General features: G+C 31.9%; 215 protein-coding genes, 5 pseudogenes and 1 CRISPR repeat array (2 of these 221 only partly in view). Of the genes and pseudogenes, 73 read left to right on the top strand and 147 right to left on the bottom strand.

The genetic code is table 11. The annotated features are described in order from the left end of the window. From ACY3JJ_RS02675 to ACY3JJ_RS02650, 6 genes and pseudogenes are all read left to right on the top strand, one after another. Positions 1-1,158 carry the 3' portion of a tripartite tricarboxylate transporter permease gene (locus ACY3JJ_RS02675; RefSeq protein WP_463092255.1) on the top strand. 321 nt of this gene lie to the left of the window's left edge, so the window shows 1,158 of its 1,479 coding nt (coding positions 322-1,479); its start codon lies off the left edge, out of view; its stop codon occupies positions 1,156-1,158. 11 nt (positions 1,159-1,169) lie between these two features. Beyond that, positions 1,170-2,276, top strand: a complete 1,107-nt coding sequence (locus ACY3JJ_RS02670) for a M24 family metallopeptidase (protein ID WP_463092254.1) — start codon at positions 1,170-1,172, stop codon at positions 2,274-2,276. Between the two features lie 12 nt (positions 2,277-2,288). Further along, positions 2,289-3,467, top strand: a complete 1,179-nt coding sequence (locus ACY3JJ_RS02665) for a Gfo/Idh/MocA family protein (RefSeq protein WP_463092253.1) — start codon at positions 2,289-2,291, stop codon at positions 3,465-3,467. A 67-nt stretch (positions 3,468-3,534) separates the two neighbouring features. Next, a complete protein-coding gene (locus ACY3JJ_RS02660; protein ID WP_463092252.1) occupies positions 3,535-4,512 on the top strand; it encodes a TRAP transporter substrate-binding protein in 978 nt (325 codons plus the stop codon). A gap of 125 nt (positions 4,513-4,637) precedes the next feature. Then, a pseudogene (locus ACY3JJ_RS02655) lies at positions 4,638-4,838 on the top strand (DUF4388 domain-containing protein); the annotation flags it as partial. Between the two features lie 6 nt (positions 4,839-4,844). After that, positions 4,845-6,035 (top strand): hypothetical protein, encoded by a 1,191-nt coding sequence (locus ACY3JJ_RS02650; protein WP_463092251.1) that lies wholly within the window; start codon positions 4,845-4,847, stop codon positions 6,033-6,035. Between the two features lie 66 nt (positions 6,036-6,101). Here the strand turns inward: ACY3JJ_RS02650 and ACY3JJ_RS02645 are convergent, their stop codons facing one another. After that, positions 6,102-6,260 (bottom strand): hypothetical protein, encoded by a 159-nt coding sequence (locus ACY3JJ_RS02645; RefSeq protein ID WP_463092250.1) that lies wholly within the window; start codon positions 6,258-6,260, stop codon positions 6,102-6,104. 232 nt (positions 6,261-6,492) lie between these two features. On the opposite strand from ACY3JJ_RS02645, the gene ACY3JJ_RS02640 reads away from it, so the two are divergent. Both ACY3JJ_RS02640 and ACY3JJ_RS02635 read left to right on the top strand, forming a co-directional pair. Then, positions 6,493-8,319, top strand: coding sequence for an esterase-like activity of phytase family protein (locus tag ACY3JJ_RS02640; protein ID WP_463092249.1), 1,827 nt, complete (start codon positions 6,493-6,495; stop codon positions 8,317-8,319). A gap of 145 nt (positions 8,320-8,464) precedes the next feature. Next, positions 8,465-10,033 carry an FMN-binding glutamate synthase family protein gene (locus ACY3JJ_RS02635; RefSeq protein ID WP_463083252.1) on the top strand — a complete coding sequence of 523 codons (1,569 nt, stop codon included), beginning with the start codon at positions 8,465-8,467 and terminating at the stop codon, positions 10,031-10,033. Between the two features lie 44 nt (positions 10,034-10,077). Here the strand turns inward: ACY3JJ_RS02635 and ACY3JJ_RS02630 are convergent, their stop codons facing one another. The 21 genes from ACY3JJ_RS02630 to ACY3JJ_RS02530 all read right to left on the bottom strand — a co-directional run bounded on the left by ACY3JJ_RS02630 (position 10,078) and on the right by ACY3JJ_RS02530 (position 34,429). Then, on the bottom strand, positions 10,078-11,823 hold the full coding sequence (locus ACY3JJ_RS02630; protein WP_463092248.1) for a diguanylate cyclase: 1,746 nt from the start codon (positions 11,821-11,823) through the stop codon (positions 10,078-10,080). Positions 11,824-11,825: 2 nt separating this feature from the next. After that, positions 11,826-12,428 (bottom strand): chemotaxis protein CheC, encoded by a 603-nt coding sequence (locus ACY3JJ_RS02625; protein WP_463092247.1) that lies wholly within the window; start codon positions 12,426-12,428, stop codon positions 11,826-11,828. A 3-nt stretch (positions 12,429-12,431) separates the two neighbouring features. Then, positions 12,432-12,788, bottom strand: coding sequence for a response regulator (locus ACY3JJ_RS02620; RefSeq protein WP_463092246.1), 357 nt, complete (start codon positions 12,786-12,788; stop codon positions 12,432-12,434). Then, positions 12,769-13,857, bottom strand: coding sequence for a protein-glutamate methylesterase/protein-glutamine glutaminase (locus tag ACY3JJ_RS02615; protein ID WP_463092245.1), 1,089 nt, complete (start codon positions 13,855-13,857; stop codon positions 12,769-12,771). Before ACY3JJ_RS02615 ends, ACY3JJ_RS02620 begins: the two co-directional genes overlap by 20 nt. Next, entirely contained in the window at positions 13,844-14,680 is an 837-nt protein-coding gene (locus tag ACY3JJ_RS02610) for a CheR family methyltransferase (RefSeq protein WP_463092244.1), read from the bottom strand. The genes ACY3JJ_RS02615 and ACY3JJ_RS02610 overlap by 14 nt, the downstream gene beginning before the upstream one ends. Then, the gene (locus ACY3JJ_RS02605; protein ID WP_463092243.1) at positions 14,677-17,391 is read right to left on the bottom strand and encodes a HEAT repeat domain-containing protein; all 2,715 of its coding nucleotides are present in this window, start codon (positions 17,389-17,391) and stop codon (positions 14,677-14,679) included. Before ACY3JJ_RS02605 ends, ACY3JJ_RS02610 begins: the two co-directional genes overlap by 4 nt. Then, positions 17,381-19,240: a methyl-accepting chemotaxis protein gene (locus ACY3JJ_RS02600; protein ID WP_463092242.1), complete on the bottom strand. Its 1,860-nt coding sequence runs from the start codon at positions 19,238-19,240 to the stop codon at positions 17,381-17,383. The genes ACY3JJ_RS02605 and ACY3JJ_RS02600 overlap by 11 nt, the downstream gene beginning before the upstream one ends. Beyond that, complete coding sequence (locus ACY3JJ_RS02595; protein ID WP_463092241.1) at positions 19,221-19,688, bottom strand: chemotaxis protein CheW; 468 nt, start codon at positions 19,686-19,688, stop codon at positions 19,221-19,223. Before ACY3JJ_RS02595 ends, ACY3JJ_RS02600 begins: the two co-directional genes overlap by 20 nt. Then, entirely contained in the window at positions 19,672-21,591 is a 1,920-nt protein-coding gene (locus ACY3JJ_RS02590) for a chemotaxis protein CheA (protein ID WP_463092240.1), read from the bottom strand. The genes ACY3JJ_RS02595 and ACY3JJ_RS02590 overlap by 17 nt, the downstream gene beginning before the upstream one ends. A gap of 6 nt (positions 21,592-21,597) precedes the next feature. Next, a complete protein-coding gene (locus tag ACY3JJ_RS02585) occupies positions 21,598-22,335 on the bottom strand; it encodes a response regulator (protein WP_463092239.1) in 738 nt (245 codons plus the stop codon). A 106-nt stretch (positions 22,336-22,441) separates the two neighbouring features. After that, the gene (locus ACY3JJ_RS02580) at positions 22,442-23,077 is read right to left on the bottom strand and encodes a response regulator (protein WP_463092238.1); all 636 of its coding nucleotides are present in this window, start codon (positions 23,075-23,077) and stop codon (positions 22,442-22,444) included. Beyond that, entirely contained in the window at positions 23,074-23,787 is a 714-nt protein-coding gene (locus ACY3JJ_RS02575) for a sensor histidine kinase (RefSeq protein WP_463092237.1), read from the bottom strand. The genes ACY3JJ_RS02580 and ACY3JJ_RS02575 overlap by 4 nt, the downstream gene beginning before the upstream one ends. 58 nt (positions 23,788-23,845) lie before the next feature. Beyond that, a complete protein-coding gene (locus tag ACY3JJ_RS02570; protein WP_463092236.1) occupies positions 23,846-25,162 on the bottom strand; it encodes a glycerate kinase type-2 family protein in 1,317 nt (438 codons plus the stop codon). A gap of 11 nt (positions 25,163-25,173) precedes the next feature. Next, positions 25,174-27,159 carry a cellulose biosynthesis cyclic di-GMP-binding regulatory protein BcsB gene (locus ACY3JJ_RS02565; protein WP_463092235.1) on the bottom strand — a complete coding sequence of 662 codons (1,986 nt, stop codon included), beginning with the start codon at positions 27,157-27,159 and terminating at the stop codon, positions 25,174-25,176. Then, positions 27,159-28,415, bottom strand: coding sequence for a glycosyltransferase family 2 protein (locus tag ACY3JJ_RS02560; RefSeq protein ID WP_463092234.1), 1,257 nt, complete (start codon positions 28,413-28,415; stop codon positions 27,159-27,161). The genes ACY3JJ_RS02565 and ACY3JJ_RS02560 overlap by 1 nt, the downstream gene beginning before the upstream one ends. Next, entirely contained in the window at positions 28,412-29,875 is a 1,464-nt protein-coding gene (locus ACY3JJ_RS02555; protein WP_463092233.1) for a hypothetical protein, read from the bottom strand. The genes ACY3JJ_RS02560 and ACY3JJ_RS02555 overlap by 4 nt, the downstream gene beginning before the upstream one ends. Then, a complete protein-coding gene (locus tag ACY3JJ_RS02550) occupies positions 29,865-30,710 on the bottom strand; it encodes a diguanylate cyclase domain-containing protein (RefSeq protein ID WP_463092232.1) in 846 nt (281 codons plus the stop codon). Before ACY3JJ_RS02550 ends, ACY3JJ_RS02555 begins: the two co-directional genes overlap by 11 nt. Further along, on the bottom strand, positions 30,711-31,760 hold the full coding sequence (locus ACY3JJ_RS02545) for a hypothetical protein (protein WP_463092231.1): 1,050 nt from the start codon (positions 31,758-31,760) through the stop codon (positions 30,711-30,713). Between the two features lie 44 nt (positions 31,761-31,804). Continuing rightward, positions 31,805-33,205 (bottom strand): alpha-L-fucosidase, encoded by a 1,401-nt coding sequence (locus ACY3JJ_RS02540; protein WP_463092230.1) that lies wholly within the window; start codon positions 33,203-33,205, stop codon positions 31,805-31,807. Between the two features lie 24 nt (positions 33,206-33,229). After that, positions 33,230-33,496, bottom strand: a complete 267-nt coding sequence (locus ACY3JJ_RS02535) for a hypothetical protein (protein WP_463092229.1) — start codon at positions 33,494-33,496, stop codon at positions 33,230-33,232. 45 nt (positions 33,497-33,541) lie between these two features. Then, positions 33,542-34,429, bottom strand: a complete 888-nt coding sequence (locus tag ACY3JJ_RS02530; protein ID WP_463092228.1) for a MalY/PatB family protein — start codon at positions 34,427-34,429, stop codon at positions 33,542-33,544. 219 nt (positions 34,430-34,648) lie between these two features. On the opposite strand from ACY3JJ_RS02530, the gene ACY3JJ_RS02525 reads away from it, so the two are divergent. From ACY3JJ_RS02525 to ACY3JJ_RS02515, 3 genes are all read left to right on the top strand, one after another. Further along, the gene (locus tag ACY3JJ_RS02525) at positions 34,649-35,569 is read left to right on the top strand and encodes a calcium/sodium antiporter (RefSeq protein WP_463092227.1); all 921 of its coding nucleotides are present in this window, start codon (positions 34,649-34,651) and stop codon (positions 35,567-35,569) included. Positions 35,570-35,649: 80 nt separating this feature from the next. After that, positions 35,650-35,892 (top strand): hypothetical protein, encoded by a 243-nt coding sequence (locus tag ACY3JJ_RS02520; RefSeq protein WP_463092226.1) that lies wholly within the window; start codon positions 35,650-35,652, stop codon positions 35,890-35,892. 9 nt (positions 35,893-35,901) lie between these two features. Then, positions 35,902-36,093, top strand: coding sequence for a tetratricopeptide repeat protein (locus tag ACY3JJ_RS02515; RefSeq protein ID WP_463092573.1), 192 nt, complete (start codon positions 35,902-35,904; stop codon positions 36,091-36,093). 39 nt (positions 36,094-36,132) lie between these two features. Here the strand turns inward: ACY3JJ_RS02515 and yicI are convergent, their stop codons facing one another. The 3 genes from yicI to ACY3JJ_RS02500 all read right to left on the bottom strand — a co-directional run bounded on the left by yicI (position 36,133) and on the right by ACY3JJ_RS02500 (position 41,825). Beyond that, the gene (gene yicI / locus ACY3JJ_RS02510) at positions 36,133-38,460 is read right to left on the bottom strand and encodes an alpha-xylosidase (RefSeq protein WP_463092225.1); all 2,328 of its coding nucleotides are present in this window, start codon (positions 38,458-38,460) and stop codon (positions 36,133-36,135) included. 13 nt (positions 38,461-38,473) lie between these two features. Further along, positions 38,474-41,293: a glycoside hydrolase family 3 C-terminal domain-containing protein gene (locus tag ACY3JJ_RS02505; RefSeq protein WP_463092224.1), complete on the bottom strand. Its 2,820-nt coding sequence runs from the start codon at positions 41,291-41,293 to the stop codon at positions 38,474-38,476. A 115-nt stretch (positions 41,294-41,408) separates the two neighbouring features. Next, entirely contained in the window at positions 41,409-41,825 is a 417-nt protein-coding gene (locus tag ACY3JJ_RS02500; RefSeq protein ID WP_463083226.1) for a secondary thiamine-phosphate synthase enzyme YjbQ, read from the bottom strand. 70 nt (positions 41,826-41,895) lie between these two features. On the opposite strand from ACY3JJ_RS02500, the gene ACY3JJ_RS02495 reads away from it, so the two are divergent. Beyond that, positions 41,896-42,279 (top strand): nucleotidyltransferase family protein, encoded by a 384-nt coding sequence (locus tag ACY3JJ_RS02495; RefSeq protein ID WP_463092223.1) that lies wholly within the window; start codon positions 41,896-41,898, stop codon positions 42,277-42,279. A 54-nt stretch (positions 42,280-42,333) separates the two neighbouring features. Next, entirely contained in the window at positions 42,334-42,747 is a 414-nt protein-coding gene (locus ACY3JJ_RS02490; RefSeq protein ID WP_463092572.1) for a ribonuclease toxin HepT-like protein, read from the top strand. Here the strand turns inward: ACY3JJ_RS02490 and ACY3JJ_RS02485 are convergent. Both ACY3JJ_RS02485 and ACY3JJ_RS02480 read right to left on the bottom strand, forming a co-directional pair. Further along, positions 42,733-43,326, bottom strand: coding sequence for a threonine aldolase family protein (locus ACY3JJ_RS02485; RefSeq protein ID WP_463092222.1), 594 nt, complete (start codon positions 43,324-43,326; stop codon positions 42,733-42,735). The genes ACY3JJ_RS02490 and ACY3JJ_RS02485 overlap by 15 nt on opposite strands. A 28-nt stretch (positions 43,327-43,354) precedes the next feature. After that, positions 43,355-43,771 (bottom strand): threonine aldolase family protein, encoded by a 417-nt coding sequence (locus ACY3JJ_RS02480; protein WP_463092221.1) that lies wholly within the window; start codon positions 43,769-43,771, stop codon positions 43,355-43,357. A 221-nt stretch (positions 43,772-43,992) separates the two neighbouring features. On the opposite strand from ACY3JJ_RS02480, the gene ACY3JJ_RS02475 reads away from it, so the two are divergent. Further along, positions 43,993-44,136 carry a hypothetical protein gene (locus ACY3JJ_RS02475; RefSeq protein ID WP_463092220.1) on the top strand — a complete coding sequence of 48 codons (144 nt, stop codon included), beginning with the start codon at positions 43,993-43,995 and terminating at the stop codon, positions 44,134-44,136. 42 nt (positions 44,137-44,178) lie between these two features. On the opposite strand, the gene ACY3JJ_RS02470 is transcribed toward ACY3JJ_RS02475, so the two are convergent. Continuing rightward, positions 44,179-45,045, bottom strand: coding sequence for a hypothetical protein (locus tag ACY3JJ_RS02470; protein ID WP_463092219.1), 867 nt, complete (start codon positions 45,043-45,045; stop codon positions 44,179-44,181). An 847-nt stretch (positions 45,046-45,892) separates the two neighbouring features. Between ACY3JJ_RS02470 and ACY3JJ_RS02465 the strand changes: the two genes are divergently transcribed. Further along, positions 45,893-46,084, top strand: a complete 192-nt coding sequence (locus tag ACY3JJ_RS02465; RefSeq protein WP_463092218.1) for a YgaP family membrane protein — start codon at positions 45,893-45,895, stop codon at positions 46,082-46,084. 29 nt (positions 46,085-46,113) lie between these two features. On the opposite strand, the gene ACY3JJ_RS02460 is transcribed toward ACY3JJ_RS02465, so the two are convergent. From ACY3JJ_RS02460 to ACY3JJ_RS02345, 24 genes are all read right to left on the bottom strand, one after another. After that, positions 46,114-47,205, bottom strand: coding sequence for a zinc-binding dehydrogenase (locus tag ACY3JJ_RS02460; RefSeq protein WP_463092217.1), 1,092 nt, complete (start codon positions 47,203-47,205; stop codon positions 46,114-46,116). Then, complete coding sequence (locus ACY3JJ_RS02455) at positions 47,195-48,982, bottom strand: FAD-binding protein (protein WP_463092216.1); 1,788 nt, start codon at positions 48,980-48,982, stop codon at positions 47,195-47,197. Before ACY3JJ_RS02455 ends, ACY3JJ_RS02460 begins: the two co-directional genes overlap by 11 nt. After that, complete coding sequence (locus tag ACY3JJ_RS02450; RefSeq protein WP_463092215.1) at positions 48,969-50,138, bottom strand: 4Fe-4S binding protein; 1,170 nt, start codon at positions 50,136-50,138, stop codon at positions 48,969-48,971. Before ACY3JJ_RS02450 ends, ACY3JJ_RS02455 begins: the two co-directional genes overlap by 14 nt. 14 nt (positions 50,139-50,152) lie before the next feature. Beyond that, positions 50,153-50,914 (bottom strand): IclR family transcriptional regulator, encoded by a 762-nt coding sequence (locus ACY3JJ_RS02445; RefSeq protein ID WP_463092214.1) that lies wholly within the window; start codon positions 50,912-50,914, stop codon positions 50,153-50,155. Continuing rightward, positions 50,911-51,873, bottom strand: a complete 963-nt coding sequence (locus ACY3JJ_RS02440) for a sugar kinase (protein ID WP_463092213.1) — start codon at positions 51,871-51,873, stop codon at positions 50,911-50,913. Before ACY3JJ_RS02440 ends, ACY3JJ_RS02445 begins: the two co-directional genes overlap by 4 nt. A gap of 23 nt (positions 51,874-51,896) precedes the next feature. Further along, positions 51,897-53,042 carry a hypothetical protein gene (locus tag ACY3JJ_RS02435; protein ID WP_463092212.1) on the bottom strand — a complete coding sequence of 382 codons (1,146 nt, stop codon included), beginning with the start codon at positions 53,040-53,042 and terminating at the stop codon, positions 51,897-51,899. Positions 53,043-53,055: 13 nt separating this feature from the next. Continuing rightward, the gene (locus tag ACY3JJ_RS02430) at positions 53,056-54,060 is read right to left on the bottom strand and encodes a pectate lyase family protein (RefSeq protein WP_463092211.1); all 1,005 of its coding nucleotides are present in this window, start codon (positions 54,058-54,060) and stop codon (positions 53,056-53,058) included. 15 nt (positions 54,061-54,075) lie between these two features. After that, positions 54,076-55,449, bottom strand: a complete 1,374-nt coding sequence (locus ACY3JJ_RS02425) for a family 4 glycosyl hydrolase (RefSeq protein WP_463092210.1) — start codon at positions 55,447-55,449, stop codon at positions 54,076-54,078. Positions 55,450-55,470: 21 nt separating this feature from the next. Further along, positions 55,471-56,310 (bottom strand): carbohydrate ABC transporter permease, encoded by an 840-nt coding sequence (locus ACY3JJ_RS02420; RefSeq protein ID WP_463092209.1) that lies wholly within the window; start codon positions 56,308-56,310, stop codon positions 55,471-55,473. Next, positions 56,311-57,216 carry a carbohydrate ABC transporter permease gene (locus ACY3JJ_RS02415; protein ID WP_463092208.1) on the bottom strand — a complete coding sequence of 302 codons (906 nt, stop codon included), beginning with the start codon at positions 57,214-57,216 and terminating at the stop codon, positions 56,311-56,313. It lies immediately after the preceding gene. Between the two features lie 70 nt (positions 57,217-57,286). Beyond that, the gene (locus ACY3JJ_RS02410; RefSeq protein ID WP_463092207.1) at positions 57,287-58,561 is read right to left on the bottom strand and encodes an ABC transporter substrate-binding protein; all 1,275 of its coding nucleotides are present in this window, start codon (positions 58,559-58,561) and stop codon (positions 57,287-57,289) included. A gap of 159 nt (positions 58,562-58,720) precedes the next feature. Beyond that, the gene (locus tag ACY3JJ_RS02405; RefSeq protein ID WP_463092206.1) at positions 58,721-59,914 is read right to left on the bottom strand and encodes a hypothetical protein; all 1,194 of its coding nucleotides are present in this window, start codon (positions 59,912-59,914) and stop codon (positions 58,721-58,723) included. A gap of 63 nt (positions 59,915-59,977) precedes the next feature. Beyond that, entirely contained in the window at positions 59,978-61,111 is a 1,134-nt protein-coding gene (locus ACY3JJ_RS02400) for a pectate lyase family protein (protein ID WP_463092205.1), read from the bottom strand. Between the two features lie 20 nt (positions 61,112-61,131). Further along, positions 61,132-62,118, bottom strand: coding sequence for a hypothetical protein (locus ACY3JJ_RS02395; protein WP_463092204.1), 987 nt, complete (start codon positions 62,116-62,118; stop codon positions 61,132-61,134). A gap of 25 nt (positions 62,119-62,143) precedes the next feature. Beyond that, positions 62,144-63,517, bottom strand: a complete 1,374-nt coding sequence (locus ACY3JJ_RS02390) for a pectinesterase family protein (RefSeq protein WP_463092203.1) — start codon at positions 63,515-63,517, stop codon at positions 62,144-62,146. 73 nt (positions 63,518-63,590) lie between these two features. Further along, positions 63,591-64,616 carry a fibronectin type III domain-containing protein gene (locus tag ACY3JJ_RS02385; RefSeq protein WP_463092202.1) on the bottom strand — a complete coding sequence of 342 codons (1,026 nt, stop codon included), beginning with the start codon at positions 64,614-64,616 and terminating at the stop codon, positions 63,591-63,593. Between the two features lie 69 nt (positions 64,617-64,685). Then, the gene (locus ACY3JJ_RS02380) at positions 64,686-66,272 is read right to left on the bottom strand and encodes a pectate lyase family protein (protein WP_463092201.1); all 1,587 of its coding nucleotides are present in this window, start codon (positions 66,270-66,272) and stop codon (positions 64,686-64,688) included. 229 nt (positions 66,273-66,501) lie between these two features. Then, positions 66,502-66,891, bottom strand: a complete 390-nt coding sequence (locus tag ACY3JJ_RS02375) for a class II SORL domain-containing protein (RefSeq protein ID WP_463092200.1) — start codon at positions 66,889-66,891, stop codon at positions 66,502-66,504. An 83-nt stretch (positions 66,892-66,974) separates the two neighbouring features. Then, a complete protein-coding gene (rhaB, locus tag ACY3JJ_RS02370) occupies positions 66,975-68,453 on the bottom strand; it encodes a rhamnulokinase (protein WP_463092199.1) in 1,479 nt (492 codons plus the stop codon). A 10-nt stretch (positions 68,454-68,463) separates the two neighbouring features. Further along, complete coding sequence (gene rhaI / locus ACY3JJ_RS02365) at positions 68,464-69,657, bottom strand: L-rhamnose isomerase (protein ID WP_463092198.1); 1,194 nt, start codon at positions 69,655-69,657, stop codon at positions 68,464-68,466. Positions 69,658-69,949: 292 nt separating this feature from the next. Continuing rightward, positions 69,950-71,341: an alpha-glucosidase AglA gene (gene aglA / locus ACY3JJ_RS02360; protein WP_463092197.1), complete on the bottom strand. Its 1,392-nt coding sequence runs from the start codon at positions 71,339-71,341 to the stop codon at positions 69,950-69,952. A gap of 33 nt (positions 71,342-71,374) precedes the next feature. Continuing rightward, the gene (locus ACY3JJ_RS02355; RefSeq protein ID WP_463092196.1) at positions 71,375-72,220 is read right to left on the bottom strand and encodes a carbohydrate ABC transporter permease; all 846 of its coding nucleotides are present in this window, start codon (positions 72,218-72,220) and stop codon (positions 71,375-71,377) included. Between the two features lie 3 nt (positions 72,221-72,223). Further along, positions 72,224-73,132 (bottom strand): carbohydrate ABC transporter permease, encoded by a 909-nt coding sequence (locus ACY3JJ_RS02350; protein WP_463092195.1) that lies wholly within the window; start codon positions 73,130-73,132, stop codon positions 72,224-72,226. Positions 73,133-73,201: 69 nt separating this feature from the next. Next, positions 73,202-74,470, bottom strand: coding sequence for an ABC transporter substrate-binding protein (locus ACY3JJ_RS02345; protein ID WP_463092194.1), 1,269 nt, complete (start codon positions 74,468-74,470; stop codon positions 73,202-73,204). A 171-nt stretch (positions 74,471-74,641) separates the two neighbouring features. On the opposite strand from ACY3JJ_RS02345, the gene ACY3JJ_RS02340 reads away from it, so the two are divergent. Next, the gene (locus tag ACY3JJ_RS02340; RefSeq protein ID WP_463092193.1) at positions 74,642-75,367 is read left to right on the top strand and encodes an SDR family oxidoreductase; all 726 of its coding nucleotides are present in this window, start codon (positions 74,642-74,644) and stop codon (positions 75,365-75,367) included. 1 nt (position 75,368) lies between these two features. On the opposite strand, the gene ACY3JJ_RS02335 is transcribed toward ACY3JJ_RS02340, so the two are convergent. From ACY3JJ_RS02335 to rhaS, 12 genes are all read right to left on the bottom strand, one after another. Next, positions 75,369-76,037 carry a class II aldolase/adducin family protein gene (locus ACY3JJ_RS02335; protein WP_463092192.1) on the bottom strand — a complete coding sequence of 223 codons (669 nt, stop codon included), beginning with the start codon at positions 76,035-76,037 and terminating at the stop codon, positions 75,369-75,371. Beyond that, a complete protein-coding gene (locus ACY3JJ_RS02330; RefSeq protein WP_463092191.1) occupies positions 76,027-77,016 on the bottom strand; it encodes a sugar phosphate isomerase/epimerase family protein in 990 nt (329 codons plus the stop codon). The genes ACY3JJ_RS02335 and ACY3JJ_RS02330 overlap by 11 nt, the downstream gene beginning before the upstream one ends. Before the next feature lie 4 nt (positions 77,017-77,020). Beyond that, positions 77,021-77,818, bottom strand: a complete 798-nt coding sequence (srlD, locus tag ACY3JJ_RS02325) for a sorbitol-6-phosphate dehydrogenase (protein WP_463092190.1) — start codon at positions 77,816-77,818, stop codon at positions 77,021-77,023. Then, on the bottom strand, positions 77,811-79,082 hold the full coding sequence (locus ACY3JJ_RS02320) for a zinc-binding dehydrogenase (protein ID WP_463092189.1): 1,272 nt from the start codon (positions 79,080-79,082) through the stop codon (positions 77,811-77,813). Before ACY3JJ_RS02320 ends, srlD begins: the two co-directional genes overlap by 8 nt. 13 nt (positions 79,083-79,095) lie before the next feature. Continuing rightward, positions 79,096-79,791 carry a dihydrolipoamide acetyltransferase family protein gene (locus ACY3JJ_RS02315; protein WP_463092188.1) on the bottom strand — a complete coding sequence of 232 codons (696 nt, stop codon included), beginning with the start codon at positions 79,789-79,791 and terminating at the stop codon, positions 79,096-79,098. Positions 79,792-79,804: 13 nt separating this feature from the next. Then, positions 79,805-80,065, bottom strand: a complete 261-nt coding sequence (locus tag ACY3JJ_RS02310; protein ID WP_463083191.1) for a biotin/lipoyl-containing protein — start codon at positions 80,063-80,065, stop codon at positions 79,805-79,807. Positions 80,066-80,083: 18 nt separating this feature from the next. Next, on the bottom strand, positions 80,084-82,468 hold the full coding sequence (locus tag ACY3JJ_RS02305) for an alpha-ketoacid dehydrogenase subunit alpha/beta (RefSeq protein WP_463092187.1): 2,385 nt from the start codon (positions 82,466-82,468) through the stop codon (positions 80,084-80,086). Between the two features lie 112 nt (positions 82,469-82,580). Next, positions 82,581-82,955 carry a sensory rhodopsin transducer gene (locus tag ACY3JJ_RS02300; protein WP_463092186.1) on the bottom strand — a complete coding sequence of 125 codons (375 nt, stop codon included), beginning with the start codon at positions 82,953-82,955 and terminating at the stop codon, positions 82,581-82,583. A gap of 16 nt (positions 82,956-82,971) precedes the next feature. Then, complete coding sequence (locus tag ACY3JJ_RS02295) at positions 82,972-83,928, bottom strand: ABC transporter permease (protein WP_463092185.1); 957 nt, start codon at positions 83,926-83,928, stop codon at positions 82,972-82,974. Beyond that, entirely contained in the window at positions 83,925-84,929 is a 1,005-nt protein-coding gene (locus ACY3JJ_RS02290) for an ABC transporter permease (RefSeq protein WP_463092184.1), read from the bottom strand. Before ACY3JJ_RS02290 ends, ACY3JJ_RS02295 begins: the two co-directional genes overlap by 4 nt. A gap of 19 nt (positions 84,930-84,948) precedes the next feature. Then, on the bottom strand, positions 84,949-86,460 hold the full coding sequence (locus ACY3JJ_RS02285; protein WP_463092183.1) for a sugar ABC transporter ATP-binding protein: 1,512 nt from the start codon (positions 86,458-86,460) through the stop codon (positions 84,949-84,951). Between the two features lie 70 nt (positions 86,461-86,530). After that, complete coding sequence (rhaS, locus tag ACY3JJ_RS02280) at positions 86,531-87,535, bottom strand: rhamnose ABC transporter substrate-binding protein (protein ID WP_463092182.1); 1,005 nt, start codon at positions 87,533-87,535, stop codon at positions 86,531-86,533. Positions 87,536-87,906: 371 nt separating this feature from the next. On the opposite strand from rhaS, the gene ACY3JJ_RS02275 reads away from it, so the two are divergent. After that, positions 87,907-88,401, top strand: coding sequence for an ureidoglycolate lyase (locus ACY3JJ_RS02275; protein WP_463092181.1), 495 nt, complete (start codon positions 87,907-87,909; stop codon positions 88,399-88,401). A 69-nt stretch (positions 88,402-88,470) separates the two neighbouring features. Here ACY3JJ_RS02275 and ACY3JJ_RS02270 read toward each other — a convergent pair whose 3' ends face one another. From ACY3JJ_RS02270 to ACY3JJ_RS02250, 5 genes are all read right to left on the bottom strand, one after another. Continuing rightward, positions 88,471-89,409 (bottom strand): substrate-binding domain-containing protein, encoded by a 939-nt coding sequence (locus ACY3JJ_RS02270; RefSeq protein ID WP_463092180.1) that lies wholly within the window; start codon positions 89,407-89,409, stop codon positions 88,471-88,473. 68 nt (positions 89,410-89,477) lie between these two features. Further along, complete coding sequence (locus tag ACY3JJ_RS02265) at positions 89,478-90,464, bottom strand: ABC transporter permease (protein WP_463092179.1); 987 nt, start codon at positions 90,462-90,464, stop codon at positions 89,478-89,480. Further along, complete coding sequence (locus tag ACY3JJ_RS02260) at positions 90,465-91,967, bottom strand: sugar ABC transporter ATP-binding protein (protein ID WP_463092178.1); 1,503 nt, start codon at positions 91,965-91,967, stop codon at positions 90,465-90,467. Between the two features lie 51 nt (positions 91,968-92,018). Continuing rightward, a complete protein-coding gene (locus ACY3JJ_RS02255) occupies positions 92,019-93,839 on the bottom strand; it encodes an L-fucose isomerase (protein WP_463092177.1) in 1,821 nt (606 codons plus the stop codon). 22 nt (positions 93,840-93,861) lie between these two features. Continuing rightward, entirely contained in the window at positions 93,862-94,884 is a 1,023-nt protein-coding gene (locus ACY3JJ_RS02250) for a LacI family DNA-binding transcriptional regulator (RefSeq protein ID WP_463092176.1), read from the bottom strand. A gap of 370 nt (positions 94,885-95,254) precedes the next feature. Here ACY3JJ_RS02250 and ACY3JJ_RS02245 point away from each other — a divergent pair, with 370 nt between their 5' ends. From ACY3JJ_RS02245 to ACY3JJ_RS02230, 4 genes are all read left to right on the top strand, one after another. Beyond that, positions 95,255-96,031: a DeoR/GlpR family DNA-binding transcription regulator gene (locus ACY3JJ_RS02245; protein ID WP_463092175.1), complete on the top strand. Its 777-nt coding sequence runs from the start codon at positions 95,255-95,257 to the stop codon at positions 96,029-96,031. Positions 96,032-96,092: 61 nt separating this feature from the next. Next, entirely contained in the window at positions 96,093-96,860 is a 768-nt protein-coding gene (locus ACY3JJ_RS02240) for an enoyl-ACP reductase FabI (RefSeq protein ID WP_463092571.1), read from the top strand. An 18-nt stretch (positions 96,861-96,878) separates the two neighbouring features. Next, complete coding sequence (locus ACY3JJ_RS02235; protein ID WP_463092174.1) at positions 96,879-97,952, top strand: NAD(P)H-dependent flavin oxidoreductase; 1,074 nt, start codon at positions 96,879-96,881, stop codon at positions 97,950-97,952. Continuing rightward, on the top strand, positions 97,949-98,407 hold the full coding sequence (locus ACY3JJ_RS02230) for a peroxiredoxin (protein ID WP_463092173.1): 459 nt from the start codon (positions 97,949-97,951) through the stop codon (positions 98,405-98,407). Before ACY3JJ_RS02235 ends, ACY3JJ_RS02230 begins: the two co-directional genes overlap by 4 nt. 2 nt (positions 98,408-98,409) lie before the next feature. Here the strand turns inward: ACY3JJ_RS02230 and ACY3JJ_RS02225 are convergent, their stop codons facing one another. Continuing rightward, positions 98,410-99,303, bottom strand: a complete 894-nt coding sequence (locus tag ACY3JJ_RS02225; RefSeq protein ID WP_463092172.1) for a fumarylacetoacetate hydrolase family protein — start codon at positions 99,301-99,303, stop codon at positions 98,410-98,412. Between the two features lie 324 nt (positions 99,304-99,627). Here ACY3JJ_RS02225 and ACY3JJ_RS02220 point away from each other — a divergent pair, with 324 nt between their 5' ends. The 4 genes from ACY3JJ_RS02220 (at position 99,628) to ACY3JJ_RS02205 (ending at position 102,175) form a co-directional block, all read left to right on the top strand. Next, on the top strand, positions 99,628-99,909 hold the full coding sequence (locus ACY3JJ_RS02220; RefSeq protein WP_148805220.1) for an RNA-binding protein: 282 nt from the start codon (positions 99,628-99,630) through the stop codon (positions 99,907-99,909). A 112-nt stretch (positions 99,910-100,021) separates the two neighbouring features. Further along, positions 100,022-100,945: an LCP family protein gene (locus ACY3JJ_RS02215; protein WP_463092171.1), complete on the top strand. Its 924-nt coding sequence runs from the start codon at positions 100,022-100,024 to the stop codon at positions 100,943-100,945. Beyond that, on the top strand, positions 100,945-101,295 hold the full coding sequence (rsfS, locus tag ACY3JJ_RS02210; RefSeq protein ID WP_463092170.1) for a ribosome silencing factor: 351 nt from the start codon (positions 100,945-100,947) through the stop codon (positions 101,293-101,295). Before ACY3JJ_RS02215 ends, rsfS begins: the two co-directional genes overlap by 1 nt. Before the next feature lie 13 nt (positions 101,296-101,308). Further along, positions 101,309-102,175 (top strand): Clp1/GlmU family protein, encoded by an 867-nt coding sequence (locus ACY3JJ_RS02205; protein ID WP_463092169.1) that lies wholly within the window; start codon positions 101,309-101,311, stop codon positions 102,173-102,175. A gap of 35 nt (positions 102,176-102,210) precedes the next feature. On the opposite strand, the gene lpdA is transcribed toward ACY3JJ_RS02205, so the two are convergent. From lpdA to nadE, 9 genes are all read right to left on the bottom strand, one after another. Then, positions 102,211-103,602 (bottom strand): dihydrolipoyl dehydrogenase, encoded by a 1,392-nt coding sequence (gene lpdA, locus ACY3JJ_RS02200; RefSeq protein WP_463092168.1) that lies wholly within the window; start codon positions 103,600-103,602, stop codon positions 102,211-102,213. Between the two features lie 14 nt (positions 103,603-103,616). Beyond that, entirely contained in the window at positions 103,617-103,895 is a 279-nt protein-coding gene (gene tusB / locus ACY3JJ_RS02195) for a sulfurtransferase complex subunit TusB (protein WP_463092167.1), read from the bottom strand. A gap of 16 nt (positions 103,896-103,911) precedes the next feature. Beyond that, positions 103,912-104,271 carry a DsrE family protein gene (locus ACY3JJ_RS02190; RefSeq protein ID WP_463092166.1) on the bottom strand — a complete coding sequence of 120 codons (360 nt, stop codon included), beginning with the start codon at positions 104,269-104,271 and terminating at the stop codon, positions 103,912-103,914. An 11-nt stretch (positions 104,272-104,282) separates the two neighbouring features. After that, complete coding sequence (locus tag ACY3JJ_RS02185; RefSeq protein ID WP_463092165.1) at positions 104,283-104,636, bottom strand: DsrE/DsrF/TusD sulfur relay family protein; 354 nt, start codon at positions 104,634-104,636, stop codon at positions 104,283-104,285. Between the two features lie 19 nt (positions 104,637-104,655). Then, positions 104,656-105,651, bottom strand: a complete 996-nt coding sequence (gene tsuA / locus ACY3JJ_RS02180; protein WP_463092164.1) for a thiosulfate transporter TsuA — start codon at positions 105,649-105,651, stop codon at positions 104,656-104,658. Positions 105,652-105,668: 17 nt separating this feature from the next. After that, positions 105,669-105,905, bottom strand: coding sequence for a sulfurtransferase TusA family protein (locus tag ACY3JJ_RS02175; protein ID WP_463092163.1), 237 nt, complete (start codon positions 105,903-105,905; stop codon positions 105,669-105,671). 119 nt (positions 105,906-106,024) lie between these two features. Continuing rightward, a complete protein-coding gene (locus ACY3JJ_RS02170; RefSeq protein ID WP_463092162.1) occupies positions 106,025-107,338 on the bottom strand; it encodes a DUF3887 domain-containing protein in 1,314 nt (437 codons plus the stop codon). A gap of 99 nt (positions 107,339-107,437) precedes the next feature. Continuing rightward, the gene (locus ACY3JJ_RS02165) at positions 107,438-109,702 is read right to left on the bottom strand and encodes a glycoside hydrolase family 3 C-terminal domain-containing protein (RefSeq protein WP_463092161.1); all 2,265 of its coding nucleotides are present in this window, start codon (positions 109,700-109,702) and stop codon (positions 107,438-107,440) included. 20 nt (positions 109,703-109,722) lie between these two features. Then, the gene (gene nadE / locus ACY3JJ_RS02160) at positions 109,723-110,619 is read right to left on the bottom strand and encodes an NAD(+) synthase (RefSeq protein ID WP_463092160.1); all 897 of its coding nucleotides are present in this window, start codon (positions 110,617-110,619) and stop codon (positions 109,723-109,725) included. Positions 110,620-110,701: 82 nt separating this feature from the next. On the opposite strand from nadE, the gene ACY3JJ_RS02155 reads away from it, so the two are divergent. Further along, the gene (locus tag ACY3JJ_RS02155) at positions 110,702-111,454 is read left to right on the top strand and encodes a glucose 1-dehydrogenase (protein WP_463092159.1); all 753 of its coding nucleotides are present in this window, start codon (positions 110,702-110,704) and stop codon (positions 111,452-111,454) included. A gap of 1 nt (position 111,455) precedes the next feature. Here the strand turns inward: ACY3JJ_RS02155 and ACY3JJ_RS02150 are convergent, their stop codons facing one another. Beyond that, complete coding sequence (locus ACY3JJ_RS02150; RefSeq protein ID WP_463092158.1) at positions 111,456-113,228, bottom strand: YgiQ family radical SAM protein; 1,773 nt, start codon at positions 113,226-113,228, stop codon at positions 111,456-111,458. After that, a complete protein-coding gene (locus ACY3JJ_RS02145; RefSeq protein ID WP_463092157.1) occupies positions 113,228-114,100 on the bottom strand; it encodes a cation diffusion facilitator family transporter in 873 nt (290 codons plus the stop codon). Before ACY3JJ_RS02145 ends, ACY3JJ_RS02150 begins: the two co-directional genes overlap by 1 nt. A gap of 204 nt (positions 114,101-114,304) precedes the next feature. Between ACY3JJ_RS02145 and ACY3JJ_RS02140 the strand changes: the two genes are divergently transcribed. Beyond that, entirely contained in the window at positions 114,305-116,665 is a 2,361-nt protein-coding gene (locus ACY3JJ_RS02140) for a C-type lectin domain-containing protein (protein WP_463092156.1), read from the top strand. A 158-nt stretch (positions 116,666-116,823) separates the two neighbouring features. Then, complete coding sequence (locus tag ACY3JJ_RS02135; RefSeq protein WP_463092155.1) at positions 116,824-118,233, top strand: glycosyl hydrolase; 1,410 nt, start codon at positions 116,824-116,826, stop codon at positions 118,231-118,233. Positions 118,234-118,277: 44 nt separating this feature from the next. Here the strand turns inward: ACY3JJ_RS02135 and ACY3JJ_RS02130 are convergent, their stop codons facing one another. The 6 genes from ACY3JJ_RS02130 to ACY3JJ_RS02105 form a co-directional block, all read right to left on the bottom strand. Continuing rightward, positions 118,278-119,009 carry a tetratricopeptide repeat protein gene (locus ACY3JJ_RS02130; RefSeq protein ID WP_463092154.1) on the bottom strand — a complete coding sequence of 244 codons (732 nt, stop codon included), beginning with the start codon at positions 119,007-119,009 and terminating at the stop codon, positions 118,278-118,280. 18 nt (positions 119,010-119,027) lie between these two features. Further along, on the bottom strand, positions 119,028-119,777 hold the full coding sequence (locus ACY3JJ_RS02125) for a class I SAM-dependent methyltransferase (protein ID WP_463092153.1): 750 nt from the start codon (positions 119,775-119,777) through the stop codon (positions 119,028-119,030). A gap of 156 nt (positions 119,778-119,933) precedes the next feature. Then, positions 119,934-121,823, bottom strand: a complete 1,890-nt coding sequence (locus ACY3JJ_RS02120; protein WP_463092152.1) for an ABC transporter substrate-binding protein — start codon at positions 121,821-121,823, stop codon at positions 119,934-119,936. A gap of 169 nt (positions 121,824-121,992) precedes the next feature. Then, positions 121,993-122,754, bottom strand: coding sequence for a hypothetical protein (locus tag ACY3JJ_RS02115; protein WP_463092151.1), 762 nt, complete (start codon positions 122,752-122,754; stop codon positions 121,993-121,995). A 15-nt stretch (positions 122,755-122,769) separates the two neighbouring features. Next, positions 122,770-123,762 (bottom strand): hypothetical protein, encoded by a 993-nt coding sequence (locus ACY3JJ_RS02110; RefSeq protein WP_463092150.1) that lies wholly within the window; start codon positions 123,760-123,762, stop codon positions 122,770-122,772. A gap of 42 nt (positions 123,763-123,804) precedes the next feature. Further along, entirely contained in the window at positions 123,805-124,512 is a 708-nt protein-coding gene (locus tag ACY3JJ_RS02105) for an SDR family NAD(P)-dependent oxidoreductase (RefSeq protein WP_463092149.1), read from the bottom strand. 147 nt (positions 124,513-124,659) lie between these two features. Here ACY3JJ_RS02105 and phoU point away from each other — a divergent pair, with 147 nt between their 5' ends. Then, the gene (gene phoU / locus ACY3JJ_RS02100) at positions 124,660-125,316 is read left to right on the top strand and encodes a phosphate signaling complex protein PhoU (protein ID WP_463092148.1); all 657 of its coding nucleotides are present in this window, start codon (positions 124,660-124,662) and stop codon (positions 125,314-125,316) included. Position 125,317: 1 nt separating this feature from the next. Here the strand turns inward: phoU and pstB are convergent, their stop codons facing one another. From pstB to ACY3JJ_RS02065, 7 genes are all read right to left on the bottom strand, one after another. Then, positions 125,318-126,076 carry a phosphate ABC transporter ATP-binding protein PstB gene (gene pstB, locus ACY3JJ_RS02095; RefSeq protein ID WP_463092147.1) on the bottom strand — a complete coding sequence of 253 codons (759 nt, stop codon included), beginning with the start codon at positions 126,074-126,076 and terminating at the stop codon, positions 125,318-125,320. 14 nt (positions 126,077-126,090) lie between these two features. Beyond that, on the bottom strand, positions 126,091-126,927 hold the full coding sequence (gene pstA, locus ACY3JJ_RS02090; RefSeq protein WP_463092146.1) for a phosphate ABC transporter permease PstA: 837 nt from the start codon (positions 126,925-126,927) through the stop codon (positions 126,091-126,093). Next, entirely contained in the window at positions 126,924-127,832 is a 909-nt protein-coding gene (gene pstC / locus ACY3JJ_RS02085) for a phosphate ABC transporter permease subunit PstC (protein WP_463092145.1), read from the bottom strand. The genes pstA and pstC overlap by 4 nt, the downstream gene beginning before the upstream one ends. A gap of 68 nt (positions 127,833-127,900) precedes the next feature. Further along, on the bottom strand, positions 127,901-129,148 hold the full coding sequence (locus ACY3JJ_RS02080) for a M28 family metallopeptidase (protein WP_463092144.1): 1,248 nt from the start codon (positions 129,146-129,148) through the stop codon (positions 127,901-127,903). Further along, entirely contained in the window at positions 129,145-130,692 is a 1,548-nt protein-coding gene (locus ACY3JJ_RS02075) for an MBL fold metallo-hydrolase RNA specificity domain-containing protein (protein ID WP_463092143.1), read from the bottom strand. The genes ACY3JJ_RS02080 and ACY3JJ_RS02075 overlap by 4 nt, the downstream gene beginning before the upstream one ends. Before the next feature lie 16 nt (positions 130,693-130,708). Then, a complete protein-coding gene (locus ACY3JJ_RS02070) occupies positions 130,709-131,482 on the bottom strand; it encodes a 4Fe-4S binding protein (protein ID WP_463092142.1) in 774 nt (257 codons plus the stop codon). Positions 131,483-131,508: 26 nt separating this feature from the next. Continuing rightward, positions 131,509-132,624 (bottom strand): DUF4139 domain-containing protein, encoded by a 1,116-nt coding sequence (locus tag ACY3JJ_RS02065; protein WP_463092141.1) that lies wholly within the window; start codon positions 132,622-132,624, stop codon positions 131,509-131,511. Between the two features lie 105 nt (positions 132,625-132,729). Here ACY3JJ_RS02065 and ACY3JJ_RS02060 point away from each other — a divergent pair, with 105 nt between their 5' ends. The 9 genes from ACY3JJ_RS02060 to ACY3JJ_RS02020 all read left to right on the top strand — a co-directional run bounded on the left by ACY3JJ_RS02060 (position 132,730) and on the right by ACY3JJ_RS02020 (position 140,412). Beyond that, positions 132,730-132,951 (top strand): DUF1659 domain-containing protein, encoded by a 222-nt coding sequence (locus tag ACY3JJ_RS02060; RefSeq protein WP_463092140.1) that lies wholly within the window; start codon positions 132,730-132,732, stop codon positions 132,949-132,951. Positions 132,952-132,969: 18 nt separating this feature from the next. Further along, entirely contained in the window at positions 132,970-133,200 is a 231-nt protein-coding gene (locus ACY3JJ_RS02055; RefSeq protein ID WP_463092139.1) for a DUF2922 domain-containing protein, read from the top strand. 50 nt (positions 133,201-133,250) lie between these two features. After that, positions 133,251-133,481, top strand: coding sequence for a hypothetical protein (locus tag ACY3JJ_RS02050; RefSeq protein ID WP_463083140.1), 231 nt, complete (start codon positions 133,251-133,253; stop codon positions 133,479-133,481). Next, entirely contained in the window at positions 133,474-133,809 is a 336-nt protein-coding gene (locus tag ACY3JJ_RS02045; protein ID WP_463092138.1) for a YcbK family protein, read from the top strand. Before ACY3JJ_RS02050 ends, ACY3JJ_RS02045 begins: the two co-directional genes overlap by 8 nt. Positions 133,810-133,812: 3 nt before the next feature. Beyond that, positions 133,813-133,962 (top strand): YvrJ family protein, encoded by a 150-nt coding sequence (locus ACY3JJ_RS02040; RefSeq protein ID WP_463092137.1) that lies wholly within the window; start codon positions 133,813-133,815, stop codon positions 133,960-133,962. Positions 133,963-134,381: 419 nt separating this feature from the next. Continuing rightward, positions 134,382-136,478: direct repeats of the CRISPR family, unit length 30 nt; unit sequence GTTTGTAGCGTACCTATGAGGGATTGAAAT. Positions 136,479-136,782: 304 nt separating this feature from the next. Beyond that, the gene (purE, locus tag ACY3JJ_RS02035) at positions 136,783-137,304 is read left to right on the top strand and encodes a 5-(carboxyamino)imidazole ribonucleotide mutase (RefSeq protein ID WP_463092136.1); all 522 of its coding nucleotides are present in this window, start codon (positions 136,783-136,785) and stop codon (positions 137,302-137,304) included. 2 nt (positions 137,305-137,306) lie between these two features. Next, positions 137,307-138,578: an Nramp family divalent metal transporter gene (locus tag ACY3JJ_RS02030; protein WP_463092135.1), complete on the top strand. Its 1,272-nt coding sequence runs from the start codon at positions 137,307-137,309 to the stop codon at positions 138,576-138,578. A gap of 6 nt (positions 138,579-138,584) precedes the next feature. Continuing rightward, the gene (locus tag ACY3JJ_RS02025; RefSeq protein WP_463092134.1) at positions 138,585-139,037 is read left to right on the top strand and encodes an HNH endonuclease; all 453 of its coding nucleotides are present in this window, start codon (positions 138,585-138,587) and stop codon (positions 139,035-139,037) included. 7 nt (positions 139,038-139,044) lie between these two features. Further along, positions 139,045-140,412, top strand: a complete 1,368-nt coding sequence (locus tag ACY3JJ_RS02020; protein ID WP_463092133.1) for a deoxyribodipyrimidine photo-lyase — start codon at positions 139,045-139,047, stop codon at positions 140,410-140,412. A gap of 12 nt (positions 140,413-140,424) precedes the next feature. Here the strand turns inward: ACY3JJ_RS02020 and ACY3JJ_RS02015 are convergent, their stop codons facing one another. The 11 genes from ACY3JJ_RS02015 to ACY3JJ_RS01965 form a co-directional block, all read right to left on the bottom strand. After that, complete coding sequence (locus tag ACY3JJ_RS02015) at positions 140,425-141,531, bottom strand: glycosyltransferase family 4 protein (protein WP_463092132.1); 1,107 nt, start codon at positions 141,529-141,531, stop codon at positions 140,425-140,427. After that, positions 141,524-142,513 (bottom strand): glycosyltransferase family 2 protein, encoded by a 990-nt coding sequence (locus ACY3JJ_RS02010; protein WP_463092131.1) that lies wholly within the window; start codon positions 142,511-142,513, stop codon positions 141,524-141,526. Before ACY3JJ_RS02010 ends, ACY3JJ_RS02015 begins: the two co-directional genes overlap by 8 nt. After that, positions 142,503-143,456, bottom strand: a complete 954-nt coding sequence (locus tag ACY3JJ_RS02005; RefSeq protein ID WP_463092130.1) for a glycosyltransferase family 4 protein — start codon at positions 143,454-143,456, stop codon at positions 142,503-142,505. The genes ACY3JJ_RS02010 and ACY3JJ_RS02005 overlap by 11 nt, the downstream gene beginning before the upstream one ends. Before the next feature lie 63 nt (positions 143,457-143,519). Further along, the gene (locus tag ACY3JJ_RS02000) at positions 143,520-144,647 is read right to left on the bottom strand and encodes a glycosyltransferase family 2 protein (protein ID WP_463092129.1); all 1,128 of its coding nucleotides are present in this window, start codon (positions 144,645-144,647) and stop codon (positions 143,520-143,522) included. Beyond that, positions 144,640-146,229: a lipopolysaccharide biosynthesis protein RfbH gene (gene rfbH / locus ACY3JJ_RS01995; RefSeq protein ID WP_463092618.1), complete on the bottom strand. Its 1,590-nt coding sequence runs from the start codon at positions 146,227-146,229 to the stop codon at positions 144,640-144,642. Before rfbH ends, ACY3JJ_RS02000 begins: the two co-directional genes overlap by 8 nt. A 13-nt stretch (positions 146,230-146,242) precedes the next feature. After that, positions 146,243-147,325: a CDP-glucose 4,6-dehydratase gene (gene rfbG / locus ACY3JJ_RS01990; RefSeq protein ID WP_463092128.1), complete on the bottom strand. Its 1,083-nt coding sequence runs from the start codon at positions 147,323-147,325 to the stop codon at positions 146,243-146,245. Then, the gene (locus ACY3JJ_RS01985; RefSeq protein WP_463092617.1) at positions 147,318-147,812 is read right to left on the bottom strand and encodes a dTDP-4-dehydrorhamnose 3,5-epimerase family protein; all 495 of its coding nucleotides are present in this window, start codon (positions 147,810-147,812) and stop codon (positions 147,318-147,320) included. Before ACY3JJ_RS01985 ends, rfbG begins: the two co-directional genes overlap by 8 nt. 5 nt (positions 147,813-147,817) lie before the next feature. Further along, entirely contained in the window at positions 147,818-148,735 is a 918-nt protein-coding gene (locus ACY3JJ_RS01980) for an NAD-dependent epimerase/dehydratase family protein (protein ID WP_463092127.1), read from the bottom strand. Then, a complete protein-coding gene (rfbF, locus tag ACY3JJ_RS01975) occupies positions 148,732-149,508 on the bottom strand; it encodes a glucose-1-phosphate cytidylyltransferase (protein ID WP_463092126.1) in 777 nt (258 codons plus the stop codon). Before rfbF ends, ACY3JJ_RS01980 begins: the two co-directional genes overlap by 4 nt. A 1-nt stretch (position 149,509) precedes the next feature. Continuing rightward, complete coding sequence (locus tag ACY3JJ_RS01970; RefSeq protein WP_463092125.1) at positions 149,510-149,914, bottom strand: nucleoside 2-deoxyribosyltransferase; 405 nt, start codon at positions 149,912-149,914, stop codon at positions 149,510-149,512. 2 nt (positions 149,915-149,916) lie between these two features. Then, positions 149,917-150,315 (bottom strand): VOC family protein, encoded by a 399-nt coding sequence (locus tag ACY3JJ_RS01965; protein WP_463092124.1) that lies wholly within the window; start codon positions 150,313-150,315, stop codon positions 149,917-149,919. A 266-nt stretch (positions 150,316-150,581) separates the two neighbouring features. On the opposite strand from ACY3JJ_RS01965, the gene ACY3JJ_RS01960 reads away from it, so the two are divergent. The 4 genes from ACY3JJ_RS01960 to ACY3JJ_RS01945 all read left to right on the top strand — a co-directional run bounded on the left by ACY3JJ_RS01960 (position 150,582) and on the right by ACY3JJ_RS01945 (position 154,974). Further along, a complete protein-coding gene (locus ACY3JJ_RS01960) occupies positions 150,582-151,847 on the top strand; it encodes an ABC transporter substrate-binding protein (RefSeq protein ID WP_463092123.1) in 1,266 nt (421 codons plus the stop codon). Between the two features lie 89 nt (positions 151,848-151,936). Continuing rightward, positions 151,937-152,815, top strand: coding sequence for a carbohydrate ABC transporter permease (locus tag ACY3JJ_RS01955; protein ID WP_463092122.1), 879 nt, complete (start codon positions 151,937-151,939; stop codon positions 152,813-152,815). A 12-nt stretch (positions 152,816-152,827) separates the two neighbouring features. Beyond that, positions 152,828-153,655: a carbohydrate ABC transporter permease gene (locus ACY3JJ_RS01950; RefSeq protein WP_463092121.1), complete on the top strand. Its 828-nt coding sequence runs from the start codon at positions 152,828-152,830 to the stop codon at positions 153,653-153,655. A 47-nt stretch (positions 153,656-153,702) separates the two neighbouring features. Next, positions 153,703-154,974 (top strand): glycoside hydrolase family 1 protein, encoded by a 1,272-nt coding sequence (locus tag ACY3JJ_RS01945; protein ID WP_463092120.1) that lies wholly within the window; start codon positions 153,703-153,705, stop codon positions 154,972-154,974. On the opposite strand, the gene ACY3JJ_RS01940 is transcribed toward ACY3JJ_RS01945, so the two are convergent. Continuing rightward, positions 154,946-155,653, bottom strand: coding sequence for an RluA family pseudouridine synthase (locus tag ACY3JJ_RS01940; RefSeq protein WP_463092119.1), 708 nt, complete (start codon positions 155,651-155,653; stop codon positions 154,946-154,948). The two genes, ACY3JJ_RS01945 and ACY3JJ_RS01940, sit on opposite strands and share 29 nt — an antisense overlap. After that, positions 155,638-156,138, bottom strand: coding sequence for a nitroreductase family protein (locus tag ACY3JJ_RS01935; protein WP_463092118.1), 501 nt, complete (start codon positions 156,136-156,138; stop codon positions 155,638-155,640). The genes ACY3JJ_RS01940 and ACY3JJ_RS01935 overlap by 16 nt, the downstream gene beginning before the upstream one ends. Before the next feature lie 57 nt (positions 156,139-156,195). Here ACY3JJ_RS01935 and ACY3JJ_RS01930 point away from each other — a divergent pair, with 57 nt between their 5' ends. The 3 genes from ACY3JJ_RS01930 (at position 156,196) to ACY3JJ_RS01920 (ending at position 160,010) form a co-directional block, all read left to right on the top strand. Further along, positions 156,196-157,758 (top strand): MBL fold metallo-hydrolase RNA specificity domain-containing protein, encoded by a 1,563-nt coding sequence (locus ACY3JJ_RS01930; protein WP_463092117.1) that lies wholly within the window; start codon positions 156,196-156,198, stop codon positions 157,756-157,758. Next, complete coding sequence (locus tag ACY3JJ_RS01925; protein ID WP_463092116.1) at positions 157,755-158,681, top strand: GGDEF domain-containing protein; 927 nt, start codon at positions 157,755-157,757, stop codon at positions 158,679-158,681. Before ACY3JJ_RS01930 ends, ACY3JJ_RS01925 begins: the two co-directional genes overlap by 4 nt. Positions 158,682-158,828: 147 nt before the next feature. Next, positions 158,829-160,010: an HD domain-containing phosphohydrolase gene (locus ACY3JJ_RS01920; RefSeq protein ID WP_463092115.1), complete on the top strand. Its 1,182-nt coding sequence runs from the start codon at positions 158,829-158,831 to the stop codon at positions 160,008-160,010. Here the strand turns inward: ACY3JJ_RS01920 and ACY3JJ_RS01915 are convergent. Both ACY3JJ_RS01915 and ACY3JJ_RS01910 read right to left on the bottom strand, forming a co-directional pair. Continuing rightward, a complete protein-coding gene (locus ACY3JJ_RS01915) occupies positions 160,005-161,183 on the bottom strand; it encodes a class I SAM-dependent rRNA methyltransferase (protein WP_463092616.1) in 1,179 nt (392 codons plus the stop codon). The genes ACY3JJ_RS01920 and ACY3JJ_RS01915 overlap by 6 nt on opposite strands. Before the next feature lie 5 nt (positions 161,184-161,188). Continuing rightward, complete coding sequence (locus tag ACY3JJ_RS01910) at positions 161,189-162,853, bottom strand: lamin tail domain-containing protein (RefSeq protein WP_463092114.1); 1,665 nt, start codon at positions 162,851-162,853, stop codon at positions 161,189-161,191. A gap of 108 nt (positions 162,854-162,961) precedes the next feature. Here ACY3JJ_RS01910 and ACY3JJ_RS01905 point away from each other — a divergent pair, with 108 nt between their 5' ends. Continuing rightward, entirely contained in the window at positions 162,962-163,396 is a 435-nt protein-coding gene (locus ACY3JJ_RS01905; protein ID WP_463092113.1) for an OsmC family protein, read from the top strand. Between the two features lies 1 nt (position 163,397). Here ACY3JJ_RS01905 and ACY3JJ_RS01900 read toward each other — a convergent pair whose 3' ends face one another. After that, the gene (locus ACY3JJ_RS01900) at positions 163,398-163,997 is read right to left on the bottom strand and encodes a glycerol-3-phosphate acyltransferase (protein ID WP_463092112.1); all 600 of its coding nucleotides are present in this window, start codon (positions 163,995-163,997) and stop codon (positions 163,398-163,400) included. Continuing rightward, a complete protein-coding gene (locus tag ACY3JJ_RS01895) occupies positions 163,987-165,027 on the bottom strand; it encodes a glycosyltransferase family 2 protein (RefSeq protein ID WP_463092111.1) in 1,041 nt (346 codons plus the stop codon). Before ACY3JJ_RS01895 ends, ACY3JJ_RS01900 begins: the two co-directional genes overlap by 11 nt. Positions 165,028-165,205: 178 nt before the next feature. Between ACY3JJ_RS01895 and ACY3JJ_RS01890 the strand changes: the two genes are divergently transcribed. The 5 genes from ACY3JJ_RS01890 to ACY3JJ_RS01870 all read left to right on the top strand — a co-directional run bounded on the left by ACY3JJ_RS01890 (position 165,206) and on the right by ACY3JJ_RS01870 (position 168,616). Then, the gene (locus ACY3JJ_RS01890) at positions 165,206-165,646 is read left to right on the top strand and encodes a prepilin-type N-terminal cleavage/methylation domain-containing protein (protein ID WP_463092110.1); all 441 of its coding nucleotides are present in this window, start codon (positions 165,206-165,208) and stop codon (positions 165,644-165,646) included. 67 nt (positions 165,647-165,713) lie between these two features. After that, positions 165,714-166,226 (top strand): flavodoxin family protein, encoded by a 513-nt coding sequence (locus ACY3JJ_RS01885; RefSeq protein ID WP_463092109.1) that lies wholly within the window; start codon positions 165,714-165,716, stop codon positions 166,224-166,226. Position 166,227: 1 nt separating this feature from the next. Then, a complete protein-coding gene (locus ACY3JJ_RS01880; protein WP_463092108.1) occupies positions 166,228-167,343 on the top strand; it encodes a hypothetical protein in 1,116 nt (371 codons plus the stop codon). Next, entirely contained in the window at positions 167,340-168,197 is an 858-nt protein-coding gene (gene rfbD, locus ACY3JJ_RS01875) for a dTDP-4-dehydrorhamnose reductase (protein ID WP_463092107.1), read from the top strand. The genes ACY3JJ_RS01880 and rfbD overlap by 4 nt, the downstream gene beginning before the upstream one ends. 8 nt (positions 168,198-168,205) lie before the next feature. Next, positions 168,206-168,616, top strand: coding sequence for a (2Fe-2S)-binding protein (locus ACY3JJ_RS01870; protein ID WP_463092106.1), 411 nt, complete (start codon positions 168,206-168,208; stop codon positions 168,614-168,616). 31 nt (positions 168,617-168,647) lie between these two features. Here the strand turns inward: ACY3JJ_RS01870 and ACY3JJ_RS01865 are convergent, their stop codons facing one another. The 6 genes from ACY3JJ_RS01865 to ACY3JJ_RS01840 form a co-directional block, all read right to left on the bottom strand. Further along, entirely contained in the window at positions 168,648-169,904 is a 1,257-nt protein-coding gene (locus ACY3JJ_RS01865; protein ID WP_463092105.1) for a Gfo/Idh/MocA family protein, read from the bottom strand. Then, positions 169,897-170,862, bottom strand: a complete 966-nt coding sequence (locus tag ACY3JJ_RS01860; protein WP_463092104.1) for an N-acetylglucosamine kinase — start codon at positions 170,860-170,862, stop codon at positions 169,897-169,899. The genes ACY3JJ_RS01865 and ACY3JJ_RS01860 overlap by 8 nt, the downstream gene beginning before the upstream one ends. 16 nt (positions 170,863-170,878) lie before the next feature. Continuing rightward, positions 170,879-172,441, bottom strand: coding sequence for an endo alpha-1,4 polygalactosaminidase (locus tag ACY3JJ_RS01855; RefSeq protein WP_463092103.1), 1,563 nt, complete (start codon positions 172,439-172,441; stop codon positions 170,879-170,881). 70 nt (positions 172,442-172,511) lie between these two features. Then, positions 172,512-173,270, bottom strand: coding sequence for a sugar-binding protein (locus ACY3JJ_RS01850; protein WP_463092102.1), 759 nt, complete (start codon positions 173,268-173,270; stop codon positions 172,512-172,514). A gap of 69 nt (positions 173,271-173,339) precedes the next feature. Beyond that, positions 173,340-174,602, bottom strand: coding sequence for an ABC transporter substrate-binding protein (locus tag ACY3JJ_RS01845; RefSeq protein ID WP_463092101.1), 1,263 nt, complete (start codon positions 174,600-174,602; stop codon positions 173,340-173,342). A 13-nt stretch (positions 174,603-174,615) separates the two neighbouring features. Continuing rightward, entirely contained in the window at positions 174,616-175,602 is a 987-nt protein-coding gene (locus ACY3JJ_RS01840) for an SIS domain-containing protein (protein ID WP_463092100.1), read from the bottom strand. Between the two features lie 254 nt (positions 175,603-175,856). Between ACY3JJ_RS01840 and ACY3JJ_RS01835 the strand changes: the two are divergent. Beyond that, a pseudogene (locus ACY3JJ_RS01835) lies at positions 175,857-176,518 on the top strand (iron-containing alcohol dehydrogenase). A gap of 34 nt (positions 176,519-176,552) precedes the next feature. Beyond that, positions 176,553-177,452, top strand: coding sequence for a nucleoside hydrolase (locus ACY3JJ_RS01830; protein ID WP_463092099.1), 900 nt, complete (start codon positions 176,553-176,555; stop codon positions 177,450-177,452). Positions 177,453-177,502: 50 nt separating this feature from the next. On the opposite strand, the gene ACY3JJ_RS01825 is transcribed toward ACY3JJ_RS01830, so the two are convergent. Both ACY3JJ_RS01825 and ACY3JJ_RS01820 read right to left on the bottom strand, forming a co-directional pair. Further along, positions 177,503-178,786 (bottom strand): apiosidase-like domain-containing protein, encoded by a 1,284-nt coding sequence (locus ACY3JJ_RS01825; RefSeq protein WP_463092098.1) that lies wholly within the window; start codon positions 178,784-178,786, stop codon positions 177,503-177,505. Positions 178,787-178,798: 12 nt separating this feature from the next. Beyond that, on the bottom strand, positions 178,799-179,932 hold the full coding sequence (locus ACY3JJ_RS01820; protein WP_463092097.1) for a prolyl oligopeptidase family serine peptidase: 1,134 nt from the start codon (positions 179,930-179,932) through the stop codon (positions 178,799-178,801). 314 nt (positions 179,933-180,246) lie between these two features. Here ACY3JJ_RS01820 and ACY3JJ_RS01815 point away from each other — a divergent pair. The 6 genes and pseudogenes from ACY3JJ_RS01815 (at position 180,247) to ACY3JJ_RS01790 (ending at position 188,581) form a co-directional block, all read left to right on the top strand. After that, positions 180,247-182,157 (top strand): annotated as a pseudogene (locus tag ACY3JJ_RS01815) (ABC transporter substrate-binding protein). Positions 182,158-182,226: 69 nt separating this feature from the next. Further along, a complete protein-coding gene (locus tag ACY3JJ_RS01810) occupies positions 182,227-183,231 on the top strand; it encodes an ABC transporter permease (protein ID WP_463092096.1) in 1,005 nt (334 codons plus the stop codon). A 22-nt stretch (positions 183,232-183,253) separates the two neighbouring features. Then, entirely contained in the window at positions 183,254-184,138 is an 885-nt protein-coding gene (locus tag ACY3JJ_RS01805; protein ID WP_463092095.1) for an ABC transporter permease, read from the top strand. A 40-nt stretch (positions 184,139-184,178) separates the two neighbouring features. Next, entirely contained in the window at positions 184,179-185,141 is a 963-nt protein-coding gene (locus tag ACY3JJ_RS01800; protein WP_463092094.1) for an ABC transporter ATP-binding protein, read from the top strand. A gap of 2 nt (positions 185,142-185,143) precedes the next feature. Then, the gene (locus ACY3JJ_RS01795) at positions 185,144-186,121 is read left to right on the top strand and encodes an ABC transporter ATP-binding protein (protein ID WP_463092093.1); all 978 of its coding nucleotides are present in this window, start codon (positions 185,144-185,146) and stop codon (positions 186,119-186,121) included. A 21-nt stretch (positions 186,122-186,142) separates the two neighbouring features. Further along, positions 186,143-188,581: a glycoside hydrolase family 2 TIM barrel-domain containing protein gene (locus tag ACY3JJ_RS01790; RefSeq protein WP_463092092.1), complete on the top strand. Its 2,439-nt coding sequence runs from the start codon at positions 186,143-186,145 to the stop codon at positions 188,579-188,581. Here ACY3JJ_RS01790 and ACY3JJ_RS01785 read toward each other — a convergent pair. From ACY3JJ_RS01785 to ACY3JJ_RS01775, 3 genes are all read right to left on the bottom strand, one after another. Next, entirely contained in the window at positions 188,557-189,618 is a 1,062-nt protein-coding gene (locus tag ACY3JJ_RS01785; RefSeq protein WP_463092091.1) for a hypothetical protein, read from the bottom strand. The two genes, ACY3JJ_RS01790 and ACY3JJ_RS01785, sit on opposite strands and share 25 nt — an antisense overlap. A 53-nt stretch (positions 189,619-189,671) precedes the next feature. Beyond that, on the bottom strand, positions 189,672-191,603 hold the full coding sequence (locus ACY3JJ_RS01780; protein ID WP_463092090.1) for a fibronectin type III domain-containing protein: 1,932 nt from the start codon (positions 191,601-191,603) through the stop codon (positions 189,672-189,674). 154 nt (positions 191,604-191,757) lie between these two features. Next, entirely contained in the window at positions 191,758-193,101 is a 1,344-nt protein-coding gene (locus ACY3JJ_RS01775) for an MFS transporter (protein WP_463092089.1), read from the bottom strand. A 295-nt stretch (positions 193,102-193,396) separates the two neighbouring features. On the opposite strand from ACY3JJ_RS01775, the gene ACY3JJ_RS01770 reads away from it, so the two are divergent. Continuing rightward, the gene (locus tag ACY3JJ_RS01770) at positions 193,397-194,131 is read left to right on the top strand and encodes a metallophosphoesterase family protein (RefSeq protein WP_463092088.1); all 735 of its coding nucleotides are present in this window, start codon (positions 193,397-193,399) and stop codon (positions 194,129-194,131) included. A gap of 315 nt (positions 194,132-194,446) precedes the next feature. Further along, positions 194,447-194,752 carry a nitroreductase family protein gene (locus ACY3JJ_RS01765; protein ID WP_463092615.1) on the top strand — a complete coding sequence of 102 codons (306 nt, stop codon included), beginning with the start codon at positions 194,447-194,449 and terminating at the stop codon, positions 194,750-194,752. A gap of 188 nt (positions 194,753-194,940) precedes the next feature. Here the strand turns inward: ACY3JJ_RS01765 and ACY3JJ_RS01760 are convergent, their stop codons facing one another. The 3 genes from ACY3JJ_RS01760 to ACY3JJ_RS01750 are packed head-to-tail and all read right to left on the bottom strand — an operon-like array spanning position 194,941 to position 196,654. Beyond that, on the bottom strand, positions 194,941-195,267 hold the full coding sequence (locus ACY3JJ_RS01760) for a hypothetical protein (protein ID WP_463092087.1): 327 nt from the start codon (positions 195,265-195,267) through the stop codon (positions 194,941-194,943). Positions 195,268-195,280: 13 nt separating this feature from the next. Further along, positions 195,281-195,730 carry an ABC transporter permease subunit gene (locus ACY3JJ_RS01755; RefSeq protein ID WP_463092086.1) on the bottom strand — a complete coding sequence of 150 codons (450 nt, stop codon included), beginning with the start codon at positions 195,728-195,730 and terminating at the stop codon, positions 195,281-195,283. 12 nt (positions 195,731-195,742) lie between these two features. Beyond that, positions 195,743-196,654: an ABC transporter ATP-binding protein gene (locus ACY3JJ_RS01750; RefSeq protein ID WP_463092085.1), complete on the bottom strand. Its 912-nt coding sequence runs from the start codon at positions 196,652-196,654 to the stop codon at positions 195,743-195,745. Positions 196,655-196,900: 246 nt separating this feature from the next. Here ACY3JJ_RS01750 and ACY3JJ_RS01745 point away from each other — a divergent pair, with 246 nt between their 5' ends. Next, a complete protein-coding gene (locus ACY3JJ_RS01745; protein ID WP_463092084.1) occupies positions 196,901-197,845 on the top strand; it encodes a hypothetical protein in 945 nt (314 codons plus the stop codon). Positions 197,846-197,890: 45 nt separating this feature from the next. Beyond that, positions 197,891-198,712 carry a hypothetical protein gene (locus ACY3JJ_RS01740; RefSeq protein ID WP_463092083.1) on the top strand — a complete coding sequence of 274 codons (822 nt, stop codon included), beginning with the start codon at positions 197,891-197,893 and terminating at the stop codon, positions 198,710-198,712. Between the two features lie 535 nt (positions 198,713-199,247). On the opposite strand, the gene ACY3JJ_RS01735 is transcribed toward ACY3JJ_RS01740, so the two are convergent. The 5 genes from ACY3JJ_RS01735 to ACY3JJ_RS01715 form a co-directional block, all read right to left on the bottom strand. Next, the gene (locus ACY3JJ_RS01735; protein WP_463092082.1) at positions 199,248-200,093 is read right to left on the bottom strand and encodes a hypothetical protein; all 846 of its coding nucleotides are present in this window, start codon (positions 200,091-200,093) and stop codon (positions 199,248-199,250) included. 32 nt (positions 200,094-200,125) lie between these two features. Beyond that, positions 200,126-200,938: an ABC transporter permease gene (locus ACY3JJ_RS01730; RefSeq protein ID WP_463092081.1), complete on the bottom strand. Its 813-nt coding sequence runs from the start codon at positions 200,936-200,938 to the stop codon at positions 200,126-200,128. A 17-nt stretch (positions 200,939-200,955) separates the two neighbouring features. Beyond that, the gene (locus ACY3JJ_RS01725) at positions 200,956-201,816 is read right to left on the bottom strand and encodes an ABC transporter permease (protein WP_463092080.1); all 861 of its coding nucleotides are present in this window, start codon (positions 201,814-201,816) and stop codon (positions 200,956-200,958) included. Continuing rightward, positions 201,813-202,922: an ABC transporter ATP-binding protein gene (locus ACY3JJ_RS01720; protein ID WP_463092079.1), complete on the bottom strand. Its 1,110-nt coding sequence runs from the start codon at positions 202,920-202,922 to the stop codon at positions 201,813-201,815. Before ACY3JJ_RS01720 ends, ACY3JJ_RS01725 begins: the two co-directional genes overlap by 4 nt. 71 nt (positions 202,923-202,993) lie before the next feature. Then, the gene (locus ACY3JJ_RS01715) at positions 202,994-204,151 is read right to left on the bottom strand and encodes an ABC transporter substrate-binding protein (protein ID WP_463092078.1); all 1,158 of its coding nucleotides are present in this window, start codon (positions 204,149-204,151) and stop codon (positions 202,994-202,996) included. 104 nt (positions 204,152-204,255) lie between these two features. Here ACY3JJ_RS01715 and ACY3JJ_RS01710 point away from each other — a divergent pair, with 104 nt between their 5' ends. The 6 genes and pseudogenes from ACY3JJ_RS01710 (at position 204,256) to ACY3JJ_RS01685 (ending at position 210,429) form a co-directional block, all read left to right on the top strand. Beyond that, positions 204,256-205,305 (top strand): glycosyltransferase family 2 protein, encoded by a 1,050-nt coding sequence (locus ACY3JJ_RS01710; RefSeq protein WP_463092077.1) that lies wholly within the window; start codon positions 204,256-204,258, stop codon positions 205,303-205,305. Next, complete coding sequence (locus ACY3JJ_RS01705; RefSeq protein WP_463092076.1) at positions 205,295-205,918, top strand: glycerol-3-phosphate acyltransferase; 624 nt, start codon at positions 205,295-205,297, stop codon at positions 205,916-205,918. The genes ACY3JJ_RS01710 and ACY3JJ_RS01705 overlap by 11 nt, the downstream gene beginning before the upstream one ends. Positions 205,919-206,786: 868 nt before the next feature. Next, a complete protein-coding gene (locus ACY3JJ_RS01700; RefSeq protein ID WP_463092614.1) occupies positions 206,787-207,869 on the top strand; it encodes an NAD/NADP octopine/nopaline dehydrogenase family protein in 1,083 nt (360 codons plus the stop codon). Continuing rightward, a pseudogene (locus ACY3JJ_RS01695) lies at positions 207,866-209,496 on the top strand (cobalamin-dependent protein). The gene ACY3JJ_RS01700 and the pseudogene ACY3JJ_RS01695 overlap by 4 nt, the downstream one beginning before the upstream one ends. After that, positions 209,493-209,978 carry a D-alanine--D-alanine ligase family protein gene (locus tag ACY3JJ_RS01690; RefSeq protein ID WP_463092075.1) on the top strand — a complete coding sequence of 162 codons (486 nt, stop codon included), beginning with the start codon at positions 209,493-209,495 and terminating at the stop codon, positions 209,976-209,978. The pseudogene ACY3JJ_RS01695 and the gene ACY3JJ_RS01690 overlap by 4 nt, the downstream one beginning before the upstream one ends. After that, positions 209,941-210,429 (top strand): annotated as a pseudogene (locus tag ACY3JJ_RS01685) (D-alanine--D-alanine ligase family protein). The gene ACY3JJ_RS01690 and the pseudogene ACY3JJ_RS01685 overlap by 38 nt, the downstream one beginning before the upstream one ends. A gap of 85 nt (positions 210,430-210,514) precedes the next feature. Here ACY3JJ_RS01685 and ACY3JJ_RS01680 read toward each other — a convergent pair. The 8 genes from ACY3JJ_RS01680 to ACY3JJ_RS01645 all read right to left on the bottom strand — a co-directional run bounded on the left by ACY3JJ_RS01680 (position 210,515) and on the right by ACY3JJ_RS01645 (position 214,568). After that, complete coding sequence (locus ACY3JJ_RS01680; RefSeq protein WP_463092074.1) at positions 210,515-210,661, bottom strand: hypothetical protein; 147 nt, start codon at positions 210,659-210,661, stop codon at positions 210,515-210,517. Positions 210,662-210,699: 38 nt separating this feature from the next. After that, positions 210,700-211,617, bottom strand: a complete 918-nt coding sequence (locus tag ACY3JJ_RS01675; RefSeq protein ID WP_463092073.1) for an ARPP-1 family domain-containing protein — start codon at positions 211,615-211,617, stop codon at positions 210,700-210,702. A gap of 106 nt (positions 211,618-211,723) precedes the next feature. Then, the gene (locus ACY3JJ_RS01670; RefSeq protein ID WP_463092072.1) at positions 211,724-212,308 is read right to left on the bottom strand and encodes an FxLYD domain-containing protein; all 585 of its coding nucleotides are present in this window, start codon (positions 212,306-212,308) and stop codon (positions 211,724-211,726) included. Between the two features lie 138 nt (positions 212,309-212,446). Next, entirely contained in the window at positions 212,447-212,674 is a 228-nt protein-coding gene (locus ACY3JJ_RS01665; RefSeq protein WP_463092071.1) for a hypothetical protein, read from the bottom strand. A 55-nt stretch (positions 212,675-212,729) separates the two neighbouring features. Continuing rightward, a complete protein-coding gene (locus tag ACY3JJ_RS01660) occupies positions 212,730-212,867 on the bottom strand; it encodes a hypothetical protein (protein ID WP_463092070.1) in 138 nt (45 codons plus the stop codon). A gap of 75 nt (positions 212,868-212,942) precedes the next feature. Then, a complete protein-coding gene (locus ACY3JJ_RS01655; RefSeq protein ID WP_463092069.1) occupies positions 212,943-213,746 on the bottom strand; it encodes a clostripain-related cysteine peptidase in 804 nt (267 codons plus the stop codon). A gap of 112 nt (positions 213,747-213,858) precedes the next feature. Continuing rightward, positions 213,859-213,987 carry a hypothetical protein gene (locus ACY3JJ_RS01650; protein WP_463092068.1) on the bottom strand — a complete coding sequence of 43 codons (129 nt, stop codon included), beginning with the start codon at positions 213,985-213,987 and terminating at the stop codon, positions 213,859-213,861. Positions 213,988-214,076: 89 nt separating this feature from the next. Then, on the bottom strand, positions 214,077-214,568 hold the full coding sequence (locus ACY3JJ_RS01645; RefSeq protein WP_463092067.1) for a hypothetical protein: 492 nt from the start codon (positions 214,566-214,568) through the stop codon (positions 214,077-214,079). Positions 214,569-214,726: 158 nt separating this feature from the next. Here ACY3JJ_RS01645 and ACY3JJ_RS01640 point away from each other — a divergent pair, with 158 nt between their 5' ends. Both ACY3JJ_RS01640 and ACY3JJ_RS01635 read left to right on the top strand, forming a co-directional pair. Continuing rightward, a complete protein-coding gene (locus ACY3JJ_RS01640; RefSeq protein ID WP_463092066.1) occupies positions 214,727-217,114 on the top strand; it encodes a heavy metal translocating P-type ATPase in 2,388 nt (795 codons plus the stop codon). Between the two features lie 66 nt (positions 217,115-217,180). Then, entirely contained in the window at positions 217,181-218,404 is a 1,224-nt protein-coding gene (locus ACY3JJ_RS01635; protein ID WP_463092065.1) for a DUF438 domain-containing protein, read from the top strand. A gap of 51 nt (positions 218,405-218,455) precedes the next feature. Here ACY3JJ_RS01635 and ACY3JJ_RS01630 read toward each other — a convergent pair whose 3' ends face one another. The 9 genes from ACY3JJ_RS01630 to ACY3JJ_RS01590 all read right to left on the bottom strand — a co-directional run bounded on the left by ACY3JJ_RS01630 (position 218,456) and on the right by ACY3JJ_RS01590 (position 228,713). Next, on the bottom strand, positions 218,456-219,418 hold the full coding sequence (locus tag ACY3JJ_RS01630) for a zinc-dependent alcohol dehydrogenase (protein ID WP_463092064.1): 963 nt from the start codon (positions 219,416-219,418) through the stop codon (positions 218,456-218,458). Positions 219,419-219,516: 98 nt separating this feature from the next. After that, positions 219,517-220,782 carry a PTS ascorbate transporter subunit IIC gene (locus tag ACY3JJ_RS01625; protein ID WP_463083054.1) on the bottom strand — a complete coding sequence of 422 codons (1,266 nt, stop codon included), beginning with the start codon at positions 220,780-220,782 and terminating at the stop codon, positions 219,517-219,519. 22 nt (positions 220,783-220,804) lie between these two features. Next, positions 220,805-221,095, bottom strand: coding sequence for a PTS sugar transporter subunit IIB (locus ACY3JJ_RS01620; RefSeq protein WP_463083053.1), 291 nt, complete (start codon positions 221,093-221,095; stop codon positions 220,805-220,807). 14 nt (positions 221,096-221,109) lie between these two features. Next, positions 221,110-221,574: a PTS sugar transporter subunit IIA gene (locus ACY3JJ_RS01615; RefSeq protein ID WP_463092063.1), complete on the bottom strand. Its 465-nt coding sequence runs from the start codon at positions 221,572-221,574 to the stop codon at positions 221,110-221,112. Between the two features lie 100 nt (positions 221,575-221,674). Beyond that, positions 221,675-223,345, bottom strand: a complete 1,671-nt coding sequence (ptsP, locus tag ACY3JJ_RS01610) for a phosphoenolpyruvate--protein phosphotransferase (RefSeq protein ID WP_463092062.1) — start codon at positions 223,343-223,345, stop codon at positions 221,675-221,677. Between the two features lies 1 nt (position 223,346). Further along, entirely contained in the window at positions 223,347-225,098 is a 1,752-nt protein-coding gene (locus ACY3JJ_RS01605; protein ID WP_463092061.1) for a BglG family transcription antiterminator, read from the bottom strand. Beyond that, positions 225,098-225,364: an HPr family phosphocarrier protein gene (locus ACY3JJ_RS01600; protein ID WP_463083049.1), complete on the bottom strand. Its 267-nt coding sequence runs from the start codon at positions 225,362-225,364 to the stop codon at positions 225,098-225,100. The genes ACY3JJ_RS01605 and ACY3JJ_RS01600 overlap by 1 nt, the downstream gene beginning before the upstream one ends. A gap of 132 nt (positions 225,365-225,496) precedes the next feature. Continuing rightward, a complete protein-coding gene (locus ACY3JJ_RS01595; RefSeq protein WP_463083048.1) occupies positions 225,497-226,981 on the bottom strand; it encodes a response regulator transcription factor in 1,485 nt (494 codons plus the stop codon). Further along, positions 226,959-228,713 (bottom strand): sensor histidine kinase, encoded by a 1,755-nt coding sequence (locus tag ACY3JJ_RS01590; RefSeq protein ID WP_463092060.1) that lies wholly within the window; start codon positions 228,711-228,713, stop codon positions 226,959-226,961. The genes ACY3JJ_RS01595 and ACY3JJ_RS01590 overlap by 23 nt, the downstream gene beginning before the upstream one ends. A 211-nt stretch (positions 228,714-228,924) precedes the next feature. On the opposite strand from ACY3JJ_RS01590, the gene ACY3JJ_RS01585 reads away from it, so the two are divergent. Together ACY3JJ_RS01585 and ACY3JJ_RS01580 are read left to right on the top strand one after the other, a co-directional pair. Beyond that, a complete protein-coding gene (locus ACY3JJ_RS01585; RefSeq protein ID WP_463092613.1) occupies positions 228,925-229,785 on the top strand; it encodes an ABC transporter permease in 861 nt (286 codons plus the stop codon). A 12-nt stretch (positions 229,786-229,797) separates the two neighbouring features. Beyond that, positions 229,798-230,686 carry the 5' portion of a carbohydrate ABC transporter permease gene (locus tag ACY3JJ_RS01580; protein ID WP_463083046.1) on the top strand. The gene runs 2 nt beyond the window's last position, so 889 of the gene's 891 nt are visible here — the first part of the coding sequence; the start codon lies at positions 229,798-229,800; the stop codon is cut by the window's right edge — 1 of its three bases falls inside, at position 230,686.

The raw sequence follows: 230,686 nt of genomic DNA, 5'->3' as shown, positions 1-230,686 counted from the left end.
ATATTTACAGCTTTAATTGCTTCTGTAAGTGGGGGCATTTTAAGTGGCATTATTTTAGCTTTATTAGCTCCTCAACTTGCAAATTTTGCCCTTAAATTTTCTCCCATAGATTATTTTGCCTTAGCAATCTTTGGATTATCCATCATTGCAAGTGTTTCTGGCAAAAATTTACTAAAAGGAATTATTTCGGGATTATTGGGTCTTTTTATTTCAACAGTAGGAATTGAAAATATAAGAGGCTCTACAAGATTTACCTTTGGAATACCAGCTCTTTCTGCTGGATTTGAACTTTTACCAGTGTTAATAGGTATTTTTGCTATAACTGAGATTATGATGGAAATTGAGAAAGAAAAAGAGGAAATAATACCAAAACAAAAAATCTCAAACATATTTTTATCAAAAGAGGAATATAAATCTATAATAATACCTATATTGGTTGGAGCCATAATTGGTATAGCTATAGGTGTAATTCCAGGAACAGGAGGAACTATTGCTACTTATTTAGCATATAACCAATTACGAAGTTGGTCAAGAAAAAAGGAAAAATTTGGAAAAGGGGCTATTGAAGGTATAGCTGTTGTAGAATGTGCTAATAACGCAGTAACAGGTGGAGCTTTAGTTCCTACCCTCGCTCTTGGCGTACCAGGAGATGTGGTCACTGCTGTTATGCTTGGAGCCATGATCCTTATAGGAGTTAGACCTGGACCACTTCTTTTCCAATCTACTCCTGACCTTGTGTACTCCTTTTTTGCAGGTTGGTTTATAATCCAATTTCTTATGTTAATAACAGGATTCATATCTACTCTAATTGCCCCCTACATATTAGAAATTCCAAAGAAAATACTAATGCCAATTATATTGATATTCGCAATTATTGGGTCTTTTGCCATTAGAAATAGCTTATATGATGTTGGAGTAGCAATAGCCTTTGGACTCTTTGGATATTTCATGAGAAAACATGCCTTTCCTTCAACCCCTTTAATCTTAGGATTGATATTAGGACCTATGGCTGAGCAAAACTTAAACAGAGCACTAATCCTATCCGGAAATAATTGGACTATTATGTTTAGAAGCCCCATTTCATTACTTCTTCTTGTATTATCAGTACTCTCAATAGTTTTTACAGTATTTCCTACAAGAAAAGAAAGTAAAAGGTAAGGAGGTTAAAAATGGAAAGAAAACAGGAAGTAAAAATAAAGTTAGAGAAAGTTAGAAAATTTATGGAAGAAAATAAATTGTCAGCTATGCTCATTAAGAAACAACCAAATTTCTCATGGATAACAGCAGGTGGAGTAAATTTTGTAGGAATAGCAACAGAGATGGGAGTCACATCAGTATTAATTACTCATAATGATCAATTTGTAATTGCTAATAAGATTGAGGCACGAAGAATGAGAGATGAAGAAGTAGGAGATATTGGCTTTGAAGTTCTTGAATATGAATGGTATGAAGACAAAGAGATGGAAATAGTAAAAAATATAGTCAAAAATGGAGAAATAGGATGTGATATAGTTCTTCCAGGCACACAATTTGTGGAAAACTCTTTTAGAAAACTTCGCTTTGAACTTACAGAGGGAGAAATAGAAAGATATATATTCTTAGGAGAAAAATTATCAAGAATAGTAGAGGAAGTGCTGATGCATGAAACAAAACCTGGTGATATAGAATTAGAAGTAGCAGGGAAAATATCTGCTAAACTATGGAAAGAAGGGATAGAACCTACAGCTTTTATGGTTTCCTCTGACGAAAGAATTAGAAATTATAGACATCCCATATCCAAAAACAAGAAAATAGAAAAATATGTTATGGCATCAGTAAATGCTCGATACAAAGGCTTATTTGCCACTATTACCCGCATGGTATATTTTGGGGACTTACCAGAAAGTCTAAAGAAACAATATAGAGACAATGTAGAAATTGAATGCATTATGATTGCTAAAACTAAGATTGGTGAAGAAATGAGAGTTCCAGTTTTAGCAGCTATAGAAGAGTATGAAAAAAGAGGATACAAAGATGAATGGAAACTACATCACCAAGGAGGATGTATAGGTTATTATCCTAGAGAGATAAGAGTAACACCATCTACCCCAGATAGAATTTTAAAAAATCAGGCTTTTTGCTGGAATCCTTCTATTTCAGGTACCAAATCAGAAGATGGATTTATAGTAACAGAGAAAGGACTATTAATGATTACAAAACCAATTATTTTCCCCACTATAAATTTGGAAATAGAGGGAATAAATTTTGTTAGACCGGATATTCTGGTAATATTGTAAAGGAGGGGCCTTATGGAAAAGGTAAGGATAGGACTTGTAGGTACAGGTTTTATAGCTAAAATTCATATAGCTGCATATAAAGAAATTGCTCCATACGTACAAATAGCAGGAGTTTGTTCCAGAAAAAAGGAGAACGCAGAGAACTTTGCAAGAGAACATAATATTCCTAAAGTATATGATAATTTTGAGGAATTGTGTGCTTCTCCTGATATAGAAATAGTTGATATATGCACACCTACCAACCTACATGATGAAGTAATAATTTGTGCTGCTAAAAATAAAAAACATGTGATATGCGAAAAACCTCTTACTGGGTATTTTGGAGAAGACAGTGAAAAGGAATTTGTCGGCATAGAAGTACCAAAAAGTCATATGTATAAAAAGGTATTAGAAAAAATAGAGAAAGTAGAAAAAGCTATTAAAGAAAATAATATAAAGTTTATGTATGGTGAAAATTTAATATACGCTCCCTCTATTGAGAAAATGAAAAGAATGATATCAGCTTCTTCCTCTACTATCTTAGAAATTCGGGCAGAATGTAGCCATTCTGGTTCTCATGCAAGTTATGCCAAGCTCTGGAGAACATCAGGCGGAGGAAGTTTGATGAGACTTGGGTCTCATCCTGTAGCTGTTGTTCTCCATTTAAAATATTATGAGGGAATCCAAAGATATGGAAAACCTATTAAAGCAAAATCTGTGTTAGCAGAGATAGGAAACCTTACCAAAATAGAACCTTTTATAAGAGAAGAAAAGCACTACGTGGCTACTGCCTGGGAAGATGTAGAGGACTGGTCAATCCTTATAATCAATTTTGAAGATGGAACAAAAGGAATTATATTCTCTAATGATATTAGTTTGGGTGGACTAAAAAATTGGGTTCAAGTATCTCTATCCAAAGGTCAGATATATGCAAATATAAATCCCAACAATATGATGGTAGCCTACGCTCCTGAAAAGGAAATTTGGAAAAATGAATATATTGCTGAAAAAATAGAAACAAAAGAAGGCTGGAATTTTCCATCCCCTGATGATTTCTGGACCAGAGGCTTTCCTCAAGAATTAAAGGACTTTGCTATATCAGTAATAGAAGATAAAGAACCTATATCAAATTTTGAACTTGCTAAGGAAACTATAAAAGTAATATATGCAGGATATCTATCAAGTGAAGAAGGAAGAAAAATAGAGCTTTAAAAAATAAGGCTGGGAAGAAATCAAGAATGTTCTTCCCAGCCTTAAAATAAATAATAGGGGGTTCTATATGAAGAAATATTTTATCTTAATTTTAACCCTTTGTGTAGTATTTGCCATAAACAATATCAATGCTCAAAACATTACTACTATAAAAGCAGCTACACCTTTCCCCAAGGGACATATCATAACTGATGCTATGGAAAACTTTAAGTCTATAATTGAAGCAGAAACAAAAGGAAGAATAAAAATAGAACTACAAATTGCCCAAGATACAGAAGAAGGCGTAAATGACAAATGTACAAAAGGAGAAGTCGACATGCAATTCACTGGTGGCAGAGCCTTAGAAGTATTTGCTCCACAATACTTCTTTATAAATGCTCCCTTTGTTTTAAAAGATTACGAACATTTCTTCCGCCTAATGAAAGGACCAATTGGAGAAAAGGCTAAAGCAGAGATCTTAACAAAAGGTAAAATGTATACTCTTGGATATCTATATCGAGGCTATAGACAAATGACCTCTAACAAACCAATACTTGGATTAAAAGACTTAGAAGGACTAAAACTCAGACTTCCTGTAGTACCAACTTGGATTAAAGTTTGGGAAGCCCTTGGCACTAAGCCAGTCCCTGTACCTCTCACAGGATTATATCAAGCCCTAAAAGAAGGGACAGCTGAAGCTTCTGAAGGTGATCTTACTCAGATATCTGGATATAAATTATACGAAGTACAAAAATATCTCATAATCACAAATCACCTTGTTTCCTTCGGATGGGTACACATGTATAAACCAACCTTTGATAGGCTAACCCCTTCAGATCAACAATTATTTAGAGAAACAGTTGAAAAGGTATGTGACCAAGCCACTAAAAAACTCCTTGAAAACGAAAATAACATACTAAAGTCTCTTATAGAAAATGGTATGACAGTGATCTATTTAGATTCTAAAACAATGCAACAAATAAGAGAAAAAGCAAAACCAGCTGTTGAAGAGCTCTTTAAAACAACATGGCCTGTAACAGCATGGGAAGAAGTCTTAAAACAATAAAAGAAAGCCATTGAAAATTATGGAAAATTTAAAGAGGCTGGCATATGCCAGCCTCTTTTATAAATAAAAAAGGAGGTGAGCTTATGGGACTTAAAGGAGATATCTCAACAATGTCCATGTGAGAAATATTCCAGTTATTCTCCATTAGCCAAAAAAACGGCAAACTTCAATTAGAGCACAATGAGAATCTGGCAGAAGTTTATTTTTCAGAGGGAAAAATAGTTTATGCAAAGTCTGGAAAATTAGAAGGTATAGATGCCCTAATAGATATATTCTTATGGCCAAAAGGAAATTTTAATTTTTTACAGAACACTAATCCACCTAAATCTACCATGACATTAGATATTTTTGAAGTTTTATTTCAACTGGATACATATGTGGATAAAATGAATTATTTCTCTGATTTTATTTTAGTACCGATAAATATGGAGGATTTATCTGAAGAAGAATACAAAATTGTTTCTATTCTTGATGGAATAAAAAACGTTAAGGAAATTATAGGAGAATACAAAGGAATAAAAACAGAAGGATTAGAAAACATAATAAAGCTCATTAAAGACAAAAAGATCATAAGAATTACTGATGATATTAATATCTTCTGGTTTTATCTCTTTTGGCGTATATGGGACTATTTAATAAAAGAATCCAATAAAATAAAAATTAATGAACAAGAATTAAGAGATTTTGCCAGAAAATTTATAGATAGAAGTAGATCATATCTTAAAGAGATTTTTAAAGAGATAATTTCACCTTCTAAAATCTCACCTATTTATTTTTATAAATACATTAAAGAAGAGACTATTAACCAAGAAGATATAGAAAATGTTTATGAAAACTTGATTTCTGATGAAAGGATCCCTTGGGACCGTATCTATAAAACTATAAAAGATTTTTCTTACAAAGCTATACAAGATTTTGTAAAAGACCTTCTTATAAAACTCTTTTCCATAGTAGAACCTTTATACAAAAAATATCTTGACTTAAATACAAATCACTTATATCAAAACTTTAGTGATAATCAATTAAAAGACATATACATATATAATGGAGAAATCTCATACTTGGAGGACGAAATCCTTTCATGGTTTTTGAATGGTAATAGAAATTTAGAAACTTTTGTAAGAGATTTTATCTTAGACGAGAAAAATAACTTAATTATTTTCAGAAAACTACTTGATGAAGGTAAAATTATTTCCATATTTGATAAAGAAAAGTCAACAATTATACACAAATTTATGGAACTTTGGAAAGATATTAAAAATGAATACAAAAATAATAGTAAATATATAGAAATTTACAAAAAAGTGCGAGAGTTTATAGATAAAGATTCAAGAGATACAAGGTTTATAGTAGAGAAAATTATAGAAGATTATCCTATTAATTGGAGGTATATCTTAAATAAACTCACATTAATTTCCGAGGAAGAGGTAAAATTGTTTATATCTGATATTTTATCTTTATTTAAAGTAAGTGATAATCCCCAATTAAAAGATAAGATATTAACTCTCAAAGCTTTACTATAATAGTAATAAATAAGGGAAGCCTTCGGGCTTCCCTTATTTCGATATGGTAATGGGGGTAGGTGACCTCTATACAATCCTTGTTGTTAAATAGTTTACTACAGGAGATTCAATTATTGAATACTCAACTTCTAAATTTTTTACATTTCTTTCTTCCTTCTTTATACTCTTTACTTCTCTCTCATTTAATGTTGGAATTATATTAACCTGTTTAAGGATTGCTTTCATTTAACATCCCTCCTTTTTCATTGTTTTCGAGTAATATTATAATTTACCCGTGTTAATATAAATTTAAAAGTTAATTAAATTTATTTTAAGTAAATTTAAAGAATTGTTTAAATTTAATCTTGTTAAACATTATTTAACACTTATTTACCTCTTTTTCAAAAGAATTTAACATCTTTTAAATTATCTATAAAGATAATTATCTATAAAAATAACTTAAAGGAGGTAATTTAAAATGAAAAAACTTTTTATCCTCATTATATTAATTCTATTGTCCTCAACAGGTTATTGTAATAATAGTTTCTTAATAGGAACATTAAACCATATATCTGGAATTGAATATGAGTCTGTAACCCAAAAAGGCATCACAGATACATATGGACATTTTAAATATATACAAGGAGAAAAAATAACTTTTAAAATTGGAAACTTAATAATTGGTGAGACTATAGGAAAAGACAATATAACATTATTAGACTTAATACCAAACAGTATTGATAAAAATAATTACCCCTCAATAAAAACTATAAAAACATCAATTCTCCTTTATTCATTAGATGAAGATAATGATCCTACAAATGGTATTCAAATAACAGAATGGCTTAGAAACAAATTTAACAATATAACACAAACTCAAATAAACGATGATTCTGATTTAGACGATTTAATTAAGAAATTGGATATAAAAATAGATCTTATAGACCAAAAAATAGCTTTAGAAAATCTATTAAGTAGTTTGTCTGAAATCTATGGTACATATAATGTAAAATACACGGATAGTCCTATTTCTGAGATTCATATAAAAATAGTAAACACAAATGATTATGATATTCCATTCACTATTGATACAAACACACATAATATTCCAATTTCCATTGGTTCAGGACTTTGTTTAAAATCTTACAATAACGATAAAATCGTATTCTATGCATTAACCGATAGAGGCCCTAATACCCCAGGTCCAAGTGGAACACAAAATGATCCTGCAGTTAAAACTACTAATAATACTTTCATTCAGTCTGTAGTTTTTCCTGTACCAGAATTTACACCACAAATATTAGAAATAGAGATTACTGACAAACATGCTAAAATTACAAAAAGCATTCCTATAAAGAATATAAAAGGAGAGTATACCTCTGGAAGACCTATACCTCCGGGAGAAATAGGTTCTACTCTTGAAGCACCTTTAAGCATTGATCTAAGTAAATTATTAGATTTTGATCCAAACGGTATTGATCCAGAAGGAATCGCTATTGATAAAGATGGCAATTTCTGGATAGCTGATGAGTATGGGCCTTTTATTTTAAAAGTAGATTCATCCGGGAAAATTATTAAAAAATATTCTCCAGGACTAAATTTACCCCATATGCTAACAAATAGAATTCCTAATAGAGGATTTGAAGGTATTACGATAGATCCTAATACAGGTTTAGTTTATGCAATAATGCAAACCCCCTTAAAAGGAAATGATAGTTATATCTGTTTAGTAGAACTTGATCCTAACACTGATGAAGTCAATCTTTATGCAATTCCTTTTGAAAATATATTTAAACCAAATCAAGTTAAAATAGGTGATATTGTATCCTTAGGTGACGGTCAATTTTTGATAATTGAGAGAGATAAAGTTGTATACATTGTAAAAGTAGACATCTCTTGTGCAACCAAAATCACTAAAGATATGTACGAAAGTAAGCAACAATTAAGAGAGATTGAAAATATAACTCCTGCTAAAACCAAAATAATCGTAAATTTAGCAGAATATGGCTTCCCTTTAAAAGCAGAAGGTTTAACAGTAATTGATGAAAAAACATTTGCAATAACTAACGATAATGATTTTGGGATATCAGCTATCTCCTTTTGTACTCTAAACGGAGAAAAGATTTACTTAGATCCTGCTAAATTAAGATTAGAGTTTACAAACAATTCACCAATAATAAAAACTATTGAGAGAAATGATTATGATAAAAATAGTATTAAATACACTATAACAAAAGGTTCTCCTGTAGATAAAAGATCAAGATTATGGATAGTTAAACTTACTAAACCAATAAAAGAATTTTAAAATCCTTATACAAAAAATATAAACATAATATAAGGCAATAGCTTTCCTTTGTATGTTTTAAAAATCAGTATTGACAATATAATTATATAAATGTTAGAATTCCTAAAATTAATTTTTGAAAATTACTTAGGGAGGTGCATAATTTATGTCCTTTTCTAAACCTAATTTCTCAGAAGCCACTTTGACCCGCCTTCGTCTAAAAGATTATTCTCCATTTAGTGGAATGTGTGTAACCTGTTTGGATGGATGTCCTGGCTATTGTGAAATAGCAAAATCAGCTGTAAGAGGAAGAGAATATATTTATCCAAAACCCTATGGAAAAGTAACATCAGCTTCTGAAAAAGACTATCCAATAGACTTTTCCCACTTCAATATCAATGGTACTTGTGTCGGAGCTCAAGGAGTAGAACCAGATCCTGATAAAGCAACTTTTCCTGCAGTAGACATAGAAACAAAAATAGGTAACATTAAATTAAGAGGTCCATGGTTTACTACAGGTCTCGGATCTACCTTCATCGCAAGAGATAACTGGGAAGGCGTCGCTATTGGATCTGCCCTCTTCGGTACAATGGTAGGTGTCGGTGAAAATGTATGTGGTGTAGATCCAGATGCTGAATTCAAGAATGGAAAAGTTGTAAGATCTCCTGAAATGGAAAGAAGAATTAAATTATTTAAAGAATGGCAAAAAGATGGTTATGGTGGAGTTATAGTTCAAGAAAATGTAGAAGATTCAAGACTTGGTACATTGGAATATGTGATTGAAAGTTTAGGAATTGAATTTGTAGAGATAAAATGGGGACAAGGAGCAAAAGATATAGGAGGAGAAATAAAACTCTCTGACATTAAGAGAGCAAAACAGTTAAAAGATAGAGGATATATTGTTTTCCCTGATCCAGATGATCCTGTAATTCAAGAGTTATTTGCAAAGGGTGGAATTAAGGAGTTTGAAAGACATTCAAGACTTGGTATGGCATCAGTAGAGGGGTTTGTAAAAAGAGCAGATGAACTCAGAAAAAGAGGAGCCAAATATATATCATTAAAGACAGGAGCTTATAGACCAAAAGATCTTGCCCTTGCTTTGAGAGCAGCATCTGAAGGTAAGGCAGATTTACTAATTGTAGATGGCGCTGGCGGTGGAACTGGAATGAGCCCATGGAGAATGATGAATGAATGGGGTATTCCTACTGTCTACTTGGAAGCTTTAACCTACAAATATGCAAAGATGTTAGCAGAAAAAGGAAAACATGTACCTGCAATAGCAATAGCTGGTGGATTTACCTTAGAAGATCACATCTTTAAAGGTCTTGCATTAGGAGCTCCATATGTAAAGCTTGTGGCTATGGGAAGAGCTACCCTTACTGCAGCTATGGTAGGAAAAACCCTTGGAAACTTAATTAAGAGTGGAAACATACCAAAAGATTATGCAGAGTATGGTAATGATGTAGAAGAAATCTTTGTAGCAGTTGCAGAAATGAAAAAACTCTTTGGAGAAGATTGGAAAAAGATTCCACCAGCAGCCCTTGCAGTTTATGGATATTTTGATAGATTAGCTGTCGGCTTAAAACAATTTATGGCAGGAGCAAGAAAATTTAAGCTTGAATTTATCTCAAGAGATGATATCGTAGCTCTTACAAAAGAAGCTGCGGAAGTTACAGGTATAACCTATGTAATGGATCTTGATCACGATGAAAGTATGAAAATCTTATTCGATTAAGAAATTAAGAGGGGTAGGGATCTATTTTCACGCCCTACCCCCTTTTATTTAACTTTTTTAGCTTCTTTTTTTCTTCTTTTTTCCTCATACATAAGTTCGTCAGCTTTCATAATAAGATCTTCTAAAGAAACAGGATTCTTAGGATCATAGGTCACAATTCCTATACTTATAGATATCTTATAGGGTCTATCTTGCTTGCTATTGAATTCTTCTATCTTTTCTAAAAGCCTTTTAATAACTATTTCTTTATGATTTTCTTCCCCTATAATACCCATAATTACAAATTCATCTCCACCAAACCTTGCTATAAGGTCATTCTGTCTAAGGGTTTCTCTCAAAATATTAGCTAAATCAATAAGGGCTTGATCTCCCATCTGATGTCCATATTTATCATTTATTTCTTTCATGTGATCAAGATCAATAAACATAACAATTATCTTTTTATTTAGTCTATTGGCTATAGAGAAGGTATGCTCTGCCAGAGTCATAAATCCACGTCGGTTGTATAGGCCCGTTAGAGCATCGGTTATAGAGAGTAACTTTAATTCTTCTTCTAACTTCTTCCTATAAGTTATATCAAGAATTGATAGGAGTATTGATTTTTTACCTTTATAAAAAACATTAACCATAGAGATCTCTAAATATGCTATTTCGTTATTTATTTTTCTTATTCTAATTTCATCTATTATATATTCAAAAGTATTTCCTAATATCTGATTATACCTTTCCAAAAATCTATTTTTGTCTTCTTCATAAACATATTTTGTAAAATCATTTAGAGTTTCAAGTCTTGGTGGGTAACCAAGGATCTCAACAAACCTTGAATTAGTGTATATGAATTTATTATCTTGTAACAAAGAAACCCCAGTAAGTGATTGTTCAGCTAAGACTCTATACCTGGTCTCAGATTCCCTTAATGATTCCAATAGCTCAATATTCTCAAAGATTATAGCAGATTGCATAGTAAGTGTTTCTAAATTGAGAATATCATCCTGTTTAAAAGAATTCCTTTCAAGAGACTCTAAAACTAATATACCTAATATATTCTCCTTACCTAATATAGGAATAGCTAAAACAGTATTTGCTACTGGATTAACACATTTTATATCTGTTTCCTCAGTATAAGGTATATAAATAGTTCTTCTTTCACTAACAACTCTTTTTAAAATACAAGAAAGACTTTCTAAGTCTTTTGAATAATCTAATACACTTTTTGTAGATCTTTTCAGAAGAAAATTACCATCTTTTATCAAAAAAAGATAAACAAAGGGAGCATTACTTATTTTTATAGCTCCTTCAAAAAGTTTATCTAATAATTCTTCCCTATTTAATGTAAAAATAGATTTTTGAATATCATTTAAGATCTTTAAACTTCTTATTTGCTTTTTGTAATTTTCTTCCCTTTTTACCCTATCTGTTACATCTTCAATTATCGCTATTATGCCTTTTTCTACATTTCCCTCTAAAAGAGGAAACATCTGTACAGTTTGTTGCATATATTTATATTCTTCATCCTTTATTTCAATAGGTATAAGGTATTTATGAAATCTTTGAGAAAGAATAACAGAGTTTCCCTGTAAAACTTGTTGGAAATAATTTTCAAATCTTTTAATCTGGGGAACTACCTCAAAAATATTCTGGCCAATGATATTTTCTTTTTTTATTCCTGTATTTACTTCAAGCCACTTATTCCAAAATATAACTTTAAAATTGGTATCTGTAATGAAGATACCCCATATACTGTATTCTTCAAGCCATGTAGTGAGACTACTAAGAAAAAGTTCCTTCATATTTATCCAATCTTTTCAAGGCTTTCCAAAAGTCTTTCTAAGGAAGAGACTCCCAAGATTATTACCAAATATCCCTTTATACTACTATCTCTCACCTTAAACTGAGTTATAGCTATTAAAGCATATTTTAACTCCTCTTGAGATATTACAAGAGTGTCAAGCATCACATTGAGAGATTCCAAATGGATTTTAGGAACAGAAAAGGTAATATGAAGCTGCAATAAGTTTCCAAACATTCCAAGACATGCATTAAGTAGAATATTTCCTACCTCCATTAATACTTCTTTTAAAGATGGGGTCAAATAATCAACTTCCAAATCTTCTCCAGATAATAGATTCGTAAGTTTTACAGCACCCTGATAGTCTAGAAGAAGAAGTGCATCTCCTGCTACAGGTCCTGAGAATATCTGGTGCACTGTAGTCACATCGCCATTAATCTCTTTCATGAGCCCACCCTGCAATTCACCAATAGGAACTATATCTACCTTAGGTGGTTCCAATAAAACTCTGTCTCCTGTAATCTCTGATAAGGAGGCTGCAGCTCTTGAGAAAGCAATATTAATAAGCTCGGAAAGAGCATCTTTTTGATTCTCATTTAAGATCATATCTTATCCTCCCGAAATTTTCTTAAGAATGTTTAAAACCTCTTCCTCAACAACTGGCTTATTTAAAAAAGCAGTAGCCCCTTTTTGCGTGGCAAGCTCTTTCGTTTGTCTTTGTATATCAGCTGAAACTATTATAACCTTCGCAGAGTTATCTATCTCCTTAATTTTTTCAAGAACCTCAAACCCATTTAATCCCTCCATAGTAAGATCCAAAAATACCACATCAGGTTTCTCAAGATAAAATTTTTCCAACCCCTCTATACCACTTCCTGCCTCAATTATTTCATGATTTTCCTTTTCTAATACTCTTTTCAAAATCCTTCTTGCAAGACTTGAATCATCAATAAGAAGAATTTTCATTATTGCTTCCCCCCATAACAAAATTTATTATCTCTTCCGCCATATTATAAAGAGGAATACTTTTATCACTTAATCCTCTCTCTTCGACAGCTCTTGGCATGCCGTAAATTATACATGTTTCCTCAGATTCGGTAAATACAATTCCCCCCTTTGATTTTATTACTTCTACCCCTAAGAGTCCATCATTTCCCATACCTGTCATTATAATACCAAGAGCTCTACTACCAAATATTTCCCCTGCAGATTTAAACAAAACATCTGCTGAAGGTCTATGAAGAGTATCTAAAGGTTTTAAATCCAGTCTCACAAAAACCTTATCATCCCTTTTTTCAAAGAGCATATGTTTACCTGCAGGTGCAATATACACCTTTCCTCCCTGTAAGATATCACCATCTTCTGCTTCTTTTACCTCTAATTCAGATATTTCATTTAATTTTTCTGCAAAAATTTCTGTATATCCTATTGGCATATGAATAACAATAGCTATTGGAACTGGAAAATCCTTTGGAAATTTTGGTATTAAATACCTCAAAGCCTGTGGGCCTCCGGTAGAGATTCCGATAACCACAACATCTACTCTGGTCTTTTTAATTTCCTTTTTAATCTCTAATTTAGGTGTGGGTGAGCTGATAACTTTTTTGACTTTTTCAAGAGATATCATACTTGCATTCTTCACTTTTTCTATAAGCTCATTGGATATCTCGTAGATCTTTTCAGAGGCTAATGCAGTGGGTTTCTGTATAATATCTACTGCACCCAAATTAAGAGCCTCAATAGCTAAATCTCCTGTCTCACTTGCTATACTTACTATTACAACAGGAAGAGGTCTTCTTTTCATTTGTTCCTTTAAGAAGCCAATACCGTCAAGTCCTGGCATAATAAGGTCCAAGGTTACTACATCAGGTTTTAATTCTTCCACCTTTTCAAGAGCTTCTTCTCCATCCTTAGCAGTCCCTACTACCTCAATGAAAGGACTTTTAGAGAGAATATTAGCTAATACTTTTCTTACAAAAGCAGAATCATCTACAACCAGTACTCGGATTATTCTATCTGGATTATTTTTTGACATATACAAAAGCACCTCCAATAATTTGTAAATCAAAGGAATGGGAAAATCTAAGCAAGGACTCTGATAATCCAATAAAGAGATAACCAGGATTTTCCATATTCTCTTCAAATATCCTTATAACTTTCCGTATTATGTCATCAGAAAAATATATAAAAACATTTTTACAAAAAATAATCTTTGACTTCGATAAATCCACTATCTCTTGCTCACTTACCAAATTTGCTTTTTTCCATATAACCTTTTTATGTATATCTGGTATTATTTTATACCCATTTTCTACTTTTATAAAATATTTATCAATTAAATCATTTGGAAAATTTCTAAAAGACCTTTCTTTATAAATTCCTTTTTTAGCCTTTTCTAAAGCAGAATTACTTATATCGCTTGCAAATATTTCTATTCGCATCTTATCAAACCAACCCTTTTCATTTAAAACAATAGCTATAGACAATGGTTCCTCTCCCGTAGCACATGCACTACTCCATATCCTCACATATCTTTCTCCTTTTTCATAAAGGTCAGGAATAATATGTTCAGATAAAGCTTTTAAATGCTCATATTCTCTGAAGAAATAGGTTTCTTGCACAGAAAGAGCATCAGCTATTTTATCCCATTCCTCTTTTCCCTCAGGGTCATATTTTAAGAAATAGTAATAATCAACGAAGTTAGTAAAATTCCTTTCTAAAGCAAGGGGAGTAAGTTTATCTGCTAAAATATCTTTCTTCGAATCATCGTAATATATTCCAATTTTATCTTTGATTAAATCTCTGAGAAGAGAAAAAGAATTTCCTGGAAAATCTAAAGTCTCTTGATAGAAAATCATATTTCCCTACCTTCTAATATATTTTTTACAATTTGTATAATTTCAGAATCCTTCTCTTCTAACAAGAAGTCCTTAAGGATTTTATATTCTTCTATTGAACCCAAATTGTGTAAAGAAAATATAGCTTGAATTTTTACATCCCTATCATCGTCTTTTAAAAATTGAGCAATATATTTTGTAACCCCTTTCCTTTTTCTCTCTAAAGCAAGAATCAAAGCTTTCTTTTCTATTTTTGTTATATTGTTACATGCTTTCAATAAATTTGGGATTTCTTCTAAAGGTATTTGAGAAAGAGTATCAATAGCCATATCTCGCTTATCAGTATATAAACTGAGAGACAATATAGCCCTATAACTTTCTAAGATACCCATTTGTAAAAAGGCCAAAAGAGCTTCTTTTATTATATCCTTATCATTTTCTGTTATAGTGCACCAAAGTATATTTTGTATCACTATAGGATTTTTCTTATTTTTTAACGCTCTTATTGCTTCTTTTTTTAAATCTTTATCTCTGGAGTTAAGAAATTTCAAAAGCAAAGGTATGGTCTCAGGATGATCTATGTTACCAAGAGCAGATATGGAATTTAATATTAAGTCTTTGTTATCAGAGTCTAAAAATTTTTGGATTAAAGGAATCGCTCTTTTATTTCCCATCTTTCCTAAGGATTCAATAATAACAGCCTTTACTAGCTCCGACTCCTCTCTGCGTAATAAATCTTCAAGCAAATCAATGATATAAGGAGGATTATGGAAAACTAAGGATTTTACTGCATAATACCTTACCCAAGGAGAGGAATCTCTTAATGCTATCTCTATTAATGGTAATGCTTTTTCTTTTTCTATATATATTAAAGATCTTGCTATCACTTCCCTTATTTTTCTTTTCTCTTTTTCTAAACCACTTTTAAGAATCTCAAAAATTCTTTCATCATCAAAAAATACTATATTCTCATATACTGCTTTCCTTATCCCTTCATTATCATCCTCTAAAAGTTTTATTAAGTCGTCTTTACACTCTTCATATCCAAAATATCCTATTATCTTTATAGCAGATTCCTTTTCATAACAATTATTACTTACTAAGAGTTCTTTTACCCTTTCTCTCATTTCAGGATGCCCCAAAGAATTCAAGGCAGATATTATTGACTGTCTTATATAGGGATTAGGATGTCCCAATTTCTTAATTAATGGTTCAAAAGCTGTTTTATCTCCTATTTTTGCCAACGCTCCCGCACAAACAATTGTGAGCTTCTCATCCTCTAATTGCTCTAATATATATGGTACCGCTTTTCTACTCCCTATCCTTCCTAAGGATATAATAGCCAAGGTCTTTACCTCTATATCTTCATCCTTTAACCTTTCTATAAGCAAATCCTCTATTTCTTTTCCATACTTAATAAGCACCTCAATAGTTTCATTTCTCACGTTTGGATTTCCAATAAACTCTATCAAATATCTTTCCACAGTAGGATCCTTAAGGTAAGCAAGAATAGGTACGATGTTTTTTAGAGTTTCCTCTCTAAGCTTAAAAATAGAATCTAAAACATTTTTTAACCCTTGGGGCTTTAAATTGTTCTTTATCTCTTTAGCAATATATTCACCCTCTTTGTATATGTTCTCATATCTTCTATATATTTTTCCTAAGGCATCTAAAATATCTTCTACATATTCAGGAGATTGATTTAAATGATTTACAAGTATTTTTACTGAATTTTCATCTCCTAATTCTCCTAAAATCTCTATTACATGAGGTTTAAAGAGTTCATCTTCAAAATAGTGATATATTTTCTCAATTATAGCTGGATCATTTATTTCTTTTAAGGCATTTAAAACCGCTACTCCTAAATAATAGTCTTTACTTTCAAGAAATTTCAAAAGATAAGGTACTGCTTTTTGTGACTTCTTACTACCCAATCCTTCTATAGCTGAAAACACCACATTAGAATTATTATCTGAAAGGGCAGATATCAAAAGATCTTCTGCTTCTTTAAAATTAATATTTGAGAGTATTTGAACCGTATAGAGTCTTAAATCTGGATCTTCATCCTTCAACATTTGAGATAGGGCATATAAAATATCTATATCAGTAGTGGAGGATAGAATTTGAATCACACTATTCAATACACTCAAATTTTGGTGTTCTTCTTTCATTTTCTTTAAAAGTTCATAAGCAAATTTTCCACTTTTTTTCTTTATCTCTTCCACCGCAATCTTTCTTACTTTCCAACTTTCATCATTAATAGCTTCTACTATTCCTTCATCTTCCATTTGACTTAACTTCTTTAAAGCCAAAATTCTCTCCTTTTCATCAGAGCTTTTAAGTTTTTCTTTCAAATACATTTCTTCTTCTAAAATCTGAGTAACATCTTCAATAGTTATTATCAAACCTACAACCTCTTTCTCTGTCTTTAGCGGGGCAATAGTAGCTCTTTGTCTCATTTTATCAAAATATTTCGAAGAATAGGATAGATCAATAGGTATAAGATACTTATGAAATTTTGTAGATAGAATTCTTATCACATCATTTTGAAGTACTTCTTCAAAGATTTCAGTGATACCTCTATCTATTAAATCAGGATATATCTCAGTGATTAATTTCCCTACTATATCTTCTCTTGGAATTTTTGTTTTCTCTTCTAACCAACTATTCCAGTAAGTAATTATAAGATTTCTATCAGTAGTAAGAATTCCATAATTTTCTTTATCCTCCATTTTCTTTTTCCTCCATACCATCTATACCTTCTTGTATCTTATATAAATTCTTCGATAAAACTTCTAAATTACCAATATTCCTCTTATTAGCTTCTGATATTTCCTTTATTTGTCTTACTATTTTAGTAACATTTTCAAGTATATTTTTATTAGCCATAACCTGCTCACTCATACCTTTCTTCACACTATCAAATTGCTTCCTTACCATATCTATAGCCTTTACAATCTGAGATGATGCAACAGCTTGCTCAGATATAGCCTTACTTATACTATTAATTAATTTACTTAATCTTTCCGTTTCTTTAGCTATTTGGTCACTGGCAATAGACTGTTCTTGCATAGCTCTTGCAGTGTTTAAAGAGGTTTTCCTCATCGAATCCACTGCTTGTACAATCTGGTCAGCCCCTTTTGCCTGTTCCTCTGTAGCCTTTTGTACTAAGCTTGCAAGTCTTGACGTTGTCTGTCCTGATCTTAATATCTCCCTAGCAGTTTTTGATTGTTCCTGCATAGCCTCAGTTATTTGTTTTGTTATTTTTCTAATATTGTTTATATTTTGTACTATAGAATGGGCTGTTTTAGTTTGTTCTGAGGTTGCCTTTGCAATCTCTTCTGATTGTTTAGAGGTAATATTTACAGTATTAACCATATTTTGACCTGCCACCAACTGCTCCTCACTGGCTCTTGCTATCTGAGAAATCATAAGAGTTGTCTCCTCTATTCCAGAAAGAATTCTCCTCAAAGCATTAGCTCCTTCTTCTGAAAGACTTGTGCTTTCTTCTACTACTCTTAGTCCTTCCTTAGAAGCTGAAACAGCATCTTCTGCCACTTCTTGCAAGTTTCTTATAATCTTTCCAATATCAGAAGTAGCTTTTGTCGCTCTTTCTGCCAAATTTCTTATCTCTTCAGCTACCACAGCAAAACCTCTTCCTGCCTCTCCAGCCCTTGCTGCTTCTATGGAAGCATTCAAAGAGAGAAGATTTGTCCTCTCAGCTATAAGATCTATAGTATCTACTATTTCAGTAATTTCACCTACCCTTTTACCCATTTCCTTAATTACTGAAGATATTTGTTCCATCACATTTCTTATCTTATTGATACCCTGAATAGCTTTCTCAATTGTAATTCCACCTTCTTTTGCCTCCCTTTCAAGTCTCTTTGAGGTTTCATCAGCTCTTTTTGTAATATCTACTACCGATCTTATAGACTTATCAAGCTGTATAGCACTTGTGGCATTATTTTGTACTGCTGAAGTTATATCTTCAGCACTTTTTGCCACATTCTCTATAGATCTTGCCATTTCTTCTATAGCAGTTGCTATTTGTTCTACAGATGAAGATAAATTTTCCACTGAAGCTGTTACCTCTTCAATAGAAGCTGCCATTTCATTTATAGAAGACGTTGTTATCTCTGCTGCCTGAGAAAGTTCCTTTGCATTATCAGCCACTTGCTGAATAGAACGAGATATTTCCTCTATAGATGAGGCTGTTTCAGTAACTGCAGAGGCAAGAGTGTCCACATCAGCTGTAACTACTTTTATAGATTGGGACATTTCTGTAATACTTGTAGATATCTCCTGAGAAGATGTTGCCATATCTTGGGACATCTGATTTATACTCTGGATTGAATTAGATAACTCCTCTATACTTGCTGATATCTCTTCAACAGCAGAAGAAAAGTTCTCAAAATTTTCTTTTAATTCCTCAATAGAAGCAGAAATCTCATTAATAGAAGATATAATATTTTCAGTTGCAGTGCTTATATTTTCAGATTCTTGCGATATGATCTCAAAATTTTGAGTTAATTTTTCTAATTTATCTAAATCTAATGCCTCACTTTTTCTCTTTTTCATCACCCATACCTCCTTCTTTTAAGATCTCTTTAAGATTCAATATTAAAATTAATCTATCTCCAAGATTTGCAATTCCTTCCAAAAATCTTTCTGAGATACCAAAAATATTTTCAAAAGATTCTTGAATCTTATCTAATGGTATAGAGATATATTCACGAGCAGAATCTACAATAAGACCTACCTCTCTATCTTCTATTTTAATAACTATCATTCTGGTTTTTATATCATATGGAATTCTCTCTAAGCCCATTCTTGCCCTTAAATTAATTACTGGTATTACTTTTCCCCGAGAGAGGGTAACACCATCAACATAAGGTGGTGCGTTAGGTACAAGAGTAACATTCTCTACCATTTCTATCTGCTGAATATACTTACTTTTTATACCATAAAAGGTCTCACCTATTTTAAAAATCACATAAGAATTTTCTTCATCAATATTGTAAAACACTTTTTTCACTCCTTCCCTTTAGAAGTCCATCTATATTTAAAATCAGTACAACCTTTCCATCTCCAAAGTCTGTACCCCCCATAATAGCAGAATTTTTAAGTATAAAAGGATCAGTAATAGGTCTTATTACTGCTTCTTTTACACTTATTACTTTATCAACCCCTATTCCAATATCTTGACTTTCTTTCGTTACAATAAGAAGATGATATTTTTCTTTAATCTCGGTTGGAAGATTAAAAATCTCAGAAATGAAAAATACAGGAATACTTTTTTCCCTATAAGGAATCATTTTTATCCCTCTAAATCTTATGATATCTTCATTTTTTACTTCTATAATCTCCTTTATATAGGATTGAGGAATAGCATACCTTTCACTCCCTACCTCTACCAATACTGAATCTAAAATAGCAAGAGTTAACGGAAGTTTTAAAACAAATTTTGTACCTTTATCTTTTTCACTACTCAGGTAAAGATTTCCCCCTAATTCTTGTATGGTATTTTTCACTACAGACATACCTACCCCTCTTCCGCTTTCTCTATCTGCCAAATCACGTATGGAAAAATCTGGAGAACATATAATTTCTAACACCTTTTCCTCCGAATTTAATTCATCTCTACTCCTTATCATTCCAAGCTCTAACGCCTTATCCGCTACTCTATCTCTATCTATTCCTTTACCGTCGTCTTCTACCTCAATAATCACATTATCTCCAGAAGTATAAGCTCTTAAATATATATTCCCATAAGGATCTTTACCCTTTTCTAATCTATCTTTCTCTTCCTCAATTCCATGACTTACAGCATTCCTCACCAGATGTAAAAGAGGATCTATTAATCTTTCCACAATATACTTGTCAAGTTCTGTTTCTTTTCCTAATATATGTAGATTTATCTTTTTCTTGCTCTCTCTAATAAGATCTCTTATAACAAACTGCATTCTTTCAAAAGCTTCTCCTATGGGTACTAATCTGACTTTCATAAGACTTTCTCTTAAATTTCTTAAATTCTTATCTAAAAGTCTTATGGTCTCAGAAAGTCTACTTTGCATTATTGGTGAAACTACCGATTCTATTTCTTTAAAATCTTCCTGTAATCTTGACTTTGTAATTACCAATTCACCTACAATCCTCATAAGTTCATCTAACTTAGAAAGATCCACTCTTATAAATGTGGTAGGTGAAAGAGTAATTGGAACAGATTTTACTTTTTCTTCTAATCTTCCTTTTTCTTCTTCAGGATAATATTGAATATTCAACTCTTTAAGAAATTCTAAATTTGATTCATCATCACAAGAGAACAAAAACTCAAAATATATCCTTTTATCCTTATCCACTTGTGGTATGGCTTTAAGTAATTTTGTCCTCTCTTGAAGATTTTTTCTCAAAAATTCTACATTTATACCTTTTTCAGATAGTCCTTGAGAGGGATAAAAAACAATTCTATATACCCTTTCTTCTTTTTTCTTTTCTACCTCTTCCTTAGTTCTCTTAGAAGTCTCATCATGAGTAGTAAGTACCTTTAACTTGGAAAGTGCCTCTTCTATATCAGGAATTTCTTTATTCTCCTTTTTGCACAAAATGACTTCTTCCAATAGCTTTACACCATCTCTAAGTAATAAAAGATCTTCTTCTTTAAAACTCTTTTTTCCAGTCTTCAGCAATTTAAGATAACTTTCCAATTGATGTGATAATTTTTCAGCTTGCAATATACCTACCATGGCAGAAAGACCTTTTATGGTATGAAAACTTCTAAAAAGCTCATTTATTATCTCCTCATTAATTACTTCTTTCTCTAAATAATCTTCTAAAGCAATAAGATTTTTCTTTATTGATAATAGGTGTTCATCACATTCAGCAAAATAATCTTGCAATAAAGAATCTAAAAACTCCTTATCATCTTTCATCTAATTTCACTCCTTAAACAAAAACCTCCTAACATTATCCAAAAGTTCCTGGGGATTAAAGGGTTTTACCATATACAAATTAGCTCCTTCTTTTATAGCTGTTTCCTTCATTTCTTCGTCCCCACGAGTAGTTAATATAATTACAGGAATATCTTTATACAGATCATGTTTTCTCATAAATTTCAAAACATCAATTCCATGCATATCTGGCATATTAAGATCAAGAATCACTAAATCAATCTTTTTTAATGCAAGTTTTTCAAGAGCAAATAAACCACTTTCAGCTTCCTCAAACTGAACCTTGGGAATCTTTGATAATACAGTCATAAGCATTTTACGGATAGTTTTAGAATCATCCACTAATAATATTGTCTTCATATATTCTTTTCCCCCAATTTTTTCTATTATTTCGTCAATATGAGAAAACAGCTCTGACTTTGAAATAAAGCCATCTGCTCCTACTTCATTACTTGCCTTTCTGTATTCCTCGTTATCATATAAAGTTAAAATAATTGTTTTAGGTGGATTCTCCATTTTTTTTATTTCTTTTATAGTGGAAAAACCATCCATATCTGGCATAACTATATCCACAAAAACAAGATCAGGTTTTTTTTCTCTCACAATTCTTATTCCTTCTTGGCCTGAATTAGCAAAACCTACAACTTCAAAATTCTCTTCTTCCAAAATCTTTACTGCAGAATTTATAAAATCTTTACTATCATCAATAAGCACTACTTTATACATTTTTCTACTTCATCCTCCTTGTAAAAGGATAGAATAGATATGGATATAAATCTATAAGGATTTTCCTTAAGATTTTTTAGGGAAAGTTCTTATGGGTACATATAAATTAAATATCAGTTAATCCATGTTTAATGGCATATTTTACAAGTCCTGGAATATCATATATTCCTAACTTATCCATAATTTGAGATTTATGAGTTTCAACGGTTTTCACGCTTATATTCAATTTATTAGCTATTTCTTTAGTAGAATATCCCTCTGCTATTAACTTAAGAATCTCCTTTTGACGTTCTGTAAGAACCTCTAATGGGTTTTCAAGGAGATCCAAATAATCCTTTACTAACATTTGAGCTATCTTAGGACTAATGTATATATTACCTTCATATACTGATTTAATTGCGAATTCCAATTCAATGAAGGAGGAATCTTTTAATATATAACCTTTAGCCCCATATCTAAAGGCTTCTCTTAAATATTCTTTAGAAAAATGCATAGATAAAATAATTATCTTGGTTTCAGGTGAAATTTCTTTAATCTTTTCACAAAATCTTATTCCAGAAACCTTTGGCATTGAAATATCAAGTATTAAAACATCTGGTTTAAGATTGGATGTTTTTAATAATGTTTCTTCTCCATCCCCTGTCTCTGCAATTACCTCTATACCCTCAACATCCTTTAAAAGAGATTTAATACCTTCTCTTACCAAAGTATGGTCATCAGCAATTATAACTTTTATACTCATATATTTTTCTCTAAAGGAATATTAATTTTTATTTCTGTACCCTTTTGGATTTCACTTTTAATCTCAATTCTTCCGTTAAGAAGTTCAACCCTTTCCTTTATACCAAGAAGCCCCAAAGCCATCCCTTTACTAATATCCTTAAAAACCTGCTTTATATCAAATCCTTTTCCATTATCTTTAATAAATATCTCAATTTCATCATCTTCTTGTATTACTTTTAATAAAACCTCTGTAGCTTCAGCATGTCTCACAACATTAGTTAGACCTTCTTGAATTATTCTGAAGATGGTTATAGAAAAATCTTTAGGAATATCCTTTTGTTCAAATTTCAAGGAGAGTTCTATATTCAGATTACTTTTTTCCTTAATTTTATCTACAAGCCATTTTATAGCCGAAAGTAGTCCTAAATCATCAATAAGGGAAGGTCTTAAGTTTAAAGAAATATCTCTTACCTCTTGTATAGCTCTATTTATTAAATTTATATTTTCTTCTATTTGTTCCTCAAACTCTTTATTTATTTTTCTCTTTAGTAATTCCAGGTTAATCTTTATAGCAGTAAGTATTTGCCCTATTTCATCATGTAACTCTCTTGCAATCTTTTTTCTCTCTTCTTCTTGAGCCTTGATTAAATATCTGCTAAGATTTACCCAATCACTACTGTACTTTGAGTTTTCAAAAGATTTTTCTTTATCTGAAGTTATAAGTTTCACCCCTTAATTATTTATTTCTTAAAAATTAACTTATATAATAAATTATAACTAATTTCAACTAAGTATCATTATCAGAAATAATCACTATAACTATATCATTTACATTTGTATGCGTAGGTCCAACTTTGATTAAATCACCCAACTTATCAAAAAAACGATATGAATCATTATTTAGAAGATATAATACTGGATCTAATCCTAATTCTCGTGCCCTTTTAAGAGTAGTAGTATCAGCATATGCTCCAGCTGCATCACAAGGACCATCTCTTCCATCTGTGGCAAAAGCCATCATATAAACCTTCTCAAAATCATCTATCTCAATAGCAAAAGATAAAGCAAGTTCTTGATTCCTACCCCCTAAGCCACTGCCCTTTATAGTAACTGTTGTTTCACCCCCAAAAATAAGAGCACATGGTGAAGAAATAGGATTTCCTGAATATTTTATCTCTCTAACTATACCTGCAATTACCTTAGCTACTTCTCTCGCCTCACCCTCTAAAAAACCTGAAACAAGAATAGTATTGAAACCTAATTCCTTTAACCTCTGCATCACTTTCTCTAAATAATCCCTATTAGAAAGGATAATCAAAGCATAATGCCTACTGTCGATAGATTTTGGAGTCTCTGGAATATCTCCTGCCATTCCCTTCTTTATAAGCTCTTTAACCCTATCTGGTATCTTTTCCCATAAATCATATTTAATAAAAATATTGTAAACATCTTGATATGTGGTAGGATCAGGAACAGTAGGACCAGAAGCAATACTATCCAATGGATTTCCAAGAACATCAGATATTATTAAAGTAACAATTGTTCCTTTACATATATCAGCAAGTTGTCCACCTTTTATCTTGCTTAAATGCTTTCTGACAGCATTTATCTCTTGTATTCTGGCAGAACATGATAACAAAAGTTTAGTGGTCTCTATTTTATCCTCAAGCAATATCCCATCTCTTGGTAATGGAAGAAGAGCAGACCCTCCACCCGATAATAAGAATACTAATATATCCCCTTCCTCCATACTTTTTACAAAATCATAAATTTTTTCAGCAGCTTTAACCCCATTCTCATCGGGTATAGGATGAGAGGAATGTATAACCTCAATATTTCTCTCAAAAGATCCCTCATATCCATAAGGTACTACTACATATCCTTTATTTATCAGATCTCCTAAGATTTCTATAATCCCCTCGGTCATTGTAAAAGATGCTTTACCAACAGCAAGAAGATATACTTTGCTTTTTATTTCAAACTTTCTCTCCTTTACCTTTAACAATTTATATTCTGGATCATAGGAAACATATTTTTTAATTGCATCTTTTGGATTCAAACTTCTTATAGTATCTATAATGATATTTTGTAATAAATTTTTCATATTCTTTTATTTCATGACCTCCTTTTTCTCAAAAAGATTAATATAATAATATTTACTGCTAAAACTATTATAAATACTGCAAGATAGAGAATCGAAGGTCGGAATTCAAAAATAGATATAAATCTTTCTTTTCTTTCCACAAGAGTAAAAGATGATGTATTTCCAAGTTTTGTCATTACGAAAACTTGTCCATAAATCTTTCCTATATTCCTTATATCATCTAAAAAATTATTAAACTTAATAAGAGAACTTTCGTCATTGTATAAGATAACATATAGTTTCCCATTTCCTCCAAGAGGAGAATAATCAGATTGCATAACTATATCTGTTGTAAAACCATCGAAGAATATACCTAAATCTTTTTTAAATATAAATTTATTACCTTCTGGTTTTACCCATAGATTTTTCTCAATTTTCTTTAATCTATCATCATAGAAACTACCTATAAAGAAGATATCCTTATCCTTCATTTCCTCTTTCAATTCATTCCCTAAAATTACTTTAAAGTTATAAATATTACCTGTGTTTTGCGAAATCTTTCCTATCAATGTAGCCATTAAAGATATTTCGTAAGGAGTTGGATTTTGAGGAAACCATATATAGATATCCTGGTAATTTCCACTCCATATGTTCCTCAAATTAGGATATTCTTCCGCATAACCTTTATTTAAGTAAATAACAGAATCACCATCTATCCTTGTCCATGCAATCTCATCATACCTTTTATCACAATTCACATCTTTCAATGCATGATAAACTTTTATTTCAATATTCCATTCCTTTTCTTTCAAAAGACCCTTAGGAAAATATGCTTTTAATATTCCATTTTCTATATTTCCACCATATAATCTTTCTGCTTTTACAGGAATCCCGTTAATATACAGAGTTATACCTGATTTCTCGGGATCTAATACAGGAGAATGGGAAAATTTTAGCTCTATATAAGAACCTGTCTGTATTGATTGATAACCTATAGGTAATTTTAAGGAGAAAGAAAAACTTTGATGATGGGCTCCTGAAATTACCACATTACTATAACCAAGATCCTTTAAAGTCAAAACTTTCTTACTTTCAATTTCTCTTTCAGATAAAGAAGGCTCCGAGGTTATGATAACAGGATTTGTCTCTGTTAATTTTACCTGCTCAGGATTCAATAGATATTTTATAGACTTTTTAATACCCTTTCCTTTACCGGAAATATATATTTGCAAATTATCATTGTATTTAGCTAAATATAATAAACCTGAATCCTCATCTATGTTAGTAAAACTTTTATCATTAAAAATTCTCCATCTTTCTAAACTTCCAATTAATATTTGATTTTCTCCTTTTTTAACATAAGGATCATCCAAAAACACCCTAAAAGAAAGCCTTTTATATCTCTCCTTTATCGAAAGATTATTTACAAGCTTAAAGAGAATATCTAAATTTTGATTTGATACCTCATTTAAATAGATATTGGAATTAACCACTTTTAGAGATAATAAATCCATAAAGGGATAAGGGAAATAAGAAATTTTATAAGGCTTATCTGATGTTTCAAGATGTAAAATAGAAGTATTGTGAATAATGAACCAATTAGCATCATTATCCAAATCTTTACAAGGTCCCTCAATGCTTCTTTGTCTTGTAGAAATTGTTAATTCATTGAAGCCGTGCTTTAATCTCCTTACAGGAATCTTAACAGTAAGTTTCACATAGTTTCCTTCTTTTTTTACAATAGAACTACTGGATATAGGATATCCATTTATTAAAATGGTAAAAAAAGACTCATTAGACTTTATGGTCTCCGAATAAAAGTAATTTAGATTTAAATAACACTTGTCTAATATATTTACTCCCTCTGGAATATAAAACCAAAAAGAGTACCTATTTAAAGGTAAATTAAGAAGAACATCTTGAGAGGTTATAGGTAAATTGTACACTTTTATATTATCATAGCCAAAAACAGGAACCATCATTAATATTATGAGAAAAAGAAACAAACATCTCCTCATTATTCTGAACTCCTTTCTGTTTTATACCATTTCACAGTTTTACCTGTTATTCTATCTTTAAGAGTAAAATAGATTGCTCTGATAACAACAAAAAGCCATAATTGACAGTATGTAAAATACATAAAACATATAAGTAGAAGATTTTTTAAATTACCTTCTCCCCTTTCCAAGCTCAAAGATATAAAAGTCTCAGTTATAAAAAGTAAATATGCTAATATCCATATAGTAAACAGAGGCCCTCCCACATTAAGTTTTATAACTTTTAAAAGCCCCAAACCAAAAATAATATCTGAAATTAAAATAGCAGAAAAAGCTACAAGATAGATGTAAGAGAAATAAATAATATCAAAAGAAATTTTGCTTCTTAAACTAAATATATTCTTCAAATGCTGAGCAATAACAGAAATATTACCTCTTGCCCATCTTGTTCTTTGCTTTATCCAAATCTTTAATCTTTCTGGCTCTTGCTCCCAAGTTACTGCTTGCGGTATCCATTTTATTCTATATCCCTCCTTATATATCCTTATAGTAAGCTCAGTATCCTCAGTAAGAGAATAAATATTCCATCCACCAATTTTCTCCAAAAGATCTTTTCTAATTATAAAGTTAGTACCAGGAATAGTAGTAAGACCTAAAAAATAATTTCTTGAAGCTTGAATAAGCCATTGGAAACTAAGGGTTTCTATATTTATAAACCTTGTAAGAAGATTTTTATCTTTATTTCTCGTTCTAAATTTTCCTACCACTGCTCCAAGATTATCATCCTTAATTATAAATCTCACTAAATTATAAATTGCTTTTCTTTCTGGAGTATTATCAGCATCATAAACCACTATATAATCTCCCTTTGCTATCTTTAATCCCTGATTTAGAGCATTTGATTTACCCTTAGCTCCTAAGGGGGGCTTAATCTCAAGTACTTTAAGATTTGGATATAACTTCTGTTTCTCTTCTAATACTTCTCCTGTCCTATCAGTAGAACTATCATTAATCACTATGATCTCAAATTTATCTTGTGGATAATAAGACCTGGCTATAGCATCTACTGTATTGCCTATAACCTTTTCTTCATTATGAGCAGGTACTAAAACAGAGATAAAAGGATACTCTTTTATCTCTTCATCTTCTTCAAAGTCTAAACTTATAAGAAAATAGCGATATCCAAAATAGGTTAGCAAGATATGATATAAAAGAACAGACCAAGTCATTACCATGGATATTACAAAAGCATAATCCCAGAAAGTCAGAACTTTCACTGCCTTTTTCCCCTCTCATATAATCTGATTCTGGAAAACACAAGATAAAGAATAATAACAATAAAACTTGTTACTACGAATATCAATATAATTCTTAAATATTCAACAAATTTCTCAAAAAACCTTTCTAATCTACTTTTTGAATACGGCAATACATTGCTTACAACAACTTTTTTCCCATTTTTATTCATTATTATTAAATTATTATTCTCCACATGATATGGCTCTTTTAAAAGATCAAGAAAATCATAACCCAAATCTTTCAAACCCAGTATAAGCCTTTCTATGTCTTCCCTATCTAAATATATAGGTATAGAAATTCCTAATATGGCATCCCTCAAAGCCAAAAAATCTTTTGCTTTTCTTAAAATTAAATTCACATTCTTTGGATCCTTTGGATTATAAAAGCCTGCATTTATTGGATAGATAAGTGTATACAATCTTTTTGTAAAGACCAGATCATCATCGAGAAGGATCCTAAAGAATTTTGCAGCATCAATATATCTCTCTTTATAAGGTACACCGTAAAATTTAAAAGCAATGGGGTGTATTCCATAACTTGCCAAAAGATTTAAATCACTATTTATCTTTGAATCGTAGTTTTTCTCATAATAACTTCCCTGTATTATACCAATATTACTATTTTCTATTTCCAATAATACCTTACTAAGCTTTTCATTATCACTAAGATAATATAATTTTCCATCTTTTTTTACTGTGGGATACACCACTATAGAATAAGGAATCTGATGACAACAGACCGTCTGAAGTTTTCCTTGAAGGAGAGATGCATCAGTAAAAGGATTTATTTCATCAATAATTATAAGAGCTTTTTTAAAAGAAGGATGCTTAATTCCTAAAATATCATGTAAAAGATCTAAAAAAACTATTCCAGTACTATCTCTAAAATCTAATCTCCCAAAATAATAGAGATTGCCCTTTTGAAATACATAAGGAAAATTATTTAAATCATCAGATACATAAGACAATACATTGGCTTTTTTAGGAAAAACTATATGAATAAAAGTTTGAGGATCAAAAGAAAGTTTATAACCCTTATAACTTAACTCTATAAAGCCGTATCTTTTTCCTACATCCTTGAATTCACTACATCCTATATATTTTGCAAACTGATCTATATTTTCCTCAATCCAAACAATCTTTTTACTCTTTGAAATCTCTTTTAAAAAATCCCTTTTTAAGAGCTTCTCTTGAAACCCCAAATATATAACAAGATCATATTGGGTTACATCAGGTAAAAGCTCTTCACTATTTACAGATCCTACATATACTCCATAGTGGGACAAATATTCTTCCAACTGATTCCCAATTGGATAGTCTTCTCCTATTCTTGAAAAACTGTCATAGATTACTAATACTCTCTTAGTCTCCTCTGCAAAGGAGAGGGTTAAAATAATTAAGATAAGAAAGATAAGAATTATCTTAAACTTATACATCATATTTACTACTATCTTTTGCTCTTTCCCAAATAATCAGTGCATCTTCACCTTCCTGGAATCCTGCCTCACCAATTTTAATTTTTAATGATATAACCCTTCTTTTTCCTCCTATTTCAACAATGATCTTATCCAAAGCTCTATGAAGTTTCTCCTTTACTATTTTTACGGAATTGACATCAGTATCTGGCAATATGATGCCCAAAACTCCATCTTCTATTCTTCCTTTTATGTCTGTAGTCCTTGTATTCTTTAAGATTTCATTTGCAATTACCCTTAAGATACTCTTATATCCATCCTCTCCATATATATTCTTCAATTCCTTCCAATCCACAATATTAATGTAAAGTATAGAAAAAGTCTCCTTATACCTTTGTGCCCTCTTAATCTCTTCTTCTAATCTCTGAAAAAACCCAAAAGGATTATAAAACCCAGTAACATCATCTAATAAAACCAATTTTTCTCTTTCCTCAAATTCTCTAAGCCTTTCCTTTAAAACCCTAAATTCCCTCTCCAAACTTCCCGAAAGAAAAGCTCCTACAGGAAACGAAACTAACCAAAAAGCATATTCCAATTTAAACTCAGAAATAGTATTCAATACTATAATGGAATATAAGAGATAGGATCCGTACCCAAAAACTAAAAATAAAGAAGTAATTAATCCAGCTATTATCCCAAGATTATAGGCTATCAACATGTTCAAAATAAGAGCAGAAAACAATAAGTAATTAATAAAATTTACATTATAGCTAGTACTAAATATTAATATTAGAATTAGAAGCCAAAAAATTAACAAAAGGCTAAAGATAAGATTATCTTTCATAAAATTCCTTTCCATCTACTCCTCCATATAACTTAATGTCAATAATACTTCTAATTGATCAAAGGCGTAAAAGTTTTTTCCCAGAAAATCCCCATAACCAAAGTGTTTATCCCCCTTAAATTTTTCAACAAAAGGCAAGATTTTTTTAGCCCATAATTTATCATCATTAAAAATAAACAATTTCGCTAATATAGCATATAACCCTACATTTTCCTGATCATCTATCCTTTTATGATCCATATAGAATGTATTTAATTTATTATAGTTATTTATTTCATTTTTTACAAACTCTAAAAAGCCTTTTATTTTATGCGTGTCATCAAAATTTATAGCAGTAATTACCTGTTCCAACATATTTAGAGGATAATAGGTCTTATACGAGAAAGTAAAGAAGTCAAATTCCTTAGGGAAAAAAGGACTATTTATGGGTACGGAGTTTTCAAGGATCTTTTTTGATGTAATGTAGTATTTATTAAAGGAGGACAATATTTCAGCTATCTTTTTTAATTTTCTAAGATCTAAATAGAATAGAGAAATTTTATTAGCTTTTTCTCTCATATTTCCATCATAATAATCTACAAAAAATCCTCCTGATGAATTAAATTTCAATATTCCATCTGCCACTTTTTCTCCCATTTCCATATATTTTTTATCCTTAAAAGTATCATAAGCACATAAGAGAGCATACAAGATCCTTATAGAGTCTATTAAAGCAGTACTATTATCAGGTTTCAAGTTTAACCTATTTATCCTCCAATATAGATATCCTTCTTTACTATAAAAATATTTATTTACTATTGAAAGAAGAATATCAAAAAGATTTTTGTCTTCCCTTAATAAAGCATATTCCATTAATTCTCCATAAGATTCCAGAAGGGAATATTCCAAAGGCTTTCCATTTTCTATTTTTGATATGATAAATCCCCTGTTATCAATAAGGTCTCTACTAATAAAACTTAATAGTTCTTTCTCTTTATATGATACTCTCCTTTCCAAAGCTTTAAGTTCATTTTTTAATTTAAATCCATAATAATAATCTTTTATTTGAAAAATAATAATAATCAATACAATAGTAAATAGGAAAATTAAGAATAAATTTCTTATTTTATTTACCCCATAATTTTAAATACTAAAGGATAATCTAATTTATCATAATTTGAAATATGTATTCTAAGCCCCTTCTCATCTCTTTCAAATCCAATCTCTCCTATTCCCAAAATCTCTACCTTCTTAACTTCTTTATTATATAAAGTTAGATTTGTACTAAGAGACTTTATTAAGGCTTCTCCTTTTGTAGGCTTCTCCATTAAAATAGCATAAAGATCATCTCCCTTTGTAGTAAACCTAAAATCTTCTCCTGTATAACTTATTTCCTTTTCACTAAAAGGCCCATGAGCTACTTTTGTAGGACCTTCACCATAAATTTTCCATGGTCTTGTACCATAAATAGCAGAACCATTTTTAAGAAGCCAATTGCCTATTTCTAAAAGAATCTCACGAGCAGGATCAGGTATAGTTCCATCAGCTTTAGGACCTACATTCAAAAGAAAATTCCCATTTTTACTTACAATATCTATAAGTTCCCAAATAAGTTCTTTAGCTGGTTTATAGATATCATTTTCAATATATCCCCAAGAGAGACGAGAAATAGAAGTATCTGTCTGCCAACATATGGGATCAATATCTCCCAGCTTTCCTCTTTCTATATCCCATACTGCACATTCTCTTGGTACTGCATAATTTTTATAATTTATTACTACCTCTCTTCCCCACTGATAAGCTCTATTGTAATAATAGGCAAAAAATTTCTTTAAATAAGGTTCAAAAGCTGGTTGTTCTATCCACCAATCAAAGTAAATAAGCTGAGGCTGATATTTGTCTACAATCTCAAAAAGCCTTAAAAGCCAATCCTCTAAAAATTCTTCTGTGGGTTGCATACTTTCAGGCTGTGCAGGTCCATATAGGTCAAAATAATTCCTATCTCTTACATCAGAGTCAAATTTCATTCCCTCATGTAAAAACCACCAGTGTTCTGCCCTATGATAGGAAACTCCAAAGGTAAGATAATTTTCTCTCACTGCTTTAGCAAGTTCTCCAATAATATCTCTTTGAGGTCCCATTTTACTGGCACACCATCGGGTATAGTTACAATCATACATAGCAAAACCATCGTGATGTTCTGCAACAGGTACTACATACTTAGCACCTGCTTTTTTAAAAAGATCAGCCCATTCATATGGGTCAAACCTTTCTGCCTTAAAAAGAGGAATAAAATCTTTATATCCAAACTTTTTATGGTCTCCATATGTTTTTAAGTGATGTTCATATTCTTTTGTACCCTTTATGTACATGTTCCTTGGATACCACTCATTACCAAAAGCAGGTACCGCATAGACCCCAAAATGTATAAATATCCCAAATTTAGCATCCTTATACCAATCTGGAATCTTATAATTTTTCAAGGATTCCCAAGTAGGCTCAAAAGGTCCCTCTGGCATTTTATATTTCATATGTTGACCCCCTTAACAATTTATTTAAATAATCTCTTTAACTGCTCTCTCAATCCTTCTAAGACCTTCTTCAAGAATACTACGAGGACAAGCAAAATTAAGGCGAGCAAAACCTGCTCCAGACTTTCCAAAAATATGCCCATCATCAAGACCAACCTTCGCCTTCTTTCGGAGAAATTCGCTTAAAGTGTACTCATCCATACCAAGCTCTCTAAAATCAAGCCATGCAAGGTATGTACCTTCAGGTTTTATAACTTTGACCTTTGGAATTCTCTTCTCCACGTAATCCATAAGAAACTTGAGATTTCCTTCAAGATATTCAAGAAGCTGAGAAAGCTATTCATCTCCGTAACGAAATGCAGCTTCTGTTGCTATAAGTCCAAAGGGATTTGGAGTTGATAAAAGTTTTCCTTTTGCTTCAATAAATCTCTTACGTAGTTTATCGTTTGGAATTATTACAATAGATGTTTCTAACCCTGCAATATTAAAAGTCTTACTCCCTGAAATAAGAGTAATAGAGTTATTTGCAAAATCTTCTGAAATAGATGCAAAAGGAACATGTCTATGAGCACTATAAACTATTTCACAGTGAACTTCATCTGATATGACAAACACCCCATTTTTAATTAAAATCTCGCCAATCTTTGTTAACTCCTCTTTTGTATAAACTCGTCCCACAGGATTGTGAGGATTACACAAAATTATTGCCTTAATACGATTTGATCCTGTAAATATCTCATTCTTAATTAAAAATTTACTCTCAAGATCATCAAAATCAACCTCATAATGATAGTTTACAAGTTTTAAATCATTACTTACAATATGAGCTCCATTATCCCTTATTGCACTGAAAAATGGATAATATACTGGTTCTTGTACGAGTACACTGTCCCCAATAGAAACAAGCGCCTTTATTGCTGTATATAAAGCAGAGACTGTACCAGGTGTAAAAATAAGCCACTCAGGTTTAACATCCCAGTTAAACTTTGACTTAATTCTTTCAATCACTGCATCTATAAGAGAATCAGGAATAGTAGTATATCCATAAATTGCATGCTCAGCCCTTTTAAGGATCGCATCAGTTATTGGCTTTGCAACTTCAAAATCCATATCTGCAATCCACATAGGAAGGATATCTTCATCACCAAATATATCTTTTACAGCATCCCATTTTAAGGAAGCTGTATTACGTCTATTTATAACCTCATCAAAATTATATTTCATAACTTTCTCCAACAAATTTTATTGTACAACATCATTGAAAAAATTTTTCTAATAATTTTTGACTAATTTTTTACAATATTGCGTCATAACTTAAATAAATTCCATCCTTAAATTACTACAAAATACAGCATTATTTTTCATTTTTCAAGATTTCTTTTTTTATTTATAATATAAATCTATCCTAAGAAAATACTTTCAGAAAGAAAGGAGAAAATTTTTATGTTAAAAGATGTGATAATATTTATAATAAGCTTATTTTTCCTAATAAAGGGATCTGACAAATTTACTGCATATCTGAAAATAATAGGGATAAAACTAAGAGTAAAAGATTTCGTTATTAGCCTTATATTAGCAAGTCTTGCCACAACATTTCCTGAAATCACAGTATCTACAGTTTCGTCATTAAAAGGAAACAGTAATTTAGCCCTTGGCAATGCTTTAGGAAGTGTTCTTGTTAATACCGCCCTAATTCTTGGTATATGTTCTCTCATATCTCCCATGAAAGTGGACGATTTAGGATGGAAAAATTCATTTTTTTTATTATTTATTAATTTCCTCTTATTTTTATTAATGTTTGATATGAAAATATCAAGAATAGAGGGTTTTATTCTATTAATCATATATGCCGTATTCATCTATCTAATTTATAGAGTTAAAGGAAGCAGCAAATCTGATAATTACCAAGACCAAAACTCAACTATAAAAATTTTTATACTTATGATACTTAGTATAGGAGTAGTTATTGTTAGTTCAAGATTTTTAGTAGAGAGTAGTATAAATATTGCTCGCTTTCTCAATATTTCAGAACTTATAATAGGACTTACATTATTAGCATTAGGTACTTCTCTTCCAGAACTTGCTAATTCTGTTATTTCAACAATAAAAAAAGTGCCAGATATAGGAGTTGGAAATATAATAGGTGCAAGTATACTAAATGTATTAGTGGTGATAGGAATAGCATCTATAATAAATCCCATAAAAGTTGATCAAAAATTTATCACTTATATAATGCCAGTAATACTAATCACCTTACTTGCATTGAGTATATCTCTTAAAAGGGATAACATTATAGGAAAGAAAACAGGGCTTATCCTTCTTTCTTTATATTTCATTTCTATAATACTAAATTTTATTTTTTAAAATTAGGAATAATTACAAAATTTTTACATCTAACATATTATGGGAAGAATCTAATCCATAAAAATGGTGGTAGAAAAGATATGAACAAGAATCTTCCAAAATGGTTTCCTTACGTAATTGTGGTAATTATCATGGTAATAATTATAGGAGTGATTATCTCAACCACAGGGAAAAAGGCTCCTGAGCAAGGATCCACTCCTGAGACCCCTGCTGTTACTTCTCCTGTGGAGACTGTAAAGGAAAAAACACCAGATGAAGAGGCGTATAAAAAGGCAAGAGAATTATATTATGATGCTAAATATAAAGAAGCTATTGAAGCATAAAGAAAGTTTATAAAAGACTTTCCTGACAGTGAATACGCAGACGATGCCCAATATGAAATTGCATTAAGCTATGAATTCCTTGAAGATTACAAAAAGGCTATAGAAGAGTATGAAAAATTAATTAAAAATTATCCTAATAGTGAATATGTGGAATCTGCAAAATCATCAATAGATTATTTAAAGGATTATTTGAAACAATAAAAAAAATAAAGCCCCCTATTCTATTTAGGGGGCTTTTCTCTAAAATCTAATCTTTATTTCTTTTATACCTTTATTTGGCTTAATTAATATACCTTTATCTGTCTTTTCTAAACTACCGCCTTCTACCTTTTCTATCTCATATGTATTAAATAAAAGTACAGAAAACATCTTTCCAGAATCCTTTTCTACATTTATTACTATCTCATCTTTATCTTCTGATAAATTCACCTTTAATTCTACCTCTTTTTGCTGATTATATACCTCACAGACTGATACTTTCCCATCTTGAGGTTCAAAAACATACAAAGTCACACCATCTGCATAGTCATAATCAGTTCTTTCCTTATTATTCCCAATAGCAATTATGCTTCCAGGTCTTGCCATAAGAGGTAAAGAGAAATAATCATACTTTTCTTTGTACCACTTACCCCCTTCTTTTCTCTCTCCTGTTATAAGATTTGTCCATATACCCACATTAGGAAGATAATATTCTACTTCCCCAGTTTCTGAGAATATGGGAGCTACAAGTAAAGAATCTCCAAGCATATATTGTCTATCTAAGAAATGACAAGTAGGATCTTCTTCAAATTCAAGAAGCATAGCTCTCATCATTGGAATTCCTTTATTTACTGCTTCTACCGCTTTTGCAAAAAGATAAGGCATTAATTGGCATTTTAAATTTACAAAAAATCTCAATACATCTACAGCTTCTTCATCATATAGCCATGGAACTTTATAATCATGATTTCCATGAAGCCTTGAATGGGAAGAAAGAAGTCCAAATGCTATCCATCTCTTATAAAGATCAGGAGTAGCAGAACTATCAAACCCTGCAATATCATGACTCCAAAAACCAAATCCACAAAGACCTAAGGAAAGTCCTCCCCTCAGTGTCTCTGCCATGGACTCATAGGTAGATAAACAATCTCCACCCCAATGTACTGGAAATTTCTGACTTCCTGCGGTAGCAGACCTGGCAAATACTATGGCATTTTCTTCTCCAAGCTCCTCCTTTAATGTTTCAAAAACAGTCTTGTTATATAGGTATGTATAAAAATTATGCATTTTTTCAGGATCTGACCCATCATAATAAACCACATCTGTGGGTATCCTTTCTCCAAAATCTGTCTTAAAAACATCAACACCCATTCTAATAAGCTCTTTTAACTTATCTGCATACCATTTTCTTGCAGATGGATTTGTAAAGTCCACAATTCCCATGCCCGGTTGCCACTCATCAGTTTGCCATACATCACCGTGAGGCTTCTTTAAGAGATAACCCTTCTCTTTTCCTTCCTCAAAGAGTTTTGATCTTTGAGCTATATAGGGATTAATCCACACACATATCTTTAAGCCTCTATCTTTTAATCTTTTTAACATATCTTCGGGATTTGGAAACACTCTTTGGTCCCATTCAAAATCTACCCAATGATATTCTTTCATCCAAAAACAATCAAAATGGAAAACATGTAAAGGTATATTTCTCTCCTTCATCCCATCGATAAAACTTGTTACTGTTTTTTCATCGTAATTGGTTATAAAAGATGTTGTAAGCCAAAGTCCAAAAGACCATGTGGGAGGAAGAGCAGGTCTTCCTGTAAGAAGGGTATAATTTTCAATTACTTCCTTTAAATTTTCTCCTGCAACTATAAAGTAATTTATCTTTTCACCCTTTACACTAAATTGCACCCTTTCAACATTCTCTGTAGCTATCTCAAAAGAAACCCTCTCTGGATGATTTACAAAAACTCCATAATCTCTATTTGTTATATAAAAAGGTATATTTTTATATGTTTGATCTGAAATAGTTCCTGCATCAGCATTCCACATATCCACCTGTTGCCCATTTTTTATAAAAGGACTAAATCTTTCTCCAAGGCCATATACCAATTCCCCTACAGAAAGATCTAATTGCTCTACCATATAAGGAGTCTTGTTTTCATCAATAGCATAAGCCATATGCTTGAATCCAGAAGACGTCAATTTCTTATCTTTCCAGAAGAAGGTATATTTGAAAACTCCTTTTTTATTAATTTCAACCGTAAGATTTCCAGACTTTAATATGATCACATCCTCTTTATCTAATATCTCAGGTTTAAAATTTTTATCTTTATTTAACTCGAAAGATGGTCCTTTCTCTACCACCCCTTTAAAATGATATGATATCACCTCTATAACATTAGGAAATGGAGCTGAAAAATGAATTTCTAAAAGAGGACCAAATAGAGTTTCTCCCCTATTTCTAACAAAGGTACAAGGTGCATATACTATAACTTCTTTTTCCTTAACTTCGTAATCCCAAACCATGGAAGGATAATGTATTCTTATACCTTCTCTAATACGCCAATGCCCATCAGTAAATCTCATAAAATCATCCTCCTCACTCAAATTTCAACCAATTTATTTTTACTTCCTTTTCTCCTCTTATATACATATCTTGTTTACCTAAAATATTCTCATCTAAAATAAAAACAATTTCTCTCCATTCATTAAAAGTATCTATTACATCAAAAGAAAATTCTTTATCAATTTTGCTAAAATATAAAAACATTTTGGAATTTCTCGAAGTAGATATCTCCATCTTTATCTTTCGAGAGGGTTTACTAAAATTCAAATCTTTAAACAGTATCCATGAGTCTTCTTGAGGAAAAATTACATAAGTCTCTTCCCAATTTCTTTTTGTATTGAAAACTAAATTGTATCCCTCATCAAAATTAAAAGCTTTTATTCTCTCAAAAGGATCTCTATCTTCAATTTCCTCTCCCTCCAAATAAATTCTTCCTCTTAATCTTATATCCTCTGATGAAGCACCAACTAAAATCTCGTATTCTCCTTTCTCAACTAAATACTTCTCTTTTCTCACATCCCATATAAAAAGCTCCGAAACAGGTACTGTAAATTCAACCTTAACCTTTTCTCCCTTTGGAATAAATATCCTTTGAAAACCTTTTAACTGAAGCTTTGGCCTTTTTATCTTTGAATTAATAGCTCTAACATAAACTTGTGGTACCTCATCAGAATCCATATCTCCGACATTTCTAATCTCAAAACTAAGCTTTATTTCATCTTTTATTCCATAATTTTTAGAATTTAAAAATAAATTACTATATTCAAATTCAGTATAAGAAAGTCCATGTCCAAAAGGAAAAAGTGGTTCTCTATCAAAATACATATAGGTTCTCTTTCCCCTTATTACATCATAATCTGTCATGGGAGGTATATCATTTACAGATTTATACCATGTAATACATAATCTTCCTGCCGGAGAATAATTTCCAATTAATACATCTGCTATAGCATTTCCCATTTCTTGTCCCCCATGGGAAGACCACAAAATAGCAGGTATATTTTCTTTTGCCCAATTAATAGCGTAAGGATAACTGCTAATTATTAAAAGCACTGTGTTGGGATTTACTTTATAAATCTCTCTAACAAGTTTCTCTTGGTGATCTGGTAGAACAATGTCTACTCTATCTTCTCCTTCTCTTCCATTTACTAAAGGATTATTCCCTACACATATTACTACTAAGTCTGATTCTTTTGCTATACTGCAAGATTTTTCTATACCATCTTCTAATTTCTCAATTATAAATTTTTCCTCTGGAAGGTTTTCAAAACTATCTTTGAATTTAATCAAATTTCCATTCTCTTCATCTATATAAAGATATTTTCCATGCCAAGTCTTAATATAGAAGGTACCATCTCCTAAGGAATCTATTTGGAAAAGTTCCTTTACAAACCACCCAAATACTTCTTCTGATGCAGATAGGATAGAAAAATTAGAATCATCACAAGTTAAATATTTGTTATTTGCTAAAGATTGCAGACTTTTATTGCCCCATCCCCAATCTATAAATTTAAATTTTTCCTTTGGGCTAATTTCTTCGCTTATAGCCCATACAGGACTGATCTCTGATTCTATAACTCTCAAATATTTATTATTTTTTAACGATTTTATTGCAATAATATCATAGGAATCGCAATATTTTATTTCCTTATCGCTTAGTCTATTTACTATTCCTTGGAGAATAGAAACTTTATATGGATAAGTACCACTATACCAATCATTATAGTTTTTGTTTGCTAAAGGACCTATAACTGCTACTTTATTAATCTTCCCTTTAACTATAGGAAGAAATTTATTTTGATTCTTTAAAAGAACAATAGACTCAAGAGCGGATTGATACGCAAGCTGGGAATGTTCTTTATCACATATTTTGTTAGGAGATACATAAAATTTTTTACTTATTTCTTCATCAAATTCACCAAGTCTAAATCTTACACGAAGAGTATTAAAGACAGCCCTATCAATATCCTCTTCAGTTATTAAGCCCATCTCAAGAGCTTTCCATGCAGATTCAATAACAAGATTAGGATCATCAGTAAAAGCATCAATTCCAGCTTTCAGAGCATAAGCCATTGTCTCGTAATGATTATCAAAAGTTTTATGTGAGGTAACTGTTTGGCTAAAATCTGCAGCATCAGTTACTACATATCCACTTAATCCAAATTTTTCTTTTAAAACCTTCTTTACTATTGGATTTACTATACAAGGTATACCATTTACAGCATTATAAGCGGTCATTATACCTGTTGCCTTTCCCTTTTCTATAACCCTTCTAAAAACATCTAAGTAATACTCATACATATTTCTGAGATCAATATTGGCAGAAAATTTATCTCTATCCTTCTCATTATTATTAGCAAAGAAGTGCTTAGGAGTCATTGCGGTTTTAAGATATACTTCATCATCTCCTTGCATACCCTTTATATATGCGCTTGCCATTTCTCCAGCAAGATAAGGATCTTCACCATAACCTTCTTCCATCCTACCCCATCTTGGATCTCTCTCCATATCTACAGTAGGAGCCCAAAGCATAAGTCCCCCAATCTTTCCCCTCATATAGTAGTAGGCTCGAGCTTCTAATGAGACCACTTCTCCTATCTTTTTCATAAGATCTCTATCAAAAGATGATACAAGACCTATAGGCTGGGGAAACACAGTGGCTTTTCCCATCCAAGCTATACCATGAGCGGACTCTCCACCTATATGAAACTCTCTTATATTTAATCTGGATATTTCAGCTTGCCGAGTAGGAAGCAATTTAATCTTTTCTTCAAGAGTAAGTAGAGAGAGAAGATTTCTTACTCTCTCATCGATAGGAAGAGAGGAGTCTTTAAAAATATATTCATCCGCCATAAAATATTTAAAGCCTCCTTAACAAAATAATTTTAATTTAGGATTATATAATGATAAATGAAAATAATAAATTGCAAGATTTTACTAATTTGAGTTAAATTTATAGTATAAATAACTATTCACCAATTATTTTTACAAGTACTCTCTTTCTTCTCATCCCATCAAACTCACCATAAAAAACCTGCTCCCAAGGTCCTAAATCAAGCTTACCATCAGTAATAGCTATCACTACTTCTCTTCCCATGATAGTACGCTTTAAATGAGCATCAGCATTATTTTCACCTACATTGTGGTAATATTGATTATATGGTTTCTCAGGAGCAAGCTTTTCTAACCATATTTCAAAATCTTTTAAAAGCCCTGGTTCATCATCATTGATAAAAACACTTGCAGTAATATGCATAGCATTACAAAGAAGAAGTCCCTCTTTAATTCCACTCTCATCTACACATTTTTGCAAGGTATCTGTGATATTCACAAACCCCCTTCTTGTTGGAAGATTAAACCACAATTCTTTTCTATAGGTCTTCATACCTTTGATCCCTCCTTAAATTATAAAAATGCTATAATTATATTACAAATTTATAAAGGAGTATTGGGAAATGAACAAAACCTTTAGAGATTTATCCCTTGAAGAAAAAAGAAAATATATAGAAGCCCGAAAAAAACTCGAGGAAGAAGAAAAAATACTATTAGAAATAAGATATGAAAAGGCATTAAATTTAGCAAAAGAAATCTCCGAAATTCTTTATAAAAAATATAAAGCTAAAAAAGTATTATTAGTGGGATCTCTTAAAGATAAAGAATTATTTACAAAATGGTCTGATATAGATTTAGCTGTAGCAGGAATATCTGATAAAGATTATTTTAAAGCAATATCTGAAGTTTTATCTTTAAACACAGATTTTAAAATAGATATTATTGATTTAGATAGCTGTGAAGAAGAAATTAGACTTAGTCTTGAGAGAGAAGGTATATTACTATGAAAAAAATGTATTTATTAATTTCAAGTAGGATAAAAAATGAAATTATAGAAATAAATAGAAGAAACAATAAAAAGAGCACAAAAAGCATGGGAATTAATTAAAGAAGAAGATTCGCTATATATAGATAGTGTAGCACTAAACCTTTATAACTTTTATAGTGGTTTAGAGAGAGTTTTTAGTTTAATCGCTAAAGAGATAGATGGTAAAATCATAGAAACACCAGATTGGCACAAAGAACTTTTACTCCAAATGTCTATAGAAATTCCTTATGTAAGACCTGCAATTATTTCTAAAGAGCTCAGAGAAAAACTTGAAAACTACAGAGCTTTTAGACATGTTGTTAGAAATATATACGCCTATAAGCTAAAACCTGAAAAGATAAGAGATCTTATAACAAATCTTCCTATAATATGGGAGGAAACTAAAAAGTATCTCTTAGATTTTTGCAATTTCTTAGAAATGCATTAAGTTTACCACTCTTTCTATAATATTTTTTGCCTCCTCAATATCATCAAAGGATACATCCTTGTGAGTCACAAATCTTAAAGTCTCTTCATCAAAACTTGAAGCAAGTAGTCCATAGTCTTTGAACCTTTTAATCAAATCAGAAGCCTTAAAACCATTTTTTATTTTTACCTTTAAAATATTGGTTTCTGGCTTTTTAATGTTAAAAATTGGTATAGTTTTGAGAAACTCATATAAATCATAAGCCTTTTTATGGTCTTCCTCTAAGCGATCTATCATATTATCTAAAGCCCAAAGACCACAAGCAGCAACAACTCCAGCCTGCCTTAAACCTCCACCCAATCTTTGCCTATTTTTTCTTGCCCTTTCAATAAAATCAGATGGCCCCACAAGAAGAGAACCCATAGGGCAAGAAAGTCCTTTGGAAAGGCAAAACATCACAGAATCAGCATATTTTGCTATCTCCTTTGGTGGAATTTTTAAGTATATAGAAGCCTTAAAAATCCTTGCTCCATCAAGATGAATAGGTATGTTATATTCTCTACTTAATTCATATAATCTAAAGAAAGTACCTTTCCTCAAGTCCTATTGTGAGTATTTTCTAAAACAATTAAAGAAGTTTTCGGAAATAAGAAGTTTTCGGAAATACCTTTCCTTGTGGTCTGATCGCTTTCCTAATCTTTTCTATAGGCATGATTCCATCCTCACCTTGAATGAGAAAGGGTTGCACCCCAGCATTTCCTGCCATTCCTCCTGCCTCATAATAGTACATATGAGATTCTGCTTCAAGTATAACTTCGTCTCCTCTTGATGTCCAAGAAAGAAGAGCCACTTGATTCCCCATAGTTCCTGAGACTACAAAAAGAGCAGACTCCTTACCTAAAAGCTCTGCAGCCTTTTTTTCTAATAGATTTATTGTAGGATCTTCACCATACCCATCATCACCTACTTCAGCCAAATACATAGCCTTTCTCATCTCTTCTGTAGGCTTTGTAACAGTATCACTTCTTAAATCAATAATCTTCAAATTTTATTCACCTCTCCCTTATATGTTATTCTTTTAGAAATTTATAACTATTATATTATCTTGAATTTTAAAATGTAAATAAAAAATGATGTTCTGTTTCCAAATAAGGAACAGAGATTTACATAAAAAGCAAGAGAACTTGTGAAAATTGTATTTGAAAAAAATAATTGAAAAGATGGTAGGATACTTGGAACTTCTTTACACCAAGCTTTAGTATAGGTATGAATGGAAAGATTCTTGTTATACTTTTAGAAGACTTATCAAGACTTGCAGGACTTCTTACCAAGATATTATCCGCCTTTTTAAAAGTGGTACCTATCTTACTAAGAACCATAGCCTTAGGATATATGAATAATTACACTTAAAAAATTTTTATAAATATTTCTATTCTACTCGCATTACAAAACTTACTTTTTTAAAAAACTCTCTTTATTATTTTCCCACCATTCCATCCATTTTTCATAATATTCTCCAAAATCTTGTTTCGTTATTTCTTTCAGAACTTCCACAGCTGTTTTTCTCACTTTCATATCTTTATCTTTTAAATGATTAATAAGAACTTCTATAACATATTCATTAAGATTTTTTTCTCCCTTATATCCCAAAAGTTTTGCGGAATACTCTACTATTTTTCTATCCATACTTCCTAATCCCTTTAATAGTGATATTTTTTCCTTCACTATTCTTTTTTGATTAACATCAATACCTGCTTTCTCAATCAAATCTATAGCTAAAATCACATCCTCATTTGAGGCTGCAGGTTTATTAGCTATAAGTATTCCTAACCTATAAATATTTACTCTATAAACTTTGTCTAATTCTTCTCTTGATATATTATTCCTTACAATCCATATAGCAACTTGTGCCACAACCTTTGAGGTTTTTTCCTTCTCTATGATTTTCATGAGTTTTGCCAATTCATCAGTTCCAGAATATATCAAAATATTAAAATCTTGATCACTGGCAGGCACATCTTTCTCAAAGTCAACACAAGAAGCTGAAATTTCTATTGTTGAATCTTTTTCCCTTCTTAAATCAACAACCTTTTCATCTATGGAAATCATACTTTGATAATCTCCTTTACTCTCAAAAAATGTTCCTACTGGTATCACTATTAAAATCGGTTCTGTTGTTTTCTTTCTTATATAAATTTTAACCTTTTCAAGCCCAGCACCTTTCACATCTACCTCAATTAATCCTTTTCCTAATGCTTCTATTATAGTATATGTTTTATCATCTTTTGTTTGGCTAGTACTCTTGAAGAAAACTTGCATAATTAAAATTTAAAGATAGTAAAAATAAAAAGAGAATAAAAAGTTTAAAAAATCTAATTTTCTTCATGTTAACCCCCCATTTTTAGTTTTAAATTCCTAACATATTAAATTATAACCCAAAAAAATATATGGATATCATTTCATCCTTAAAATTTATACCAAAAATAGAGTAATGAATTACTATAGCATTAACTCCTTCCCCAAAAGTTCTATCATCCTTAATGAGTATTTTATTTCAAAGTCAAAATCAATCTATTTTATAAAACTAATTACACCATCATTAAAGAAATCACTAATGTACAATCTTAAAGATGTGGCACCATAACGAAATTTAATACTCTACTATAATAAAAAAAGATAAAAGACCCATTTACTTAACACTTTATCATATATAATTTTTATCTTTTATTGTCATAATATCTGCTATTCTAAAAAATGTTTCTGTAAACATAATTAGAACGTCTGGATTATTGTTTTTTGTATATGTGAAGAATACTCAATATTCACTTTCTCTTTCTTGCGTCTTAGTGAAACTTCTTAACAAACAAAAAAAATAACCAAGAAAATTAAAGGATTTTATCAGTTATATTCATATTTAAAAACTCCTTTCGTATCTATATTTGCGTACATTTTTTGTTAATTGTTATACCACATATTATTTAAGTATTAACTCTAATCGAGAGTGTTAAAAAAATAAATGGTGTTTAAAATAAGAGAGCCTTATGTGTATAAAAAATAAGAAAGAAAAGAATTGATAAAAAGGTAGATTTTCCTTCTTCTACAAAACATTGCCAGACTATAAATTTATAAGTATAATTAAAATAAAGCTTAATTAGGGGGTGAAAGGATGAACATCGGGAAGACTGACGCCATCATTAGGGTGATCGTTGGTATGATTTTACCTCATCTTACAAAATGGGGAGTCGTTTCAGGAACCGCATGGGGTGTAATCTTACACATAATAGGTTTTATTTTAGTATTTACTGCAGCTATAAGATATTGTCCTCTTTATAAGCTAATAAACAAATCAACTGCCTAATAAGTTAAGAGGGGAAAAGTCCCCCTCTTTTAAAATCTATTTATAACTATCTTTCCTGCCTTTTTCTCTTTTAAAAGTTTTAATCCTTCATTTATTTCTTCTAAGGATATCCTATGAGTTATCATTTCTCTGAAAATATCCTCATGTTTTTCTATGAATGTTACAGCCTTTCTAAAGTGTCTTGCATCACTTACCCATACCCCTTGAACATTCAAATTCTTTGAAGAGATATTATAAAAATCTATGGATATTTTATCTTGAGGTGTAGCAATTCCAATTATTAAATATGTACCACCTTTTCTAAGTAATTTTATTCCTTCAGTTATAGCACTATTAAAACCAGTAGCCTCAATTACCACATCTGCACCTTTTCCGTATGTTATATCATATACTTTTTTTATTCTTTCTTCCTCAGTAAACTCGTCTCTTTTTATTATGAGATCAATACCTATCTTTTGAGCTACCTCTATTCTTTTTAGGCTTCCCGTTATAAGCACTACATTTTTAGCTCCCCGATACTTAGCTAAAGCAGCAGTAAAAAGCCCCAAAGGTCCTCCACCTTGAACCACCACAGTACTATCTAATAGGTTATCCTTCAAATAGTCAAAGGCATGAACTGCTGTAGCTCCTGAACAACCAGCTATCACCATTGTTTCTAGATCTACTTTTAAAGAAAGTTTTATGACTTCAGTTTTTTCTTCTAATATTATGTACTCACTAAATGCTCCAAAAAGATAGGGGTATTCTAAAAAAGATCTATTAATTCCATAAACTTTTCGGTTTTCACATAAAAATGGCTCCTTTATCACTTTACAATAGAAACATTCTTCACACACAACCCCTCTATTCCAAATAATTAGATCTCCTTTCCTTAAGGATACCCCATTAAGATCCTTCTTTTCTCCATTAATTTCTACTACTTCTCCTACCCCTTCATGACCTAAAATTATAGGCAAAGGCACTCTGGGATCTTTCCCTTCTATGATGTGCAGATCTGATCCACAAACACCTGATGCAACTAATTTTACTAAAAGTCCACCAGAAGGAATTTCAGGTATCTCTATACTTTTCAAAACTAAGGGTTTATTAAATTCTTCCAGAATTGCAACCTTAGCCTTCATAGTCTTTAGGTCTTATAGGTTCTTTTATTTCATATTTTAACTCTCCATCTTTTTTACAAAATATTATGTACTTATTCCATTCAGGTCTTTTAGGAAGGAACTCCATAATAGGGGGATTGAATTCTTTAAATCTTAAATGAGGACCTCTACTTTCATCCCTTATTAAAATAGCGTTTAATATTAATTCCGCAATATCTAACATATTTAAAGTCTCATAGTAATAGAAGATCCCATTCTCATCCAAGGAAACACCCTCTTTTTTAATTTCTTTTATTAAAGATATACCTTTTTTAATATCTTCTTCCATTCTAACTAAAAATCCATATTCAGATACAATATCTCTGATCTTTTCCCTAACTAACCTTGAGGGTAAACCTCTTTGAGAAATTCTATCTTCCACCTCATCCAAATTAAAATCTACAAAATCTACTTTAGAAGCATATTGAACTGCATTTTCCCCAGCTATTTTACCAAATACTTGAGTATCAAGGAGTGAATTTCCCCCAGGACGATTGGCACCATGTTGCCCCCCTGCTACTTCTCCAGCAGCATAAAGCCCTTCCAAACTTGTTCTTGCATCTTCCCTTATTTTTACCCCTCCTTGAAAATGTTGAAGAGCATTTTGTATGGGAAGTAATTCCTTAGAAAGATCTATGTTATAATTTTTCAGCCATTCAATAATTGAAGGATTTATTAATCTAAGCCTTTCATAGGGGGTAGTATCTTTAAAAATCTCTTTTCCAATCTTTTCACTCCACTTTAATATTTCTTCTGGAATACTTTCATAAGATAAGTAAGATGGATTTTCCATAAAATTCATATATACTTTGTGGCCTTGTTTTATATGATGAGAGACAGCCAAATCAATTACCTTTGTAGGTGATTCGTAAGATACTGGCCAATGAGCTCCCTTTTTAAACTCAAGAACACAAAGATTAGTTTTATCTTCATCTGAAAGATAATCTAATAAAAACTCTCTACCATTTTCATCTACTATTTTAGGCAATGCCCTAAACATACTTCCTGATTCAGCAAAGAGAATCTGAGGATGGCATATACCAATCTGCATAAACTCCATATTAACCATTTGAGCCCCAGCTCTTAAAGATATTGCATATCCATCACCTGTCATTTCTGAAGTAAATACATTTTGACGATATAAAGATCCTGCTCCACCTGTAGCAATCACAAAAGCCTTTCCCTTAATAATTATTTTTTCTTGCGTACTCATATCTATAGCTTTTGCTCCAACAACTCTATTATCTTTGACTATAAGATCATAAACCATTACATTTTCATAAGTCTCAATATTTGTTTCTCTTATCTTCTTAGCTAACGCTTTAGCTATCTCAATAGAAGTATTTGGTCCTACATAACATGCCCTGGGATATTCAGAACCATCGGTAAGAAATTGATCAATCTTTCCATCGTGGGTTCTCACAAAAGGTACCCCTATAGATATAAGATAGTTAACAGCTTCTTCGCTATTTTTAGCTAATATTTCAGCCAGATTGTAATCCGATACTTCTCCTCCAATCTTGTATATATCCATAGCATGATAAATATAATTATTTTGTATAGGTAATGTATAGGATAATGTAGCATGAAAAGACATTCTATCTGAAAAGGCATTAGCAGTTACGCCACCTTTGCCGATTGGTTTCTTAGATAATAAGATAATTTTCAAATTTGGATTTTTTTCATAAGCAGTTAAAGCAGATCTAAGACCTGCCCCTCCAGCACCTATAACTATCACATCACCCTTAATTACTTTCATTGTCTTTCCTCCTTGGTATCATGCGTATTGCTTTTACAGGGCAAAGCTTTACACATAAACCACAACCATCACATAAATCAGTAATAATATATTTTCCATTTTTATCGATTGGAGCATCATAAATACATACCTTCTTACATATCCCACAAGATGTGCAAAGATTTTCATCTATATATGCTTCATAAAGATGTCTTCTATCAATATCATTATTCCCAAGAATAACCTTCCCTGAAACTTTCCCCCTAAACTCTGAAGGACTTGTATAATTCTTTTTCTCCATGAATCTCTTTAATCCTTCTAATATTTTTGAAATGATTTCATAACCCATAAGATAGACCACACTGCATATTTGAACAACATCAGCACCAGTTAGTATATACTTAGCCACATCATCTCCACTCCCCACTCCTCCAGAGCCTGCAATTGATAATTTCAAATGAGGACGAGAGGTTGCAATCCATCTCAGAACATAATTAAATGCCCAAGGACCACCATGTCCAGCATAACCACCATGTAAAATAGGCTTTTCTGTATCAAGATCTATATCAAGACCCGTTAACCTATTAAACATAACAACTCCGTTAACCCCAATATCTTCCAAAATTTTAGCTATTGCCAGAGGAGATGAAAGTTGCATAGGCAGTTTTACAATTATGGGAATATTTACATTTTCTCTTACCATTTTCGCCACTCTCAAGATAGTATCATCCACATCTTGTCCTCTAAAGGATATGGATGCATGAGGACAAGAGACATTAAGTTCAAGAGCAGGAGCACCTACTTCTTCCGCCATCTTTGAATATTTAAACCAACCCTCATCGGTTATACAATTTATACTGGGGATTACTGGTATGGATAAGGTATTTAAGGCCTTACTAATCTCCTTAAAATATTCTTCAGGACCAAAAGGGCTTGCCTGCTCAAAGGAATAAAATGTCTGAGATCTAAGAGGTCCCATGGTCCTATTTATTATATCAAATCGAGGAGTAGGTGATATCCTACATATTTCTTCCTCAAAAAGAGATTTTACCACCACCGCTCCTGCTCCATTTTCTTCACATTTTTTCATATTTTTAACATTTTCTGTAAGTCCTGAAGACGCAATAATAATAGGATTTTTAAGCTTCAATCCTACATAATTGCAAGATAAGTCCATACAAATTTCCTCCTTTATTTCTTACCCCTTAAAGCATTAGATATTTTCTCGCAAGTTTTCAAAAGTTCAGAGAGATACATATCTTTATTTTCCTCTACCGATAAGTAGTATCCAGATATAGAGACTGCAGCTACAACCCTCTGAGAAAAATCAAAGATAGGAGCACCAATACACTTTATTCCTCTTTCATTCTCCTCATTATCAAAAGCATATCCTTGTTTCCTAACCTTCTGCAATTCTTCTCTTAATTTATTAGGGTCTGTAATAGTTTTATCTGTTCTTGGAATCAAAGGTACCTTCTTAAGATAATCCTCTATATAATCGTCGGAGCTAAAAGCAAGAAGAACTTTACCAAAACTTGTTGAATAAAGAGGCATTCTCATACCTATTCTTGACATCATAGGAAGAGTCCCTGGACCTTCTACTTTGTCAATATATACTCCTTCATATCCATCTTTTATAGTTAAATGTACTGTCTGCTTTGTGTTCTCCATTAACTCAATAAGGTAAGGACGAGCAATATCTCTTAAATCAAGACTTTGAAGAATATAGGAAGAAAGTTCAAGAATTCTAAATCCTGGCTTATATAATCCAGAAGGTGTCTTTCTAACATATCCCTTATCAATTAAAGTTGACAGATAACGATGTACAGTAGATATGTGAAGCCCAATCTCTTCCGATATCTCTTTTAAAGAAACCTCTCTTCCAGCCAAAATTATATATTCAAGAATATCTAAAGTTTGCCCTGCAGATCCAATACCTATTTTAGATTTCATCTTTCTACACTCCATTCATTATTAAAAGATTCTAAAAACCCTTCTAAAGTCTCTTCATCCAATGCTAAAAAGTCACCAAATACACTCATCTTTAGTGATGCTAATATATTTCCATATTTGGCACATTCTTCAAGAGTTTTACCCTTTAAATACCCATAGAGAAAACCAGCAACAAATGCATCTCCCGCCCCAATTCTATCTACCATATCTGTAGATAAAGCCTTTTGAAGAAAATATTTATCCCCATAAAGTACAGAACATCCTTCTTTCCCTCTTGTAAGGACATAAATTTTTTCCTTTCCAAACCTCTTCTGAAGATTATATAAAATTTTATCATCTTCTACATTATTTCCAAAGAGTAACTTGTAATCTTCTTTCTTAATAAAAAGTATATCTACAAAGGGAATCACTATATCTAAGAATCTACGACATTCTTCTACACCCCATAACTTTTGTCTAAAATTTACATCAAAGGATAATTTTTGACTCTCTTTTTTGGATGTACAGATCTTTATCACATTATTTTTACATATCTCACTTAAACTTGGAGTTATTCCAGTAAGATGAATAAGTTTGGCTTTTTTTAGATAATCAAGATCACTATCAGAAAGAGGAGTTAAGGAAAAAGAAGAATTTTTTCTATCATAAAGCACTTTTATGCCTTTTGTTCTATGATGAAGCTCCACAAAATACATTCCCATTCTTCCTTCTGATATAAGCCTAACCCTATTTGTTCCAACACCATATTTTCTAAGCTCACTTAGAGCCCTATATCCTAAAAAGTTGTTAGGAAAAAATGATATAAACTCAGTCCTTAATCCCAACAAAGAAAGAGAGATAAGAACGTTAGCCTCTGTACCGCCTATCTCCACATTCCAAGTATTGCTACTTAGAAAAGTACGATACCTCTCGGGGGTGATTCTTACCATCACCTCACCATAAGAAATAATATCCACCATATTTCCTCCCTCTTTCTATGGATTTATTCCCTAAACTTTACTACATACATCTCACTATTAGCAGTACTAAAAGACTCAGATCTACCTACGATCACTACATAATCAAGATCATATATAGCTCCCCAACCCTCATCCAAATCCGCTCCACCAAAAAACTTCTCCCAAATAAGATCCCCATCCTCATTAATCTTCACCACATATACATCACTATTTCCTGCCCCTTTAGAATTAGATCCGCCTACTATCAAATATCCCTTTTCATCTTTAGAAGGCATAATAAGGAAGCCCGTCTCATAACCTTTACCACCATAAGTTTTCTCCCATATTTTGTTTCCATTTTTATCTATCTTTATTACATATAGATCAGGATTATCAGAAAAAGAATTGGAGTTTCCAACAATCACATAACCATCCCTGCAAGAAGTAATACTGTATGCATAATCAAATCCCTTTCCCCCAAAAACCTTCTCCCAAACCAAATTTCCCTCTCTATCTACCTTAACCACATAGATATCCTGAGATTCTGAAAATGAATTTGATATTCCTACAGCCACATAACTATCCCTATCTGACACCACATCATATCCATATTCGCTCATTTTATCTCCAAATGCTTTTTCCCAAAGCTTATTACCCTTACCATCGATTTTTAATAGATAAAGATCATATTGCCCTTTTCCCATAGAATTAGTTCTTCCAACCATTACAAAATTACCATCAGAATCCTTTGACAATTTCCAAACCTCTTCAAAACCTTTATCTCCAAAAGTTTTCTGCCATAAAAGATTTCCATTTTCGTCTATCTTTAACACATATACATCACTATTTCCTGCTCCCAAAGATCTGGTACCACCAACAACAAGATATCCATCCTCTGCCTCATTTATAGAATAGGCACAATCATCCTTAGACCCGCCATAAAATTTCTCCAAAACTTTTTCCCCTTTTCTGTCTATCTTAAGAATATAAACATCTTTCCCTCCACTACCAAAAGATGAAGTCTCTCCTACAAGAATATATCCATCTTTACCTTTAACTATTCCATAACCTTTTTCACCTTTCTCTCCACCATATACACCCTGCCCAAAATCTAACTTCTCATTTTCCTGAGAAAAAGAAATGATAAAAAGCATTAAGAAGAATAAAGAAAAAATGAGAAAATTTTTCATAAAAATCATTCCTTTAAGGTAAAAGCACCCTCTTTCCTGCCCCTGCACCATTTTCCAATAAATATGGAACCACATCAGCTTCATCTAATTCATATTCATAAGGAATATTAAAGTCCTCCAATTCTTGAGTTATATTACTTTCTCCACATTCCCAGTAAAAATTATTAGACTCTTTTATATACCCATCCTGTGGACTTTCAAACTGAGTAGTCATTGGAATTTTCACATTCTCAAAATAGTTATTTTCTACAATAACTTTTGCCCCCATTCTGGATGCAATACCATAAAGAAGTATATTTTTATAATAGTTATTAAAGATATGGACAACCCCAAATCTTACAGAAGGATTTCTTGAATTAGTATTTCTAAAGATATTATGGTGATAAGTTACCCTTGCATCTACATCTACCGTAGAGCTATCACTACTACCTACTTGAGTACATTTCCAACTATTCTCAAAAATATTCCATGAAACAGTGACTCCTTGAGATCCTTTGATAATATCTAATAATGCATCAACCTTATCCTTTTCTTTTTCTCTTTCTGGTACCACAATCATCTCACTAGATAATGTGCAGTGATCTATCCAAACGTTTTTAGAGTTTTCAACAGTTATGGCATCATTTTTAGGATTTTCAAAAGTATTTTTAATGGTTAAGTTTCTGATAATTACATTACTTACTCCTTTTAAATATAAGCCCCAGCCAACAATACCTGCATCTTCTGTTATACCAATAATAGTCTTATTAGATTCAATAGTAATCTGACCCTGTTCTTTACTAGTATCTATAATTCCTTTTACAAGAATAATATATGGATCTTTATCTTGTGCATACTTTTTAAAATCATTAATATTATCAACAGTTACAACTTTTCCACCTTGCCCACCTGTTGTTCCTGCTCCAAAACCTACTGGATTATCATTAAGAGTAAGTATAGTTTCATCTATATTTTCTTGAGAAAAACCAAAACTCATTAATAAACCAAAGATTAGTAATAGAATAAAAAGCTTCTTCATGACTCTATACCTCCTTTATTTTTCTTCAAAATATTTTAGAAATCTTTTTGTACCATCAATCATTCTATCAAAAAGTTCTTTGGCTTTAGAATGATTCAATCTTGACTCTACTAATGGATCATTATAAAAAGCCCTAAAAGCAAGTTTTAGATCTTTTTCCAAAACTGCTTGAAGGATCATTTCTTGATTCATAATATGCCTCAAAACCCATGAATTTACATCATTTGGTAATTTTCCTGCATATATAGGTAGTATATCATCTCTTGTTATATATACATTAGTTTCAACTATCACATCTCTTGGTACTCCATCCATCTGTCCCACATTAGGATAATTAACATTAGTTATAAAATTGGAAAGCCCAAGAAGAGCTTTCATTATTTGGACTCCTACCTCTCCAGAAGGCTTAATAGGAAATTCCATCTCTCCTTTAGCAAGCTTTTGACTCATCTCATAAAGTTCTTTTGCTTGCTGTCTCCTAAAGGATACAGGAGTTAAAGAGAACTTCCATTCTTTTACCTTTTCAGGATTTTCCAAATACCAGTAAGCAGGGAAAAATTCAGCTAAATGCCTATCACCAGCAGCTGCAATTATTCCATATCTTTTATAAAGATCAAATTTTACCCTATTAGCAGAGGCAAAATAATCCCAAGTCCATCTACCTTTCTCTTCTTCATAACCTTCATAATAATATTTTTCGGCAAATTCCCCATAAATGGGTAATAGGTCCATATTTCTGTAGGAAATCTTATCTACCCATGTAAAATGATTAATTCCTAAAACATTTTGTTTTATCTCAGAAGGTGAGACATCAATATTCTCCTTTTCCTTTAACATGAGAGACAAAATCTTAGGGATTTTAAAAACTTCATGACAACAACCTATTGCTTTTATCTTAGGAAATACTGTATATAGAGTCCTCACACAAAGAGCCATAGGGTTTGTGTAATTAATAACCCAGGAAGTGGGAGAATATTTTCTAATAGCCTCAGCAAATTCCATATATATAGGAATAGTTCTTAAAGCTCTTATAACCCCTCCAGGTCCAGGTGTATCTCCTACTGATTGATAAATACCATACTCCTCTGGAAGATGCACATCTATTTCCATCTCATCCAATGTACCTGGAAGAATGGAAATAACTATAAAATCTGCACCTTCTAATGCTTCTCCTATCTCCTTTACAGCTTTATATCTCCATTTACTTTTAGCAGATTTCTGTTCGCTTATTCTATTTCCAATAATCTCATTAGTTTTTGCAGACTCAAAATTTATATCATAAAGTCTCACTTCTCCAGAAAAACTCTCTTCAAGAGCAAGATCTGTCATAAACTTCCAAGCCCAACCCTTAGATCCTCCTCCTATGTATGCTATCTTTACATTATCCATTTTTTTAATTTCTCCTCCCTTCTATCCTCTAAGCCCTGACGTGGTTACACCTTGTACAATATATTTCTGGAAGAATACAAATAATACAAGCACAGGAAGTAAGGATAACGTAGACATAGCAAAAACTGCTCCCCAATTAGTTACTGCCGAAGGATCTGAAAAAGCTCTTAACGCTACTGAGACTGGATATTTTTCAGGACTATTTAAGTATACTAAAGGTCCCATAAAATCATTCCACGCCCAATAGAAAGAGAATATGGTAGCGGTAGTAATTACTGGTTTTAAATTGGGAAGAATAATATGATAAAAAATACCAAATCTTCCTGCCCCATCAATAAACGCAGACTCATCAAGTTCCTTAGGTATTCCTCTAATAAATTGCATGATCATAAATATAAAGAAAGGACCCCCAAGAAAAGCCGGTACTATAAGAGGTTTAAATGTATTTATCCATCCAAGCTTAGAAAATAAAATATACCTGGGTACAATCTGAACCTGCATAGGAAGCATCAATGTAAGAATTACAGTAGTAAATATGATTTTTCTTCCTGTAAAAGGAATTCTGGCAAGTCCATATGCTACAAGAGTTGAAGATATAACTGTTCCAATAGTATTAAGACCTGCCAATATAAAGGAGTTTTTAAAGAATGTAGCAAAAGTTATACCACCAAATCCTCCCCATCCTTCTATATAGTTATTTATTGTAGGTTCCTTAGGTATAAGATTTAAAACATCACTAAAAATCTCCCACGGCTGTTTAAAAGAACTACTTAACATCCACAAGGCTGGATATACCATAATGAAGGCAAGAAAAGTAACAAAGGTATAATAAATTATATTATTCAAAGTTTTCCTTTTCACTTATACTCCCTCCTCTGCTTCATAATAAACCCAACGATTAGAGGTCTTGAAAATGATAATAGTAAATAAGCCAACTAAAGCTAACATAAACCAGGCAAGGGCTGAAGCATAACCCATTTCAAAATCATTAAAAGCCTTCCTATACATGTAAACTGCATAGAACAAAGTTGAATCTAATGGACCTCCCTGAGTAATAATATAGGACTGTGTAAAAGCCATAAAACCATGTATCATCTGGTTAATAAGATTAAAAAGAATAACTGGTGTAATCATAGGAAGAGTAATAGATGTGAGTCTTTTCCAAAAACTTGCACCATCAATAGTCGCAGCTTCATAAAGCTCAGTAGGAACCTGTTTTAACGCTGCCAAAAATATTAACATGGGAGATCCAAACTGCCAAACTGCAAGTAAAATAAGAGTCCATATAGCAGTACGAGTATCTCCAAGCCAGTTTATACCATGAATTCCAAAAATAGAAAGAAATGCATTAATGATTCCATCATATCCCCATATCTGTCTCCAAACTACCGCTATAGCTACACTTCCTCCAATAAGAGAAGGTATATAATAGATAGCACGATATAAATTAAGAATTTTACTTTCTTTCATACTAAATATAAGAGCAACAATAAAAGCAAAAATAAGCCTCAATGGCACCTCGAATAAAACATATTTAAAAGTTGCTTTTGTAGCACTCCAAAATCTGGGATCTTGAGTAAACATTCTTATCCAATTCTGAAAACCAATCCATCTTGGTGATGTCAAGATGTCATATCTGGTAAACGAAAGGTATAAAGAAGTTACAAGTGGAAAAATTATAAAGGCAATAAAACCTATCAACCAAGGACTTACAAAAATATATCCCATAAGTAGATCATGTTTTTTCTTTTTAGTAAGTTTTTTCATAAATCTCGCATTACCTCCTCAAAATATAATAGGGAAGGGAGTTTGCCTCCCTTCCCTAAATAAAATTTACTTACCTCTTTAATATCTGCATTACCTGCTCTCTAAACTTCTTTGCTGCTTCTTCTGGGGTAATCTTCTTATACATAATCTGGTCATATAGAGGAGTGTAAACATTATTATAAATCTCTTGCCATCTTTCAGGATCAGGTGCTGGAGTTGGAGCTCCATATTTTTCAACTATAGATATGAAATTAAACATTTCTTTCTCTACTGGAGTGAGAAGTGATTTTAGTGCAAGTTGTACTCTCTTGGAAATAGGTACTCCTCTTTCTGCCATTAATATCTTTGCCGCTTCAATATCATTGATAAAAAAGTCTATAAAAGTTGCAGCTTCTTTGGGATATTTAGTTTTTGCATTTATTGCGAAAAACATAGAAGGCTTTAAGAAATTACCCACTTTTCCATTTAGTGTAGGAAGCATATAAAGTCTTAATTGTTTTCCTTTTAAAGCTTTACTCATAGCAGTAAGCTGGTTACTCCATGTAAATTGCATAGCAGATTTTCCAAGACAAATAAATCTTTGTTCAGGGCTTACACTTCCTCTTGCTATTTCTACATCTCTCGATGGAATTACACCTTCATCTTGTAATTCAAGAAGCATTTTATAGAAACTAGCATAAACATTATCATCTTCATATCCAAGAGACTCACCATCCTCACTAAATAGATAACCACCATTCTCTATAGTCCATACTCTAAATACATTATGATCTCCTAAGTTTTCTGCTGCTCCATATATTCCAAGTTTTCTATGAATTATTCTTGCAATTCTCTTGAAATCTTCCCATGTCCATAAAGTTGGAGGTAAAGGTACACCTGCTTTTCTGAAAATTTCAGGATCAATAGCAAATGCTTGAGAGTTATTACCTAAGTTTATAGCATAAAGTTTTCCCTTTAACTTTCCTGAATCTACTATACTCTTTGCTACATCTTTTAGATTTATTACTCCTTGGGCCACTAAATCATCCAAGGAAAGCAAAAATCCTTTTTCTACCCATCCCCTTAAATAGGCATGATCCTGTTGCATTATATCTGGTAAATTACCACCGGCAGCCATTGTTGTAAGCTTAGTGTAATATTCAGACCATCCAGTATACTCAGCTACTATCTTTATGTTAGGATACTTCTTTTGGAATAAATCAATAACTTTTAAAGTTCTATTATGTCTATCCTGAGAGCCCCACCAAATAATTCTTAAAGTAACCTGCTGTTGAGCTGGAGAAATGGCTAATAAGAAACAGACTAAAACTAATAAGATCATTAATAATCTAAAATTTCTTCTCATTTTTAATCCCCCCAAACTAAGTTTTTTAATAAAAGAAAATCAAAGCAAAGCTAAAAATTTTTTTATTTCTTTATACACCTCCTTTGTATATTATGAAATTCATTTGTATTATATTATAACCATATCATTAAAATTTTTCAAGCAAATTTTAAATTAAAATTAAAAACTACCTTGAGAATTAAGTTTCATAATTAATACATCTCCTAAGGATGCTCCCCAAGATCTGGTTAGTCCAGCCAAAATATATCCATTATCCTCTGTTTCTATTATTGTTTTACCATCATCATCTCCGTCTCCATCGTATACTTTTTGCCATAACAGGTTACCATCAGAGTCTAATCTAATTAAATATACAGCTGTTCCGGTAGTTCCAAATGATCTTGTACTTCCCGATATTATATATCCTCCATCTGATGTTGTTCTTATACATTCACCTTCATCTCCCGAATCTCCACCATAATACCTTTCCCAAAGCATATCACCATTAGGATCAACCTTGATAATATAAACATCACTATAGTTACTATAAGAAAGTGTAGATCCAACTAATATGAAGTTTCCATCCTTTGTCTTCTCAATTCTATTTCCCACATCATCTTTTGTTCCTCCATAAGTTTTATACCAAATTACATTTCCATTCTTATCAAATTTTACAAGTACTACATCCTTACTCCCATTACCAAAAGACATAGTATATCCTAACACCAAATATCCGTCTTCTACTTCTACTACCGAACTTGCCTCATCAAAATTCCTTCCACCCCATGTTTTACTCCATATAAGATTTCCATTAGGATCTAATTTGAGAACATAAAAATCAGAGTTTCCTTGCCCAAAAGACCTTGTCCATCCCACAAAAATATAATTTCCATCACTATCCTCAATAACCTGTCTTCCGCCATCCATATCTATTCCACCGAAATTTTTAGCCCAAGCAAGATTTCCTTTTGCATCATACTTTATTGCAAAAAGATCCTTTGAAATTCCTGTAGCATAAGAGTAACTCTCACCCAAAAGCAATACTCCTCCATCACTAGTTTCTATTACACTTTGAGCATTATCATCTCTTTCACCAAAAAAGAAAACTTCCCAAAGAATATTTCCCCATTTATCAATTTTTAAGAAATAAAAATCATCCTCACCATTAATATTCTTAGAATTACTCATTCCAGCAAGAACATAATTCCCATCTTTTGTTCTGATAATATCGTTAACATATTCATTCCCTGAATATCCATGAATCTTTCTCCAAGTAGTCTTAGGGGCAAATGAAGTACAACCTGATATAGAAATAACTAGTAAAACTAAAAATAACAATCTTAAATACAACCTTAAATATGGATATTTCTTCATATTATTACCTCCCTATTGTCACTAAAAGGCAAGGTGGAGTCCTTAAAGGACCCCACCTATTTCTTATTCCCACTTCACTCTAATCTTTCCAGCTCCTGCCTTCTCTAAGATTACGCTTGGCAGGTTAATAGGATCTTCAGGTGAGTAGTTATAAGGTATCCAATTGGATATATTTAACCACTCATCTGCTCTATCCCTGAAATCGTAATTTGTACCATCTGTTAGTTGATCTAAAGTAGGTAAGTTTTTTTGAGGAGTACCACTCTCTATATAGATATTTGTATCTCCGTTTTCTGGATCCTCTTTAGAAAAAACAATAAACCCTGGAGGAGAATTATATGTACCTGAGGCAGGAATCTGAACTCTCTCAAAGTAATTATACTCAACAAGAGCTCTTACAGCACATGTACCATTAGGACCAAGCTGAACATCAGTATAATAATTATTGAAAATATGCACTATCCCATATCTCATTCTGGGATTTCTTCCAGCGGTACTATTGAAAAAGTTATGATGATAAGTAACCCTTAAATAATCAGCATCATCTGATAATTTATCATCACTCCCTACTATACTTACGCCTTTTGCACCTACATTTTCAAATCTATTCCAAGATAAGGTTACATAATTTGCTTGTCTTGTTATATCCACATTACTATCAACGGCTGATTTGAAAGTACAATGATCAATCCAGATATTTGAGGAACCCCACCATATAGATATATTATCATCAGGAGCATTTTCAAAAGTTATATTTCTTATAACAATATTTTTTTCTGGATCTCCCTGTCTTCCAATTCTTATACTTATTCCAGAAATAGTTGCACCATCTCCAAGCCCAAGTATAGTTTTATTAGATGCAATATTAATTGTATTTAAATATTTGGGATCTATAAGATAATAACTTGGAGTATATGTTATAGTACCATCCACAAGAACAACTCTTGGAGTATCATCAGCATGATAAACAGCATCAAAAAATTCAAAGTAATCATGTACTACAACAACTTCTCCCCCAGCACCACCAGTAGTCCCCTGCCCAATAGTTGCAAAACCAATCATAGGTTTATCATATCCTTCAATTGTTATCTTTTTAGTTGTAGGTTGTCCTCCAGTAGATGGAGCTCCACATCCTGCTATTACTAAAATGAAAAGAAATATTAAGATTAAAATTAGATATCTTTTTAAACTTCTCATTTTGATAACCCCCCTTGTTTTCAGAAACTTAGTGAAACTACATCCTCAAAAGTTAAAGGAACAGTAGTATCAAACCATCCATACCCAAAGTTCCAATTCTTATAGATTCTCAAGGTATTAGAGATTTTTCCCATGGTATAACTTAACCTAAAATAAAACACATCGTAATCTCTGAAAGAGGTATATCTTCCATACAAAGTATCTATATTACCAAAATTCTGAGGAGACAAAGCAAGTGAAAGATACATATAGTTAGCAGAATCAGGAGCCAAGAAATAAGCACCATTTAAAGTCATTTTAGGTACAATATCTTTTAAATCAAACTCTAATTTATATCCTCCATCACCTCTATAATATCCTGACAAAGTTAAATTTGGTATAGGTTTCAAAGATCCACCAATAGCCCATTGTCTTGAATTATTCCCATATTCAAAGAACAAATTTAATAATGATAATAGAGATACTTCAGCTCCCACAACATATGTTTCAACCATGTTAAGCATATCTTTGTCGTATAAACCATAAATATTCAATCCCATCAACTTCGCAGAAATAGGGAAAGTCTCAATCTTAAGGGTTAATCTTCCAAGATTAAAATCTACATCAGATTCAATTTGCTTTGGAATATAGGTGGCAGTAAATTTTATGGGTTTATTCAAAGATACTTTAACTCCATTAATTCCTCCTAACCTACTGTATAAAAGAGAATCAAAAAGTGCTCTTGTTCCCTCTACATTTAAGTAATATTTAGTAAAATACACATTTAAAGCTCCTAATAAATTTGAAATATTTAAATAGCTTCTCCAACCTCCATCTCTTATATCAAGATAAGCATCAATATTAGTTTCTTTATAGCTAAATTGTAGAGAATAATTAGGATTAAAATTGAGCTTTTTAGAATCAGGATAATATTTTGTAGAAAACTCTACTTTATTAGAGATATTAACTTGGGCAAATGCAGGTACCAAAAGCATTAATAATATTACTAAAAATATTATTTTTCTCATATTTACCCCCCTTTCATTAGCCTTCCTAATTCTCATAAAGATTTAAAATAAAACTTTCTACATCCCAATTTCCCAAAAAATTCTCTTTTGAATATAGAGTTATATCATCTCCTTCAAGCTGTCGCCGTTTATTATTAACAACAGCACCCGGACCATAATTTTGATACTCAAAGAATCTCTCTGTATCTGGATAGAACCAAATAATCTCACCTGTATTAGGATCCTTAGAACTCATCGCAGTCCATCCATCAAGATGGATATGTTGATCTAAATAGCAATTTCTAAATACCACATTTGAATTAACACTATAAGGATCTGAACTAGGGTGCCATGGTCTTCCCAAATATACTGAATTGGGTTCTGTAATATTTGTTAACAATTTACAGTTAATAAACAAAAATCCCAGATTTCCAATCTTTGTACTTGCTGCCGTAATGTAACCCTTTGGTGTTATTCCAGGACGATCTATAGAGAAAATTACACAATTTTCAAAAACTGCTTTTCCATCTCCAAAAATAAAATCCACATCTCCTTCTATATAACAATCAAAAAAATAATGGATTCCTCCTCTTACATATAAAGTATCTTGATTTCCAATAAATTTACAATTTTTAAAAACAGCTTTATTTGATTGGGTAAGAACAGCTACCGCCTGCTTACTTGTAATAGTAGTATTAAGCTCATCAAAAGAATTTTCAAATGTTATATTTTCTGCTGTAAAACCAGTTGCACTACTATTTATAGTAACACTTGCACTATTTGATGTTCCTACAGTACCTCCCCCCGGCAATGGTGTTCCTGCAGCAAGATCATAATAAATTTTTGTTGTATTAACATCTTCACCTATCAAACTAACATTGGGAAATCCAATATTAACTTTTTCATAATAATCTCCGCTTCTGACAAATATATATACTCTTTGGTTATTGTAATTACTCTGATTTAGCATTATATAAGTAATAGCATTTTTAACACTCTTAAAATACTTCCTTCCATCTATTTCCATTCCTTCTTCACCTTGATAATTCTTGTCAACCACTATTTGAACTTTCGGAAGAAATAGAATATTTTCATATTTATATTCCAATATTTCCCCTTTCTTATTTCTTATCTCAATTCTCAAAGAATTACCCCTCGACTTTTCAAATGAAAATTGAATAGAGTTACTTACTTTTCCTTTTATTTCTTTATCCTTGTATACTTCCTTGTCATTCAAATAAAGGCTTAAATAAGCATCTTGATTAGATATAACTTCTATAACATATGGATTATCTATCACCACAGATTTCGGAGAATTATTTATAATTACATTAAATTGCTCCTCAATCTGTCCAGCAGAACATCCAGTTATTATAAAAACAGAAATTATAAATATCAATAAAAAGATTCTTCGAAACATGTTATTTTTTACCTCCTGTAAAACCTTCTAAAATGGAGAGGGCTTATTCTTGAGCCCTCTCCATATACTTTTTTTAAGGATTAAAATTGAAACCTTCAGGAAGTTTTACCTCATTTGGAGCAAAGGCCCCATCAAAGGTCCAGAATATCCAGTCAAGCTGACCTTTATACAAGTTAGAAGCTGAGGTTGAAGTATCACCAAGCCTCATAAACTGAGGATCAGGTATAGTAGAAGGAGCAGCATTTATAATACCTTCAAGAACTGGAGTAGAATTATTATCTACATATAATTTGGCATATAAGCCATCTACAGTGTAATTTACAGTAAACCAATATATATGCCAATCGGTAGTAGTCATGGTATAGGAAGCTAAAGTTGATGTCCCATTTAATATTCTCACTTGAGTTGGATTAGTTTGAATCTCAAAACCTCCTCTATATAAAGCGGTCTGAATATCGAGGGTCCATGCTCTTGTCACATTTGTTCCTACATCTCCTTTAGCTTTGAGTACTATTGTCATACTGAAGGAATTTGGAGCACAAGCTTCAAAATTACACCTGAAACTTGGTGTTGCACCAGCAATATATGTAGTATCAAATATTAAGATTCCATCCTGTACTGTACAGAAGTTTTGCATCGGATAATTTGCATTTCCATCTATCCATCCACTTGGAAATTCAAAAGTGTTAGTCCAATCATGAGTGCCCCATGTAGGTGAGTATAATGGTACTATAGAAACTTCATTGGAATAATCACTATCTCCTGCAGAGTTATATGCCTTTACTCTGTAATAATAAGTTGTACCTGGAGTTAATCCTGTATCGTTATATGTATTTACATTTGCACCTACTGTTGCTATTTCAGACCATTCTCCATCTAATGTTTTTCTTTCAATCTTAAATCCTTCTTCATTATTAGAATTATCTTTCCATGCAAGTCTCACTTCGGTACCTGAAATAACTTCTACAGTCAAATCTGTTGGAGCATTCGGTTTAGTAGGCTGTGGTTGAGGCTGTTCTGTTTTAGGAGTACATCCACTTACTAACAAGATTATTAAAATAACAATCAAAATAAGACTTAAATTTCTTACTTTTTTCATAACTTTTGCCCCCCTTAAGAATTTATTTTTCAATAAAGAAAATATTTAGTAATTCACACCCCCTTTCTTTTAAAAGTTAATCTTTCCAACACCTGCATATTGAATAACAATTTCTTTTACCTTATCAGCTGGCGTAATAGTATAGTTATAAGGAGGAGTATAAGAACATGTAGAAGTTGTAGGCATACTACCTGAACAGTTAACAAAAATATTACCTACTACATCCCAAAATCCAATTTCTTGACTGTCCCAAGATCCTATAGGATTTCTTACATTTTCAAAATAGTTATGCTCTATCCTTAATTTTGCACCCATTCGTGAATTAATAGCTGAACTTGAAATATCTTGATAATAATTACTATAGATATGCCCTTCCCCAAATCTAAAACTTGGTAATCTCGAATTACAATTTCTAAACCAGTTATGGTGGTAAGTAATAGTCCTATTGTAATTATCAGAATCAGAACTTCCTATTAGACTTGTCTTCCAACTATCATGAAAATAGCACCAAGAAATAGTAACATAATCTACAGCCCCATTAATATCTAAAAGCCCATCGTAGTAATCTTTATCAATCCCTTGGAATTGATTATAAAATTCACAATGATCAATCCATATATTTCTTGAAGGACCCTCAATTGTAATACAATCTGGTCCTTGACTTGCTATATTAGGGTCTCTAACATGATGAATCCAAAGATTACGAATTATTATATTGTTAGCATTATTAATTTTTATTCCAACTCCATTTAGTTCACCATTTGTACCTACTCCAATAATTGAAATTCTTGATACGTTTTTTACATATATCACATACTTTCCTGAACTATTTTCTGGAGTTATAGTTCCATTAACATATATTATTCTTGGTCCTCCTTTATTTATTTCATTTTGTAAGCTAACTCCATCATTTACATAAACAACCTCTCCCCCTTCGCCACCTGTGGTACCTCCACCCAAGGTTGCAAAACCCATTAAAGAGAAATCAACATTATTAATAATTGGGGCAACAAAAACTGAAGCCACATTAGAATATTCACTCTCTACATTTGAATAATATGCCTTTACCCTATAAGAGTAAGTATTTCCATAGGTAACATCATTGTCAAAATAAACATTAATATCTGAAGGTACAAACCCTATTTCTATCCAATTACCATTATCATTTTTCTCTATCTTATATCCTTCCTCTATCTCAGATCTATCTTCCCAAATTAACTTAACCTTTCCATCCGATGTTACACCAGCCGATAGATTAGTAGGAGCAATAATAACGGGAGTAATACAAACAAACTCATTTGAATACGAACTACTACCATAAGCATTATATGCTTTTACTCTATAATAGTATTTCCATCCTGGAGTTAAACCCACATCAATATAACTTGTAATATTAGCTTGAATATTCTTAACCTCTTGCCAAGTATCTCCCTCTTTTTTTCTTTCAAGAATAAATCCTAATTCATCATTAGATTTATCTTCCCACATTAATCTAACCCTTACCTCAGATAGAACTAAACCAGTTAGATTTTTAGGTGGATTAGGAACACTTGTAGAAACATTATTAACTTTTGGTGAACATCCACTTGAAAGAATGAACATGAAAAATAATAGTAAACCAACTTTTATATTTAAATTAGCAACTTTAAACTTCATTATAAAACCTCTTTGCACATTATACAATAACATTGCATTTTAGTAACAAAATTATATACTTATGAATTTTTTAAGTCAAGAAAAAAATAAAAGATATTCAGAGTAATATATGGATATATAAAATATTTTAATTATAAGTTTATAAAAAATTCAATATTTTGTTATAGCAAAAAAAGGAGAGCCCAAAAGGCCCTCCTCTAATAAAACTATACTCTTTTAAATCAAAATATTAGAACTTTAATTCTACAGATCCTTCCCAAAGTCCGTGAATATTACAATAGGATAAAGCAAAAATCTTTCCATCTTTTTGAGTCTTAAAAACAAATTCTACTATTGGATCTGTGTAAACAGTACTTGTATCTGGACCCTGTGTGGATGCCCCATGAGATGTAAATTCAAATCTTCCAAGCTGATATGGATACTTCTCTCCCTCTGGCAAGAAATATACTTCAATCCAAGCAATAAAATGAGAAGATGTATTGGGATGTGGAATCTCTTTCCCTACAGAAACCCTTACTTTAACCCCTTTTTCTCTATCCTTTTCAAGTATATCTATCACAGGAACATGTTTTTCTCTTGTCCAGTCGGCTTCTTGTAAAAGTTCCTTCAATTTTTCCATGATTTATCCCTCCCAATTTAAAATTATTATATTTTATTTTATATCTTTTTGAGAGGGATTTCAATCTAAAAGAAAAAGATTACTTAAATTATATTTGTAATCTCCTTATATCTCTCATACATTTTTTGCCATTTCTCAGTATCCTTTGGATAATAAGTTTTCATATCAGAAGAGGATTCAATAATTTCTCTTGCCTTTTTTATATCTTTTATTGCTCCCTTTGTTATAGCTTGTACTACTATATTCCCTAAAGAAGTTGCTTCAACAGGTCCAGTAATAACTTGTATACCAAGAACATCAGCAGTAAATTGTGAAAGTAATTGGTTTTGTGAGCCTCCTCCCACAATATGTAAAACTTTGATCTTCTTCTTTAAAATTCTCTCAAGATCATCAAAGACCTCTTTATATCTAAAAGCAAGAGATTCCAATATACATCTTGCTATTTCTCCTTTTCTCTCAGGTATACCTTGATGGGTTTTATAGCAATAATCTTGAATTGCTTTCACCATGCTCGGTGGATTTAAAAACGATACGTCATCAGGATTTATAAAATATTTAAAGGGTTCTTCCTCTTCAGCCAATTTAGTAATCTCAGAATATGATAGGTCACACCCTTCTTTAGCCCATTCTCTTTTTACTCTCTGTAAAAGCCAAAGCCCCATTATGTTTTTCAAAAATCTATAAGTCTTATCATAACCACCTTCATTAGTAAAATTTGCCTTAAAAGATTCTTCATTTATAATAGGTTCTTTAAGTTCAACCCCCATCAATGACCATGTTCCTGAACTAATATATGCCCAATCTTCACCTTTTCCAGGAACTCCCACTACAGCACATCCTGTATCATGTTCACAAGGAGCAATTACAGAAACATCCTTAACCTTTAATTCTTCTTGAATCCCTTTATATAACTTACCTATTTCTGTTCCAGATGGAAATATGGGAGGCATTATATCCTTAGGTATACTAAATTTCTCTAAGATTTCTTCCTCCCAACTATCTTTAAAAGGACTATACATCTGAGAAGTAGTTGTAATAGAAAATTCAGTTAACATCTCTCCCGTCAACATAAAATTAAATAGATCAGGCATAAATAACAGTTTATGAGCAGAATTAAAGAGAGAAGATTTTTCATGCACCATACTATAGAGTTGAAATAAGGTATTAATTTGCATTATTTGTATTCCTGTCAATTTATAAATTTCTTCTTTAGACATTACTCTAAAAGCCTTTTCAAGAATCCCATCTGTCCTATGATCCCTATAGCATACAGGAATCCCTGCTAAATAACCTTCCTTCGTAACCAATCCAAAATCTACACCCCATGTATCTATCCCTATACTTTCTATATCTTTATATTTAGAAAAAGCCTTACCCAAACCCTCTTTAATATCTTGAAACATCTGAGTAATATTCCAGTAAAGTCTCCCAAGAATATCAACAGGCCTATTTACAAACCTATGAATCTCTTCAAGAGTTATTCTATTATCCTTCAAGGTTCCCAACATAATTCTTCCGCTTTCTGCCCCAAGATCAATAGCAATAAACCTTCTCTCTTTCATATTTATCACCTCATACTCTCTCTTTAACAACCTTTTCCATATAACCACTTTCTCGAAAAGTCTTCAATGGATCAAGAGGAACTCCCATTTCTTCTCTTACTTTATAAATTAATGGCATAACATCAGTATCAAAGGCTCTTACCAAGGTATTTTCTGCCATGACAATATCACATTCCTCTTGATATTTTCTTAACAATTTTCTGTTTACAATTAAAGCTTTTGCATAAGTTTTAAATATATTTTCAACACTTTGTATCATCTCTTCTATTTTGTTCTTAAGGTTTTGAGACTCATCTATCATATATGCAATATTCATCTTTAAACCATCTTCTTCCGCAGAAACCAGTTCATTAAATATCAAAAATAATTCATAAGGATTTATAGAGCCAGTAGTAAGATCATCATCTGCATACTTTTTATTGTTAAAATGGAATCCCCCAAGTTTTCCTTCATCTACAAGAATAGCAACAATCTGCTCTATATTTGTCCCGAGAGGATGATGTCCTAAGTCTACAAGTACATAAGCCCTATCTCCAAGCTTTCTTGAAAGAATCATTGCTGTTCCCCAGTCAGGAATATCCGTATGATAAAAAGCAGGTTCAAAAAACTTATACTCTATAAGAAGCCTCATATCGGAATCCAAACAAGAATATACTTCTCTTAAGCTTTCTTCTAATCTATGTTTTCTCTTTCTAAAGTCATCTTGCCCAGGATGATTAGTACCATCAGCAAGCCAAAGGGAAATATCTTTAGAGCCAAGTCTTTTAGCTATTTCTATGCATTCTTTAATATGATTTATAGCCTTCTCCCTTACTTTTTTATCAACATGAGTTAAACTTCCTAACTTATACTCATCATCTTGAAATAGATTTGGATTAATTGCACCTGGTTTAACTCCAAGAGATTCAGCATATTTTAATAGTTCATCCCAATCATCATACATATCCCATGGTATATGAAGAGCAACTGTAGGGCATATTCCAGTTAATTTATGCACCATAGCAGCATCTTGCAACTTTTCCTTTACATTCCTTGCAGATCCTTTTTGCTTAAATACAGCAAATCGGGTTCCAGAATCAGCATAACCCCAAGAAGGAGTTTCGACCTTAAATTTCTTTAACTTCCTCTCAACCCCCTCTACATCTATACCTTCATCTTCTAACATATTCCTTAAAATCTCATACCTTTTTTCATAATTTATCATAATAATACCCCCTATATATTTTTATTTTCCTATTTATTTTTTCAAATTTAATTTTCATTTTTTATTGTTTTTATGTCTTATTTTTATCACAAAAAAAAGTTATGGTCAATAATAAATAAAATCAATCTCTGATGTAGATTTGTGTAATATTGCCATCATTTTTCTATTGTTGAGAGTATAAAAACTATGAATTCAGAAAAAACCTTGGTAACCCTCCTCTAAATTGTCGAGAAGGATTACCAAGGTACTTAAGTGGCTTTTTTATGGTAAAGAAATAAGTACTTACTGGCTCTTAGTGGGAATAGTGCTCTTTCATCTCTTTATTAAAAGGTAAATTTAAAATTTCATCTATAACTTCCTTTACTTGTTCATATGATCTTGTTCTTGGATCTCTTATCAAAACTTCTTCAAATACTCTTCTATCCCCAGTAACAAATGCTTCTATAGCAAATTCCATTCTCATAATTCGAGGTGTTAAATAAAATTTCTTAACTCTATCTGTTAAATCAGGCTTAATCTCTTCAGGATGTATTCCATTATCATCTACTATTACTGGCACTTCCACCACCACATCCTTAGGAATATCAGAGATAATTCCATTATTAAGGATATTTAAAACTAATCTCTGTTTTTCACCATTTACAATTGCATTAATAAAAGGAATTTGTTGTTCACCACTCAAACTTTCCCTTTTAAGCTCAGGAAAAACATCCAAAAGATTTTCTTTATCATCTTTTGATAATTCAATAAGCCTTCTCTTATAGGCTCTTAAAGCTTCATAGAATTTAGGCCTTTCTATCTCATTATCTATGCATCCAAATTTACCATACCATTTCTTTTTCGTCTCTAAATTATAATGATATTTCCAACTTCCATTTCTACATGTATCTCCAATAGGTAACATTCCATAAAATCTATACATATCTATAGATGCAGGACTTAATTGGGCATCCCATGGATTTTTAGGTTCCCATTTTGATGAATTTTCTTCTATCCATTTATCAAGAATAGGATATGCATTCTCACCATTGTATAAAAATCTATTTAGCCAAATACCATGATTTACTCCAGCAACTTGCCATTCCACTTTTTTAGGATCCAGATTTAAAGCTTCTATCACATCAAAAACTCCACCATAACCATGACAAAAACCTATAATTTTTGTATTAGTCTGACGTAAGACAAGCTGAGTAACCTCAAAAACAGGATTTGCAGTCTGCATCATATAAGCAGAAGGAGCATATTTTTCTATCACTTTTGCTATATCAAGAGAAAGTTTTAATTGATTATAGCTAGTAAAAGTATAATAGTCAGAAACCATATTAAACTCTTGACTATCTATACCCCGATAATATCCATGCTTCTCTCCAACCTCTCTCATAATTTCATATTGTACATATCCATCTTCATGCCCCTCAGCCCTTGCAAGAGCAGTATTAATAACAAAGCTTGCTCCTTCTACAGCAAATCTTAAGTCTGTAGTTTTCTCTATCCTAAGATTTGCTCCAAATACATCATTAATTTTTTTTGCAAGATTGTATACAGCATTCAATCTTTCTTCATCAATATCCATTAATGATACAGAAGAATCATTTAATCTCTTTACTTTACAAAGATCCGAGATAAGAGTTAAGGTATACCTGACACTTCCTGCCCCTACAAAAGCAATCTTAATATTTGCCATTTTTAGACCTCCCAATTTTAATTATTAAGAATTCTATAACTTTGATATAGAGGTAGTAGCAATACCTGTCTCCATATACTTTTGGAAAAATATAAAAATAATAAAAATAGGAATAAGCGATAGAACTGACATAGCAAAAACAGCTCCCCAATTTGTAATAGTTGTAGGATCAGCAAAAGCCTTTAAAGCAAGAGCTATAGGGTACAACTCTGGTTTATTTAAATACAATAAGGGTCCCATAAAATCATCCCATGTCCAATAAAAAGCAAAGATTACACTGGTGATTAAAGCAGGTTTTAATCCTGGCAAGATAATGTACCAAAATATTTGATATTTACTAGCCCCATCAATAGATGCAGCCTCATCATATTCATAGGGAATTCCTCTTATAAACTGCATCATCAAAAAAATAAAAAAAGGACCCCCAAAAAAGGCAGGAACAATTAAGGGTTTAAAGGAATTAACCCAACCAAGTTTATAAAAAAGTATATATCGTGGAACAATAAGAACTTGTCCTGGAAGAAGTAAGGTTAACATTATAGTTGTAAACCAAAAATTTCTTCCCGGAAAAGCGATTCTTGAAAGTCCATAGGCAATCATGGTTGATGATATAACTATACCAATAGTTACTCCAGTGGATAAAATAAAAGAATTTTTAAAAAAAGTAGCAAAGGTTATACCTCCAAATCCTTCCCAGCCCTCTATATAATTCTCAATCGTAAATTTTTTAGGAATAAGTGATGTCATATCTGAAAATATCTCCTGATGCGTTTTAAATGACGAACCTATCAACCAAAGTAGTGGATAAATCATTACAAAGGCAAAAATACTAATTATGATATAATAAATTACATAAAAAGTTAAAGTTTTCTTTATCATAAATTACTTAACCTCCCCTGCCTCATAATATACCCATTTTTTAGAAGTTTTAAACAAAATAAAAGTCACGACTGCTACCTCAAATAATAAGAACCAAGCCATTGCAGATGCATATCCCATATCATAATCTCTAAAAGCCTTTTGATATACATAAAGAGCATAAAATAGAGTAGTATCTAAAGGTGCTCCTCCTGTTATAATATAAGCTTGTGTAAAAACCATAAATCCTCCAATTGTTTGCATAACAAGATTAAAAAATATAACAGGACTTAAAAGGGGTAATGTTATTTTAAATATCTGTCTCCAAAATCCTGCCCCATCTATACTTGCAGCCTCATATAGTTCTACTGGTATCTGTTTTAACCCTGCTAAAAATATAAGCATAGGAGATCCAAATTGCCACATTGCAAGTAAAATTAAAGTCCATATTGCAAAACGAGGATCACCAAGCCACATAATCTCTTCTGAATACCCCAAAATATTCTGTAATATATAATTTACAAGTCCATCCATACCAAAAATTTGTTTCCACATTACTGCTACTGCAACACTTCCCCCAACAAGAGAAGGTACATAATATATAGCCCTATATAATCTAATTATCTTATGTTCTGAAAGATTTAATACCAAAGCAACGATAAAAGCAAACAGTAATCTAAAAGGAACAGCAAAGACCACATATTTAAGAGTTGCTCTCAGTGCATTATAAAAACGCCTGTCCTCAAAAAACATTCTATACCAATTATCAAAACCTATAAATTTAGGAGTACTTAATACATCATACTTAGTAAAAGATAAAAGAAAAGAAGCCACAAGTGGAAACAAAATAAATGCTAAAAAACCTATAATCCATGGAGAAATAAAAAAATATCCTGCTAAGATATTGGATCTTTTTTTCTTAGATAGCCTCATAATATTATCTACTCCCCTTATAAAGTATAAAAGGGGGAGAATTTTATTATTCTCCCCCTAAAACATTAATTACCTATTCAATATTTTCTCTGCTTCTTTCTTAAGAGTATCATAAGCCTCTTCTAATCCAATCTTCTTGTATCTAATTTGTTCCCATATAGGAGCTATAACATTATTTGATATCTCTGCATGTTTAGGAATATCAGGAGGAGGTGTAGGCGATCCTTCTTTTTCAGCAAGTCTTACAAAAGCAAAAGCCTCTTTCTGAGAAGCCTCAAGATATGGTTTTAAGAAAGTTTGTACTCTACTTGAAATAGGAACTCCTCTTTCTGCTTTCATAATCTTATGAGCATCTAAATTGTTAGTAAAGAAATCAATAAACATAGCTGCCTCTTTAGGATATTTTGTCTTGGAATAAATAGAGAAAAACATGGAAGCTTTAAGATAGGTACCAGATTTTGATTTTCTATCAAGCCTTGGGAAAAGAACCATCTTTAAAGGTCTGCCGGCAGCTTTTGATATAGCAATAAGCTGATTACTCCAAGCAAGAGACATAGCAGATTTCTTTTTAACAATAAATTGATCTTCAACCCCAAGACCAGTCCTTGAAACATCCACTGATATATCTGGCGCAGCTCCAGCATTCTCTATATCAAGCATCATCTCCCACCATTTTACAAATGTATCTTTACTAAAACCTATGGACTTACCATCTTGAGAATATAACCATTCTCCATTCTCAATTAACCAAATTTTGAAGCATTCTATTTGACCTGTAAAGCCTTCAACACCATAAATACCAAGTTTTTTCTTTATTTGTATAACTGTATTTTTAAATTCCTCCCAAGTCCAATCATTTTTTGGAAGAGGAACACCAGCTTGTTTGAATAATTCAGGATCATAAACAAGACCAAGAGCATTAACACCAAGATTTATACCATAAAGTCTACTATTTACTATTCCAGGCTTTATATAATTAGTAGCCACATCTTTTAGATTTATTACATTATCCTTAACAAAATCATCAAGAGGTAAAAGTAATCCTCTATTTACCCATTCAGTAATATATTGATAATCATGTTGTATTACATCAGGTAAGTTTCCAGCTGCAGCCTGTGTATTAAGTTTCGTCCAGTAATCACTCCATGATGTATATTCTGGCGTTATTTTAATATTGGGATATCTTTTTTCAAACAGCTTGATTACTTCAAGAGTCTGATTATGTCTGGTTTGGCTTCCCCACCAAGCAACCCTTAAATTTATAGGCTGTTGAGAATAATTAACTGTCAAAACAATGAGAAGAAGTAACAAAGAAACTAAAACCCCTTTAAACTTCATAAATCTAACCCCCTTTTAATATTATTTTAGGAGAGATTTTTTAAATTTACAGATCACCCCCTCATTTTATATTATGCAAAAATATTGCATAAATCAATATTTATATTCTATTTTTATTTTTCATTTCTGTCAAGATTTTTTTCATTATCAATGTCATGATATAATAAAGCCATGGTTAACCTTGCTAAAAAGATAGCATTATTAACAGGAGCCAGCAGAGGAATTGGAGAAGAAATTGCAAGAAGGCTTGCAAAGGAAAAGGTTAATCTTGCTCTTATAGCAAGAGATGAAAATAAATTAAAAAAAATAAAAGATGAATTATCAAAAGAAAATATTGATATATTTATTTTACCAATAGATTTGACAGAAAATAATGCTCCAAAGTTTGTTATTGAGAAAGTAATTGAATGTTTTGGAGGATTAGATATATTAATAAATAATGCTGGAACAGCTCTTTCCAAACCTTTATTAGAAACATCAGAGGAAGAATGGGATAATTTAATGACAATTAATGCAAAGGTTCCTTATTTTTTATGTAAATATGCCATACCTTATTTGAAAAACTCAGAAATTCCAACTATTATAAATATATCTTCAGTAGTAGGGTATAAAGGATATGTAAATCAAAGTGCCTATACTGCATCAAAACATGCACTTCACGGATTCACAAAAGTCCTTGCTCAAGAAGTGCATGAATATGATATAAGGGTACATTTAATATCTCCAGGGGGAGTTGCCACTGATCTAGTTAACAAAGTTAGACCTGATCTTGAAAAATCATCATTAATACAACCCTACGAAATCGCAGAAATCATTATATTTCTATTAAGATTTAGAAATAATGCAGTTATTGACGAAATCCAAGTAAGACGAAAAGATAATATCCCTTGGAAATAGTTTAAAATCTATCCTTTAATAATTTTTTTCTATATTTTTCAACCTCTAAATTATCAATTTCATCTATTTGTTCTTTTGTAAAGAAGCGCATCTTTCCAAAGAGTCTTGCCACAAAAATTACTTTAATTGAAGATTCAATAAGTAAAGTTCTATATAATGCTTCTTTTAAATTACTCCCAACTGTAACAAGGCCATGATTCTTTACTAAAACTCCATTATGATTTTTTATAATCTCCCCTACTGCTTCAGCAAACTCTTTACCTCCTGGTACTACATACTCAATTACTGGAATCTCTCCTCCAAGGAGAGCAACCATATCAGGGGTAAAGGGTTTTAAAGATTCATCTTGAAAAGCATATGCAATAGCATATACAGGATGGGTATGAATCACTGCCATTACATCTTCCCTTTGCTTATAGCACTCAAGATGCATCCAAATTTCTGAGGAAGGCCTTTTATAACCGTCTACAACATTTCCAGAACCTATTTCTACTCCTATATAGTCTTCTTCTGTAGCATCTTCAAAGGAAGATCCACTTGCTTTTATATATATTCTATCTCCAAGCCTTGCACTTATATTTCCTCCAGGCCCAACAACTAAGCTTTCCATAGAAATTCTTTTTCCTATCTCTATAAGTTCTTTTTTAAGTTTTGCCACATCAGAATTCATAATAAATTCCTCCCTTAGGAATATAATTTCGTAGATAATCAGAGGTCTTTTTAAGCTCTTCTAATACCTTTTCCTCAGTTTTTGTGGAAGGTGGAATAACTTCGACTATAAGTACTATTTTATCTACTGGGTTTAAATATTTAGATACAGGATTTTCTTTATAATTTTCAAAAGACGACTTTATTGCAGAAAGCACCTTCTCAATTTTGACATGTCCAATAGAATTATATTCTTCTGTAAATGGCCAATGACTACTTGAATCTGGCTTCGTCTGTTGTAAATGAATAATGGGAGAAAAACAAGCAAATCTTCTTAACCATTCTTCGTAGGAAAGATCTTCTCCAGTAAGTCCGTAATGCATACCAGCCTGGTGGCCCACATCAATAGTTAAGTAAACAGGAACCCCTTCATTATCTTTATTTACTTCAATAAGAAATTCTTCAGCCTCTTTTAATGTCCATGGTTTTTCACTTGGTATATACATCTGTTCATTAGAAATACCCAAAATTCCTTTATCTTTAGCAATCTTAGCAAGTTCTTTAAAAGTATTATAAACGTAATTAATTCTTTCTCTTTTTTTGCTATTATCTTGCAATACTTCCACAGAAATAGCATCCCAATGTCCTCCAAGATATTTTGCCCCCATCTCCCTTACAATATCCATGGCAGATATAATCCATTCTTTCATTCTCTTCCTCACTCTTTCATCACTATGAGACAAACCATGGAACCTATGGGTCGCCATCCCCGTATAGTAGTCCCATATATCTACATCATATTTCTCTGAATACTCCTTTATTTTCTTTGCTGTCTCTATTTGATATTCCTTATCGCCACTAAAGAAGGGATCTAAAACATCACTACAGAAAGAATGGTAATCATACCCAAGTTCTTTTGTAAGCCTTATAAAATTTTCAGGTTCTTCCCACCTTCTTGTTAAAAAGGCTCCATTAACACCAATATCTATATGTACTCTCATTTCTTCACCTCATCTCTACCCCACCACTAACATTAACAGCATCTCCAGTAATATAGGAGGCCTCATCACTGGCAAGAAATACTACCACATTTGCCACATCATCATAAGTACATGCTCTTCCAAGGGGAACCTGTTTTAAATACCTTTCTCTTACCTCTTCTTTGCTTATCCCTAATCTCTTTGCATATTGATCATATAGACTTTCTTTCCACAAAGGTGAATCCAGAAGATCTCCAGGACAAACAGCTATCACTCTTACATTATATGGAGCCAAATCTAATGCAATACTCTGAGTAAAACCTATTCCTCCAAATTTAGATGCAGAATAAGCAGAATTCCTAAAGCTTCCTTTCTTACCAGATTTTGAATTAATTTGTATTATGACACCTGATCTTTGTCTCACCATAACTTTTGCCGCCTCTCTCGCACAGAGAAAATAGCCTGTCAAATTCACATCAATAACCTTCTTCCAATCCTCAAGAGGAAATTCAGTAACATCATGAGCCATCAATATTCCAGCATTAGCAACCATTATATCAAGTTTTCCAAAAACCTCAACCGTTTTTTCTACCATATTTTTCACATCTTCCTCATTAGTTACATCACATCTTATAGCTAATGCCCTTCTTTTATATTCCTCTTCAATTCTTCTTACCACTTCTTGAGCCTTATCTATTTTTATGTCAGCAACAGTAACATCACAACCTTCCTTAGCAAGCCTATAAGCAAGAGCCTCACCAAGCCCTTGAGCTGCTCCAGTAACAATTGCTACTCTATCTTTTAATCTTTGGCAATCACACATCTATTTTCTCCCCCTTTTTCAATATATAATCTTCTGCTTCTTTAGACCACCATCCATTATTCTCTTTAACAATTTGATATAGATCTCTATAAATATCTCTTAATTCGGTAGGACCTTCAATACTTAATCTTTCAAAATCATCAATATCTGACAAAGGAAACTTTATGTGGGTGTAGATTAATTTCTTTCCTCCAGGAATATTGGGAAAATTTAAAAGCACATCCCTTGCCACATTCAAACCCCCAACATGTGTAATCATAGGAGAAGGATCTATAATGCCTTTCTGAATAAGATCTAAAGCTATCTTCATATCATTAGCATTTCCCCCAGATGTAGCCACAAAATGATGCTTATCATAATGAACCTTATAGAAATTAACACATGCGGTAAAATTATGGTCTGTTGGTCCTGCAAAAAAGTTTAGACATCCATCTCTGTCAAGTAGAGAGTCTGCTTCCTCAACTAATTTAGGATTGGGATATAATACAAAGATATCATCATATTTCACTTCTTTATATGATTGATCTTTTGTAGGATTAATAAATCTAATATCTATGCCCTTTTCTTTAATCTTATCTACAGGAAAAGCTCTAATAGCCCTTTGAAGCTTAGAATCATCAATATCAGTAATAATTAACAATCCGGGATTTTGAGGACCATAAACAAGATAAGCAAGAAAAGCAAGACCCATAGGACCTGCTCCACCTAAAATCGCAGTTTTACCTCCAGGCTTTATACCCATTATGTGCTCATATGAATTTTCCTTTGTATGATATTGAGCATTAACAGCACCAACCACACAAGACAAAGGTTCCACTAAGGATGCCTTATAGAAAGCATCTCCTTCATATATTAAAAGACAATCTTGTTCCATCACTTCATTAGGAATAATAACCCTTGTAGCAAGCCCCCCTAAATATTTGTATGAATAACCAGGAGCACTTAATACACCTACAGGACCTTTTTCATATAAAAGGGCAGGTTGAATAGTAAACTTTTGTCCTTCTTTATATTTATCTTTCCATTTTTCTCCAATTTTTAAAATAATACCTGCCATTTCATGTCCCACAATAACAGGGTTTTTATCAATATCCTTTGGTACTCTCGGATGCTCTGACCCCTGCACTATCTCTTTATAAGTAGATGGACAGCTGGTATCTGAAATTATCTCTGCAAGTATTTCATCTTCTTTAATATCAGGAAGCCCAAATTTTTCAAGCCTAAGATCCATCTTTCCATACATTCTTAAAGCTATGGTTTCCATTTTTATTATCCTCCTAAATTAATAACAGGTTAGGATTCTCAAGAAATTCTTTTATCTTTACAAGAAATTTAGCACCATAAGCCCCATCTATTACTCTATGGTCTGCTGAAAGTGTAATATCCATCATTTTCCTAATCATTATCTCACCATTTACAGGAACCACTCTATCTTGAATAGCCCCAAAAGTAACTATAGCAACTTCAGGTGGATTAATTATAGCTAATATGGACTTTATTCCAAAAACTCCTACATTATTTACTGTTATACTTCTGTTAGATATATCTTCAACTCTCAGTTTTCTATTTCTTACCTTCTCTATCAATAAAATCCTTTCTTCATATATCTGAAGAATGTTTTTCTTATTAGCATTTTTAATTACAGGCACTACTACACCTTCATCCCCTAAAGCAACCGCAAAACCAACATTTATCTCCTCTAAAAGTTCTATTTCTGTTTCCTTAAAACGAGAATTTATTAAAGGGAAATCCTTTATAGAGGATGCTACAGCCTTGATAATAAAATCATCATAAGATATTTTTACATTATTTTTATTTATAAACTCTTCTCTCGCATTCACTAAGTTTGTAGCATCCATTTCTAACTCAGCATAAAAATGAGGTATATTTTGCTTACTCTTCAAAAGTCTCTCAGCTATAGTCCTTCTTGTAGTACTCAAAAGTATCTTTTTAATCTCATTATCTCCACTCAAAATTTATGCCCCCTTACTCTGGAATTTCCTCATCTAAGGTATCAGTAACATAAGCAAGAACAGTACCTACAGGAACTGTCTCTCCTTCTTTTACTAATATTTTTCTTAAATAACCATCATATTCACTCTCTATCTCCATTATTGCTTTTTCCACCTCTATCTCTAATAATGGTTCTCCCTTCTGTATTTTTTCTCCTTCTTTCTTAAGCCAAGTAGTGACAGTTCCATTTTCCATTACATCACTAACCTTTGGCATAACAATGTTCTTCACCATCCTTATCCTTCCTCCTTTCTAAAATAACTGTTTAATCTCATCTATTATTCTCTTATCATTGGGAAGGTAAGCCTTTTCAAGAACTGGAGAGGCTGGGGGTGGACAATAAGGAGCCCCTATCCTCAATGGTGGTCTCTCCAAATATGAATTTGCTTTTTCAAAAAGTTGAGTAATTATTTCAGCTGATAATGACATAAACTCTACTGCTTGAGTTACAATCGCAAATCTTCTTGTCCTTTTTACCGAATCTATTATAGTATCCATATCCAAAGGATAGAGACTTCTTAAATCTATAACCTCTAATTCAATTCCTTCCTTTTCCAATTCTTCTGCCGCCTTCAAAACAGCATATAACATGGCTGACCATGAAACTACCGTTACACTTTTATCGTAATTCTTAGCTTTTCTTTTAATATCTGCCTTCCCTAATGGAATTATGTAATCCTCTTTTGGTACTTTTCTTTTTGAAAGAGACAAAAGTAATGGATCTTGAAGAAGATTTTGATGCTCAATGTAAATTACAGGATTTTTATCTCTTATGGCTGATATTAAAAGCCCCTTTGCATCATAAGCATCTGATGGTGCAACAATTTTCAATCCTGGAAAATGGGTTAATATGGATTCAATACTTTGAGAATGCTGTCCTGCATATCCTTTACCACCACCAATAGTAGTTATTATGGTTAAAGGTATTTCTGCTTGACCACCAGTCATATAACGCATCTTAGCAGCTTGGTTTGCCACTTGATCTAAAGCAATTAAAATAAAATCAATATACATAATCTCAACAATAGGTCTCAATCCTCTCATAGCCGCACCAATTCCTGTTCCTACTATTGCAGCTTCCGATATAGCAGTGTTAAATATTCTATCTCTACCAAATATTTCCAATAAACCTTTTGTCTCACCAAAAGAACCACCATAATCAGCAATATCTTCTCCCCACATTAGCACCCTTCCATCTCTTTTCATCTCTTGATATAAAGCTTCAATTATAGCCTCTTTATAATTTATCTCTAACTCTGGATCCCTATCTTTAAAGGCTGGTTCTTTTAACACAGTAACGTTTCTAAACTTTTCAGGTACATAATCGTCAATAGGAGCATCATTGAATACATATAGAGTCATTTGTTTAGGATCAGGATTGGGTGATTCTATAACTTTTGCTGCTATTTCTTCATTCTTTTTGCGAGCCTCTCTCTTGAGATTTTCTACTTCTTCCTCCGTAAGTACTTCAGCCCTTATCAATTCCTTAGCAAAATTTTCTATAGGATCATATTTTTTCCATTCTTGAAGCTCATCATATGTACGATAAGTACCATCTTCTGGTTTCTCTAATGTATCACTTAAAGAATGTCCCACAAATCTATATCCCCAAAACTCAAGCAAAATAGGTCCTTCACCATTTCTTGCCTTTTCCACTGCTCTTTTTACCGCATCTCTTACAGCAAGCACATTCATAGCATTTACAACTTCAGCATGCATTCCCTTTTTGTTATAAGCAAATCCTCTTTCTGCAATATAATCTATTCCCGTGACCTCTCCCTTTTGTTGACCTGATTCTCCATATTGGTTATTCATAACCATAAATATGACTGGTACACCAAACTTTTTCTTCATCAACCCATTAGTGAATTGGGCCATACAAGCCATATTCAATGCCTCATGAGCTATACCCGTATTCATAGCCCCATCTCCAATAAAACATAGGGTTACCTTTCCATCCCCCATATATCTTGACGCCATAGCGGATCCCACTGCAATTCCCATACTACCTCCAACTATGGCATTAGCCCCTAAATGACCTACACTGAAGTCCGCAATATGCATGGAGCCTCCTCTTCCCTTACATGCCCCCCATTCCTTTCCAAATAGTTCTCCTATAGCCTTAAAGAGTTCTATATCAAGAGCGTATTGATATAATATATCTTTATTTTTGTTCTTCCAGTTATAACCTAAAAAATTGGCAATCTCTTTGTTACTTTCTACAAAAGAAAAAAGCTCCTCTTCTGACATATCTTTTAATCCAAAGTAACTTTTAGCTATTGCATCCCCATGTCCTCTATGAGTACTTGTTATATAATCATCCTTTTTAATAACCGATATTCCACCCGTTGGTACTGCTTCCTGTCCTATAGATAGATGAGTGGCTCCTATATATAAATAACGTATATTCCCATACTTACCCTTATTTGCCCTCAATTCATATATCATCTCTTCAAAATTTCTAATCATAAGCATACATTTAAAAAGATCAATACTTTCTTCCCTTGTTATTGTTCCCTCTTTTAATTCATCCTTAAGGGATTTATTATATTGAAACTTTGGGACTTTCCCGCCAACCTCAATATATCCTGGTTCAAACTCTGGGAATACATTTATCTCTTTTGGCAACTTTAGCACCTCCTTTTTATTTTTCTTTTATTTATTTTTATTTTTTATTTTCATTTCTTTTTCTTTTATATTAACATTACGCTCTTAAATGTCAAGCATAAAAACATTAAAGAAATATTAATTAATCGATATTCCAAGGAATAGCAGTCATATAGGCAAGATTGGGTTGTCTTGTGTCTAATCTTGAATGTTGCACCACAATTTTTATATTACTCTCCACTTTAATTGCAAAAGGTACATCTCTCTCAAGCTTCACCCCAAGAATTTCTTCTGACCTATCCAATCTTACATGCCATGTTCTCTTTGCAGGCACAACTATCTCCTTTGACTCTATTGGATCTCTATCTTCAAAATAGAAGGTGAATTTAACAGTAGCAGGTTTATCATTTACATTTAAAATACATGTAGACTCATGACTTGGTAAATTAACATCACCCACATCCGGTAAATATGCATCTGGTATAAGCCAAATCTTAGCACCAAGTTCTCTCTCCATTTATTAAACACCCCTTTCAAAATTTTACAAGTTTTCTTCTTTGCTCTATAAAGTTAGAAATTAAAATCGTTGATACTAATAATAATCCAAGTATAATAGTTATCACTTGGCTTGGTATATTTAAAAGATTAAGACTATAAGTGAGACATCCAAGTAAAAATAGAGAAAGTACAACCCCAATCATATTTCCAGATCCACCCAATATGCTTACTCCTCCTAAAACCACCGTTGCTATAACTTCAAGTTCTAAACCACTACCTATGTCAGGCCTTATACTGCTTAATCTTGATGTTAAAAATATAGTTCCTAAACCTGACATAAAACCTAAAAGAGTGAATAATATTATTTTTATTTTTTCTACTGGTATACCTGAAAATTTACATGCTTGCTCATTGTTCCCTATAGCATATATGTATCTTCCAAAAGTGGTTTTATGTAATATAAAGCCAAAAATAAAAGCAAAAATAATATATACTACTAATGAAAAGGGGATAGGAGTGTTTCCTATATACCCTTGTCCTAAGTACATAAAACTTTCAGATTCAATTCCTACTGCTGTGTCTTGTAATAAAATATAAGCTATTCCTCTATAGAGAGCATAAGTACCAAGAGTTATAGCTATAGCAGGTAACCTAAATCTAACAATTAGATAACCATTTAAAAATCCTCCTAAAGTAGATATTAGTAGCCCTATTAAAACACAAATCCAAATATTAGTACCGGCTCTATGAAGGACCCCCATAAAAGCAGATGTCATTCCCATATTTGATGCTACTGAGATGTCTATATTTCCACTAATAATGATATACGCCATAGCAAGGGAGATTAATCCTTTCTCCATAAAATTAGTGGTGTTATCAAGTAGGTTTACTATATCTAAAAAATAAGGAGACAAAATACTGCTTATTACAAATACTAATATAATCAATATAAGTAAGATTATTTCCCAAGTAATTTTAATTTTTAATTTCATGATCTCCTCCTATACCTTCTTTGAGTTCTTTCTGCTATCAAGGAATCTACTACTATTGCAGTCAAAAACATAAGTCCTTGTAGAGCAAGCTTATAGAAGGGAGAAATTCTCATAATATTTAATCCATTTACTATCATGGTCAACAATAATACCCCTAAAACAACCCCTCCTATTTTACCTGATCCTCCAGTAGTTTTTACTCCACCTATAACTACAGCCGAAATAGCAGATAATTCAAACCCTACAGCAGCACTACTTTCGGCAGAGGCAAATCTTGAAGTATATAAAACACCACTTAGACCTGATAAAATTCCTGATATTAGATAGACTAAAAAAAGCAATTTTATTTTATCTAAACCAATATAGACCGCAGATTGTGGATTATTACCTACTGCATATATACTTCTTCCTATAGATTTGTAGTTAAGTATATAGTAAAAAAGAAGAAAAACTATAAAAGCATAAATAATCAATATAGGAATACCAAAAACTTCCACCCTTGTTAAGAGCTTATAACCTTCAGGCATTTCATGAGCATTAACCCACTTTCCCTGACTTATAATATAAACAATTCCTCTAAAAATATACATGGTAGAGAGAGTGGCTATAATCGGGATTACCCTACCTTTTGCCACAAATAAACCGTTTATAGTCCCACATATACCCCCGATAATAATACCTAAAATTGGTGCTAAAATAACCGGAAGATTAGGCAAATCTCTATATAGCATAGAGACAATCATACCTGTCAAGGCAAGATTAGAGCCAACAGAAAGATCTATTCCCCCAGTCAAAATTACCATCATTTCTCCTATAGCCACAATGTTCAATATAGATGCATCAAGAAGAATATAACGAATATTCTCCCAGGTCACAAAATATGGATTTCTTATGGCTATAATTAGACCAAAAAAGAAAAGAGGAAATATTATGCCTATCTCTCTCAATCTCGATATATTACTATCTTTTTTTATTCCAATCATAGTATCTAACTCTGTCATAAACAGCCTCCTTTAATCATTAACTCTTTACCAGATGTCCTCTTCCCAAAGCTAATGACAAAATCTTTTCTTGAGTTGCTTCCTTTCTTGAAAGACTTCCCACTAATCTTCCCTCATGCATCACCAAAATCCTATCACTCATACCTATTACCTCAGGCATTTCTGAAGAAATAAGTATTATTCCATAACCTTCTTGAACCAATTTATTGATTAGGTTATAAATAGCTACTTTAGCTCCCACATCTACACCTCTTGTAGGTTCATCCAAAATAAGAATCCTTGGATTTGTAGCGAGCCACTTAGCAAGGACAACCTTTTGTTGATTTCCTCCAGATAAATTCATAACCTTTTGCCTGAATCCAGTAGCTCTAATATCCAACAATTCATAGTATCTTTTTGTAAGAGTTTCTTCTTCTTGTTTATTAATAACTCCTTTATTGGCTAAACTTTGTAAAATAGGAAGAGTAACATTACATACAATATCCATAGGTAGAAGTAGTCCATGCTGATGCCTGTCTTCAGGAACATAGACTATTCCATGACTTATAGCATCTTTAGGACTATTTATTTCTACCTCTTTTCCTTTTATATATATCTTGCCTTTATCTTTCTTTCTTATCCCAAATATGGTTTGAGCAACCTCTGTTCTTCCAGAACCTACGAGTCCTGCTATTCCTAAAACCTCTCCTTCATAAAGTTCAAAGGAAATATCATAAAATTCTCCATGTTTTGTTAATCCTTCTACCTTAAGCAGAATATCACCCTTTTTAGCCTCTACCTTAGGATACATATCCTCTAACTTTCTTCCTACCATCATTTGAATCAACTCATCCATATTTGTATCTTTTACATCTCTTGTTCCTATATACTGTCCATCTCTTAGTACTGTTACTCTATCAGCTATTTCAAAAACCTCTTCCAACCTATGAGAAATAAATATAATAGAAGTGCCCTTATGCTTAAGATTTCTTATAATATTAAAAAGTCTTTGGGTTTCTTCTAAGGTCAAGGAAGAAGTAGGTTCATCCATAATTAAAATCTTAGGATTTATGGATAAAACTCTTGCAATTTCTACCAATTGCCTTTCAGCTATACTGAGATTTTTTACAGGAACCTTAGGATTCAATTCTATTCCTAAGGAGTTTAATAAATTCTCAGCTTCTTTATATAGGTTCTTCCAATCAATATTTTTAAAAAATGGACTATATTTATAATGGCCTATAAATATATTCTCAGCCACACTCAATTCCGGAAATAAAGCAAGCTCCTGGAAAACGGCAGCAATACCATACTTTTGAGCATCCATAGAATTTTTCAGATGGATTTTCTTTCCTTCTAAAATAATCTCTCCACTATCAGGTTGCAATACACCACTTATAATTTTAATCAAAGTAGACTTTCCAGCCCCATTTTCTCCCAATAAAGCATGAATTTCTCCTCTTTTTAAATTAAAATCAACATTTTGTAAAACTGGTTTTGTTCCTGTATAAGTTTTATATATTCCAAAAACCCCTAATATATAATCGCTCATATACTTTATTAACCCCTTCTTTCAATAAATAAAATATAAGAGGGGGAGAGATTCTCCCCCTCCTTTTTAATTAGTATACTTTTGACCAATAATCTATATTAGATGCATCAAATACAAATGGAGGTCCAAGAATTATCATTCTTCCACCATTGCCTTCATCCACTATTTTTCTTTCTCCAAGTCTACCCAAATTAACTTTCTCTCCTACATTACCCTTTATCTCTTTTGTTAACAAACGATAAGTGGCATATATTGTTGCATAACCTAAATCTATAGGATTCCATAAAGCAAAAGCTTTACATGTTCCTCTCTTCACATATTCTGCCATTTCACTTGGTAAACCAAGACCTGTAAGCTGTACTTTTCCTGATAGTCCTGCATCCTCAATAGCACGAGCAGCAGCTGCAATACCTACTGTTGTTGGTGCAATTATTCCCTTTAAATTTGGATAAGATTTAAATAATCCCATTGCTTCATTATAACTTTTCTCTCTAATATCATCCCCATACACTATGGCCACAAGTTTCATCTTACTATATTCTGGTTTTTTAAGTTCTTCTTTCATCCATGCTATCCATGTATTTTGATTAGCCATGGTAGAGGCAGCGCTTAGCACAGCAATTTCACCCTCATAATTTATCATCTTAGCTAAAAGTTGAACTTGAATTCTTCCTATTTGCTCCATATCTGCCTGATTTACAAAAAGCTTTCTTCCTTGAGGTTTCACAGCAGAATCAAAAGTTACAACTGGAATACCTCTGAGTTGAGCCTTTCTACATACTGGAACTAAAGCATCGGGATCATTGGCAGAAACACAGATTGCACTAACTTTTTGAGCAATCATTGAGTTAATAATATCAATTTGCCCTTGAACGCTTGACGCAGCTGGAGATTGATATAAAACAGTAATTCCTAATTCTTTTGCAGCCTCTTGAGCTCCTTTATTTACTGCTTCAAAAAATGGGTTACCAGCAGTTTTACATACTAATCCAATAACAAATTTTTTTTGAGCAAATCCTTGTGTACCTAAGGTAAGAAGAATAACAATTAATAAAACGATCAAAAACTTTTTCATAAATAATCCCCCCTAATTAAAAAATTTTTATATATCCAACTTGAAATCTTAGATACTTAACTACTCACCTCCCCTCTTTAGCATAAATTTTCATCTTCTTTTATCTTTTTCTTTCATTTATTTTTATTTTTTATTTTACATGTAATATGTATTTTTGTCAAAAAATTGAAAGACATCAAAAAACAGTAAGAATCTTAACAACAGGAATATATTTTTTATAGAAAAGAAAAAACAAAAACATTTAGATTAATTTATCTATTTTATCTATAAAGTTTTTATATTCATTGACAAAATAAGTTAAAAATGATATTAAATAAACAGTATAATTAAAAATAATTCAAAATATATAAAAACATATTGTGGAGGGAAAAATGGAGATTAAAGTTAAATACCCTAATCAAGAGAATTTCAAAAAATTTGGAACCTTAATAGTTCCTCCTTTTAATAATCCTCCTGCAGCAAAATCAGAAGTCTTTAACTATTATCACAACATAGCTGACATTTCATCTCTTGGAAGTGAGGGATGTTTAGGATATTTAGAAATCAGAAGAGATTTCAATAGAGATTTTATCTTAGAAAAAATAGAAAGACATAAACAAACCTTGGAAGCCTTTATTCCCATATCGGGAGCTGGAATAATTTGCCTTGCTCCTGCAACTCCTGGGAAAAATATACCTGATTCAAATTCCATAGAAGCTTTCTGGATAGACGGCACAGCATCTTTTGTCCTTAATGAGGGAGTATGGCACTGGTTACCTTATCCTATTACTCCTGAGCTAAGATTTATATTGGTATTAAAAAAGCCAACAGTAGAAAAAGATATTGAAATTGTAGATTTGCCTAATAAAATAAAAATAAATCTCTAAAAAAAGATAGTAATAAAGAAGAGGAAGGCTTTTTTGCCTTCCCCTTCTTTATTTACCTTTTTCTATCTCTTACTCGTATAGACACTCTCTTATCTTAGGATCATCAATATTTGTCTTATCATACCAATAGAAACCACTGTCTATGAATTTTGGTAACTTTTCACCCTTAATCGCTTTTACAGCAGCCTCAACAGCCATATAACCCATTCCAACTGGATTTTGGGTTATAGCACCTTTCATTAAACCAGATTTAATTGCTTCAATCTGTAGTTTTCCAGAGTCATATCCTATCACTACTATCTTTCCTACCTTATTCATCTCTCTAACTGCATTAATTACTCCAATAGCAGACCCTTCATTCGCTCCAAAAATACCCTTCAATCTTGGATGAGCTTGTATAATAGCTTTTGTTAGATCTGTAGATTTAAGATGATCACCACCACCATATTGAATATCAACTATTTTTATTAATGGATACTTTTGTTTAATCCTATTTACAAATCCATCTCTTCTATCAATTCCAGTTCTACTTGTTTGGTCATGTACTACTAAAGCAACTTCACCAATCCTTCCTATAAATTCTGCCATCTTATCAGCAGCATAACCCGCAGCCTTTATATTATCTGTTGCAACTGTTGTTACAGGAATATTACTATCTACTCCAGAGTCAAATCCAATTACAGGAATACCCATTTGACGTGCTTTCTCAAGATATGGTATAACTGCTTTGCTATCAAGAGCTGCAATACAAAGAGCTGCAGGTTTCTTAGCAAGAGCTGCTTGAAGCATTTCAATCTGTTTATCTACCATTGCTTCAGATTCTGGACCTTCAAAGGTTATAGTTACTCCTAAATCCTTTGCTGCTTTTTCAGCACCACTTTTTACTGCTTGCCAGAACTGATGCTGGAACCCTTTGGAGACCATAGCAATGTATGGTCTTTGGGCAGACGTAATGGAAAGCCCAATAAGGAAAATGAACATTAAGGATACAATTAGGAAACGCTTCATTTTTTAAACCTCCCCCGTTAAAGGATTTTTTATAATATTTGCCTTTTGGGCAAATATTACCCAGATTATCATATCTCTCTACTCCTTCTCATCATATCAAGATAAACAGCACCAATAACTATAATTCCACTTACTACAATCTGCCATTCTTGAGGTACAGAGAGAATTCTTAAACCATTAGTTAAAGTACTCATAATTAATGCACCTATGACTGTTCCTATTATAGAGCCCTCTCCACCCCTCAATGATGTGCCTCCTATTACTACAGCCGCTATAGCATCCAATTCATATCCTTGACCTAAAGCTGGTTGTGCAGAATTTAATCTTGAAGCCATTATGACACCAGCAATACCCACAAAAGTTCCACATAAGGAGTATATTATTATCTTCCATTTATCAACATTCAGACCTGATAATCTTGCTGCATCTTCATTGCTTCCTATAGCAAAGGTATATCTTCCAAGAGCGGTTCTGTTGAGAAGAATATTCGCAATAATTATGAAAAGGATAAACCACAAAATCGCATTAGGGAATTCTCCGATACCTGGTATTATTTTTCCTATAATAGATCCCATAGCAATCTTATTAAATATAGGAGCATCCATAAAGTAAATTGGTTTACAGCCTGATATAACCAAAGCTAAACCTTTTGCAATCATCATCATACCCAGAGTTGCAATAAAGGGAGGTAATTTCATTTTTGATATAACAAACCCATTAATAAAACCAGCTAAAGTACCTGTTAATATTCCCCCTAAAACACCAATAAATACTGGTAATTTCCAAAAAGCTATAAAAACACCACTCATCACAGAGGATATAGTCATAACAGTACCTATAGAAAGGTCAATACCACCTGTTATAATAACAAAGGTTACACCAAGAGCAAGAAGACCATTTACACAAGTAGCAAGCAAAATTGCAACCACATTTTCATAGGTCAAAAAATTAGGTGATGCAATTGAGAAAAAGGTAAAAAGCAAAAAGAGACTTGCAAACATTAAAATTTGTCTTAGTCCACTCTTAGAGAAAAGAGCTGATAATTTATTAACCATTTAAATTAAAACCTCCTTTTGGTCTTCATACATGGTAGCATATTTCAATATTTTCTCCTCAGTGGCTTCTTCAGCATTCAGAATACCTGTTATTCTGCCTTCACACATAACCACAATTCTATGACTCATTCTTAATATTTCGGGAAGCTCCGAGGAGATCATTATAATTGATTTTCCTTCTTTTATTAATTCATTCATAAGCTTATATATTTCATTTTTCGCTCCCACATCTATACCTCTCGTAGGTTCATCAAAGATGAGTATGCCACAATTTCTTAAAAGCCATTTTGCGACTACAACTTTTTGTTGATTTCCTCCAGATAAATTCATAACTTTTTGCCTAATAGATGGTGTCCTTATCTTTAACCTCTCAACATATTCATTTGAAACTTTCTCTGCCTTTTTATCATCAACAAAACCTAATGCTTTTAAAAATTCACTCATGGAAGGCAAAATTATATTTGTCTTCACATCCAAATTGGGCATTAAACCATATCTTTTCCTATCCTCAGATAGATATCCAATACCGTGCTTTATAGCATCCCATGGATTTTTAATATTAACTTTTTTAGACTTTACATATATTTCTCCGGAATCGATAGGATCAGCACCAAATATTGCTCTTGCTAACTCTGTCCTTCCAGCTCCTATTAATCCTGCAAATCCTAAGATTTCCCCTTTTCTTAACTCAAAATTAATATTTTTTAATATCTTTCCTCTTCTTAAGTTTCTAACAGCTAAGACAACTTCAGCCTCTTCCTCTACTTCTTTTTCTCTAAGAGTCTCATAAATCTCTCTACCCACCATCATGCTTATAATCTTATCAATGGTCACATTTTCTATGTTTTCTGTTCCTATATATTGTCCATCTCTCATTACAGTTACTCTATCAGCTATTTGTTTTAATTCTTCCAATCTATGAGAAATATAGATTATCCCTATTCCTTGAGATTTTAACTTTCTTATGATACTAAATAACTCTTCTGTTTCCGCTTCACTTAAAGCAGCTGTTGGCTCATCAAAAATTATTACCTCTGAATTAAATGATAAGGCTTTAGCAATTTCAACCATTTGCTGTTTACCAACAGTTAATTCTGAAACTTTTACTTTTGGATCCACTTTTAAATGAAGCATATCTAAAAGTTCTTTTGTTCTTTTATTAATCTCGTCATCATCTAAGAATATTGGTATATTTTTCTTTTTTGGTTCTCTACCTATAAAAATATTTTGAGCTACTGTGAGATGAGGCATTAAATTTAATTCTTGGAAAACCATACTTATTCCCATCTCTTGTGCAACACGAGGATTAGGAATGTCTACCTCTTTTCCTTTATATACAATCCTTCCTGAATCCTTTCTATAAGCGCCAACTAATATCTTCATTAATGTAGACTTCCCCGCTCCATTTTCTCCAACCAATGCATGTACCTCACCACGTTTCAGCTCAAAATAAGCATCCTTTAAAGCTTGAACCCCTGGGAAACTCTTATTTATATTTTCCATAAAGACTAAGGTCTCAGTATTTATAGTTTCATCCCCCTTATTTAAAATTTATTATCCTCTTACTTTTTTATAGAGTGGTCCAAAGTTTAAACAAGCTCTATAATCAGCTCCTTCTAAATCTTGAGTACCAAACATAGACCAAGCACTTGGTCTAAATATTCTATCTTCCTCCACATTATGCATACAAACAGGAATCCTTAAAATGGAAGCAAGTGTTATGAAAAGATCACCCACATGCCCATAAGTAATAGCACAGTGATTTGCCCCCCAATTTTCCATTACTGAGTAAACACTTTTAAAGGCACCCTTTCCAGTGAGCTTAGGCACAAACCATGTAGTTGGCCAAGTTGGATCTGTTCTTCTATCCAGAATATCATGAACATGGGGAGGAAGTTCCACTGTGTAACCTTCTGCAATCTGTAAAACAGGGCCAAGCCCCTTAACTATATTTAATCTACTTATAGTTACTGGCATGCCTCCTCTTGTAGTAAAGTCAGTAGAAAAACCACCACCCCTAAAATATCCAAGGTTAGCATAACAGAATTTAGTGACATTAATACATTTCAAAACTTCCTCATCAGTTATCTCCCAGAATGGCTTTATAGCTGGTTTTCCATCTATTTCTTGTTCTCCTGTACCGTCAAGAGCAGCAGGTCCAGAATTTATTAAATGAATTATTCCATTTTGGGCTAAACCTTCAGGCTTCCATCCTGTAACCCTATATATTGCTTCAGGGCTCCAATAAGTTCTAACATCAGCAAAAATCTGAGCAGTGTTAGTTAGAAGATGACCAAATAACATACATACTCCATTGAGACTATCATTCTCTGTTGCCAATATATAAGGTTGTCTTAATCCATTCCAATCAAAAGATGAATTTAAAATAGCCTCTGGAAAATCACCATTTGGAAAATGATCTGTCCATTGTCTTTGCCCTTGAAATCCTGCTACAATAGCATTATGTCCTAAACTCTCTTCAGGATAACCAAGTTCTTCTAACTTTTTATTTCCAACCATTAAATCTCTGATTATTAACGTCATCTTCACTACAAATTCCCATACTTCCTGCTTTTTCTTCTCATCAACCCTTTTTTCAGGTGGATTAGGATATTCTCCCTCTTTCAAATATTTTTTAACCCACTCCATTGCTCTGCTGAATTCTTCTTCATCATAAATCTTTCTTTCAATCCTACGAATTATTTCTGTCATATCTACATACTCAACCCTCATCCCTAAATAATCCTCAAAGAAGTCAGGATCAACAATAGATCCTGCAATTCCCATAGAGACACTACCTATAGAAAGATAAGACTTATTTTTCATAATAGCTACTGCTAAAGCACTCTTTACAAACTTAATTATCTTTTCTTTTACGTCAGAAGGGATAGTGTAATCATCTCTATCTTGAACGTCTTTTCCATAAATCTTAAATACTGGAAGCCCTTTTTGATTGTGAGCAGCTGAAACTGCTGCAAGATAAACTGCTCCTGGTCTTTCTGTACCATTAAATCCCCAAACAGCCTTTGGAATATCAAGGCTCATATCCATTGTTTCCGCTCCATAACACCAACAAGGAGTAACAGTTATAGATACTCCTACTCCTTCTTTTCTAAAGAGCTCATCTGCCATTCTTGCTTCTGCAACTCCTCCAATACACCTTTCTGGGATTACACATTTAACTTTTTCTCCATTGGGAAGATAAACAATATTTTCAATAAACTCTGCAACTGCCTTTGCAAGATTCATAGTTTGATCTTCTAAAGTCTCTCTTACACCCCCATATCTTCCATCTATAGTTGGACGAATTCCTACTTTGGGATAATCCTCTATAAACCTTTTTTCACCAACTCTAATAGGGAATAATCTACCCATAGAAAATATCCTCCCTTCTTAATTAATTCTTAGGTGGAGCTGTAGACTTTCTTATAATTAATTCAGGAGTCAACATAATCTCTCTTTTTTCTTGTATCTTATCTTTATTCTCTATTCTCCTTATTAAAAGTTCCGCAGCCAAAACTCCCATTGTATAGGCTGGCTGTTTTACTACAGTAAGAAAAGGATATACCTCAGACAAACTCTCAATATCATCAAAAGAAACAAGAGAAATATCATCTGGAATTTCCAATCCTTTTTCTTTAATTGCCAACATAGCACCAATAGCCATTAAATTGTTACCCCCAAAAACAGCTGTTGGAGGATCTTTTATCTCTAATAACTCTTTTGTTAATCTATATCCATCTTCCTTAGAGAATTTAGATCTCTCGCTAATTTTTATTAAACTATCATCAATAGGAATTTTTGCCTCGTTCAAAGCCTTTTTATATCCTTCTACTCTATCTCTTGCTGTAGAAATAAACGTGCTTCCTACCACAATTCCTATTCTCTTATGCCCTAATTCAATTAAATGTTTTGTCAACAAATATGCCCCATATACACTATCTCCTCTTACAATATCTAAGTCATTAACACCTTCAATCGTTCTATCAATCAAAACTATAGGTATATTTTTAAGGAATAAAGATTTTAAGGGAGTTTTTTTCCCAGATGCAGAGGCATAGATAACACCATCTACTTTACTTTTAGCCAAAACTTCTACATACATTAATTCCTTTTCAGGATTTTCATCTGTACTGCATATTATTACTGTGTAATGCTTAGAGATTGCAGTATCCTCTACGCCACGAGCAATTGTTGTAAAAAATGGGTTTGTTATATCAGAGATCACAAGTCCTATAGTAGAAGTTTTATTTAATACTAAGCTTCTCGCGATAGAATTAGGGACATAACCTAATTCTTCAATAGCTTTTAAGACCTTCTTTCGGGTACTTTCACTTACATTCTTACCCCCATTAATAACCCTTGAAACGGTCATTACTGATACTCCAGCCTTTTTAGCCACATCTTTAATAGTTACCAATCTTAGATCCCCCTACTTACTTATATTTTTATGTTAACGATAACATAATACTATAAAAATTAAAAATCGTCAATAAGATTAAAAAATTAAAAATTAGCGAATCCTTGAATATAGCTTATTTAAAGCTATAATAAAGATAAATATTATTCTCCATAAAACATAACTTAGATGGGACCTATACATCTAAATATACAAGATGAAATTATATAACTTTTGAACAAAAACTTTTTATAATTTATTCCAGAAAAATATGGCTAAAGGTTAAGAAGAATCTGATACGTGAGGGAATTTCCCCTTTTTTGACAATCACCAATTTTTTATGTTATTATCCAAAAATAAAAATAAATAAAATAATTAGGTGATATAAATTATGCTTCCTGATGAAAGAAGATCTAAAATACTTGAGCTTTTAGAAAAAGAAAGAAGTATCAAAGTTAACGACTTAGTTAAATTATTCAATGTAACAGGAGCAACTATAAGAAGAGATTTAGAAGCCTTGGAAAAAGAGGGTTTCCTTAAGAGAACACATGGTGGAGCAATACTACCTCATAGTTTTTCCTTTGAACCTCTTTTTACTACTAAAAAAAGACAAAACCTTAAAGAAAAAATGGCTATTGGGAAAAAGGCTGCAGAGATCATAAATGATGGTGAATCCATATTTATTGAAGCAGGGAGCACCACATTACAAATAGCAAAAAATATAAAAAATAAACATGATCTTACAGTGCTTACAAATTCGATAGAAGTTGCAAGAGAACTTCTTAACGCAAGAGGTGTAGAAGTAATATTAACAGGTGGTGTTCTTAGAAAAGAGACTATTGCTCTCATTGGGCCATTGGCAGAAAGAGTTTTAAGAGAATTTAGAGTTGATAAGGTATTTTTAGGTATATCTGGAATTATACCTTCAAAAGGTATGTATACTGCAAGTATAGCTGAATCCCAAATTAAAAAATTAATCATAGAGATGGGAAGAGAAATTATAGGAGTTGCAGATCATAGTAAATTTGGAAAGGAATGTTTTTCTTTCGTAGCACCCACAAATGTTATGCATAAAATTATCATTGATGACAATGTTCCATCTCATTATATAGAAGACCTTAAAAAAGAAGGAGTAGAAGTTATAACTGTACATCCCGAAGAAGAATAAACCTATAACACCCATTATGGTATAATTTTTTAAAATAAACCCTAAAAAGAAAGGAGTATGTATTATGTTAGAGGGGAAGAAATTTGCTGTTTTTAATGTAGCAAATAAAAAAAGTATTGCTTGGGCTATTTCTCAATCAATAATGAAATTTGGAGGAGAGGTTATTATTGGTTACCAAAACGAAAGATTAAGGGAAAATGTAGAAGAATTGATAGCTAACTTAAATCCAAAGCCACTACTTGTAGAATGTGATGTATCAAAAGATGAAAATATTGAAAAGGTAGTTGAAGAGATTGAGAAAAAAGTAGGTAAAATAGATGGATTTGTACATTCTATAGCTTATGCTCCATCTGACGCCTTAAAAAATCCCTTTATTGAAACTTCTAAAGAAGCATTTTTAACTGCAATGGAAATAAGTGTATATTCTTTTGTTGCTATGACAAGGATATTCAAAAGAATATTAAATAGACCTGCCAGTATACTTACCCTGAGCTATTATGGAGCTGAAAAGGTAGTTCCTAATTATAATGTGATGGGAGTTGCCAAAGCAGCATTAGAAGCTTCAGTTAGATATTTAGCCTATGATTTAGGAGAAGAAAATATAAGGGTAAATGCTATCTCAGCAGGACCATTAAACACCTTAGCTGCAAGAGGTATAGCTAAATTTAGTGACATGCTTGAATATCACAGAGAAAAAGCACCTTTAAAAAGAAATATTGAACATAGAGAAGTAGGAGATTCTGCAGTTTTTCTTTTAAGTGATCTTGCATCTGGAATAACAGGAGAAGTTCTCTATGTAGATGCAGGATACAATATTATGGGTATATAAATTTTGAGGAGGAAATAAATGAAATTACCAGAACTTAGAATTGGGGATTTAGTAGCCAAAATACCAATAGTACAAGGAGGTATGGCTGTTGGAATATCTCTTTCAGGACTTGCATCAGCTGTAGCAGAGGCTGGAGGTATAGGTGTAATAGGTACAGCAGGTATTGGTATGGATGAGCCAGATTTTTTTGAAAATTTTATTGAAGCTAATATTAGAGCGTTAAGAAATGAAATAAGAAAAGCAAAAGAAAAAACAAAGGGTATAATTGGAGTAAACATAATGGTAGCCCTTTCTAATTTTGTAGATATGGTAAAAACTTCAATAGAAGAAAAGGTAGATATTATTTTTTCAGGAGCCGGTCTTCCTTTAGACCTTCCTAAATATCTTATAAAAGAAGCAACCACAAAATTGGTCCCAATTGTCTCCTCGGCAAGGGCAGCTAAAATCATTGCCAAAAGTTGGATTGAAAAATACAATTATGTACCTGATGCTTTTGTAGTAGAGGGACCATTAGCAGGAGGTCATTTAGGATTTAAGAAGGAAGAATTAGAAGATCCTAATGTAACCTTAGAAAACAGATTAAAAGAAGTATTAGATGAGGTAAAAATCTTAGAAGAAAAATATGATAAAGAAATTCCTGTAATTGCAGGTGGCGGTATATATGAGGGAAAAGATATAGCAAAATTCATTAAATTAGGTGCGAGTGGAGTACAGATGGCTACAAGATTTGTCGCCACTCATGAATGCGATGCTGATGAAAAATTTAAACAAGAATACATAAGGGCTAAAAAAGAAGACATCGTCATTATAAAAAGCCCTGTGGGGCTTCCTGGAAGAGCCATAAAAAATGAGTTTTTAGAGGCAGTTGAAAGGGGAGAAAAGAAACCATACAAATGTGTATTTCAATGCATAAGGACATGTGACTATAAAAATACTCCATATTGCATAGCCTTAGCATTACTAAATGCCAAAAAGGGAAACTTAAAAGCAGGATTTGCTTTTGCAGGAGCTAATGCTTATAGGGTTGACAAAATTGTAAGTGTAAAAGATCTGATTAATGAATTAGTAAAAGAGGCGGAAGAGAATTTATGAAAGCTATAGATTTTACATTAAAAAATCAGAATGGTCAAAATTGGCAACTTCCTGATTATAAGGGTAAATGGGTAGTACTGTATTTTTATCCAAAAGATATGACATCAGGTTGTATAAAAGAAGCTGTAAATTTCTCAGAAAAGATCGAAGAATTCAATAAAAGGAATGTGGAAGTCGTGGGAATAAGCAAAGATTCTATAGAAAGTCATAAAAAGTTTGTGGAAAAATATAATTTAAAAATTACTCTCCTTTCTGATCCAAATATAGAGGTAATTAAACAATATAGGGCATGGGGAAAGAAGAAAATGTATGGTAAAGAGACGGAAGGCCCAATAAGAAGCACCTTTATTATCTCTCCAGAGGGAGAGATTGTATATTCATGGAAAAATGTAAAAGTAGATGGACACGTAGAAGAGGTACTCAGTAAATTAGACGAACTGATAGAAAAGAAATAACGTTATAATTTTTCCTCTACTACTTTATTCCTTAATACACCTACTTTTTCTACCACACACTCCACCACATCTCCAGGATTTATAGGAGCAATACCTGAAGGTGTACCAGTAGCTATAATATCTCCAGCCTCTAAGGTTAGATGTTTGGAAATGTAAGAAATAATTTGGGGAATTTTAAAGAGCATATTTTTAGTATTATCCTTCTGTCTTACTTCCCCATTTACTCTAAGTTCTATATTTAGGTTATGAGGTTCTTTTAAATCCTCTTTGAATACTAAAAAAGGACCTATAGGACAAAAAGTATCAAAACTTTTGGATCTAAACCAAGGATTAGTATTTTGAAAATCTTCTGCCTGCATGTCTCTGGCAGTAACATCATTTACAATAGTATAGCCAAGAACATAGTCCCAAGCATCCTCTTCTTTAATATATTTAACTCTCTTCTTTATTATCACTCCTAACTCTACTTCAGGATCTACCCTTGTAAGGAATGAGGGATAAACTATTTTATCCTCATGTCCAATAAGAGAAGATGGTGCTTTACTAAAAAAGACGGGCTCCTTAGGTATTTTATGTCCCAGTTCTTTAGCATGCTCAGAATAATTTCTGCCTAAGGCAAGAATTTTCTGAGGCTTTAATATGGGAGGAAGGTACTTAAATTTCTCTTCCGTAAGGGTATAAATAAAATTATGCTCAAGAATAAAATCAAACACTTTACTCAAATACTCACGAAGATCATCTATATAAAGAAGATCATCAATTTTATCCACATTCTTAGGAGTCTTTTCATATATGGACGAATATATATGGATAGCTTTAGAAAAATTTAACATTTTATCTTCATAAAAAAGGCCAACAAAATTTCTCTCTCCAGCCTTACAATTGGCAATCTTCATAAGCCTTCCTCCTTTTTTATCTAAAACTTGAAGATAATTATATCATATACTTTACATTTATAAATTTATATGGTATAGTTAATCCTATAATTAAGGTTATCTATATGTTTAGGTTTTTGAAAAACAAAGATAAAAGTGAAAGAAAATGCTTGAGAATCCTTTGGACCCACCAAATGAATTCTCAAGCATTTTTATTTTCCAGAAAGAGAGGTGAAGTGTACCGAGCAGTATCCTATTTGTTCCAAGTTCTCAAGGGTTCTGGAAATGCTCCCGTAAAAAGCTTTCCCAATTTAAAAAATCTAAAACTTTCCATGAGGTGAAAAAATGAGTAAGACTTTGTATGTGGGTAATTTACCTTGGTCTACAACAGAAGAAGAGCTAAAATCTATATTCTCAAATCACGGTACTGTATATTCTGCAAGAATTATCTCTGACAGAAATACAGGAAGATCTAAGGGATTTGGATTTGTTGAAGTAGATGACAATTCTGCTGCAAAAATGATAGCTGAACTTAACAACACAGAAGTAAAGGGAAGAAAAATTGTTGTTAATGAAGCAAAACCAAGGGAAGAAAGACCACGCGAAAGAAGAAATCGTGGTCAATAGTTTAGACTAATCTAAAATATTAAAATAAAAAGACCCCTCCTTTTGGAGGGGTCTTTTGTTTAGGTATATAATAATTAATAAAAGAACCAAAAGCTGGAGGTAAGATATATATATGAAGAAGTGGAAAATATTTGCAATAGGAATTTTAATACTCCTATTAGTACTTATAGCAGTAGGAGTTGGTGGATATTATTACATCCAAGGAAGTTATAACTACACTCCTACTAAAAATTATCCTTCTTTGGATAAAGTAGATCTCTTAGATGTAGCTCTAAATCATGTGGATAAAATAAATGTGGTTCTGCTTGGTGTAGATGAAAGAAAAGATGATCCTGGAAGATCAGATACCATAATGATTTCTTCCTTAGATCTTAAAAATAAAAAGGTATATATACTATCTATTCCAAGAGATACAAGGGTAAATATACCTAATTATGGATATACAAAGATTAATCATGCCTATGCTTATGGAGGAATTGATCTATCTCTGAAAACCATTGAAGAATTTACCGGTATTCCTATACATTACTATGTAAAGGTAAACTTTCAACAATTTGAAAAGTTTATAGATGCCATAGGCGGTGTAGATATAGAAGTAGAAAAAAGGATGTATTATAGGGATAAAACAGATAAATTCCTTGTAGATCTTAATCCTGGTCTTCATCATTTAAATGGTAAAGAGGCTTTAGGATATGTGAGATTTAGACATGATTTAACGGGAGACTTAGGAAGAATAGAAAGACAACAAAAATTTTTAAAAGCCTTATTTAAACAAGCAAAAGAGAAAGTAAACCTTATTAATCTTCCATATTACATATCACTTGCTGGCTCTATTCTTTCTACTAATATCTCACTTATGGAGGGTTTAGTGATAGCAAGTAAGTTTTTGGATATAACTGAAGAGGATATTAATACTTTTCTAATGCCAGGCATTCCCGAAAATATTAATGGAATAAGCTATATAATTCCCGATAGAAACAAGTTAGATGAGATATTAAATCAATATTTTAGAGTTAATAATACAAAGGAGGGGTGATGAATTTCTTGGAAAGTAGAGAAAAAGCCTTAAGAGTTGCTCAGATTGTATCGGAGAAAAAGGGAGAGAATATAGTAATTATTGATGTCTCAAAAGCATTAGGTATAACTGACTTTATAATAATATGCACAGGTACTACTCCACTTCAAAGAAAAGCAATTCAGAGAACTATAGAAGAAGAAATGGAAAAACTTGGATTTACACCAAGAGGAGTAGAAGGAAGAGAAGGTACTGGATGGACCCTTCTTGATTACTACGATTTAATAGTTCATATTTTCTCTCCCAGAGCAAGAGAGTTTTATGGTCTTGAGGAACTTTACCAAAATTTACCGAAAATAACAGAATTTTAGAATAAGAGACTAAATGCTTCATATCCCTATAGAATGGGAAGAGACCGCAAGAGAGCTCCTAAATGAGAAGGGTACTATTCTTGTCTTAGGACTCACAAATGCTGGTAAAAGTACATTTGTAAAATATCTTGCAGATTTGGGAATTCAGAATGGATTAAAAGTAGCAGTAATCAATTCCGATTTAGGACAAGCGGATATTGGTTTACCAGGTACCATTTCTCTTATCTATCCAGAAGGAGAAATATCAAGCTCAGAAAATATATTTGTAGATAGTTGGTACTTTGTAGGGGAAATTACCCCTGTAGGAAAATTTTTACAAGTAATAACAGGAGTAAGAAAGCTTCTTGATGAAGCAAAAGAAAAGGCAGATTTGATAATTATAAATACCTGTGGCCTTGTACAAGGAAGATTAGGAAAAATTTTAAAATACTACAAAACCTCTCTTATTAATCCAGATTTTATTGTAGGAATATACTTTTTAAATGAATTAGATTCATTATTAAAAGTTATAGGAAGATTTGCAAAAAAGGTTTATAAATTACCAAGAAGTCCATATGCAAGAGAAAGAGGACCAGAAGAAAGAAAAGAATTCAGGGAAAAAAGATATGAGAAATATTTTCAAGATAGTAAAATCTTAGTTTTTCCTCTTTTCTTAGTTTACTCTATAGATAAACACGTAGATTTCACAAAAGAAGACTACAGAGGAAGATTAGTTGGTCTTTTAGATAAAAGAGAGAGATTACTTTCTTTGGGAATTGTGGAGAACATAGATCTGGAGAAAAGAATCATATATATATTTACACCTTTAAAAAATCCTCAAGAAGTAAAAAGAATTGAAATTGGAGGGATAAAACTTAATATCATTAAAGAAACACAATAAAGGAGGAAGGTAAAAAGCCTTCCTCCTTATATTACTTATCTTCTTAAAGCAATATGTACTACACTTCCTAAAGGTACCTTTACTGCTTCCATGATAGCCTCTGGAAGAGTAGGATGGGTATGTATAGTATCTGCCACATCATCAAGGGTAAGATTGTTCTTAATAGCAAGGGCAAGTTCTGCTATCATTACAGAGGCTTCTGGACCCACTATTTGAGCTCCTATAAGTACCTTATCCTCTTTTCTTGCAACCACCTTTACAAGTCCATCAGTAGCATTCATGGTAACAGCCTTACCATTAGCAGTAAATGGAAATTCTCCTACTAGTACTTCCATACCTTGTTCCTTTGCTTCTTCCTCAGTTAAACCACAAACTGCAATTTCTGGGGTAGAAAATATAGCCCATGGTAGTACTCCATAATCCATTTTCTTTTCTTCCCCTGCAATAATCTCAGCCACTACTTCTCCTTCCTTCATAGCCTTATGAGCAAGTAAAAGACCACCTATTACATCTCCAATAGCATATATATTATCTACATTTGTCCTTAGATATTCGTTAACTACTATTCTACCTTTTTCAGTATTTATTCCTACATTTTCAAGTCCTATATTATCGGAATTTAATTTTCTCCCAATAGAGACAAGCACTTTCTCACTTTCTATAGTTTCTCCTGTGGATAAAGTAGAATATACTTTACTATCCTTAACCTCTATATTCTCTATTTTTGCCCCTGTCTTAATCTCAATTCCCTTTTTACTTAAAATTCTTTGTAGAAGAGCAGCAATCTTCTTATCCTTCAAAGTAGGTACCACTTGAGGCATCATCTCCACAATAGTTACTTTGGTACCAAAAGCATTATAAAAGTTTGCAAACTCTATACCGATAGCTCCTGCCCCTACAATGAGTATATCCTTAGGGATTTCTCTTAATCTTAAAGCATCATCGGATGTGAGCACATTTACCCCATCAATCTTAAAAGATGGAATTATAGCAGGCTCTGATCCTGTAGCAATAACAATATTATCTCCTTTAATTAATTCTTTTCCTTCCTTTGTTTCTACTTCTACTGTAGTATTATCAAGAATTTTCCCCTTTCCTTTTTTCAAAGTAATTTTTCTTGACTTGAATAGGTATTCTATACCTGTTACTAATTTCTTAACTACATTTTCTTTCCAATCATATATTCCATTCACATCATATCCAAAAGAATCAACCTTTATTCCAAATATATGTCCTTCTTTAATACTGTTATAAATCTCTGCACTCTTTAAAAGAGCTTTTGTAGGTATACAACCTCTATTTAAGCAAGTTCCCCCTAAATCTCTTTCTTCTATCACACATACTTTCTTTCCTAAATCTGCTGCTCTAATTGCTCCTACATAACCTCCAGAGCCTCCGCCTAAAAAAATTACATCATACTTTTCCATTTACTTGGGCCTCCTTAAGATATAATCAATTCGTTCTTTTCAATTAATTCTACCCAACCATTATAATCTATACAACTGTATATGCTATCTTCTTCCCTATATCCCCTGGCTTCTAAGTCTTCTTTTAATGTATACACAGAAACACCATCTTTTAAATATTCTTTACTCTTTTCATTTATAGCCCAAAATATTCCATCTTGCACCAAAATAACAACATCTCCTGGTTTTGTAATTTCCCACATCCTTTTGCTTATATTTTCAACAGGACTTTTCTTAATTACTATAAGTGCCATTTTTTTACCACCTCATTTAGAAGAAAATTACTCTATCAAAAGAATGTATAAAATCAGAAAGATTATCCTTCGAAATGATATTTGCCTTCCATTTAGGTTCCATATCTTCTTCCTTTATCTTTCTACTTTCCAAATCTTCCTTCACTACATATACAGGAGTTCCATATCTCTCCAAATATTTAAAAGAGAGAGAAAGAGAAAGACATCCAAGATTCTCAGGGTGAGTATTTTGGTTGACTGCAACCACAGCATCTTCCATTAATAAAATAGAAGGCTCTAAATCTTCACCATACATACCAAAAGCACTACGAAGAGCTTCGTTTACCCAAATAGATCCTCCTGGACTTTGATATACAACAAATAAAACTTTTTTCATTTCTGTTCCTCCTACGGCATCAAATTTATATATCTATCTGCATTAAAAATTAAAGATGCCATTTCAGGAACTCCAGAAAATTTAGGACCTTCTACAGTATTCTCAGAAGATATACCTCTATACTCAGCACACAATCCACAAATATGAATCTCTACTCCTTTTTCTGACAACTCTTTCATCTTTAAAGGAATATTTCTATCTACTCTAAGAGGTTTAACTTTTGAATTTACAGAAAGAACTGAATCAGCAAAAAGAAATATGGATACTTTATGCCCTCTATTCAAAGCTGCTTCTGCTAAATGGATTGCTGTATCTAAATCCTCATATGTATAGGGAGGAACATTTACTTGTATAGCAATTTGCATAGTATTTTATTCACCTCACTCATTGTTTCTTTTGATATAGATACCAATACATAAACCAATTTCCTAAAACAAAGAAAATAGTAGCCAAAATAGAACTTAAAGCAAGATGAGGAAGACCAGAAAGAACATGACCTATATTACACCCTGCAGCAACTCCTGCTCCAAATCCCATTAAAATACCACCCACTATAACCTGAACATAAGTCTTAGGATCTTTTGGAACCCTTAATTTGAACTCCTTATAAGCTAAAGCAGATATAAATGCTCCAATAATTATACCGAGAACTTCCATTCCAATCCAGTTATAGCTTGTTTCCGTTGTTGTTGCCCTTAACAAATTGATCCATCCTCCAGTAATACCTAAGGCATATGTCTTTTGAGAAAGATAACCAATGATTCCTACTATTCCAAGAGCTATACCACCTGTAATATAATTAAGCCCTGTAGTTTGTCTTTCAGTAGTCTTGGTACCCCATATATAGATAGCTAAAATAATTGCCCAAATTATAGCTATAATCCATGGATTAATCCCCAAAAGAGTTGCAAGAGTGGGATTTACCTTTCCATCTACTGCATTATATATACCTGGATCTTGTAAGTTAATAGTTATGGGCTTACCAAACCATGAATTCACAAAATTTAATTTTCCTCCTCTTACAGCAGAAGCTGTTATTCCAAAGGAAAGACCTGCTAATATAGAGGTTATATAACCCTCTCCAACTCTATATGTAACACCACTTGCACAACCACCAGCCAGTACCATTCCCATTCCAAATAAGAATCCACCTACAATCTGAGCAAGTGGGATAAAGGGTAAGGGATTAAGTTTAATAAATCCTAAGGAAGCTACCAAATGAAATCCTATAGTTTCTACTAGTATAGCTAATGCTGCCATTTTAAGTAGATAATTATCCTTACTAAATTTAACATCCCTAAAAGCAGAATTAAAACACATTCTTGATCTCTGTAAAACAATTCCAAAAAGTATTCCTACTAAAAGCCCTTGCCAAATCATAATATCACAACCTCCTTTTATAGTTTTTTAATAAGAATTCTCCATTCACTGGGACCTATCTCTTCAATTGCAAGAACTTCTCCTCCTACCTCTTTTACCCCTTGAGGAATTCTCTCCTTTGAAAGAGCGTAATCGATAAGTACTTCAAGGATCTCTCCAGGCTGCATCGTCTTTAGTTTTCTCTTTGTTTCCACATCTGGTACAGGACAAACTTCTCCTCTGACATCCAAGGTATAATTAGGTTTTACATCCATTCTAAAATCCCTCCTTTAATATTGTTAAAAATTTAACAATACATATATTACAATAGAAATTATAGCATTTCAATAATACAACACTTATTAAATTTCACAAATTCTATAGAAATATACCTTTATTTTTGATCTTTTATCCACAAGGCTATATCTTTAATTACATATTCTGGTATGTTCCCTACCTTGTTATATTCATCTGGCGTACTTTTTCCCGTACCTTCCATGAATAAGTGATTTAATTTAGGATATAACTTTAATGTAATATTCTCTTTGTTAGATAATACACTCCAACCCTCAAAGTCTTTTATAGTTACTTGATAATCCCTTTCTCCTTGCATAATTATGGCAGAAATATTTAATTCAGAAAGAGTTTTAACTGGGTCATGATTTTTTAAATCCAAAAAGTATTTAACAGGAGCACCTAATATATTCATGGATAAAGGGTATTTTGTTGCTAATTCTGGATCCTTTAGTTTTTCAATTTCCTTTTTTATCAATTCAAGTTGCTCCCTCTCCTTCTCATCCATTTTGCCATCTAAATTAGCAATATAATTAATCTGTTCCCATATTAAATCTTCTAATGGTCTTGTAGGTCCTGCCATGATAATAATTCCCTTCACATCCTTACTTAGGCTTGCTATTCTTGGTGCAAGCATTCCTCCTAAGCTATGTCCTAAAATAAATATCTTTGATTTATCAATTTCTTCTTGAGTCTTAACAAACTCTATGGCATAAAGAACATCTTCTATCACTTCTTCCATTACTGTGAAACCATCTTCATACTTAGAAAATTCTCGAGGATATACCTTTGTTCTTTTATCATATCTCAAAGTAGCAATCCCAAAACTTGAAAGCCCCCATGCCAAATCCCTAAATATCTTATTAGGTCCTATCGTCTCATCCATATCATTTGGACCACTTCCATGGACAAATATGACTACTGGGAATGGCCCTTCTCCTTTTGGTATAGTAAGCTTTCCAGGGAGAACAAAATCTTTACCAATTTTTAAATCCTTTTCTTCAAAAGCCTCAAGATTTACATATGGTGGTGGAGTGTTAAAGCTTTTTATTTGGGCGGGTAAAAAGAATAAACCAACAATATTTTTATTTAGAAAAACCATCTTGATATCTATATAAGCATTAGAAAATTTTGTTGTTAAGTATATAATTTTATAATTTCCAGATTCTTCAGTTCTTTCCTCAATTATACCCTCATAATTTCCTACTCCTTTTATTAGACTCTCCCATATATCTTTCAACTTGGAAGAAGAGATAACAGCAGATACTGAAGAATCAAAATATCCTACCGTCTTTTCATAATCACCTTGAGACATAAGATATACAAAATCCTTGGCTATGGATATCTCTTCTTGGGCAAAGGTCATAGTTATAATAGTAATAAGAGAAAGAATAAGGATAATATATCTTCTCATAAAATATTCCCCTTTAAAATTATATGTTCAATAATCTACTATACTCCTTATAATACTCCTTACAATTTTTTCCCTCTCACCCCAAATAAACTCTTTCAATCAATTATTAAGGCCCTCTATTAATTTATAAAAGAGTTTTTCCACCTCTTCTGGATCTGCCCCTCTTCTTACATAATAGAATATCATTCTTCTCAAACAATCATTTCTTAAATAATTTTCTGGCCTATTTATCGCAGTTATATATGATGGTATAGAAAATCTATTTTCAAGTTCCAATAAAAATTTTTGAAGTTTCTCCCATGCTCCAGGATCATCTAAGATATCACCAATGGTAGAATTAATATGATACTTTCTCTTAATTTGCTTTGTAGATTTCATAAATACTTTATCCTTGAGTACTATATCCCTGGATGATCTTCCTATTAGTATCTTAAACTCTCCTGTCTCTACATACCAATCCTTTATCTCCACATTGTAGTATGCAAAGGCCCTCTTATCAAGCTCAAAAGTAACCTCTTTTTCCTCCTTTGGCTCAAGCTCTATCTTTACAAATCCTTTTAATTCTTTATCTGGTCTTATTACACTACTTTTTACATCTCTTACATAAAGCTGCACTATCTCTTTACCTTTCATCTCTCCTGTATTCTTTACCTTTACCCTTACCTTTAATATCTCTTCATCAGTCATCTCTTTCTTGTCTAAAATTAGATCTGAATATTCAAAGGTGGTGTAAGAGAGGCCATGTCCAAAGGGAAAGAGTACTTCTATCTCCTTCTTGTCATAGTATCTGTATCCTACAAAGATCCCTTCTCTATACTCTACCTTGTCTCCTTCCCCTGGGAAAAAGAGATAGGAGGGATTGTCACTTAATTTCTTTGGAAAGGTTTCAGGAAGCTTTCCTGATGGACTTACAACTCCAAAAAGTACATCTGCCACTGCTCCTCCCCAGGCTTGTCCTCCTCTGTAGGTCTCAAGTATTGCCTTTACCTTATCTACCCATGGCATCTCTACTGGTGCTCCATTGCTGAGTACCACTACTACATTTTTGTTTATCTTTGCTATCTCCTCTATTAATCTGTTGTGATTCTCGGGTATCTTCATGTTAGGTCTGTCAAATCCTTCTGATTCGTATCTTTCAGGAAGTCCTGCAAAGATTACTACTACATCTGATTTCTTTGCTACTTCTTTTGCTTCTTCTATAAGGTTCTCATCTACTTCATCAGTCTCTATTTTGTACCCATCTGCATAAAGTATCTCTGCTTTTCCTTCTACAAGCTTTTTAATCTCTTCTACGGCATCATCTACCATGGTTGGGTTTACGTGGGCACTTCCTCCTCCTTGTATTTGAGGTTTTCTTGCAAAGGCTCCTATTAAACCTATCCTTACTTCTTTCTTTAATGGTAAGATCTTTTCTTCGTTCTTAAGAAGAACAAAGCATTCTCTTGCCACTTCTCTTGCAAGCCTATGATGAGCTTCTTTGTCATATGTGGCATTTTCCTTTTTATTCTCTATAGCTTTGAGGACAATTTTTAGTATTCTTTCTACTGCTTTGTCCAAAATCTCTTCTTTTAGTTCTCCTTTCTTTACTGCTTCTATGATCTTTTTGTCTCCCCAACCTCCATCATAAGGCATCTGTAAATCAAGTCCTGCTGATAGTCCTTTTACTCTGTCATTCACAGCTCCCCAGTCTGATACTACAAAGCCTTCAAATCCCCATTCTTCTCTTAATACCTTTGTTAAAAGAAATTCATTTTCAGAGGCATATACTCCATTTACTCGGTTGTAAGAGCACATTACTGTCCATGGTTTTGCCTCTTTTACTGCCTTCTCAAAACTGGCTAAGTAGATCTCTCTTAATGTTCTTTCATCTACTTCTGCACTTACTGTAAGTCTTCTATGTTCTTGGTTGTTAGCTGCAAAGTGTTTTATAGATGTTCCTACTCCTTCACTTTGTACTCCTTTTATGAAGTGTTTAGCCATCTCTGATGAGAGAAGAGGATCTTCAGAATAGTATTCAAAGTTTCTTCCACAAAGGGGAGATCTTTTTATATTTACTCCAGGTCCAAGTAGAATTTGTACATTTTCTGCCTGGCATTCTTCTCCAATAGCTTTTCCTACTCTCTCAATTAGGTCCCTATCCCAAGAGGCTGCAAGGCATGATGCTGGTGGAAAACAGGTGGCAGGTACAGTCTTGCTGAACATGGTTTCTTCTTTTCTTAGTCCATGAGGACCATCAGACATTCTTATTGATGGTATTCCAAGTCTTTCAATGGGTTTTGTGTGCCAGAAATCAAGTCCAGAACATAAAGAGGCTTTTTCTTCAAGGGTTATCTGTGAGATAAGTTTTTTTATATCCCTCTCCATTTAATATACCTCCTTACAATTTAAACTATTCTTTTCTTGCTAACTTTAAAGGTTTGCTCTTTTCTTTTTTCATTAAAAATATATTGATCATAAATAAGCTCTACAAAAGATCTATCAATCACTTCAACATACTCTGGGCTTATACCTTCTTCAAAAGATACTAAAACTTTATCAATAGTCTCATAGTCAACTCCCAAAGAAAATTCATCTGTAATTCCTGGTAATAGATCTGGAGAAGGAGTTTTATTAATAATCTTTTCTGGGACCTTCAACAACTTTGCAAGCTCTCTGACTTCCGTCTTATATAGATGAGATAATGGTGCTACATCAGCGGCATCATCTCCATACCTTACATAGTATCCTAAAAGTTCCTCTGTAAGATTAGTACAACCTACTACGAGAAAATTCTTTTTTTCTGCATAAAAATATAGGAGAATCATCCTCAATCTATGCTTTATCCTATAGTACGCAATACCCTCATAAAACCACCTAAATCTTTTACTATTCACTTTACCTCTTTGGGCAAAAAATATAGGTTTACCTAAGGATTTAGAATATTCCTCATAGAGATATCTTACCGCTTTTTTCTTAAGTGGTCTTAAAAGAAGCCAAAAAAGAGGAATAATCTTGTATACCCCTAGCACCCAAAGAGTATTTGTCAAACTAAATACTTTGTAGGGAACATCTAAGTTTCTAACTAAAAATAAGGCATCTCTAATGGAAGAAGGCTCAGAATCCATTTCAGGCATAATAAGAGCAAAAATCTTATCTTTGCCTACAGCTTCCAATAAAAGATACAATACAACAGCAGAATCAAGTCCTCCACTAACCCCTATAACATATCCATTCTTTCCCTCTTCGTCTAACTTTTCTCTTAAAAACTTTATTATTCTGTTTTTCTCTTCTAATAAACTCATTTTAAGAAATCTCTTTATATCTTCCCTTTAACAATAATATAATATTGAAAGTTCTTAACCACAATAAGGAGGTTTGGAAAGTATGTATAAAAAAGTTGCTATTGTAACTGGAGGAGGGCAAGGAATTGGAAAAGCCATAGCCAAAAAATTCTTGGAAAATAGCATCTTAGTAGTAATTGCAGAGATTGATGAAGAAGCAGGAAGAGAAACAGAAGAAGAATATTCATCCTTGGGAGAGATAAAATTTATTAAGACTGATGTATCCAATGAAGAAGAAGTCAGAAATATGATAGAAGAAACAGTAAATACCTTTGGGAAGATAAACTATCTTATCAACAATGCTGGGATTGGGATAAATAAACATATATCAGAACTCACCCTAGAAGAATGGAATAGAGTTTTAGGAGTAAATCTAACAGGAGCATTTTTGTGTAGTAAATATGCCTATCCTTACCTTAAAAAGGAGAAAGGAGTAATCATAAATATTGCATCCACAAGAGCTTTTATGTCAGAGCCAAATACGGAAGCTTATTCAGCATCAAAAGGTGGAATTTATGCATTAACTCATGCCCTTGCTATAAGTCTTGGCCCTGATATAAGGGTGAACTGTGTAAGTCCTGGCTGGATTGAAGTATCAGAGTGGAAGAAAAAGAGCTTAAGAAAACCCGCAGAACTTACAGAACTTGATCACAAACAACATCCTGTAGGAAGAGTAGGAAGACCTGAAGATATAGCAAGTCTTGTCCTATACCTAATATCAGATGACGCAGGATTTATTACAGGAGCAAACTTTATAGTTGATGGCGGAATGACAAAAAAAATGATTTATTTATGAACTACTTTAACAACTTATCAATGGGAAAAGGTATCTTGTTTTTATTTTTCAAAATAAATTCCCTATTTTTCCTATCTCTATATTGTACCAAAGCTCTTTGAAGTCTTCTTTCTTCATAGGTTTTTGCCACATATATTCTTTCCTTTCTATCAGGATGATACCCCGTATAAAATGCACAAGATGCTGGAGTTAGTGGCAATGGAGTATAATCCTGAATTTGCTCTAAATAATGGCCCAATCCTTTCACATAAATAGCAAGATCCCATGCATCTTTCAGTGTAGCTCCAGGATGAGAAGATATAAAATATGGAATAGCATATATCTCTTTCTTCAATTTTCTTTTTATTCCTTCAAATACTGCCATAAAACTTTCATAAACCTCAAACTTAGGCTTCTTCATAATCTCAAGGACATTATTCTTCACATGTTCTGGGGCTACAGACATATGTCCTCCTATATATCCTTCTTTTATGATCTCCCTTATATAATCAATATCTTTTAAGGCAAGATCATACCTTATACCTGAAGCGATAAACACATGCTTTACTCTTGGGATTTCCTTTATTTTTTTCAAAAGTTTAAGCTGGGGAGAAAAATCTATAACTAAACTTGGGCATATCTCTGGAAATAAACAATCTCTGTTAGTGCAAGATCCAGGTATACCATAAACCTTACATCTCAACCTATACATATTAGCAGTAGGTCCACCCACATCCGAAATCGTTCCATTGAATATCTTATGTTGAGAAAGGTTATATGCTTCTTTTAATATAGAGTCTTCACTACGAGATATTACTTGCCAACCTTGGTGAAGATTAAGAGAACAAAAAGTACAACTTCCAAAACAACCTCTATGGGAAATTATAGAAGTTTTTACTGTTTCAAAAGCTGGAATCTTTTCTTTATATAAAGGATGAGGAAGTCTTTGAAAAGGTAGAGAATATATTAAATCTAAATCTTTCTCAGAATATTCCATAGGAGGATTTTGTACAAGATATCTTTTTCCATCTCTTTGTATCAAAGTCTTTCTCTTTTTCATTCCATTTAGTAACATTCTACTAAAATCATGATATCTATCCTTATCTTGAGATACCTCTTCAAAGGAAGGAAGCATTACATAATCTTTTAATATTTCTTTTTCTACAAACTCTTTAAACTCTTTCTCACTAAGAGAATAAAGAATTCCTGGTACATTATATATGTCATACCAAGATTTACCCTTTGCAATAAGTTTTGCAATCTCTACTACTTGTTTTTCCCCCATTCCATAAATAATAATCTTTGCCCTTGAATCTAAAAGAATAGAATGTCTAATCTCATCATCCCAATAATCATAATGAGAAAATCGTCTTAAGCTTGCTTCAAGTCCCCCTAATACAATAGGTACATCAGGATACAATTCATGCACCACATTAGCATATACAATAACTGCTCTATCAGGCCTTTTACCATAAGTTCCCGATGGAGTATAGGCATCTTCCTTACGTCTTAATTTATTTGGAGTATAATTAGCCACCATAGAATCTACAGAACCTGAAGTAATACCAAAAAAGAGTCTTGGTCTCCCAAGTATTTTAAAAGAGTTTTTATCTCTCCAGTCAGGTTGAGGAATTATACCCACTCTAAAGCCATGATACTCTAAGACTCTACCAATCACAGAAGATCCAAAAGAAGGATGATCCACATAAGCATCTCCTGTAACGATTATTACATCCAATTCATCCCAACCTTTTCTCCTTACCTCATCCAGATTTATAGGTAAAAAATTAAACATCAGTACTCACACCTACAATTCTTATCTATGTTTCCCTCTTCAGTCTCAAGTTCGATAGTTGAATGATCTATCTCAAATTTGCATTTTAAAAGCTTTCTTACCTCTTCCACAATCCTCTCAGCCTTAGAAAGCATTTGATCCTCTAATACCACATGAGCAGAAAAAAGCAAATCTTTACTTGATATCTGCCATAAATGAATATGATGTACATTCTTAACTCCTGGTATCCTTGATATCTCTGAAACAATACTTTCTATATTTACGCCTTTTGGAGTACCTTCCATCAAAATATGAATAGTATCCTTTAAAAGATCTATTGAATTATAAAAAATGAAACCTGCTATGAGAAGAGAGATTATAGTATCTATATAATATAGTTTATAAAAAATTATGAAAATAGCTCCAACTATAACTCCAACAGAAGACAAAGCATCAGATAAAAGATGTAAAAAGGCCCCTTTAACATTTAAATTATGATGGGAATCCTCATGAAGAACGTAAGCCCCCAAAATATTACCTACAAGTCCAATCATACCTATGATAAATGTTTGTAAACCCTGCACTTCCTTAGGAGACCTCCATCTATGAAAAGCTTCTACAATCAAAAATAAAAATATAACAAGTAGTAAAATCCCGTTTAAAAGAGCAGCAAGAATTTCAACCCTTCTATATCCATACGTATGGTATTTGTTACTCTTTTTATTTTTTGAAATAAGTTCTGCAAGATAACTTATAACTAAGGCAAAAAAATCATTTACATTATGTAAAGCATCACTTACTAAAGCAAGACTTCCAGAGATAACACCCCCTATAATCTCTAAAAATGCCATGGACAGATTTAAAATCATAGCAATTAAAATCTTCCTTGCCATAAAATTTACCTCCAATATTGTACATATTCCTTAGTATTATCTACAAATATTCTCTTTATGGTCAATAGAGTCTTTTATTATATACAAATTTAATTTTTCATAATTTAAAAAATTATGTTATGATAGTATTAAAAATTTTTGGGGAGGGAAAAATTAATTTTCCTTCTCTCATTAAAATAACACTGTTGAAAGGAGAAATTTAAAATGTTTAAAAAATTATTTACTTTAGTCTCAATCATTCTAATCTTGTTTTCCCTATCGTTGAAACTTTCTTCAGCTCAGACACAAGAAATAAATAAAGGGAATTTACCTTTAAATGGAACTGTTACAAGTAACTTGAAATCTCCTATAAAATCTGACATATGGGAAATTTCCCTAAGTTCTGATGGCCTCCTTGTATTAACACTAACATCGGACAAAAATCTAAATGTAACACTACTATTATATGATACGGATGGGAAGAAAGAAATTGCTCGGGCAGAAGATAGTATAAGAAATGAAAAACTGGTAATAAGAAAAGCTTTAAAACAAGGTAAGTATTATGTAAAAGTAACCCGATGGTATGAAGAACATCAAGGAAATTACACGCTAACAAACAAATTTGAAAAGGATCCTTTAAAAAATGATATTGAGCCCAATGATAATGTAGACCTAAAACAAGGAATAGACGAGGCAAAAAATATTGAAATAAATTCCGAAATCACAGGTCATTTAGGATATTATGGAAATGGTAGTCAAGATAGAAAGGACTGGTATAAGATCACCGTACCTTCTAATGGAACCTTAAACATAGAATTTACAAGATCACCCTTCTTAATGATATCAGCTTATATTTATGACGTTAATATGGCACGAGAATTGACAAGAGATGAAAGCAGAAGAGGTAAATTTAACATATCATTAAATTTAAAACCTGGCACTTACTATGTATTAATACAAAGCTGGTGGGATGTACATTATGGAAACTATAAAATAGTGAATAAATTTAATCCTAATCCTCTTAAAGCAGATAAAGAACCAAATGATAACTTAGATTTAGCAAATAATATAGATCAATCTCAAGTTATAGAAATAAATTCTGAAGTTACTGGTCATTTAGGATATTACGGAAGTGGAAGCCAGGATAGAAAAGATTGGTATAAAATTACTATTCCTTCTGATGGATATTTAGAATTTACTGTAACTAATGATAGCACTCTCGGAACCAGTATTTTCCTTTATGATGTAGATGGTAAAAGAGAAATAATGAGAAATGAAACCTCGAGAGGTAAATACAACATGATATTTCCAAATATAAAAGCAGGCACTTATTATCTATTAATTCAAAGCATTTGGGACATTCATTATGGTGGTTACAAGATAGAGAACAAATTCATAACTAATCCTTTGAATAATGATGTTGAACCAAACGAAAAATTAGATTTGGAAAAAAATATTGACCAATCTCAAGAAATTCTGGTTAACTCAAAAGTTTCAGGACATTTAGGGTATTATGGAAATGGTAGTCAGGATAGAAATGATAGATTTAAAATAACCCTACCTTCAGATGGTTATTTGGAAATAACTATCACAAATGATGATTCTTTAACTACTTATGCTTTCCTCTATGATATAAATGGAAAAAGAGAAATTTTGAGAAATGAAACAAGAAATAGGAGTTATAAACTAATATATCCCAATCTAAAAGCTGGAACATATTATTTATTAATATCAAGTCTTTGGGACATCCATTACGGTGGCTATACTATAGAAAATAAATTTATACCTCAAAACATTAAAGGAGACAAAGAACCAAACGATAACATTAATAATGCTGTAGATGTAAGTATTCCATCTGTAATCTCAGGAACTTTAGGATATTATGGAAATGAAAAACAAGATAGAGATGACTTCTTCAAATTCCATATTCCTCAAGAAATGGACTTAGATATATATCTTACAGAAGAACCCACATTGATTACTTACATCTTCATTTATAATGAAAATAAACAAGAAATAGCAAGAAATGACATAGGAGTTTCTGATTACCAAATCTCTTTAAAATTAAAACCAGGCACATATTATATACAAGTAAATAGCATAGGAAACCACCTTTATGGTGGATACTACATAGGGTTAAACAAACAAGTTTCATCCCTTTTTATAGAAACCCCTAAAAAAGTAGAAGAAACAGTTAATATAGTAAAAATAACAAATCCTATCAACAATCATACTTATGCAGTTATAGATAAAAATCTAAGCTGGGAAGAAGCAAGAGATTTTTGCGAAAATATGGGAGGACATCTCGCCACTATTACATCCTTAGAAGAACAAAGATTTATTGAATTTCTCCTATCTATTTATGGTAAACAAAATGATTACTTCTTAGGAGCTAAATATGAAGAAGGGGAAAGAAAATTTAAATGGGTAACTGATGAGCCATTTGTATTCTACAATTGGGACGCTGGAGAGCCCAATAACTTGGAAGTAGAAAAATATTTAATAATATATAAAACGTTAGAAAAATTTGGAAAATGGGGAAATGTGCCAACTATTCAAAAGGGCTTTATCTGTGAATGGGAATAGTTAATAAGCAAAATTTGTGATCATTATAAAGCCTCGGATTTGAATCCGAGGCTTTCTTTTTATAATAACGGTTACAATTATATAAAATAAATACTTATTGTTGCATAAATGTATTATTAAATGTAAAATAATTACAAAAAATGAAAGGGGGTATTTTATTGACAAAATATATCACTATTACACTCTTTATACTGTTCTTAACTATCTCCATATCTGTCTGTCAATCAGAAATAACTATCCAAGCAGAAAACGGAATACTAAAAGGTACCTTTGTAGCAAAAACATTTCCAGGATATCAAGGCAGTGGATATGTGGATGGGTTCGATCAAGATGGTGATTCTTGCACCGTCATTGTAGAGGTACCAGAAGATGGTATGTATGAGATTATAATTGGATATGCAGCTCCATATGGATATAAAGAAAATTCCCTTTACGTAAATGGAGCCTTCCAAACAAATATAAAATTTAACCCATCTCAAAGCTTCAATACTGTATCAGGAGGATTAATACCATTGAAGAAAGGGAAAAATACCATAGGTATTGTAAAAAGTTGGGGATGGTTTTTGCTGGATTATTTTAAGATAAAAAAGGCGGAAATCCCAGCATTAAATCCTACTAATAAGCTGGTAACTCCAAATCCATCTCCTGAAGCTCAGAAATTAATGGATTACCTAATAAATATTTATGGAAAATATACCTTATCAGGACAACAAGGCTATAAAGACTCCTTTTATATCTGGACCTTAACTGATAAATTTCCAGCTATATGTGGTTTTGATATGATAGATTACTCTCCTTCAAGGGTTGAAAGAGGAGCCTCTTCCCGGGATGTTGAAGATGCTATAGATTGGTGGAAAATGGGAGGAATTGTACAATTTCAATGGCATTGGAATGCTCCAAAGGGACTCTATGATGTACCTGGAAAGGAATGGTGGAGAGGCTTTTATACGCAAGCCACAAGTTTCGATCTTGAATATGCAATGAATCATCCAGAATCTGAAGATTACAAGCTTTTAATAAGAGATATAGATGCTATAGCAGTACAACTAAAGAGACTACAAGAAGCAAAGGTTCCCGTCCTTTGGAGACCTCTCCATGAAGCTGAAGGAAGATGGTTTTGGTGGGGAGCAAAAGGTCCAGAACCATGCAAAAAATTATGGAGACTTCTTTTTGATAGACTTGTTAATTATCATAAAATAAACAATCTAATATGGATCTGGACCACTACTGATTCTCCTTCTGCCCTTGACTGGTATCCTGGAGATGAATACGTAGATATAGTCGGAGCTGACATATATCTAAAAGACAAAGATTATTCACCCTCTACAGGCATGTTCTACAATATCGTAAAACTTTTTGGTGGTAAAAAATTAGTAGCCATGACGGAAACAGGAACTATACCAGATCCTGATGCTATGGTTAAGGAGAAAGCTTACTGGGCATGGTTCATGACTTGGAGTGGATTCGAAAGTGATCCAAATAAAAATGAGCCCTCTCATATCAAAAAAGTCTTCAATCATCCTTTCGTTATAACAAAAGACGAGCTTCCTAAATTTATAGAAGAATAAAAAAATCCCCAAGGCTAAAAAGCCTTGGGGAACTTTTTCTTAATCTATTTTAATCTAGAAAGTTCTTGTTTTGCTAAAGATACTGACTCTTCATGAGTTTTTAAGAGCCATGGATGAGGAGGGCTATCTATAACCTTTTGAAACATTTCTTTTGCCAGATCCTTTTTATTCATTTTAAGATACAAATAACCAAGTTCTAAATAAACATTAGGATAAATAGGTGTATATTTTAAGGCTTCTTTCATATAATATTCTGACTTTCCATAATTATATAAGGGAAATGGTACATCCCTATATCTCATTCCCATAGCAAGAAGGGCAAAAGTTTTATATAAAGGATCTTCAAGAATCTCTATAGCTTTGCTTATATACCTATCAAAGTCTCCCAACATAAAAAGGCTTTGTATAATACCTTTATATTGGGCAAGTCTACCAATAGCTGCACCTGCAATATACCAAGCCCTTCCATTTTTGTCATCAAGTTTTATTGCTTTTTCCGCATAACTCCTTGCTTTTTCATACATTTTTTCTTTATCCTTACCAATAACTCCCCAATGTCCATACTCTAAATATGCATCTGCAAGTACCGTAAGAAGATAAGTATCTTTCTGAAGATTAGAGTCCTTTTCAAGTTCAGAGATAAGAGATATGATTTTGTTTACATCTCTATCTCTTCTTGCCTCATAAAAAAGATTATTAGCAGTCTGAAAATCCATAGAAAGTAAGATATTAAAAAGTAATATTAAAGAGAGACTTACAAAAAAGATCTTTCTCATAAACTACCTCCCCCTAAACTATTTTTCAGAGATAACAATCATTCTACGGGAAGAAATAGAAAGAGGACTACTATCATATCCCCCCAAGAATTTTACTACTTTTAATCCTACCATCTCTAAAAGTAGTTTAATCTCTGTAGGTGTATATACTCTTATAAAAAATGGCTTTTCCTTTATCCTACCATCTCTCATTATTATTCTCCTTGCATAAATTCTACTCTCCGTAATATCTATAAAATTAAAATCAATCATATAATTCCCATCTTTTTCTATAACAGTATAAGGTAAAAAATTCCTAAGAATAAAATCCCTATTACTTATATCAAGCAAAAATTTTCCACCTTTTTTAAGGGATCTTGCAGTATTTTTAAGAATTTTAAAATTTTCCTCATCTTCATAATATCCAAAGGAAGTAAACATAGATATTACCACATCAAACTCTTCATTATAATCCATATCTCTAACATCCTTTAAAATATAATTAACCTTTACACCCAACCTTTCCGCATCCTTCCTTGCCATATCTAAAAACTTGTCATTTATATCCAATCCAGTAACATCATGCCCTAATAATGCAAGTCTATTTGCATGCCTTCCATATCCACAAGCCATATCAAGAATTTTTTTTGGCTCTTTTAAATCAAGTTCCCTTCTTATAAAATCTACCTCTATTTGTGTCATTTCATCATTAAGCATATCTTCGTAAAAATATATGTAGTCTTCTGGGTCAAAAATTTCCTCCCAGTTGGGCTTAAAATCTTTCTTCATAAAAAATAAATAACCTCCTTTGGAAGGTTTTGATTTAAAAAAATTATACAATAAAATATCTATAATGAGTATTAACTATCAATAGGATTATAGTAGATAAAAGGTTCTTTATAGAGAGGCAAAAATAAAAAGCCCCCCTTTCGGGGGGCTTATTTTTTACTTCCTTCCTGTTGGCTTCAAGAATGGTAACATGTACTTGAAGTTAGGCCAATGATGATATGGTATACAATATGGATTTTCTGCTGTTGGATAATTGGTCCAGTAGTATTCATCATACCCTACTACTCCTGGATATGTGAATGTTGGAATTGTTGGCATATCTTGAGCTACTATCTTTAATCCTTCCATTCCTAATGCCTTGTTCTTTGGAGAATCCCAACTTACTTTTTGCATTTCTTTTATGATTTGGTCAAGTTTTGGATTAGTCCATCTACATTGATGGCCTGGATAGTATTCACCAAGTGGTCTGTAATATGCTGAATCAAATTGCTCAAGAGTTCTGTATAAGTCTGGATGTCCACCCCATGGCTCTCTTGCTGGCCATTGTCCTGATGTGGATACTTCAAAATCACCTACGTTCATCAATGTTCCGTCATTTTCTGTAGCATATACCTCAGTATCTATTCCAAACTTCTTCCACACTTGAGATAATGCAAAGGCATTCCTGAAGTTAACTGATGCTGGGTTGGGTGGTGTTAATATGGTGATCTTCCATGGTTTACCTTCTGGTGTTAACCATTTTCCATCTTTATCTCTCTTGAATCCATTCTTTATAAGTAACTTCTCCGCCACATCTGGTGCATACTTATACCAACCTAACCCAAATATCTTTCTAATTTCATTAGGATCACTTGGTACATTGTATCCTCTCTTCTTTGCATATTCTGCTATCCTCATTGGCACATCTGGATCATATACTTTAAATGGTTTTCCATCTACTGTAATTGTTAGATTCTTTAACCATGGTTCAAGTGGCTTGAAGTACCATTCCATATAAGCTGGAGTTGCAGGTATATGTAAGGCTGATACTGTTACTGCTCCATCATAAGCAAGTCCTACATACTCTACTATATCTATTGCTAATGTTAATGCCCATCTCACTTCCTTATTATTCCATGGAGCCTTTGCATTGTTAAATATTACTCCACTTACACATGGGTCTACGTTCACTATGTATGGGAATTCTTTTCTATATGCCCTTGCATATTTATTTGTTGATAATACTGATCTCAATCCTTCCATAGTTAGATCTGCCATGTCTAATTGATGGTTATTCATTGCAAGTACTTGTTTTTCTGTTGGTCCATAGTAATAGAAGAGTACATATTTAGGTTGTGGCATTCCAAAGAGTTTTCCTGTTGGTGTCCTTTGCCAGTCTTCTCTTCTCTGCCAGAGTACCCAGTATCCACCTGGATCATAGCTATGTAATACATATGGTCCAGAACTTATTGGTGGTTTGAAATCAAAGGATATAGGATCTTTTACTTTCTCAAATACATGTTTTGGTAATGGCCTACAAGCTCCCCATCTATCTAAGAAATAGGCATGGAATCTGGCATTGGGCTTCTTCAATTCAAATACTACAGTATATTTGTCTGTTTTGTATACTCTTTTTACATATTCAGTAAAAGTAGCATTGTATCCTAATTCCTGATATTTCATAATAAGTTCTACAGTATAAACCAAGTCATCAGCTGTGAATTCTACTCCATCACTCCAGTAGCATCCCTCTCTTAATTTTACTACCATCTTTGTAAAATCACTGTTATATATTGGCTTTTCTTTTGCAAGAGCATTTATAACCTTTCCAGTTGCTGGATCTACTATCCATATTGGTTCAAGCATTAATTGTTGTATTCCTCTATCGGGTGATCTCCATGTGGCTGGCCATACATTAAAGTTGTCTGGTGATCCAATTCTTCCACTTAATATATTAGCTACTATAGTTTCATTTCTTGGTACATTTGGTCCTAATTGTGAAAAGGCTGTTTGAGATAATGTGAATACCATTAACAACACTAAACTCAAGAAAACTAACTTCTTCATAAAATCACTAACCCCCTAACTTAATTTTTTGAGAAACGTTTTGATACATAGAGAAAAAACCTTTTTCTTCTTTTTCCACCTCCCTTTAAAAACTTATACGCAATCGTTTGTAGAATATTATATACCTAAAATCAAAAAAATACAATAAAATTTTTAATCAAAAAATACTTTACTTATTTATATACAACATACTCTCAATAATTACAGAAAAGGAAAGTAAAAGAAAGGATAAAAGATAAAAAATATCTACCCAATTAGATATACCATAATTCCCAAATATATATGAAAAAACAATATCAGCAATTGTACATGCAGATATACCAAGAATAAAGTAAGCATAACTCTTCGCTACTTTACCACCCCAAAATTGAATCATAAGCACAAAAGCTAAAACCAGTAAAATAAAATCACCAAGAAGATAAAAAACATTTAAGGTCTTCTCAAGCCAATGAGTGTTAGAAACTAAAATCGGAAGTACAACTTGCTGAATAAGAAGGCCTAAAAATACCAATGATATTATTATAATCATAAACTTTTCAGAAGGATTTAACTCAATCCTCAAAAGCCTTATAAAATAGGAAAGAAATATGAAAGCAAGAAGATAAAAAAGAGCATAAAAAATATCAGATATACCAGGAAAAGGAGCCTCTTGATTCAAAAATATGGCATAAAAATTCCAAATTGTATCACCTACGAAGAGAAAGATTAAGCTCAAAACCAAGAAAAACCAGCCAATCCAACCTTTCCATCTACGGTCCACTTTAAGAAAGTAATAAAGGGCAATTCCCAAAGAGAGAGTAATGGAAAACTGATAAAGAATTGGATAGAATCTTTGTTCCACCAACAAGAAACTTACACCTAAAAATACTAAAAATGGAAGTAAAAAGAGAATAATAAATAAAATACTAAGCCTTTTATATGTCGTATTCAAAATCCCTTCCCCCTTTCAGAATTCAATATTCTCTGGATTCAATCGATCAAGAAGCTCAATTATTACCTTATCATTCTGATTTTCCTCCAAAAACTTCTTATAAGCTTGCATATATTTTTGCTTAACGAATTTCTCACCCCATATACCAGCAAGCTCTCTATTTATTCTTGCTATAAGTTCAACAACCTCCTTCTCTACCTCATCATAACTTTCCATAATTTCATTTTTAACTGTAAAATTGTTATTTGAACATATTAATGATTTCTCTAATATCTTTAAATTTTTTAATAAACTTTCCATATTTTTAATATACATTCCAAATTCAGTGTAGTAATTAATCACGTAATTAACATATTCCAATAACTTTTTTGTCCAAGAAGTTATATCTTCTTCTATAAAGCTAAACTTCAAAGAAGGAATATTTAATCTTTCAAATTCCTCTTCTCTTACTTGATAGAAACTAAGAAGATTTTCTTTATTCTCAAAAAACTCAGAAATAGAAAGTTCATCTTTTAAAATCCCATCCCTTTCTTGATAACATCCTAAAAATTTACCTTTACTAAATAAAAAATGAATCTTATCAGAAGGACTTTCAAGCAATATATGAGATATGGTGTTTTCTTTTTTAGCTTCCTCCACTAATTTATCGGCCACAAAGAGATAGGTTTCTTCCTGAAAAATTTTAGGAGTAGAAAAATAACTTATTAAAATAGACAAAACTATCTCTTTTTCAAGAGAATAAAGAGATATTAAATTGGATCTTGCAATAAAATCATTTACAAATATCTCAATAGAAGCATTATCTTCTGCCAAAATCTCTGTTTCTCTAATAGTGTATGATTTAGGTACAACACCATTATAAATTAATATCTCTGTTATAAAATTAGAGCTTTCCCCCCAAAGCACACCATTAAATTTTTCCAATCTAAACCATGAAATAAGTTCTTTAATATTTATCAGAGATGCAGGGGTCTTAATATAAATCTCTTTCCCAATAGGAAACTTCACCTTAATACATCCCCTTCCCCTTATTCAATAAATATCTACATACTAAAAGGGAATTTCCTTACCATCTTTGAAAAATTTTCCTGTTACTTCAAAAGGCATAGTAACAAGAGCCAAAGCTCCCTTTGCAGATTCTTTTGGGCTTCCAGGGGCATTAGGCCCACCCATATCCGTCTTTACCCATCCAGGATCTAAAGCATTGACAGCAACCTTTCCTTTCAATTCGTTAGCAAGAAGCATGGTAAGACCATTTAGTGCAAATTTACTTAATCTATAGCTTTCAATATCATACATCTCTCTTAAAGCTGAAAAAGTACCTGCTCCAGAGCTAACATTCACTATTCTTGGCTCATTACCTTTAAGAAGAAAAGGTACCATAGCCCTTATAAGATAATACGGAGCATAAAGATTCACCTGAAAAGTTTTTTCCAATATATCCTTATCTTCTTCTAAAAATCCTCCATAAGCTAACATTACCCCAGCATTATTAATAAGAATATCCAAAGCATTCCATTTATTTTTGACAAACTCTACCACCTTTTCTTCAAAACCCATTTGGGATATATCTAATACAAGACCTTCAAAATCCCCCAATTTCTTAAATTCTGACTCTGCTTCTCTTAATCTCTTCTCATCCCTCGAAATACCAATTATACTTGCCCCTTCTTCTAAAAATAACTTTACAATCTCATAACCAACACCTCTGGAAGCTCCTGTTATCAATACCCTTTTCCCCTCAAGTACTCTACCCATTATATATTTACCTCCAATCATTCTCTAACTTATATTCTAACATCATTATAACACATTTCCTTATAATTTCTTTTACAATTGAAAAAATAAAATCTTATTGGTATAATTACTAAAATTCAAAATGGGTTCTAAGGAGGATAAGGAGCTTTGCTTAGACAGAATTTCTTAGAAGAACTTAAAAAATTAGAAAACTCACTTGTAGAAATGGGCTCTACTGTAAAGGATATGCTTGAAAAAAGTAAAAAAGCCATAATAGATAAAGATGAGGCTTTAGCAAAACAAGTCATTGATATGGATGATATTGTAGACAAATACAATTGGAGTATAGAGAACAACTGTCTCAAGCTTCTTGCTCTTCAGCAACCTATGGCTCATGATCTTAGAGTAATTGCTGCTGCAATGAAAATTATAAGTGATATAGAAAGAATGGGAGATTATTGTGTAGATATAGCCAAATTCACTATTGAACTAATCAAACTACCCCCATTACCACTAAACAAAAATTTAATAAACATGTTTGAACTAGTTGAAAAAATGCTCTGTGATTCACTGGATGCCTTCGTTAACAGAGATATTAACTTCATACTAAGTGTGGTAGATCAAGATGACGCTATTGATAGAACATATTACCGAATATATGATGAGGTTATAGAAGAGATCGAACATGCACCTGAGACTGCTCCCCAGCAAGTAAAATATCTTATGATTGCAAGATTCTTAGAAAGAATAGCAGACCATATAACCAATATAGCAGAAAGAATATATTACATGGAAACAGGAGAATTAAAAGAGCTTCACGAATAAATTATCCAAACTTTCCTGTAATATACTCTTCAGTAAGCTTTTTCTTTGGATTTGTAAAAATTTCAGCAGTAGGTCCTGTCTCAATAACTTCTCCAAGATACATGAACACCGTTTCATCTGAAACTCTTGCTGCTTGCTGCATATTGTGAGTAACAATTATTATTGTGACTTCCTTTTTTAATTCTCTTATGGTCTCTTCTATTCTATATGTAGATATGGGGTCTAAAGCTGATGTAGGCTCATCCATAAGTAATACCTCGGGTTGCACAGCTAAGGCTCTTGCTATACAAACTCTTTGTTGTTGCCCGCCTGATAGGCTAGAAGGATACTCCCTTAATCTATTCTTAACCTCTTCCCAAATTCCAGCAAGTCTTAAACTTCTTTCCACAATTTCATCCTTTTCTGATTTTGAAAGTCTTTTATTGTTCAAGATATATCCTGCAATTACATTATCATAAATGGTCATATTAGAAAAAAGATTTGGTCTTTGAAATACCATCCCAATTCTTCTTCTTACAATAACAGGATCCACATCCTTACCATATATATTTAAATTACCCAAAAAGATGTTACCTTCAACTCTTGCACCAGGAGACAATTCATGCAATCTATTAAAACATCTAAGAAGAGTGGTCTTTCCACAACCTGATGGTCCAATAATAGCTGAAATATATTTCTCTTTAATAGAAAGATTAATATTTTTAAGGACATGCATAGACCCAAACCATGCATTTAAATTTTCGACCCTTATCTTATCCAATTTACATTCCTCCCTTAATGTTTTCCTTTTTTACTCGCATATATTCGGGCAATTATATTTAAAATCAAAATAATAGTAACAAGAACAAGAGCTGATGCAAAAGCTTTATTTCTCCAATCATCATATGGAGATGTGGCATAATTAAAGATGGTTACAGTAAGGCTTCCTATAGGCTTAGTCAAGCTAAGGCTCCAATATACATTATTAAATGAAGTAAAAAGCAAAGGTGCAGTTTCTCCCATAACTCTTGCTACTGCGATCATTATTCCTGTTACTATACCACTGGATGCAGAAGGAATAACCACTCTCAAAATTGTTTTCCACTTTGGCACTCCTAAGGCATAAGCTGCTTCTCTTACAGAGATAGGCACCATTTTTAAAGATTCTTCTGTAGACTTAGCTATAACAGGAAGCATTATTATAGATAAAGCTATACTTCCAGCAATAGCTGAAAAAGTCCTCATAGGGATAACTATTATAGTATAGACAAAGACACCGATTATTAAAGTTGGAAAACTAGTAAGTACCTCTGTTAAAAATTTTGACCACCATGCAAGTTTCCCTAAATGATATTCAGTAATAGCAATAGCAATCATCATACCTATAGGTACTCCAATTAAAGATGCCACTAAAGTAAGAATTAATGTACCTACAATAGCATTTGCAACTCCACCACCCGGAACACCTGGAGGCTTGGGAAGCTCTAAAAAAAGACTGAAATTTATATATCTAATACCCTTTATAAATACATCCCCTAAAATCCAAAAAAGAAATGAAGATCCAATAAGGAAGGTTATCACACTTATGGTCAACATTATTCTATTTATTATTTTTCTTGTTCTATAACTCATTCTTTAACAATCCTCTTCAATATGTAGTATCGAGCAAATCCCATTATTAGAAAAGTGATTAAGAATAAAATTAAAGCGAGCTCCATAAGTACAGAAAGCTTTAACTCACCTGTTGCCTCTGCAAACTGATTTATAATTACACTGGTTATAGTAACTCCAGGAGAGAAGAGGGATACAGATATATCATGAAAATTTCCAATCACCATAGTTACAGCTACAGCCTCACCAAGAGCCCTACCAAGTCCTAAAATTCCTGCTGCAAAAATTCCTGACTTTGCATTACCCAAAACTACCTTTGATATAACCTCCCATTTAGTCATACCAAGAGCATATCCTGCCTCTCTCTGATCCATAGGAACTGCCATTAATATCTCACGAGATAAAGAAGATATGGTTGGAATAATCATAATAGAAAGAACAACTCCAGCAGTAAGATAACCTACTCCCATAGGATATCCTTGGAAGAATGGTAAAAATCCAAGGATTCTTTGAATAAAAGGACCTATCTTAAGTTGAAGTAAGGGAGCTAAAACAAAAAGTCCCCACATACCATAAATTAAGCTTGGTATTGCCCCTAAAAGCTCAATAATAAAAGAAAAAATACGTTTTAAAAAGATAGGAGCAAGCTCCGAAATAAATATGGCAATTCCAATACTTATAGGAAAGGCAATAAGAAGAGCAAGAAAAGATGTGATCAATGTACCATATATAGCAGGTAAAGCACCATACTTATCTGCCACAGGGTCCCATATCTTATCTATTACAAAATTAAATCCAAACTTCTTTATACTGGGGATAGAATAAATAACTAATGATATAAAGAGGGATATAACAAGAATAACAAGTAGAAGACTTGCAAAAATGGCAAGACCTTTAAAAATTTTATCTCCTATACTTTTACTCATATATTTCTTCACCCATAAAAACTAAACTACCCTTATTTTAATTTTAGAAAAATCAATCGTAAAGTAAATTAAAAAAATTTTAAAGTAATATCATCTAATATGTTAAAAAACAAATCCATTGTCTCCACCAAATTTTCTCTTGAAATCTTCTCTCTCGTATCAGACTTTTGATGAAGATCAGGAATGTATCCTCCTGAATCAGTTCTGATAAAAAAGAGAACAGGAATCTCAAGAAGATGAAATATATATTGATCTGAATCGGATAGATAATAATCCTTTACAAAATTTGCAGGTACACTCAATTTTTTAATATATTTCTCAGCATACGTATTATAACCTACTATTAAGAATTTTCCCCTTCCTACACAGTCTAAATTTACATTTAAAAATATATTTTCAAGAGGAATAGGAGAATTTTCCACAAAGTATTTTGCTCCTAAAAGTCCCTTCTCCTCTGCATTTGTCACTAAGAATAATATATTAAAAGGATAATCATTACCTTTTTCCAATATTAATTTTGCTATCTCCATTAAAACCCCAACGCCTGAGGCATTATCATTGGCACCTGGAAAAAAGGTGTTATCAGGCTCTTTTCCCACATGATCTACATGGGCAGAAATTAATAAAACTTTATCACTTTTTATCTTTGATGGTACATAAAAAATAAGATTATAGGCTTTCTCTAATCTTTTATCATATTCAATCCTATAATAACCTATTACTTTTTGTTTCTTATCTAAAAGATCCTTTATATTCTGAAATATTTGAGAAGAAATATAGATTACAGGTAGATTACTATTTTGAAAGAACAAAGATTTTTCAAAAATCAATTCCGTCATATCCTTTGGTATACCCAATATTACTCCCTTTGCACCATAAATAGAGGCAACAACCTGAGATTTCGTAACTCCATTCCTATAATCTGTAAGCCAAAAACTATCTTTAATATTTTTAACATCCCCTTCAATAGGAGCTTCTACTTTCCAGCTTCCCGAAAATCTATCTCTAAAATCTTCCCTATATTTAAATTTCTTTAACTGCTGATTATACTTTATAGCAAATTCGGGCATATCCCTTAGCTCATAAACTTCCACAGGAAAATCTTGCAAAAAATAATTACTAACATTTATCTTATCTAATTCCGAAGACAAAAAATTAATAGCCTCCCTATTTTCTAATGTACCTGCTTGTCTACCCATATATTTTTTATCAGAAAGTTCATAAATCACATTTAGTGCATAATCTCCCTTAACATAAGAAGATAAAGAGGAAATAAAAAGAAGAAAAAAGGATAAAATCAAGATTATAATTCTCATGCGTTTGTACTCCTTTTATCTATCTCTTTAAGAAGTATCAAAGCAGAATTTAAAAGAGAATAGGTATCCATATCCTGAGGAATTGTCTGAGACTTAAATTTTTCAATGTAATTCTCTAAATCAGAGATCAAAGAATACACATCAATTTTAGGAGTAACCCTTGGAGTTATAATTTCTTTCTTTTCTAAATCTAAGGTTTGGGCATAGGTGGGAATAATAGTCTTTCTTCCTCTAAGTTGTAATAACTGTCCAAGGGTTTGAGAAGCCTTAGGCTCTCCATGAACTATGATAAAAGTAGGATCACCTTGAAAATTATCTGTCCAAGTTAAAAGATCCTTTTGATCTGCATGAGCAGAAAATCCATTTATGGTATGAATTTTAGCCCTAACTGTTATTTCCTCTCCCATCACATGTACCTTCCTCTCGCCATCTACAATCCTTCTTCCCAATGTCCCCTCTGCCTGATAACCTACAAAAATCAAATGGGTATTTTCTTTCCACAAATTATGTTTCAAATGGTGAAGAATTCTTCCTCCCGTACACATTCCACTTCCTGCAATAACAACTCCTATATCAAGATCATTTATACTTTTTGATTCCTCAGGGGTAGACAAAAATTTTAAATTTTTTAATTGAAAAGGGCTTATTCCTTCAAGAAAATATTTCTGAATTTCTCCCGAAAGAAGATTACTATGCCTTTCATAAACTTCTGTTACCTTTTTTCCCATAGGACTATCAAAAAATATAGGAATTTTTGTTAAGATTGGGTATTTATAGGATAAAAGCATAATTTCATATATTACCCTTTGAGCCCTATCTACCACAAAGGAAGGTATAAGTACCTTACCTCCACTATTTAAAGCATCTAAGATAACTGATTCAAATTCTTTTCTCGTATCTTCCAAAGACTTATGGAGTCTATCACCATAGGTAGATTCAATTACTACATAATCTGCTCCCTCAATAATAGGGGGAGTTCCTTCCATTACATTGTTTTGTGGCCCTATATCTCCAGAAAAAACTATCTTAGTATTATCTCCCCATACCTCTAAGGAGGATGCGCCAAGAATATGGGCAGAATCCCTAAACCTAACCTTTATATCATTAAGATCTAACATTTCATCATAAGGGACTGGTTCAAAAAGTTTCATAGCCATTTCTACTTCCTTTTCCGTATAAAGAGGCTCTATAGGAGGCTTACCAGATCTAAGATTTTTCCTATTTATTCTTTCCACTTCCTCTTTCATAAGTTTTACAGTATCCAGCCATAGAATTTCACAAAGTTCTATAGTAGGATAAGTAGCATATATTTTACCCTTGAATCCTTCCTTTACAAGCTTAGGTATCCTTCCCGAATGATCCAAATGGGCATGAGTAAGAATCACTCCAGAAATCTCCTTAGGATCAAAAGTAAAAGGTACTGCATTTTCATTTTCAGATTTTCCCTGAAATATACCACAATCTACAATATATTTCTTATTATTCTCCAAGAGAAAGCAAGAGCCTGTAACCTCGCCTGCAGCCCCTAAAAAAGTTATTCTCAAAGTATCACCCTCTTTACTATTTAATTTTCCATTCTACCTGTCCACAAATGAAACATTCATGACATCTGATACAATGAGGAGAATTAGGATCTTCATTAACTTCTATATTTACAGGACATTTCGTCTTACATAAACTACAAGAAGGACAGGTGGGCTTTACTTCTAAATGATAAAAGGAAATTTTATTGAAAACAGAAAGGATAGTACCAAGAGGACATATAAATCTACAAAAAAGACGAGATATAAACATGGAAGAAACAATAAATAAGATAAGAAATAGAATCTTAATAGCAAACAAAAAACCAATAAGATTTCTAAGAGGTGGATGTATTAAGACTTGAGGTATTCCTGCCTCCAAGGTGCCTGCAGGACAAAGCTTACAAAACCATGGTTCAAGAGTAAAATAGGGGATCAAAATTACAAGAATAATAAGAATACTCCATCTTATAAAAGTAGCAAATCTATTTTCTATCCTTATCTTTCTCACTGGAATTTTATAAAGAAGGTCTTGAATAAAACCAAAGGGACAAAGCCAGCCACAAAAATATCTCCCAAGAAGCAAACCCGAGAGAAAAAGAATACCAAGAGTAAAAAAGGGAAATTGATGAAGCACTATAAAATGCTGAAGAGTACCAATAGGACAAGCAAAACTTGCTAATGGACAAGAATAACAATTAAAAACTGGCACAGGTATATGCTTACCCCAAGGAGCTAAAAAATAGGAATTCACAATAAGAAGACTTATTATCTGCCAAAGACTCCGTTTTTTAGATATACTCTTTTTCTTCATGAGATAAATTATACTACAAAAAGTCATTATCTAAGCCTTTTTGAAGTATAATTATAAATCAATGTGGCAGAACTCTCTCCCTTCACCTTTACATAAAATACAAAAGTATTTTTATCTATCTTCTCATAAGAGAAATTAGAAGAAACAATCTCCACACTATCTTCATAAATATATTCCTTTACCTCTACAGTCACATCCTCCTTTTTACTATTTCTTATCTCTACTGAAACCTTCGATTCTTTTATCTCATATTTTCCTTCAACTCTCTGCTTACTCTCCAAAACCTTTCTCTCTCCTTTTATATCAAAATCAATTCCTTGTATTACTTCTATTTTTTCTCCAACTGCTATATTGGGTATACTGCTTTCCCCTAAAAAGATTACCTTATTTCCTACCATTTCAAAAATTTTAAGACTTCCCATAGGTATAGGAATCCCAAGCCCATTCTCTTTTTTATTCTCTATATTCCATAAAATATAAACTTTTCCATTTTGAAAAACATATCTCTTAATAGCATTATTTATCTCTGCATCTATAATAGGGATAATTTTCGTACCTCCTTTAGCTAAACTATATTCACCTGAAAGATCAAATAATTTATAACCTTCTACTTCTTTTAACTCTGTCTCAGAGGGAACCCGCATAGCAAGAACGCTTAAACCTTTTTCCTGTAGCATTTCCTGAGGTCCTCTCTCTATATTTATTTCCCCTGCCAAAACAGAAAGCTTTATTTTTTGAAAACTCATATCAGATTTATTTTGTAGATAAATATCAGAAGAAAATCTTAATTTATCTTTATCAATAAAAAAGGAATGAACAGCATTCCAATTAATATTTGGAAGAATATAAACAATCTTTAAAGTATCAATCATATCTTCAGAAGAATAGATAAAAATACCAGATGGAGGATACAATACCTCTAAAATTCTATTTCCCTTACTTGAATATATAAAAAAGTTCCCCGCACCTACGCTCTGAGGAACTTCATCTAAGGCTATAAAATTGACTCCTTTTGTTAGTTTTACCTCTTTTTCAAGAGATACTACAGCAAAATTTTTCTGATAAATAATTAAATTCTGAGAAAAGGAAAAGGAGAGAATAAAAAGCATAAAAATAATTAAAAACATAGATGTTTTTATCATTATTATTTACCCCCTATAAAGAATTTTTCTAAATTATATCACATTTTATGTCACCCACCTTCATGACTTATTTAATAGAAAGCCAAAAGAAGGGAGGTGAAAAAGATGGCAGTACAGAGTTTGGCTTATAATTCACGTCTTATTATCCGAGTACAAGTAGGAATCCAGCAGGGAAATCCAGTATTAAGAAACAGAAGCTTCAACAATGTAAAAGCAGATGTATCAGATGAGGCAGTATATACAGTAGCTCAAGCTTTGGGAGCCCTTCAAAAATTTCCAGTAGTTAAAGTTGTAAGAACCAATGATGAAGAGTTATCTGAAATCTAAAAATAAGGAGGTATAAAGATGGCCACTTATTCCACAAGAAAATATGTGAGAATGATATTTAGAGACAGTGGAGGAAGCAATTTTACCATAAGAATCTCTGATCCCAAGGATGATTTAACAGAAAACCAAATTTTAAGTGCTATGGATACCATAATAAACCAAAATATATTCCAGGGAAGAACAGGGGATCTGTTAGAAAAAGTTGACGCAAGAATAATAGAAACAAATATTAGTGATTACTACGACTAAAATTAAAGGGTGGAGGTAATACCTCCACCCAAAAGAAAGGAGATTTAAATATGTTTGAAAACTTAGTAAAAAGAGTACAATTTAAATTTAGCTTCTTATATCAAACCTTTCCAAGCTATACATGCAAAATATGTGGCCAAAAGAAAAATTTTGTATTTTTCATAGATGAAAATCCTGTATGTCCAGAATGTTTACCCATATTTTTTGAAAAACATCTAATCCCATTGATTATTTCAAAAGTAATAATAGGACTTGAACATAAGGAGGACAAAAATGCCTGAAATAAATGATATTAAAATATCTAAAAACTTTTATCTTAAAGATTTCCAATGCCCATGTTGTAAAAGGGTAATGATACATTCATCTCTTCTTGATGAAATGGAAAAATTATATGCCATGATAAAAGGGAAAATAAAAATTACAAGTGGATATCGTTGTGAAAAGCACAATAAAGAAGTAGGAGGAGTACCAAATTCCAAACATATGAAAGGACTTGCTTGTGATATCACAGCCATAGACCTTCAAGAAGTATATAACATAGCAAAAAAATTAAAATTCTCCTTCGTTAAACTTGACGAAAAAAAGAAATATATCCATATGGAGGTGTAAGCCTTGGAAGATATATATCAATTAATAAGCAATCTTGGATTTCCTATAGTTGTGTCTTTAATACTTTTATTAAGAATAGAGACAAGACTTGAAAACCTAACAAAAGCTATCAATGAACTATCTCAAGCAATATTTAGCTTATCTAAAAATTAAAACAAAAAATCAGCCTGGGATTAATTAAATATCTCAGGCTGATTTTTTGTTACATATAAACTTAAAGAAAAATAAGATTTCTCAAAAACTCTTTAAGATCGACAAAAAATGTAACAATTAAGAGCAACACACTTTTATTGCTAGAATTGATATTTACTAACTTCTTAATGATTTTTAACCTAAAAATTTTTCATAAATAGTTCTTTACTCTATTAGAAAATATTTTAGCTTATTCTTAAAAACTATTTTTACAGTCTGCCCCCGATAACCCCAAAACCCTAGGGGATCGACAGAAATATAAATTTTCACATCAAAACCTATTTACATCTAATTTTTCTCATGCTATACTACAAACAAAATTGTAGCGTACCTATAAGGGTAGTGATTTTTAGAGAGATCTTTTTTGGCCCTTTCCACGGGTTTGTAGCGTACCTATGAGGGATTGAAATTCCCTTCCTCGAGCCTAACGAGGAGCTGGCACACAAGTTTGTAGCGTACCTATGAGGGATTGAAATTAGCGCCTAAAGATGTAGCTTCAGTTGTAACAGAAGCGGTTTGTAGCGTACCTATGAGGGATTGAAATGATTGTGGAAGAGCTATCAAGATTTTAAAGCTCTTCGTTTGTAGCGTACCTATGAGGGATTGAAATTGGTGAAGTATGTGGAGGTTTCAGGAGCTACATCTGGTTTGTAGCGTACCTATGAGGGATTGAAATTTGTTTCGAGCTCATTTTTTAAAGTTTTTTTAAACTTGTTTGTAGCGTACCTATGAGGGATTGAAATCAAAGCGCGCACACATGCACGATGTTTTCCTGTATCGTTTGTAGCGTACCTATGAGGGATTGAAATTTTTAAGAAGGCGTAGAGTTTGAGGGGTAAAAGGATCGTTTGTAGCGTACCTATGAGGGATTGAAATGGCGATTTTTGGGGGGTATATGTGCAAGCGCAGCAGGTTTGTAGCGTACCTATGAGGGATTGAAATAGGGCTCGGGAAGGCTATCCGAGCTCGCGCAAGACTGGTTTGTAGCGTACCTATGAGGGATTGAAATTCGTGCCCTTTTCGGGCACGAAATAGTAGTTTGAAGGGTTTGTAGCGTACCTATGAGGGATTGAAATAAATCTTTTGCAAATACAATTCCAAAATAATTTATCGTTTGTAGCGTACCTATGAGGGATTGAAATCAAGATTTTGCAGTACTGAGTGCCTAAAGAAATACGAGTTTGTAGCGTACCTATGAGGGATTGAAATTTGCATAACCAGATCATTTTTCCACCCTCCTTTCTTGTTTGTAGCGTACCTATGAGGGATTGAAATCTGGATGCCTACCCTTCTACAACACAAACCCCACTAGTTTGTAGCGTACCTATGAGGGATTGAAATTGAATTGTGCTAATGTAGGTCTTTCAGTTTGGTATATGTTTGTAGCGTACCTATGAGGGATTGAAATCTTTATACCATCCATCTCCTGTATTCCAGAAAGAATGGTTTGTAGCGTACCTATGAGGGATTGAAATTATGGGCAAAGGGAAAGGAAAGGAGGGTAGAGGGAAAGTTTGTAGCGTACCTATGAGGGATTGAAATTATAGACCTCTCCTGAGAGAGGAAAGACAAAAAAGAAGTTTGTAGCGTACCTATGAGGGATTGAAATTCTGGCGATTTTTTGGGGGTATATATAAAAAGCGCAGGTTTGTAGCGTACCTATGAGGGATTGAAACGGTCTTGCGCGAGCTCGGGTAGCCTCTTCCCGAGCCTTGTTTGTAGCGTACCTATGAGGGATTGAAACGATAATACGTCATCAACTCCCTGTTCCTCGCTTCTATCGTTTGTAGCGTACCTATGAGGGATTGAAACGAAAACAAAAAGGAGGTGCAAAAAAAAATGAGAAAAGTTTGTAGCGTACCTATGAGGGATTGAAACCCCCTCTCGCGGCGTGATAGTAGTAGAAATCCCAGAGTTTGTAGCGTACCTATGAGGGATTGAAACTTTCTATATATGTATATGTATTTTGTATAAAGTCTCGTTTGTAGCGTACCTATGAGGGATTGAAACCAAGCTCTTTTGTGGGCTCCGTTCTACCCACATTCCCCCGTTTGTAGCGTACCTATGAGGGATTGAAACTCTTTTGCGCTTTTTCTTTTAGAAGTATAAATATTTGTTTGTAGCGTACCTATGAGGGATTGAAACCAGGTAGACATTCTCTACGACTTAGAACAGGGAATAGTTTGTAGCGTACCTATGAGGGATTGAAACCTTCTTCAAAAGTTTTTCCTTCTTTTACAAGTTCTAGTTTGTAGCGTACCTATGAGGGATTGAAACAGGAAACTAAGGAGGTGGAATAATGAGATGGCAAACGTTTGTAGCGTACCTATGAGGGATTGAAACCTTTCTTTCGCCAGTGCGCGCGTTAGCGCACTGGCAAGTTTGTAGCGTACCTATGAGGGATTGAAACTATAGAATGTAGAGAGTGGTACAAATGTGTACAAGTAGTTTGTAGCGTACCTATGAGGGATTGAAACAATAAAGATTATAAAAGTAGTATTAAAAATATATAATAAACTGAATTGTGAAGAAGGTTAAAAAAGTACCGAGAAGAGACCAAAGAAGAATTTAAGCTTCGCTTTATGGGCAGTATTTCCATATGATAGCTTGTTAAAATATTGAAGAGGAAATCAAGAGAATTAAAACAGAAGGTAAGAAAAAGAAACACAGAATGAAAATTAATGATTGGTTAGAAAATAAGGAGAAAAAGAATAATAAAAATATTGCATTTAAAAATAGTTATAAGTTATTATTATTAAAAAAGTTGTGGAGGTGTGCTTCATGGATAAACCTTTAGTAGGAATTATTATGGGAAGTGATAGTGATCTTCCTGTAGTTAGAGAGACTGCTGAGATCTTAGAAAAATTTGGAATACCTTTCGAAATAACTATACTTTCTGCACATAGAACTCCAGAAAGAGCTTTTCAATATGCAAAAGAAGCAGAAAAAAGAGGTATAGAAGTAATAATTGCTGCTGCAGGAGGTGCAGCTCATCTCCCAGGAGTTATTGCTGCCCTTACTCCTCTACCCGTAATTGGTATTCCTATAAAGACCTCATCTTTGAATGGTTTAGATTCTCTTTTATCTATAGTACAGATGCCTTCTGGAATTCCTGTAGCTACTGTTGCCATAAATGGGGCAAAGAATGCAGGACTTTTAGCAATTGAGATATTAGGAGTGAAATATCTAGAATTAAGAGAAAAAATGAAAGAATACAAAGAAAAAATGAAAGAGGAAGTAGAGAATAAAGCAAAAGAATTAGAAACTTTAGGATATAAAAAGTATTTAGAGAAGAATAATTAAACATGCTAAATAAAATAAAAGATCTATTTAGAAATCACAAACCCAGTCTGGGTGCTTTAGAGATATTAAAATACATTGGACCAGGCTTTCTTGTAACAGTAGGTTTTATTGATCCTGGAAACTGGGCTTCTAATATGTCAGCAGGTTCTCAATTTGGATATACTTTACTTTGGATGGTAACCCTCTCTACCATCATGCTCATATTTCTACAACACAATGCAGCTCACCTTGGAATTGCTACTGGACTATGTCTTTCTGAGTCAGTGGCTAAATATTTTTCAAAGAAAACAAGTTATTTCATACTTATTACAGCAATGCTTGCCTCTATATCCACCGCTCTTGCAGAAATCTTAGGGGCAGCAATAGGCCTCAATATGCTTTTCAATCTTCCCATCAATATAGGTGCAACCCTTACGACACTCCTTGTAATATATATGTTGATATCAAATAATTATAGAAAACTTGAGAAATATATTATAGGATTTGTATCGCTTATAGGTCTTTCTTTCTTATTCGAATTATCATTAGTAAAAATTAATTGGAAAAGTGCAGTTATAGGTTGGACGGTACCTTCCTTTCCTCCTAATTCTATCCCCATAATTATGAGTGTTATGGGGGCTGTAGTTATGCCTCATAACTTATTCTTACATTCGGAAATAATTCAAAGTAGACAGTGGAACTTAGAAGAAGAAAATATAATAAAAAAGCAATTAAAATATGAATACCTTGATACCATATTAGCTATGATTGTAGGATGGGCTATAAATAGCTCTATGATTCTTATTGCAGCAGAAGCCTTTTACAAAAATAACACTATAATTACAGAACTTCCGCAAGCCTACATTACTTTAAAACCCCTCCTTGGGAATTTAGCCTCTACCATTTTTGCAGTAGCTCTATTATTCTCTGGTTTTTCATCCTCTATAACAGCGGCCATGGCAGGTGGAAGTATATGGGCAGGAATATCCCATGAGCCTTTTGATCTAAAAGACAATCATACTCGTATAGGAATATCCATAACCCTCATAGGTGCTTTACTTATACTTTTCTTTATATCTGATCCTTTCCAAGGACTTATATGGAGCCAAATAATGCTAAGTATTCAACTTCCCTTTACCATCTTTCCCCTTATAAAATTGACCTCATCAAGAAATGTGATGAGTAAATTTGCGAATTCTAAGTGGGATAATGCAATACTCATTTCAATCGGTACAATAGTTACAATTTTGAACCTTATTTTACTTCTTAGCTTGATTGGTATTAACTTATTTTAATAATTAATGACAAAAAAGGATTTAAAGTTAACAATAGAGCCCGTCCCAGAAAGTGCTTGGGGAGAAAATCTTAGAAAATATCTACCTAAGGAAGTATGGGATAGAATAAGAAAAGAAGTATTTAGAAGGGCAAATTATAAGTGTAGCATATGTGGTAAAAGAGGTAAACTCCACTGTCACGAAGTATGGGAATATGATGACCAGAATCATATCTTAAAATTAAAGGGATTTATGGCTCTTTGTGAAAATTGTCATCTGATAAAACATTGGGGAATGGCCACTATACTTGCAAGCGAAGGTAAAATAAAACTAGAAGATCTTATAAATCATTTTATGGAAGTAAATAATTGTGATAGAACAACTTTTGAAGAACATAAAAAAGAAGCAATTCAAAAATTTAATGAGAGATCAAGATATGAATGGATCATAGATATAAGCATATTAAAATCGAAAGATTAATAAAAATATGGATAAAGAGAGAATAAGAAAAATTAACAATAAAGATATAAATAAAAATGGTAAATTTGTCTTATATTATATGTCATTAAGTCAAAGAGAAGATCAAAATCACAGTTTAGAATTTTCAGTATATCTTTCTAATCAACTGAAAAAGCCTTTAGTTGTATATTTTCCGATTTCTGACATGTATAAGTTTTCCAATATCAGATATTACAGATTTATGTTAGAAGGTATATTAAAGACAAAGAAAAATATAGAAGAAAGAGGCATTCAATTTATCATTGAAAAGATTAACCCTCCTTACAAGAAAGTAATAAATAGCTCCCAGAATTATGTGGCTGTCATATTAGATAAAGGATATTTAAGGCATCCTCGAAAAATAAATAAAGAGATAGCAGACAATTCTGAAGTCTCAGTATTTGAAATAGAAAGTGATGTAATTGTACCTATTGAAATTGCCTCTTCAAAACAAGAACCCTATGCTTCGACTATAAGGCCTAAGATTTTTAATTTATTAAATATATATCTCAAACCCTTAGAAAAGTTAACACCAAAAGTTAAATCATATGGATATGAATTTGGCTTTAATCCTTTATCAATTCAAAATGTAGATGAAATATTAAAGATATTATCTATTGACAATTCAGTATCAACAGTTGAGAAATATTATAAGGGCGGAAGCGATGAAGCAGAAAAAAGGTTGAAAGATTTTATAGAAAACAAACTATATAAATATAAAGAATTAAGATCTAATCCCGCATATGATTATCAATCAAATCTAAGTCCATATTTACATTTTGGACAGATATCTCCCATTAAAATTGTCCTTGAAGTTCTTAAAAATTATGATTTTAATGACGAAAATGTCCAAAGCTTTTTTAATGAATTAATTATCTGGAGAGAGCTTGCAAGAAATTTCTGTTACTACAATCCTTTTTATAACCAATATCAAGGTATTCCAGAATGGGCTAAATATACCTTGGAGCAACATCTCTCTGATAAAAGAGATTATATCTATAATTTGGAAGACTTGGAGAAAGCACAAACTCACGATATATATTGGAATACAGCACAAAAAGAATTATTGAAAACAGGAAAAATGCATGGCTATATGAGAATGTATTGGGCCAAAAAGGTTATCGAATGGACCTTACATCCCAAGCAAGCCTTTGATTTCATTTGTTATTTAAATGATAAATATTCCTTAGATGGTAGAGATCCTAATGGATATTCAGGTATATCTTGGTGTTTTGGATCCCATGATAGACCTTTTCAAGAAAGAAAAATCTTTGGGAAGGTCAGATATATGAGTAAAAGAGGATTAGAGGAAAAATTCGACATAAAAAAATACATAGAAAGAGTAAATAATGTTTAAATTCCCTTATATTTAATAACCCACTTCATCTTTTATTGTCTTTAAATGTTCCATAGCAGACTTTTCCCAAGAAAAATTTCTTACTCTTTCGTATCCTTTCCTTTTTATTTCCTCTCTTAAATTCTGATCTTTTAAAACCCTAATAATTCCTTCTGCTATATCTTCTACATCATAAGGATTCACATAATATACCGCATCACCACAAACTTCTAACAATGGAGGAATCTTAGAAACCACAGAAGGACATCCACAAGCCATAGCCTCAAGAGGCGGTAGCCCAAATCCTTCATAAAAAGATGGAAAAACAAAAAGATCAGCAAGATTATACAAAATAGGAAGATCTTCATTATCAACATATCCAGTAAAAATTACCTTATCCTTGAGATATTTATTATTTAATATTTTGAAAATCTCTTTATCTCCTTTTATAAAACCTTCTTTTTTACCCGTAATTACCAAAAATATATCCCTTTCATCTCTTATAATCCTTTCAAAAGCTCTCAATAATCCTTTTAGATTCTTATGAGGTTTTACATTTCCCACAAAAAATAGAAATTTATCAGGTAGATTATACTTATTCTTTATCTTTATTTTTTCCTCATTAGGACATACTTTAAATCTCTTTGTATCTATCCCATTATATATTACCTTTATCTTTTCTTCTTTTACCTTTGTATATTTTAATATCTCAGATTTTGAGAATTGAGATACTGTAATTACCAAATCTGAAAATCTGACTGCGGAGTTTATAAGAAGCTTAGCATAATTTCTTTCAAAAAGATTATATAAATCCTTAAAAACTAAATGAAAAACATCATGTACAGTAACAATTCTTTTTTTTGTCCTTACAGGAAATATAGGTACATTAAAATGGGGGGACCAAAAAACATCAACATCCTTTACTTTTAAAATATATTCTATTTGCTCTAAAGGGAAATATATAGAAGATTTTATAGAAATTACTTTTATATCAGAAATATCAATATATTTATTTATCTTCTTTTTGTCTCCTAAAAGATATAAACTTATGTGTTCCTTTAAAAAAGGAATTAAGTTTTGTAGATAAGTGCCTATACCTGAAGAATCAATCATTCTTGCATCAATGAGAAGTTTAAGCATCTCTATAATCTTTCTCTAATATAGCTCTAATTATCAACCTCAATCTATCTATTTGTCTCCTCTTAATTCTATTCAAAATAATACCAATAAAACTTAAATAAACTAAGGGTAAAAGTAACGGATAAAATTTCTTGGTAAAGAGAATCCTATTCCTAATACCATAAAAATCAGATAATTTACTCTTTTTAAGTCCCTTTGAATCTGAACCAATACTTCCTCCCTCTTTATGGTACACTTTACTTTTCCAACAATATACTATTTCATACCCTTTTCTTTTTGCTCTCTCTGACCAGTCCAGATCTTCGAAATATAAAAAATATTTTTCGTCCATTAAACCTACGTCTTCCAAAAACTCCTTAGTAACAAACATACTTGCACCTATTACATAATCAATCTTAATCCCATCTCTGTCATATTGACCCTTATCTTCTTCAAAACCACCTATATGCCTTGTTAATGCAAAAAACTTATTATATTTTCCACCTATTCCCTGAAGTATGTTAGGGTTATAGTAATATAGAAGTTTGGATCCAACAATCCCTACCTTCTTTCCTTTATCCTTATATTTTTCAGCACACTCCACTAGATATCTTAATGAGTCTTTATCTAATATAATATCGTTATTTAATATCCATATGTAAGAAAAATCATTCTTACTCAAAGCGTATTTAATACCTCTGTTTACACCATTAGCATATCCCATATTCTTTTCAACCTTAATATATACCAAAGGATAAAGAAATGAATCTAATTTAAACTCCTTAGTTTCCTCACTAACTAAATACTCCTCAATCAATCTAATGTTTCTGCTTTTCAGCCAATCTCTTATCGAAGACTCTAAATCTGACTGGGGATTATTGTTTACAATGATTAATTGAAAATTTGGATATGAAATGTCTAAAAAATTCTCAATAAGCTTTAAAGTATCATAAGTACCAGAATAATGAATAATATTGACATAAACTTTTTCATCATATTTCATATCTTAGCCATCCTTTCCACTTTTTAATAAAATCCTCTATAACTATTTCCTTTTTAAATCTTTTACCCAGCTCCCTAGCTTTCAGAGATAAGATGATCTTTTCATCCTTAGGTAAGTTAAAATACTCTATTATTTTTTCAGCTACTTTTTTTGATTCCAAAGGTAAAATAAAATCTTCCCTTAATTCTTTTATTATTTCCTTTGTGCCAGTATATTCTGAAATTATACATGGAATTCCCCCTAGTAGAGCTTCCAGATTACTGACAGGAAAAGTATCTCCTCTTCCTAAATGTACATAAAGAGATGATTTTTCTATGTACTCGTAGATATCAGAAAAGCCAACAAAATTAATCCCTTCATAATTAAATTTTTCTCTAATATTTTTATTCCAATTACCTAAAATAAAAAGCTCAGAGTCTTTTACTTCTTTTTTTACAATTTTAAAGGCATCCACCAAAAGATCTAAGCCTTTATAGTAGTAATCTGGACCATTTCCTATGAATAAAATATTATGATTAAATTCACTTTTTATAGGAATGCTCAAAAGGTATTTATATCTCTCTTCATCAATAAAAGGGTATGCAACTATATATTCAGCGTCAGGATATATTTCCTTTAAAATATCTTTTTCCATGTTACCTATACATATAAACAAATCCACCTTAGGTATTCCCAATAGATGCAAAAGCCTTTCCAAAAAATTAAATCTTTTTATTTTTATATAAAATAACTTAGGGTCTGCTGAAATATTAATAATAGTCTTCTTAAATCTTTTGATAGGAAGAAGCTTAAATAATGATGGTATTAAAAAAGTTCCTTCACAAAATAAAATATCATCTGATACTGAATTAAAAGCATAATTCAAATATAAAGAGATTCTTTTAAAAATACTATTTTTATTACTTGATATACCTAAATCTATAGCCCCCACAACATCGGCCAAACTTTTATGGAAAGGGTGAGGAGCATAATATAAAAAATAAATATTCCTGTATCTACTCATAAATTATTTAAATAGAGAAAAAGGAATAATTTCCATATGCTTTATTATTTCCTTCTCCCTAACTTTTCTTTTACTCTGTATTACTACTCTTTGCTTTATAGTATCTCTAAACTCTCTTATATTCCACATTAACGCATTTATGTAAGATCTGAAATATCCAGAATCAAAGGAGAAAAATGTCTTAAATGAAACAGTAAGAAATTTTATTAATATATTCAAAGACAAAAATATAATGATACTAATTAATGAATAATTTTTAATTAATACTCTAAGTTTATTTCTATAGTCCAAATAAAACGTATTTAAATTAAACTTTTTAGTAGTTAACGATCCCTTATGATAACATATTGCATCTAAACAAACTTTAATATCATATCCTAATAACCTTGCTTGCCAAGACAGATCTGCATCTTCAAAGTATGCATATAATTTTTCATCAAATAATCTTCCATCCTTATCAATCTCTAAAATTAAGTCTTTGCTTATTAGAAGACATGCACCACTTAAATAAAAAAGTTTTCTCCTTTTTATATTTTTTATAGGTCTTGTATTACCTATGACATCACAAGAAAAACCTAAATTATCTATTGAAAGATAATAGTAATTATAAATTTTGGGTTGAATTAAACCCACATCCTTTCCTGCTATCTTTATCAAATTTGTCAAAAGATTCCTATCTACAACTACATCATTACTAATTATTAGAATATAGTCTGGATCTAACTTTCTAATTGCAAATTGAATACCTATGTTATTTCCCTTATCAAAACCATAATTTTCTTTGGTTTTTATTAAAAATAGCCTTTTGTTATGTGTATCTAAAGCAACAATATGCTCTAAATTCTCTATAACTTCTTCTTCACAATACTCTAAGACTTCGATAGGTTTATCATCAGTATTGTAATAAAAATAATTCGAGTTAACTTTTACTTTACCATTACAATATTCCTTTATTCTTTCTACAGAATCATCAAAAGACCCATTATCTACTAATATAACATTATAATTAATGTAATTTAACTGAAAAAGAGATTCTAAGCATTCAATAGCATCTTTCCAACCATTCCAATTAAGTAAAACAATAGAAATCTTTGGTTGTTCTTGAAAATTGCTTTCTATATCTTTATTCATTACTTCTTTTATTAATAAATTCTTTAAACTTCTCTATTATATATTCTATATGCTCTTTATTTATGCCTGGCCAAACCCCTATCCAAAATGTATCCTGCATAATTTTATCTGTATTCTTTAATTCTCCTACAACCCTGTATTTAATTTCATTATATACAAAGGCTGGCTGTCGTAAAATATTTCCAGCAAAAAGTAATCTTGTTCCTATACCACTTCCTTCTAAATACTCCAATAATTCCTTTCTCTTAAATGGAGCATCATCTTTTATTGTTAGTATAAAACCAAACCAACTTGGTTCTGCATGATCAAGCCATTGAGGAAGTATAAAATATTCATCTAAATTCTCCTTTTTAAATCCTTCATATAACATATTAAAATTCTCTTTTCTCTTTTCAATAAAATAAGGAAGTTTTTTTAATTGAGATAATCCTAATGCTGCTTGAAAATCCGTTGCTTTTAAATTATAACCCAAATGTGAATATATATATTTATGATCATATCCAAAGGGAAGATCACCAAGCTTCCAGCCAAATCTTTTTCCACATGTATTATCTTTTCCAGGTGGACACCAACAATCTCTCCCCCAATCTCTATAGGACAATATTATCCTGTATAAATTGGGATCATCTGTTAAAACTACCCCACCTTCCCCCATCGTCATATGATGAGCAGGATAAAAACTTATTGTTGCTATATCTCCAAATGTTCCAGTATACTTCCCTCTATATTTTGATCCCAAAGAATCACAATTATCCTCTATAACCCATAAATCATACTTATCTGCTATTTCTTTCACCTTATCCAAGTCAAAAGGATTACCTAAGGTATGAGCCAGGAATATAGCTTTCGTCCTATCCGTAATCGCATTTTCTAACTGTTCAACATTTACATTATAGGTTCCTAAATCTACATCTAAAAATACAGGTATAAGATTATTTTGTATAATTGGAGCAATAGTAGTCGGGAAACCTGCTGCAACTGTAATTACTTCATCTCCAGGCTTTAATCTTTTATCTCCCAATTTATAAGAAGTAAGAGCAGATATGGCTATTAAATTAGCAGAAGATCCCGAATTTACTAAAGCACAATATTTCCTTCCTATAAATTTTGAAAACTCTTTTTCAAATTCATCAGCAAATCTTCCTGCTGTTAACCACAGATCTAAGGAAGCATCTATAATATTGTCCAAATCATCTTCATCTAGTACTTTACCCGACGGGGGAATTGTTTTGAGTATCTTATTTTTGTGAAAATTAGAGAAATATATATTTCCCGCGTATTTTACAAATTCTCGCAAAATCCTATCAAGGCACTCTCTTTTGACACTACCTATTTTTTCACATGACTTTTGGGGCACACTATAAAGTCTATCTAACCTTACAAAAAAATTTCCAGACAAATTACTCTCTTCTATTTCCTCTTGCCTTACATGTATACCCCCAATACCTTCTTCAGTAGATATCAAAGCACCTAAAATATTATTTTCTTTATTATCTATAATAAATAAAATACTTCCTTTATCTTTATCATTCTTTTCTTCTAATTGCAGACTACAAAAACAAATATCTCCAGCTTTCAAAATACAATCTCCTCCTTTATCCTCCTTTTTCTCGTCTCTTCCTTACATAGTCCTGTATTTCCCTAAGAGAATATGCATACATATCCTCAGCATATCCATCATAATATCTTTTATACCACTTTACCGTCCTTTTTAACGCTTCATTTATGTCATACACAGGATGCCAATTCAACAAAAAGTGAGCCTTACTACAATCAAGTTTTAAAAGCGTAGCCTCATGAAAATCATCTTCCTTTTCCAAAATCTCATATTTACCTTCCCCCCAATACTCTATTACTTTCTTTGTAACCTCCTCTACTGTTAAAATATCTGTATCAAAAGGTCCAAAATTCCATGCTCCACTAAATTTTTCTCTATTTTCTAACATTTTAATACCCAAAAGAAGATATCCATAAAGAGGCTCTAAAACATACTGCCATGGTCTTATTGCTTTTGGTTTCCTTATCTTTATAGCTTCCCCTTTTGACAATGCCCTTATGCAGTCTGGAATTAGTCTATCTTCTTGCCAATCTCCTCCCCCTATAACATTACCTGCTCTAACAGAAGATAAAGCAATTCCTAAATTATCCATAAAACTTCTCTTATAAGCTGATACGATTAGTTCAACACATCCTTTACTTGAACTATAAGGATCATAACCCCCCATAGGATCAATTTCTCTATAGCCATAAAACCATTCTCTATTCTCATAACACTTATCACTTGTTACTATTATAACTGCTTTAACCTCTCTAATCTCTCTTACCGATTCTAATAGATTTACTGTTCCCATAATATTAACTTCATAAGTATAGCGAGGAGCAATATAGGAATACCTTACTAAAGGTTGGGCAGCTAAGTGAAAAACTACATCTGGTTTATATTTTTTAAATACTTTTCTAAGACTTTCTTCATCTCTTATGTCACCTACAATATGAATTATTCTTTCTTTTAAATTTAAAATCTCAAATAGTGAGGGATTAGTAGGGGGTTCTAAGGAATAACCTATTACCTCAGCACCTAATTCACTTAGCCATAGTGTAAGCCAAGACCCTTTAAACCCAGTATGTCCTGTCACTAATACTTTTCTGCCTCTATAGTTTTGAAAAATATTAGCCATGTTTCAATGACCAATCATAAGGTATTTTATCTGTAAAAGGATCTAACCTTATTATTTCTTCTGGATCATGGGGTATAGAGGCACAATTTGCAACTATAGCAGTTTTAGTACCTATTCCTTTAAAACCATTCCATATCATAGGAGGAATTTTTACTAATAAATAATTTTCTTCTCCCATAAATATCTCCATCAAATTACCTCTTGTTGGGGAATCTTCTCTATCATCATATAAAACAAGTTTTATCATCCCTTGAATCACAGCATAATTCAATATCATCTTTTTATGAAGGTGCCAACCTTTTATAACCCCAGGATATACTAAAGAAAAGTATATCTCTCCAAAATTTTCAAAAATAGGGTCATCAGCTCTTAACATGTGGTATATTACTCCTCTTTCATCCGGAATCTTAGTTAACTGTTTTATATATACTCCTTGGATGTAATTACCTTTTACTCCTTTAATTAAGTCCTTATCTCCAAAATCCATTTTTTTCACCTTCCCATACTATAACATTCAAAAGTTTCTTCTAATCCCTTTTCTAAATCGTATTTAGGTATCCACTTCAAAAAATTTATAGTACTTGATATATCTGCTTTACTATAAAAAACCTCATTATTTGAATAAGGTATTTTTCCCCAATTAACTTTTATCTTTTTACCAGAAATCTTTTCCAGCAGACATATTAATTCACGTAAAGTATGCGTAATTCCTGTCCCTATATCAAAACTTTGATATATACCTTTCATGTTAATAATATAGTTCATAGCTTTTATATATGCATCAACAATATCTTTAACATAAATAAAATCTAAGGATTGAAAACCCTCTGTCATATCTATTTCTTCATCATTAATTATCTTTTTTATTAAGTAAGGTATCAACTTATTAGGATTATCTTTATAACCATAAGGAGAAAAAATTCTCAAAGTTATAGCCTTAATACCATAATTAAAAGCATAAAATTTTAGAATTTCTTCAAAGGCCAGCTTAGTGGAAGCATATAAATTAAAAGGATACGATATATTCTGAAAACCATAACTATAAACTTTTTCAAAAAATGTACCGGTATTTATAAAATGCCTAACCCCTACCAAGGACATACTTTCCAGTATTTTAGTTGGAAATTCTATATTTGATTCCAGCATAAAAGGCAAATCAACATAACTGTGATATTTCTTATAGTATGTTGCCAAGTGAATTACTACATCAGGTTTTACACTTTTTATTACTTCCATTATATCTTCTTTATCTACATCAAAAGCCTTTATTTTATCTATATATTCCTTTATTCTCCATACATCTGATGTGCTTCTCTTTAATATAAATACTTCATGTATATTGTTTTTTATCAAATCTTCTACTAAGTGAGATCCTATAAAACCTGTAGCCCCTGTAATTAAAACTTTCACTCCGCCCACACCTTCCAAGGAGGATTACCACTATTCCAAAGTTCTTCCAACTCTCTTTTATCCCTTAATGTATCCATAGGCTTCCAGAACCCATAATGTTTATATGCTACAAGTTGTCCATCCCTGGCCAAGTTTACTAAGGACTCTTTCTCCCAAATAGTATCATCACCACTTATATAATCAAAAACTTCAGGTTCTAATACGAAAAATCCGCCATTTATCCAAGCTTTATCTCCCTTAGGTTTTTCTTCAAAACTTACTACAAGATTTTCATCATTGATATCTAAAGCTCCAAATCTACCCGAAGGTTGTACAGCAGTCACAGTAGCATATTTACCATGTTTTCTATGAAAATCTAAAAGTTCTCTTAAGTTAATATCTCCAACCCCATCACCATATGTAGCCATAAACGTTTCATTTCCTATATACTTTTGTACTCTTTTTATCCTTCCCCCTGTCTGTGTATTTAATCCCGTATCAACAAGAGTTACTCTCCAAGGTTCACAATAGTTATTATGCACTTCTATTGTATTTTCCTTTAGAGAAATAGTAATATCACTATTGTGGATAAAATAATTTGCAAAATATTCCTTAATCATATATCCCTTATATCCAAGGCAGATTATAAAATCATTAAATCCATAAGTGGAATATATTTTCATAATATGCCAAAGTATAGGTTTACCACCTATTTCAACCATAGGTTTTGGCCTTAAATCTGTTTCCTCACTTAACCTTGTCCCAAATCCCCCAGCTAAAATCACTACTTTCATCTTAAACTTCTCCTTCCCCCAATTCTTTCCTTAATTTACCAAAAAGTTCCCCTTCATCCTCATATCTTATTATAGTAGCATCTTTTATTCCTTCCAAAAGGGCCGAAAGTTTTACATCCTTTTTAGCCAAAAGTATTATTCTTTTCCCTTCCATATAGGCAAGCATTATCTCCATTCCTACTCCATGGCTTGGTTTGGAAACTTCTGCCAAAATTATATCCGAGGCCTTAACTCCCATAGTATCTCTGATAAGTACATCTTGGGGAGATATATCTGTATCAACTCCTGAAAGCACCCAAGGAGAAGTAAGTTCAAAGCCAAGATCTTGTATTAAATTAGCCAATTTTTTCGTAAGCTCATTATTGTAGTAATTTATGATAGGTACAGCAAGATATATCTTTTTCATATTTACATCTTCCAGCTTATTAATTCTAACAAAATTCCCTCAGGACCATAAAAATATGCATATTTTCCATTAGGAAATTCCAAGGGGCCTAAAACAAATTCAATGCCCCTTGATCTTAAATATTCACAAGTTTTATCTATATCATCCACAAAAAAAGCAATATGTTCTACTCCTGTCTTTTTCCTATCTTCCCATTTTTTCTTTTCCATATAAATTGGGAGGTCATCTGGTGCTATTAATTCCAACATTGAACTACCCATATTTAAGAAGATAATTCTTGCCTTTTCTCCTTCATCATAAAAATCCAACTTTACATTAAAACCTAATATATCGCGGTAAAATCTAATATTTTCCTCTATATCCTTTACAATGATGGATACGTGGTCAAGCTTAATATTCACAGTACACCTCCCCCAAATTTTATTTTCTTTCTACGTTATTAAAATATTTATTTTTGTTCCTTCATATTCTAAGGATAATATTAACATTTTATCAAAAGTATCATCAAGCTTTTTATTGTATAGGTAAATTCTTATTCCTTAATTAACTTGAGGATAAGGGATATTATTTTAAAAAATTTAGTCAACTATATTGACTAAATAAAAAGTTAATGATATAATTCCCCAAAAGTCAACTTAGTTGACTAATTTATAGGGAGGTGTTTTAAATGTCTTTCTCAAAACCTAAATTTAGGACCCTTCTATTAGTAATTGCTGTCTTACTCTTACTCGGTACCTTTATGAGTTTTGCTCAAAGCACAGTTAAATTAAGAGTAGTTACATATTTCACAGGAGAGGACCCCTTCTCCCCTGCTTGGAAAGAAGCAATAGCACTTTTTAAACAAAAGTATCCAAATGTGGAGATTATAGATGAAGCTGTTCCTACCGCTAATGATGCTATAAGAACAAAGGTAAAAACAGATTTTGCTACAGATAACGAGCCCGATGTTATGTTCTTCTTCACTGGTGCTGATGCTGTACCATTATTAAAGACCGGGAAAGTATATGCTTGGGATGAAGAAATAGAAAAGGATAAAAAATGGAGCGATAATTTCAATAAAGCCGCATTAAAATTCACCACTTACAAGGGGGACATAAAAGAGTACGACGGAAAAATCTATGCATTACCTACCATAGGTTTTTATGAAGGACTCTTTGTTAATAAAGATCTTTTTGAGAAATATAATCTTGCTCTTCCCACAGATTGGAACAAATTCACAAAGGCTATTAGCGTTTTGAAATCCAAGAATATTATCCCAATTGCTGGATCAATCCTTGAATCCTATTACTTAATTGAGACTTTTGTTCTTTCCGCTGGGGGTCCAGAGGGCCACGATACTCCATTCCATCCATCTTGGGAGACAGGATTAAACTACATTAGACAAGTATATAAATTGGGAGCATTTCCTAAGGATGCACTTACTATAAAAGATGATCAAGCTCGTGAACTTTTCTATACTAAGAAGGCTGGTATGATGGTTAATGGATCATGGTGTGTAGGAGGCTTAAAAGATAAAGAAAATACTGTTATTATGCCTCTTCCAGTAGTTCCTGGTGGAAAAGCTCATCCCACTGACATAATCGGTGGTTTTGGATCTGGTTGGTATGTTAGCAAAAAGGCAAATGCAGAAAAGAAAGGTCTTCCTGTTGAATTTGTAAAATTCATGACATCTCCAGAGATTGTAGCCAAATTTGTATCCATAGCAGGAGTTCCTGCAGTAAAAGTTAATCTTACTGGGCTTTCACCTGCCGCAAAAAGTGGATTTGATATGATGGCAAAAGCAAGAGCCATCTGTATGCCAATTGATGCTCAAATTGTACCAGAAGCCTTTACAAAGATAAGATTAGGACTTTCCTATGTAGTTACAGGAGAAAGATCAGCAAAGGACCTACTGAAAGAAGCAAAAGAAATTCATGAAAGAGCACAAAAGTAATACTTACTCCCCCTTTATATAAATCTTTTGGGGGGAGGGGGACAAAAAGCCCTCTCCCCCTTGATTTTTATTTACAGGGAGGTATCCAAATGCAGGAAAAATATACAAAAAAATATAAATTGTTATTTCTTCTGCCAAGTTTAATCATCATAGGCATATTTATATACTATGCCCTTTTTGCCACTTTTTATTATAGCTTATTTAATTGGAGAGATTTTTCAAAATATAAATCTTTTATAGGAATAGAAAATTATAAATATCTTTTCAGAGATATATCTTTTATTAAAGCCATAAAAAATACTTTCATACTGCTCCTTTTTGCAGTTGTCTTTCAAATAGGAATAGCTCTTGTCTTAGCCCTTATTGTGGACACCTTAAGAAGAGGATATAAATTTTTTAGAACCATTTATCTTTTTCCAGTAATAATTTCAGGAAGCGCAATAGGTCTTTTATTCTATCTTATGTATAGCTATGATTATGGGCTTCTTAATTCATTACTTTCCCTCTTAGGTAAAGGAAAGGTTTTATGGATTACACCAAAAACTGCCTTATGGGCAGTACTTATACCTGTCATATGGCAATATGTAGGTTTCTATTTTGTCATCATTTTAGCTGCCCTATATCAGATTCCTCAAAGTATTCATGATGCTGCAAAAATAGATGGATTCAGTGAGTTTAAAAAAGCCTTTTATATTTCTATTCCCCTTATATGGGATGTCTTAGCTGTATGTATTTCTTTAGTAATTATAGGTACATTTAAGGTTTTTGATGTGGTCTATGTGATAACAGGAGGAGGCCCTATGGATGCAAGTCAAGTCTTAGGTACCTACCTTTATACTGTGGCCTTTACAGGACAAAATCAAGGATATGCAAGTGCTATAGGTACTGTTATTATATTCCTTGGTATAATTCTCTCTCTTATAGCCCAGATAATAACCAAAAGAGAAAGAATTATATATCAGGCTTAAGGAGGAATCAAAATGAGAAAATTATATTCTCTTTTGAAATATACATTATTAATCCTATGGGGACTAACCACATTATTCCCCATATATTGGGTAATGATAAATTCCTTTAAACCCACAAGTGAAATATTGCTAAACCCATTATCTTTTCCTAAGAATTTTCATATAGAAAATTATCTTCAACTCTCAAACTATGGAAATATAAATTTCTTAAAGGGATTTAAAAATAGTGCAATTATTTCTTTTAGCACAACTTTACTGGTACTATTTTTAGGAAGTCTTGCATCCTATGCTATTGCCAGACTTAACTTTAAAAGAGCAAATTTAATAAATTCCTTCCTCGTAGGAGCCCAATTAGTACCTGCCTTCTCCATAGTAATTCCTGCCCTTATTGTTTTCAAAACAGTTCATCTTTCTGGAAGTTATCTTTCCCTAATACTTCTTCAAACCGCTTGTTTTCTCCCCTTCTCCATCCTTACTATTACCAGCTTTATGAAATCTATACCAGTAGAATTGGAAGAGGCAGCATATATAGATGGAGCATCTGTACTTCAAACCTTTCTAAAAATCATATTACCTACCTCCATACCTGCCCTTGTCACAGCCGGAATATTTGTATTTCTTTGGTCTTACAATGACCTCTTTATGTCCCTTATTCTCCTTCCCTTAAGAGAGAAACAACCTATCTGTGTATTACTCTCCCTGGTATCCAGTGCTTACGGAACCAATTATGGTGCTATGATGGCAGCCCTTTTTGTTACTATTATCCCAGTAGTTGTTATTTATACTTTTCTACAAGAATATATTGTAAGGGGACTTATGTCAGGAGCTGGAATAAGATAAAGGATTTGATATACTAATATATATCTTTCTTTTTGGGGAGGTATAAGATGGTAAAATATGAGTTTCCCAAGAAATTTTATTGGGGTACTGCCACTTCATCTCACCAAATAGAAGGGGGTAATATTTACAACGATTGGTGGGAGTTTGAAAGTCAAGGAAAAGTCAAAGATGGACAGATATCAGGATCTGCTTGTGATAGCTGGAACAGATATGAAGAAGATTTTGACCTAATACAAAAGTTAAATAATAATGCCTATAGATTTTCCATTGAATGGAGTAGAATAGAGCCTGAAGAAGGAAAATTCAATGAAGAAGCATTAAACAGATACAAAGATATGATCATCTCTTTAAGAAAAAGAAATATAGAACCCTTTGTTACACTTCATCATTTTACAAATCCCCTATGGATAGCTAAAAAAGGAGGTTGGCTAAATCCAGAAACTATTGATTATTATTTAAGATATGTGGAAAAAGTAGTAGGTGAATTTAAAGATCTTGTGAAATATTACATGACCATAAATGAGCCTAATGCCTATGCCTTTATGGCATATCTTTATGGAGAATTTCCTCCCCAGGAAAAGAGCCTAAAAAAGATGTTAAAAGTACTAAATAATATGGTAAAAGCCCATGCTAAAGTCTACAAATTAATCCATGATATAAGAAAAGATGCAGAAGTAAGTATAGCTTATAATGTACTCCTTATTGAGCCTTTGAATTCCAAATCTTTTATAGACAGGAAAATTGCAAGTTTTGCAGACAGAATATATAATCGGGTTTTCATAGAAACCCTTATTACTGGTAAATTCTCCTCCCCTCTCTTAAAAGAAAATATCCCATATGCAAAAGATACATTGGACTACTTAGGAATAAATTATTACACAAGAATTTTAATGGGAATCAAGACCTTTTTTAACCCTTCCATAAATACAGCTACCAATAATGAAAGATCAAATTTTGGATGGGAAATCTATCCAGAAGGCTTCTATAAAGTAGTTAAAAGATTCTGGGAGCTTACAAAGAAACCAATTTTTATTACAGAAAATGGTATCTCAGATGCCCAAGATGACAGAAGACCAAAATACTTAATATCCCATTTAATAGCATTACATAAAGCAATAAAAGAAGGAGTAGATGTAAGGGGATATTTTCATTGGAGTCTTATGGATAATTTTGAGTGGGCAGAAGGATTTAAACAAAGATTTGGCCTTTTTGAGACAAACTTTGATACAAAAGAGAGAATCTGGAGAAAAAGTGCAGAATTATACTCTAAAATAGCGAAAAATAATGGAATTACAGAGGATATGGAATCTCTCTATTAATATCATATCTCCAAAAATCTTTCCAGAAGTTTGGAACTTTAGCTTTAAAATTCATGTTTTCCTTCTTTACAGGATGAGGGAGGGTTAATTTATAACAGTGAAGAAATATCTTGTCTTTAAAGATTTTACCTCCTCCATATTTTTCATCTCCCAAAATAGGATGACCTATTTTTGAAAGCTGTACTCTTAGCTGATGCTTTCTTCCTGTCTGAGGTATAAGCTTTACTAATGACATATTTTTATCCTCATCTATCACCTCATAAAATGTTACAGCCTCTTTACCCAAGGAACCATCTGATACAATCTTAGCCTTTCTCTCAAGTTCCTCCCAATGAATATAACCTTTTAAGATACCACTTTTTTCTCTAAAAATGCCTTTTACTAATGCTAAATATATCTTCTCTACTCTTCTTTCTCTAAAAGCCTCCGAAAGCCTGCCCGCTGATTTGCTATTTCTGGCAAAAACTATTACTCCAGATACAGGCTTATCTAATCTATGCACTATAGCTAAAAAGACATTACCAGGTTTTTGATATTTAATCTTAATATATTCCTTTGCAGCTTGTAAAAGTGTCTTCTTTCCTGTAATATCTCCTTGTACAAGGATACCTGCAGGTTTATTTAAAACAAGTAAATGATTATCTTCAAACAATATATCAAGATTTAAAAAGTCTGCCACTTTAAAACCTCATGGAGTTCCTTTTTCTTTGGCCTTTGGGGTATCTCCGCAGGATAACCTACTGCAAGCATAACCATAAGTTCTAAGTTATTTGGACAGTTAACTAACTTCTTAACATCCTCAGAATGAGGCTTCTTATATGAATTTATCCAACAAGTACCCAATCCATAAGCTTGTGCAGAAATAATAATATTTTCTGCAGCAGCACATGCATCCTCCAAAGCTGTTTCTGCATCCTTTTCACAAAAGATCAAAATTCCAGCTCCCGCCTCCTTCAAAAACCTACCCCATGGTGTCACATCTGCCAATTTATCTTTAAGAGTTTTATCTGTTACTACTAAAAAAACCCACGGCTGTCTGTTATATCCAGAAGGTGCCAATCTACCACAATCCACAAGATCCTCTAAAATTTCTTTTGGCACTTCTTTATCTAAATATTTCCTTACACTTACCCTCGATTTAATAACTTTAATAATCTCAAGCATAATAAAATCCCTCCCAAATTTTATTTTTTCCTATTTTATCATATGATAAAATAAAACATGACCTTGAAGCTCACTTTCTTTGATGGGGTAAATTGTATAGGAGGTAACAAAATACTTTTAGAAGAGGATGAATATGCTCTTATTTTAGATTTTGGTATTAATTTCAATGAAGAGAATAATTACTTTGACGAATTCTTAAGACCAAGAAGTTATTTTGGAATTTATGATCTTTACAATCTAAATCTTATACCCCCTTTGGAAGGAATATATAGAAAAGATTTAACAATCCCAGAAATTTGGGAAAACTTTAAAAATCATCCATGGCATCGGGAAATAAATCCTATAGCCATCCTTATATCCCATGCCCACTTAGATCACGTAGGATACCTTTCCTATCTCCATGAGGATATACCTATTATTACATCCCTAATATCATCCCTTATTATGAAAAGCTTAGAGGACACAAGTAGAATAATATCTGATCTATGCTTAGTAAGGAGAAAAACCCAAGAAAACGGAATCTTAAAAACAGAAAGAAACAAATTTATAAAAAGACCATATATTACCTTTGGCAACGGAGCAATATCTAAGATAGAAGAGTTTTGGAATAAGCTTGAAAGAAAGGGCCAAAAAAACATTGATATAGTAGATAAACCAATTAAGATAATAGACCATGAAACTTATAAGATAGGTCCTTTTGAGATTATTGCCTTTCCTGTAGACCACTCTATACCGGGAGCAGTAAGTTTTGCCATAAATACAAAAATAGGCTGGGTTGTATATACAGGAGATCTGAGATTACATGGAAGAAACAAATATCATTCAGAAAAATTTATTGAAAAATTAAAGGAAATATCAATAAAAGTCCTAATATGTGAAGGTACACATCCAAAAGTAGATCACCTATATACTGAAGAAGATGTTAAAGAAAATATCTATCACATTGTTAAAAACTCAAAAGGATATATAATTGCTGATTTTGGAGCAAGAAATATTGATCGATTAATGAGTTTTCTGGAAATAGCAAAAGAGGTAGGAAGAAGACTTGTATTAACCCTAAAGGATATATATCTCTTGGAAGCTCTATCCTTGGTTGGATATCCTGATCCTAAAGAAGATGAGTACATAACCTTTTACAAAAAACCCAAAGGCTCCTATGAAACGTGGGAAGAGAATCTCTTAGATAGATATGATATACAAGGAAAAGGAATCTCCGCAAAAGAAATAAGAAACAATCCTGATGATTTTATCCTCTGTATGTCTTACTATGACTTTCATATTTTACTTGACATATTACCTAATGGGGGTACCTATATATTTTCCTCCAGTGAAGCTTTTAATGAAGAGATGAAAATAGATCAAAAAAAGATAGAAAATTGGTTAAATTACTTCCACATAGAGATAAGGGGAAACTTGGTAGAAAAAAGAGAAGAATCTCCTTTTCACGCTAGTGGACACATTCATGGTGATGGAATAATAAAGCTTGTTAACTATGCAAAACCAGAATATTTAATACCTATACACACAGAAAAGGATAAAAATATAGACTTTTTTGATCAATTTAAGGATTTTTGTAAAGTAATTTACCCAAAGAAAGGAGAGACTATAACAATCATATGAACGAGAAGGATAAAGTCAAAATTATTCCTAAAAATTTTTACAAAAAATTGTTAGAGCATATTACTGATGGTATTTATTTTGTAGATACTAATAGAAAAATCATATATTGGAACAAATCGGCAGAAAAAATTACAGGATACAAAAAGAAAGAAATTATAGGAAAATACTGCCATGATAATATCCTAAGACATATAGATGAAAAGGGAAATGAGCTATGTCTTTCAGAGTGTCCCTTAGTTTATGCTATAAAAGAAGATAAAATTGTAGAAAAACAAGTTTTTCTTCATCGTAAGGACGGAGTAAGATTACCAGTACTTGTAAGTGTAAATCCCATAAAAGCTAAGAATGGGGAAATTATAGGGGCAGTTGAAATTTTCAGAGAGACTTCAGAAACTTTACATTTAAAGAAAATGGTAAGTGAACTTTATCGAAAAACTTATATGGATGAACTTACAGAAATTCCCAACCGAAGATTCTTAGATTACTATTTAGATTTGAAAATAAATGAATTCCAAAAATATCATCATATCTTTGGAGTACTTTTTATAGATATAGATGATTTTAAGAAAATTAATGATACTTATGGACATAGAATAGGAGATATGGTATTAAAAACCGTTGCTGAAACGTTAAAAAATAATATAAGAGCTACAGATATGGTAGGAAGATATGGGGGAGAAGAATTTATTGTGGTATATTCTGATTTGGAAAAAAAGGATATTTTATATCAGCTTGCTGAAAAATTAAGAATCTTAGTAAAAAATTCACATATACATTTGGAAGAAAAAATTCTAAATGTCACCGTATCCATAGGAGGAACCTTAGTAAAGGAAGATGATAATAAGGAGAAAATTATAGAAAGAGCAGATAAATTAATGTATCAAGCCAAAAAAGAAGGGAAAGATAGAGTTATTGTTAAATAAAAAATAAAATAAAAATCAACTTTTTGGGGTAAAATTTGTAAAAAGATAGAAATTATAAGGCTTAACCTGTTTAAAAAATTTTTTAAATAATTTAACAAAAGTTTTTTTTGACAAAAAAATTTAGATTGTGTTAAAATTTTGGAGATTATGGAAGGAAAAGTATCACTACTTGGATTTTTGCTTGCTTTTTCTGAAAACTTAGATAATCAGGTACCTGAAAAAAGGAGACATTCCTCTCGGGTAGCTAACATTTCTTTCTTCATAGCAGATAAACTGAATTTATCAGAAAAGGAGAAATATAACCTAATAATATCTGCTCTTTTACACGATGCTGGAAATGGTAACAATAATTTTAAAAACTCTTCCAAAGAGATAGACGAGCATGCCTTGAAAGGAAGCCTTTTTATATCTGATATACCCTTCTTAGAAAATATTTCCAAAATCATAAAATATCACCATATAGCATGGGATTTTGGGAAAGGAAATATATATAAAGAAGAACCTGTACCTATAGAGAGCCAAATCTTATTTCTTGCTGAATTTATAGATCATAAATTAAATAAGCAAAAATACATATTAAAGGAAAAAAACAAGATTATCAAAAGGGTAAAGGAAGAAGGAGAAAAATTATTTAACAAAGATGTAATGGAGGCTTTCTTATCCCTATCTAATAAGGAATCTTTTTGGTTTGAGGTAAATTATAATACTCCATCTCCTGAAGATTTCTCCTGTGATTTAAAATTAGATATAGATGGTCTTTTACTACTTTCGAAAGCTGTAGCAAGAATCGTAGACTATAGAAGTAAGATTCAGGTTAGACATTCAAGAAATGTAACCAATGCTACCTCCTATTTATCAGAAAAATTAGGCTACGATTCAGAAATGATTAAGAAAATAAAAATAGCAGGATATCTACATGACATAGGAAAGGTAGCATTACCCTCTTCCATACTTTTAAAGCAGGAAAAATTATCTAAAAAAGATATCGATTATATTAAAGTACATCCTTTTAAAACCTATCTTACCCTTAAAAAGGGGCTTCCATATGAAGATATTACTATATGGGCTTCATATCACCATGAAAAATTAAATGGAAAAGGTTATCCTTTTAGAGTATCAGGAGAGAGTATCCCAATTCCTGCAAGGATAATCACTATATCTGATATTTATTCAGCCCTCTTAGAAAATAGACCCTATAGATTGGGACTTTCAGAAAATAAAGTATTAAGTTATATGAAGAAATTAGCTACTGAAAAATATATAGACAAGGAAATCTTTTCCATAATATTAGAAAATAAAGAAGAAGTTTCCTCTGTGATAAAGCTATAATTTTTTTAAAACCTGGTATATTCCACATTTAAGATATAACGACTCTGGATGGGTAAAAAGGATAGGATGATCTTTTGCTTGATATCTAAACTCTACAAGTCTTAAAATTCTGTTTGCATCAATACTTGCAGATTCAATTATTTTTTGAAATACTTCTGGTGTTACGTGTTGAGAACATGAACAAGTTATTAAAAAACCTCCATCTTTTATAATCTTCATTGCCCTAAGATTAATCTCCTTATACCCTCTCAAAGCATTATCAAGAGTCCTCTGAGATTTTGCAAAGGCAGGAGGATCAAGAATTACTACATCAAAGCTTCTACCTTCCTTATGAAAGGTCTTTAAAAGATCAAAAGCATTCTCTTCAACAAATTCTATCTTATTTAAAAATCCATTTAACTTAGCATTTTCTTTAGCTATCTCAAGAGCTGTTTGGGAAGAATCTACAGCTAAAACTCTTTTAGCTCCATATTTTAAAGCATGAAGAGAAAAAGACCCTGTATAACAAAATACATCAAGGACCTCTGCTCCATCTACCAAACCTTTTAAAGCCCTTCTATTTTCTCTCTGATCCAAAAAATATCCTGTCTTCTGACCATCCTCTACATCTACCAATATCTTTACTTCATTTTCATTAATTATTACTTTAGGATCAAAATCTCCCTTTATAGGACCCTTTATTTGAGGAAGTCCCTCTATCTCTCTTACAGGCACATCGTTTCTTTCATATATTCCCCGAGGATTAAAGATTTCATCTAATACTTCAACTATTATCTCCTTAAATCTATCAATTCCAAGGGTTAATGTTTGTATAACAAGAATATCCTCAAATTTATCCACAATAAGGCCTGGAAGAAAATCAGATTCAGCAAAAACCACTCTACAAGATGACGTATCTACAACTTTTTTTCGGTATTCCCATGCCCTAATAACTCTCTCTCTAAAAAAATCTTTATCTATTTCTTCTTCTTTTCTTGTGAGTATTCTTATTCTTATCTTTGAGTTAGGATTTATATATCCCCTACCGATAAAACTATTACTATTATCATAAACATCTACTATATCTCCAGGATTTATCTCCCCTAAAATCTTAGAGATCTCATTGTCATAAATCCATGGATTACCCCTTACAATCTTTGTATGAACACCCTTTTTAAGAATAACCTTCTTAATCTCTTTCATGGAGAAACAGAATTTTTTGATCCAGGCGTTGCATAAATATAATAAAATTTTCCATCATATCCTTGGACACTATAACACAACTTAGTAGAAGATGCAAAATTGGAAGTATCATATAAAAGACCTAAGAGACCAACATTTTTTAATTCCAAAGAATAATACTTCTCTGTATTACCATCAAGAACAGGTTGACCGCCCATCGAGGAGTTGTAATATACATCACATACCCGAATAACTCTATCACTAATGTTTCGATTCTCTAATAAAGTTAAAGTATAAGAATCGTTAGGTAGTTCACCAAAAGATGGTCCTAATCCATTATTTGAAACTTTAGCATAATTTATACCAGATAACCCATACCAATCCAAAATATTTGCAGAAGTTCCACTAACCACCATATACCCTCCAGGTATAAGAGTCCATGTTCCACTTACAAGGCTCATAATAGGATTCGAAGAAGTATATACAGCATAGTTATTAAACCAATTTACATATGCAACAGATATAGTAGAATACGTGGGATTGTGGACCTCAATATATTCCATCATTCTTTGATCTGATGTATTCCACCTTTGTATGGTACAAGGAGAAGGATAATACATAATCTCAGATATTACTAATTTAGGCATAAGGCAATATGCTACATACGCTACATTTCCTTGGAAGGTTATATAATTTAAATTAGAAGAGTTTGTCCAATTAGATGCATCTTGTGTTGGCAAAGAAAGAGAATTTCTAACCATGGAATACCATACTCTAAATTGTCCTGAGGTACTTCCAGGTTGACCACCCCAAGAAGATGTAAAACTTATTTGGTCAACAATTCTTCCAAAACTATCTTTTATTACAACAGTATCTCCACTACTATTTAAAATTGATCCACCATTTCCAAGTCCAGAACTATTTGTCTTTATATAAATAGCATATTCTGGTAAAGGGAAATAATAAGAATTGATTAAATTAGAGTTCCTTGTTCCTATAACAGCAGACTTTCCTGGTAATAAAGTCCACGTATTGTTTACTGATACTGAAAATAGATTTCCATTAATACTCCATCCCCTCAGATCAACAGGATTTTGAGTATTATTGTAAATTACAACGAACTGAAGATCTGCTGTTACAATATTATTCCCTAATTTATCCTTTGTAGGAGGAACATACATTATCTCTGTTATCACAACTCCGCCCAAATTTGTTGGTAAATCTGCCCTCAATCCCACATTGCTTGAATACTTTATTCCATTTGTCATAGTTAAGGTAAATATAATGAACCTTATTTCACGAAGATTGGAAGTATAAGTATTATCAAGCCTTGTACCTGTAAAAGTTATGTTCTCAATAGGTCCTGCAAGAATCTGTCCATCAAGGGCAAAATATTTTTTACCATCAGCACCTACTACTATGGAGTATGTATGAGTCACACCTGTACTAAGATTTATAGTAAGAGTATTGGTACTCATATATAAGATTTCCCTTCCCTGCCTTATATCCCTGGCAAGTCTATCCAGAATTATCTGAGCATTAGAAAATATTTCATTTTCTTCTGATTTCCCAAAGAATAAATCCAGGCTTTTGGTGAATAAATTTGAAAGGAATAGGACAATAAGTCCTAAGATAAAGATTGCTACCATTACCTCTATGAAAGTCAACCCCTTATTTCTCATGTTAATATTATACATCAAGGATTTTATGAATTAAACTATTAAATATTTACTTTTTAGTAGGAGATGTTAGAATAATAGAAGTTAAAATTAAGAAGGAGGTATATAGTAATGGGAAAAATTACTTTTAAGGCTGAGGGAAAATGGCTTGGTAACCTCAAAGTAGAGGCAAAAATTAGGGATAAATTCATCATTAACATGGATGAACCACCTTCCCTTGGAGGTGAAGACACTGCTCCAAACCCAGTAGAAGTAGTATTAGCAGCCCTAATTGGATGCTTAGGAATTGTAATTCAGGTAATAGCTAAAGAGAAAAATATCCCTCTCCAGAATGTAGAGATTCATACAGAAGGTGATCTTGATCCAAGAGGATTTATGGGAGATCCCAATATAAGAGCAGGATATGATGAAGTAAGAATAAGGGTTAAGATTGAAGCTCCCGTAGACAAGGCAAAAATTGAAGAGCTTATGAAAGAAGTAGAAAGAAGATGTCCTGTCTCGGATATCATTAAGAATCCTGTAAATCTAAAGATATCCTTAGAATAATTTAAGCACTAACAAGAACCTTATAAAGTTCCCTTCTATGGGTATAAATGATAATAATAAAATTGACCAAAAAGAAATATAAGATATAAATATCTCCAGTAAGAACCTTGTAAATTACAAATGGAATCAAACACAAAAAACCATAAAATACCTTGACAGCATCCTCCTCGGGGGATGCTCCATGCCATTTTGCTAGATTAAATATAAACATTGAAAGACCCAAAAAGATTGGCCCTTGTAGACCAGTTACTACTGTCCAAGCCCCAAAAGAAACTGAAATAGCCTTTCCTCCTCTTCCTCCAAGAAAGGGAGAAAAAACATGACCCAGTATTCCTGCCAAAGCAGCGGTAGTAATTACAAATCTATCTTTTAGATCCCTATATCTTATAAACCAAAAGAGAGGAAACATACCTTTAAGATAATCAAGAAGTACTCCTAATATTCCAATTTTCCAATTAGTAGATATCCATAGATTATATGCTCCAGGATTCCCATCTCTTACCTTTTTTAAATCTATATTGAGAAGCTTAGCTATAAAATAGGAATACATCATAGATCCTGAGAGAAATTGAAGAAAAATTATTATTAAACTATCCCACATTTATTTTTCTCCCCTTCCAGGAAACAGATTTTAAAAAGGATCCCTTTACTGTTGAGTAGATAAGTACGAAGACAAAGAAAAGAAAATGTAAAGGATAAAGAAAGGAATCTAAAATGTTATAATCTCCAAGTTTTCTTGTAAATATAAAGAGCTGAAAAACAAAAAGTAGATAAAAAATATTAAAAATACCATCATAAAAAGAACTTCCTAAAATTCCATAAAACCAGGCTAAAAGATATAAAACCTTCTTAATACTCAAAGAAGCTATAGTTTGAGAAGTATTCTTTGTAAATCCCTCCAATAAATCCCAAAAACCTCCAGGATACATCCTAAATTTTACATGCTCCCCTCCAAGAAGATTTGTAACACTTATTCCCTTTTTCATACAAAGATTACCAAAATAAAAATCTTCCACTACTTTATCTTTTATCTCTAAATGTCCCCCAACTTTCTCATAATCTTTCCTGGATATAAGCATTACTGGTCCATAAGCACCTTCTTTTCCCAAGGTAGACATAGTAATAACCACCCCAAGATTAAATATAAAATTCAAATGCTCATAAAACCTTTCAAATCTTTGATAAGGCCAACAAGATACCAATCCTTTATATTTTTCATAACTTGTTAAAAGCACTTCTATAAAATCTTCTCTTGGCTCTACATCAGCATCAAGAAATAAAAGCAGATCTCCTCTTGACTCTAAATATCCATTCCATATTGCCCAATTCTTTCCTACCCATCCTGCAGGTGGCTCCTCATTTAAAGATACTACCTTTACATTAAACTTTCTTGCTACCTCTTCTGTATTATCCTCAGAATTATCATTTACAACTATTATTTCATAAGGTCTGTATGTTTGTCTCTCAAGAAGAGAAAGAAGCTTGGGAAGATTTCTTTCTTCATTTCTTGCAGGGATTATAACAGAGATCTTATAGTGTTTTGAATTTAACCCTTCCCTCTTAAGAAATTTAAGAGTCTTATAGTATAACCAACCTATCACCCATGAGAAGAGATAAAGCATACCCCTCATTTCAAAAATATTATAAAACAAAAAAGAAGGAGAATACAATATATCAATGATGAAACAAACTCAGAATGTGCAAGCATTGGTGTGTACGTATAAAAATCCATGATGCTAACTCCAGAGATGAAGATCTTAAATTATGGTGAGATTGAAATATTTTTATAATTATTATAAAATTGATAACATGAAGGCAAGGGGTTTTAATTTATTGGAGCTCCTAATTGCCATTTCTATCATTGCTATTTTGGTTGCCATAGCAATTCCATTATATTTTGATGCCATAAAACAAGCCAAAAGAAATGCTCAACTCGAGAACATGAGAATTATAAAAACATCCTTAGAATTATATTATTTAAAAAATGGCGTCTATCCCGATGGAGGATCTGATCCTACTGGAGATGCCTGGGCCTTTACAACCTATTTTTTTAATAATCCTCAATATTTTTCAGAACCCTTAATATGCCCATATAACAATAAACCATACAATGTAATCTTTTGGCAGGATTATTATACTGACTGGGATACTATTTGGGACTGGATAGAAAGTACTAATAATTATCATCATATATATTACAGGACTGATAACCCTGCTAAAAATTACGCCCTTACTTATTACTCTCGTTGATTAAAAACCCAAAAGTATAGTAAGATAACTAAATAGATAGATATTTCGAATATAAGGAGGGATTTTTGTGCCCAAGGTATTAATCCTTTATGATAGTGTTTCTGGTAATACAAAAAAGATGGCAGAAGAAGTGGAAAAAGGAGTAAAAGAAGTAGAAGGAGTTGAGGTTACTCTAAAGCACGTAGATGAAGCAAAACCTGAAGATCTTTTAAATTACGATGGAATTATAGTTGGATCTCCAGCTTATTGTGGTACCCTTACATGGAAACTTAAAAAATTCTTTGATGAAAGTGTTAGCGTAGCATGGGGAAAAGTAAAAGGGAAAATTGGAGCGGCCTTTTCCTCTTCAGGAGGACTTGGAGGAGGCAACGAAGCTACTCTCTATTCCATATTAACAATTCTTATGAATTATGGATACTTAGTATTTGGACTCCCAGACTACTCAGCCCCAGGTGTCACAGCCCATTACGGGGCTGTCTCTGTTGGATATCCAAAGGAAGCAGAACAGAAAGCCTGTAGGCTTCTTGGTAAACAGATGGCAGAATATGTAAAGATGATAAGTTGTGGAAAGGAGAAATAAAATGAAGGTTAAATTTTTACTAAGTCCAATAGCCTATGATGTGGAAAATAAATTAAGAGAAGCAAAAGAATACTTTGGAAAATATATCACTTTAGAAGAAAGTGAAAATCCAGATGCTTTAATATTACTTACAGGAGGAACTGAAGAGCTGTCTATACCTTATTTAAAAGATGGCCTTTATCTACTTCCTTTTGGTACTTTTAACGGCTTAGCTGCAAGTTTAGAGATACAGGCATATACTAAAGAAAAGGGAATAAAAACCATATTAATTCCAAATCCCGAAGAAAAGACCATGAAAATTTTAAAAACCCTTGATGAGATAAAAAATAAAAAAATAGGGATCATAGGAAAACCAAGTGATTGGCTAATAAAAAGTGGAAATTACGATATATTGAAAGAGTTAGGATTAAATATCATAGAAATTTCCCTTACCGAGGTAGAAGAAAACATGGAAGAAGACACAGAACTTGCCAATAAAATATGGAACTTATCAAAAGAAAAAAAGATATCTTTTAAAGAACTGATAAAAGCAACCAAAATTTATTCAGCCTTAAAGAAAATTATCCGAAAATACGACCTAATTGCCCTTACAATAAGATGTTTTGATCTTGCTATAAACCTTAAAATTACAGGATGTCTTGCCTTATCTTTACTGAATGCGGAGGGAATTATAGCAAGTTGTGAAGGAGATACAGAAGCTCTTGCTACCATGCTATTTTCCTATAAATTAACTGGAAAAACACCATTCATGGTTAATTTGGCAAGAATAGATGATGATACATATACTTTTGCTCACTGTACCATCGCAGTGAATATTCCTGAATATTTTAATCTTAACATCCATTTTGAAACCTTGAGCAGTGTAGGTATAGAAGGACATATAAAAACAGACAAAATTACCATATTAAGACTTGGGAAAAATCATAAATTTACTGTATTTACTGGAGAAGTAGTAGAAAAATCTTGGGAAAATGATATGTGCAGAACTCAAATATCTGTAAGGATAAAAGATGAAAAATTCTTAAAAAATCCCATTGGTAACCACTTCATAATCCTCTTAGGGGATGAGGAAGATCTTATAAGTAAATTGGAAAAGATTGGATGGGAAAGAGTATGAAAAGAAAAGTATTAATAACAGGAAGCAAAGGGTTTTTAGGAAGTTACTTTATAAAAGAATTTGAGGAAGAGGAAATAATTCCCATAAGTCATCAAGATATGAATATAGAAGATAAGGATACAATTGATAAAATTATAAAAATAAAACCAGACTTAGTAATACATCCTGCAGCCATAAGGTCTCCAGATATATGTGAGGAAGATAAAGAAAAAGCATGGAAAGTAAACGCCATAGGTACTAAACATTTAGCCATTGCTTGTGCTATTTTAGATATACCTTTTATTTATATAAGTACTGATTATGTTTTCTCAGGAGACAAAGATATCCCATACACAGAATTTGACCCACCAAATCCTATAAATACCTACGAAAAAACAAAATTATATGGAGAGATTTTTACAAGAGAATTTTGTAAAAAATATTTCATCATAAGAACTTCTTATGTATTCGGTGAATATGGAAATAATGCTCTAACCCAGATATATAATACCTTAAAAGAAGAAAGAGAAGTTCATCTCAGTAATTATCATTTTGCATCTTGTACCTATGCAAAAGACTTAGTAAGAAAAGTAAAAGAGCTTTCCTATACCCAACTTTTCGGTACATATCATATTGTCAACAAAGGAACCATTACAAGATATGACTTTGCATGTAAAGTGGCAGAAATAGCGGGCTTTTCAAAAGACAAGATTATTCCACTTACTCCAGAAAACTTTAAAGCACCTGCTAAAAGGCCACTATACTCTGTATTAAGAAACTATATATTAGAGCTTTATAATATGGATGATATGCCTTACTATGAAGAATCCTTAAAAAAAGCAATTGAAAACATCTTAAAAGCAAAAGGAGGATAAGTATAAAAATGGCAGAACTAATGGTATGTCCTATATGTGGAAATCCAAGTTTAGAGGTAGATTATAGAACTGTAGAAAGTCTAACTAATAGAACTTTTAATAACAAAACTCAATGGTATATATGTACAAATCCAAATTGCAAATTAGCCTATTTCTCTAACGAAAATATTCTATATAAGAAAGACATCACAGTACCTATATGGTTTAAGGAGGAAAATAAAGAAAATGTCCCAATCTGCTACTGTGCAGATATAACTTTAAAGGAAATAAAAGAGGCTGTAAAAGAAGGATACAGATCTATTAGAGAGATAAAAAATTATCTCAATAAAAAAGAAGGTGGTATGTGTCTATATAAAAATCCTACAGGAAGGTGCTGTAGTAATCTATTTAATTTTTGTATAAGAATTTCTTTAAAATAAGATAGAATAACTAAACATTATTTCCTTATTTTTAAATGTCATAAAAATCTGATCTTACTAGATCCATATCAATGATTTTATTATTTAATCTGGCCTCCTCAGCAGAAAAAGCCATAAGATGGCTTTCAATAGACTCTTCTATGTTTGCTAATGTATTTTTTACCTCTCCCTTTAATGCTTTAACAAATTCATCTATAATTCCCTCGTCTCCACCACCATGTCCTAACATATCTTTAAAGGGTAAATTGAGATTTATCAATTCTTCACCTTTCCCAAAATACTTCACTTCAATAACATTATTATCTAAATCCCCATAAATCTCTCCATGAGTTCCATAAATATTAATTTTTCTTGTAATTTTCTCTGTAAATGCTGTCATGGTAAAGGTTGCATATATGGAATTTTCAAATTTTAACGAAACAACTTGATGGTCTACCACATTATTATCAGAGAAATAAACACACCTTCCATAGGGACCTTCTCTTAAGGCTTTAAGCCTTCCTTCTAACGATAAATCTTCAGATATCACAGAAACAGGCCAACCTGTATAATCTACAAGATAAATTTTCTTAGCATCATAAGGACAATCATCAATCTTACAATCTAAACACCTTTCTACTGCTCCAGAAGGAGCTTTATCCTTCCTAAAATGCACCAATTCTCCATAGGATGATAAATACTTAACCTTTTCTCCCACTAAAAAGAGAAGAATATCTAAATCATGACAACTTTTAGCAAGAATAGAAGGAGCTGATGTATCTTTATTTCTCCAATTTCCCCTTACAAAACTATGGGCAAAATGGAAAAATCCAATATTCTCCACAAGATTAATACCCACAAGATCTCCGATTACCTTTTTCTTCAAAAGCTCCCGCAACTTTTGAAAAAAGGGAGTATATCTTAAAACATGGGCTACAGTTATACTTGCATTATATTTTTTTGTCTCTCCATAAAGATCTTTAATCTCCTCCATATTTACTCCAATTGGTTTCTCAAGAAGTACTTTATATCCCTTCTTTATAGCACTCTTTGCTGGTGCTACATGCATTCTATCCATGGTTGTTATTATTACTCCATCAGCAAATTTTTCTCTCTCAAACACCTCTTCCCAACTTTTAAATTGAAATTCCTTAGGTATATTATGTTCTCTTGCAAACCTTTCCCTTCTTATATCATTTGGTTCCGCTACCGCTACAACCTTTATATCAGGTCTTTTCAAAACTATCTTTCCATAGGCTTCATAGCCTCTATTTCCAGCTCCTATCATTATTACACTCACCTTATCCATTTTCCTCACTCCTTTCTATCTTCTTTAGATTCTCAATAAAACTATTATCAGGATAATATCCATGATAGTTAACATAGGCATAAACAATAGCTCCAAGGACTGGAGAAAGTTGGGGAGGTCTTACCTTGTATCCTTCTTCATGAAGGGCCTTTATAAATTCTGTCCTCATAATTTCATTCTTTTCAATTACACTTCCACTATATGTTACAACTGGATACATAAGTCTTAACTTCTTCTTTACTGTAACCACTGTTAAAACTAATTCCTTTGCAGACTCCTTCAATATTTTTATAGCCTTTTTCTCTCCTTTTAAAGCTATCTCATAGGTAATCTTTGCTACTGATGCTATCTCTGACCTTTTATCCTTATTAGGATCATATATAAAGTTGATAAAATCTAAAGTATCTTTTAGACCTAATTCTTCAAATAGCATTATGGAAAGTAATGACTTTTTAGACCTTCCATCAAGTTCTTTACTTACTTCCCTCAGAGTTTCTACCCCTATATAATAGGCACTTCCCTCATCTCCGATAATACTTCCCCATCCACTTACTCTTACTTCTCTATTTCCTTTTCTTCCGTAAGCAATAGTTCCTGTTCCTGCCACTAAATGGATTCCTTCCCTTGCTAAATTCCCACCAGCCCAACCTACTACTACATCATTTACAATAAAATTAGGCTCAATTTGTACCTCTTCTTTTATTATCTTTCTTAACATTTTTATATCATCTCTAAATTCACCAACCGCAGGAAGTCCAAAACAAGATATAGTCTCTTCTGGTTTTATTTCACTCAATATTGGAGTTAAAAGTTCCCTTATGTTTTTCCTAAAAATCACTTCCCTATTTTCTAATATATTGGTAGGCCCCGAAATATTTTTAAATACAAGCTTACCCTTATCATCTACAATACAAGCTAAGGTTTTTGTACCTCCTCCATCAACTCCAAGATAATACATACTTAAACCTACCCCTCTATTTTATACTTACCTTTAATATATTATTTTCTTCAATTATCTCCCCTATTTTATTATCAGGATCTGCCTTTAAATATAGTTCGGATATATCAATCCCTTTAGGAAATTTATATTCTATCTCTTTAACTTCATTAGGTTTTAATTCATCCACAAAGAATTTTTCCAAAACATTATTATTAGAATCAAGAACCCAAACTTCCACATTTTTTGCAGATAAGAGTCCGGCATTTCCTATTCTAAAATATATTCTATCTTTCTTTTTTGTGATTTCATATTTTCCAAAATGAATTTCTGGCTTATTTGGATAACCTATAAAAAGTACTCTTGCTCCTTGAAAACCAAACTTTTGCTGTATAAAAGGAACATCATGATCATTATCATACATTTCTTCCTTCTTTATTTTTACCTCGTAAGTTTTAAAGACCTCACTATCTCCAACAGGTATGGAGGCAATAAATGGCCAGTTTTGTCCATTATATGTTGTTATTTTTAATGCCAAATCCTGTACTCCTCCATCATAAATAGTAACATAGAATATGGAGTCCTTTTTCTCTTTAAAAGTCAAAATTACTCCTGCGCTCCACCCCTCACACTTTCTTGCAAAAGTACCATAAATATTTTCCAAATCTTTCCATCCATCCCCATATATATAATTCTTATCATTTTTTCCCATAATTACTAATTGATCTATATTATCTGTAGTATATTCCCTTGGTTTAACAGGTTTACTTAAATCATATATTTTTGAAATGTATAAATCAGTAATTGCACCTAAAATACCGTATTTTTGCCATTGATTCTTAATATAATTGATAAGATCTATATCATCTTCTTCACTATAATCTAAAGCTAATATAATATACCCATATTTTTCTGCAAGATCCTTTTGCTTTTTTACTAAAGCATCTAATATGACATTTTTCTCATATTTTCCTGAAACAAAATTATACCCACTAGCAAAATCTTCCCATAAAACTGCATCTATATATTTTCCTGTATTTTCAAGAAGTTGAAACCCTCTATTTTGTATTAAAATAGCATTAGGAAAAGTATCTCTTATCCTTTTCACCAGGTTTACCATTCCAGGTCTTGTGTCTGGATAAATAACTGCTGTATCTAAGGTGTCTAAGAAAAAGCCATCATATTCTTTTTCATTGATTAAATTTTTCATCTTATTCAATACAAGATTTTGCCAAAAATCACACCTTGCATCAATAAACCATGAGTTCCAGTTTTCATTTTTCCCAAGAACACAATTTTTGGGTATACCGATAGTATTTGGATCCACATCTGATTCACCAATAGTAACATATACTACTACCTTTATTCCCTTACTTCTTAAATATTGTACTTCCTCCTTTGTAAGGGTATAATCTTGTATTACTACAAGATCATATTTCTCTAATTTATCCACATTGCCTTTACCGTAAAAGAACACAAAATTCTTTATATCCTTCAAGGGATTCTTTCTTAAACCATTATCAGCCCAAATATCATTTTCTATATACAAAAGAATAAGGAGTAAAAATAATACTAAAAAAAATCTTGAAAACCTCCTCATAAATTCTCACCTCTTTTAAATAAAAAGGGGATAAGGAGAATTCCCCCTTATCCCCATTAAATTTATTTCGTTAGAACTTTTCCAATGGATCTACTAAAATTAAGTTACCCCAGAAAGTTGGATTACCCCAGTTAGGACTTGATCCAGGAGCAGAACTCATCATCATTTCCTGATCTAACTTACCAGGAGTATCAGTATCGCTAGGAGAGAATGCAAATCCCATAAGAAGATTAGGCTCAGGTTTTACCTTTAATAATGTCCATGGAATCGCAAATTCCAAGGTATATCCTCCATCTATCTTCTTTGCAACAAGTTGTACTTTTTTAACATCTTCTGTAAGAACAGGTGGAGTCCATACCCAAACTTCAGGATCTAAAAGATCAAAATCTCCAGGGCTTATTCCCAATTGAAAATCGTCTTTATTGTTATTCTTATCTTCAAAATCTCCTTGAAGATCAGTATCAAACCAGAGCTCTAAGTGGTCTCCCTGCCAAATATTTTCACCAGTAGCAAGCTGTACAATACTTTCATCCTTTACTATAGCTCCAATATAAAGGTAATTCTTATCCCATACCATGTAATATACTACTGATAGATCATCGGGTCCTTTCCAATTTTCGGGAATATAATCTACATCTTGCTTTAATCCCACATAATATCTTGGAGATAAGAAATATTCAGAAACTGAAACATCTCCGTCTACCTTAGGTGGTGTAGTTACATAAGGAGCATAATGGGTCCATGTTCCCTGTCTTAATTTTATATCTTCACCAAAGGATATACTCACCACCATAAGAAGAATTAAGGAAATCACTAAAGACCTTTTCATTTAAAAACACCTCCTATATTTCTTAAATAGTATTGAAAATAGAAATTTTAAATATTTTTTTATCACCCCCTACTTATTTAACTTATCCCAAGCTTCTTTTAATATTTTGTTTACTCTTTCTTCTGCTGTCTTAGCTGCTTTCTCTATATCTACCCTCCCTTGCCATGCATATCCTAAGGTGGTCTCCAACATATTGTTCCACTCAAGCCAGGATGGAGTAAAATTTAATGACTTTAATTGTCCTTTCTCATATAACTCAAATATCTTTAACGCCGGCCTTATATTCTCCTCATCAAAATATACCCTCGTCTTTGTCTTCAATGCTGGTATGGCCTGATACCCTTTACCCATTATCTCCTGCCCTTTCGGTCCTACCGCAAACTTTATAAACTCCCATGCCTCCCTGGGATATTTCGACTTCGAGTATATGGCTAAGGATAACTGGTTTACTGTCATGTGCCTACCCGCTGGACCACTTGGTATTGGTGCTATCCCCCACCTAAAAGGTAATTTCTTATACCCCACTATAAAGGATGTGATCCCTGTGGTCATCGCAAAATTCCCTGTCATAAATGGGTCTGCTAATCCTTGCATAAAACTCTCTGATGGACATACCTTATATTTATACCTTATATCATACATGAACTTTAATCCCTCCAAAGATTTAGGATTTGAGTATATTACACATGCTCTCCTATCCTTTGTTAATATCTCTCCCCCTGCACTCCATATGATGGGATACAATCCTCCTTCACCCCATGTTGGTATATATAAACCCCAAATTTCCGGAGTTCCATCTTTATTCTCATCTATTGTTAACTTTTTTGCTGCATCCAACCATTTATTCCAGTTCCATGTCCAATCAGGATATCTTACCTTATACTTGTCAAATAAATCTTTGTTGTAATACATTACACCTCCAATGGTAATATCCCTTACCATAGCATACTTCTTGCCATTCCATTCACATACCTCAGGAGTATAATAATAGTTTTTTAGATTTATCTCTTTATTCATCCAATCAGTAATATCTAAAAATACACCTTTTGAGGCCAAGTCGATGAAATAGGCTCCACTTATAAGCATTACATCAGGAGCATTTCCTGCAGCAATCCTATTTTGTAGCTGTTGCCAATAAGCTCCCCATGCTGCCGATTCTAATCTTACAAAGATCTTATTCTGGGATTGGTTAAAAAATTCAACTATCTTTTTCTCTATCTCTATTTCCTTTAGATCTCCCCACCTCATGTAGACTATCTCTATTTTACTTTGTCCAAATAAAGGTAGGCCTATCAAAATCAAAGTTATCAATAGAAAAATAAATCTCTTCATTCTTTAACCCCCTTTAAAACTTCACTACTTTGGAAAGATTTCTTGGACTTTCCACATTTATATTCTTATAATAAGCTATCTTTAAGCCAAGAATCTGTCCCCATAATACCTTAAGGAAGATGCTTTCTGGCAAATAAGATACAGGAATGTGATCTCCATTATCCCCAATAGTAATAACCTTTGCTCCATAAGATTCTAATTCTTGTATAAGATCTTCTTCTTCTTTTAATCCTCTTCTAAAGAGAGATACTAAAAAACCCTCTTCTACTAGTGATTTAGGACCATGTCTATATTCAAAAGTAGAATAAGCCTCTACCTTTGATAGAGACATTTCTTCCAGTTTTAAGGCAGATTCTCTAGCAATTCCCTCTTCCACTCCAAGTCCCAAAAAGACATAATGTTTAAAATTTAGATTCTCTTCAGCTATCTCTTCCATTTTTTGAATAATCTCAGGTGTCTTTTGCACAAGCTTTCTATAAGTATCAAAACCTTCTCCCATCATATAACTTGCAATAAGTTCTAAAGACAAAAGAATTCCAGAGAAAGATTTTGTCATCACAATAGAATCTTCCCTAAAAGGAAGTACTATACTTACATCAGATATTTTTGTTAAAGAACTCTCGGGTTCCAAAGTTATGCCTAAGGTTGGAATATTCATTTTTCTAAAAACTTTTCCTGCTCTAATCACTTCTGTTGATTCTCCTGATCGAGATATTAAAATAGCTGATCTTTTTAAAGATTTATTTCCTATATTCTCATGGTATGCAAAATATATTTCTCCTCCAGGAAGAAATTTTGTCTCCTTCCCTGTTTTTAATGTAAAAAATCTACTAGCAGAAAGGCTTAAATATAAGGATGTACCACATCCTATAAAATAAATTAGATCATTTTCCAAGATAAAAGATGATATCTTTTCCTTAGCAAGGTAATTCTCCACATATTCAAGGGTAAGAGGCAAAATTTCAACTTGTTCTTTTATCTCCTTTTCTACTAAAGACATTTTTTACCTCCTTTATCTTGAGGATTAATACCTCTTTTTTAACTTTTGATCATTTACAACCCATATATTGATTGTTTTTAGATTATTATAGATAGTATTTGATAGTTTGTCAATGTTTTCAAAAAATAAATTTATCACAAACGTTCTTCTTTGATTGACAAAAAATACACTAAGTTTATAATTTTTACTAAAAATAATTATCACATAATTAAATAAACAAGGAGGTGCAAAAAATGAAAGAAATCTTGTAATTTATTTACCATATTCCTCCAAGAATTCTTTTTGGACCAGGTAGTCTAGAAAAATTAAGAAATAAAAAATTACCAGGGAAAAAAGCCCTTATTGTTATCTCTGCAGGTGGCTCTATGAAAAAACTTGGATATTTAGATAGACTTATTGATATATTAAAGAGTTTAAAAATTGAATATGTGGTTTTTGATAAAATTCTTCCTAACCCAGAAAAACCTGTCCTACAAAGAGTTACAATAACCACTACAGCTGGTACAGATACAGAAACAGATCCCTGGAAAGTTATAAGCAATGTTTAGAACAATGAAAAATTAGAAGGATTCATTGTAAATATATTAGAAGGACTAATTATGAGCTTGGAAGCACATCATTCGCTTTTTGTTTCCAAATTAATAGAAAGATACATACAGCTCGCGAAAGCTATGGGGTTGACATAGATTCTCTTCCCTATGAGGAAAGACCATATGCCTTTGTAAAAGCTAGGAAAAAATTACAAGAAGAATGTGGAGTAGGCAATTTAAAGATGTCTGACTATGGAATAAGGAGGGATGAAATTGAGAAATTAGCAGATAATGCTATAAAAACTATGGGAGGACTTTTTGAAAGGGATCCATATAAATTGAGCTTTGAAGAAACTACTGAGATATTAAGAAAAGCATACCAATAAAAACGGATAAAAACTTATGGGAGGAGATTATATCATGAATAAGATTCCTGTAATTCTTGATACCGATATAGGCACCGATATTGATGATACATGGGCTCTTATTATGCTTATTAACTCTCCTGAACTGGATGTTAAATTAATAACTACAGTAAGTGGAGATACTATTTATAGGGCAAAAATTATTGCCAAAATACTTAAAATAGCAGGAAAAAAAATACCAATTGGTATAGGTATAGGAGATCCTAAAAACTCTTTGAATTTTCAAGAACCTTTTGTAAGAGATTTTGATATAAATTCCTATGAAGGAGAAATATATGAAGACGGTATTCAAGCTATGGTTGATCTAATAAAAAATTCAGAAGAACCTATTACTATAGTATCTATAGGGCCTGCTACAAATATAGCAAAGGCAATAGAAATCTACCCTGATCTACCTAAAAAATGTAATTTTGTTGGAATGCATGGAAGTATATATAAAGGATATGGAGGTAAAGATGGGAGAGATCCAGAGGCTAATGTAAAGTCTGACGTCCTTTCCTTTAGAAGAGTTTTCTCATCTAATTTTATAAGTAAGCTCATAACTCCTCTTGATACATGTGGTTTAGTTTTCTTAGATGGAGAAAGATACAAAAAGATATATAATTCAGAAAAACCCATTCTAAAAGCCTTAATAGAAAATTATAAAATATGGTCAAAACTTGTCCCATGGACGAAAGTAGATCCAGAAAATTACTCTTCAACCCTTTTTGATACCGTTGCTGTATATTTAGCCTATTCTCATGATCTCCTAGAAATTGAGTCAATAAAAATAATTGTCACCGATGATGGTTATACAGTACCAGATGAAAAAGGAGATGAAATATTAGTGGCTATAAGATGGAGAGATCTAAATGCCTTTCTTGATCATTTAGTTGAGAGAGTAATGGGAGAATAGGTAAGAAAATTAATCTAAAAAGCCCGTAGCCTATGAGCTACGGGCTCAATTTACTTTAATCCTATCAATAAAGAATCACTATTGAATGGAGACATTTTAATTATTGTTTCACTTTCTGATTTTTTAACATCTGGCACAAAAAATTTCCTTTCCATAAGCTCTATTCCTTCCCATTCATAATCCTCATCTAACCTCAATCTTATATTAAAATTATATGGATTATATATTACAATTTTGTTTCTTCCTTTAGATACTCTTATCTCTTGGGTTTCATTTATGAGTAAATCATTTGCTGGTTCTATATCATATAATTCATATTTTTCAAAAACCCATTTTGCAAAACTCAAATCGTAAACTCCGGGAAATACTAAGGCATCTCTCCAATAATATGGTGCAGCATAATCAGAAACAGAATATTCCCCTAATCCTTTCTCCCAAGACCATATTCCATGAGCTCCATATGTTATCCCAGCTTTTGCACCAGAGAGAAGACTTTGCCATACAGCCTTTCTTACATCATTCCTTGTAAATCTACCATATATATTGTAGTTTCCTATTGATCCTATTCCTTCATAACAAGGTTCTCCATTAACAATAGGCCTTTTAACCTTTTTGTTATAAAATTTAAGGGCTGTCTCATATGCCCAATGCATTTTATCTTTAAAATGACAAGATTGATACATATAAAAATCATAGTAAGGAGAATTAATTATTTCCTCAGGTACATCAGCATAACCACCACAAAGATGCAATGTCGTTAAAGAATTTGGAGCATATTTTTTAGCCATCTCTAATGCCTTTAAATAATATTCTGTTGCCCCATCTCCTTCAAAATTTGTATCACCAGATATTATAAATATAGGATTATAATCCTTAAACTTGTTTATCACATAATATAGATACTCCTCTAAATTTTCCCTTGGTATAACGTGAGAGATACCTTTTTCTGCTAACATCTTGGATAACCAATTATCTGGTACATAATTTGCCCAAAGTATTACTAAAGCGGGAATTAGATTTCTTTCAACCATCATCTCTACCATATTTCTTGCTCTTTCAAAATACTCTTCATTTATCTTATTAAAATTCCACTTTCCATTAGGAAATACCTCAAAGGGATCCATATAAATATCGGTAGTACTCCTATCCCATTGAGGAAGAACATCAATTTGGATAGTATTAAATCCTTGTAATCTTCTATAATTTAAATAATCTTTCCATTCCTCTATGGTGATATTCGTAAAAGCACTCCAACAAGTATCTGCAAAATAGAAAAATACTTTTCCATCTTTAATAAAATAATCCTTTGTATCAGATATTCTTATATTCCCCATATATAAACCTCCTTATTTAGAATTAGAGAATAGCCAATCTATCACATCTTCACTCTCATAAGCAGGCACCCAAGATGCATGAGGATGATATCCTATAGATTCAAGATAATCCTTAGGAAATTCTGTATATTTAACCTTTCCTCCTATATCAACCAATTTTCTTACTATCTCACGAGATAAGAAAACAGGCACTAATGGGTCGTCCTCCGCATGAAATACCCAAATTGGAATATCCTTTATTCTATCTACTCTGTTTAAATCTCCCCCACCGCATATGGGAATAGCTGCTGCAAAGAGTTCAGGATACTCCAAAATAATAGCAAATGTACCATATCCTCCCATAGAAAGCCCAGTTATATATATTCTATTTTTATCAATATTATATTTAGCTATTAAATCCTTAATAAGATTTGCTACAGCCAAAAGCTCTTTATTCGCCTTAAAAGGATTTCCACTAGTAATAAGTCCTGTCCAACTGCTATAAGGAGGACATTGAGGAGCAAGTACAAAACAAGGATGCTCTGCTTGATGTCCTGGCTCTGCCCAAACTATAGCACCCCTGTTCCCTGCAAGAGGTAAATAATTATCATTTCCTCTTTCTCCTGCACCATGAAGAAAGACTACAAGAGGATAGGGCTTTGAAGGATCAGTATTCTTAGGGATAAATAAACGGTAAGGTAGATCTACGTTTAGCTCCTTATCATGATATAATTCCGCTATAAAATCATCAATAATCAAATGTTTCTCATGGGTATTTTCCAAAGAAAAGGCTGGAATCTTCTTACCATCAATAGAATATATATCAGTCTTCTGAGTTACTAAATACTCTAATTTATGCCTACCTGTTAAAAACCTATTGTTATCAAAATATGTTGTAATAGCATTCATATCCTTAGGATCTAATTCTATAATTACATATTTTCCTCTATTGGCAAAAAAATTCATTACTAATCTTCCATCTGAATTTGCATACACCCTTTTTACAGTTCTTTTTCCCATATTACCAATCTTTGACTCAACTTCAAAGATGTTTGGAGCTAATCTATTCCCATCTACTTCATAAGCATATTCAATAACTACAGCATAAACTTTCTCACCCTCAGGAAAAACTCTGGTAACTAAAGTAATACTTTTAACCTCATCCATAGAAAAACTCACCTCCAATAATAATAGAACTAAGAGTAAAAAAATAAAAATTTTACTTCTCATTCTTTACACCCCAATAATAGATATTTACTGACTATTTTATCATAAAATTAAAAAAATATTATTAAAAAGTTTTCTAACTCCAATCTAGATTTTCCAATTCATCTTGCGATTTAATTTTAGGAAATACGCTATTCATAATCTTATTCTTATAGCAAAAAATTAGTTATTGATATTTACTTTTTCATTGTATATAATATACCTGTACCTTAAATTTTAATAAAAATTTTATTTAAAAGGGGGAGGTGCAATCCTTGAAAAAATCATTATTAGTCTTAGCTGTTCTCTTAGTACTTTTCTCCTTTACTGGTACATCAGCCCAAGTACTACCCGCAGGTATACCCAGAGACAAAACTTTAATTCTACCATTTCTTTTTGCTCCTTTACCTGTACCAGGTAATTGGAACCAGTGGGCAGGATGGAGAGCCCAAAACTGCGGTCTTCACCAATTTGTAACAGAGCCGTTATGGACATTAAACCCAGATGTAGTAAAGGGTGGAATAATAAATGCTTTAGCTTCCGAAGGTCCAATATACAATAAAGATTTTACAAGACTCGTTATTAAATTAAGAAAAGGCATCTACTGGAGTGATGGCGTTGAATTTACAGCAGATGATGTAGTATTTACAATTCAAAAAGTAAAAGACACAGAAGGACTCGATTATCATGGAGCAATGCAAGATGTTAAAAGGGTTTATGCCACTGACAGATATACAGTAGTTGTAGATCTTAATAAACCAAACGCCAGATTCCATACCTTCTTCTTAGAAAGATGGGGCGCTCTTAGACCTATGCCTAAGCATATATTTAGTAAAGTAAAAGACATACTTACTTATGATTTTAACCCACCAGTAAGCTTAGGACCTTACGTATATGTAAGCCATGATCCTGCAGGTTACTGGGTGCTTTGGAAAAAGAGAACAGATTGGCAAAGAACTGTCACAGGACAATTATTTGGAGAGCCTAAACCAGAGTAAGTATTATTTATCCATTATGGACCTCCTGAAAAACAAAATATGGCTATGTTAAGACATGAACTCGATGCTATCCAAGGGACCGCAGAGCAAATGTTAACAATGTTAAAAATGAGTAATACCACACGAAGTTATCGTGATACATGGCCATATATTGATCCTAGAGATATATCTACAAGAGGACCTGCCTTTAACCATTTAGTATTCCCATATAATAATAAGGATGTAAGATGGGCTCTTGCTTTATCAATCGATATTGTAGAATTAGCTATATCTACATATAATGGAATGGTGGCTATGACCCCAGGACTTCCTCTTGTGGTAGGTAAAAACTTCTATGACTGGTACTTTAAACCATTAGAACCATGGTTAAAGAATCTTACCCTTGATATCGGTGGTGGAGAAAAATTCAAACCATGGGATCCAGATGCTTCTTGGAGACTCCTTGATTGGGCAAAGAAAAACTATAAGGTAGATATTGATCCTAAAAATAAGGAAGAAGTACAACTAACGTTAGGATACGGTTGGTGGAAATATGCTCCTGAAGTGGCTGAGAAATTATTATTAAAGAATGGATTCAAGAAAATAGGAGGAAAATGGTATCTACCTGATGGAAAAACATGGAAGATAACCATACTAAGAGGGCCTGATCCCACTGATATGTCAAACATTGTAATTCTTGGAGTTGCAGAACAATGGAAGAAATTTGGAATTGATGTTGTATTTAATGTATCTGCAGCAGCTGCAACTCTTGCCTTAAATGGACAATTTGAAGTATTAAATACAGGACATGGTGGGTTTGCTGGTGAACCTTGGGGATTACATCCTGACCTCTATTTATGCTTCAATGCTATGAACAGTAAGTACGTAAGACCTGTTGGAGAACCTACACTTGGATGGGCATGCAGATGGAGCGATCCAAGAATGGATAAGATAATCTCTTCTCTTGAAAAAACTCGCTGGAGTGATCTTGCCACTATCAAAAAGCTTGGTCTTGAAGGTTTAAAACTTCAAATAGAAGAAATGGTTGCTATTCCTTGTTTCAATTGTCCTATTGCTATTGTCTTTGATGAATATTACTGGACCAATTGGCCAAGCCCTAAGAATGACTACGCACGTTGTGATAACTTCACAACTTGGCCTCAATTAAAATATATTCTCCATCAAATTAGACCAACAGGAAGAAAGTAAACATTGATTATAGGTCAGGCAAGGCTAACACCTTGCCTGACCTTCAATAAAAGGAGGAATAAAGGAGAAATGTCTTTTATAAAAAGATATTTAATACCAAGATTAATCCAATATGTAATAGTAACTTTTCTTGGTTTAACTGCAATATTCATTTTCCCACGTCTCCTTCCTGTAGATCCAGTTAAGCAACAACTTACTCAATATCAAACCTTTGGAGTATATGTTTCTCCTGAACAACAAGAAGAAATAATCAAAACCCTTAAACAATTGTATGGTCTGGAAGGAACCCTTTGGGACCAGTATATAATGTTTTGGAAAAGATTTTTTAGGGGAAACTTTGGTCCTTCTCTTTCTCGTTTTCCCACACCTGTAAATCAACTCCTTGCTATGGCTCTTCCATGGACCTTAGGGCTTCTTTCTGTAACAACCATTTTAAGTTGGATAATAGCAGTCATTGCAGGGGGTATTGTAGGATATTTTAGAAAAAAGTGGATGGAAGCTATTGATATATTAATCATGATTATAAGACCTATACCTTATTATATAACTGCTCTTATATTTCTTATTTTATTTTCCTATATATTCCCCATATTTCCCTTAGGGGGAGGTATAGGGGTAGGAAGAACTTTGTCTTTTAACCTACAAACTATTTTAAACATAATAAAACATGCCACTTTACCAGCCTTAACTCTTCTTGTAGTGGGAATAGCCTGGCAATTTCAAAGTATGAAATTAATTGTCCAAAGCATACAGACAGAAGATCATGTAATATATGCAAAAACAGCAGGAGTAGATGAGAAAAATATAGTTTTTAGCCATATCATAAAGAATGCCATGTTACCTATGATAACCCAATTAGGACTACAATTTGGAGGAATATTTAGTGGGGCATTAATCACAGAGATGGTCTTCACCTATCCAGGAATTGGGCAGATTTTATATGATGCCATAATGAGAGCTGATTACAACTTAATCATGGGAATTATGTGTATATCTGTGGTAGCAGTTACCACATCAGTTTTATTTTTAGACCTTATTTATCCTTTCTTTGATCCAAGAGTACGTTATAGATAATAAACTTAACTCTCATTGGAGGATGAAGAAAGTGGAGACTATTAAAAGTTTAATTTATGACCTTTTTAAAGACTATAGATTTGTTGTCGCCTTCATTATTTTTTGTATATTTATTCTTTTAGTTATCCTTTCCTTTTTCTCACCCTATAATCCACAAAGGATGTATCAAGTACCTTCAGGTCTTCCACCATCTTTTAAGTATCCCTTAGGTACTAATTGGTTGGGACAAGATGTATTTTGGCAACTTACCTTTGCTATAAAAAATTCTCTCATAATTGCTTTAGTTACTGCCTTTTTCTCAAGAATAATTGCAGTAATTGTAGGAATTTTAGCAGGATACAAAGGTGGTACAACTGACAGAGTTATAACTACTATAGGAGACACGACCATGGTACTTCCCTTCTTAATAATTCTTATTGCCATATCTATGATTCTTAAAGACTGGACAAATAATTTCTTTAATTTAGGAATACTATTAGCTTTCTTTTCATGGGCTTGGGATGCAAGGGTAATTAGATCCCAAGTTTTAAGTTTAAGAGAAAGAGAATTTGTAAAAGTAGCAGTACTCTCAGGTATGCCCACCATAAGAATTATTAGAAAACAGCTTTTACCTCATGTACTACCAATAGTCTTTACCACATTTATAAACAATATGTCTTGGGCTATTGGTATGGAGATCACTCTTGCATATCTTGGCCTTGGTATAGATCCTACAGTACCTACCATAGGTACCATGCTCCAGACAGCCATATATAGACAAGCTTTATTCATGGGGCTTTGGTGGTGGCTTCTTACTCCTATAGTTACTGCTATTCTTCTTTTTATTGCATTATACTGGATATCTGTAAGCTTAAGTGAATATTTAGATCCAAGAGCTCGATTCCAAAGAATTGGCTTTGGAAAATAACAAATATTTAGATTCACGCCATTGATGGAGGAAGATTAAAATGGAAAAAGTATTAGAGGTTAAAAATCTAACAAAAGTATACTCAATAGGAAGTATCTTTTCAAAAGTTAAGATAATTGCAGTTGATAATGTATCCTTTTATATAAACAAAGCAGAAATATTTACCCTTGCAGGAGAAAGTGGATGTGGAAAAACTACCACTGCAAAAATGATTTTAAGGTTTGAAGAACGAACATCTGGAGACATCATTATAGAAGATAAATCTATTCAAAAGAATAAATTTCAAGATTTTAGAAAAAAGGTCCAAGCAGTATTCCAGAACCCCTTTGAAAGCTTTAATCCTCTTCTAACGATAGATGATATTTTCTTTGAGACTGTCTTTAACTACAAAATTGCTAAAAACAAAGCTCAAGCAGAAAAGATAATCAATGATAAATTAAAAGCGGTAGGTCTATCTTTTGATGAAATAAATGGTAGATATCCTACTGAACTTTCTGGAGGACAACTTCAAAGAGCATCTATCGCAAGATCTCTTTTAACCAATCCATCCATATTAATAGCAGATGAGCCAGTTTCAATGGTAGATGCATCCTTAAGAATGTCAATAGTAAATCTGTTCTCAAAATTAAGGAAAGAAACAGGGCTAAGTGTTTTATACATAACCCATGATCTTGCCACTGCCTATTATGTTAGTGAGCGAATTGTAATAATGTTTCGAGGAAGTATTGTAGAAATGGGACCTGTAGATAAAGTACTAATTCATCCTAAACATCCTTATACTCAACTTCTCATAGAGTCTATACCTGAAGCTGATCCAGATAAAAAATGGAAAAGAAAAATAAGTATTGCAGATACTGAATATACAGAGTACCTTAAAATAGGTTGTAAATTTGCAGGAAGATGCCAAAATGTGATGGAGATTTGCAAAAAAGAAGAACCAAAAGAAGTAACGGTGGATAATGTGATAGTTAAGTGTCACCTATATAATGGGAGGAGAGCATAAAAATGAGCGAAGTATTAAAAACTGAAAATTTAAAAGCCTTTTATATCCTGGAATATTGGGGAGAAAAGAGAGTAATTAAAGCAGTAAATAATGTTAACCTCAGTATAAAACAAAATGAAATATATGGTATCGCAGGAGAAAGCGGTTGTGGAAAATCTACTCTTTTAAAAGCACTACTTGCTAACTTAGACCCTCCACTCCAACTTATAGATGGAAAATTATTTTACAAAACAAATGGAGATTTTATTGACGTTTTTTCTCTTACCAAAAAAGAGATTAAAAATTTAAGATGGTCTTTCATCTCTTATATACCCCAAGGGTCTATGCATGTATTAAACCCTGTTAAAAAAGTAAAAGATTCATTTTTAGAAATTTTAGAAAGTCATATAAAAGCAAAGGATATAAAAGAATACTTTGATCTAATGAGAGAACATTTAAAAGATTTAGGGCTATCTCCTGAAATATTAGAAGCCTATCCCCATCAACTTTCAGGAGGAATGCGTCAAAGAGTTGTAATCGCTCTTGCCACCCTTTTGCATCCTCAAGTGATATTAGCAGACGAACCAACTACTGCTTTAGACGTTGTGGCCCAAAGAGCTGTTATTCAACTACTTAAAGATATTCAAGAAACATTTAAAAATACCATTATTCTTGTAACCCATGATATGGGAATACATGCTCAATTAACTACAAGAATGTCTATAATGTATGCAGGAAAAATAATTGAAGAGGCACCAACTCAAGAAATATTTAAAAATCCTATCCATCCCTACACCAAATATCTTATACAATCTCTCCCTAAAATAGGAGAAAAAGAACAAAGAGAAGGTATATCTGGAAGTCCACCATCACTAATATACCCACCACCAGGATGTGCTTTTCATCCCAGATGTCCAGAAGCAAAACCAGAATGTGCTGAAGAAGAACCAAAACTTATAGAAGTTTCTCCTCAACATAAAGTTGCCTGTTTTCCAAATTAGTTTTACAAAGGAGGTATTAATATGCAAAAGATAAATATAGATAGATCATGGGAATACTTAGAAAGTCCTCTTAACTATATTGACTCTGTTATGAGAGAAAAAAACTGGATTCCAGTAGATTTGCCCCATGACATAGCTATTGAAAAGGAAAGAAGAGAAGAAAATCCGTCAGGACCCGACGAAGGATTTACTGCTGGATGTAGCCTCTTTTACAAAAAAGAGTTAGATTTTGGAGAAGAATACAAAGATAAAAATATAATTTTGGAGTTTGAAGGAATAATGGGAATCTCTGAAATATTTATAAATGGTTTCTTAGTAAAGAAATATTTTTATGGGTATACAAGCTTCCTTGTAGATATAACTAAGTATGTAAAAATTGGAGAAAAGAATATCCTTATTGTGCATGTAGAAAATACCCATAAACCGAGTTCTCGTTGGTATGCGGGAACAGGTATTTATAGACATGTTTGGCTACATGTAGGAGATAAAGTCTATATAAAACCATGGGAATTTCATGCAACATATGACATATTAAATAGGGAAAGAGTTATTATATATCCCAGAGTTATACTAAAAAACACTGATGACAAAGTCCAAAATGGAAAATTAGTCTTTGAGATTATATCCCAAGAGAATAAGCTATTGAAAACTAAAGAATTAGATTTTCAAATAAATTCAAAAGAAGAAAAAGAATTTAGAACTGATATAGAATTTTCCAATTTCATCTTCTGGGATATAGAAAATCCTTATCTCTATAAAATCAGAGCAAGAGTAATAATAAACAATAAAGAAATTGACATATCTGAGATTGAATTTGGTATCAGAAGTATAAGCATATCTCCTGAAGAAGGATTTAAACTCAATGGTAGACCAATAAAACTAAAGGGTGGATGTATACATCATGACCATGGGATATTAGGAAGCAAAAGTTATGACAGAGCTGAAGAAAGAAAGGTAGAAATTCTTAAAAATAATGGATTTAATGCTGTAAGGCTTGCCCACAATCCCTATGCTCCCTCTTTCTTATCTGCTTGCGATAGGCTAGGACTCTTAGTAATTGACGAATTCTTTGATGTTTGGACATGCGGCAAAAAATCCTATGACTATCACTTATATTTTGAAAAATACTGGGAAGAAGAGGTAGAAAGCACTATAAAAAGAGATTTCAATCATCCATGTATCATCATGTGGTCTATAGGGAATGAAGTTACATGGGGATCTGGAATAGACTGGGAAAGAGAAGAAGGATACTCAAGCATATATGAATGGAGTGATAAATTAGCTAAAAAAGTAAAAGAGCTTGATCCTACAAGATTTGTTACTTCTGCCTTTTGTGGACTTTCTTTTGAAAGTATAAATGTAGAAGATATGGAGGAAGACAATATTGTCCTTTTAGGTATATGGAAGGGCAATGAGGGAACAAAAGAAAGATGGGGAGAAATAACAAAGAGATTCTTTAAACACTTAGATGTGGCAGGATATAACTATAAGATTGAAAGGTATGCATACGATAGGATTAAGTATAAAGATCGTATAATATGTGGCACTGAGACATTCCCTTTTACTATGTATGACAATTGGAAAGAAACATTGGAAAATCCAAATGTTATTGGAGATTTTGTCTGGACTGCTATTGACTATCTGGGAGAAGCTGGAATTGGAAGAGTATCTGTAGACAGAGAAGAAGCTAATAATTTCTTAGGAAAATATCCATGGTTTTTAGCAAATTGCGGAGATATTGATATATGCGGAGAAAAAAGGCCTCAATCTTATTACAGGGATATAGTCTGGGGAAATAGAAAAGATCCTATAATATTTGTACTTCCTCCAGAACTTTATGGAAAGAAATTATATATGAGAGCATGGTCATGGGAACCTGTAGAAAGAAGCTACAATTTCAAAGGATATGAAGGAAAACCTATAAGAATATACATATATGCAGATGCTGATGAGGTAGAACTCTTATTAAATGGAAAATCTCTTGGAAGAAAATTATCAGGAGAAAAAGTAAAATTCAAGACTATTTATGATATTACTTACGAACCTGGTGTATTGGAAGTAATAGCCTATAAAGATGGAAAAGAGGTTGGTAGAGATCGATTGGAAACTACTTCTGATCCTATAAAGTTAATACTTATTCCTGATAGAAAAGAACTAATTTCTTATGGAGATCTATGCTATGTAAAAATTATAGCTGTGGATGAAAAAGGCTTGGAAGTACCCGGTGCAGATAATAAAATAACAGTAGAAGTAAAGGGAGGTGGAAAATTAATAGCCCTTGGAAATTCGGATCCATTTTTCCATGGATCTTTTGCAAGCTCTCTTGGATATCTATATAAAGGGAAAGCCTTGGCTGTCATAAAGAGTATTGAAGAAGAAGGAGAGATTTATATAAAGGTATTGGGAGACATGCTAAAAAGCTCAGAAGAAAAAATTTACATTAAAAAGGAAAGACCATAAACCATATTAAAGAATTGATAATTATCTATATAAAATAGAAAATAGAAACCTGAAGGGAAAAGGTTGTCCATTATTTTAAACCTTTCAAAGTTGATTTGTGTTAACTTTTCAATATTTGATGAAAACAAACTATAATAATATCTTATAAAAAGGGATTTATACTCTTCTTTGAAAGATAGTTCCATAACGAATTCATCCCTTTCCCCTTTATGAGCTATACCTATATTTAATCCCAAAGGAAGAAGTTGAATAAAGTCTTTACAACCCTCATAGCCACTTATTAAAGGTCTAAAGACAATATAGCCATTCTCATCCACATACTCTCTATCAGTAGATGCCTTAGCCTCAGTATATGGAATATGGAACCAAAAAATTTTTCCCCATAAATCTTGAATATTTATATAAAAGGAAAAATTTTCAAAAGGACTAAAAACAATCTCAAAATCAAAGGAATAACCTATACCTTTACCCTTTGCATCATCCATACGTGTATAAAGTAAATTTTTGTTATACATATAATCAAGTAAAAGATCAAAGCTATATGTTACCTCATCCATCCCGGAAAAATTACCTTTCAAAATTCCATTCTGATAATCAAATCCAATATAAAATTTAGGACTAAAACTTAGAGATATAAAATTTCCAAGATCCACCTCTCTTTTCATGTATATACCACCTACAGAATAACCTTTAATCTCTCCGTAGATATCATAATTACCCATAGATAGATTATTATTAATTAATCCATTTATAAAACTTAATGTGGAATTATTAATATAACCATAATATTCACCATAAAATAAAGCACCTATTTCTAAACTGTTGAAAGTTATTCCTAAATGACTTTCATTAATTAAGAACATATGGTTCTTAAGATTTACCTTTATATTCTTATTAAAAGTATCAGTCCCTAAAAGACTCAAAAAATTACTAACATAAAAACTATCAAAAACAATAGAAAAATCCTTAGAAAGAGAATATCCATAACAAACATTGATGAGAAAAAGAAAGATAAAAAATATCTGAATTATTTTCATAGGTCAATATAAAAGGGGAGAGGATATCCTCTCCCCCTAAAAAATCAGTATTTTTAGAATATAGATTCTACATATCCGTCAATATACTTAACCATGGGAACACCATTTAAAAGAAAAAGATCAGCAAATTTAATACCAGCATTATTTTTTATAGTACCTGTAAATACATTATCTCCACTTTTATTCCCATCTACTGTAAAGTTAACAATTAATCCATCTTGGTTATTCAAAGTAACATTTAATATTTTTGTTGATTCGTTATAAGATGATACAGGACTCTGAGGCGTCTTAAGCCATACCTTTGAACCATCAGGATTTGTCCTTTCATATCCTGCATTTATAACATAAACTTGATATGTATCATGCTTTATCCCCAGATTTGCATCAATTTTTGGTCTTTGAGGAGCTTCTATATGACCTGTAAAGTTGGCATTCCACTTAGGGAAATTATTAGGACCATACTCCTCATAAGGATTGTAACTTTCTGGATTTAAATATTCACCTGTAATAGTACCCGTAAAGTAAGCACCAGTTGGTTGACCGTTCATCATTTCTCTAAAGGTTCCTGTAAAGGAGATACTCTTTGGAACATTTTGGGTATTACCATTTTGATATTGAATATGTATAGCATCTACATCAAGATTTCCTTCTGCCTCAGCAGTAGTAGTTCTTATTTTTCCAATTAAAACAAATTCTTTTAGGTACATCATATAAATTTCCATATTGGGGTTATACCATTCTTCAAAATCTAAAAATAATTTTCTACCGTTATTTTTAAGATCAATAGTTACGTACGGAGATGTAATCACACCTGTAATCGTTATAGTATCAAAAAATTCTAAATTAGGAAGTTTCGTTCCGCTATAATTGCCATTTATTGTCATATTACCATCCTTTGTGCCCATTGTAACATTCAATTTTCCATTCATAGGATAATTATTTGCATCATAATTCACCTCAAGACTTCCTTCATCAATCTTATTATTATCTTTATACCCTTCTATGTGTAGTTCTAAAGAAGTATTTGGACCTTGTGAAGGTGTAAAAGTAATATATAAAGTATAATTTATCTCAGAGTTGTAAAAAGTATTTGTACCTATAGATTCTATCTGAGAAACACATGATAATATATAACCTAATCTATACATTGTTTCACTAAGATCTGGAACAATCTTCTCATGTATTTCTTCAGATAATCTATTAAATGGTGTATCTACTATTCCAGGAACTCCTATGCCCTTATAGTCATGAATTGTAAGTATTGTATTTCTTAAATCAGCTACCAACAACTTAGCCTTTGCCACATCTCCACTCTGAGTTGTAGTAAATTTCCAAGTAGGTCCCTCTGTTTGATCTCCTTTACTGTCCTTCGCGACTATTTTCCAATAGTAAGTAGTGTTATAATTTAAATTTTTAACCTGATAGCTACTTGTAGGGTGATTTTTTACCAATAGTCCTAAACTATTCTGATTTACTCCAAAGTAAACATCAAATACTAAAGGATCGTTGTCTGGATCTGAGCACTTCCAGCTTAGAATAACCTCAGTAGGAACATTATTTTCATTATCTTGAGGATTTGGATTAGCAGGAACATTTGGTGGATTATTTGTTTGTCCTTCAGCTTGAGTAGTAAAGCTCCATACTGGTCCTTCCTTGACCCCACCCTTTCCATCCTTTGCTACTACTTTCCAATAATACGTAGTATTGAAAGCTAAATCCATTATCTGATAACTCGTAGAGCTATGATTTTCTTTAATACGAGCTAGATAATTAGCATTTGTTCCAAAGTAAATATCAAATACTAAAGCATCCCCATCTGGATCTGAACACTGCCAACTCAATACTGGATCAAGAACTACAGAAGTTGCACCATCTGGAGGATATGGATTAGATGGAGTATTGGGAGGATTATTAGTAGGTTTCGAAGTACAGCCTCCTATCAGCAATACTAAAAGAATTAATATAAAGAGTTTTCTAATAATCATGAGAATCATCCCCCTCTCCATTATTTTTTAAAATTAATTTTTGGATATTATTTTATCACATTAATAAAATTAAAAAAGTGATTTAGATCACATTTTCTAAATTTTCTAAAATAAAAAAGCAGAAAACTATCTCGTCAAAATAAAAATATTAAATTTACTCTTTGTTTCTCTGAAAAGATGCCCATATCCCGAATGCACAAAGTAAAGTAAAGATGTATAAAAGTATTCTAAAGGCATACATAAAATCACGAGAAAATTCCAAACCTGATATATCCTTCAACAAAATAGAAGAAACAGAATTAACAAGTGCCATGCTAAAGGTCTGTCCTAAAACTCTCATGGTTGCTAAAGTAGAAGAAGCTACACCATAAAGACTCCTATCTACAGAGCTCATAATAGCATTGGTATTAGGCGAGGAAAAAAGTGCAAAACCAAAACCCAAGAAAAATCCAGATAGAGAGATAAGAAAAATAGGAGTATTAGGAGATAGAAAAGATAAGAAAAATATAACTATAGAGATTATCAACATACCCAAAGAAGCTACTATACCTGGATCTTTCCTATCCGATAATCTACCTGCCCATGGGGAAAATATAACCTGTGAAATCGGCTGAAAGGATAGTAATAAACCTACAATATGAGGAGCAATATATTTTACACTTTGGAGATATATATTCAAAAGGAACGAAAGGGCAGACGTAGCCCCATAGTTTATCAAAGCTGATAAATTTGAAAATATAAATCTTCTATTCCTAAAAAGATTTATAGGAAATATAGGATTAGATATCTTCTTTTCTACGTAATAAAATAAAAACAATAAATAAGCTCCAAATAAAATACCCATGATTCCCAATTCATTCTTCAGATTTGAAAGTCCTAATAAAATAAAAGTAACAGAAAAGGCATAAAGAAAAGATCCTAAAAGATCAAATTTCACACTACTTTGTCCTTCCAATTCTTCCTCTACAAAAAGACTCATTATAAAAGAGATCATCCCTAATATTAAAGTAAATATAAAAATACTTCTCCATGAAAAATACTGAGTAAGAAAACCTCCCAAAGATGGTCCCAAAGACAAACCTAAATACACAGATGTAACATAATACCCTAAATTTTTACCTCTTTCAGATGATAATGAAATAGACGATACTAAGGCTGGGGTTGTGGCAAAAAGAATAGATCCTCCAAACCCCTGAATAATCCTTGAAAATGCGAGAATATCATAATTAAAAGATAATATACTCATTAAGGCTCCAATAGAAAATACAAATAATCCTATAGAAAATAATTTCTTTCTTCCGTAAATATCAGCAATCTTACCAAAAGGAAGAAGGAAAAAAGCATTTGAAAGAAGATATAAAGTAGACAACCAACTTAAAGAAACAGTATAAAGATAAAATTCCTTGCCAATAGCAGGTAAAGCCACATTAATAGCTGAGGCAGAAAAGGAAGTAATAAAAGAGCCAAGAAGTACAGCTATAAAAAGTTTATTTCTCATATCTTACCTCTTTAATCTTTCCTCAAAAGTCTTAAATATCTTCTTATTAAATATGTCTCTAAGAAAAACAAACTAATATCTTCATTTCTTTTCCTCTAATTTTTCAAATAATTTTTTAAAATTTTAACACAACCTCAGGAGTTTCAAAAGTCATAAATTTCAATTCCTTTTTATAACTCTTAAATTTTAACCACCCTTTTTGTATAATAGTAACAAGATTGTCTCAATTTGGACTTTTAGTCCATTTATCTAAGAGGTGAGAGAGCTGATTAAAAAAATACTTAAGATAATATTCTTGATATTTTTTATCTTTTGGGAAATATTTTCTATTTCTTACTCCTTTACTTTTGCAGTAATTGGTGATAGAGCTGGAAGACCTGTAAAGGGAGTATTCGAGAGAAACTTTTCTGAAATTTTAAAAAGAAAACCAGATTTTATTATCCAATTAGGGGATATATTAGATAATAGTAGTGAAGAAGAATATAATTTTTTAAGAGATCTTATAAAAGATATTAAAATTCCCATTTATTTTGTCCCTGGAAATCACGATCTAAAGGGTGATCCCAAAGGTAAAAAGTTTCAAGCCTTTACAGGAAGACCTCTTTATTATTATTTTGATTACGAAAACTCAAGATTTATAATTCTTAATAATTCTTCAGGAAAAATAGGAAAAGAACAAATGAATTGGCTTATTAACATATTAAAAAACACAGATAAAAAATATAAATTTGTTTTCATGCATCAGCCCATTATATCTCCCAGTTTTTTCTTCTTATTTCATAAGGCAGATCCTTTTGAGTCTAAGGAACTTATGAGAATTTTTGAAGAATATAAAGTAAATTATGTCTTTTCAGGACATATTCATATGTACTATAGAAAGGTAATAAATGGAGTAACCTATATAATTTCAGGAATTGGAGGGGCTCGCCCTTACGTATCAGCAGAAATTGATGAAGGGAAACCCCATTTTATATTGTTAGAGGTTACAGATAAAGGAATAAAAGAAGAAGTAATCAGACTTTCTTGGTAAATTCCCTTAAGATAAGTCCAACATTTAAATAACTATAAATCATAGACTTACATGAACATTAAGTATATTTTTCTGGAGGCAACTTATAAAAGGAATTACCACACCCTTTAATACTTCATGCATTGTTAAATTAAGGAGAAGAAGAAAGATATCAAAAGAAAAATTTAAAATTCCTCAAAATTAAAGAAAAGTATATAATTATAATATAATTCTATTATCTAAATTTCTCCTTATAACCTTAAAAATATAGAAAAAAATGAAATTAGGAGTAGTAATTAATATGGTAAATTTAGACAATGAAGTAATAAAAACTATATTGAAGAAGAAAAATTAAAAATTATACTTGAATGCGCCATTTACGCCCCTTCTGCAAGAAATGGTCAACCATGGTTCTTTACAGTAATTCAAAATAAAGCCCTTTTAAACAAAATAAATGAAGATTTAAGGCAAATTATGCTTTCCTCTGAGGATGCATTTATTAGAGAAAGAGCTAAAAAAGAAGATTTTAATGTCTTTCATCATGCAAATACAGTAATAGTTGTCTCAGGTAAAAATGGAAATTCTTCTTCCGTTGATTGTGCTGCTGCAACTCAAATATACTTCTTTCCGCAAAATCCTTAGGTATTGCTTCTTGTTGGATAGGCTTTGTGGGTCTTTTATTTTCAAGTCCAAAAGTAGAAGAGTATATAAAAATATTAGGAATCCAGAAGGATATAAACCTCTTTGGGCGGTAGCCTTGGGATATACAAACAATTATCCAGATAAAATTCCTGAAAGAAAAATGAATGTTTTTAACTTTATCAAATAACTTAAATTTTTATATCTCTTTTCTCAAAAACAAAAAGGGCTATAAATAAGAAAATGATTATCAATACTATAAAGACAAAAATATTATAAAAGTTAAATTCAAAGTAATTACTTGCGTAGTAGTTAAAAAGAGAAAATTTTAAAAGGGGTTTTATTTCTTTAGTTAAAGAAGAAAGAGAATATATTAAATAGGAAAAAAAGGCAAAAGCTCCTGGGACTCCAGAAGATAGTCCTTTTTTACCTGTAATACAACCTATAGAAAAAGCCAAGGTTCCAAAAGAAAGAGAAAGAAGATAACATAAAAATAAAACATTTAAAATTTCTAACAAGTTTATATTTATATTAAATATAAAACTTCCCAATAAAACTTGTAAAAATTAATAAAAATAAAATAAATGTCATAGAAAGAAATTTCTCCATCACTATTCTTCTTCGTGAAATAGGATTTAACAAAAGTAAATCTAAAGTTTTTCTTTCTTCTTCTCCTGCTATAGCATCACTTCCTATTGCTATTGAGAAAACAATAAATATTAATGGTCCAATGGAATCAAAAAATTTTGTAAATATTAGCCATTTGGGATTTGAAAAACCTAACTCTTTTCCTCCCATTAAAAATTTAATTATTGGAAGTTCCAAAATATTTTTTGATAAAGATATTAATAAGGCTTTTTCTTTTTCTACAATAGGAATAAAATAAATTATCATAATGGTAAAAATAAGAGTTAGAAATCCCCAAAGCATAACAGAATAAATATTATCTCTTAAAGATTTCCAGAAGATATTCTTAAACACTTTTATTCACCTTTATATAAAGAAAAAAAAGATTTCTTCTAATGTAGGTTCATGAGTTATAAGATTTTCTATCTCAAAATTACTTATTATCTTAACAATAGGACTAATTTTCCCTGTAAAATAAATTTTTACAACATTCCCTTGAATTTTAATATCTTTAATTTGTGGAATATTTGAAAATAAATCTAAGGAAACTGGTTCTGAAAAATATATCTCTATCTCTTTCACAGTCTTTTCCTTCAAATTCTCAATATCTTCAAGGGCTATTAATTTCCCATCCTTTATTATTCCTACCCTATTAAAAATTTTCTCCACTTCATGTAATATATGAGAAGATATGAAAAAAGTCTTACCATTTCTTTTTTCTTCTATAATCAGTTTATAGAATTCTTCTTGCATAAGAGGATCAAGTCCTAAAGTAGGCTCATCCAATATGATAAGATCTGGATCATGAATAAAAGATTGAATTAATCCTATCTTTTGTTTATTTCCATGAGATAAATTCTTGATAGGTTTAAATATATCTACATTAAACCTTTCTATTAATTCTTTCATCTTCTTTTTATTGACATTTCCTCTTAAATTACCCATAAATTTCAGAGATTCAATTCCTGTGTAATTTTCATATAGGCGAAGCTCCCCAGGTAAATAGCCAATTTTGGTTTTTATCTGCCATGAATTTTTACTTATATCTTTTCCTAATATTTCTATCTTTCCCCTTTTGGGCTTTATAAGATCTAAAAATAGACGGATAGTGGTTGCCTTCCCAGCACCATTTGGTCCCAGATATCCAAACACTTCATTCTCTAAAATCTCCAAATTTAAATCTTCTATACCTCTATTTTTTCCATAATATTTAGTTAAATTTTCCGTTTTTATCATAAAACTTATTTTTTCAAAAACTCTCTTTATTTTTTCTCCCACTAATCAATCTTCATATTATACTCTAAAATCTTTTCATGTTAATTCTTTATTCTTAAATTTTTGTAAGGTTTTTATATTGTGAAAAAGTATATAAATTGAGATATAATATTCATAGAAGATCAGATTTCATATAAATGAAAATTTCAAGATTCAAGGAACCACATAAAAAAGTAGAAAAAATACTATAAAATCTGCAATTTTATAAAAAGTTTTATAAGTAATCTTTGATGAGTGGGGGGATTATAAATGAAAATCCTTTCTTTTATAATACTATTTATAATTTTCCTTAACTTAAATTGGTGTCAAACTCATAATAATCCATATTCTTCAAATAATTCTGCCTATAAATACCTTTCAGAGAGAATGGATATTTTCCATAAAGTTTTTTATGTTTATCATGATGCCTTCTCTGCAGGAAATCACTTTAACGAAAGAGGAATGATGGGAAATTCTTTTGATAATCTGCTCTTTGGTAAAATGATTTATATTGATGAAGATTATAAGGAAGATTGTAAATCAGGTATTACAAGCATAAAAGTTACATTTAAAGAAAGAGGTAATAATTGGGTTGGTTTTTATTTTATGAATGGAATATTTAAGAAAGGGAAAACTGTTCCTGAGCAAAATTGGGGAGACTACCCCAATGCAGGTATTGATCTTACAGGTGCCACTGAACTTACCTTTTGGGCAAAAGGAGAAAAAGGAGGCGAAGAGGTAGAATTTTTTGCTTTTGGCATTGGAAGAGATCCTTTTACAGGAAGACCTATAAAACCATTTCCTGATTCTTCTTCAAAAGTATCTACAGGTAAAATATTTCTATCTCGTGATTGGAGAGAATACAAAATTAATTTAAAAGGAAAAAACTTAAGTTATGTTCTTGGAGGTTTTGGATGGGTAGCAGGGGGAGAATATGCATGGAGAGATATTATTTTTTATATTGATGAAATTAAATATGATAAGTCTATAATTGATGAGCCTCATTTCATTGTAAGCTATGAGACTACAAAAAGTTCTCATCCTTTTGATAACGTGATGAGAAATGTAGCTTTTACCTATGATAATGCTCTTGCTCTTATAGCCTTTCTTTCAGAAGGAGACCTTAGGAGGGCAAAACTTTTGGCAGACGCTATTTTGTATGCTATTGACAATGATAGATTCTATAAAGATGGAAGACTAAGAAATGCCTATTAAGGAGGAGACCTTTGTCTACCTCCTGGTTGGGAACCCAAAGGAAGTGTGAGAATACCAGGATGGTATGACTTTAAAGATGAAAAATGGTATGAAGACTCTTATGCAGTAAGTACTCACACAGGAAATATTGCATGGGCAATGCTTGCCCTACTTTCTTATTATGAAAGGACAAAGGATCAAAAATATCTTAATGCAATAATAAGAATGGGAGAATGGGTAGAGAAAAATTGTAGAGACATAAGAGGTGCAGGAGGTTATACAGGAGGATACGAAGGCTGGGAACCTAATCCCAAAAAACTTACTTATAAAAGTACAGAACATAATATTGATCTTTATGCTGCCTTTAAAAGATTATATCTCATTACAAAAGATGAAGTTTGGAAAGAAAGAGCAGAATATGCTAAAAAATTTGTTATATCTATGTGGGATGCAAAAGAAGGAAAGTTTTGGACAGGAACCCTTGAAGATGGGTTTACTATTAATAGAAGTGTAATTCCACTAGATATACAAGCATGGTCTATTCTTGCATTAAGAGAGGAAGCAAAACCATATCTTAAAGCTATTGATTATGCAGAGAAAAATCTTAAGGTTGGAGAAGGATATGACTTTAATGATGATAGAGATGGAATATGGTATGAAGGAACCGCTCAAATGGCTTCAGCATATTTATCAATAGGACAAAAGTTAAAATGGAAAAATATTATTTCATTTTTAATGAAATCACAACTTTCATCAGGAGCTCTTTATTCTGCAGATAAAGATGAACTTACTACAGGATTTAATTGGTTCTATTTTAAAAGGCCTCATATTGGTGCCACCGCATGGTTTATAATAGCAAAGAATGGTATTAATCCTTTTTGGTTTTAAAAAGAGAGTTTATTAAATGATAAATGGTATTTAGAAAAGTATTTTTTTTAAAAAGCCAAATTAAAAGAACTCTTATTTTGAATAACTCTTTCTCTCTTTTATATTCTCAAATATACTCTATATATATTCTTTTTTATAGATTTTTTCCTCCTCTTAGTATCTCTTTACTTTTTCATCTTTCACATCTCTCTTGAATATCATTCTATTACTGTATATTTATAACTCTTTATTTTGTATCTTTTCTCTATCTCCTTCCTTACATATTCTGAAAGTTTCTTCTTACTTTTTCATCTATTTTATTGAATCTGTAGTGAAGATTTAAGATATGTAGTACTTTTTTTAACTCCCTTTTTAAACCTCTTAAAAGAAAGTCACTTTAATTGCATGAAAATAATAGATGTGAAGATAAAATGGGCTGAATATTTCTTTAATATTTTCTCTTATTGTTTTTCTTATTTATCGAAAGGTATCCTTTCTATCTTCATAGGAAACCAAATATATAAAAACAATTTATAAAAAGATAAAGATAAATTTTTCATTGTAATAGTCTAGTTAAGTTCACTAAAAGATTATAGGTAAACCAACCATCGCCTGTTATAAAATATATAGGCTTATTAGATGAAGTATCTTTATATAATCCAATCCCATCAGAATAAGGTATAAAAGCTAAAATTTTTTTAAAAGGAATTCTAAAAACTTTTTTAGCCCCACCAAAATAGATATGCTTAGACGTAACAGCCAGAAATCCTGTATCTATATGAACTTTTTCTACAGTCTCCAAAGGTTGACCTTTAAATGATCCAATATGATAATAAATTCCCTTTGTTATTTTAATACTTACCCCGTGACTTCCTCCAACATATTGCCTTACTTTCTTTTCCTCATAGTATTTTACATTTTTAAAAGCCCATACAAGTACCTCATTTTTTTGAAAATTAAAAGGTAAAGTACCTTCTACATCCATTCTTGTAGGGATTTTACCCTCCATAAGCTCCTTTAAAACAAGACCCTTAACAAATAGATCAAAAGCTCCATTTGTATTAAGCTCTTCTCTATTCAAACCAAAATGATTAATAAAAGCATAAAGTCTTTCAAATTCATAGGAATCCAAATTTCTATCTTCAAGGGAATGATATAAAGCCTGCTCCCATCCAGATATCAAAGCATCATCAATATCCTTAAGTTGAATATAACTGTCTTTAGCTATCTCTGATAATTTTTCTTTAAGATTTTCAAATGATACAGGATAGTCCTTTATTAAAATGGCATTTTTTACAGTATCCACCATTTCCTTTAAACCACGCTTTCTCTTTTCCTCACATTCCCTACACTTATTTCTTAGAAAACCTGCAGGTTTCCCACAGTAAATACAAATTCCCACAATTTATCCCTCCCTCTATTTATATTATTATATTATTTACCCCTATATACAAATTGGGTAGGACTTGCAAATTTTAGAGCTATTAAAAGGAATGTCATAGTAATTAGAAAATAAACTACTGCAAGAGCATCTATGGCCTGAGGAGGACGTGTACCTGCCGCATAGGCATCATAGTAAAGAGCTACAATAACTGTTTGAGATTTTGGTCCTGCTACTAAGAATGTGAGTTCAAACATGGCAATAGTTCTTACAATGGAAAGAAGAGCAGCTGTAAATATACCAGGTACTGTTAAAGGTAATAATACCTTAACAAAGGTTTTTAATCTACTTGCTCCTAAAATTCTTGCAGCAGACTCATAACTAACATCTATCTGTTCAATAAAGGGATATAAGATGAGTACCACATATGGAATTATAGGCACTAAATTTGCAAGAATCACTCCAGAAATTCTTGTAGCAAGTCTTAATTTATATAGCATAGCCGCCAAAGGTATCCCATAAGTCATAGGAGGTACCAACATGGGTACAAGAAGAAGAGATAGAAGAACATTTTTAAATTTAAAATTATATCTTGCAAAAATATACGCAGCAGGATAACCAATAAGAAGCGAGATCAAAGCTACAGATATTACCACTGCAAAGGTTGCAAAAAAAAGCTGTGGAAGATCATGTTCTTTTGCCATATATGAGTACCATTCTAATGTAAATATTTTAGGAAACCAATCTGTATACCAATTTTTACTTAAAGAATTCAAGATTACAGTAAAGATAATCCCTAAAACATTAAATACATAAACAAAGATGGCTATCCAATATAATATTCCTGAAAATCTTATCTTTCTCATTATTAAAAAAATCCCTCCTATCCCTTTCCGCCTGAAGTAGCAACAATTTTGAAAAATCTTTGTCTTATAAGCATAACAATAAGAATAAAGATAAGCTCTACTAAGCCCATAATAATGGCAATAGCAGATGCCATATGAAAATCAAATTTTTCAAAAGCCCATTGGTAAGCTGCTATAGAAATTACTCTTGTAGGCCCAGATGGTTGACCTAATAACACAGCAGAAGGAAAAACTGTAAAGTTCATGACAAAATTCAAAGCGGTAGCCATTGCTATTCCTGGCATCCAAAGAGGGAATATAATTCTTCTAAAGATATACCATCTGCTTGCACCAAGTATACTTGCAGCCTTCTCCAAGGTAGGATCAATTCCAGATATATATCCTAAAAGCATTAAAAATACAAAGGGAAAACCTTGAATTATCAATGCAAGAAGTACTCCTAAATAACTATGAGTAAATCTATAAGGCTTATCAATTATTTTTAATGCTAATAATATCTTATTAAGCCAACCGTTTGGTCCCATATAAGTAAGCATACCTTCTGCCACAAAAACACTCCCTAATGTAATGGGTAAAATCAAAAGAAAAGATATTAATTTTTCTCCCTTTATTCCATGACGCATATAGTAGGCAAGAGGCATAGCTATTAATACATTCAATAAAGTAGCAGGTATGGCTATCTTTAAAGTAATCCATATAGTATTAGCATCCCAAGGATCAGATAAAAATTTAATAAAATTTGCAAAGGTAAATTTTCCCTCATCGTTAGTTAAACTTAAAAGAAGACCATATATAAAGGGATAGATAAAAAGGAAAATAAAATATATAAGCACAGGTAAAAGCAATAAAAATACTGTTAAAAATTCTCTCTTTTTCATTGGACATCCTCCTTAGGAAAAACAAGAATTCTCTCAGGAGGAATATATATATTAATCTTATCCCCTGGATTAAGCACTACCTTTTCAATAGTAGATATTTCAATACGTAAATTACCATTTAAGTATCCCCAAAGCTGTCTTACTTGTCCTAAATATTCTATAACCTCAATCCTCATCTCTAAGGAATTATTAGGTCCTTCTCCTATCTTTACATCTTCTGGTCTTATAGAAATATAAAGCTTCTTTTTATCCCTAATAGAATTAAGAATATGTTCCTTGTATTTCTCATTTAATACTGCATTTAAAACAAAATCCCCTAACTTAAACTCTATTTCTTCATTTCTTACATGGATTACATCCACATTCCATATATTTCTAAATCCCAAAAAATGGGCTACAAATAAATTCCTTGGATATGAATATATTTCTTCTGGAGTACCAATTTGTTGAATCTTTCCCTTATTTAACACCACTATTCTATCAGAAAGTGCTAATGCTTCCTGTTGATCATGAGTTACATATATAGTAGTAATACCTAATTTTTCATGAATGGCTTTTAATTCATATCTCATCTCAATCCTGAGAAGGGCATCAAGGTTGGAAAGAGGCTCATCAAGCAACATAAGACGAGGTTCTGTTACTATACAACGAGCTAAGGCAGTCCTCTGTTGTTCACCACCAGATAGCTGTCTTGGATACTTATCAACATGCTCCTCTAAATGAACCAATCTTAAAGCCTTAATAACCCTCTCTTTTATCTCTGAAGCTGGAATTTTTCTAATTCTAAGTCCAAAAGCTACATTTTCAAAAACTGTAAGATGAGGAAAAAGGGCATAATTTTGAAAAACCATCCCAAAGTTTCTCTTTTCAGGTGGTACAAATCTCTTTCCATCATCTATACATTCATCATCTATGTATATACTTCCACCATCAATAGGTATTAACCCTGCTATTGAATTTAAAATAGTAGTTTTTCCACACCCAGATGGTCCTAAAAGAGTAATAAATTCACCATTTTCGATAGTTAAACTAAAACTATCCACAACCTTTCTGTTGCCATAATATTTTACAAGATTTTGAATTTTAATTTCCTTAAAATCCTTCATTCTATCCCCCTTACCCTGATTTCATATTTTCAAAAAGGGGAGGAGATAATCCTCCCCTTCCATCCTATTATTCACTTTACTTTTGATCCTACTAATCTATCCCACATATCAAAAGCCTCTACTAATTCTTTTGCTCCAAGTTGAGTAGTCGATGGAAACTTTCTTATCGCATCTTCATATTCTTTCCTCATGGCAGATTTAATCTTTTCTTGAATTTCGGCTGGAGCCTTACTAAGAGGAACATTTTTTATAGCTGGACCAGGATAGAAATATCCATTATCATATGTTAAAGCTTGCATTTCTGGTCTTAAAAGCCATGCCATAAGTTGCAGTGTAGCTTTTTTGCGATTTTCATCTAATCCTTTTGGCATACACATAAAATGAGCATCTGTTACCCAAGTAGTATTTTTCAAGAAGAAACCCTTGAAGGTTTGAGGAATTACTCCCAATATCCTTTGATTCATATCCCAACCAAGATGGCTTGCAATAATATAAACACTTCCCTCTGCTAAAGCTCTAAAAGTAATCGCAGTACCTGTAGGATAATAATCTATATACTTATCAAGCTCTTTTAGATATGCCCATGTCTTATCCCATGTTTTTGGATTTTTAGGATCTTTATCACCTAATATATAGGGCAACCCTTGTAATAAGCATCTTCCTGGTCCAGAGTTTGCAGGCCTTGCATACATGAATTTACCAGGATTTGCCTTTGCCCACTCAAGAAGTTCCTCTGCAGTTTGAGGTACCTTCTTTACTTTCTCAGGATTATAAGTAAACATAGGACCTCCAGGACAATATACCACTACTATTCCATATCCTTGGAAGAGATCAAAAGCTGCTTTTGCCCCAGGTAGATATTTGGTTTCAAGACCAGGGAAATATTGCTTATAGGTTGGATAGATATTTTCCCAAAGTCCCATCTCCAAACCAGAGGCCATAGCATCATAGCCAGTAAGTACCATATTAGTAGTTACATTTCCTGCCATCTGTTGCGCCTTTATTTTTGCTGGAAGTTCTGGAGCGGTGGCCTTCAAATACTCTATATCCTCTACTAAATCAGGATGAGCTAATTTAAAGGCCTCTATAGCATCTTTAGTAAGTTGTAAATTTCCTGCCACATCTATAATACTTAGCCTTACCTTTTTCGTCTGCGCACCAATGTTTGTTACAAAAATTAACATTAAAAATAGGATTAAAAGGATGGAAAATACTCTCTTTTTACTCATAAGACACCTCCCCAAGTATTTTAATAAATTTTTAACCTTTTATGATCTATTATAATACTTATTTTAATTTTTTTTTAACAAAAAAAATGATATAATCTGAAATGATGAAAGAAATTATAATTATAATTTCTTGGGGAATAGGGTGGTTATACTACAAAAATCTTAATTTTCTTAAGAGAGAAGATCAAAACTTAAAAGACTATAAGATATCGGTAATCATCCCTGCAAGAAATGAAGAAAGAAATCTTCCTAAGCTTCTTTCTCTTCTTGAGAGACAAAAATATAAACCTTATGAAATCATAGTTGTAAATGACAATTCTGAGGACAACACAGAAGAAGTAGCAAGAAAGTTTAATGTAAAGGTAGTATCTTTGCATGAGGATCCACCAGAAGGATGGGTAGGAAAGAATTGGGCAATATGGAATGGATATTTAGAGTCAAGAGGAGATCTGCTTTTATTTCTTGATGCTGATGTGGAGCCAAGAGAAGATTTTATAGAGGTTCTTTTAACAAGTTATGAAAAATATAAAGGATTGGTATCTTGTTGGCCTTATCAAAGATTTGAAAGGTTTTATGAGCATTTGAATTTTACCTTTAACTTAGTGTCTATACTCTCCATGGCATTATTGGGTAAAAAAGATGGAGCCTTTGGACCATCTATGTTGATATCTAAAAAAGATTATGAAATAGTAGGGGGTCATAAAGAAGTTAAAGATAAAGTAGTGGAAGATATGTCCCTTGCCCAAAATTGCATTCAAAAAAATATACCTGTAAATAATTTCTTAGGAAATGGATATATAAAATTTAGAATGTATCCTAATGGGATTTTAGATCTTTTCAGAGGTTTAAGTAAAAATATGGCAAAAGGAGCCTTTTCTATTAATATATTAAACTTTCTCCTCATTTTCTTTTATATATATGGTGTATATGCCAGCATCTTCTATTTTAAGAGCAATCTCTTCAATATACTATACCCCCTTTATGCCTTTCAATTTTATATACTACAAAGAAAATTAGGAGATTACAAATGGTATGATGCCCTATTTTTCCCCTTACATTTTATCTTTTTTTTATTTGTCTTTTCCTACTCCATATTTAGAACCTTCTTTATAAAAACTGTAATATGGAAAGGGAGAAAAATTCGTGTGGATTAACATTTTAGTAATTCTTTTTCAATTTCTTTCCGGCTCTATAATGTACTCCCATTTTATAGCTAAAATGTTAAACGTAGATCTATCAAAGATAAGGGATGGAAATCCTGGGGCATCAAATTTATGGAGAGCAAAGGGATGGAAATATGGTATCTTAGCCCTACTTCTTGATTACTTGAAAGGAGCCTTCCCCCTTACCATTTTTATATCCTTAGGTATGGTAGAGAATAAATATATCATAGCTATTTCAGCCCTTGCTGGAGTGCTCGGACATGCCTTTTCACCCCTGTTAAGATTTAAAGGGGGAAAGGCTGTAGCAGTATCCTTTGGAGCATGGTCTGTACTTACTAAATGGGAAGCACCTACTATCCTTGGTACTACTTTTACCATATTCACAATAATAAAACCAAGAGGAACAACTGTAGGAGAGGATGCATTAAGAGTAATCATAGGATTTATAGCACTTTCTCCATACATAACTTATAAATTTTTTTTAGGTGAAAAACATTTACTATTATTTTACGCTGGTAATTTTGCCGTTATACTGTATAAACATTGGAAGGATCTTGGAGAATATCTATCAAAATTTTTAATTACTTTTAGGAACCTATTCTAGTTTTCTTTAAAAATATAAGAAAAATTTTCTATAAGTTCTTTAACTTCTTGAGGAGTGGAATTAGGATTTGGCTTGATAACACAGTAAAAAAGATTATTCTTTTTATTTAATGCTATATGTCTTATCCTTTCTGGAGGAATGGTTTTTTCTATAAGTTTTTTAATTTTCCATTTTTTCTTTTATATTTATCCCAAACTTTTGAAATAGGAAGTTTAATTATTGTGTATTTCTTATTGATTATTACCTTTTTATCAAGCATATTTTAGATCACCTATTATTTTGCATCCTGGTATTGTTTTCTTTTTAAGAATCTACTTATATAGTTCAGATAAATCAATAAATATATATTCAAAATAAAGGAGAATCAAAAGGCCTTTATCCTCTTTCCATAACTTTTATATATGAACCCTTTTTTCCAATTCTTAGTATGAGTTTGATGGCATTAAGAAAGGATTTTTTCCCCAGAACATAAAAGAGATATTAAACACCTCCAGTCTTTCCACATAAGCCTTTTAAAACGCCTTTAAACTTGCAAGAGTCTTAGATTTCATAGGTGAAATAAGTGTTAATAAACAAATACTAATCTTACTTGAGGCTTTAGAAAAAAATGAAATCAAATACAGAACTTATAAACTATCATAAGATTGTAAATTAAAAATATGAACCAATTTACCAGTGGCTAAATTGCTACGGGTTTTTAACACCTCTTAGTAGATTTTACTTTAAAGATGCATAAGATTTAATTTCTCCACTTTATATAGCCTAACAATGAAGTAAAGTTAGATCTGAATTGCAGAATAAGTTATTTTATGTTATTTTATTAATACAAATAAGTTAATATATAATCATTATTTAAGGTAAAATTATGATTAGAATATGTATAATAGGTGCAGGAAACGGAGGACAAGCTTTAGCAGGTTACCTTTCTATGAAAGGTTATGATGTTTCCTTATACAATAGAAGCGAGTGGAGAATAGAACCCATTAAAAATTCTGGAAAAATCATATTAGAAGGAGAAAATTCTGGTGAATATGACATCTCTTTAGCAACTACAGATATAAAATCTGCAATAAAGGATAGAGAACTAATCTTAGTTGTAGTTCCAGCCTTTGCTCATAGAGATATAGCTGAAAAATTAGCACCTTACTTAGAAGATGATCAAATAATAGTTTTAAATCCAGGAAGAACAGGAGGAGCTTTGGAGTTTAGAAAAGTATTAAGAGATAAAGGATGTAAGAAAAAAATTTTTGTTGCAGAGGCTCAAACTTTTATTTTTGCTTCAAGATGTTCTAACCCTGGAGTAGTAAGAATATTCAGAAAAAAGAATGCAGTTCCAATATCTTGTCTTCCTGCAAAGGATAATCATGTGCTACAAAAAACACTAAAAAAGGTAATGCCTGAATTTGAAATTGTTAAAAATGTAGTTATAACAAGTTTTAACAACATTGGTGCAGTTTTTCATCCAGCCACTACAATTTTAAATGCAGCAAGAATTGAATTTACCTTTGGAAAATTTGAATTCTATTTTGAAGGAATATCTCCTTCAGTAGCAAAAGTCTTAGAAGCAATTGATAATGAAAGATGCAATGTTATGAAAATTTTTAAAGCAGAACCTTTAACAGCAAAACAATGGTTAAAATATGCTTATGATGTAGATGGAAGGGATCTTTATGAAGCTATTCACAGTAATTCTGGGTACAGGGATATCTTGGCTCCTACAGTAATTGCTAATAGATATATTTTAGAGGATGTACCAATGAGTCTTGTTCCTATATCATCCTTTGGAAAATATTTTGGAGTCCCTACTCCTACCATAGATGCTACCATACATTTTGTTTCTGTTATGATGGGTGAGGATTACTATTCTAAGGGGAGGACTGTAAAATCTTTGGGCTTAGAGGGTATGACTGTCGATGATATAGTAAGGTACATAGAGGTGGGAGAAGATTGAAAAAGATTTTAGGGGCAAATATTGGAAGTTGTATTCATACCGCAGGAGTTCTTAACTTTTTAAACCTTGCTGAGAAATTAGGCTTTAAAACTATATATCTTGGAGGAGCAATTTCCATAAAGGAACTCATAGAGGCAATTATTGAGACAAATCCAGAAATTGTTGCTATAAGTTATAGATTAGGAAGAGAACCGTTAAGAAATTTACTTTCAGATTTAGAAAAGGAACTTAAAAGCAAAAACTTAATGGAAAACAGGATATTTCTATTTGGAGGTACAAAGGAAACAGGTGAAATAGCAAGGAAATTTTCCTATATTTATAAGGTTTTTGATGGCTCAGAAGAGATGGAAGATGTCATAGATTTTTTAAAAGAGATTCAGGGAGAGATCATAGATAAAAAAGATAAAAGGAAATTTCCTCAAACTTTAAAAGAAAGAATAAATTGGAAAAGTCCCTTTCCTCTATTCAGACATCACATAGGCCTCCCAAGTCTTGATGAAACTATAAAAGAAATAGAAAAATTAGCAGATTCAGGATTATTAGATATTATCTCAATAGCTCCAGACCAAAATACTCAAAGCTATTTTTTTGAACCTGAAAAAATGGATCCAAAACAAGATGGTGCAGGAGGGGTTCCGTTAAGGAAAAAAGAGGATTTTATAAGATTATATAATGCTACAAGAAGAGAAAACTTTCCATTATTAAGATGTTATTCTGGCACTAAAAATCTTATTGAATTTTCAAAGCTTCTTAAAGAAACCATTAATAATGCTTGGTCCGCTATACCTCTAACTTGGTATTCTGATTTGGACAGAAGATCAGATCGAGAACTTTTATCAGCAATAAAAGAAAATATGGAAGGTATAAAATGGAATGCAGAAAATGGAATTCCTGTAGAAATCAATGAATCTCATCAATGGGAACTAAGAAATGCCCATGATGCCATTGGAGTTGCAACATGCTATATAGCTAGTTTAGTAGCAAAGAAACTTGGGGTTAAGGAATACGTAGCTCAATATATGCTAAATACTCCTCCCAATATATCACCTAAGATGGATATAGCAAAGGCTCTTGCAAAGATTGAGCTTGTAGAATCTTTACATGATGAAGATTTTGTCTCTTACAGAATGATAAGAACAGGACTTTTATCCTTTCCAGCAGACCCTTATTCTGCTATGGGACAATTGGTATCCTCAATGTTTTATGGGGCATATCTAAAGCCCATATCATTCACGTAGTATCCTATTCTGAAGCAATGTATCCCGCTACGAGTAAAGAGATTATAGAGAGTGTAAAGATGGTGGAAAGAGCTTATATATTAGCTTCTTCAGGGCTTCCTGATTTCTCTTCAGATCCCGAAATTCTCAAAAGAAAGGAGGAACTAAAAGAAGAAGCTTTAATTATTCTCGACGCTATAAAAAACTTGGCAAAATCAGAGGATGCTTTTTTATCACCTGAAAATATATATAATGCCATCAAATGCGGTATATTAGATGCTCCCATGCTTAAAGGATTCTCTGTGGCAAGAGGGGAAGTTAAAACTTTCGTAATAAATGGTGCTAATTATTGTGTAGATGAAAGGGGAAAAATTCTTAAAGAAAAGGAAAGAATAGAAAGATTAATATGAGAATTGGGATAGCTTATAATCTTCCTTGTTCTTCAGATTATGAATTAATGGTAAATGAAATAGAAAATATTCTAAAAGATGAGGGATATACTGTAACTTTAATCCCTGTCTCAGAAAACTTTTTAGAAAGAATTAAAAGTGTAGATTTTGTCTTTAATCTTTTTACTCAAGGAAAAGAAACAAGACAAATACTTATACCATCACTATGTGATTTTTTAGGGATCCCCTATACAGGTCCTTCAGCATATACCCACTCTCTCTGTCTTAATAAAACCCATACCAAGATTTTATTACAATACTACAAAATTCCAACACCTCCATTTTTTCTTGTGTATCCTGATGAAAGAATACCCAAGAATATTAATCTTTCTTTTCCTCTTTTTGTCAAACCCAACAGAGAAGGGAGTGGAAAGGGAATAAAAAAAAGAATCCTTAGTAAGGAATATAGAAGAGCTAAAATATATAGTAAATTACATCCATAAGGAATTTCAAGAAGAAGCTTTAGTTGAGGAATTCATAGAGGGTAAAGAGATAAGTGTGGGAATTCTCGGAAACAAGAAGAATTTAGAGATTCTCCCCCTCTTGGAAATTGATTTTTCATAACTTCCTGAAAGTGTTGAAAGATTTTACTCTGGAAGAGTAAAAGAAGAGTTTGGAGAGAAAACTAAGTATTTTTGTCCTGCAAGAATAGATAAAAATATAGAAAAAAGTATAAAAGATAATGCAAGAAGTTCATTTATACTTTTAGGACTCAAAGACTTTGCAAGAATTGACATAAGAGTAAGAGGAGAGGAAGCTTTTGTCTTGGATGTGAATTCTCTTCCCCTTTTAATTCCTAATTACTCTGATATTATAAAAATTGCAGAGGCAAAAGGTTATCGTTATAAAGATTTAATATTAAAAATCCTCAATAGCTCACTATCCAAAGAGTGAAATAGAAGATCATTTCTACAGAATAAAAGATAAAAACTAATAATATCTAACAAATTGAAGTTGTGACGTTTAAATCCCACATTGTTCAGATCAAACCTTCATATTTATAAAGATTCTCAAAATATTCCTTTCCCAAATCTGAAACTTTCAAGGCTTCTTTTATAAAGCCCATAAAATGGTTGCGATAATCAACAGGAAGAATATCGCCTTCTAAGATTACTTTAAATCTCAAATTCTATATCCCCCCATCTATTAAATTATTTCTTATTATTATATTCTTTTTCTGAAAAAGTTAATATGTATAAGCTTATTTGCATAGGTTAAAATGGATCCTACATAATTTTTGCTTGCAATTCTTATATCCCAGCCAAGGGCAGGAGATTTAAATTTTAAAGCCTCTACAGCTTCTATTTCTTTTAAAAATTTTTCGTATTCATCTCCATAATCTGTATTATTTTCTTTTTTAAGAATTTTACTTCTGAATATATAGCTTTTTATTAATTTATCATGAAGATTTTTATAAGCAGATTTTAGAGAGATAATGTCCAAACCATCAAATTTTCCATCTTCAAATACTATTATCCCATTCTGCCCCTCTACATAAGGAAACTTTTCTTTCATATTCTCATATAAATTCTTTCTTTTCTCAAAAACATCCCTCATAGCTGATGTCTCAGATTTTATTCCAAACTCCTTTTGTAACTTTTCAATTTCAGCCCATATCATACTTTGATCTGAATTGTATTTATTGCTATAAAGCAAAGAGCTTAATACACTCTCATTCTTAATTCTTCTAATATCAGCAGGTATTACTACATCAGGATCCCCAAAATGATGAGATTCATAGTGCCATCTTCCTCGCTCAGTACAGCTCACAGGTATAACAAATTCAGATTTGTTTTTTATTAACAAAGATGTATTTACCACCCTATTTTGTTTTCCTCCTTTTAATTCTTCCCCATCTAATATGAATACCTTTTGATCAAGCTTATTTATTACTTTTAAATTTGGTACTGTACCTGTTTGATCAACCTCTTTTATATAGAACCCATTTGTCTTCAAAGCTTCATCCAAAGTTATAAAGAAAGGAACTTTATTTATTTCTGCAAAAATTGGTATGACAGTTATACTTTCATATCTTTGAGGGTCTCCAAATTTTACCTGAGATACATAATCTATTATCTTCATAGATATCCCCCTTATTAATTTTTTCCTAAGAGATATTATAAATGTTTAAAGGGTCAAAAACTGACCTTTAAAAAAAATTCCTCTCCATCTCACCAAATCTAAACTTCTAATATCCCCAAAGAGATTTTACCTTGCATTTTACCGCTTCTTTTTCAAAAAATGGAGCTTTAAATTTCCATATACCTCCAGGCTCTAAATTGGTTATATTTGCAAAAGTACTTCCAACCTGTACCCCCTGACTATCATATAGGTTTATCTCAATTTGTGCATAATTATATTGTTTATTAGTATTATTTTTCACTATACCTATTACATAACCCCCAAGCTCATCTCTCTCCATTCTTAAGCTAATTATTTCCAATTCGGGCTTTTTTACTACTTCTACCTTTTTAGTTTCAGATACTAAATTCACATTACTTTTTTCTGATAAATTACTATTATCTATAGTATTTGCAAAAATAATCAAAGCTATTAAAACAATTAGTAATTTAACACCTGTTGATAAAGATATATTTGTTTTTGCAATTATTATCTTATAAGTAGATGGAAAAATAATTAAGCCTGAAATTAAAATTGCTATTCCCCCAAATATATTTCCTGACATTAAATGCCCTAATCCTGAAATGATAAACATACCCCCAAATATATAGGAAAAAATTAAACCCAATGTAATTTTTCTTGGCTCTTTCATACTCTCACCCCTCACATTTTATTTTTGGTTACTATTATAAACTCCTTAAGTGACAAAAACTGTCCTTATAAATTTTTAGATTAAAAAAGGCAGGAAAATATATTTTGAATGTCCAGCCATATTTTTGATGCAAATAAATTAATATTGAGTATAATAAGCTAATCTTTGAACAAAATAGTACCAATAAGTATCTTGATTTATTTTAAGAAGATTATATTGATCATATCCATTATAATTTTGCCAGGAACTATATGTAGGAATTAAGATTGATACACCATATGCTTTATTTGTATTTGCATATTTACCAGTATCTTCATAATAAAAATTATTTAAAAGGGTATATACTAAATCATTGACCTTTATCATTATATCTTAATTTGTGGTATTTAAATATAACTTATATGCAAAATCACAAAGATCATTATAACTCCGTCTTATCAAAGTATGTTACATTATTCCAAACATTTTTAATAATTGCCATTTGATTATCATCAGCTTCATAAAGAGCTTTTGCGAAGACTGCAAACTTGCTCTTTACTGTATCAAAAGCAGATCCCAATTTTATATAAGAATAGGTAGTATCATCTTTTCCATTATAAAAAGCGTAGTAATCGTCTACTATGGTTTTTGCAAATTACGATGGTGTCATCGTAGGATTCTGAGTCAGATGATAAAGTAATGTGTAATAATCATTACCATAACCTGGAACTATAGCCTCTGAACCAACTAAATAATCTGTCTCATACTGCCACTCCCATGCCACTTCAAACATCTGTGTCAAACAAGCATCCATATTAATCGCATCTATTTTCTTTCCTGTAACTTGCCTTGCAGATTCAAGGGCAATTCTCACCTTAACAATAGTTAAAAAATTCCATGAGTAACCAGGTGTAGTATTATCCCAAGCAATACCTCTTTGAACATCATCCTTTGAGGGTGATCTTGGATAAACCCCATCACCATGATTCCAAAAAACCAAACAAGCCTTCTTAGCCGGGTAATTTGTCATTCCATAGATAATAAAATCCTTTAATGTATTTGTATCTGACATACCCAATTCATTGTAGTCTTTAATCAAAACTGAGTTTATATTATTTGCATCGTAATCTTTAGTAACATAATATAGTCTTGCATTATTCCAATCTCCATTTGATGTATCATATCCTGGTATACGATCAAAAAGGACAAGAATTTTTACTTTATTTGTAGAGCCTACCATCTCCATCTCATTCATATCTTGAATAGCAAATTTTTCCGGATCATTATCACCATCTAAGTAAACTAAAAAGAGCCACTCAGCATTAACAACCCTAACACCTACTCTTTCAATTCCCACGTTTCCAACATTATCATAGGATTTTGCCATTATAGTATGATAACCATCTTTATATTGTTCTGTAGCCCATACATAGGTGAGAGGACTTGTTGTACTTTCCATAACTTTTTGTAATATCAATATATAATTCTATTTTATTAATCCCACTTGGACCCCTTTGATTATCTTTAGTCAGGGATCTATCAACTATGTTTACACTTATTGTCACTTTTCCTTAAAGATTATTTAGATCAGAGGATGACAGAGAAATAGATATTTGAGGTGATAATATATCTTTTGGTGTACAGCCAGAAATCACAATAGAAAAAAGAAAGATTGAAAAAAAATTAAAAAATTTTTTCATTTTTAAACCCCTCAATGAAAAAATTCTCTTAAAAATTTTGATCATCAATAAAACAGGGGGGATATAAATTTCCCCCCTAAAAAGAAATTTTATCTTATATTTAGTCTTGACACTATTTTATTTATACAATCTAAAGCTGCATCTTTTTTCACAGAATTTCCAGAGACAAAATCACCAAAGAACCACATTCCACTTTTCACTGATCCTGCCTGATCAAAAACTACTTCTTGTCCATTTATATCAAATATTCTTACAGCTACAATAGCATCCCCTTCAACAGTTGTAAAAGGGACTATTGGCCAGAATGGTAAGATAAAAATTAACCAATTAAAACTTCTTCTACTATTTGCAGATACTATTGTCAATTCTGCTATATAGTCTGCTTGTGCTTTATCATATACCACTTCTATACCTTTTGCTCTAATCTTTTCTATAAAATATGTTTTTACTGGATCAATAAGATATCCTTCTGGGCTATTTACTTTATCAATATATAGTTTTGGAGCAGAGCTTTGAGCAAAAGCAAAATTAAAAAGTAGAATAAAAAGAAACAATAAAGATACTATACTTTTGAATCTCATTATATATCACCTCCTTATATCTTTTACTGAGGATTTTATCTAAGCATAGGGTCAAAATTAGACCTTTTATCTTTTTTATTGTTAAAATTTTTCAATTTAAAATCCCACCATTTTGGTATATAATATAATAGATAAATTTGAAAAAAGGAGTTTGATATATGGGCAAAAGAATTGAAATTCCTATCTCTGGAATGAGTTGTGTAGGCTGTGCATTAAGAATTGAGGATAATTTAAGGAATATAAAAGGAATAGAAGAGGTTAAAGTAAACTTTTCTTTGGAAAAAGCAGAAATTGTAGGAGATAACTTAAATATTACAGAGATAAAAAACAAGGTAGAAGAATTAGGTTATAAAGTTATAACCAATGAATTAATAATACCTATCTCTGGAATGAGCTGTATAGGTTGTGCTCAAAGAATAGAAAATACTCTAAGAAATTTAGATGGAATTATAAAGGCTGAAGTAAATTTTGCAAAAGAGGAGTTATATGTAGAATATATTCCTTCATTAATATCATTAAAGGATATACAAAAGGCAATAAATGAATTAGGATATCAAGCTTTTGAGCCAAAAGAAGGTGAAATAGAGGATCTCCAAGAGTTGTACAGGGAAAAGGAACTGAAAGATCTTAAAAGAAGATTTATTATAAGCTTAATCTTTACAATTCCTATTGTTTTAGGAAGCTTCTTTTTTAAATCTCCTTCATATTTACTTTTTCTTTTAGCTACACCTGTACAATTTTATGGTGGATATAAATTTTATAAAAATGCCTGGACAGCTCTCAAACATAAAACCTCTGATATGAATACCTTAGTAGCTTTGAGCACTACCTCAGCTTATATTTATAGCACATTAGCTACATTTTATCCTTCTTTTTTCACTGTTAAAGGACTTTCCCCTGAGGTTTACTTTGATACATCCTCTGTAATAATTACCTTTGTATTACTTGGAAGATACTTAGAGCTAAGAGCAAAGAGAAAAACTTCTACTGCTATAAAAAAATTAATAGTTTTAAAGCCTCAAAAAGCATTAGTCAAAAGAGGAGATGAATTCACAGAAGTACCTATTAATGATGTAGTAAAGGGTGATATAGTACTTATAAAACCAGGTGAAAAAATTCCAGTGGATGGAGAAATCATAGAGGGATATTCCTCCATTGATGAATCTATGATTACTGGTGAAAGTATTCCAAAGGATAAGAAAGAAAAAGATAATGTCTATGCAGGTACTTTAAATTTAAATGGTGCCTTAAAAATTATGGCAACAAAAATTGGGGGAGAAACTGTCTTAGCTCAAATAATAAAGATGGTAGAATCTGCCCAAAATACAAAAGCTCCTGTACAAAGATTAGTAGACAAAATAGCAAGCATATTTGTTCCTACAGTTTTAACCATATCTGTTATTACTTTCTTTCTTTGGTACATATTTGGCCCAAAACCTTCTTTTAATTATGCGCTTTCCAATTTTATAGCAGTATTAATTATTGCATGTCCCTGTGCATTAGGTCTTGCAACTCCAACAGCTCTTGTTGTTGGTATTGGCAAAGGTGCGCAAATGGGAATTCTCATAAGAAACGCAGAGGTGCTTGAGAAAACTGATAAAATTAATTCTATAGTTTTTGATAAAACTGGAACATTAACCTATGGAAGCCCAAAACTTGTGGATATTATCTCATTAAATAATTATACAAAAGAAGATATTTTAAAAATTGCAGTATCCTTAGAGCAATTTTCAAATCATCCTTTAGCAAAAGCAATTTTAGAAAAAAGCGAAACTGAAAATATAAAACCATTGGAGACCTCAGAAATTAGAGAAATTCCAGGTGAAGGAATAGAAGGAGTAATAAACAACTCAAAGTATTTCTTAGGAAAGATTATTAAACCAAAAAACGAAATAAAAGACATGTATGAACAATATATGAAACAATCAAAAATTGTTGCTCTTTTAAAGAAAGATGATATACCTATAGGAATTTTAACTTTTACAGATGAAATAAGAGAAGAAGCAAAATTGGTAGTTAAGAAACTAAAGGATATGGGGCTTGAGGTAGGAATGATAACAGGAGATAATAATGTCTCTGCAGAAAGAGTTGCAAAAATCTTGGATCTATCTTTCTTTTTCGCAGAAGTTCTTCCTCAAGATAAATTAAACAAAATAAAGAAACTTCAAAAAGAAGGTAAATTTATTGCCATGGTAGGAGATGGCATAAATGATGCCCCTGCGCTAACTCAAGCAGATCTTGGAATAGCTATGGGATCTGGCACAGATATTGCCATAGAATCATCTGATATAATTATTACAGGAAATAATCTAAAAGGAATCGTAAGAGCTTTAGAATTGAGTAGAAAAACCCTATCAACTATTAAATGGAATCTTTTCTGGGCTTTTATTTATAACACTCTCGGAATACCTATTGCAGGAGGAGCATTGTATCCTTTTACAGGAATTCTTTTAAATCCCATGATAGCAGGTATCGCTATGGCTTTTAGCTCTGTATTTGTGATCTCAAATTCTCTGAGATTAAGAAACTTTAAACCTTCTATTTAGGAAGAGTAAAAAATTATGAGTTATTGAGGATGGAGAATTTCAAAAATCTATAAAGGAGGTAAAACTATGAGTGAGATTTTTGGTATGAGAATTAGTAGAAAAGAAGCCCTAAAGGAGCTTATTAAAAAAATCCATCAAGGAGAAGATCCAGAAGTTTTAAAAAAGCAGTTTAAACAGATGTTTGGTAGCGTAACTCCTACAGAAATAGCTCAAATAGAGGAAGAATTAATTAAAGAAGGACTACCAAGAGAAGAAGTAATGAAACTTTGTGAAGTACATCTTGCAGTTTTTCAAGAATCCTTAGAAAAAGGGCCTGAAGGTGGTCCAGGAAATCCTATAACAATACTTATGGAAGAGCACAAAGCACTTTTAGAATTTGCAGACAAATTAAAGAATATTGTTGAGGAAATGAGAAATATAAAAACTTACGATGAAGGAAAAGAGAAATTAAATAAACTACAAGATATAATAAACCATTTTAAAGAATCAGAGAAACATTATTTAAGAGAAGAAAACGTACTTTTTCCATATTTAGAAAAACATGGTATCACAGAACCACCTGCCATAATGTGGATGGATCATGATAAGATAAGAGCCATAAAGAAAGATATATATAAACTTATGGACACTTATATAAATATCTCACCTGAAGAATTCATAAGAAAATTAGCCCTTCTTGCTACTGACCTCTCAGAAATGCTTTCAAGCCATTTCTATAAAGAAAATAATATTCTCTTTCCCATGGCCCTTCATGTACTTTCTGAGGATGAATTAAAAGACATAAGATTACAATTTGATGAGATTGGATATTGCTGTTTCACTCCTCCATCTGTATTAACACCAATAGAAAAAACAGAAGAAAAAGAATTAGAAAAGAAAGAAGGTATGATAAATCTACCTACAGGAAGTTTTACCTTAGAAGAATTAGAAGCACTCTTAAACACCCTTCCTGTAGATATAACTTTTGTTGACAAAAATGATGAAGTAAGATATTTCAGCGAGACAAAAGATAGAATATTCGTAAGAACAAAGGCTGTAATTGGTAGGAAAGTACAACAATGTCATCCTCAAAAAAGTGTCCATATAGTAGAAAAGATTGTGAATGAATTTAAGAAAGGCACAAAAGATCATGCTGATTTCTGGATAAATTTGAATGGAAGATTAATACTTATTAGATATTTTGCTGTAAGAGATAAAAATGGAAACTATCTCGGAACATTAGAAGTAACCCAAGATATTACAGATATTAAAAAGCTTGAAGGAGAAAAAAGACTCCTTGACTGGGAATAATTTTAATATGCCCTCTGTCCCATATTCTGGGACAGAGGGTATCTTCCCTTATTAAACCTCATTTATTACTACTAAGCCTTTTATGTACCCTTCAGGTTTACTCTCTAATGTTTCAAATGCCCCTTGAATATTCTCAAGAGGAAATTCATGTGTCACCAATCTTTCTATATTAAAGGTTCCCTTCTCTAAAAGATTTACAGCCCTTCTTAAATCATCATATGGATCTAAAGAATAAGAAGGATGAGCTACTATTATCTCTATGGACCTTTTTATTGCCTCTCTAAAATCAAATTTATCGCACTCAGTTTCATAAGAACTCATTAGAATCAATCTTCCTCTCCCTGTCTTCAAATATCTTTGACAAATATTTAATACATTTGGATTTCCAGTACCTTCTATTACAAAATCGGCCATATGTCCCTTCGTTATATCTTGTATTTTCTCTACAACATTTTCTTTTCTTGCATTAATTATCTTTGTAGCACCAAACTCTAAGGCCATATCTAATTTCTTTTCGTCAATATCAATAGCAATAAGTTCTGATAATGTATTTCCTTTTAATGCTTGAATACACAACAATCCCATAAAACCACATCCTACAACAATCCCATAATCTCCAACCTCAGGTCGAGCTGCCCTTAATACGGTAATAATACACTTTAGTGGTTCCCCAAGAGCATATTTAATATCTATATTATCAGGAAGCTTAATACAATTTTTTTCACTTACTACTGTGTATTGTGAAAAACCACTAAGATCATCCGGTAATGCGGTTACTTTATCTCCTAGCTTTAAATTTTTTACATCAGAGCCAACATCCACCACAATTCCTGCCCATTCGTGCCCCAATGATTGTGGAAAAGTTCCGAGTCTTCCATGCCAATGATTAAGTTCCCAATTACAAAGGCCACAAGAGACAACTTTTACCAATACCTCATTTCTCTTTGGCTCCACATCTACGTAATCAATCTCGAATTTTCTTGGCTCAATTAAAAAAGCCCTCTTTGTCTTCATCTTATTTAACCTCCTAATAAAAACCCCCTGTCTTATTGCAAGAACAGGGGGTTTTAAATTCAATCTATTCTATTATATACCTAATTGATTGATTTATGTTATTTAAATAACTTAGCTATTAAACTTATCAATATTCCTAACCATTGGAAATCAGAATCACCAAAAGTAGTATTTTCAAATCCAAGTGTTCCGAGAGCTGGTAGTAACAATGCTGCACCAAAGCTAATAATAATACCATTTACAAAGGATCCCAAAATAGCTCCTTTTTTACCTCCTGTTGCATTGCCAATTACTCCAGCAGTACCTCCTACGAAGAAATGAGGCACCAAACCTGGAATGATAACTGGTAAACCCAACAAAGGCATAAGAAGCATAGAAACAATTCCACCCAAGAAACTAAATATGAAACCAATTATTACAGCATTAGGAGCATAAGGGAATGTTACAGGACAGTCTAATGCAGGTTTTGCTTCAGGTACAATCTTATCAGAAATTCCTTTAAATGCTGGTATAATTTCTGATATTATCATTCTAACACCATAAATTACAACACCCACTCCTGCAGCAAAAGTTAAAGCTTGTACAACTGCATATACTAAAAAGTTCTGACCTCCACTCAATTTAGATTCTATAAAGGAAGGACCTGCTGCAATACTTGCAATTAAAAATACTATAATCATAGTTATACCTGTTGCTACTAAAGATTCTCTCAAAAAGCCTAAAGTCTTTGGGAAGGATATATTTTCAGTACTATCTTCAGGCTTTCCAACCAGACTTCCAATAGCACCTGAAACAAAATATCCTAAAGTACCAAAGTGACCTAAAGCAATATCATCAGAACCTGTTACCTTCCTCATATAAGGATGTATCCATGCTGGCATCAAAACTTGCATTAATCCTAAAATTATTGCCCCTAATATCACAAGTCCCGCTCCAGTAAGACCTGCTGTTCCAAGGGTTGCAGAAATTAAAGCAGCCATATAAAAGCTATGATGTCCTGTTAACCATATGAACTTAAATGGTGTAAAACGGGCAAGCAGTATATTTACAAGGAAACCAAATACCATTATTAAAGCAGTTTCTCTACCTAAGGTTTTTTGGGCAATAGCAACTATAGCCTCATTATTAGGAACAACCCCTTTTATTCCAAATCCTGTTTCCAACATTGGACCCAATGCATTCAAAGAACCAATCAAAGTTACGGCACCAGCTACTAAGATCAAAAATCCTAATACAGTTTTTATGCTTCCACTTATCACTTCTGAAAATGTCTTTTTCTGAACTACCAAACCTACAAAAGACACAACACCCACCAAAATTGCAGGTACACTTAGGATATCTTGGATAAACTTAAGAATCCACATATTGACACCTCCCCATATATTTTTAATCTTTTAAGGTTTTCTCCAAGGTTTCTTTCATCTCTTGAAAATTAACAAAATTTTTAATTGTAACAACTTTGGCTTTTAACTCCCCAAGTTGTGGAGCTAATTCTGGAGAAGTAATAACAATATCTGCATCTCCTAATACTGCCTTTGCAGTAGATATATCTGTTGTTGAAACATCTGCTTCCAAATTAAGATCCTTTACTACCTTTTCTATATTCATTTTTAATATTAAGGAGCTACCTAAACCCATTCCACAAACAGCAACAATCTTAAGTCTCTTGTTCACCATTTGTAACACCCCTTTTATGTATTAACTTTAGAAAAGAATTTTTTAATATAATCTTTAATTTCCTCTTTATCTTTAAAACTTATAAACTGTTCTGCTAATTTTTCCGAATCTTGAAGAATTTCTGCCAACTCTTGTAAAAATTCAAGATGAGATTCTTTATCAGGAGTTGCAAAAGAAATTACAAGATAAACAGGATCATTATAAGATCCAAAATTTATTCCATTCCTTATTACTAATAAAGAAACCCCAAAGGATTTTGCCCCATCTTCGGGACGAGCATGGGGGATTGCTACTCTTGGAGCAATAACCACATAAGGCCCCAATTCTTTACATACCTCAATCATTTTATCTATATAATTAGGTTCCACAATACCATCCTTCTCTAAAAGTTTCCCACCTATTCTTACCGCCTCTTCCCATGTATCAACCTTATCTAAAATCTCTATTCTATTTCCTATAGCCTCTAAGAAATTTAACATTTTCACCACCTCGTTTTTGAATATTATCAAAGAAACATCAACTTTATTCAAGAAAGTTAAAATAATATTAAAGAATTAAAATTCTTTCAAAAATTAACTATTAACTTCCTATTTCTTCCATGATTTTTTGATAATGCTTATCTAATACTTCTAAAAGTTCATCTTCTTGTAATGAATCAAAAGAAACATCAACCTTGGCTATTTTAGAACTCAATAACTTTAAAATTGGAATCCTCAATGGGGCTACACTCACCTCATCAATACCAAGAGAATATAGAAGTAAGAAGGCCCTTAAATCCCCACCTAATTCTCCACAAATACCAATCCACTTACCAATTTTATGAGCAGAATCTATTGCTTCCTTAATTAAATCCCAAAAAGCAGGATGATATGGCCTATACAAATAGGAGACTTTTTCGTTAGTTCTATCTACAGCAAAAGTATATTGAAAAAGATCATTTGTACCTAAACTAAAAAAGTCTACAAAATCTGCAAATCTATTTATGTTTAAAATAGATATAGGTGTCTCCAACATTATACCAATAGGGGGAATTTTATATTCTTTACCTTCCTTTTCCAGCTCCTCTACTGCTTCTTTCACAAGTTTTTTTGCCTCTATTACCTCCTCTACCAAATCTACCATAGGAAACATCATATGAATATTATTTCCAATGCTTGCCCTCAAAATCGCCTTTAATTGAGTTTTAAAAAGTACCTTTTCATATAATGACCACCTAATTCCTCTAAGCCCCAAAAATGGATTTTCTTCTCTCTCAAACTGTATATAGGGTACATTTTTATCTCCACCAATGTCTAAGGTCCTTATAATAACAGGATAATTTAAAAATAGATCTCCAACTTTTTTATAAATTTCGTACTGTTCTTCTTCAGATGGGGGATCATTCCTCTCCAAGAATAAAAATTCAGTTCTAAAAAGGCCTATTCCCATTGCTCCTTGCTCTAAAGCTAAAAAGGCATCTTCTAAATTACCAATATTTCCTGAGATAAAGAATTTTTCTCCATTCTCTTTCTTAGGTACGTAGTTTTTGAACTCTATTGCTTTCTTTTGAAGTATCTTATAACGTTCGTATAATCTCTGATACTTTTCAACTTCCTGAGAAGAAGGATCTAATATCAAAATTCCCTTTTCACCATCTAAAATAGCCAGTTCTCCCCCCTTAATCTCTAAAACATTAGCACCTATTAAAAGGGGCAAATTTAAATTCCTTGCTATTATGGAAAGGTGTGAAAGCACTCCTCCTTTCTCACTAACAATACCCAATAATTTATCTTTTGGAATATTAATTAATTGCCAAGGTGTTACTTCTTTTGATACCAATATGGAAGGTTCTTCTAAGCTTGGATAGCTCTCTCCAACAACTACCCTAAATATTTCTTCCTTAAGAGCTTCTATATCTTGGGCCCTCATTTTAAAATAAACATCTAAATTTAAAAATTCTTTTTTAAACCTTTCAGTGGTTATTTCAACTGCAGTTTTAAAATCTAAACCTTCATCTATTTTTTCAAAGAGAAATTCTTCAAAAGTAGGATCATCTAAAAGTAATAAATAAAAGTTTACAAGATCTCTTTCTGTCTCAGACAAATCCAATAATCTATTATTTAATTCCTCTTTAAGAGCATCCTTTGCCTCTCTCCAAATCTTTTTTGCCTCATCTCCTTTATAATTTAGATCTTTTTCTTTCTTAATCCAAAGAAAAACCTTACCTATAGTAACTCCAGGAGATCCAGAAATACCCTTTATTATCTTCATATTAAATTCCCCTTTCCAAGGAATATAGCAATTTGAGTAAATAATCCTCACTGATCCTATTTAAATTTCTCAGAGATATACTTGTAGCTATCTTTTGAGATAACCATATAGTCTTAAAATAATCAAAAAGATGGATATACATATAATAGGATTTATTGTTGGGGTTACAGAACAAAATAAACTTTTCTTCTTTTGGTTCCTCCTTAGAGTAGATCCAATATAGTTTCTCCTTTATGGCAATAATAGTAGAGTCCTTAGGTATGTATTGTAAAATCTCATTTTCATCTTTTACTTCCATAATCTCTACATAAACATTTTCTTTATAAAAGTTATAAATGTAATTTTTGAATTTTTCCTCTTCATCCTTAGAGAATAATGGTGAAATTTGAAAATAGAGTGATCCAAAATTAGAAAGTGGAATAGTACTAACATATATAAATCCTTTAGAGGGATTTCGAGGTAAGTCTCTTATTGATGTTATCTTTACAACTTCAACATCTTCAAATATTTTTTTTATTTTCTCTGCTAAAAGATTCGCTGTTAATACTCCAGAAGGACATATTACAATAATCTTTTTCTTCTTAGCCATTTTTTCGAACAGTCTTAACAAATATAATGTTATATATCCTTTTTCTTCTTCTGGAATCTTTATATCAAATCTTTTTTCAAGAGTTTTTGATAATTCGCATGAAATATAGTATATAATTGGATAGTTTTTCTTTATTTTTTCTAACATATTGTTATATATGTTTATATTATTCTTTATCTTGAAGATAGCAGTCTGTATATGACTCAAAAAAACTTTAAAGGTATTACTCTTAAAAGAATAAGAATTAAAGATCTCCTTTTCTAAAATACTTCTTAAATCCTTATCTTCTTTAAGAAAACTCTTACCAGATTCTAATTCAGAAGAAAGTAAGTATAGGTTTATAAACCTTTTTTCCCTATCATCTAAATTTAAATCATAAAAACTTTCTAAAATATCAAAAGGAGGATTTAAATCATAACAATTCGTATAAAAGTCCTCCAATCTATATCCTTTTTTCAATCTACTTATAGAAATCCCAATGATTAACAATAATTGAAGAAAACTATCATCAGTAAATTTTACATCCCATACATTCTCTATTTCATTTAAAAACTTAATAATTCCAAAAAAGGAGTCATTAAAAAGATCAATCCAAGGTAAATTTACTCTATAATTTAAAAGTACCTCATTTAACAACTTACCTTTTTCTTCTTCCGATAAACTCTCAAAGATTAAATCCAAGATTGCCTGTCTAATATACTTCTCTTCACCTATCAATCTAATTCCATAATGAGGCTTAGCTATTATATTTAGTTTGTGATTAATCATCCATTTCTTTACTAATTGAAAATCTTTTACAATTGTAGGATGGCTCATATTGAATTTTTCTTCCCAATTTTCTAATGTTATTTTTTCTGTTGATAATAGCAGGTCAAGAATCATCAATTTATGCCTTTCTTTGTTAGTTATCTGTTCATTTTGGGATAATAAAGACATAATATAAAGATGTGAGTCCTTTTCAAGATTTGTAATATGAACACCTTTATATGGGATATGCTTAACTTCAATTCCATGGGCAAACAAAAATTCTTCAAGACTTCTTAATTCCCTTCTAACAGTAGATAAACTATAGCCTGTCTTCTCCGCTATATCTTCTATCTTTATAGGATGAGAAGCCTCTAAAATAACATTTAAAATTTTCTCTTTTCTATCCCGTTTACCCATTAATCCTCCCCTAAACCCAACTCTATAAGCTCTGAAAGGGTTTTAAGAGCTTCTTCCTCGTCTTCCCCCTCAACTTCTAATATAAGTTTTGTCCCCTGATTAGCCCCTAAAGAAAGTACTTTTAATATACTTTTTGCATCTGCTTCTTTGTTATTAGCTTTTATTATTATTTTACTCTTAAATTTGCTTGCTGTCTGAACAAAAACAGCTGCGGGACGAGCATGCAAACCTGATTTATTCTTCAATATTAACTCTTTTACTTTCATTTCAACATCTCCTTTCCTGATATAATTAAAAAACTAATTTAATGCTTTTTTCAATGAAACTAAAAATATTAATTTTATATTAAAAGTGTGCCAAAACTTAACTAATTGGAAAGCTATACGGAAATGTGTTTTTTAAGAGATATTTTCCTTAAATGCTTGAGGTGTTTTTCCTGTATATTTTTTAAATTTAAAAACGAAGTAATCCAGATCCTTATAACCTACCTTTTCTGCTACATCTACTACCTTCTCACCTTTCAAAAGTAATTCCTTAGCTTTATTTATCCTTATTCTATCAATATAGGTATTAAATTTTTCACCTGTATATTTCCTAAATATCTTTCCAAAATAACTACTGTTATATCCAAATTGTTTTGCCAAATCCTTTAACTTAATATCTTTATAATAATTAGCATTTATATATTCTATTATCTGAGAAAGTACATTATTGCCTGTTTTCTCTGAAAAATCTCTTAACACGTTTAATACCATCTCCTTTACAAAATTGTGAAGGTCTATAAGGGATCGCTTTTTATAAAATTCGCATATTATTCTTTTATCTAAATATTTATTAGATATCTCCTTAAAGAAAGGATAATTAGAAGAGAAATAATTTATTATATTTATAAATAGATTAAGATAACTTGATTTTATTTCTTCCTCATCATCCTCTCTTACAGTATGATTATTCATCTTTATCTCAAGAAAAAGATGAATGTTATTAAGATTTCCAAACTCTATAGCTTTTATAATCTCACAAATTATCTTTGAATCATCGGTATTTTGAAAATCACCAAATTTAGCCTCCTTAGGATAGGTTATTATTTCCTTTTGATTAAAGAGAAACTTCTTGTTCTTCAATTTTAAAGCAGTGTTATAAGATATGGGTAAGTCACTAAGTTTGAAGACTTTTTCCCCTACAAAGAATGATATATTAAATCCAAATAATTTTTTGAATTGCCTTTTTACATCCATTAACTTCCTTCTAAAGTAAGGATTCTTTATATCAGCAATAAGAAAACACAAAGAATTTCCCATAAAAGTGTAGGTTTGAATTATGCTATCAATATTATGATTTTTTTTACCCTCAATATTCAAATCATCAGTTAATACTATCTCATAAGAATCCCATGGAAAATTGAAATTATAAATTCTATTAAGATCTTCTTCTTTAACGTTTTTCAATTCTCCCTTTATTAGTTTTTCTAAAAGTTTATCTCGGGATAACTCATATAATAATTTATCACTCTTTATCTGTTCTACAATTTGCATAACCTTTTCTTTAAGAATTTCTGGATCTATAGGTTTTAAAAGATAACTCTCTACACCTAAATCTATAGCCTTTTTTGCATATTCAAATTCAGGATAACCTGTAAGAATTATAAATTTTATTCTCATACCAATCTCTTTAACTTTTTTTATTAATTCCAATCCATCCATTTTTGGCATCTTTATATCCACAATGCAAAGATCAGGATTAAGCCTTATAATTTTATCCAAAGCTTCTTCCCCATTATCAGCATCTCCCACAATCCTCAATCCATGATTTTCCCAATTTATAACTTTTTTCAAGCCACTTCTTATGATGGGTTCATCATCAACTATTAATACCTTGTACATATTTATCACTTCCTTTTAAAACATGATACGGTAGTACTATATCTACTTTTGTGCCCTTTCCTACCTCACTTTGAATTCTAAGCCCAAAATCTTCTCCGTAGAAAAGCTTTATTCTTTCCATAGTATTTTTTACGCCTATTCTTTTTCCACTTAAATCTTCATTGTTAAAGATAGCTTCTATTTCTTGTTGAGACATCCCTACGCCGTTATCTTCTATGGATATTATTAACTTATCCTCTTTTTTAACAACGTTTATATTTATAATTCCCTTCTCTTCTTTCTCCTCAAGACCATGTATAATAGAGTTCTCAACAATTGGTTGGATTAGAAAAGGAAGTATATATAGATCTTCTATATCCTCATACAAATTTATTTTATAATCTATCTTTCCAAACCTATATTTTTGTATTTTCAAGTAATCTTCTACAAGTTCTAACTCTGTCCTTAATTTTATAGGTTTTCCTTCAAATTCTATAATTCTCCTTAAAAGGTTACCAAGCTTAAGAGTAATATCTGCAATATCCCACTGCTCTTTACATATAGCCATCATATGAATAGTCTCTAAAGTGTTAAATAGAAAATGAGGGTTCAAATTATTGGTCAATATTTTTAATTTCATTTCTTTCTGTTTGATCTTCAACTCATTGAGCATCTTTATATTTCTTGCCATATTTTTTACATTCTCAGCAAGTTCTCCTATTTCGTCCTTACCAGATATTGAAAACTCCATATCCCAATTACCATGAGATATCTCATTTACTACATTATTTAATACTGCTATTCTCTTGCTCATATTCTTAGATAATATTAAAGCAAACAAGAGAGAAAGCCCTACAGAAATAACTATCATAGCTATGGCAAATCTAAACATACCGTAAGGCTCTCTCATTATATAGTCCAAGGGTACCATACTTACAAGATAAAAATCCTTGTTATAACCAGCAAGAGGTAAATAAATACCGAAAATTCTATAATTTTTATTGTTATACTTTAAAGAATATCCTTCAGGTTGTATAATTTTTGATTTATCAATAGGGAAGATGGTACCTATTAAGTTTTCATTATTGCTCGCTACAATATATCCATCATTATTAATAAGAAAAGTATCAAAAATTTGATGATTTAATATCTTTTTGATTTCCAGTTTATTTAGATTAATAACCAAAACTCCAAAACTTTCGTTATAAGGATCTCTAAGAAGTCTTACAAGACTAAAATACTTTTCAGGATAAATATCTTCTTTCTGATAAATTAATTCCCATCTTATAAATCCATTTAGATTTATGGCAGTCCTATACCAATTCTCCTTTCTAATATAATCCTTTACTTTATAAAAAATTCCATTCTCTAAAATAGTTGGATTTTCAGAATATATTCTTATATAAGCTATGGCATTAGCGAAAAGAGTTTTATAATTTTCTATCTCTCTATACTGAGAATACTTTATAAAAGTCTCCATCGGGGATTTGTATTTATAAAGTAAAAGTTCCTTTAACCTTTGATCTATCATTAATTTATCTGCAATCTTTACTACTTCCTCTGTAATCTTCATTATCTGAAATTTTGCTGAGTTTAGATTGTTATAAACTTCTTTTGAAGAAGATTCCAAGGCAAAATCCCTAAAATGAACCACAGTTACAGTACCAAGGATAAGTATGGGGATTATCGATATGGCTATAAAACTGATTATGAGTTTTTTATACATTTTTATGTTGGAAAATTTGATAAACATAAAACAACCCCAAACTTTAAAATTTTTTAAAGTATAAATCTTCAATACAATTTTTGTAAATTGAAAAAAAGTCTAATTTTTCCCTCTAAAAATTTCTATTTTTTAAGGTTTTATTAAAAGGAATATTCTGATAATTTTTGAAAAAAAAGAAAGAGGGATTGAAGTGAACTACTTTATAAAGACATTAAAAAAACAAAAATACCTTATCATTATGATTTTCCCATTTCTTATATGGCTTATCATCTTTCGTTATATCCCTTTATGGGGATGGATTACAGCCTTTCAGAACTACAAGCCAGGAATACCTATATTTCAACAGCAATGGGTTGGATTGAAATATTTTAAAGAGATGTTCTCTGACCCAGAATTTTACCTTGTCATGAGAAATACTCTTGCTATGAGCATTCTCGGACTTATTTTTGGTTTTCCTCTTCCAATAATACTTGCTATTTTAATAAATGAAATCAGAAATTCTACTTTCAAAAGAACAGTACAAACTATTTCTTACTTACCTCACTTTGTTTCGTGGGTAATAGTAGCAAGCATAGTACATGCCATGCTTGCACCTGATGGGGTTGTTAATTACCTTCTTATGAGAATTGGAATAATTGAACAACCCATACTATTTTTTGGAGAACCTAAATATTTCTGGTGGATTGTAGTCTTCTCAGACATATGGAAAGAGCTGGGATGGAATACCATTATATTTTTAGCTGCTATGACAGCTATAAACCCAGAGTTATACGAAGCAGCAGAAGTAGATGGAGCTGGAAGATTTAGAAAAATCTGGCACATCACATTACCAGGCATAATGCCAACTATTATTTTGATACTTATATTGAGTATAGGAAATATTATAAATATTGGATTTGAAAGACAATTCCTTTTAAGAACCTCAGCTGTAAGGAATGTATCCGACGTTATAGACCTATATGCCCTTGATTATGGCATTAGAGCAGGAAGATTTTCCTTCGGTACTGCAGCAGGTATTTTTAAATCTGTAATTAGCTTAATTTTTCTTTTCTCAGCAAATAAATTAAGTAAAAAATTTACAGGGTACAAAATCATTTAGGAGGACGTGAATATGAATAGAAGTTTAGGAGATAAAATATTCGATATTATAAACCACGGAATAATGATATTATTAGTTATAATAACATTGTATCCTTTCCTATATGTTTTAGCTGTATCCCTTAATGATCCTTTTGATACAATAAAAGGTGGTATCACCATATTTCCCAGAGTATTTACCTTAGATAATTACAAAGAAATATTCAATTATCCTACAATTGGTAGAGCAACTTTAATATCAACCTTAAGAACTTTAATAGGGACTATAACCAGTGTTATTTCTACAGCTATAGTGGCCTACGTTCTTAGTAGAAAAGATTTTTTTGCAAGAAAACTTATTACTACACTGTTTGTTATCACCATGTACGTAGGAGGTGGTTTAGTACCAGAATATCTTTTGATAAGAAGTTTAGGACTAATGAATAATTTTCTTGTTTATATCCTTCCAGGACTTATAAATCCATTCAATTTTATTGTTATTAGAGCTTATATCGATACCTTACCATCAGAACTGCAAGAATCAGCTATGATTGATGGTGCCAATGATTTTATTATATTCTTAAAGGTAATACTACCTTTGTGTATTCCTGTTCTTGCTACAGTTGCCTTATTTGTAGCAGTAGGTCACTGGAATGCATGGTTTGATACATACCTTTACTGTGGAGGAAATAAAAATCTTACCACTTTGCAATATGAGCTCCAGAAAATTCTCGCTAATGCTGCAGCAAGTTCTACAACTATTGATTACTACAGCAATTTGGATCCTACAAGAACTATGAGAGTAACTCCCCAATCATTAAGAATGGCAATGACTATAGTAACCACATTGCCTATTGTTGTTGTGTATCCATTCTTACAAAAGTATTTTGTAAAAGGAATGACTCTTGGGGCAATAAAAAATT

It is taken from the genome of Dictyoglomus sp. DH (assembly GCF_055181375.1).
Note: the sequence above shows the minus strand (reverse complement) of the source record. Positions and strands in the feature narration are given on the sequence as shown.

Excerpts from the sequence above, each read along its gene's own strand:
- ACY3JJ_RS02670 (WP_463092254.1), top strand. The coding sequence starts at position 1,170 with ATGGAAAGAAAACAGGAAGTAAAAATAAAGTTAGAGAAAGTTAGAAAA.
- ACY3JJ_RS02665 (WP_463092253.1), top strand. The coding sequence starts at position 2,289 with ATGGAAAAGGTAAGGATAGGACTTGTAGGTACAGGTTTTATAGCTAAA.
- ACY3JJ_RS02660 (WP_463092252.1), top strand. The coding sequence starts at position 3,535 with ATGAAGAAATATTTTATCTTAATTTTAACCCTTTGTGTAGTATTTGCC.
- ACY3JJ_RS02650 (WP_463092251.1), top strand. The coding sequence starts at position 4,845 with ATGACATTAGATATTTTTGAAGTTTTATTTCAACTGGATACATATGTG.
- ACY3JJ_RS02645 (WP_463092250.1), bottom strand. The coding sequence starts at position 6,260 with ATGAAAGCAATCCTTAAACAGGTTAATATAATTCCAACATTAAATGAG.
- ACY3JJ_RS02640 (WP_463092249.1), top strand. The coding sequence starts at position 6,493 with ATGAAAAAACTTTTTATCCTCATTATATTAATTCTATTGTCCTCAACA.
- ACY3JJ_RS02635 (WP_463083252.1), top strand. The coding sequence starts at position 8,465 with ATGTCCTTTTCTAAACCTAATTTCTCAGAAGCCACTTTGACCCGCCTT.
- ACY3JJ_RS02630 (WP_463092248.1), bottom strand. The coding sequence starts at position 11,823 with ATGAAGGAACTTTTTCTTAGTAGTCTCACTACATGGCTTGAAGAATAC.
- ACY3JJ_RS02625 (WP_463092247.1), bottom strand. The coding sequence starts at position 12,428 with ATGATCTTAAATGAGAATCAAAAAGATGCTCTTTCCGAGCTTATTAAT.
- ACY3JJ_RS02620 (WP_463092246.1), bottom strand. The coding sequence starts at position 12,788 with ATGAAAATTCTTCTTATTGATGATTCAAGTCTTGCAAGAAGGATTTTG.
- ACY3JJ_RS02615 (WP_463092245.1), bottom strand. The coding sequence starts at position 13,857 with ATGTCAAAAAATAATCCAGATAGAATAATCCGAGTACTGGTTGTAGAT.
- ACY3JJ_RS02610 (WP_463092244.1), bottom strand. The coding sequence starts at position 14,680 with ATGATTTTCTATCAAGAGACTTTAGATTTTCCAGGAAATTCTTTTTCT.
- ACY3JJ_RS02605 (WP_463092243.1), bottom strand. The coding sequence starts at position 17,391 with ATGGAGGATAAAGAAAATTATGGAATTCTTACTACTGATAGAAATCTT.
- ACY3JJ_RS02600 (WP_463092242.1), bottom strand. The coding sequence starts at position 19,240 with ATGAAAAAGAGAAAAAGTGAGGCATTAGATTTAGATAAATTAGAAAAA.
- ACY3JJ_RS02590 (WP_463092240.1), bottom strand. The coding sequence starts at position 21,591 with ATGAAAGATGATAAGGAGTTTTTAGATTCTTTATTGCAAGATTATTTT.
- ACY3JJ_RS02585 (WP_463092239.1), bottom strand. The coding sequence starts at position 22,335 with ATGTATAAAGTAGTGCTTATTGATGATAGTAAAGATTTTATAAATTCT.
- ACY3JJ_RS02580 (WP_463092238.1), bottom strand. The coding sequence starts at position 23,077 with ATGAGTATAAAAGTTATAATTGCTGATGACCATACTTTGGTAAGAGAA.
- ACY3JJ_RS02570 (WP_463092236.1), bottom strand. The coding sequence starts at position 25,162 with ATGAAAAATTTATTACAAAATATCATTATAGATACTATAAGAAGTTTG.
- ACY3JJ_RS02565 (WP_463092235.1), bottom strand. The coding sequence starts at position 27,159 with ATGAGGAGATGTTTGTTTCTTTTTCTCATAATATTAATGATGGTTCCT.
- ACY3JJ_RS02555 (WP_463092233.1), bottom strand. The coding sequence starts at position 29,875 with ATGATGTATAAGTTTAAGATAATTCTTATCTTTCTTATCTTAATTATT.
- ACY3JJ_RS02550 (WP_463092232.1), bottom strand. The coding sequence starts at position 30,710 with ATGGAAAGGAATTTTATGAAAGATAATCTTATCTTTAGCCTTTTGTTA.
- ACY3JJ_RS02540 (WP_463092230.1), bottom strand. The coding sequence starts at position 33,205 with ATGAAATATAAAATGCCAGAGGGACCTTTTGAGCCTACTTGGGAATCC.
- ACY3JJ_RS02535 (WP_463092229.1), bottom strand. The coding sequence starts at position 33,496 with ATGGATTACGTGGAGAAGAGAATTCCAAAGGTCAAAGTTATAAAACCT.
- ACY3JJ_RS02530 (WP_463092228.1), bottom strand. The coding sequence starts at position 34,429 with ATGAAATATAATTTTGATGAGGTTATAAATAGACGTAATACAGCTTCC.
- ACY3JJ_RS02525 (WP_463092227.1), top strand. The coding sequence starts at position 34,649 with ATGTTAAAAGATGTGATAATATTTATAATAAGCTTATTTTTCCTAATA.
- ACY3JJ_RS02520 (WP_463092226.1), top strand. The coding sequence starts at position 35,650 with ATGAACAAGAATCTTCCAAAATGGTTTCCTTACGTAATTGTGGTAATT.
- yicI (WP_463092225.1), bottom strand. The coding sequence starts at position 38,460 with ATGAGATTTACTGATGGGCATTGGCGTATTAGAGAAGGTATAAGAATA.
- ACY3JJ_RS02505 (WP_463092224.1), bottom strand. The coding sequence starts at position 41,293 with ATGGCGGATGAATATATTTTTAAAGACTCCTCTCTTCCTATCGATGAG.
- ACY3JJ_RS02500 (WP_463083226.1), bottom strand. The coding sequence starts at position 41,825 with ATGAAGACCTATAGAAAAGAATTGTGGTTTAATCTTCCAACAAGAAGG.
- ACY3JJ_RS02495 (WP_463092223.1), top strand. The coding sequence starts at position 41,896 with ATGAACAAAACCTTTAGAGATTTATCCCTTGAAGAAAAAAGAAAATAT.
- ACY3JJ_RS02475 (WP_463092220.1), top strand. The coding sequence starts at position 43,993 with ATGAATGGAAAGATTCTTGTTATACTTTTAGAAGACTTATCAAGACTT.
- ACY3JJ_RS02470 (WP_463092219.1), bottom strand. The coding sequence starts at position 45,045 with ATGCAAGTTTTCTTCAAGAGTACTAGCCAAACAAAAGATGATAAAACA.
- ACY3JJ_RS02465 (WP_463092218.1), top strand. The coding sequence starts at position 45,893 with ATGAACATCGGGAAGACTGACGCCATCATTAGGGTGATCGTTGGTATG.
- ACY3JJ_RS02460 (WP_463092217.1), bottom strand. The coding sequence starts at position 47,205 with ATGAAGGCTAAGGTTGCAATTCTGGAAGAATTTAATAAACCCTTAGTT.
- ACY3JJ_RS02455 (WP_463092216.1), bottom strand. The coding sequence starts at position 48,982 with ATGAAAGTAATTAAGGGTGATGTGATAGTTATAGGTGCTGGAGGGGCA.
- ACY3JJ_RS02450 (WP_463092215.1), bottom strand. The coding sequence starts at position 50,138 with ATGGACTTATCTTGCAATTATGTAGGATTGAAGCTTAAAAATCCTATT.
- ACY3JJ_RS02445 (WP_463092214.1), bottom strand. The coding sequence starts at position 50,914 with ATGAAATCTAAAATAGGTATTGGATCTGCAGGGCAAACTTTAGATATT.
- ACY3JJ_RS02440 (WP_463092213.1), bottom strand. The coding sequence starts at position 51,873 with ATGGTGGATATTATTTCTTATGGTGAGGTGATGGTAAGAATCACCCCC.
- ACY3JJ_RS02435 (WP_463092212.1), bottom strand. The coding sequence starts at position 53,042 with ATGAAAAATTTTCTCATTTTTTCTTTATTCTTCTTAATGCTTTTTATC.
- ACY3JJ_RS02430 (WP_463092211.1), bottom strand. The coding sequence starts at position 54,060 with ATGAAGAAGCTTTTTATTCTATTACTAATCTTTGGTTTATTAATGAGT.
- ACY3JJ_RS02425 (WP_463092210.1), bottom strand. The coding sequence starts at position 55,449 with ATGGATAATGTAAAGATAGCATACATAGGAGGAGGATCTAAGGGTTGG.
- ACY3JJ_RS02415 (WP_463092208.1), bottom strand. The coding sequence starts at position 57,216 with ATGAAAAAACTTACTAAAAAGAAAAAACATGATCTACTTATGGGATAT.
- ACY3JJ_RS02410 (WP_463092207.1), bottom strand. The coding sequence starts at position 58,561 with ATGAGAAGAAATTTTAGATTATTAATGATCTTATTAGTTTTAGTCTGT.
- ACY3JJ_RS02405 (WP_463092206.1), bottom strand. The coding sequence starts at position 59,914 with ATGAAGAAATATCCATATTTAAGGTTGTATTTAAGATTGTTATTTTTA.
- ACY3JJ_RS02400 (WP_463092205.1), bottom strand. The coding sequence starts at position 61,111 with ATGAGAAGTTTAAAAAGATATCTAATTTTAATCTTAATATTTCTTTTC.
- ACY3JJ_RS02395 (WP_463092204.1), bottom strand. The coding sequence starts at position 62,118 with ATGAGAAAAATAATATTTTTAGTAATATTATTAATGCTTTTGGTACCT.
- ACY3JJ_RS02390 (WP_463092203.1), bottom strand. The coding sequence starts at position 63,517 with ATGTTTCGAAGAATCTTTTTATTGATATTTATAATTTCTGTTTTTATA.
- ACY3JJ_RS02385 (WP_463092202.1), bottom strand. The coding sequence starts at position 64,616 with ATGAAAAAAGTAAGAAATTTAAGTCTTATTTTGATTGTTATTTTAATA.
- ACY3JJ_RS02380 (WP_463092201.1), bottom strand. The coding sequence starts at position 66,272 with ATGAAGTTTAAAGTTGCTAATTTAAATATAAAAGTTGGTTTACTATTA.
- ACY3JJ_RS02375 (WP_463092200.1), bottom strand. The coding sequence starts at position 66,891 with ATGGAAAAATTGAAGGAACTTTTACAAGAAGCCGACTGGACAAGAGAA.
- rhaB (WP_463092199.1), bottom strand. The coding sequence starts at position 68,453 with ATGAAAGAGAGAAGGTTTATTGCTATTGATCTTGGGGCAGAAAGCGGA.
- rhaI (WP_463092198.1), bottom strand. The coding sequence starts at position 69,657 with ATGATAAATTATGAAAAAAGGTATGAGATTTTAAGGAATATGTTAGAA.
- aglA (WP_463092197.1), bottom strand. The coding sequence starts at position 71,341 with ATGGCAAATATTAAGATTGCTTTTGTAGGGGCAGGAAGTGTCAGGTAT.
- ACY3JJ_RS02355 (WP_463092196.1), bottom strand. The coding sequence starts at position 72,220 with ATGATAAAGAAAACTTTAACTTTTTATGTAATTTATTATATCATAATT.
- ACY3JJ_RS02350 (WP_463092195.1), bottom strand. The coding sequence starts at position 73,132 with ATGAGGCTATCTAAGAAAAAAAGATCCAATATCTTAGCAGGATATTTT.
- ACY3JJ_RS02345 (WP_463092194.1), bottom strand. The coding sequence starts at position 74,470 with ATGAAGTTTAAAGGGGTTTTAGTTTCTTTGTTACTTCTTCTCATTGTT.
- ACY3JJ_RS02340 (WP_463092193.1), top strand. The coding sequence starts at position 74,642 with ATGGTTAACCTTGCTAAAAAGATAGCATTATTAACAGGAGCCAGCAGA.
- ACY3JJ_RS02335 (WP_463092192.1), bottom strand. The coding sequence starts at position 76,037 with ATGAATTCTGATGTGGCAAAACTTAAAAAAGAACTTATAGAGATAGGA.
- ACY3JJ_RS02330 (WP_463092191.1), bottom strand. The coding sequence starts at position 77,016 with ATGAGAGTACATATAGATATTGGTGTTAATGGAGCCTTTTTAACAAGA.
- srlD (WP_463092190.1), bottom strand. The coding sequence starts at position 77,818 with ATGTGTGATTGCCAAAGATTAAAAGATAGAGTAGCAATTGTTACTGGA.
- ACY3JJ_RS02320 (WP_463092189.1), bottom strand. The coding sequence starts at position 79,082 with ATGGAAACCATAGCTTTAAGAATGTATGGAAAGATGGATCTTAGGCTT.
- ACY3JJ_RS02310 (WP_463083191.1), bottom strand. The coding sequence starts at position 80,065 with ATGGTGAAGAACATTGTTATGCCAAAGGTTAGTGATGTAATGGAAAAT.
- ACY3JJ_RS02300 (WP_463092186.1), bottom strand. The coding sequence starts at position 82,955 with ATGGAGAGAGAACTTGGTGCTAAGATTTGGCTTATACCAGATGCATAT.
- ACY3JJ_RS02295 (WP_463092185.1), bottom strand. The coding sequence starts at position 83,928 with ATGAAATTAAAAATTAAAATTACTTGGGAAATAATCTTACTTATATTG.
- ACY3JJ_RS02290 (WP_463092184.1), bottom strand. The coding sequence starts at position 84,929 with ATGACAGAGTTAGATACTATGATTGGAATAAAAAAAGATAGTAATATA.
- ACY3JJ_RS02285 (WP_463092183.1), bottom strand. The coding sequence starts at position 86,460 with ATGAGCGATTATATATTAGGGGTTTTTGGAATATATAAAACTTATACA.
- rhaS (WP_463092182.1), bottom strand. The coding sequence starts at position 87,535 with ATGAAAAAGTTTTTGATCGTTTTATTAATTGTTATTCTTCTTACCTTA.
- ACY3JJ_RS02275 (WP_463092181.1), top strand. The coding sequence starts at position 87,907 with ATGGAGATTAAAGTTAAATACCCTAATCAAGAGAATTTCAAAAAATTT.
- ACY3JJ_RS02270 (WP_463092180.1), bottom strand. The coding sequence starts at position 89,409 with ATGAAGCGTTTCCTAATTGTATCCTTAATGTTCATTTTCCTTATTGGG.
- ACY3JJ_RS02265 (WP_463092179.1), bottom strand. The coding sequence starts at position 90,464 with ATGGTTAATAAATTATCAGCTCTTTTCTCTAAGAGTGGACTAAGACAA.
- ACY3JJ_RS02260 (WP_463092178.1), bottom strand. The coding sequence starts at position 91,967 with ATGGAAAATATAAATAAGAGTTTCCCAGGGGTTCAAGCTTTAAAGGAT.
- ACY3JJ_RS02255 (WP_463092177.1), bottom strand. The coding sequence starts at position 93,839 with ATGGGTAGATTATTCCCTATTAGAGTTGGTGAAAAAAGGTTTATAGAG.
- ACY3JJ_RS02245 (WP_463092175.1), top strand. The coding sequence starts at position 95,255 with ATGCTTCCTGATGAAAGAAGATCTAAAATACTTGAGCTTTTAGAAAAA.
- ACY3JJ_RS02235 (WP_463092174.1), top strand. The coding sequence starts at position 96,879 with ATGAAATTACCAGAACTTAGAATTGGGGATTTAGTAGCCAAAATACCA.
- ACY3JJ_RS02230 (WP_463092173.1), top strand. The coding sequence starts at position 97,949 with ATGAAAGCTATAGATTTTACATTAAAAAATCAGAATGGTCAAAATTGG.
- ACY3JJ_RS02225 (WP_463092172.1), bottom strand. The coding sequence starts at position 99,303 with ATGAAGATTGCCAATTGTAAGGCTGGAGAGAGAAATTTTGTTGGCCTT.
- ACY3JJ_RS02220 (WP_148805220.1), top strand. The coding sequence starts at position 99,628 with ATGAGTAAGACTTTGTATGTGGGTAATTTACCTTGGTCTACAACAGAA.
- ACY3JJ_RS02215 (WP_463092171.1), top strand. The coding sequence starts at position 100,022 with ATGAAGAAGTGGAAAATATTTGCAATAGGAATTTTAATACTCCTATTA.
- rsfS (WP_463092170.1), top strand. The coding sequence starts at position 100,945 with ATGAATTTCTTGGAAAGTAGAGAAAAAGCCTTAAGAGTTGCTCAGATT.
- ACY3JJ_RS02205 (WP_463092169.1), top strand. The coding sequence starts at position 101,309 with ATGCTTCATATCCCTATAGAATGGGAAGAGACCGCAAGAGAGCTCCTA.
- lpdA (WP_463092168.1), bottom strand. The coding sequence starts at position 103,602 with ATGGAAAAGTATGATGTAATTTTTTTAGGCGGAGGCTCTGGAGGTTAT.
- tusB (WP_463092167.1), bottom strand. The coding sequence starts at position 103,895 with ATGGCACTTATAGTAATTAAGAAAAGTCCTGTTGAAAATATAAGCAAA.
- ACY3JJ_RS02190 (WP_463092166.1), bottom strand. The coding sequence starts at position 104,271 with ATGAAAAAAGTTTTATTTGTTGTATATCAAAGTCCAGGAGGATCTATT.
- ACY3JJ_RS02185 (WP_463092165.1), bottom strand. The coding sequence starts at position 104,636 with ATGCAAATTGCTATACAAGTAAATGTTCCTCCCTATACATATGAGGAT.
- tsuA (WP_463092164.1), bottom strand. The coding sequence starts at position 105,651 with ATGATTTGGCAAGGGCTTTTAGTAGGAATACTTTTTGGAATTGTTTTA.
- ACY3JJ_RS02175 (WP_463092163.1), bottom strand. The coding sequence starts at position 105,905 with ATGGATGTAAAACCTAATTATACCTTGGATGTCAGAGGAGAAGTTTGT.
- ACY3JJ_RS02170 (WP_463092162.1), bottom strand. The coding sequence starts at position 107,338 with ATGAGAAGATATATTATCCTTATTCTTTCTCTTATTACTATTATAACT.
- ACY3JJ_RS02165 (WP_463092161.1), bottom strand. The coding sequence starts at position 109,702 with ATGGAGAGGGATATAAAAAAACTTATCTCACAGATAACCCTTGAAGAA.
- nadE (WP_463092160.1), bottom strand. The coding sequence starts at position 110,619 with ATGAGTTTATTAGAAGAGAAAAACAGAATAATAAAGTTTTTAAGAGAA.
- ACY3JJ_RS02155 (WP_463092159.1), top strand. The coding sequence starts at position 110,702 with ATGTATAAAAAAGTTGCTATTGTAACTGGAGGAGGGCAAGGAATTGGA.
- ACY3JJ_RS02150 (WP_463092158.1), bottom strand. The coding sequence starts at position 113,228 with ATGTTTAATTTTTTACCTATAAATCTGGATGAGGTAAGGAGAAAAGGT.
- ACY3JJ_RS02145 (WP_463092157.1), bottom strand. The coding sequence starts at position 114,100 with ATGGCAAGGAAGATTTTAATTGCTATGATTTTAAATCTGTCCATGGCA.
- ACY3JJ_RS02140 (WP_463092156.1), top strand. The coding sequence starts at position 114,305 with ATGTTTAAAAAATTATTTACTTTAGTCTCAATCATTCTAATCTTGTTT.
- ACY3JJ_RS02130 (WP_463092154.1), bottom strand. The coding sequence starts at position 119,009 with ATGAGAAAGATCTTTTTTGTAAGTCTCTCTTTAATATTACTTTTTAAT.
- ACY3JJ_RS02125 (WP_463092153.1), bottom strand. The coding sequence starts at position 119,777 with ATGAAGAAAGATTTTAAGCCCAACTGGGAGGAAATTTTTGACCCAGAA.
- ACY3JJ_RS02120 (WP_463092152.1), bottom strand. The coding sequence starts at position 121,823 with ATGAAGAAGTTAGTTTTCTTGAGTTTAGTGTTGTTAATGGTATTCACA.
- ACY3JJ_RS02105 (WP_463092149.1), bottom strand. The coding sequence starts at position 124,512 with ATGGGTAGAGTACTTGAGGGGAAAAGGGTATTGATAACAGGAGCTTCC.
- pstA (WP_463092146.1), bottom strand. The coding sequence starts at position 126,927 with ATGAGTTATAGAACAAGAAAAATAATAAATAGAATAATGTTGACCATA.
- pstC (WP_463092145.1), bottom strand. The coding sequence starts at position 127,832 with ATGAGTAAAAGTATAGGAGATAAAATTTTTAAAGGTCTTGCCATTTTT.
- ACY3JJ_RS02080 (WP_463092144.1), bottom strand. The coding sequence starts at position 129,148 with ATGAGAATTATAATCTTGATTTTATCCTTTTTTCTTCTTTTTATTTCC.
- ACY3JJ_RS02070 (WP_463092142.1), bottom strand. The coding sequence starts at position 131,482 with ATGAAGAAAAAGAGTATATCTAAAAAACGGAGTCTTTGGCAGATAATA.
- ACY3JJ_RS02065 (WP_463092141.1), bottom strand. The coding sequence starts at position 132,624 with ATGATAAAAACATCTATGTTTTTAATTATTTTTATGCTTTTTATTCTC.
- ACY3JJ_RS02060 (WP_463092140.1), top strand. The coding sequence starts at position 132,730 with ATGGCAGTACAGAGTTTGGCTTATAATTCACGTCTTATTATCCGAGTA.
- ACY3JJ_RS02055 (WP_463092139.1), top strand. The coding sequence starts at position 132,970 with ATGGCCACTTATTCCACAAGAAAATATGTGAGAATGATATTTAGAGAC.
- ACY3JJ_RS02050 (WP_463083140.1), top strand. The coding sequence starts at position 133,251 with ATGTTTGAAAACTTAGTAAAAAGAGTACAATTTAAATTTAGCTTCTTA.
- ACY3JJ_RS02045 (WP_463092138.1), top strand. The coding sequence starts at position 133,474 with ATGCCTGAAATAAATGATATTAAAATATCTAAAAACTTTTATCTTAAA.
- purE (WP_463092136.1), top strand. The coding sequence starts at position 136,783 with ATGGATAAACCTTTAGTAGGAATTATTATGGGAAGTGATAGTGATCTT.
- ACY3JJ_RS02030 (WP_463092135.1), top strand. The coding sequence starts at position 137,307 with ATGCTAAATAAAATAAAAGATCTATTTAGAAATCACAAACCCAGTCTG.
- ACY3JJ_RS02025 (WP_463092134.1), top strand. The coding sequence starts at position 138,585 with ATGACAAAAAAGGATTTAAAGTTAACAATAGAGCCCGTCCCAGAAAGT.
- ACY3JJ_RS02020 (WP_463092133.1), top strand. The coding sequence starts at position 139,045 with ATGGATAAAGAGAGAATAAGAAAAATTAACAATAAAGATATAAATAAA.
- ACY3JJ_RS02015 (WP_463092132.1), bottom strand. The coding sequence starts at position 141,531 with ATGCTTAAACTTCTCATTGATGCAAGAATGATTGATTCTTCAGGTATA.
- ACY3JJ_RS02010 (WP_463092131.1), bottom strand. The coding sequence starts at position 142,513 with ATGAAATATGATGAAAAAGTTTATGTCAATATTATTCATTATTCTGGT.
- ACY3JJ_RS02000 (WP_463092129.1), bottom strand. The coding sequence starts at position 144,647 with ATGAATAAAGATATAGAAAGCAATTTTCAAGAACAACCAAAGATTTCT.
- rfbG (WP_463092128.1), bottom strand. The coding sequence starts at position 147,325 with ATGGCTAATATTTTTCAAAACTATAGAGGCAGAAAAGTATTAGTGACA.
- ACY3JJ_RS01985 (WP_463092617.1), bottom strand. The coding sequence starts at position 147,812 with ATGGATTTTGGAGATAAGGACTTAATTAAAGGAGTAAAAGGTAATTAC.
- rfbF (WP_463092126.1), bottom strand. The coding sequence starts at position 149,508 with ATGAAAGTAGTGATTTTAGCTGGGGGATTTGGGACAAGGTTAAGTGAG.
- ACY3JJ_RS01970 (WP_463092125.1), bottom strand. The coding sequence starts at position 149,914 with ATGAAAAAGATATATCTTGCTGTACCTATCATAAATTACTACAATAAT.
- ACY3JJ_RS01960 (WP_463092123.1), top strand. The coding sequence starts at position 150,582 with ATGTCTTTCTCAAAACCTAAATTTAGGACCCTTCTATTAGTAATTGCT.
- ACY3JJ_RS01955 (WP_463092122.1), top strand. The coding sequence starts at position 151,937 with ATGCAGGAAAAATATACAAAAAAATATAAATTGTTATTTCTTCTGCCA.
- ACY3JJ_RS01950 (WP_463092121.1), top strand. The coding sequence starts at position 152,828 with ATGAGAAAATTATATTCTCTTTTGAAATATACATTATTAATCCTATGG.
- ACY3JJ_RS01945 (WP_463092120.1), top strand. The coding sequence starts at position 153,703 with ATGGTAAAATATGAGTTTCCCAAGAAATTTTATTGGGGTACTGCCACT.
- ACY3JJ_RS01935 (WP_463092118.1), bottom strand. The coding sequence starts at position 156,138 with ATGCTTGAGATTATTAAAGTTATTAAATCGAGGGTAAGTGTAAGGAAA.
- ACY3JJ_RS01930 (WP_463092117.1), top strand. The coding sequence starts at position 156,196 with ATGACCTTGAAGCTCACTTTCTTTGATGGGGTAAATTGTATAGGAGGT.
- ACY3JJ_RS01925 (WP_463092116.1), top strand. The coding sequence starts at position 157,755 with ATGAACGAGAAGGATAAAGTCAAAATTATTCCTAAAAATTTTTACAAA.
- ACY3JJ_RS01920 (WP_463092115.1), top strand. The coding sequence starts at position 158,829 with ATGGAAGGAAAAGTATCACTACTTGGATTTTTGCTTGCTTTTTCTGAA.
- ACY3JJ_RS01910 (WP_463092114.1), bottom strand. The coding sequence starts at position 162,853 with ATGAGAAATAAGGGGTTGACTTTCATAGAGGTAATGGTAGCAATCTTT.
- ACY3JJ_RS01905 (WP_463092113.1), top strand. The coding sequence starts at position 162,962 with ATGGGAAAAATTACTTTTAAGGCTGAGGGAAAATGGCTTGGTAACCTC.
- ACY3JJ_RS01900 (WP_463092112.1), bottom strand. The coding sequence starts at position 163,997 with ATGTGGGATAGTTTAATAATAATTTTTCTTCAATTTCTCTCAGGATCT.
- ACY3JJ_RS01895 (WP_463092111.1), bottom strand. The coding sequence starts at position 165,027 with ATGAGGGGTATGCTTTATCTCTTCTCATGGGTGATAGGTTGGTTATAC.
- ACY3JJ_RS01890 (WP_463092110.1), top strand. The coding sequence starts at position 165,206 with ATGAAGGCAAGGGGTTTTAATTTATTGGAGCTCCTAATTGCCATTTCT.
- ACY3JJ_RS01880 (WP_463092108.1), top strand. The coding sequence starts at position 166,228 with ATGAAGGTTAAATTTTTACTAAGTCCAATAGCCTATGATGTGGAAAAT.
- rfbD (WP_463092107.1), top strand. The coding sequence starts at position 167,340 with ATGAAAAGAAAAGTATTAATAACAGGAAGCAAAGGGTTTTTAGGAAGT.
- ACY3JJ_RS01870 (WP_463092106.1), top strand. The coding sequence starts at position 168,206 with ATGGCAGAACTAATGGTATGTCCTATATGTGGAAATCCAAGTTTAGAG.
- ACY3JJ_RS01865 (WP_463092105.1), bottom strand. The coding sequence starts at position 169,904 with ATGGATAAGGTGAGTGTAATAATGATAGGAGCTGGAAATAGAGGCTAT.
- ACY3JJ_RS01860 (WP_463092104.1), bottom strand. The coding sequence starts at position 170,862 with ATGTATTATCTTGGAGTTGATGGAGGAGGTACAAAAACCTTAGCTTGT.
- ACY3JJ_RS01855 (WP_463092103.1), bottom strand. The coding sequence starts at position 172,441 with ATGAGGAGGTTTTCAAGATTTTTTTTAGTATTATTTTTACTCCTTATT.
- ACY3JJ_RS01850 (WP_463092102.1), bottom strand. The coding sequence starts at position 173,270 with ATGAAAAGGTCTTTAGTGATTTCCTTAATTCTTCTTATGGTGGTGAGT.
- ACY3JJ_RS01845 (WP_463092101.1), bottom strand. The coding sequence starts at position 174,602 with ATGAAGAGATTTATTTTTCTATTGATAACTTTGATTTTGATAGGCCTA.
- ACY3JJ_RS01840 (WP_463092100.1), bottom strand. The coding sequence starts at position 175,602 with ATGTCTTTAGTAGAAAAGGAGATAAAAGAACAAGTTGAAATTTTGCCT.
- ACY3JJ_RS01830 (WP_463092099.1), top strand. The coding sequence starts at position 176,553 with ATGAATAAGATTCCTGTAATTCTTGATACCGATATAGGCACCGATATT.
- ACY3JJ_RS01825 (WP_463092098.1), bottom strand. The coding sequence starts at position 178,786 with ATGGGGAATATAAGAATATCTGATACAAAGGATTATTTTATTAAAGAT.
- ACY3JJ_RS01820 (WP_463092097.1), bottom strand. The coding sequence starts at position 179,932 with ATGGATGAGGTTAAAAGTATTACTTTAGTTACCAGAGTTTTTCCTGAG.
- ACY3JJ_RS01810 (WP_463092096.1), top strand. The coding sequence starts at position 182,227 with ATGTCTTTTATAAAAAGATATTTAATACCAAGATTAATCCAATATGTA.
- ACY3JJ_RS01805 (WP_463092095.1), top strand. The coding sequence starts at position 183,254 with ATGAAGAAAGTGGAGACTATTAAAAGTTTAATTTATGACCTTTTTAAA.
- ACY3JJ_RS01800 (WP_463092094.1), top strand. The coding sequence starts at position 184,179 with ATGGAAAAAGTATTAGAGGTTAAAAATCTAACAAAAGTATACTCAATA.
- ACY3JJ_RS01795 (WP_463092093.1), top strand. The coding sequence starts at position 185,144 with ATGAGCGAAGTATTAAAAACTGAAAATTTAAAAGCCTTTTATATCCTG.
- ACY3JJ_RS01790 (WP_463092092.1), top strand. The coding sequence starts at position 186,143 with ATGCAAAAGATAAATATAGATAGATCATGGGAATACTTAGAAAGTCCT.
- ACY3JJ_RS01785 (WP_463092091.1), bottom strand. The coding sequence starts at position 189,618 with ATGAAAATAATTCAGATATTTTTTATCTTTCTTTTTCTCATCAATGTT.
- ACY3JJ_RS01780 (WP_463092090.1), bottom strand. The coding sequence starts at position 191,603 with ATGATTATTAGAAAACTCTTTATATTAATTCTTTTAGTATTGCTGATA.
- ACY3JJ_RS01775 (WP_463092089.1), bottom strand. The coding sequence starts at position 193,101 with ATGAGAAATAAACTTTTTATAGCTGTACTTCTTGGCTCTTTTATTACT.
- ACY3JJ_RS01745 (WP_463092084.1), top strand. The coding sequence starts at position 196,901 with ATGAAAATCCTTTCTTTTATAATACTATTTATAATTTTCCTTAACTTA.
- ACY3JJ_RS01730 (WP_463092081.1), bottom strand. The coding sequence starts at position 200,938 with ATGAGAAAGATAAGATTTTCAGGAATATTATATTGGATAGCCATCTTT.
- ACY3JJ_RS01725 (WP_463092080.1), bottom strand. The coding sequence starts at position 201,816 with ATGAAAAAGAGAGAATTTTTAACAGTATTTTTATTGCTTTTACCTGTG.
- ACY3JJ_RS01720 (WP_463092079.1), bottom strand. The coding sequence starts at position 202,922 with ATGAAGGATTTTAAGGAAATTAAAATTCAAAATCTTGTAAAATATTAT.
- ACY3JJ_RS01715 (WP_463092078.1), bottom strand. The coding sequence starts at position 204,151 with ATGAGTAAAAAGAGAGTATTTTCCATCCTTTTAATCCTATTTTTAATG.
- ACY3JJ_RS01710 (WP_463092077.1), top strand. The coding sequence starts at position 204,256 with ATGAAAGAAATTATAATTATAATTTCTTGGGGAATAGGGTGGTTATAC.
- ACY3JJ_RS01690 (WP_463092075.1), top strand. The coding sequence starts at position 209,493 with ATGAGAATTGGGATAGCTTATAATCTTCCTTGTTCTTCAGATTATGAA.
- ACY3JJ_RS01675 (WP_463092073.1), bottom strand. The coding sequence starts at position 211,617 with ATGAAGATAATAGATTATGTATCTCAGGTAAAATTTGGAGACCCTCAA.
- ACY3JJ_RS01670 (WP_463092072.1), bottom strand. The coding sequence starts at position 212,308 with ATGAAAGAGCCAAGAAAAATTACATTGGGTTTAATTTTTTCCTATATA.
- ACY3JJ_RS01665 (WP_463092071.1), bottom strand. The coding sequence starts at position 212,674 with ATGATAAAGGTCAATGATTTAGTATATACCCTTTTAAATAATTTTTAT.
- ACY3JJ_RS01655 (WP_463092069.1), bottom strand. The coding sequence starts at position 213,746 with ATGGAAAGTACAACAAGTCCTCTCACCTATGTATGGGCTACAGAACAA.
- ACY3JJ_RS01650 (WP_463092068.1), bottom strand. The coding sequence starts at position 213,987 with ATGAAAAAATTTTTTAATTTTTTTTCAATCTTTCTTTTTTCTATTGTG.
- ACY3JJ_RS01645 (WP_463092067.1), bottom strand. The coding sequence starts at position 214,568 with ATGAGATTCAAAAGTATAGTATCTTTATTGTTTCTTTTTATTCTACTT.
- ACY3JJ_RS01640 (WP_463092066.1), top strand. The coding sequence starts at position 214,727 with ATGGGCAAAAGAATTGAAATTCCTATCTCTGGAATGAGTTGTGTAGGC.
- ACY3JJ_RS01635 (WP_463092065.1), top strand. The coding sequence starts at position 217,181 with ATGAGTGAGATTTTTGGTATGAGAATTAGTAGAAAAGAAGCCCTAAAG.
- ACY3JJ_RS01630 (WP_463092064.1), bottom strand. The coding sequence starts at position 219,418 with ATGAAGACAAAGAGGGCTTTTTTAATTGAGCCAAGAAAATTCGAGATT.
- ACY3JJ_RS01625 (WP_463083054.1), bottom strand. The coding sequence starts at position 220,782 with ATGTGGATTCTTAAGTTTATCCAAGATATCCTAAGTGTACCTGCAATT.
- ACY3JJ_RS01620 (WP_463083053.1), bottom strand. The coding sequence starts at position 221,095 with ATGGTGAACAAGAGACTTAAGATTGTTGCTGTTTGTGGAATGGGTTTA.
- ACY3JJ_RS01615 (WP_463092063.1), bottom strand. The coding sequence starts at position 221,574 with ATGTTAAATTTCTTAGAGGCTATAGGAAATAGAATAGAGATTTTAGAT.
- ptsP (WP_463092062.1), bottom strand. The coding sequence starts at position 223,345 with ATGAAGATAATAAAGGGTATTTCTGGATCTCCTGGAGTTACTATAGGT.
- ACY3JJ_RS01605 (WP_463092061.1), bottom strand. The coding sequence starts at position 225,098 with ATGGGTAAACGGGATAGAAAAGAGAAAATTTTAAATGTTATTTTAGAG.
- ACY3JJ_RS01600 (WP_463083049.1), bottom strand. The coding sequence starts at position 225,364 with ATGAAAGTAAAAGAGTTAATATTGAAGAATAAATCAGGTTTGCATGCT.
- ACY3JJ_RS01595 (WP_463083048.1), bottom strand. The coding sequence starts at position 226,981 with ATGTACAAGGTATTAATAGTTGATGATGAACCCATCATAAGAAGTGGC.
- ACY3JJ_RS01590 (WP_463092060.1), bottom strand. The coding sequence starts at position 228,713 with ATGTTTATCAAATTTTCCAACATAAAAATGTATAAAAAACTCATAATC.
- ACY3JJ_RS01585 (WP_463092613.1), top strand. The coding sequence starts at position 228,925 with ATGATTTTCCCATTTCTTATATGGCTTATCATCTTTCGTTATATCCCT.